162 protein-coding genes, 3 tRNA genes, 1 other RNA gene, 1 pseudogene and 1 other annotated feature are annotated in these 174,291 nt (G+C 56.2%); of the genes and pseudogenes, 64 read left to right on the top strand and 103 right to left on the bottom strand.

The window, feature by feature from the left end; genetic code table 11:
* Nucleotides 1-300: 300 nt before the first annotated feature.
* Genes yjfF through ytfQ form a run of 4 tightly spaced genes read right to left on the bottom strand, consistent with a single transcriptional unit; the run spans nt 301 to nt 4,812 of the window.
* Nucleotides 301-1,284: a galactofuranose ABC transporter, permease protein YjfF gene (gene yjfF, locus ACJY2L_RS05400; protein ID WP_439212000.1), complete on the bottom strand. Its 984-nt coding sequence runs from the start codon at nt 1,282-1,284 to the stop codon at nt 301-303.
* On the bottom strand, nt 1,277-2,296 hold the full coding sequence (gene ytfT / locus ACJY2L_RS05395; RefSeq protein WP_439211999.1) for a galactofuranose ABC transporter, ATP-binding protein YtfT: 1,020 nt from the start codon (nt 2,294-2,296) through the stop codon (nt 1,277-1,279). Before ytfT ends, yjfF begins: the two co-directional genes overlap by 8 nt.
* On the bottom strand, nt 2,289-3,803 hold the full coding sequence (gene ytfR / locus ACJY2L_RS05390; RefSeq protein ID WP_067430402.1) for a galactofuranose ABC transporter, ATP-binding protein YtfR: 1,515 nt from the start codon (nt 3,801-3,803) through the stop codon (nt 2,289-2,291). The genes ytfT and ytfR overlap by 8 nt, the downstream gene beginning before the upstream one ends.
* A gap of 52 nt (nt 3,804-3,855) precedes the next feature.
* The gene (gene ytfQ / locus ACJY2L_RS05385; RefSeq protein WP_187486701.1) at nt 3,856-4,812 is read right to left on the bottom strand and encodes a galactofuranose ABC transporter, galactofuranose-binding protein YtfQ; all 957 of its coding nucleotides are present in this window, start codon (nt 4,810-4,812) and stop codon (nt 3,856-3,858) included.
* 510 nt (nt 4,813-5,322) lie between these two features.
* Here ytfQ and ydgT point away from each other — a divergent pair.
* From ydgT to gstA, 11 genes are all read left to right on the top strand, one after another.
* Nucleotides 5,323-5,538, top strand: a complete 216-nt coding sequence (gene ydgT, locus ACJY2L_RS05380; protein ID WP_071852502.1) for a transcription modulator YdgT — start codon at nt 5,323-5,325, stop codon at nt 5,536-5,538.
* Nucleotides 5,539-5,620: 82 nt separating this feature from the next.
* Entirely contained in the window at nt 5,621-6,061 is a 441-nt protein-coding gene (locus ACJY2L_RS05375) for a DUF2569 domain-containing protein (protein ID WP_067430394.1), read from the top strand.
* A gap of 123 nt (nt 6,062-6,184) precedes the next feature.
* On the top strand, nt 6,185-6,766 hold the full coding sequence (gene rsxA / locus ACJY2L_RS05370) for an electron transport complex subunit RsxA (protein ID WP_439211997.1): 582 nt from the start codon (nt 6,185-6,187) through the stop codon (nt 6,764-6,766).
* Nucleotides 6,766-7,344, top strand: coding sequence for an electron transport complex subunit RsxB (gene rsxB / locus ACJY2L_RS05365; RefSeq protein ID WP_439211995.1), 579 nt, complete (start codon nt 6,766-6,768; stop codon nt 7,342-7,344). The genes rsxA and rsxB overlap by 1 nt, the downstream gene beginning before the upstream one ends.
* On the top strand, nt 7,337-10,123 hold the full coding sequence (rsxC, locus tag ACJY2L_RS05360) for an electron transport complex subunit RsxC (protein ID WP_439211993.1): 2,787 nt from the start codon (nt 7,337-7,339) through the stop codon (nt 10,121-10,123). The genes rsxB and rsxC overlap by 8 nt, the downstream gene beginning before the upstream one ends.
* Complete coding sequence (gene rsxD, locus ACJY2L_RS05355) at nt 10,124-11,182, top strand: electron transport complex subunit RsxD (RefSeq protein ID WP_439211992.1); 1,059 nt, start codon at nt 10,124-10,126, stop codon at nt 11,180-11,182.
* A 2-nt stretch (nt 11,183-11,184) separates the two neighbouring features.
* Entirely contained in the window at nt 11,185-11,817 is a 633-nt protein-coding gene (rsxG, locus tag ACJY2L_RS05350; protein ID WP_067430381.1) for an electron transport complex subunit RsxG, read from the top strand.
* The gene (locus ACJY2L_RS05345; RefSeq protein ID WP_067430379.1) at nt 11,810-12,508 is read left to right on the top strand and encodes an electron transport complex subunit E; all 699 of its coding nucleotides are present in this window, start codon (nt 11,810-11,812) and stop codon (nt 12,506-12,508) included. Before rsxG ends, ACJY2L_RS05345 begins: the two co-directional genes overlap by 8 nt.
* A complete protein-coding gene (gene nth / locus ACJY2L_RS05340; protein WP_439211990.1) occupies nt 12,505-13,140 on the top strand; it encodes an endonuclease III in 636 nt (211 codons plus the stop codon). Before ACJY2L_RS05345 ends, nth begins: the two co-directional genes overlap by 4 nt.
* A 389-nt stretch (nt 13,141-13,529) precedes the next feature.
* Nucleotides 13,530-15,020 carry a dipeptide/tripeptide permease DtpA gene (dtpA, locus tag ACJY2L_RS05335; RefSeq protein ID WP_439211989.1) on the top strand — a complete coding sequence of 497 codons (1,491 nt, stop codon included), beginning with the start codon at nt 13,530-13,532 and terminating at the stop codon, nt 15,018-15,020.
* Between the two features lie 169 nt (nt 15,021-15,189).
* Nucleotides 15,190-15,825, top strand: coding sequence for a glutathione transferase GstA (gene gstA / locus ACJY2L_RS05330; RefSeq protein ID WP_067430368.1), 636 nt, complete (start codon nt 15,190-15,192; stop codon nt 15,823-15,825).
* A gap of 1 nt (nt 15,826) precedes the next feature.
* On the opposite strand, the gene pdxY is transcribed toward gstA, so the two are convergent.
* The 6 genes from pdxY to ACJY2L_RS05300 all read right to left on the bottom strand — a co-directional run bounded on the left by pdxY (nt 15,827) and on the right by ACJY2L_RS05300 (nt 20,537).
* Nucleotides 15,827-16,687: a pyridoxal kinase PdxY gene (pdxY, locus tag ACJY2L_RS05325; protein WP_067430365.1), complete on the bottom strand. Its 861-nt coding sequence runs from the start codon at nt 16,685-16,687 to the stop codon at nt 15,827-15,829.
* Between the two features lie 52 nt (nt 16,688-16,739).
* Entirely contained in the window at nt 16,740-18,014 is a 1,275-nt protein-coding gene (tyrS, locus tag ACJY2L_RS05320; RefSeq protein ID WP_187486697.1) for a tyrosine--tRNA ligase, read from the bottom strand.
* Nucleotides 18,015-18,148: 134 nt separating this feature from the next.
* A complete protein-coding gene (pdxH, locus tag ACJY2L_RS05315) occupies nt 18,149-18,802 on the bottom strand; it encodes a pyridoxamine 5'-phosphate oxidase (protein ID WP_371317210.1) in 654 nt (217 codons plus the stop codon).
* A 66-nt stretch (nt 18,803-18,868) separates the two neighbouring features.
* Entirely contained in the window at nt 18,869-19,183 is a 315-nt protein-coding gene (locus tag ACJY2L_RS05310; RefSeq protein WP_067430359.1) for an MliC family protein, read from the bottom strand.
* A 2-nt stretch (nt 19,184-19,185) separates the two neighbouring features.
* Complete coding sequence (gene anmK / locus ACJY2L_RS05305) at nt 19,186-20,313, bottom strand: anhydro-N-acetylmuramic acid kinase (RefSeq protein ID WP_439211988.1); 1,128 nt, start codon at nt 20,311-20,313, stop codon at nt 19,186-19,188.
* A complete protein-coding gene (locus ACJY2L_RS05300; protein WP_187488538.1) occupies nt 20,310-20,537 on the bottom strand; it encodes a hypothetical protein in 228 nt (75 codons plus the stop codon). Before ACJY2L_RS05300 ends, anmK begins: the two co-directional genes overlap by 4 nt.
* Nucleotides 20,538-20,597: 60 nt before the next feature.
* Between ACJY2L_RS05300 and ACJY2L_RS05295 the strand changes: the two genes are divergently transcribed.
* Nucleotides 20,598-21,065, top strand: coding sequence for a glycine zipper 2TM domain-containing protein (locus tag ACJY2L_RS05295; RefSeq protein ID WP_439211987.1), 468 nt, complete (start codon nt 20,598-20,600; stop codon nt 21,063-21,065).
* 37 nt (nt 21,066-21,102) lie between these two features.
* Here ACJY2L_RS05295 and slyA read toward each other — a convergent pair whose 3' ends face one another.
* The 5 genes from slyA to ACJY2L_RS05270 form a co-directional block, all read right to left on the bottom strand.
* Nucleotides 21,103-21,546: a transcriptional regulator SlyA gene (gene slyA / locus ACJY2L_RS05290; protein ID WP_162265765.1), complete on the bottom strand. Its 444-nt coding sequence runs from the start codon at nt 21,544-21,546 to the stop codon at nt 21,103-21,105.
* A gap of 263 nt (nt 21,547-21,809) precedes the next feature.
* Nucleotides 21,810-22,280, bottom strand: coding sequence for a hypothetical protein (locus tag ACJY2L_RS05285; protein ID WP_439211986.1), 471 nt, complete (start codon nt 22,278-22,280; stop codon nt 21,810-21,812).
* Nucleotides 22,281-22,391: 111 nt separating this feature from the next.
* A complete protein-coding gene (gene sodC / locus ACJY2L_RS05280; RefSeq protein ID WP_439211985.1) occupies nt 22,392-22,910 on the bottom strand; it encodes a superoxide dismutase [Cu-Zn] SodC in 519 nt (172 codons plus the stop codon).
* 81 nt (nt 22,911-22,991) lie between these two features.
* Nucleotides 22,992-23,894, bottom strand: a complete 903-nt coding sequence (locus ACJY2L_RS05275; protein WP_439211984.1) for an aldo/keto reductase — start codon at nt 23,892-23,894, stop codon at nt 22,992-22,994.
* A 58-nt stretch (nt 23,895-23,952) separates the two neighbouring features.
* The gene (locus tag ACJY2L_RS05270) at nt 23,953-24,192 is read right to left on the bottom strand and encodes a DUF1289 domain-containing protein (RefSeq protein WP_067430344.1); all 240 of its coding nucleotides are present in this window, start codon (nt 24,190-24,192) and stop codon (nt 23,953-23,955) included.
* Nucleotides 24,193-24,335: 143 nt separating this feature from the next.
* On the opposite strand from ACJY2L_RS05270, the gene ACJY2L_RS05265 reads away from it, so the two are divergent.
* The 4 genes from ACJY2L_RS05265 (at nt 24,336) to rnt (ending at nt 27,360) form a co-directional block, all read left to right on the top strand.
* Nucleotides 24,336-24,935 (top strand): TetR/AcrR family transcriptional regulator, encoded by a 600-nt coding sequence (locus ACJY2L_RS05265; protein WP_187486695.1) that lies wholly within the window; start codon nt 24,336-24,338, stop codon nt 24,933-24,935.
* Nucleotides 24,936-24,980: 45 nt separating this feature from the next.
* A complete protein-coding gene (locus tag ACJY2L_RS05260) occupies nt 24,981-26,078 on the top strand; it encodes an alkene reductase (protein ID WP_439211981.1) in 1,098 nt (365 codons plus the stop codon).
* 88 nt (nt 26,079-26,166) lie between these two features.
* Nucleotides 26,167-26,574, top strand: coding sequence for a lactoylglutathione lyase (gene gloA / locus ACJY2L_RS05255; protein WP_067430335.1), 408 nt, complete (start codon nt 26,167-26,169; stop codon nt 26,572-26,574).
* Nucleotides 26,575-26,676: 102 nt separating this feature from the next.
* Nucleotides 26,677-27,360, top strand: coding sequence for a ribonuclease T (gene rnt / locus ACJY2L_RS05250; RefSeq protein ID WP_067430332.1), 684 nt, complete (start codon nt 26,677-26,679; stop codon nt 27,358-27,360).
* A gap of 34 nt (nt 27,361-27,394) precedes the next feature.
* On the opposite strand, the gene ACJY2L_RS05245 is transcribed toward rnt, so the two are convergent.
* Nucleotides 27,395-27,727, bottom strand: a complete 333-nt coding sequence (locus ACJY2L_RS05245) for a Grx4 family monothiol glutaredoxin (protein WP_067430329.1) — start codon at nt 27,725-27,727, stop codon at nt 27,395-27,397.
* A 366-nt stretch (nt 27,728-28,093) separates the two neighbouring features.
* Here ACJY2L_RS05245 and ACJY2L_RS05240 point away from each other — a divergent pair, with 366 nt between their 5' ends.
* Complete coding sequence (locus ACJY2L_RS05240) at nt 28,094-28,873, top strand: C40 family peptidase (RefSeq protein WP_067430326.1); 780 nt, start codon at nt 28,094-28,096, stop codon at nt 28,871-28,873.
* A 56-nt stretch (nt 28,874-28,929) separates the two neighbouring features.
* On the opposite strand, the gene cydH is transcribed toward ACJY2L_RS05240, so the two are convergent.
* Complete coding sequence (gene cydH / locus ACJY2L_RS05235; protein WP_157883858.1) at nt 28,930-29,019, bottom strand: cytochrome bd-I oxidase subunit CydH; 90 nt, start codon at nt 29,017-29,019, stop codon at nt 28,930-28,932.
* 273 nt (nt 29,020-29,292) lie between these two features.
* Here cydH and purR point away from each other — a divergent pair, with 273 nt between their 5' ends.
* Nucleotides 29,293-30,318, top strand: a complete 1,026-nt coding sequence (purR, locus tag ACJY2L_RS05230) for an HTH-type transcriptional repressor PurR (protein ID WP_067430323.1) — start codon at nt 29,293-29,295, stop codon at nt 30,316-30,318.
* Here purR and punR read toward each other — a convergent pair.
* Nucleotides 30,315-31,226: a DNA-binding transcriptional activator PunR gene (punR, locus tag ACJY2L_RS05225; RefSeq protein ID WP_264272761.1), complete on the bottom strand. Its 912-nt coding sequence runs from the start codon at nt 31,224-31,226 to the stop codon at nt 30,315-30,317. The genes purR and punR overlap by 4 nt on opposite strands.
* A gap of 104 nt (nt 31,227-31,330) precedes the next feature.
* On the opposite strand from punR, the gene punC reads away from it, so the two are divergent.
* Nucleotides 31,331-32,512, top strand: coding sequence for a purine nucleoside transporter PunC (gene punC / locus ACJY2L_RS05220; protein ID WP_439211980.1), 1,182 nt, complete (start codon nt 31,331-31,333; stop codon nt 32,510-32,512).
* Nucleotides 32,513-32,815: 303 nt separating this feature from the next.
* Entirely contained in the window at nt 32,816-33,964 is a 1,149-nt protein-coding gene (gene cfa / locus ACJY2L_RS05215) for a cyclopropane fatty acyl phospholipid synthase (RefSeq protein WP_439211979.1), read from the top strand.
* Between the two features lie 53 nt (nt 33,965-34,017).
* Here the strand turns inward: cfa and ACJY2L_RS05210 are convergent, their stop codons facing one another.
* Nucleotides 34,018-34,665, bottom strand: coding sequence for a riboflavin synthase (locus ACJY2L_RS05210; RefSeq protein WP_067435299.1), 648 nt, complete (start codon nt 34,663-34,665; stop codon nt 34,018-34,020).
* A 220-nt stretch (nt 34,666-34,885) separates the two neighbouring features.
* Here ACJY2L_RS05210 and ACJY2L_RS05205 point away from each other — a divergent pair, with 220 nt between their 5' ends.
* From ACJY2L_RS05205 to ACJY2L_RS05180, 6 genes are all read left to right on the top strand, one after another.
* Entirely contained in the window at nt 34,886-36,259 is a 1,374-nt protein-coding gene (locus tag ACJY2L_RS05205; RefSeq protein ID WP_439211977.1) for an MATE family efflux transporter, read from the top strand.
* 147 nt (nt 36,260-36,406) lie between these two features.
* Nucleotides 36,407-36,483: transfer RNA gene (locus ACJY2L_RS05200), tRNA-Val, on the top strand.
* A gap of 4 nt (nt 36,484-36,487) precedes the next feature.
* Nucleotides 36,488-36,564 (top strand) — tRNA-Val (locus ACJY2L_RS05195).
* Between the two features lie 10 nt (nt 36,565-36,574).
* A tRNA-Val gene (locus ACJY2L_RS05190) sits at nt 36,575-36,651 on the top strand.
* 343 nt (nt 36,652-36,994) lie between these two features.
* Nucleotides 36,995-38,407, top strand: a complete 1,413-nt coding sequence (pykF, locus tag ACJY2L_RS05185) for a pyruvate kinase PykF (protein ID WP_067430308.1) — start codon at nt 36,995-36,997, stop codon at nt 38,405-38,407.
* Nucleotides 38,408-38,710: 303 nt separating this feature from the next.
* The gene (locus ACJY2L_RS05180) at nt 38,711-38,947 is read left to right on the top strand and encodes a major outer membrane lipoprotein (protein WP_052898670.1); all 237 of its coding nucleotides are present in this window, start codon (nt 38,711-38,713) and stop codon (nt 38,945-38,947) included.
* A 104-nt stretch (nt 38,948-39,051) separates the two neighbouring features.
* Here the strand turns inward: ACJY2L_RS05180 and ACJY2L_RS05175 are convergent, their stop codons facing one another.
* From ACJY2L_RS05175 to sufA, 7 genes are all read right to left on the bottom strand, one after another.
* Nucleotides 39,052-40,059 carry a L,D-transpeptidase family protein gene (locus ACJY2L_RS05175; RefSeq protein WP_439211976.1) on the bottom strand — a complete coding sequence of 336 codons (1,008 nt, stop codon included), beginning with the start codon at nt 40,057-40,059 and terminating at the stop codon, nt 39,052-39,054.
* 66 nt (nt 40,060-40,125) lie between these two features.
* The gene (gene sufE, locus ACJY2L_RS05170; protein WP_067430302.1) at nt 40,126-40,542 is read right to left on the bottom strand and encodes a cysteine desulfuration protein SufE; all 417 of its coding nucleotides are present in this window, start codon (nt 40,540-40,542) and stop codon (nt 40,126-40,128) included.
* Between the two features lie 22 nt (nt 40,543-40,564).
* On the bottom strand, nt 40,565-41,785 hold the full coding sequence (gene sufS, locus ACJY2L_RS05165) for a cysteine desulfurase SufS (protein ID WP_067430299.1): 1,221 nt from the start codon (nt 41,783-41,785) through the stop codon (nt 40,565-40,567).
* Nucleotides 41,782-43,059, bottom strand: a complete 1,278-nt coding sequence (gene sufD, locus ACJY2L_RS05160; protein ID WP_067430296.1) for a Fe-S cluster assembly protein SufD — start codon at nt 43,057-43,059, stop codon at nt 41,782-41,784. Before sufD ends, sufS begins: the two co-directional genes overlap by 4 nt.
* A complete protein-coding gene (gene sufC, locus ACJY2L_RS05155) occupies nt 43,034-43,780 on the bottom strand; it encodes a Fe-S cluster assembly ATPase SufC (RefSeq protein WP_067430293.1) in 747 nt (248 codons plus the stop codon). The genes sufD and sufC overlap by 26 nt, the downstream gene beginning before the upstream one ends.
* A 47-nt stretch (nt 43,781-43,827) precedes the next feature.
* Nucleotides 43,828-45,324 (bottom strand): Fe-S cluster assembly protein SufB, encoded by a 1,497-nt coding sequence (sufB, locus tag ACJY2L_RS05150; RefSeq protein WP_439212645.1) that lies wholly within the window; start codon nt 45,322-45,324, stop codon nt 43,828-43,830.
* A 7-nt stretch (nt 45,325-45,331) separates the two neighbouring features.
* Nucleotides 45,332-45,706, bottom strand: coding sequence for a Fe-S cluster assembly scaffold SufA (sufA, locus tag ACJY2L_RS05145; RefSeq protein ID WP_067430287.1), 375 nt, complete (start codon nt 45,704-45,706; stop codon nt 45,332-45,334).
* Nucleotides 45,707-46,095: 389 nt separating this feature from the next.
* Here sufA and ACJY2L_RS05140 point away from each other — a divergent pair, with 389 nt between their 5' ends.
* Complete coding sequence (locus ACJY2L_RS05140; protein WP_067430284.1) at nt 46,096-46,500, top strand: hypothetical protein; 405 nt, start codon at nt 46,096-46,098, stop codon at nt 46,498-46,500.
* 19 nt (nt 46,501-46,519) lie between these two features.
* On the opposite strand, the gene ydiJ is transcribed toward ACJY2L_RS05140, so the two are convergent.
* A complete protein-coding gene (gene ydiJ, locus ACJY2L_RS05135; RefSeq protein ID WP_439211975.1) occupies nt 46,520-49,573 on the bottom strand; it encodes a D-2-hydroxyglutarate dehydrogenase YdiJ in 3,054 nt (1,017 codons plus the stop codon).
* A gap of 205 nt (nt 49,574-49,778) precedes the next feature.
* Here ydiJ and ydiK point away from each other — a divergent pair, with 205 nt between their 5' ends.
* The gene (ydiK, locus tag ACJY2L_RS05130) at nt 49,779-50,900 is read left to right on the top strand and encodes an AI-2E family transporter YdiK (RefSeq protein ID WP_067430278.1); all 1,122 of its coding nucleotides are present in this window, start codon (nt 49,779-49,781) and stop codon (nt 50,898-50,900) included.
* Nucleotides 50,901-51,138: 238 nt separating this feature from the next.
* Nucleotides 51,139-51,249, top strand: an RNA gene (rprA, locus tag ACJY2L_RS05125) — antisense sRNA RprA.
* Between the two features lie 56 nt (nt 51,250-51,305).
* On the opposite strand, the gene ppsA is transcribed toward rprA, so the two are convergent.
* Entirely contained in the window at nt 51,306-53,687 is a 2,382-nt protein-coding gene (ppsA, locus tag ACJY2L_RS05120) for a phosphoenolpyruvate synthase (protein WP_439211974.1), read from the bottom strand.
* Nucleotides 53,688-54,109: 422 nt separating this feature from the next.
* On the opposite strand from ppsA, the gene ppsR reads away from it, so the two are divergent.
* A complete protein-coding gene (gene ppsR, locus ACJY2L_RS05115) occupies nt 54,110-54,943 on the top strand; it encodes a posphoenolpyruvate synthetase regulatory kinase/phosphorylase PpsR (protein ID WP_439211972.1) in 834 nt (277 codons plus the stop codon).
* A gap of 141 nt (nt 54,944-55,084) precedes the next feature.
* Nucleotides 55,085-56,131 (top strand): 3-deoxy-7-phosphoheptulonate synthase, encoded by a 1,047-nt coding sequence (locus ACJY2L_RS05110; protein WP_439211971.1) that lies wholly within the window; start codon nt 55,085-55,087, stop codon nt 56,129-56,131.
* Between the two features lie 67 nt (nt 56,132-56,198).
* On the opposite strand, the gene ACJY2L_RS05105 is transcribed toward ACJY2L_RS05110, so the two are convergent.
* The 17 genes from ACJY2L_RS05105 to ACJY2L_RS05025 form a co-directional block, all read right to left on the bottom strand.
* Nucleotides 56,199-57,638: a protein adenylyltransferase SelO gene (locus tag ACJY2L_RS05105; RefSeq protein ID WP_439211969.1), complete on the bottom strand. Its 1,440-nt coding sequence runs from the start codon at nt 57,636-57,638 to the stop codon at nt 56,199-56,201.
* 73 nt (nt 57,639-57,711) lie between these two features.
* Nucleotides 57,712-58,365 (bottom strand): EAL domain-containing protein, encoded by a 654-nt coding sequence (locus ACJY2L_RS05100; RefSeq protein WP_439211968.1) that lies wholly within the window; start codon nt 58,363-58,365, stop codon nt 57,712-57,714.
* Between the two features lie 408 nt (nt 58,366-58,773).
* Nucleotides 58,774-59,232, bottom strand: a complete 459-nt coding sequence (locus ACJY2L_RS05095) for a C40 family peptidase (protein WP_067430261.1) — start codon at nt 59,230-59,232, stop codon at nt 58,774-58,776.
* Nucleotides 59,233-59,306: 74 nt separating this feature from the next.
* Nucleotides 59,307-60,053: a vitamin B12 ABC transporter ATP-binding protein BtuD gene (btuD, locus tag ACJY2L_RS05090; RefSeq protein WP_439211967.1), complete on the bottom strand. Its 747-nt coding sequence runs from the start codon at nt 60,051-60,053 to the stop codon at nt 59,307-59,309.
* 2 nt (nt 60,054-60,055) lie between these two features.
* The gene (locus tag ACJY2L_RS05085; RefSeq protein WP_067430255.1) at nt 60,056-60,601 is read right to left on the bottom strand and encodes a glutathione peroxidase; all 546 of its coding nucleotides are present in this window, start codon (nt 60,599-60,601) and stop codon (nt 60,056-60,058) included.
* A 37-nt stretch (nt 60,602-60,638) separates the two neighbouring features.
* Nucleotides 60,639-61,622: a vitamin B12 ABC transporter permease BtuC gene (btuC, locus tag ACJY2L_RS05080; protein WP_439211966.1), complete on the bottom strand. Its 984-nt coding sequence runs from the start codon at nt 61,620-61,622 to the stop codon at nt 60,639-60,641.
* A gap of 94 nt (nt 61,623-61,716) precedes the next feature.
* A complete protein-coding gene (locus tag ACJY2L_RS05075) occupies nt 61,717-62,067 on the bottom strand; it encodes a DUF2502 domain-containing protein (RefSeq protein WP_439211965.1) in 351 nt (116 codons plus the stop codon).
* A gap of 197 nt (nt 62,068-62,264) precedes the next feature.
* Nucleotides 62,265-62,564, bottom strand: coding sequence for an integration host factor subunit alpha (gene ihfA / locus ACJY2L_RS05070; RefSeq protein WP_017802142.1), 300 nt, complete (start codon nt 62,562-62,564; stop codon nt 62,265-62,267).
* Nucleotides 62,565-62,568: 4 nt separating this feature from the next.
* Nucleotides 62,569-64,956, bottom strand: coding sequence for a phenylalanine--tRNA ligase subunit beta (gene pheT / locus ACJY2L_RS05065; protein WP_439211964.1), 2,388 nt, complete (start codon nt 64,954-64,956; stop codon nt 62,569-62,571).
* 14 nt (nt 64,957-64,970) lie between these two features.
* The gene (pheS, locus tag ACJY2L_RS05060) at nt 64,971-65,954 is read right to left on the bottom strand and encodes a phenylalanine--tRNA ligase subunit alpha (RefSeq protein ID WP_067430244.1); all 984 of its coding nucleotides are present in this window, start codon (nt 65,952-65,954) and stop codon (nt 64,971-64,973) included.
* A 79-nt stretch (nt 65,955-66,033) separates the two neighbouring features.
* Nucleotides 66,034-66,159: a sequence feature (Phe leader region), on the bottom strand.
* Nucleotides 66,110-66,154: a pheST operon leader peptide PheM gene (pheM, locus tag ACJY2L_RS05055; protein ID WP_157883913.1), complete on the bottom strand. Its 45-nt coding sequence runs from the start codon at nt 66,152-66,154 to the stop codon at nt 66,110-66,112. It overlaps the preceding feature by 45 nt.
* Nucleotides 66,160-66,271: 112 nt before the next feature.
* Nucleotides 66,272-66,628, bottom strand: a complete 357-nt coding sequence (gene rplT / locus ACJY2L_RS05050; protein WP_067430241.1) for a 50S ribosomal protein L20 — start codon at nt 66,626-66,628, stop codon at nt 66,272-66,274.
* Between the two features lie 103 nt (nt 66,629-66,731).
* A complete protein-coding gene (gene rpmI / locus ACJY2L_RS05045) occupies nt 66,732-66,929 on the bottom strand; it encodes a 50S ribosomal protein L35 (RefSeq protein ID WP_004157374.1) in 198 nt (65 codons plus the stop codon).
* Nucleotides 66,930-67,021: 92 nt separating this feature from the next.
* Entirely contained in the window at nt 67,022-67,573 is a 552-nt protein-coding gene (gene infC, locus ACJY2L_RS05040) for a translation initiation factor IF-3 (RefSeq protein WP_067430238.1), read from the bottom strand.
* Nucleotides 67,574-67,576: 3 nt separating this feature from the next.
* Nucleotides 67,577-69,505: a threonine--tRNA ligase gene (gene thrS / locus ACJY2L_RS05035; protein WP_439211963.1), complete on the bottom strand. Its 1,929-nt coding sequence runs from the start codon at nt 69,503-69,505 to the stop codon at nt 67,577-67,579.
* 1,231 nt (nt 69,506-70,736) lie between these two features.
* The gene (locus ACJY2L_RS05030) at nt 70,737-70,916 is read right to left on the bottom strand and encodes a general stress protein (protein ID WP_439211962.1); all 180 of its coding nucleotides are present in this window, start codon (nt 70,914-70,916) and stop codon (nt 70,737-70,739) included.
* Nucleotides 70,917-71,364: 448 nt separating this feature from the next.
* The gene (locus ACJY2L_RS05025) at nt 71,365-72,126 is read right to left on the bottom strand and encodes a DUF481 domain-containing protein (protein WP_439211961.1); all 762 of its coding nucleotides are present in this window, start codon (nt 72,124-72,126) and stop codon (nt 71,365-71,367) included.
* A 368-nt stretch (nt 72,127-72,494) separates the two neighbouring features.
* Between ACJY2L_RS05025 and ghoS the strand changes: the two genes are divergently transcribed.
* Together ghoS and ACJY2L_RS05015 are read left to right on the top strand one after the other, a co-directional pair.
* Entirely contained in the window at nt 72,495-72,785 is a 291-nt protein-coding gene (gene ghoS / locus ACJY2L_RS05020; RefSeq protein ID WP_209499795.1) for a type V toxin-antitoxin system endoribonuclease antitoxin GhoS, read from the top strand.
* 92 nt (nt 72,786-72,877) lie between these two features.
* Nucleotides 72,878-73,771, top strand: coding sequence for a fructosamine kinase family protein (locus ACJY2L_RS05015; protein WP_439211960.1), 894 nt, complete (start codon nt 72,878-72,880; stop codon nt 73,769-73,771).
* Between the two features lie 5 nt (nt 73,772-73,776).
* On the opposite strand, the gene ACJY2L_RS05010 is transcribed toward ACJY2L_RS05015, so the two are convergent.
* Nucleotides 73,777-74,313, bottom strand: coding sequence for a YniB family protein (locus tag ACJY2L_RS05010; protein WP_067430214.1), 537 nt, complete (start codon nt 74,311-74,313; stop codon nt 73,777-73,779).
* Nucleotides 74,314-74,470: 157 nt separating this feature from the next.
* On the opposite strand from ACJY2L_RS05010, the gene hxpB reads away from it, so the two are divergent.
* The 7 genes from hxpB (at nt 74,471) to ACJY2L_RS04975 (ending at nt 82,232) form a co-directional block, all read left to right on the top strand.
* Nucleotides 74,471-75,139 carry a hexitol phosphatase HxpB gene (gene hxpB, locus ACJY2L_RS05005; protein ID WP_439211959.1) on the top strand — a complete coding sequence of 223 codons (669 nt, stop codon included), beginning with the start codon at nt 74,471-74,473 and terminating at the stop codon, nt 75,137-75,139.
* Nucleotides 75,140-75,310: 171 nt separating this feature from the next.
* Complete coding sequence (gene kduI / locus ACJY2L_RS05000) at nt 75,311-76,147, top strand: 5-dehydro-4-deoxy-D-glucuronate isomerase (RefSeq protein ID WP_067430208.1); 837 nt, start codon at nt 75,311-75,313, stop codon at nt 76,145-76,147.
* Between the two features lie 31 nt (nt 76,148-76,178).
* Nucleotides 76,179-76,940: a 2-dehydro-3-deoxy-D-gluconate 5-dehydrogenase KduD gene (gene kduD / locus ACJY2L_RS04995; protein ID WP_439211958.1), complete on the top strand. Its 762-nt coding sequence runs from the start codon at nt 76,179-76,181 to the stop codon at nt 76,938-76,940.
* Between the two features lie 114 nt (nt 76,941-77,054).
* Nucleotides 77,055-77,648, top strand: a complete 594-nt coding sequence (locus ACJY2L_RS04990; protein ID WP_439211957.1) for a metal-dependent hydrolase — start codon at nt 77,055-77,057, stop codon at nt 77,646-77,648.
* A 170-nt stretch (nt 77,649-77,818) separates the two neighbouring features.
* Complete coding sequence (locus tag ACJY2L_RS04985) at nt 77,819-79,210, top strand: L-cystine transporter (protein ID WP_264289270.1); 1,392 nt, start codon at nt 77,819-77,821, stop codon at nt 79,208-79,210.
* A gap of 208 nt (nt 79,211-79,418) precedes the next feature.
* Complete coding sequence (gene katE, locus ACJY2L_RS04980) at nt 79,419-81,683, top strand: catalase HPII (RefSeq protein WP_439211956.1); 2,265 nt, start codon at nt 79,419-79,421, stop codon at nt 81,681-81,683.
* A gap of 174 nt (nt 81,684-81,857) precedes the next feature.
* Complete coding sequence (locus ACJY2L_RS04975; RefSeq protein ID WP_439211955.1) at nt 81,858-82,232, top strand: DUF6515 family protein; 375 nt, start codon at nt 81,858-81,860, stop codon at nt 82,230-82,232.
* A gap of 48 nt (nt 82,233-82,280) precedes the next feature.
* Here ACJY2L_RS04975 and osmE read toward each other — a convergent pair whose 3' ends face one another.
* Entirely contained in the window at nt 82,281-82,616 is a 336-nt protein-coding gene (osmE, locus tag ACJY2L_RS04970) for an osmotically-inducible lipoprotein OsmE (RefSeq protein WP_067430188.1), read from the bottom strand.
* Between the two features lie 175 nt (nt 82,617-82,791).
* Between osmE and ACJY2L_RS04965 the strand changes: the two genes are divergently transcribed.
* The 5 genes from ACJY2L_RS04965 to ACJY2L_RS04945 all read left to right on the top strand — a co-directional run bounded on the left by ACJY2L_RS04965 (nt 82,792) and on the right by ACJY2L_RS04945 (nt 87,509).
* Entirely contained in the window at nt 82,792-83,373 is a 582-nt protein-coding gene (locus ACJY2L_RS04965) for a TetR/AcrR family transcriptional regulator (RefSeq protein ID WP_439211954.1), read from the top strand.
* Nucleotides 83,370-84,560: a multidrug effflux MFS transporter gene (locus ACJY2L_RS04960; RefSeq protein ID WP_439211953.1), complete on the top strand. Its 1,191-nt coding sequence runs from the start codon at nt 83,370-83,372 to the stop codon at nt 84,558-84,560. Before ACJY2L_RS04965 ends, ACJY2L_RS04960 begins: the two co-directional genes overlap by 4 nt.
* Nucleotides 84,561-84,661: 101 nt before the next feature.
* A complete protein-coding gene (gene nadE, locus ACJY2L_RS04955; RefSeq protein ID WP_187486668.1) occupies nt 84,662-85,489 on the top strand; it encodes an ammonia-dependent NAD(+) synthetase in 828 nt (275 codons plus the stop codon).
* 171 nt (nt 85,490-85,660) lie between these two features.
* Nucleotides 85,661-86,521, top strand: coding sequence for an excinuclease Cho (gene cho, locus ACJY2L_RS04950; RefSeq protein ID WP_067430176.1), 861 nt, complete (start codon nt 85,661-85,663; stop codon nt 86,519-86,521).
* Nucleotides 86,522-86,624: 103 nt separating this feature from the next.
* Nucleotides 86,625-87,509: an SDR family oxidoreductase gene (locus tag ACJY2L_RS04945; RefSeq protein ID WP_439211952.1), complete on the top strand. Its 885-nt coding sequence runs from the start codon at nt 86,625-86,627 to the stop codon at nt 87,507-87,509.
* A gap of 111 nt (nt 87,510-87,620) precedes the next feature.
* Here the strand turns inward: ACJY2L_RS04945 and spy are convergent, their stop codons facing one another.
* From spy to ACJY2L_RS04915, 6 genes are all read right to left on the bottom strand, one after another.
* Nucleotides 87,621-88,115 carry an ATP-independent periplasmic protein-refolding chaperone Spy gene (spy, locus tag ACJY2L_RS04940; RefSeq protein ID WP_067430169.1) on the bottom strand — a complete coding sequence of 165 codons (495 nt, stop codon included), beginning with the start codon at nt 88,113-88,115 and terminating at the stop codon, nt 87,621-87,623.
* A 269-nt stretch (nt 88,116-88,384) separates the two neighbouring features.
* Complete coding sequence (astE, locus tag ACJY2L_RS04935; RefSeq protein WP_439211951.1) at nt 88,385-89,374, bottom strand: succinylglutamate desuccinylase; 990 nt, start codon at nt 89,372-89,374, stop codon at nt 88,385-88,387.
* Between the two features lie 30 nt (nt 89,375-89,404).
* Complete coding sequence (gene astB, locus ACJY2L_RS04930; RefSeq protein ID WP_439211950.1) at nt 89,405-90,730, bottom strand: N-succinylarginine dihydrolase; 1,326 nt, start codon at nt 90,728-90,730, stop codon at nt 89,405-89,407.
* Nucleotides 90,727-92,196, bottom strand: a complete 1,470-nt coding sequence (gene astD / locus ACJY2L_RS04925) for a succinylglutamate-semialdehyde dehydrogenase (protein WP_439211949.1) — start codon at nt 92,194-92,196, stop codon at nt 90,727-90,729. The genes astB and astD overlap by 4 nt, the downstream gene beginning before the upstream one ends.
* Nucleotides 92,193-93,230 carry an arginine N-succinyltransferase gene (gene astA / locus ACJY2L_RS04920; protein WP_439211948.1) on the bottom strand — a complete coding sequence of 346 codons (1,038 nt, stop codon included), beginning with the start codon at nt 93,228-93,230 and terminating at the stop codon, nt 92,193-92,195. The genes astD and astA overlap by 4 nt, the downstream gene beginning before the upstream one ends.
* Entirely contained in the window at nt 93,227-94,447 is a 1,221-nt protein-coding gene (locus ACJY2L_RS04915; RefSeq protein WP_187488561.1) for a bifunctional succinylornithine transaminase/acetylornithine transaminase, read from the bottom strand. Before ACJY2L_RS04915 ends, astA begins: the two co-directional genes overlap by 4 nt.
* 496 nt (nt 94,448-94,943) lie before the next feature.
* On the opposite strand from ACJY2L_RS04915, the gene ACJY2L_RS04910 reads away from it, so the two are divergent.
* From ACJY2L_RS04910 to ACJY2L_RS04900, 3 genes are read left to right on the top strand one after another with little or no spacing between them, the layout of a single operon-like run.
* Nucleotides 94,944-96,380 carry a cytochrome ubiquinol oxidase subunit I gene (locus tag ACJY2L_RS04910; RefSeq protein ID WP_439211947.1) on the top strand — a complete coding sequence of 479 codons (1,437 nt, stop codon included), beginning with the start codon at nt 94,944-94,946 and terminating at the stop codon, nt 96,378-96,380.
* Nucleotides 96,380-97,390, top strand: coding sequence for a cytochrome d ubiquinol oxidase subunit II (cydB, locus tag ACJY2L_RS04905; protein ID WP_067430148.1), 1,011 nt, complete (start codon nt 96,380-96,382; stop codon nt 97,388-97,390). The genes ACJY2L_RS04910 and cydB overlap by 1 nt, the downstream gene beginning before the upstream one ends.
* Before the next feature lie 11 nt (nt 97,391-97,401).
* Nucleotides 97,402-97,560 (top strand): DUF2474 domain-containing protein, encoded by a 159-nt coding sequence (locus ACJY2L_RS04900; RefSeq protein WP_071852498.1) that lies wholly within the window; start codon nt 97,402-97,404, stop codon nt 97,558-97,560.
* Here the strand turns inward: ACJY2L_RS04900 and ACJY2L_RS04895 are convergent.
* The 8 genes from ACJY2L_RS04895 to ACJY2L_RS04860 form a co-directional block, all read right to left on the bottom strand.
* Complete coding sequence (locus ACJY2L_RS04895; RefSeq protein ID WP_439211945.1) at nt 97,546-98,970, bottom strand: YchO/YchP family invasin; 1,425 nt, start codon at nt 98,968-98,970, stop codon at nt 97,546-97,548. The two genes, ACJY2L_RS04900 and ACJY2L_RS04895, sit on opposite strands and share 15 nt — an antisense overlap.
* A gap of 172 nt (nt 98,971-99,142) precedes the next feature.
* Nucleotides 99,143-99,985: a uroporphyrinogen-III C-methyltransferase gene (cobA, locus tag ACJY2L_RS04890; protein WP_439211944.1), complete on the bottom strand. Its 843-nt coding sequence runs from the start codon at nt 99,983-99,985 to the stop codon at nt 99,143-99,145.
* Between the two features lie 14 nt (nt 99,986-99,999).
* On the bottom strand, nt 100,000-102,606 hold the full coding sequence (locus ACJY2L_RS04885; protein WP_439211943.1) for a nitrate reductase: 2,607 nt from the start codon (nt 102,604-102,606) through the stop codon (nt 100,000-100,002).
* Entirely contained in the window at nt 102,603-106,673 is a 4,071-nt protein-coding gene (nirB, locus tag ACJY2L_RS04880; RefSeq protein ID WP_439211942.1) for a nitrite reductase large subunit NirB, read from the bottom strand. The genes ACJY2L_RS04885 and nirB overlap by 4 nt, the downstream gene beginning before the upstream one ends.
* A complete protein-coding gene (locus ACJY2L_RS04875; protein ID WP_209499823.1) occupies nt 106,670-107,470 on the bottom strand; it encodes an ABC transporter ATP-binding protein in 801 nt (266 codons plus the stop codon). Before ACJY2L_RS04875 ends, nirB begins: the two co-directional genes overlap by 4 nt.
* Before the next feature lie 10 nt (nt 107,471-107,480).
* Nucleotides 107,481-108,347 carry a nitrate ABC transporter permease gene (gene ntrB, locus ACJY2L_RS04870; protein WP_067430134.1) on the bottom strand — a complete coding sequence of 289 codons (867 nt, stop codon included), beginning with the start codon at nt 108,345-108,347 and terminating at the stop codon, nt 107,481-107,483.
* Between the two features lie 10 nt (nt 108,348-108,357).
* On the bottom strand, nt 108,358-109,608 hold the full coding sequence (locus ACJY2L_RS04865; protein ID WP_439211941.1) for a CmpA/NrtA family ABC transporter substrate-binding protein: 1,251 nt from the start codon (nt 109,606-109,608) through the stop codon (nt 108,358-108,360).
* 243 nt (nt 109,609-109,851) lie between these two features.
* Complete coding sequence (locus ACJY2L_RS04860; protein ID WP_439211940.1) at nt 109,852-111,075, bottom strand: nitrate- and nitrite sensing domain-containing protein; 1,224 nt, start codon at nt 111,073-111,075, stop codon at nt 109,852-109,854.
* Nucleotides 111,076-111,626: 551 nt separating this feature from the next.
* Here ACJY2L_RS04860 and ACJY2L_RS04855 point away from each other — a divergent pair.
* The 8 genes from ACJY2L_RS04855 (at nt 111,627) to ACJY2L_RS04820 (ending at nt 120,614) form a co-directional block, all read left to right on the top strand.
* Nucleotides 111,627-112,124 (top strand): SH3 domain-containing protein, encoded by a 498-nt coding sequence (locus ACJY2L_RS04855; protein ID WP_439212644.1) that lies wholly within the window; start codon nt 111,627-111,629, stop codon nt 112,122-112,124.
* Nucleotides 112,125-112,188: 64 nt separating this feature from the next.
* Nucleotides 112,189-113,409 carry a type IVB secretion system protein IcmH/DotU gene (gene icmH / locus ACJY2L_RS04850; protein WP_439211939.1) on the top strand — a complete coding sequence of 407 codons (1,221 nt, stop codon included), beginning with the start codon at nt 112,189-112,191 and terminating at the stop codon, nt 113,407-113,409.
* Nucleotides 113,409-115,514 carry a type VI secretion system membrane subunit TssM gene (tssM, locus tag ACJY2L_RS04845; RefSeq protein ID WP_439211938.1) on the top strand — a complete coding sequence of 702 codons (2,106 nt, stop codon included), beginning with the start codon at nt 113,409-113,411 and terminating at the stop codon, nt 115,512-115,514. Before icmH ends, tssM begins: the two co-directional genes overlap by 1 nt.
* A gap of 3 nt (nt 115,515-115,517) precedes the next feature.
* The gene (gene tagF, locus ACJY2L_RS04840; RefSeq protein WP_067430105.1) at nt 115,518-116,216 is read left to right on the top strand and encodes a type VI secretion system-associated protein TagF; all 699 of its coding nucleotides are present in this window, start codon (nt 115,518-115,520) and stop codon (nt 116,214-116,216) included.
* 32 nt (nt 116,217-116,248) lie between these two features.
* Entirely contained in the window at nt 116,249-117,397 is a 1,149-nt protein-coding gene (gene tagH, locus ACJY2L_RS04835) for a type VI secretion system-associated FHA domain protein TagH (RefSeq protein ID WP_439211937.1), read from the top strand.
* Nucleotides 117,394-118,167: a PP2C family protein-serine/threonine phosphatase gene (locus ACJY2L_RS04830; RefSeq protein WP_439211936.1), complete on the top strand. Its 774-nt coding sequence runs from the start codon at nt 117,394-117,396 to the stop codon at nt 118,165-118,167. Before tagH ends, ACJY2L_RS04830 begins: the two co-directional genes overlap by 4 nt.
* A gap of 15 nt (nt 118,168-118,182) precedes the next feature.
* The gene (locus ACJY2L_RS04825) at nt 118,183-119,133 is read left to right on the top strand and encodes a hypothetical protein (RefSeq protein WP_439211935.1); all 951 of its coding nucleotides are present in this window, start codon (nt 118,183-118,185) and stop codon (nt 119,131-119,133) included.
* Nucleotides 119,134-119,168: 35 nt separating this feature from the next.
* Nucleotides 119,169-120,614, top strand: a complete 1,446-nt coding sequence (locus ACJY2L_RS04820; protein ID WP_439211934.1) for a serine/threonine protein kinase — start codon at nt 119,169-119,171, stop codon at nt 120,612-120,614.
* Between the two features lie 43 nt (nt 120,615-120,657).
* Here the strand turns inward: ACJY2L_RS04820 and ACJY2L_RS04815 are convergent, their stop codons facing one another.
* Together ACJY2L_RS04815 and chaB are read right to left on the bottom strand one after the other, a co-directional pair.
* On the bottom strand, nt 120,658-121,335 hold the full coding sequence (locus ACJY2L_RS04815) for a gamma-glutamylcyclotransferase (protein WP_439211933.1): 678 nt from the start codon (nt 121,333-121,335) through the stop codon (nt 120,658-120,660).
* Nucleotides 121,336-121,554: 219 nt separating this feature from the next.
* Nucleotides 121,555-121,785, bottom strand: coding sequence for a putative cation transport regulator ChaB (gene chaB, locus ACJY2L_RS04810; protein WP_187488841.1), 231 nt, complete (start codon nt 121,783-121,785; stop codon nt 121,555-121,557).
* 396 nt (nt 121,786-122,181) lie between these two features.
* Between chaB and chaA the strand changes: the two genes are divergently transcribed.
* Nucleotides 122,182-123,276, top strand: a complete 1,095-nt coding sequence (gene chaA, locus ACJY2L_RS04805; RefSeq protein WP_439211932.1) for a sodium-potassium/proton antiporter ChaA — start codon at nt 122,182-122,184, stop codon at nt 123,274-123,276.
* A 51-nt stretch (nt 123,277-123,327) separates the two neighbouring features.
* On the opposite strand, the gene kdsA is transcribed toward chaA, so the two are convergent.
* The 6 genes from kdsA to hemA are packed head-to-tail and all read right to left on the bottom strand — an operon-like array spanning nt 123,328 to nt 128,631.
* Nucleotides 123,328-124,182, bottom strand: coding sequence for a 3-deoxy-8-phosphooctulonate synthase (kdsA, locus tag ACJY2L_RS04800; RefSeq protein WP_067430086.1), 855 nt, complete (start codon nt 124,180-124,182; stop codon nt 123,328-123,330).
* A 28-nt stretch (nt 124,183-124,210) separates the two neighbouring features.
* Nucleotides 124,211-125,020 carry an invasion regulator SirB1 gene (sirB1, locus tag ACJY2L_RS04795; protein ID WP_067430083.1) on the bottom strand — a complete coding sequence of 270 codons (810 nt, stop codon included), beginning with the start codon at nt 125,018-125,020 and terminating at the stop codon, nt 124,211-124,213.
* Nucleotides 125,017-125,415, bottom strand: coding sequence for a SirB2 family protein (locus ACJY2L_RS04790; RefSeq protein WP_067430080.1), 399 nt, complete (start codon nt 125,413-125,415; stop codon nt 125,017-125,019). Before ACJY2L_RS04790 ends, sirB1 begins: the two co-directional genes overlap by 4 nt.
* Nucleotides 125,416-125,429: 14 nt before the next feature.
* Nucleotides 125,430-126,260, bottom strand: a complete 831-nt coding sequence (gene prmC / locus ACJY2L_RS04785; RefSeq protein WP_439211931.1) for a peptide chain release factor N(5)-glutamine methyltransferase — start codon at nt 126,258-126,260, stop codon at nt 125,430-125,432.
* On the bottom strand, nt 126,260-127,342 hold the full coding sequence (gene prfA / locus ACJY2L_RS04780) for a peptide chain release factor 1 (RefSeq protein ID WP_067430074.1): 1,083 nt from the start codon (nt 127,340-127,342) through the stop codon (nt 126,260-126,262). Before prfA ends, prmC begins: the two co-directional genes overlap by 1 nt.
* A 32-nt stretch (nt 127,343-127,374) precedes the next feature.
* Nucleotides 127,375-128,631, bottom strand: coding sequence for a glutamyl-tRNA reductase (hemA, locus tag ACJY2L_RS04775; RefSeq protein ID WP_439211930.1), 1,257 nt, complete (start codon nt 128,629-128,631; stop codon nt 127,375-127,377).
* A 199-nt stretch (nt 128,632-128,830) separates the two neighbouring features.
* Between hemA and lolB the strand changes: the two genes are divergently transcribed.
* The 4 genes from lolB (at nt 128,831) to ACJY2L_RS04755 (ending at nt 132,829) form a co-directional block, all read left to right on the top strand.
* On the top strand, nt 128,831-129,460 hold the full coding sequence (lolB, locus tag ACJY2L_RS04770; RefSeq protein ID WP_067430067.1) for a lipoprotein insertase outer membrane protein LolB: 630 nt from the start codon (nt 128,831-128,833) through the stop codon (nt 129,458-129,460).
* The gene (ispE, locus tag ACJY2L_RS04765; protein WP_439211929.1) at nt 129,457-130,320 is read left to right on the top strand and encodes a 4-(cytidine 5'-diphospho)-2-C-methyl-D-erythritol kinase; all 864 of its coding nucleotides are present in this window, start codon (nt 129,457-129,459) and stop codon (nt 130,318-130,320) included. Before lolB ends, ispE begins: the two co-directional genes overlap by 4 nt.
* A gap of 127 nt (nt 130,321-130,447) precedes the next feature.
* Nucleotides 130,448-131,395 carry a ribose-phosphate diphosphokinase gene (gene prs, locus ACJY2L_RS04760; protein ID WP_157883857.1) on the top strand — a complete coding sequence of 316 codons (948 nt, stop codon included), beginning with the start codon at nt 130,448-130,450 and terminating at the stop codon, nt 131,393-131,395.
* Between the two features lie 261 nt (nt 131,396-131,656).
* Nucleotides 131,657-132,829: a GGDEF domain-containing protein gene (locus ACJY2L_RS04755; protein WP_439211928.1), complete on the top strand. Its 1,173-nt coding sequence runs from the start codon at nt 131,657-131,659 to the stop codon at nt 132,827-132,829.
* Here the strand turns inward: ACJY2L_RS04755 and ychH are convergent.
* On the bottom strand, nt 132,820-133,104 hold the full coding sequence (gene ychH, locus ACJY2L_RS04750; RefSeq protein WP_067430057.1) for a stress-induced protein YchH: 285 nt from the start codon (nt 133,102-133,104) through the stop codon (nt 132,820-132,822). The two genes, ACJY2L_RS04755 and ychH, sit on opposite strands and share 10 nt — an antisense overlap.
* A gap of 253 nt (nt 133,105-133,357) precedes the next feature.
* Here ychH and pth point away from each other — a divergent pair, with 253 nt between their 5' ends.
* Complete coding sequence (gene pth / locus ACJY2L_RS04745; protein ID WP_067430050.1) at nt 133,358-133,948, top strand: aminoacyl-tRNA hydrolase; 591 nt, start codon at nt 133,358-133,360, stop codon at nt 133,946-133,948.
* 126 nt (nt 133,949-134,074) lie between these two features.
* Nucleotides 134,075-135,166: a redox-regulated ATPase YchF gene (gene ychF / locus ACJY2L_RS04740; RefSeq protein ID WP_067430048.1), complete on the top strand. Its 1,092-nt coding sequence runs from the start codon at nt 134,075-134,077 to the stop codon at nt 135,164-135,166.
* Between the two features lie 305 nt (nt 135,167-135,471).
* On the opposite strand, the gene ACJY2L_RS04735 is transcribed toward ychF, so the two are convergent.
* From ACJY2L_RS04735 to tssB, 32 genes and pseudogenes are all read right to left on the bottom strand, one after another.
* Entirely contained in the window at nt 135,472-136,812 is a 1,341-nt protein-coding gene (locus ACJY2L_RS04735) for a VasL domain-containing protein (protein ID WP_439211927.1), read from the bottom strand.
* A 354-nt stretch (nt 136,813-137,166) separates the two neighbouring features.
* Nucleotides 137,167-137,619: a type VI secretion system baseplate subunit TssE gene (gene tssE, locus ACJY2L_RS04730; RefSeq protein ID WP_439211926.1), complete on the bottom strand. Its 453-nt coding sequence runs from the start codon at nt 137,617-137,619 to the stop codon at nt 137,167-137,169.
* A gap of 66 nt (nt 137,620-137,685) precedes the next feature.
* Complete coding sequence (locus tag ACJY2L_RS04725; RefSeq protein ID WP_439351285.1) at nt 137,686-139,983, bottom strand: T6SS phospholipase effector Tle1-like catalytic domain-containing protein; 2,298 nt, start codon at nt 139,981-139,983, stop codon at nt 137,686-137,688.
* Complete coding sequence (locus ACJY2L_RS04720; RefSeq protein ID WP_439351286.1) at nt 139,971-140,453, bottom strand: DUF3304 domain-containing protein; 483 nt, start codon at nt 140,451-140,453, stop codon at nt 139,971-139,973. The genes ACJY2L_RS04725 and ACJY2L_RS04720 overlap by 13 nt, the downstream gene beginning before the upstream one ends.
* Nucleotides 140,454-140,539: 86 nt before the next feature.
* Complete coding sequence (locus tag ACJY2L_RS04715; RefSeq protein ID WP_439351286.1) at nt 140,540-141,022, bottom strand: DUF3304 domain-containing protein; 483 nt, start codon at nt 141,020-141,022, stop codon at nt 140,540-140,542.
* An 86-nt stretch (nt 141,023-141,108) separates the two neighbouring features.
* Nucleotides 141,109-141,708 carry a DUF3304 domain-containing protein gene (locus tag ACJY2L_RS04710; protein WP_439351284.1) on the bottom strand — a complete coding sequence of 200 codons (600 nt, stop codon included), beginning with the start codon at nt 141,706-141,708 and terminating at the stop codon, nt 141,109-141,111.
* A complete protein-coding gene (locus ACJY2L_RS04705; RefSeq protein ID WP_439351284.1) occupies nt 141,696-142,295 on the bottom strand; it encodes a DUF3304 domain-containing protein in 600 nt (199 codons plus the stop codon). The genes ACJY2L_RS04710 and ACJY2L_RS04705 overlap by 13 nt, the downstream gene beginning before the upstream one ends.
* Entirely contained in the window at nt 142,283-142,795 is a 513-nt protein-coding gene (locus ACJY2L_RS04700; RefSeq protein ID WP_439351283.1) for a DUF3304 domain-containing protein, read from the bottom strand. Before ACJY2L_RS04700 ends, ACJY2L_RS04705 begins: the two co-directional genes overlap by 13 nt.
* A 200-nt stretch (nt 142,796-142,995) precedes the next feature.
* Entirely contained in the window at nt 142,996-143,541 is a 546-nt protein-coding gene (tssJ, locus tag ACJY2L_RS04695; protein ID WP_439213082.1) for a type VI secretion system lipoprotein TssJ, read from the bottom strand.
* The gene (gene tssG, locus ACJY2L_RS04690; protein ID WP_439213081.1) at nt 143,519-144,604 is read right to left on the bottom strand and encodes a type VI secretion system baseplate subunit TssG; all 1,086 of its coding nucleotides are present in this window, start codon (nt 144,602-144,604) and stop codon (nt 143,519-143,521) included. The genes tssJ and tssG overlap by 23 nt, the downstream gene beginning before the upstream one ends.
* Nucleotides 144,568-146,322 carry a type VI secretion system baseplate subunit TssF gene (gene tssF, locus ACJY2L_RS04685; RefSeq protein ID WP_439213080.1) on the bottom strand — a complete coding sequence of 585 codons (1,755 nt, stop codon included), beginning with the start codon at nt 146,320-146,322 and terminating at the stop codon, nt 144,568-144,570. The genes tssG and tssF overlap by 37 nt, the downstream gene beginning before the upstream one ends.
* 37 nt (nt 146,323-146,359) lie before the next feature.
* On the bottom strand, nt 146,360-147,946 hold the full coding sequence (tssA, locus tag ACJY2L_RS04680) for a type VI secretion system protein TssA (RefSeq protein ID WP_439213079.1): 1,587 nt from the start codon (nt 147,944-147,946) through the stop codon (nt 146,360-146,362).
* Complete coding sequence (locus ACJY2L_RS04675; protein WP_439213078.1) at nt 147,943-151,359, bottom strand: ImcF-related family protein; 3,417 nt, start codon at nt 151,357-151,359, stop codon at nt 147,943-147,945. Before ACJY2L_RS04675 ends, tssA begins: the two co-directional genes overlap by 4 nt.
* Entirely contained in the window at nt 151,346-152,473 is a 1,128-nt protein-coding gene (locus ACJY2L_RS04670) for a hypothetical protein (RefSeq protein WP_439213077.1), read from the bottom strand. The genes ACJY2L_RS04675 and ACJY2L_RS04670 overlap by 14 nt, the downstream gene beginning before the upstream one ends.
* Nucleotides 152,470-152,712 (bottom strand): hypothetical protein, encoded by a 243-nt coding sequence (locus ACJY2L_RS04665; protein ID WP_439213076.1) that lies wholly within the window; start codon nt 152,710-152,712, stop codon nt 152,470-152,472. The genes ACJY2L_RS04670 and ACJY2L_RS04665 overlap by 4 nt, the downstream gene beginning before the upstream one ends.
* Nucleotides 152,713-152,728: 16 nt before the next feature.
* Nucleotides 152,729-155,182 (bottom strand): T6SS phospholipase effector Tle1-like catalytic domain-containing protein, encoded by a 2,454-nt coding sequence (locus tag ACJY2L_RS04660; protein WP_439213075.1) that lies wholly within the window; start codon nt 155,180-155,182, stop codon nt 152,729-152,731.
* Nucleotides 155,170-155,754, bottom strand: coding sequence for a DUF3304 domain-containing protein (locus ACJY2L_RS04655; RefSeq protein WP_439213074.1), 585 nt, complete (start codon nt 155,752-155,754; stop codon nt 155,170-155,172). The genes ACJY2L_RS04660 and ACJY2L_RS04655 overlap by 13 nt, the downstream gene beginning before the upstream one ends.
* Before the next feature lie 209 nt (nt 155,755-155,963).
* A complete protein-coding gene (locus ACJY2L_RS04650; protein WP_439213073.1) occupies nt 155,964-156,149 on the bottom strand; it encodes a hypothetical protein in 186 nt (61 codons plus the stop codon).
* Nucleotides 156,137-156,721 carry a DUF3304 domain-containing protein gene (locus ACJY2L_RS04645; RefSeq protein ID WP_439351282.1) on the bottom strand — a complete coding sequence of 195 codons (585 nt, stop codon included), beginning with the start codon at nt 156,719-156,721 and terminating at the stop codon, nt 156,137-156,139. Before ACJY2L_RS04645 ends, ACJY2L_RS04650 begins: the two co-directional genes overlap by 13 nt.
* Nucleotides 156,722-157,106: 385 nt before the next feature.
* Nucleotides 157,107-157,691 (bottom strand): DUF3304 domain-containing protein, encoded by a 585-nt coding sequence (locus ACJY2L_RS04640; protein WP_439351281.1) that lies wholly within the window; start codon nt 157,689-157,691, stop codon nt 157,107-157,109.
* Between the two features lie 510 nt (nt 157,692-158,201).
* Nucleotides 158,202-158,459 (bottom strand): PAAR domain-containing protein, encoded by a 258-nt coding sequence (locus ACJY2L_RS04635; RefSeq protein ID WP_067429977.1) that lies wholly within the window; start codon nt 158,457-158,459, stop codon nt 158,202-158,204.
* Nucleotides 158,460-158,478: 19 nt separating this feature from the next.
* Nucleotides 158,479-159,191 (bottom strand): annotated as a pseudogene (locus ACJY2L_RS04630) (T6SS phospholipase effector Tle1-like catalytic domain-containing protein).
* A gap of 16 nt (nt 159,192-159,207) precedes the next feature.
* On the bottom strand, nt 159,208-159,969 hold the full coding sequence (locus tag ACJY2L_RS04625) for a DUF4123 domain-containing protein (protein WP_439213069.1): 762 nt from the start codon (nt 159,967-159,969) through the stop codon (nt 159,208-159,210).
* A complete protein-coding gene (locus ACJY2L_RS04620) occupies nt 159,970-162,348 on the bottom strand; it encodes a type VI secretion system Vgr family protein (RefSeq protein ID WP_439213068.1) in 2,379 nt (792 codons plus the stop codon).
* Nucleotides 162,349-162,572: 224 nt separating this feature from the next.
* Nucleotides 162,573-165,299: a type VI secretion system ATPase TssH gene (tssH, locus tag ACJY2L_RS04615; RefSeq protein WP_439213111.1), complete on the bottom strand. Its 2,727-nt coding sequence runs from the start codon at nt 165,297-165,299 to the stop codon at nt 162,573-162,575.
* A gap of 47 nt (nt 165,300-165,346) precedes the next feature.
* Nucleotides 165,347-165,628, bottom strand: coding sequence for a hypothetical protein (locus tag ACJY2L_RS04610; RefSeq protein WP_439213067.1), 282 nt, complete (start codon nt 165,626-165,628; stop codon nt 165,347-165,349).
* 180 nt (nt 165,629-165,808) lie between these two features.
* Entirely contained in the window at nt 165,809-166,300 is a 492-nt protein-coding gene (locus tag ACJY2L_RS04605) for an Hcp family type VI secretion system effector (RefSeq protein WP_067429963.1), read from the bottom strand.
* A gap of 3 nt (nt 166,301-166,303) precedes the next feature.
* Complete coding sequence (locus tag ACJY2L_RS04600; RefSeq protein ID WP_439213066.1) at nt 166,304-168,013, bottom strand: OmpA family protein; 1,710 nt, start codon at nt 168,011-168,013, stop codon at nt 166,304-166,306.
* A complete protein-coding gene (tssL, locus tag ACJY2L_RS04595; protein WP_439213065.1) occupies nt 168,010-168,684 on the bottom strand; it encodes a type VI secretion system protein TssL, short form in 675 nt (224 codons plus the stop codon). The genes ACJY2L_RS04600 and tssL overlap by 4 nt, the downstream gene beginning before the upstream one ends.
* Nucleotides 168,681-170,018, bottom strand: a complete 1,338-nt coding sequence (gene tssK / locus ACJY2L_RS04590; protein WP_439213064.1) for a type VI secretion system baseplate subunit TssK — start codon at nt 170,016-170,018, stop codon at nt 168,681-168,683. Before tssK ends, tssL begins: the two co-directional genes overlap by 4 nt.
* Before the next feature lie 9 nt (nt 170,019-170,027).
* Complete coding sequence (gene tssC / locus ACJY2L_RS04585) at nt 170,028-171,569, bottom strand: type VI secretion system contractile sheath large subunit (protein WP_439213063.1); 1,542 nt, start codon at nt 171,567-171,569, stop codon at nt 170,028-170,030.
* 33 nt (nt 171,570-171,602) lie between these two features.
* A complete protein-coding gene (gene tssB, locus ACJY2L_RS04580) occupies nt 171,603-172,100 on the bottom strand; it encodes a type VI secretion system contractile sheath small subunit (protein WP_439213062.1) in 498 nt (165 codons plus the stop codon).
* A gap of 666 nt (nt 172,101-172,766) precedes the next feature.
* Here tssB and ACJY2L_RS04575 point away from each other — a divergent pair.
* Complete coding sequence (locus ACJY2L_RS04575; protein ID WP_439213061.1) at nt 172,767-173,306, top strand: DUF2058 domain-containing protein; 540 nt, start codon at nt 172,767-172,769, stop codon at nt 173,304-173,306.
* Nucleotides 173,307-173,349: 43 nt separating this feature from the next.
* On the opposite strand, the gene ACJY2L_RS04570 is transcribed toward ACJY2L_RS04575, so the two are convergent.
* Nucleotides 173,350-174,048, bottom strand: coding sequence for an RluA family pseudouridine synthase (locus tag ACJY2L_RS04570; RefSeq protein WP_439213060.1), 699 nt, complete (start codon nt 174,046-174,048; stop codon nt 173,350-173,352).
* Nucleotides 174,049-174,291: the final 243 nt, after the last annotated feature.

The following is a 174,291-nucleotide window of genomic DNA, read 5'->3' as shown; positions in this document are numbered from 1 at the left end:
AGCGTTGAGCGGGGAGCGAATCGCGAGCGGTCCGTGAAGAAATGTGAACCGACGAAGGGACCCGCGCAGCGGGCGGTTGTGTTTGCCGGATAGCGCGGGTGCAGGGCCGGGGCGACTGCCGGCCCTGCTCGGGCAGGCTTTAGCCTGAACGAAATGGCCCCTGACCTGGCCCTTAAAAAAGCAACCTGCATGCAAGGCAGAACGAAACGGCCCTTGACTTGGCCCTTAAAAAGGCAACCTGCATGCAAGGCAGAACGAAACGGCCCTGGCCCTTAGAAAGGCCGCCCGCCGCCGGGCCGACTACAACACCCTCCTGACTGGTGCATTCTGCTGCCGATCCCACATCACCGTCAGCAACCGCTGCAGCGCAATAAACACAAACAGCAGCACGCCGATAGCGATTTTAGTCCACCACGAGCTGAGCGTGCCGTCGAAGTTAATCCAGGTCTGAATCAGGCCCTGAATCAACACGCCGAACAGCGTGCCGAGCACGGTGCCAACACCGCCGGAGAGCAGCGTGCCGCCGATCACCACCGAGGCGATCGCATCCAGCTCGACGCCTAATCCGGCCAGCGCGTAGCCCGCCGAGGTATAGATCGAGAACACAATGCCCGCCAGCGTGGCCAGCGTGGTGGACAGCATATAAATACGCACCGTGGTGGCGCGGGTGGAGATGCCCATGAGCTGCGCGGAGACGTTACTGCCGCCGACGGCGTAAACCTGGTTGCCGAAGCGGGTGCGATGCGCCACCAGAATGCCCATCGCCACCACCGCCAGCATGATAAGCGCCAGCAGGCTGAGCCGTCCGCCGCCGGGTATTTTCCACGCCATGCTGGAGAGCGTGCTGTAGAGCGGATGGTCGATTGGAATCGAGCTTTCAGAGATCAGATAGCTGCAGCCGCGCAGAAAAAACATGCCCGCCAGAGTGATGATAAACGCCGGGATTTTCAGCGCATCGATCAGCCAGCCCATCATGGCGCCAAACAGCGCACCGCCCAGCAGGATGATCGTAAAGGCGAGCCACGGCGACAGATGAAAATCGCCGATAACCCGGGCAAGAAAGACGCCGGTGAAGGCGATCACCGCGCCCACCGACAGATCGATACCGCCTGAGAGGATCACAAAGGTCATACCCACGGCGATAATGCCTAAAAAGGCGTTGTCGGTGAGAATATTGCAGATCACCCGGGTGGAGGCGAAGCCCGGAAACTGGCTCAGACAAAACAGGTAGCCCGCCACGAACACCAGTAAGGTGATCATCAGCGGCAGATGACGTTTAACCATGACGATCTCCTCGTTTAAACAGCGCAATCACGCGCGGGGATTGCAGCAGCAGCACACACATCACCACCACCGCTTTAACCACCTGATTCAGCTCTGGCGGAAAACCCGACAGCAAAATCCCGGTGTTCATTGCCTGAATAATCAACGCGCCGATCAGCGAAAGCGCCAGGCTAAAGCGTCCGCCGAGCAGCGACGCACCGCCAATCACCACCGCCAGGATCGCATCCAGCTCCAGCCACAATCCGGCGTTATTGGCATCGGCTCCGCGTATATCCGCTGCAACGATCAAACCCGCCACCGCGGCGCACAGGCCGCTGATCACGTAGGTCGACATCACCACCAGCCAGCCGTTAACGCCAGCGTTGCGCGCGGCACGCAGGTTGATACCGACCGCTTCAATAAACAGCCCCAGCGCGGTTTTGCGCGTCAGCACCCAGACCACCAGCGCCAGCAGCAGCGTGATCCACACCGGCACCGGAATCAGCGCCAGCGATCCGTTGCCGATAAAGCCCAGCGCATCGCTGTCGAAGGTCACAATTTGTCCCTGGGTAATCAGCTGCGCAATGCCGCGTCCCGCCACCATCAAAATCAGCGTGGCGACAAACGGCTGAATTTTCAGCAGCGCCACCAGCACGCCGTTCCACAGCCCGCAGAGCACGCCCGCAGCCAGCGTGGTCAGCACAATCGCCAGCAGCGGATAGCCCGCGACGGTCATGGTGGCCGCGGTGGCACCGGCAATCGCCATCACCGCGCCCACCGACAGATCGATGCCGCCAGTCGCGATCACCAGCGTCATGCCGATAGCCAGAATCGCCACCGGCGCCGCGCGGTTAAGAATGTCGATCGGGCTGCCGAACAGCCGACCATCCTGCAGATGAATGGCGAAAAAGTTGTTTGCCACCAGGCTGTCAACCAGCAGCACCAGAATCAGCGCCGCAATCTGCGGCATGCCGGGCGGTAGCCTGCGCTTTTGCATCGGCGGTTTCCCTGTAGTTGTTGGCGAATCAAGCATGTGCACCCCCATCGGCAATAGCGTTGACGATCGCCGCGACCGAGAGCTTCTCTAACGGAATTTCAGCGACCTGCTCGCGATCGCGCAGAATAATTACCCGATCGGCATAGCCCACCAGCTCCTCCAGTTCAGAGGAGATCACCAGCAACGCCAGGCCATCTGCGCAGAGTGATTCAATCAGGCGAATGATCTCGGCGTGGGCGCCGACGTCAATGCCGCGCGTCGGTTCGTCAAGGATCAGAAACTGCGGTTTGGTGACCAGCCAGCGCGACAGCAGCACCTTTTGCTGGTTGCCGCCTGACAGCAGGCCAATCGGTTGTTCCGCATTGGGCGTGCGGATGCCGAGGCTTTTAATGAAACGATCGGCAATCTCCTGCTGCTCACGCTTGCCGATCGGCTTTAACCAGCCGCGCTGCGCCTGCAGGGCAAGGATGATATTTTCCCGCACCGAGGCGCTGCCAATGATGCCATCGGTTTTGCGATCTTCCGGACAGAAGCCCATGCCGAGCTTTGAGGCCTGTGCCGGAGTCCGAATGCGCTGGACCTTGCCGCGAATTTTCGCCGTGCCGCTGTCGGCCGGTTTGATGCCAAACAGCAGCTCAGCGGTTTCGGTACGCCCGGAGCCAAGCAGGCCCGCCAGGCCCACCGCTTCGCCAGGACGCACCTGTAAATTAAAGGGCGCGATGGTGCCCTTTTTGCCGTAGTCGGTAAATTCCACCACTGGCCGATCGCTACGCAGGGTGCTGCCGGCGCGCTGCAAGGCAGTTTCCAGCAGTTCGCGCCCCAGCATCAGCTTGATCAGCTCCAGCCGCGGCAGGCTCTGCGTCTCGCGGGTGGCGATAAACTGGCCGTTGCGCAGCACGGTAATGCGATCGCAGACGCGGTAAACCTGATCGAGAAAGTGGGTGACGAAGATCAGGCTCATGCCTTTGGCTTTCAGCTGATTCATCAGCGTAAACAGCATGTCCACTTCGCTGGCATCGAGGCTGGCAGTGGGTTCATCCAGGATCAACACCTGCGCAGAGAGATCCACCGCGCGGCAGATGGCGATGATCTGCTGCATTGCCACCGAGTAGTGGCCAAGCGGGCGCGTGACGTCCAGCTCAAAGCCATAATCGTGCAGCAGCTTCTGCGCATCACGCACCATACGCTTACGATCGATCATGCCCAGACGGCGCGGTTCGCGGCCAATAAACAGATTATCCGCCACCGACATATTGGGCAGCAGGTTAACTTCCTGATAAACAGTGCCGATGCCAAACGCCTGCGCCTGCGCGGTGCTCTGCGGGTTGATCGCCACGCCGTTCAGGCTGATTTCACCAGCATCGCGGCTGTAAACGCCGGTCAGCACTTTGATCAGGGTCGATTTGCCGGCACCGTTTTCGCCTAGCAGCGCCATGATTTCTCCGCGCTGCAGACTGAATGAGACATTATCGAGGGCGCGAACGCCGGGAAAGAATTTACTGATGCCCTGCATGGTTAGCAGTGATTCGTCTGCTCTGCTCATGACTCACCTTAACGCGAAAGTAATGGCCGCCCGGATGCGGGCGGCGCGAGGATCAGTAACCCATGCCTTTTTTGGTGTCTAACTGTGCCTGCGCATCGGCGGGCAGATAGAGTTTTGATTCGGTCTGAATGATTTTTGGCGGCATGGTGCCATCTTTGCGGAATTTCTCCAGCGCATCGAACGCCGGACCGGCCATGTTTGGCGTCAGTTCAACGTTGGCGTTGGCTTCACCGGCCAGCATCGCTTTGTAGATGTCCGGCACGCCATCAATCGAACCGGTGAGGATATCTTTGCCCGGTTTCAGGCCCGCTTCTTTGATCGCCTGAATGGCGCCGATCGCCATATCATCGTTGTGCGCGTAAACCATGCAGATATTTTTGCCGTTGTTCTCAGCCTTGATAAAGCTCTCCATCACCTCTTTGCCTTTGCTGCGGGTAAAGTCGCCAGACTGAGAGCGGATGACCTTGATATTTTTGGCGTTGGCAATCGCCTCGGCAAAGCCTTTCTTACGATCGATCGCCACGCTGGCACCTACCGTGCCCTGCAGCTCCACCACGTTACACTGTTTGTCGCCGACGGTTTTCACCAGCCAGTCACCAATCAGGCGCCCTTCCTTGACGTTATCAGCGGTGACCACCGCCATGTAGAGCGATTTATCTTTCACCACGATGGCGCGATCGAGCAGGAATACCGGAATCTTCGCATCTTTGGCTTCTTCCAGCACCGGCTCCCAGCCGGTTTGCACTACTGGCGCAATGAAAATGGCATCAACGCCCTGCGCAATAAAAGAGCGCACCGCCTTGATTTGGTTCTCCTGTTTCTGCTGACCATCGGCAATTTTCAGCGTAATACCGCGCTTTTTAGCCTCGCTTTTCGCTACGCTGGTTTCAGCGGCACGCCAGCCCGATTCGGAACCAACCTGAGAAAAGCCAACGGTAAGATCTGCTGCCAGCGCTGACGCGGAAAAAGCCGCACTGATGAGCGTGGTTAAGAGTAAACGCTTCCACATAATTATTTTCCTCTGCGGGGAGTGTGTTGTTCAGGTACAAAGCCCCTACAGCCTGGACTAATTGTGCTCGGGCAAAATGGACGTGCTTCACAAATCCTATCGCTTTAAAGAGCTTAGCGCGCTTCACCGCCCGTTTTTCATCAGGTGAATATGGATAAATCGGCTTTTTTTGCCGTTCTGGCACGTTAAATATTTGTAATAAACAGAAGTGCTTATCCGCTTTGATTTTGGAAACGATTACAGCTTTACGTAACTTCCTGCCATCACGCTGAATGATCAGGGAATTTCCATATTTGTGATAGCTCGCACAGTCCGTCAGACGGGGAAACACGGCGCACGAGTGCAGTCAGCGGCGCTTTCAGGCGAGAAGCTAACCGCCGTAATCAGGCAATTCGCTGCCGTTTGCTGAGTTATTATCTGAAAAACAGCCTTTTTGGCGCGGGAAAATTTGGCCTTGCCGAAGACGCGCTTTATACTCAGCCCCTTCTCCTCTCTGTATAAATGGCCCTCATGACCGCGCAAGATTACCTGTTGAAGTTTCGTAAAATTAATAACGCAGAAAGTCTGGAAAAACTTTACGACCACCTCAATTATTCCCTCACCGACGACCAGGACATCATCAACATGTATCGCGCTGCCGACCACCGGCGCGCCGAGCTGGTGTCGGGCGGGCGGCTGTTCGATTTAGGCTGCGTACCCAAATCTGTCTGGCGTTACGTGATATAATCGTGCCATCTCGTTTTATCGCTGTGCGCCTTCCGCTGCGCGGTTGCACCGGAACGCATCTGCTTGTTTCAGGAGCCGTTTTATGACCGTAACTGCTGCTCAGCCACGCATCGGCGGCTGGCTATTGCTGCCGCTCGCCTGGCTGATCATGACGCTGCTTACCAGTGCGCTGGTGATGGCGATGTATCTGAGTGTGATCAGCACGGCGGAAGTCCGTCACACCCTGTTCAGCAGCCATCAGTTCACGCTGCAATGGGCGCTGTCGCTGGCAACATCGGCCATCGTGTGGGTGTACAGCGCGTGGGTAACGTGGATTTTTTGTCAGCGATCGCGCCGGTTGCCGCGCCATTACATTATCTGGCTGCTGCTGACCGTGCTGCTGGCGCTGAAGACCTTTGCCTTTTCGCCGGTAGCGGATGGTGCGGCGGTACGGACATTGCTGATTTCTCTGCTGGCCGCCGCCGTGCTGGTGCCCTATTTCAAGCGCTCACAACGGGTAAAAAACACCTTCACCGCGCCGTAATGGCGCTGTTTTGCGTGGAAATTTAATCGTGAGTGCGATCGCCTCTTTTTCCCACTGAACTATGGTTGTGATCACATTTCTGTTGCCTGATAATAGGCCGCTTTCCGACTCCCGGGCGAAAAAATGACCGAATACTTACTGCTTTTTATCGGCACGGTGCTGGTGAATAACTTCGTGTTAGTGAAGTTTCTAGGCCTTTGTCCGTTTATGGGCGTTTCCAAAAAACTGGAGACGGCCATTGGCATGGGTCTCGCCACCACATTTGTTATCACACTGGCCTCGATCTGTTCGTGGCTGGTGAATCACCTGTTGTTGATTCCGCTCGATTTAATCTATCTGCGCACTCTGGCCTATATCCTGGTGATTGCCGTGGTAGTGCAGTTCACAGAAATGGTGGTGCGTAAAACCAGCCCGGCGCTCTATCGCCTGCTGGGCATTTTTCTGCCGCTGATCACCACCAACTGCGCCGTGCTGGCGGTGCCGCTACTGAGCGTGAATTACAACCACTCGTTTCTGCAGGCCGCGTTGTATGGTTTCAGCGCCTCACTGGGCTTCTCTCTGGTGATGGTGCTGTTTGCCGGTATGCGCGAGCGTCTGGTGCTGGCCAACGTGCCAGCTCCCTTTAAAGGTTCCTCTATCGCCCTGATTACCGCCGGGCTGATGGCGCTGGCCTTTATGGGCTTCGCAGGTTTGGTGAAATTCTGATGTCGGCAATCTGGATAGCAATCATTTCAATCAGTGCGCTGAGCCTGATTTTTGGCGGCCTGCTTGGCTACGCGTCACGTCGCTTCAAGGTCGAAGAAGATCCGATCGTTGAGCAGATTGACGCGGTGCTGCCGCAAAGCCAGTGCGGCCAGTGCGGTTATCCTGGCTGTCGCCCTTACGCCGACGCGGTGGGCAACAACGGCGAAGCGATCAATAAATGTGCACCCGGCGGCGAGCAAACCATGCTCAAGCTGGCCGAGCTGTTGAACGTCGAGCCACAGCCGATTGACGGCGATGCCAGCGCAAAAGCGCCGGTGCGTACCGTGGCCTGGATTGACGAAGAGAACTGCATTGGCTGCACCAAATGCATTCAGGCCTGCCCGGTTGACGCCATCGTCGGTGCCACGCGCGCCATGCACACCGTGCTTAGCGACGTCTGCACCGGCTGCGATCTCTGCGTAGCGCCGTGCCCGACCGACTGCATAGAGATGCGCCCGGTTGCCACCACCACCGCCAACTGGAAGTGGGACCTTAATTCGATTCCTGTGCGGGTCATTCCCGCGGATAGCCATGCTTAATCTGTTATCGCTGTTCCGTAAAGACAAAATCTGGGATTTCGACGGCGGCATTCATCCACCGGAGATGAAAACCCAGTCTAACGGCACGCCGCTGCGTCAGCTGCCGCTGGCCGATCGCTATATTATCCCGCTGAAACAGCATATTGGTCATGAAGGCGAGCTCTGCGTGCAGCCCGGTGACCACGTGCTGCGCGGCCAGCCGCTGACCTTTGGTCATGGCCGCATGCTGCCGGTACACGCGCCAACATCCGGCACCGTGACTGCCATCGCGCCACACATGACCGCGCACCCTTCTGGCTTAACTGAAACCTGCGTGTTTATCACGCCGGATGGTGACGATCGCTGGATTGCGCGCGAGACGATCGGTGATTATCGTCAGCTCTCCCGCGAAGAGGTGGTTACGCGTATTCATCAGGCGGGTGTCGCCGGTCTGGGTGGCGCGGGTTTTCCTACGGCAACCAAGCTGAAAGGCGGCCTGCGCGGCATCAATACGCTGATAATCAATGCGGCCGAATGCGAACCCTATATCACCGCCGATGACCGGCTGATGCAGGATTACGCGGCTGAAGTGCTGGAAGGCTGCCGGATTCTCGGCTGGGTGCTGCAGGCGGAACGCGTGCTGATTGGCATCGAAGACAACAAGCCGCAGGCAATTGCTGCGCTGCGCCAGGCGCTGGGTAAAGAGAGCGATCTGGCGATTCGCGTGGTGCCCACCAAATATCCGTCCGGCGGCGCCAAACAGCTGACCAAAATTCTCACCGGTAAAGAGGTGCCGCACGGCGGACGCTCCACCGATATCGGCGTGCTGATGCAAAACGTCGGCACCGCCTGGGCGGTTAAGCGCGCCATTATCGACGGCGAACCGATCACCGAGCGCGTGGTTACCCTGACCGGCGAAGCGATCGCCCGCCCGGCTAACGTCTGGGGCCGCCTCGGCACGCCAGTCAGCCATCTGCTGCGCGAAGTGGGATTCAAACCGGGCAAAAACCAGATGGTGATCATGGGCGGTCCGCTGATGGGCTTTACCCTGCCCGCGCTGGATGTGCCGATTGTCAAAATCAGCAACTGCATTCTGGCGCCTTCTGCCACTGAAATGGGCGAAGAGCTGGAAGAGCAATCCTGTATTCGCTGTAGCGCCTGCGCCGATGCCTGCCCGGCCAACCTGTTGCCGCAGCAGCTCTTCTGGTACAGCCAGGGCGGCGACCATGACAAAGCCCGCGCGCACCATATTGATGACTGCATTGAATGCGGTGCCTGCGCCTATGTCTGCCCGAGCAACATTCCGCTGGTGCAATATTATCGTCAGGAAAAAGCCGAGCTGCGTGCCATCGATCTGGAAGCACAGCGCACCGCCGAGGCGAAAGCGCGTTTCGAAGCGCGGCAAACTCGTCTTGAACGCGAGAAGCTGGCGCGTGAAGCGCGTCATGAACAGGCGAAGCGCAAGGTGAGCGCCAGTCAGCAGACGCAAATTGATGCCGCACGCGAACGCGTCTATGACAAAAACCGCGCGGCTGATGAAACCGATGCGCTGAATGCGGCGGCGCTGGCCGAACAGAATGCACGTCACGCTCAGGCGCTGGTTGAACAGGCTGAGCAGCAGATGGAAACCGAGCCGGTGACCCGTCAGGCGGTTGATCCGCGCAAAGCCGCCGTCGAAGCGGCCATTGCCCGTGCCAAAGCGAAACAGGCTTCTGCCGCAGTAGCCAGCGAATCGGCGAATAATCACGCTTCGCCTCCCGCCCGCGCAGCCAGAGTTGAAAAAGTTGGCGTCGATCCGCGTAAAGCGGCGGTCGAAGCAGCGATTGCTCGTGCTAAAGCCAAAAAAACGGCACAGGATGGCGACGCGGTGCCTGATGCGGCTTCTGCTGATGCCGAACAATCTGCCGATCCACGTAAGGCCGCGGTAGAAGCAGCGATCGCCCGTGCTAAAGCGAGGAAAGCGGCGCAGGCTGCTGCATCTGACGCAGCACCGCAGCAGGCAACGGACGTCGCAGAAAATCCGCAGGCCGATGCGCCAGCCGTCGATCCTCGCAAGGCTGCGGTAGAAGCGGCGATCGCCCGCGCCAAAGCGAAGAAAGCGGCGCAGGCTGCTGCATCTGAAGCAGCACCACAGCAGGCAACGGACGTCGCAGAAAATTCGCAGGCCGATGCGCCAGCCGTCGATCCACGTAAGGCCGCAGTAGAAGCAGCGATCGCCCGCGCCAAAGCGAAGAAAGCGGCGCAGGCTGCTGCATCTGACGCAGCAGCGCAGCAGGCAACGGACGTCGCAAAAAATCCGCAGGCCGATGCGCCAGCCGTCGATCCACGTAAGGCTGCGGTAGAAGCGGCGATCGCCCGCGCCAAAGCGAAGAAAGCGGCGCAGGCCGCTGCATCTGACGCAGCACCGCAGCAGGCAGCTGATGTAGTGAATGAAGCACAGGCCGATGCGCCTGAAGCCGCGCCAGCTGCCGATCCGCGCAGGGCCGCCATCGATGCAGCGATCGCCCGCGCCAAAGCGAAGAAAGCGGCACAGGCCGCTGCATCTGAAGCCGAACCACAGCAAGCAGCTGATGTAGTGAATGAAGCACAGGCCGATGCGCCTGAAGCCGCGCCAGCTGCCGATCCGCGCAGGGCCGCCATCGACGCGGCGATTGCCCGCGCTAAGGCGAAGAAAGCGGCACAGGCCGCCGCGGATAACAATGAAGAAGAAACGCTGGATCCGCGTAAGGCTGCCATTGCGGCAGCGATTGCCCGGGCAAAAGCAAAAAAAGCCCAGCAGCATAATCGAACTGAGGATTAAATGGCGTTCCGCATAGCAAGCTCTCCTTATACGCACAATCGCCGCAGCACCAGCTCAATCATGATGCTGGTACTGCTGGCCGCCATTCCGGGCATGGCCGCCCAGTATTATTTTTTCGGTCCAGGTAACCTGCTACAGGTGCTGCTGGCGGCCATTACCGCCTGGAGTACCGAAGCGGCGATCCTGAAACTGCGCAAGCAGCCCGTCGCGCTGAATCTGGCCGATAATTCAGCGCTGCTTACCGCCCTGCTGCTTGGCGTCAGCCTGCCGCCGCTGGCGCCGTGGTGGCTGATTGTTATTGGCACCGTGTTCGCCATCGTGATTGCCAAACAGCTGTATGGCGGGCTGGGGCAAAACCCGTTTAACCCGGCGATGATTGGCTACGTGGTGCTGCTGATCTCCTTCCCGGTGCAGATGACCAGCTGGCTGCCGCCGGAATCCTTGCAGGTGATTAAGCCCGGACTGCTGGACTCCCTGAGCATGATTTTCACCCATCACACGCTGGCGGGCGAAACCATGCAGCAGTTGCAGATGGGCGTTGATGGCGTCAGTCAGGCGACGCCGCTGGACAGTTTTAAAACTGGCCTGCGCGCCGGTCACAGCGCCGATCAGCTGCTGGCATTGCCGATTTTTCACGGCGTCATTGCCGGGCTGGGCTGGCAGTGGATCAATATCGGTTTTCTGCTGGGCGGTCTGTTCCTGCTGGCTAACAACACCATCCGCTGGCACATCCCACTGAGTATGCTGGCCTCGCTGGCGGTCTGCGCCACCCTTGGCTGGTTGATTGCGCCGGGCTCGCTGGTTTCGCCGCTGATCCACCTGTTTTCCGGTGCCACCATGCTGGGGGCCTTTTTCATCGCCACCGATCCGGTGACCGCGTCCACCACCAATAAAGGCCGTTTGCTGTATGGTGCGCTGATTGGGCTACTGGTGTGGTTGATCCGCAGTTACGGCGGCTACCCAGATGGCGTGGCGTTTGCGGTGTTGCTGGCCAATATCTGCGTGCCGCTGATTGATTACTATACCCAGCCGCGCGTTTACGGGCATCGCAAGGAGTGAGCATGCTGGATTCCATACGTAAAAACGGTGTGACGCTGGCGGTGTTTGCCGCAGTTACCACCGGCCTGACCGCGGTAGTGAATTACGTGACTAAACCGGTGATCGCACATCAAACCGCGGTGCAGCAGAAAATTTTGCTCGATCAGGTAGTGCCGCCAACGCTCTATAACAACAACATTCAGCAGGAATGTTACGTTGTCACCGACCCCGCGTTGGGCAACAATGCGCCTCATCAGCTCTATCTGGCACGTAAGGATGACAAGCCGGTTGCCGTGGCGCTTGAGACCACCGCACCGGATGGCTATTCTGGCAACATTCAAATGATCGTCGGCGCGGATTTCAGCGGCACGGTGCTGGGCGTACGCGTGGTTGAACACCATGAAACGCCGGGCCTCGGGGACAAAATCGATTTGCGTATCTCTGACTGGATCAACAGCTTTGCCGGTAAAGTGGTGCACGGCGCGGCCGATGGCCATTTTGCCGTGAAAAAAGATGGCGGTGATTTTGATCAGTTCACCGGCGCGACCATTACCCCGCGAGCGGTGGTGAATGCCACAAAACGTACTACGCTGTTTATCGCCTCACTGCCGCCGCGTCTAGCGTCGTTACCCGAATGTGGAGAGTCCAATGAGTGAAGCTAAAAATCTGCTGGTCGGCGGATTGTGGAAAAACAACTCGGCGCTGGTGCAGCTGCTGGGCCTTTGTCCGCTGCTGGCCGTCACCTCAACTGCCACCAACGCGCTGGGCCTTGGCCTGGCGACCACGCTGGTGCTGGTCTGCACCAACAGCGGTATCTCCCTGACTCGCCGCTGGGTGCCGTCTGAAATTCGTATTCCGATCTATGTGATGATCATTGCTTCGGTGGTGAGCTGCGTGCAGATGCTGATTAACGCTTACGCTTATGGCCTTTATCAGTCGCTGGGCATCTTTATTCCGTTGATCGTTACCAACTGCATCGTGGTGGGCCGCGCGGAAGCGGTGGCGTCAAAAACCAGTGTACCGCTGGCGGCGCTGGATGGGTTTGCTATCGGCATGGGTGCGACCTGCGCCATGACCGTGCTCGGTTCGCTGCGCGAAATTATCGGTAACGGCACGCTGTTCAACGGCGCCGATCTGCTGCTCGGCCCGTGGGCAAAAGCGTTGCGCATCGAAGTGGTCCATTTTGATTCCCCAATGCTGCTGGCGATGCTGCCGCCGGGCGCGTTTATCGGTCTCGGCATGATGCTGGCGGCAAAATACCTCATTGATCAGAAAATGAAAGCGCGTGCACTGCGGGCCGCGGAACAGCAGGCGTTATCGCTGGGTGAGCCAGGTAAAGCGGTGTGAACAAAGAAAAACGTATTGAAATTCTGACCCGGCTGCGGGACAACAATCCGCATCCCACCACCGAACTGGTGTTCAACTCGCCTTTTGAACTCCTGATTGCAGTACTACTGTCAGCGCAGGCCACCGACGTCAGCGTCAATAAGGCGACGGCAAAGCTCTACCCGGTGGCGAATACGCCGGAAGCGATGCTGGCACTGGGCGTGGACGGCGTGAAAAGCTATATCAAAACCATTGGCCTGTTTAACAGCAAAGCGGAAAACGTAATCAAGACCTGCCGCCTGCTGATTGAACGCCACAACAGCGTAGTGCCGGAAGATCGCGCCGCACTGGAGGCGTTGCCTGGCGTTGGGCGTAAAACCGCCAATGTCGTGCTGAATACCGCATTTGGCTGGCCAACCATCGCCGTGGATACGCACATTTTTCGCGTCTGCAACCGTACCCGTTTTGCCCCGGGTAAAAACGTCGATCTGGTGGAAGAAAAGCTGCTGAAAGTGGTGCCAGCCGCTTTTAAAGTCGATTGCCATCACTGGTTTATTTTGCACGGCCGCTATACCTGTGTGGCACGAAAACCGCGTTGTGGCGCCTGCCTTATCGAAGATCTGTGCGAATACGCTGACAAAACCGAGATTTAACTTCCTGCCGATGAGACAAAAAAACGCACCCGCTAAAGGTGCGTTTTTTTTGTGTCGCTGATTGATGAAAGACAGGGATAAAAGCCCGACGGCGCGCAGATTGGCGATTTTTCCAGCCCGTTCCCGCAGCGCAACCGATTGCCGCGCTAACGCAAGCTTAAAAAACCACCAATGATACGTGCTGCAGCATTTAACACCGTGCAATATCGACAACACAAAACGTTAACGCTGTGAATGAGACAAATAACAGGTTCGGGAAAAAACTTGCGCGATGCGGCGCAATAAGCGAAATTAACCGCCGTTTTTCCAATAATAATGCAGCGCATGACGGTTCATCATGACGCTGGCTTATTTCCTGCTTCCAGGCGGGATCAGCAAAAGAGGTAGATGTGTCCACTGCAAACAAACACGATCACGAGGCGGTAAGCCTCAATGCGTTCAAACAGCCAAAAGCGTTTTATCTGATCTTTACGATCGAGCTCTGGGAACGTTTTGGCTATTACGGCCTGCAGGCCATTATGGCCGTCTATCTGGTGAAACAGCTGGGCATGTCCGAAGGCGACTCCATTACGCTGTTCTCGTCGTTCAGCGCCATGGTTTACGGCATGGTCGCGATTGGCGGCTGGCTGGGCGATAAGGTGCTCGGCACCAAGCGCGTTATGGTAATGGGCATTATTGTACTGGCGCTGGGCTACTCGCTGATCGCCTGGTCTGGCCATGACACCAATATGGTCTACTTCGGTATGGCAACCATCGCGGTGGGTAGCGGCTTGTTCAAAGCTAACCCCTCTTCACTGTTGTCGACCTGCTATGAAAAAGATGACCCGCGCATTGATGGCGCCTTCACCATGTTTTACATGTCGATCAACATCGGTTCGCTGTTTTCGATGATGCTGACGCCCTGGCTGGCTGACCGTTACGGCTGGAGCGTAGCGTTCTCGCTGTCGGTCGTTGGCCTGGTGATTACCCTAATCAACTTTTTGCTGTGCCGCAAAGTGGTCAAAAATCACGGTTCAAAGCCCGACTTTAAGCCGCTTAACGTGAAGAAACTGCTGATTACGCTGGTCGGTATCGTGGCGCTGGTGGTGATTGCCACCTGGCTGCTGCACCATCAGGATATTGCCCGCCTGACGCTGGCGGTGATCGCTATCGGCATCGTGCTGGTGTTCGCCAAAGAAACGTTCGGTCTGCAGGGCGCGGCGCGTCGCAAGATGATTGTGGCCTTCCTGCTGATGCTGGAAGCGATCGTGTTCTTCGTGCTCTATATGCAGATGCCGACGTCGCTGAACTTTTTTGCGATTCGTAACGTTGAGCACAGCATTCTCGGCATCACCTTTGTACCGGAGCAGTTTCAGGCGCTCAACCCGTTCTGGATTATGGTTGCCAGCCCGCTGCTGGCGGCGGTCTACAACAAGCTGGGCGATCGCCTGCCGATGCCGCACAAGTTTGCTATCGGTATGCTGCTCTGCTCCGCCGCCTTCCTGGTGCTGCCGCTGGGTGCCAAAACGGCCAACGCAATGGGCATTGTCTCCTCTGGCTGGCTGGTGCTGAGTTACGGCCTGCAGAGTATCGGCGAGCTGATGATCTCCGGCCTTGGCCTGGCAATGGTGGCGCAGCTGGTGCCGCAGCGCCTGATGGGCTTTATTATGGGCTCATGGTTCCTGACCACCGCTGGCGCAGCGATGATTGCCGGTAAAGTGGCGAACCTGATGGCGGTACCGGAAAACGTTAACGAGCCGGTGCAGTCGCTGCAGGTTTACAGCGAAGTGTTCCAGCAGATCGGTATCGTAACCGGCGTAATGGCCGCGCTGATGCTGTTGACCGCGCCGCTGTTGAACCGTATGACCCGCGAGGATGCGCCGCAGACCGCGACCAAATAATCGCCCTTTGTTGCGCGCCATGAATGCCAGTCTGATGACTGGCATTTTTTTTGCCCGCTGCCCTGGCATTTATTGCGGTCAGAACAACCAACCGCAACTACACTTTTTGCCATAGTCGATGTCGGGATGCCGCTGGTGGTCGCCCGACCCATGCTGCAAGGAGTGTAAAATGAAGCTGTTCTACAAGCCCGGTGCCTGTTCTGTGGCGCCGCACATCGTGATGCGTGAATGCGATTTTGATTTTACCCTGGTACGGGTTGATACCGCGGCGGGCGTAACCGAACGCGGCGAACCCTGGCTGGAGATCAACCCACGCGGCCAGGTGCCGGCGCTGATGTTTGACGACGGCACGCTGCTTACCGAAGTGGCGGCAATTACGCAATATCTGGCCGATCTGAAGCCCGACCGTCAGCTGCTGGCGGAAGCGGGTAGCCTGACCCGTTACCAGACGCTGGAGTGGCTCAGCTATCTGAGCAGCGAAATCCACAAGCGTTTTGCCCCGCTGTTTCGCAAAGAGGCGGCTGACGCCTATAAATCGCTGTTGAAGCTACAGCTAAACCAGCGCTTTATTGATATCAGCAACCAGCTTGGCGATAAGCCCTGGCTGCAGGGCAGCCGCTTTACGCTGGCTGACTGCTATCTCTATCCCATCTGGCGCTGGGCCACCGCCCTGAAAATTGCCCGTGAGGAGACCGATGCCCTGCAGGCGTGGGCAGCACGCGTAGAGGCGCGCCCGACGGTGCAGGCGGTGTTACAGGCTGAGGGAATTGAACCATTGACGGGCGACGAACGCCGCCCGCAGTAAATCAGAGCTTTTCGGCGGCGAAATGTTGCTGCGGCTGGGCGATGGCATCCTGTGCCGCCACCAGCTGCAGTTCATATTCGCCCATCGCGTGGGTTTTCAGCATCACTTCATAGACCGCGGCGGTGATGTGCTCCAGCGCATCCTGTAGCGATTTGCCGTGCAGCAGGTTCACCAACAGCAGACCGCTGGTGAGATCGCCGACCCCCACCGGCTGACGTACGCCGAAGTCGATAAGCGGACGGCTGATGTGCCAGGCTTCATCGGCGGTAACCAGCAGCATTTCAAAACGATCGCTGCGACGTCCGGCACGTGCCAGATGTTTGACCAGCACAATGCGCGGGCCCAGAGCAATCAGTTCGCGCGATGCGGCGACCGCTTCGTCGATATCTTTCACCGTTTTGCCGCTGAGCATCTCCAGCTCCAGCAGGTTTGGCGCGATGATATCGCTGGCCGGCAGCGCCAGTTTGCAATGAAACTCCGCCACGCCAGGCGCCACGATGCAGCCTTTCTCAGGATGACCCATCACCGGATCGCAAAAATACCAGGCGTTGGGATTCGCCGCTTTTACGTCGCGCACGATGGCGAGGATCTGCTCGCCCTGCTCAGCCGATCCCAGATAGCCACTCAACACCGCATCACAGGTTTTCAGGCGATCGATATCCGCAATGCCTTTAACGATATCGCTGAGATGGGTCGCGGGCATTACGGTGCCGGTCCAGTGACCATATTGCGTATGGTTGGAAAACTGCACCGTATTCAGCGGCCACACGTTTGCGCCCATGCGGCGCATCGGAAATTCGGCGGCGCTGTTCCCGGCGTGGCCGAACACCACGTGCGACTGAATTGCGAGGATATTTTTCATTGCTCAACCTGCTCTTGCCATAAAAAGGGCCGGAAACCGGCCCTGAAGAAGTTTATTTCCAGCACGCCAGGCAATAATGTTTTTTGCCGCGGCGCAGCAGCGTAAAGCGACCAAACAGCTTGTCCGCCTCGGTGAAGCGATATTCGGCATCACCCTGCTTTTCGCCGTTGAGATTCACCGCATTGGAACCGATCATGGTGCGCGCCTGGCCGCGTGACGGTACCAGCTCCGCTTTGACCAGCGCCTGTTGCAGATCGTCTTCATCGGTTAGCATGATGGTGGGCATGCCATCCTGCGCCAGCTGTTCAAAGTCCGCTTCGGTCATCTCGCTCAGCGCGCCAGAGAAGAGGCTGGCGGTGATGCGCTGTGCCGCCTGCAGGCCCGCATCGCCATGCACCAGCCGCGTGACCTGTTCGGCCAGCACATACTGCGCGCGCGGCGCTTTACCGCTGTTTTTATCCTCTTCTTCCAGTGCAGTAATCTCTTCCAGTGAGAGAAAGGTGAAGAACTTCAGGAAGCGATAAACGTCGGCGTCAGCGGTATTGATCCAGAACTGATAGAACTTGTACGGGCTGGTTTTCTTCGCGTCGAGCCAGATGGCGCCGCCTTCGGTTTTACCAAACTTGGTGCCGTCTGATTTGGTGATCAACGGCACCGTCAGGCCAAACACCTGATTCTGGTGCAGACGACGGGTCAGATCGATCCCGGAGGTGATGTTGCCCCACTGATCGGAGCCGCCAATTTGCAGCACCACGTTATGCTGCTCATTCAGGCAGGCAAAATCGTAGCCCTGCAGCAGGTTGTAGGAGAACTCGGTAAAGGAGATACCCTGATCGTCGCGGTTCAGGCGCTGTTTCACCGCCTCTTTGTTGATCATCTGGTTAACCGAGAAATGTTTACCGATGTCGCGCAGAAAGGTCAGCACGTTCATGCTGCCGAACCAGTCATAGTTGTTGGCGGCGATGGCGCTGTTGCTGCCGCAGTCAAAGCTCAGGAAAGGCGCAACCTGCTGACGGATCTTCTCGACCCACTCATTAACCGTATCAGCGGTGTTGAGCTTGCGCTCTGCGGCCTTGAAGCTCGGATCGCCAATCAATCCGGTTGCGCCGCCTACCAGCGCCACCGGCTTGTGACCGGCGTCCTGGAAGCGTTTCAGGCAGAGCAAGGGAACCAGATGGCCCAAATGCAAGCTGTCGGCGGTCGGATCGAAGCCGCAATAGAGTGCAATTGGCCCTTGCGCCAGTCGCTCTGCTAACGCTGCCTCATCCGTTACCTGGGCGATCAGCCCACGCTCCTGCAATTGTGTAATCAGGTTACTGCTGGTCATTAAAGACTCCATTTGAAACGACTGCACCTGGACCGGTACACGGCTTTCCGCTTAGTCGCGGAGAAAAAATACGGCGTATAGCATAAAGCGCTGGCGACAACTCTTCCAGCGCTTAACCGCTAAAAAAGGGGGGATCAGGGTGCCAGGCGGTCGATTTTCCAGCCATCGCCCTCGCGCTGGTAGAAGAAACGGTCATGCAGACGATGCTCGCCGCCCTGCCAGAACTCCATGCTGTTGAATTTAACCCGGTAACCGCCCCAGAAGCTGGGCAGCGGAATCTCGCCCTGCTGGAACTTCTGCTTCAGCTCGAGAAACTTGCTCTCCAGCACGCCGCGCGCAGAAATACGGCTCGACTGCTTCGATACCCAGGCGCCGATCTGACTGTCGCGCGGACGGCTGTGGAAGTACTTCATCACCTCCAGCACCGACAGCTGCTCAACCTCGCCGGTAACCATGACCTGACGCTCAAGCATGTGCCACGGAAACAGCAGGCTGATGCGTGGATTGTGCTGCAGCTGCTGCGCCTTCCGACTACCCAGGTTGGTGTAAAAAATCATGCCCTGCGCATCAAAGTGCTTCAGCAGCACGATGCGCTGATAAGGCTGGCCCTGCGCATCCACTGTCGCCACGCTCATGGCGGTGGGATCGGGCAGCTGCGCATCGCAGGCCTGACGCAGCCAGTGTTCAAACAGCGCCAGCGGATCGGCTGGCAAATCGTTGCGACGCAATCCGCCGCGGGTGTATTCGCGGCGCAGATGGGCAATCTGCTGTAAGGCATTCGTTTCCATTATCATTTTCACCGAAAACCAGAAGGAATTTTCATTGTGCGCCGCGGCGCACATTCCTGCAATGCGCTAGCGCTGTGGCGGTGGCTGCAGCAGGCAATCATTAACCACGACCTTTTTATTACGCTCAATAAAGGCACCGTCACCTTTCGACCAGAAGACATAGTTATCGTCGCTGTAGCGTGTGCCCGATGCGGCAATGGTTTGCGTCAGGGTCAACGGCTTGCCATCCATAATAAAGCTGACCTGCTGCTTATCGTTATCCAGCGTCACGGTCAACGGCATGGTGCCGCAGGTATAGTGCAACGTCTGCACCGGTGCGGGCTTAGGTGGCATCAGGCTACAGCCGCTGAGCAGCAACGCCAAAGGAAGGATCTTCTTCATGCTTATCTCCGATAATGCGGTAAAGGATTGGCGGGAAAGATAGCGCCGAGCACGCTTTCGTGCCGGGCGCCGGTGACCGACGGCAGATTGCCCGGTTCGCCCGACAGCGTACGAAACGCCAGCCAGGCAAAGGCGAGGGCTTCCATGTCATCACCGCTGATGCCTGCGCTGTCGGTGCCGGCGACTTCAATGCCGGGCAGGTGGGCAGCCAGGCGCATCATCAGCTGCGGATTACGGCTGCCGCCGCCGCACACCAGCAGGCGATCGCAGCCACCGTTCAGCAGCACCTGCTGCGCGATGGTCAAGGCGGTAAGCTCAACCAGCGTCGCCTGCACATCGGCCGGTGACAGTGCCGGAAAGGCCGTCAGCTGTTTCTCAATCCAGCCGTAATTGAAATATTCCCGCCCGGTGCTTTTCGGCGCCGGTAAGGCAAACCACGGGTCACTGAGCATCTGCTGCAGCAGCGGCAAAACTGTTTGACCCGCAGCGGCAAACTCACCGTTTTTATCGAACGGCTGCTGCTGCTGACGCCAAATCCACGCATCCAGCAGCATATTGCCCGGCCCGGTATCGAAGCCGCGCACCGGTTTGCCGGGAATCAGCAGCGACAGATTAGCGATGCCGCCAATATTGAGCACCATGCGCCTTTCGTTAGCATCCATCAGCAGTGCCTGATGAAAAGCGGGCACCAGCGGCGCGCCCTGGCCGCCCAGCGCCATGTCGCGACGGCGGAAATCGCCCACCACGGTGATATTGGTGGCCGCCACGATCTGGTTATTATCGCCAATTTGCAGAGTGTTTGGCGCATCGCCCAGCGGCTCGTGCCAGACGGTTTGGCCGTGACAACCGATGGCGGTCACGTCGCCCGCTTCCAGCCCTTCACGCTGCAACAGCACATTCACCGCCTCGGCGAACAGCAGCCCCAGCCGGGTATCGAGCTGACCGAGCTGTGACAGCGTCAGTGTTTGTCCCTGACTGAGATCGAGGATCTGCTGGCGCAGCACGCGCGGCATCGGGTGGCAGTAGCTGGCCTGCTGCGCCACCAGCTGTTCATCAATAGCCGCCAGTACCACATCCACTCCGTCGAGGCTGGTGCCGGACATAACGCCGATATATCGTCCTGATTTCATCTGTGTGCCTTATTCCCGCAGGAAAGAGAAGTCTGACTGCCAGCCTGGCAAAACAGGCCGGGTAATTCTATGATTAATTGCTGTTTTTCGGAATCCATCACCCTTTTTATGACGAAACGTTTTTTTCTTTGCCGCGATTGAATTTTTGTTAAGGGATGCGGGTCTATGCTACGGCCTGTTTCTTTTTCATGCGTTGTCCAGGCCAGTTGCCAAACTTGTGCCATAGTAATAACGAATCCGTGGCTTAATTGCGGCGTAGCATTAAGTAAAATAAGGAGCTTCAGATGATTAAGCGTTTAGTTGCCGTGGCGCTTGCCGGCATGACTCTGGCAGGCTGTTCTAACACCGATACGCTTTCGGGCGATGTGTACAGCGCTAACGAGGCGAAACAGGTACAAAATGTCACCTACGGTACGCTGGTGTCAGTTCGTCCGGTTAAAATCCAGGGTGGCGATGAAAGCAATGTGATTGGTGCCATTGGCGGTGCGGTGCTGGGTGGTTTCCTGGGCAACACCGTGGGTGGTGGCGCAGGACGTAGCCTGGCGACTGCAGGTGGCGCGGTTCTGGGTGGCGTAGCCGGTCAGGGCGTGCAGGGCGCAATGAACAAAGCAGACGGTGTTGAGCTGGAAATTCGTAAGGATGACGGCAATACCGTGCTGGTGGTTCAGAAGCAGGCGGCCAGCCGCTACAGCGTAGGTCAGCGCGTGCTGTTAGCCTCAAACGGACGCGAAGTTACCGTTTCTCCACGTTGATAATAAAAAAACCGACGCCTGTGCGTCGGTTTTTTTGTTACTCACCTTTGTGCTGCAAATCCAGAATATTTTTTTCCAGTTTGGCAATCAACGTGATGAGCTGGGTGATCTCCTGCGTGGAGATTCCGGAGAGAATGTCGTCGCGCGTGGCGTCGATAACGCTTTCCACTTCGCTGATAATTGGCTCCGCCTCTTTCGTCAGTTTGATGCGCTTGGCGCGCCGATCGTTGGCGCAGGTGCAGCGAGTAATCAAGCCCTTCTCTTCCAGCTGATCCAGCGTACGTACCAGCGAAGGCTGCTCGATACCGATCGCTTTTGCCAGCTGAATTTGCGACTGTTCTGGCGGCAGCTGATGGATATTGTGTAGCGTCACCCAATGCGTTTGCGTCAGCTCCAGCGGCTTCAGACGCTGATCGATCAGTGCACGCCAGATGCGCACCAGGCGTGCCAAATCCGTTCCTAATGGCGTATCCAATTTCATCTCCTTATAATTAGCTTGCTAGCAATCAAGCCCGATTCGCGTCTATTCTGCGAGTTTGTCGGCCAAATTACAAATTGGCTGGTTGAGAATTCGCTGGCGCCGGTTGGCGCTATTCTCCTCTCAACCTGAATGACAGCCTGTATGTTGCTTCACAAACCGGTTAATTCCCCGCGATATTAAATTTTAAGCGATCTTTTTTACGGGATGCCGCGAGCTGAACCTGCCCGCCGCCAGATGAGGCGCAACACAGCGGTGAGCCTTTGTTACTTACAATAGAGATCGTGCTGGCGCTGAAAATCGTCCTGCAGCTGCTGTAGCGTTTTTTTTCCTTCAAAGCGGGTTTTGTCATCCTGCGAGGTGGGTTCCAGCACCAGTTCATCCTCTTCAGGTGAATAGATAAACTGGCGGTGCAGCGTTTTGCCGGTAAAGCCGCGCCCAATAATGGCACCACAGACCATTACCATGCTGTGGCGAAACACAGTGGCATCGGTAAAGTTGGTTTCCGTCCCGCTGCGCAGCACGGCATCGCAGCCCTGTGCCTGCAATGATTTGATCACACCTGAGGTGAGCCGCTCGCGTCCTTTGGCAATCGCCTCACATTTATTACGTGCGGGATTGGAGTCGATGGTGTATTGCAGCTGTTTGCCGGCATCAATCACCAGCTGGGTATCGCTCTTGCCTTCACATCCTGCCAGCAGCAGCACCGTTGCCAGCCAGCACATCGTTTTTTTCATCCCTTATTCCTTTCAAAAACATAGCGCGTTTATCATAGCGTCAGTGAGGATGTTTTTAACAGCGGCAAAGGGTTATGAAAGATTAAGGGCTGCACGCGGCAGCCCTCTGTTTTACTTAATGACGCCACAGGCGAAGCGTTCACCCCCGCCGCCCAGCGGCTTCGGATGATCGGCATGGTTATCGCCGCCAACGTGCACCATCAACGCTTTACCGGAAATATCCGCCAGTTTTTTGATGCGCGGTGCCAGCACTGGATAGGTCGCTTTGCCATCGTCGGTGACAAAGATAGCGGGCAGATCGCCCAGATGACCGTCATGATAGGGTCCCAGATGCTTGCCGCTGTTGGTGGGATCCAAATGGCCCCCTGCAGCGCCGGCTGCCACCACTTTACCGTCGGTCGTGGCCGGTTCACAGCTGCCTTTGGCATGAACATGGAAGCCATGAATGCCCGGCGTCAACCCGCTCAGGCTGGGCGTAAACTGCAAGCCCCAGTCGGTCTCTTCAATGGTGACGCTGCCGATGGCTTCACCGACACCTTTGGCGGTAACGCTGTGCAGTTCGACTTTCTCACTGGCGGCATGAGCGGTGCCCACGGCCAGCAGCATTGCGGCGATCACACTTTTTTTCATCGTTCATCCTTATTAATGGCGCATTCTGCCTAAGTCTGGACGCTAATTACCGTTCTCGCCGCTAATTCACACGACTTTACCTTAAGGCACGTCGTAGCCGAGCGCCGCTTTACGAATGCGGAACCACTGCTGTCGTGAAAGAGAAAGTTCAGTGGATCGCACGGCTGCCCGCACGCGATCGATTTTACCGCTGCCAATAATCGGCAGTGGTTGCGCAGGCAACCGCATGATCCAGGCATACACCACCTGCTCAAGATTGTCGGCGCCGATCTCCTGCTGTACCCGCGCCAGCTCATCGCGCAGCGGCTGGTATTCCGCCGCATTAAACAGCTGGCCGCCACCCAGGCAGGACCAGGCCATTGGACGCAGGCGCAGCTGCTGGCATTGATCCAGCGCGCCATCCAGCAAAGAGGCTTGCTGCAGCGGAGAGATTTCCAGCTGATTAGTGACCAGCGAAAACGGCAGCCGTGATTGCAGCAGAGAAAATTGCGCCGGGGTGAAATTAGAGACGCCAAAATGGTGCACTTTGCCACTTTCACGTAGCGCAATAAAGGCTTCTGCCACCTCATCCGCATCCATCAACGGATCGGGGCGATGAATCAGCAGCAAATCCAGATAGTCGGTGTGGAAGTGGCGCAATGACTGTTCGGCACTGCGGCAGATATGATCGCGATCGGTAATGTAATGGCCGATATGATGTTCCGGTTTCGCCCGCGTGGCGATGCCACATTTGGTGACGATCTGCAGACGCTGGCGCAGCGCTGGCGAGCGTTTCAGCGCATCGCCAAAGGCCGCTTCGCACTGATAATCGCCATAGATATCGGCGTGATCGACGGTGCTGATACCGAGATCAACATGTTGTTCAATAAAGCCGAGCAGCTGATGCGCATTCATCTGCCATTCCATCAGGCGCCAGTAGCCCATGATAAGCGATGAAAATTCTGGCCCCTGCGGGGCGATCGGGTGACGTTGCAGCACGGACATTCTCCTTGAGGGTAATTTCCGTCTGAGTATAACGGATTCCCCGGCAGGACAAAGCGGGCTAAAACAGCGAGGGTTGCTCTGGATCAGGAATTTCAGGCGGTTTGCCCTGACGGTGCAGGCGCAGGAAACGCTGGCGACACAAACGCCACACCTCGCGCTTTTGCGCGTCAGTGAATTTCATCCAGTTGAAGCGCTCATCACGGCTGCGCAAACAGCCACGGCAATAGCCGCGCTCGTCTGACTGGCAAATTCCCCGACACGGACTGGGCACCGGGAAAAACTCTAGTTGCTCGGCCACCGGATCTCCTGCTGAATGGGCATATTTCTATTGAAGCCCCGTTACCGCTACGGCGCAAGTTGCGCAGTTGAATTTATGCGTTAGTGAACAGTTTGTGCCGCAGCGGTTTGCATTAGACCGACCGGTCTATTAAGGTAATAAGCATGAAAACTACCACCCGACAGGATACCCGTACGCACCTGCTGGACACCGGCGAACAGCTCTGTCTGCAGCGCGGCTTTACCGGTATGGGATTGAACGAACTGCTGCAACAGGCGGGCGTGCCGAAAGGCTCTTTTTACCATCATTTTGTGTCGAAAGAGGCTTTTGGTGTGGCGCTGCTGCAACGCTATTTTGCACGTTCGCATCAGCAGTTCAGCGCCTTTCTGGCGCAGGGCGATGCGCCGCCGCAGCAGCGCATTCTGGCGTTTTATCAGCAGATTGAGCAGCGCTTTCGCGAGTCGGGTGACATTTATGGCTGCCTGAGCGTGAAAATTTCCGCTGAGGTGTGCGATCTCTCAGAAAGCATGCGCGATGCGCTGACCCAGGGTTCGCAGGCCGCTATGGCGACGCTGGCCGCCACGCTGGAGCAAGCGGTGGCGCAGCACGGATTAACACTGGAATCCTCGCCGCAGGCATGTGCTGAAACGCTCTACCTGCTGTGGCTGGGTGCCAGCTTACAGAGCAAAATTACCCGCGACGTGGCACCGATGAGCAATGCCTTACGGGTCTTTACCCACCTGCTCAGCCCGTCTACCTTTTAAAAAACCGATCGGTCGAGACGACCGGTCTACTCCAGGGAGCAATGAATGTCATTATCCACGCTGTTTACCCCACTTACCGTGGGTGCGATTACCGTACCTAACCGCATTTTTATGGCACCACTGACGCGTCTGCGCAGCATTGAGCCGGGCGACGTGCCTACGCCGCTGATGGGCGAATATTACCGTCAACGCGCCAGCGCCGGTCTGATCATTACCGAAGCCACACAAATCTCGTTTGAGGCAAAAGGTTACGCCGGTGCGCCAGGTCTGCATACGGCAGAGCAGATTTCGGCATGGAAGGCGATTAACGCGGGCATTCATGACGCCCAGGGCCACAGCGCGGTTCAACTGTGGCACACCGGCCGAATTTCGCATGCGTCGCTGCAACCCCACCAGCGCGCGCCGCTGGCTCCTTCTGCTATCTCCGCTAACACACGCACCTCATTGCGTGAAGAGCAGGGAAAAACCATTCGCGAAGAGACCTCAACGCCACGCGCCATGAGCCTGGCCGAGATTCAACAAGCGGTTGCAGATTTCCGTCAGGCGGCGGTCAATGCCCGTGAAGCGGACTTTGATCTGCTGGAGCTGCATTCTGCCCACGGCTATTTAATCCACCAGTTCCTGTCACCGGCGTCTAACCAGCGTGACGATGAATATGGCGGCAGCGTTGAAAACCGTACGCGTTTCGCGCTGGAAGTGGTCGATGCCGCGATTGAAGGCTGGGCAGCCGATCGCATCGGTATCCGTATTTCACCACTCGGTCCATTTAACGGCCTCGACAACGGTGAAGATCAGGAGCAGGCCGCGATTTACTATATTGAGCAGCTGGCCAAACGCCATCTTGCCTATCTGCATATTTCCGAGCCTGACTGGGCCGGTGGCAAACCTTACAGCGATGCCTTCCGTAAAGCGATACGCGCGGCCTATCCTGGCGTGATTATCGGCGCCGGTGCCTATACCGCTGAAAAAGCAGAGTCGCTGATTGCTCAGGGCCTGATTGACGCCGTGGCGTTTGGCCGCGATTACATCGCCAATCCTGATTTGGTTGAGCGTCTGCGTCAGAATGCGCCGCTCAATGAGCCGCAGCCGGAAACCTTTTACGGTGGCGATGCAAAAGGCTATACCGATTATCCTGCGCTATAGTGCAGGGCGGCCAGCTTTCTGGCCGCATTGTTCGGCACTATACTGGAATTAACGTCATCGGATGATGACCCGACACCAAGAGGACTTTATGCGTTTACTTCATACTATGCTTCGCGTTGGCGATATGCAGCGTTCACTCGATTTTTACACCCGCGTTCTCGGCATGCGTCTGCTGCGTGAAAGCAAAAACACCGAATATAAATACGATCTGGCTTTTGTGGGTTACACCGATGAGAGCGAAGGTGCGGTGCTGGAGCTGACCTATAACTGGGGCGTTGAGAGCTACAACCTCGGTGACGCTTACGGCCACATTGCGCTGGGCGTGGATGACATCGTGGCAACCTGCGATCGCATTCGTGAAGCGGGCGCGAAAGTGACGCGCGAGCCGGGTCCGGTCAAAGGCGGCAGCACGATTATCGCCTTTGTAGAAGATCCCGATGGCTACAAGATTGAACTGATTGAGAACAAACACGCTGGCGCCGGTCTGGGCAGCTGATTATTTTCGGGGCACGTCGCTGCCCCGCTTCTTCCTTCCTGCTGCAAGCCCCGCACTTTTTTGCCATAATACGCGCTGCATTTTCCCTTCAATGAGATCCTGATGTCTGAATCGAATCACCTAAATGCCCTGTCACAGCGCTTCCGGGGGTTTTATCCCGTGGTTATTGATGTCGAAACCGCCGGTTTTGATTCGAAAACTAACGCCCTGCTGGAAATCGCCGCAGTGACCTTAAAAATGGACGATGCCGGCTGGCTGCACGCTGACGAAACCCTGCATTTTCACGTTGAGCCTTTTGAAGGCTCGGTGCTGCAGCCCGAAGCACTGGCATTTAATGGCATCGATCCGGCAAACCCGCTACGTGGTGCGGTCAGCGAATATGACGCGCTGCATGCCATCTTTAAAATGATCCGTAAGGGTATGAAAGAGCACGAGTGCAATCGGGCGGTGATGGTGGCGCATAATGCGACCTTTGATCTGAACTTTGTGATGGCGGCGTCAGCACGCTGCAACATGAAGCGTAACCCCTTTCATCCTTTTGTGACCTTTGATACTGCGGCGCTGAGCGGGCTGGTGCTCGGACAAACCGTGCTGGCAAAAGCCTGTATTGCGGCGCAGATCGACTTTGACAGCACGCAGGCGCACTCTGCGCTGTACGATACGGAACAAACCGCCGCGCTGTTTTGTGAGTTGGTGAATCGCTGGAAACGTCTGGGAGGCTGGCCATTGCCGATGGCTGCCGCAGAATCGCAGGACGAGCAGGACGAGCAAGACGAGCAGGCGTAAACTGACAGGAAAAAGGGGCATCGCGCCCCTTTTTTTATTCTGCTTCTTTGTGCTTTTCAGCCGCCTCTTTAATCAGCGGCTGCAGCTCACCACGCTGGAACATCTCAATAATGATATCGCAGCCGCCGACCAGCTCGCCGTCAACCCACAGCTGTGGGAAGGTTGGCCAGTTGGCGTACTTTGGCAGCTCAGCGCGGATGTCAGGATTTTGTAAAATATCCACAAAGGCGAAGCGCTCACCACAGGCAGAAAGCGCCTGCACGGCCTGAGCAGAAAAACCACAGCTTGGCAGTTTTGGCGAACCCTTCATGTACAGCAGGATCGGGTTTTCTGCGATCTGGCGCTGAATTTTTTCAACAGTACTCATTTTTGCCTTCCTTAATTCATGACTTCGTGTCTATTTATTGTAGCGATTCTCGCCTGCCGCCGAAACGACTTTTCAGCCGCGATTGAACGAGCGCCGTAAGGCGACAACGATTATAGCCGGTAAATAACATTTTCTTATCATTGCACAGGGTTAATCAATTAATAATTCGTAATAATGTGCTGCGATAACCGACTGAAATTGTTTATTTTCAATGCGTTTTTGCCTGCTGGAATTAATAATGGAAAAAGACCTTACCTTTTGTGAAAAAGTTCGATTAGAATTGCTGCTCGGGTCTGACCGCCGGGTCAGATTAATGCTATTTATTCGCTCACGCTGTTCATTGGGCCCTATACCTGTAACCGACTCATGCGTCTATTAATTACGCTTTTTGTGCTGGCGTTTGCCCAGTTGATGATGAATGTGGCTGAAGCGTCGCCGCAGGCACCCGTCAACGCCACCCATCACAAGGCAGAAAAGAAACTGGCACGCGATGACGACCGACGCAAAAAGCGCGCGGTAAAAACCACAACGAAAAAGTCACGCCTCACCGCCGTACAGAAATTAAAGCTTAAAAAACGCACCAAGGTTCAAACTGCTTCGCTGCAAACCCCCAAATCCCGCACGACCCTTCGCTCACTGAAACGCTATGGCCGCCATCGCCAGTCAGATGCCGCTGAGACGGAAACCGCCGCGGCAAAACTGGCGCCATTGAAAATGAGCAAGGCACACCGCGCGCGCTATCAGAAAGCCCGTGAAACGGCGATGAATAAGCTGATGGGTCAGCTGGGTAAACCTTATCAGTGGGGCGGCGCCTCACCGCACACCGGCTTCGACTGTAGCGGCCTGGTATGGTATGCCTATAAAGATCTGGTTAAGTATAAGATTCCGCGCACCGCCAACGAGATGTTTCATTTGCGTGATGCCGCTCAGATCGACCGCGAATCGCTGCAAAAAGGCGATCTGGTGTTCTTCCGCATTAACAACCGCGGCGCTGCTGACCATGTTGGCGTGTATCTGGGCGATGGCAAATTCATTCAGTCGCCACGGACCGGAAAAGATATTCAGATTACAGCGCTGGGAGAAGATTACTGGCAGCGCCATTACGTTGGCGCACGTCGCGTGATGACGCCGAAAAATATTCGCTGATACCTGCTGTTGCGCAACAAAAAAAGGCCGCGTTGATGCGGCCTTTTTTGTCGGCGTCAGTGCAGAATGGCCGTCACGCTAAATGCGATGATGACCGCCAGCGCGCCGGCGGTGGTCAACAATGCCATTTTTAAATCAGTGCTCATGGTTATCCTCGTGATATCTTTTTATCGTAAGATTTATCTTTCTCGCTGGGTAAACATCTCGTTTTCTTGCAGCAGCCTTGCTAGAATTCGCCCTTCGCGTTGCGCAACATTACGCGACCTGTCTGCTGCTAGCGCTTTTAACGACGTCACCCCCCTATTTTTGGCGTTTACTTCGGCAATTAAGGCCGGTTGCGCCGCATTATATTCCGCAGACGCAAACGTTTAACATTATGCTTATCAACCCTTTGCGATAAGCGCAGGAGTAGCACTTCCATGGCAACAATCAAAGACGTGGCAAAACTGGCCGGTGTTTCAACCACCACCGTGTCGCACGTCATCAACAAAACACGCTTTGTCGCTGAAGAGACGCGCGAAGCGGTATGGGCAGCAATCAAAACGTTGCACTACTCACCGAGTGCCGTTGCCCGTAGCCTTAAGGTCAATCACACCAAGTCGATCGGCCTGCTGGCTACCTCAAGCGAAGCGCCCTATTTCGCCGAAATTATAGAGGCGGTAGAAAACCGCTGCTTTGATCGCGGATATACATTGATTCTGGGCAACGCCCACAATGACCTGCAAAAACAGCGCGCTTACCTGTCGATGATGGCGCAAAAGCGCGTCGATGGCCTGCTGGTGATGTGCTCTGAATATCCTGATGACCTGCTTAAAATGCTGGAAGAGAACCGCAATATTCCAATGGTGGTGATGGACTGGAGCGAGTCGCGTGGCGATTTCACCGACACCGTACTTGATAATGCCTTCCACGGTGGTTATCTGGCGGGCCGCTATCTGATCGATCGCGGCCATCGCGATATCGGTGCGATTCCCGGCCAGCTGGAACGTAACACTGGCGGCGGTCGCCATGCGGGATTCCTTAAGGCGTTAAATGAGGCCAACATCGCCGTGCGCGATGAGTGGATCGTCCAGGGTGACTTCGAACCAGAGTCTGGTTACAAGGCGATGCAGCAGATCCTGTCACAAAAACAGCGGCCAACTGCTGTGTTCTGCGGTGGCGATATCATGGCGATGGGCGCAATTTGTGCCGCGGATGAGATGGGTTTGCGCGTGCCGCAGGATATTTCAGTGATCGGCTATGATAACGTGCGCAATGCGCGGTACTTTACGCCTGCCCTGACCACCGTACATCAGCCAAAAGAGCAGCTGGGCGTTACCGCGCTGGATATGCTGCTGGAGCGCATTCTCAGCAAGCGCGAGCAGCAGCAAACCATTGAGGTGCAACCGACGCTGATTGAACGTCGTTCAGTCGCCGACGGCCCTTTCCTCGACTATCGTCGTTAATGGCTTTCCTGCAGCCACTCCTGATTCAGCGTGGCCGGATCGCCAAGGTAATCGAGCAACCAGCTTAGCGCAGGGGAACTCTGTTGTTCAGACCAACTGACACAGCAGGGGCTGCCCGGGAACTCGCTGGCCAGCTGCAGCGCCTGTAAGGTGCCGTCCCGCTCCAGCGGCGCAGCAATGTGCGCCGGTATCATGCCGACGCACAATCCCGCCAGTAGACACTCCACGCCGCTTTGCCAGTCAGGCACCACCAGTCGACGCTGATTATCCAGCGTCCAGGTGGTGCGACGCGTCAGGGCACGTGACGTATCTTCCATCACCAGCGACGGCCACTCACGCAGGGCATCATCGCTGACCACACCCGTGATGCTGGCCAGCGGATGTGATTTTTCCACCACGCAACGCCAGTTAACGGTTCCCATATCGCGGAAGGCAAAGCGCCCACCCACCGGGATCGCCTGCGTGGCACCGATGGCCACATCTACCCGCCCGTCAGCCAGCGCATCCCAGACGCCGTTGAACACCTCCATGCTGATTAACAGTTCCATATCCGGGAAATGCCGATAGAAATCCAACACCAGTTGCCGGGTGCGTGGCGGCTTAACAATACAATCAACGGCGATGCTCAACTGGCCGCGCCAGCCGTTGGCTACCTGCTGACACTGACGTCGGGTGGCAAGCATTTTTTTGATAACAGAACGGCCTTCGACGACAAAATGTTCCCCGGCCGCGGTTAAAACCACGTCGCGGTGACGCCGTTCGAACAGCGGTACAGCCAGCCAGCGCTCAAGCTGGCGCACGGTATAACTGATAGCGGAAGGCACGCGGTGCAGCTCTTCCGCCGCGGCGCTGAAGCTGCCAGTACGTGCCACAGCATCAATGACTTCTAACCCATGTTCAGACCACATTTTTTGCCTGCAAAAAATTTCAAAGCCAGAGGCAAATATTACCGTTTCACAACGCGCTGTGCATGCTTTTACACTGCGCCGACAATAATTTTGATGAGCGTCCCATGACCAGGAATATTTTTTTCTTACCCTACCTCGCGTTATTAAGCATGCTCGGCTTTCTGGCCACCGACATGTATCTGCCTGCTTTTTCGCTGATGCAGCAGGATTTTGCCACTGAAGCTGGGGTGATCAGCGCCAGCCTGTCGATTTTTCTGGCCGGTTTTGCCGTTGCCCAGCTGATTTGGGGCCCGCTTTCCGATCGCATCGGCCGCAAGCCGGTGCTGCTGGCTGGTTTGGCACTGTTTGCCGTTGGCTGTGGCGGCATGCTGTGGGTGCAGGATACCCACTGGATGCTGGTATTGCGCTTCCTGCAGGCGGTTGGCGTCTGTGCTGCTGCCGTTAGCTGGCAGGCGCTGGTGGTTGATACGTATCCAGCCCATCAGTCTAACAAGGTGTTCGCCACCATTATGCCGCTGGTGGCGCTGTCGCCCGCGCTGGCGCCTTTGCTGGGTGCGTGGCTGCTGTCGCATTTCTCATGGCGCGCGATTTTCCTCGCCCTGATGGTGATTGGCCTGCTGCTGCTGATTCCGACTTCACTGCTGAAAAGCAAAGATCGCAGCGTCAAGCCCAATACGGCGCAGCCTGGTTTTGCCACGCTGCTGCGTTCTGCTATCTACAGCGGTAACGTACTGATTTATGCCGCCTGCTCGGCCAGCTTTTTTGCCTGGCTAACCGGTTCGCCGTTTATTTTGCACGATATGGGCCTGACGCCTGGCGATATCGGCCTGAGCTATATTCCTCAAACCATCGCGTTTCTGGTAGGCGGTTACAGCTGTCGCGCCGCGTTAAATCGCACCACCGGCGATCGTCTGCTGCCCTGGCTGATTGTGCTTTATAGCGTCAGCATCACCGCCCTGTTTATGGTGGCGATGAGCGGTAATCCTTCGCTCACCATGCTGCTAATCCCCTTCTGTGGTATGGCGATGGCCAACGGCGCAATTTATCCGATTGTGGTAGCGAGTGCGTTATCCCCCTTTCCGCACGCCACCGGTAAAGCGGCAGCGCTGCAGAATATGCTTCAGTTAGGCCTCTGCTTTGTCGCCAGCATGGCGGTTTCGCAGTGGCTGACGCATCCGCTGTTGACCACCAGCATCGCCATGCTCAGCACCGTTTTTCTGGCGGCTGCGGGTTACTGGTGGCAGCGTTCAGCGGAACGTCCTGAGCAGGTGTTAGCTGAATCCTGATTGGCCACAAAGTTAGCACGCTAACAATAATGCATTGAATATTGCCCTGGGTGAGCATATACTCATTCGGGGCATTATTTTATCTAAAATCAGTAACATAACGGCTAGCAATATGCGCCGTTACGGCTGTAAATTTTTTTTCAGTGCTGCGTTCGCATCACGTTTTATTTTTTTCTTTATTTTCAAACCTCTGTTAAAAGCCGATGTCGAGGGGCATGGAAATTCCGTGCGTGCTCTCACAACACGAAAAGAAATTGACTATTCTTTTTCTCAAGTTTTGATCATACGGGTGATGGAGAAGCTATGAGTTCATCATGCATCGAAGACGTAAATCTGGAAGAGAATCACTGGTATCGTATTGCACATGAAATGCTGGCTGGCGTCGGTATCGAAGTGAATGGGCCGCATCCGTGGGACATTCAGGTGAAGCATCCCGATTTTTTTAAACGGGTGTTACAGGATGGATCGCTGGGTCTCGGCGAAAGTTATATGGATGGCTGGTGGGAATGCGCGCGGCTGGATATGTTTTTTCATCGCGTATTAAAGGGCAAACTGGATCAGAAGTTGCCACACCATTTTAAAAATACTCTGCGTATTGCTGCTGCTCGTCTGAAAAATCTACAATCGAAAAAACGCGCCTGGATTGTCGGTAAAGAACATTACGATTTAGGAAATGACCTTTTTTCACTGATACTCGATTCCCACATGCAATATTCCTGCGGTTACTGGCATAAAGCTGACACGCTGGAAGAGGCACAACGCGCAAAATTAACGCTTATTTGCGATAAGCTTGGTCTGGAACCTGGTATGACCCTGTTGGATATTGGCTGCGGCTGGGGCGGACTGGCGGAATTCGCCGCGCGTTATTATGGCGTGCAGGTAACAGGCGTAACCATCTCCGCTGAACAGCAAAAAATGGCTCAGCAGCGCTGCGCCGAACTACCGGTCACTATTCTGCTGCAGGATTATCGCGATCTGGATCAGCAATTTGATCGTATTGTATCGGTAGGTATGTTTGAACATGTTGGTCCGAAAAATTACGCGACCTATTTTGATGTGGTTGATCGTAATTTAAAACCTGACGGTATTTTTCTGTTGCATACCATCGGCGCCATAAAGACCGATATGAATGTCGATCCCTGGATAGATAAATATATCTTCCCTAATGGCTGCTTGCCCTCGGTGCGGCATATTGCCGATGCCAGCGAACCGCATTTCATCATGGAAGACTGGCATAATTTTGGTGCGGATTATGACACCACGCTGATGGCCTGGCATACACGCTTTATGCAGGCGTGGCCGCAGCTGGAAGCCGCTTATGGCGAACGTTTTAAGCGCATGTTTAGCTACTATTTGAACGCCTGCGCCGGCGCGTTTCGGGCGCGAGATATTCAGTTGTGGCAGGTGGTATTCAGCCGTGGGGTTGAGGGTGGTTTGCATGTAGCCCGCTGAAAAAGGGCATAAAAAAGGCCGCTCAGCGGCCCTTTTTATTTTGTAGATCGGCGTTATTTAAATTCGCCACTGGCAGCAGCCATAATCGCGCCTTCGCGCTGTGCCAGCACGCGTTCTACGGTATCGACAATCGCCTGGGTTTGCGGATCAATTTCGATATTCACTCGCTGTCCCAGTTTTTTGGTCCCCAGCGTAGTACGCGCCAGCGTTTCCGGTATTAAATGTACACAGAAGCGCGTCGGCGTGACATCGCCTACCGTCAGGCTGATGCCATCAATACCCACATAGCCTTTATGCAGAATATATTTCATCTGCGCGGCGTCCTGCGGGCGAAACCAAATTTCACGGTTATTTTCTGAATTGATGATTTTGCAAATTTCTGCGGTGGTGATGATGTGGCCGGACATCAGATGACCACCTATTTCATCGCTAAATTTTGCCGCGCGCTCGATATTCACCACGTCGCCCGGCTGTAATTCACCCAGATTGGTTAAACGCAGCGTCTCTTTTATTAAGTCGAAGCTGACGCGATCGCCCTCAATATGGGTTACGGTCAGACAGCAGCCGTTGTGTGCAACAGACGCGCCTAATGCCAGACCCGGTAATAACTCCGCTGGCAGCTGCACCACGTGGGTACGAAACTGCGTTTTCTCGTCAACGGCAAGCAGCCTGGCTGTGCCCTGAACAATTCCGGTAAACATACTTCTGCCTCCGTGGTTTTTTTTCATATTATCATATTCTGCTGCCAGAATAAGGCCTGCCATGGCAATAACGCCATGGTAATGCGTGTAATAACCCGTTATTCAGCATTGGCTAAATGCGCGCCAATCGTTAAACTATGCCACTCATTATTCTGATTATTTTGGTTTACTCAAAACCGTTCTTTTTGGCCGTCCCACCTCTAAAAATAAGGTTTACCCCGTGCAGAAGTACTGGACAGAAGCGCGTCAATTATTAGGCCTTGCCATTCCGGTTATCCTTGCCCAGGTCGCCCAAACGGCGATGGGTTTTGTCGACACCGTAATGGCAGGCGGCGTGAGCGCCACCGACATGGCTGCCGTGGCGATCGGCACCTCAATCTGGTTGCCGACCATCCTTTTTGGTCATGGCCTGCTGCTGTCCCTGACGCCGATCGTGGCACAGCTTAACGGCTCAGGCCGTCGCGAACGCATCGCACTTCAGGTCCGCCAGGCGTACTGGCTCGCCTTGCTGGTCTCGCTGCTTATCATGCTGCTGTTATGGAACGCCGGCTACGCGATCCATGCTATGCACAACATCGATCCGCGGCTGGCTGACATCGCGGTCGGCTATCTACACGCGCTGTTGTGGGGGGCGCCGGGATACCTGTTTTTCCAGGTAGCACGCAACCAGTGCGAAGGCCTGTCGAAAACCAAACCCGGTATGGTGATGGGTTTTATTGGATTGATGGTCAATATTCCGGTGAACTACATCTTTATTTACGGGCATTTCGGCATGCCTGCGCTGGGCGGTATCGGCTGCGGCGTCGCCACCGCGTCGGTTTATTGGGTGATGTTTATCATTATGAAATGGTGGATTGGCCGCGCGCATTTTCTGCATGACGTGCGTCTCAACACGTTCTATTCGCCGCCCGACTGGAAAATCATCTGGCGACTCACCTCTCTCGGCCTGCCGGTGGCGTTGGCGCTGTTCTTTGAGGTGACGCTGTTTGCGGTGGTCGCCCTGCTGGTATCACCAATGGGTATCGTACAGGTGGCCGGTCACCAAATCGCACTGAACTTCAGTTCGCTGATGTTTGTGCTGCCGTTGTCGATGGGCGTCGCCGCTACGATTCGCGTCGGCTATCGTCTTGGCCAGGGATCGCCTGAAGATGCCCGCGTAGCGGCCTGGACCGCGCAGGGCGTGGGCGTGATGATGGTGGCCTGTACCGCTCTGTTCACCGTGATTTTTCGCCATCAGATCGCCCTGCTCTATAATGACAATCCCGAAGTGGTGACGCTGGCGGCGCAGCTGATGCTGCTGGCGGCGGTGTATCAGTTCTCTGATTCGATTCAGGTGATCGGCAGCGGCATTTTGCGCGGTTACAAAGATACCCGCTCCATCTTTTATATTACTTTTGTGGCGTACTGGATCCTCGGCCTGCCCAGCGGATACATTCTTGCGCTGACCGATATCGTCGTCGCGCCCATGGGGCCGGCCGGATTCTGGTGCGGCTTTATTATCGGCCTGACGTCGGCGGCAATTATGATGATCTGGCGAATTATTCGTTTGCAGAGGCAGTCTGCAGAGAACATTCTCGCGCGTGCAGCCCACTGATTTTTGCCGTATTTCACGAAGACACGCCCAAAATTCGGGCGTGTCGAACAACAGATGTTCAGTCAGTAATAAAAATCACGCTTTTTCCTTGCCAGCCGTGATGCCTGCCGTTAATATTCGTCCCCGCTGTCTCCCAGACAGTGCAGTGCGTTCTTAGCTCAGTTGGTTAGAGCACCACCTTGACATGGTGGGGGTCGATGGTTCGAGTCCATTAGAACGCACCACAGTGCGTCCGTAGCTCAGTTGGTTAGAGCACCACCTTGACATGGTGGGGGTCGGTGGTTCGAGTCCACTCGGACGCACCAATTTCTGAAAGCGTTCTTAGCTCAGTTGGTTAGAGCACCACCTTGACATGGTGGGGGTCGATGGTTCGAGTCCATTAGAACGCACCACTTTGTTCTCTCCTCTTTTGTTGCGCAACTCCCTGAAATCCTCCGGTCATTCTGCTTCGCTCAACCTTTTTAATTGGTTTTCGTATACTTAGCGCTTATAATGAATTCCGTTGTCCACTTGAATGGTTTCAGCGTAACGTGCCAATAACTCTATTACGTCCCGTTTGCGCAACGCCGCCTGGCCAGTATGCGCCGCGTTGTTCTCAACTTCCCCTGCACGCGTTATCTCTGTCACCTATTCTTAGTCTGTACCGCATTCTGCTGCTGAAGCACCAATTCTTAACGATGGCGATGCCATCGAACCCACACCTTTATCATCCATCACAACTTACAGATGACTGTCATGAAAAAGACTAAAATCGTATGTACTATCGGCCCGAAAACTGAATCAGAAGAGATGCTCACTAACCTGCTTGAAGCAGGTATGAACGTGATGCGCCTTAACTTCTCCCATGGCGATTATGCCGAACACGGACAGCGCATCACCAACATGCGTGCCGTGCTGGAAAAAACGGGCCGTCAGGCGGCCATTCTGCTCGACACCAAAGGCCCTGAAATCCGTACCATGAAGCTGGAAGGCGGCAACGACGTTGCGCTGAAAGCGGGTCAAACGTTTACTTTCACCACTGACCAGTCAATCATTGGCAACAGCGAGCGCGTGGCTGTGACCTATTCTGGCTTCACCGCTGACCTGAAAATTGGTAACACGGTGCTGGTAGATGACGGCTTGATCGGTATGGAAGTGACCGAAGTCACCGAAAACAGCGTGATTTGTAAGGTGCTGAACAATGGCGATCTGGGCGAAAACAAAGGCGTTAACCTGCCTGGCGTGTCAATTCAGCTGCCTGCCCTGGCGGAAAAAGACAAGCGCGATCTGATTTTTGGTTGTGAACAAGGCGTTGATTTTGTTGCCGCATCCTTTATTCGTAAGCGCTCTGACGTGCTGGAAATCCGTGAGCACCTGAAGCAGCACGGTGGCGAGCACATTCAGATCATCTCCAAAATCGAAAATCAGGAAGGCCTGAACAACTTCGACGAAATCCTTGATGCTTCTGACGGCATCATGGTAGCGCGTGGCGATCTCGGCGTTGAAATTCCGGTTGAAGAGGTGATCTTTGCCCAGAAGATGATGATCAAAAAGTGCAACAAGGCACGTAAGGTCGTTATCACCGCAACGCAGATGCTTGATTCCATGATCAAGAACCCGCGTCCAACCCGCGCCGAAGCAGGCGACGTGGCGAACGCTATTCTCGATGGCACTGATGCGGTTATGCTTTCTGGCGAAAGCGCCAAGGGCAAATACCCGCTGGAATCGGTGACTATCATGGCCACCATCTGTGAGCGTACCGATCGCGTGATGAAACAGCGCATCGATTCGCAGTCAGACAACCGCAAAATGCGCATCACCGAAGCCGTCTGCCGCGGCGCGGTGGAAACCGCAGAGAAGCTTGAGGCGCCATTGATTGTTGTGGCTACCGAAGGCGGTAAATCAGCCAAGTCAGTGCGTAAATATTTCCCGCACGCCACCATTCTGGCGCTGACCACCAATGAAACCACTGCGCGTCAGCTGATCCTGAGCAAAGGGATTGAGACACGTTTGGTAACTGAAATCGCCTCAACGGATGATTTTTATCGCATTGGTAAAGAAGTGGCGCTGGAAAGCGGCTACGGTCAGAAAGGCGACGTTGTCGTGATGGTATCGGGTGCATTAGTACCGAGCGGTACTACAAATACAGCGTCCGTACATGTACTGTAATTAATTACATTACTGTTAATTAAAAGCGCCTGCGGGCGCTTTTTTAATTTCTCGCTTAATACAAAAACTGAGAAATTTCCAATCGATAAAATCTGTTTTATTACCACTTTTTCATGATTAACTCCGATGAGAATCTTGCTGTTTTCGCACTATTTTTTATAGATTTGCTGCAGAACGCTGTTTCTTTGACCGAACAGGCGAAATTAAGCATGTTCTCATCAAAAATTTATTCTCATTGCAAAAAAGTTTGTGTAATACTTGTAACGCTACATGGAGATTAACTTAATCTAGAGGGTATTAATAATGAATCGTACTAAACTGGTACTGGGCGCGGTAATCCTGGGTTCAACTCTGCTGGCTGGCTGTTCAAGCAATGCTAAAATTGATCAGCTGTCTACCGACGTTCAGACTCTGAACGCTAAAGTTGACCAGCTGAGCAACGACGTGAACGCAGTGCGTTCTGACGTTCAGGCTGCTAAAGACGACGCAGCTCGCGCTAACCAGCGTCTGGACAACCAGGCTCACTCTTACCGTAAGTAAGAGTTCTGGTTTGAAATGGCGCACATTGTGCGCCATTTTTTTATCTTTTTTTCAGCCTCCTGCCCTGCTCTTTTACTTCGCCTTCCCTGGCAAAGCACATCAATTTACTTCCCAGCTTCTGTATTTTCCGGTTGGGCCGGCGTTTGTGCGGCCAGAATCGCCGGTAACGGCGTGTGCTCATCGATCGCCTCACCGTCGTTAATCAGCACCGGCATACCTGAACGTCGCGCCAGAGCCTGCTTAAACAGCGCCGTATCGCTTTCGTTACTGTGTGCGAACTTCTTCAGCCCGGCAGAAAGCGCAATTTTCATGGTCTGCGGATCGTCCTTCTCGGTATGAGAGAGCGGCTGATGCACCTCAACGTAACGCTTACCATCCGGCTCTGTAGCGAATTTTACCGGCTCGTTGATGATTTGCACTCTTGTACCCTTAGGCACGCTGTTAAACAGCGCCTCGATGTCCTCAGGACGCAGGCGGATGCAGCCTGAACTGACACGCATGCCGATACCGAAATCTGCATTGGTGCCGTGAATCAGGTATTGCCCGGTGCCGCGCGCCAGACGCATAGCGAACATACCCATAGGATTGTCCGGACCCGCGGGCACCACGCCGGGCAGCGTTACGCCCTCTTTGGCATAACGCTTGCGGATATTAACGGTAGGCGTCCAGGTGGGGTTGGGGATTTTTTGGCTAACGCTGGTGACCATGATTGGCGTGGCGGCGCCCAACTGGCCAATGCCAATGGGATATACCACCACCGTATTGCTGCCTTTAGGGTAATAATAAAGACGTAGCTCCGCCAGGTTAACCACAATGCCTTCACGTTTGGTATCTGGTAACAGCATTTGCGTGGGAACAATCAGGCGGGTGCCCGCTTTTGGCAGCCAGGGATCGACCCCAGGATTGGCCTCCAGCATACCCAACAAACCAATCTTGTATTTCGCCGCCACGGCTTCCAGCGGATGATGATCATCGGGCACAACGGTAGTGACATTTTCGCCAATCAGGCGGCTGTTAGCAGGAGGAAGGGGATATTCAGTTGCCTGAGCGACAGGCATGGTGCAGAACAGCGTGCTAAGCAGCATGCCTGTAAGACAAAACAGAGATTTCATGGATACACTCTTCATTAGTGAAACACCTCATTACCTATCATAACGAGGTGCACAAGGAAGGTGTAGCTAGCTGAGCGCCTGCGCTTTGTTCAAAATAGCGCGGATCATCGCTTCCAGCCCCTGAGAACGCGTTGGCGTCAGGTGCTGAGTCAGCGCCAGTTCTTCAAACCACGGGCGCAGTTCGAAGGTGGTAATCTCCTGCGGCGTGAGCCGATCATACAGGATAAAAACGATAGCCATCAAGCCTTTAACGATTGCCGCATCGCTGTCACCCAGCAGGCTCAGCGTACCATCCTCATGGGGCTCCATGACGATCCATACCTGGCTCTGACAGCCGGAAATGGCGTTCTCCGGCTGACGCAAAGAATCAGACAGTTCTGGTAAGCGACCGCCTAACTCAATCATATAAAGGTATTTTTCTTCCCAGTTAGCGCACCGGTTAAAGTTGCGAACCAGCCTTTCTCTGTCCGGCAAATTTGCCATCCCTTCCTCCCTTGCCTGCCCGTTAGCCGAGCAGACGTTGAATACGTGTCAAACCAGCAGCCAGACGGTCGGCTTCCTCTTCGCTGTTGTAGAGCGCGAAAGAGGCACGACACATGGCCGGCACGCCGTAGTGCTGCATCAGTGGCATGGCGCAGTGGTGGCCGGTACGAATGGCAATGCCATACTGATCCAGGAAGCTGCCAACATCATACGCGTGATGCTTACCGAGGTTAAACGCGATCACACCAGCACGCTCGGTTGGACCGTAGATAATCAGGTCAGGCACCGACGCCAGTTTGTCGAGTGCATAACGCATCAGCGAGCGTTCATGCGCCTTGATGGCGGGCAGGCCCAGCGTCTCGATCCAGGCAAATGCGGCACCCAGACCGATAATGCCGCCGGTGTTAGGCGTGCCTGCTTCAAAACGCCATGGCGATTTGCCGTAAGTGGTGCCCACGGGTAGCACCACGGTATCGATCATCGCCCCACCGCCCATCCAGGGTGGCATCTGCTCTAACAGCGCCTGACGGCCATAGAGAATACCAATACCGTTAGGGCCATACAGCTTGTGACCAGAGAAGACGTAGAAGTCGCAGTCGATATCCTGCACGTCAACCTTGTCATGCATTACCGCCTGTGCGCCATCAATCAGCGTTACCAGTCCGGCCGCTTTGGCTTTCGCCACCAGCGCCTTGACCGGGTTAACCGTGCCCAGCACGTTAGAAACGTGGGTAACGGCCAGCAGACGTGAACGGCTGTCGATCAGGCCATCGAGGCGATCGATGTCCAGTTCGCCATTTTCCGTTAACGGCAGCACGCGAATTTCAGCGCCGGTGCGTTCCGCCACCATCTGCCACGGCACGATGTTGGCGTGATGTTCCATAGCGGTGATAATGACATTATCCCCCGCTTTCAGCTGGCTCAGGCCCCAGCAGTTGGCAACCAGATTGATGCCTTCCGTGGTGCCCTTAACAAAGATGATTTCATCGGCAGAACCGGCGTTCAGGAAGCGCGCAGCCTGGCTGCGCACATGTTCCATCGCGGTGGTCGCTTCAGCACTCAGCGTATGAATGCCGCGGTGAACCGCCGCATAGCCGTGCTGATAAAAATAACTTTCGGCGTCAATGACCGCCAAAGGGCGTTGCGCGCTGGCCGCACTGTCGAGATAAGCCAGCGGCTGACCATTGACTTCACGGGACAAAATCGGAAATTCTGCCCTGATGCGCGCCAGATCGTAACTCATGCCACTCCTCCAGGAAAACGGTCTGCGATACGCTGCATCACGCTGGCTTTCAACACGTCATCAGCAATCGCTTCGGTTAGCTCGGCGGCAAACGCATAGATAATCATCTGCTCGGCCGCTTCTTCAGCGATACCGCGCGAGCGCAGGTAAAACATCTGTTCGTCGTCGATACGGCCAATGGTCGCGCCGTGGCTACACTTGACGTCGTCAGCATAAATTTCCAGCTGCGGCTTGGTATCGACCTCAGACAAACGTCCCAGCAACAGGTTGTTGTTGGTCATCTGTCCGTCAGTTTTCAGCGCATGCTTCGCCACTTTGATTAGGCCGTTAAATACCGCTTTCGCTTTGTCGCGCACAATCACTTTGTGCTGCTGACGGCTCTGACAATAACCTTTGTTGTGCTCAAGCCAGGTGCGGGTATCGCAGACTTCATTACCCACCGGCAGCACCAGACTATTAATCTGCAGGTTGGTATTTTCGCCGTTCAGCTGCGCGCTGGTGTGATGACGCGACAGGCCCGCACCCAACAGGAAGCTCTGGCTGTTGATCTGTGCGTCACGGCCGGCAACCACATCGTTATGCGCGAAGTGGAAACTGGCAGCATCTTCAAATGCCAGCTTGGTGTGCGTCAGACGGGCGTTATCGCCTACCGCCATGGTCAGTCGTGAACCGGTAAAGTGCGCTTTGCCATTCAGGGTAACGTAATGCTCGATAACCTGCGCTTCAGCGCCCTCTTCCAGCTGCAGATGATGGCGATAATGCACGGTGTTCAACTTGCTGTCGTCGCCGCTGCTGATATGCAGCAGGTAAAGCGGACGAGCAGGCGTTGTTCCACGCGGAACACGAATCGACGTCACCTGTTCAGCCAGACTTTCAGTGAGGTGCAGAAACACTTCAGGCTGCACCGGCGCTGGCAAGGCACGACGCTGCGCCGCCTGAGAAAGCTGAATATCGAACAGATCGTATTCGCTGTCGCTCAACGACGGCTGAAACGCACCGTCCAGATAGACCAGACGCACCGCTTCCAGCGGCAGCGAAATTGCCTGCAGCTGAGCCGCATCAAGTTCAGCGACCTCAGGCAGCACGAACTGCTGGCCAAGCAGGTTATCCAGCGGCGTATATTTCCAGTGCTCGCTTTTGCGCGTAGGCAAGCCTTCACGCATCAGCTGCTGCCAGTGCTCCTGAGCCTGTAATGAGCGCGCGTCGCCACGCGATTCAAACAGATGGTGCCACTGTTGCAGCGCGGTTTCACTCTTCGTCGGTAAGCCAGCCATAGCCTTGCTCCTCCAACTGTTTAACCAGCGAGAAATCGCCTGATTTCACAATCTTGCCCTGATAGAGCACGTGCACGAAATCTGGCTTAATGTAATCCAGGATGCGCTGATAGTGCGTCACAATGATGAATGAACGCTTGCCGTCGCGCAGCGTGTTCACGCCGTTAGCCACGATTTTCAGGGCATCAATGTCGAGGCCGGAGTCAGTCTCGTCAAGGATACAGAGCTGCGGCTCAAGGGCAGCCATCTGCAGAATATCGTTACGCTTTTTCTCACCGCCGGAGAAGCCAACGTTTACTGAGCGCGTCAGCAAATCCTGAGGCATTTTCAGCAGGTCGATCTTCTCTTCGATGAAGTCCTGGAAGTCAAAGCGATCCAGTTCACCCTGCTGACGATATTTACGCACGGCGTTAACCGAGGTTTGCAGGAAAAACTGGTTGCTGACGCCGGGAATTTCAACCGGGTACTGAAACGCCATAAAGATGCCTTCGCCAGCGCGATCTTCCGGAGAAAGTTCCAGCAGATCTTTGCCGTTGAACGCCACCGATCCGCTGGTGACTTCATAATCTTCACGGCCAGCCAGCGTGGCAGACAAGGTACTTTTACCCGAGCCGTTTGGCCCCATGATGGCGTGCACTTCGCCTGGCTTCACTTCCAGGTTCAAACCACGCAGGATTTCCTTGTCTTCAACGCTAACCTGTAAATCTTTAATACTTAACATAAATTATCCTTCACATTGCTTTCCGGCAACGGGTAATGCGCTATCAATTAGCCCACACTATGTTCAAGGCTGATAGCCAACAATTTTTGTGCTTCCACGGCAAACTCAAGCGGCAGCTCGGAGAAAACATCTTTACAGAAGCCGTTTACAATCATGGAGATAGCGTCATCTTCGCTGATGCCACGCTGCAGACAATAGAACAGCTGATCTTCACCGATACGTGAGGTGGTCGCTTCATGCTCCAGCTGCGCGCTATTGTTGCGCGTTTCCACATACGGGAAGGTATGCGCACCACACTCCGCGCCAATCAGCATCGAATCACACTGGGTGAAATTACGCGCATTGGTCGCAGTCGGCATGATCTTCACCAGACCGCGATAGGTATTCTGACTTTTACCGGCAGAGATCCCTTTAGAGATAATGGTCGATTTGGTGTTTTTACCAATGTGAATCATTTTGGTGCCGGTATCCGCCTGCTGACGGCCACTGGTCAACGCCACCGAGTAGAATTCACCAATCGAATAATCCCCTTTCAACACCACGCTTGGGTATTTCCAGGTGATTGCTGAACCGGTTTCAGACTGCGTCCAGGACATCTTGCTGTGATCGCCTTCGCACAGGGCGCGCTTGGTCACGAAGTTCAGAATGCCGCCTTCAGCTTCGCCGCCAGCAAACCAGTTCTGCACGGTGGAATATTTCACTTCGGCATTTTTGTGAATGATCACTTCCACAACCGCCGCGTGCAGCTGATAGCTGTCTCGCACCGGCGCCGAGCAGCCTTCGATGTAGCTGACGTAGCTGTCTTCGTCAGCGATCAGGATGGTGCGCTCAAACTGGCCGGTTTTGGCCGCGTTGATGCGGAAATAGGTGGAAAGCTCCATCGGACAACGCACGCCTTTCGGGATGTAAACAAAGGTGCCGTCAGAGGCCACCGCTGAGTTCAGCGCCGCAAAGAAGTTGTCGTTGTGTGGAACCACGGTACCGAGATATTTCTGCACCAGCTCCGGGTGATCGTGAATCGCTTCGCCGAATGAGCAGAAAATAATGCCCTGTTCCGCCAGCTTGCCGCGGTAGGTGGTTGACACCGATACCGAGTCAAAAATGGCATCTACCGCAACTTCACGGCCTTCGCGAACCGGCACGCCCAGCTGATTAAAGGCGTCTTCCACTTCCTGCGTCAGATAGTTACTGTTGGGATGACTGCCATCGGCCTGGGTCGCGCCCGGCTCCGATGCACAGCTGTCGTCGCAGTTACCGCATGACGGCGCAGAATAGTAGCTGTAATCCTGATAGTTCAGGCCGGCGTAGTTCGCCTTCAGCCAGTGCGGCTCTTCCATTTGCGTCCAGGCATGATAAGCCTTGAGCCGGAACTCCAGCATCCACTCGGGTTCGTTACGCTTGGCAGAAATTGCCCGCACCACGTCCTCGTTGATGCCGTTGGCCATTTCATCGGTTTCAAGCTGGGTAAAGAAGCCCTCTTTATACTTCAGACGGCCGCCATCCCATACCTGTACATCATCTGGGGTTTCGCTGTTTTGTGACATATCGCTATTACTCGACGCCAAAGCTCTCACCACATCCGCAGGCGTGTTGGGCTTTAGGGTTATTGAATTTAAAGATCTGGTTCAGGCCTTCGCGGACAAAATCCACTTCGGTGCCGTCGATGAAAGGCATCGCCTGAAGCGGCACAAAGAGCGAGGCGCCGTTGTGCGTGAACTCCAGGTCATCCTCTTCGGCGGCGCTCACCAAATCCATGGTATAGCCGAACCCGGCACAACCGGATTGCTTAATGCCAAGACGTAAACCGCTGACTGCCGGATCGGTAGCGACAAGGTTGAGAATTTGCGTTGCCGCTGAGTCCGTCAGCGTGAGTCCTTTCCAGACAAAATCATCCGGAGAGAAAGATGCAGGATTTGCTGTTGCCATATGCTGTACCTCATGATGCGTAGCCTGGTTTGGCTGATACCCCTATGGTAGTGATAACAATTATCACTTCAACCTCTTGTTTTGCAGGGATAAAGGCGAAACGGCTTTTTTTACGGCTAATATTTAAGAATAGACGCTTAAATCAGCGGTGTGATCCACCAAAAAAGCGCTATGCGGGTTTTATAATTCCATTATATATCAATAAGTCACCGAAGGCATCTTGATGCTTATTGAGAATAATAATCAGTTTACGCCCTTACCGGTGCGTCTGGATTGTTAATATCAATTTTTCTGACAGGTAGCATTTATCGATAAAACTTTGCTCGCGCGATCGCTAAAAATCGCGTAGGTTATTATGATAATGATTCTCATTAGCAGGAGAGTGCGTCATGAATCGGTCCGTGTCCGCCTGGTTGCAGCATAAAATTGACGACTACAAGTTTTCTGTCCGCGATATCACCGTCGATTTTTACATGGCGCAGGCCCGACTTGATCGCTCCGGCGCCGGTATCGAACAGCTGCGACGCTTCAATGATACCTGTCTCGATATGGCAGAAATTTGTCAACTGAACGGCGACGACCAGAGCTACCTGCATGCGCTGGGCAAACTGCATCATCGACTGGTGCAGGAAATGAGTAATCCCGAGCGTGAACAGTTGTTCCGCGTTCAGGCCTATCAGCTGGCACGGTTATCACTGACCCGTCTGTGCCATCACCTGGCACAGACCGGCCACTGGGACAAAGCCACTACGTTACAGAGCGATTTTGTTAAACACGCCGGTTCGATTTTCTAGCACATACGCGTAACAAAAATTATACCATTTCCAGCAGCGCCTGTAACGGATGTCTCACGCCATTACCCTCAATTCTTTTCACCTGGCTGCGGCAGGAATAGCCGGTAGCCAGGCAACGCTGACGCGGCAACCGCTGCATCTGCGGATGCCACGACAGCGCATAAATACCCAGCGAATTTTCAAGGTTTTTGGTCTCGTGCCCATAGGTTCCCGCCATGCCGCAACAGCCGACGCTAACGTTTTCCAGCGTGGCGCCAAAGCGAGCAAAAATGCCCTGCCACTGATTTGGTGACGCCGGCAAGGCAGTGACTTCGGTACAATGCGCAAACAGATACCAGGATTCACCGGTCTGCGGCTGAACTGCCCGCGGCGCAAGTACCTCACTCAGCCACTCCTGCACCATCAAGACCGAGAACTCGCCGCGCTTGTCGCCCAGCGTCTGCTGATACTCATCGCGATAACAGAGCACCGTCGCCGGATCGACGCCCACCATCGGCGCACCCAGCCGTGCCACACGGCGCAGGAAATCGGCGGTTTTTTCGGCGGTGCGGGCAAAGCGTTGTAAAAATCCTTTCACGTGCTGCGCCTTGCCGTTTGGTGAAAATGGCAGCAGCACCGGCTGGTAACCCAGCTTTTCGACCAGGCGAACAAAGTCATTGACCAGTTGCGCTTCATAATAACTGGTGAAAGGATCCTGCACGATCAACACACGATTGGCTCTTTTCTCTGCGCTTTCAGCTTCCAGTTGCTCCAGCGTCATTGCGCAGGCGGGATGGCCGGAGAGCTGCTGCTTCAGTGAAGGCGACGAAAGCAACGGCAGATCCACCATGCCAATATGCTGGCGGCTCAGTTCACGCAACCACGGCTGCCGCAGAAAGAAATTGAACGCTTTCGGCGCTTTGGCCATCAGCGGCGCGTACGTCTCCACTCCCGCAACCAGATGATCGCTTACCGGGCGCAGGTAGCGCGTATGGTAGAGCTGCAGGAAGCGCGACCGGAAGCCAGGCACGTCGATCTTAATCGGGCACTGGGTAGAGCAGGCTTTGCAGGCCAGACAGCCCGACATCGCCTCCTTTACCTCGTGCGAAAAGTCGTATTCCCCTTTGCTGGCGTACCAGCTATTGCGCGTGCGGCTGATCAAGGCGCGCAGGCTCACCGAACGCGTCGGCAGATGCTGCTCCAGCTCCAGCGGATCGACACCCTTTTCCACCAGCAATCGCAACCATTCACGGGTCAAGGTCGCCCGGCCTTTTGGCGAGTGAATGCGGTTCGCGGTGATTTTCATTGAGGGACACATCGGACTGCGTACGTCGAAATTAAAGCACAGCCCGTTACCGTTGCACTCCATGGCGCCGCGCCAGTCACTGCGTACCGCCACCGGAATCTGGCGGTCAAAGGTGCCGCGCTTGACGCCATCAACCGGCATCATCGGATCGTCAACGCCGACTGGCGTACAGATTTTACCTGGATTCAGCCGGTTCAGCGGATCAAAGGCAGCTTTGATGCGGCGCAGTTCGTTGTACAGCGTGTCGCCAAAAAAGGCAGGACTGTATTGCGCGCGATATCCCTTACCGTGCTCGCCCCACAGTAATCCGCCATAGCGTGCGGTCAGCGCCACTACTTCATCGGAGATCTGCTTCATCAGCATCTCCTGTTGCGGATCGCACATGTCTAACGCGGGTCGCACATGCAGCACGCCGGCATCAACGTGACCAAACATGCCATAACTCAGGCCATGGCTGTCCAGCAGCGCACGAAAGTCGCTGATATAGTCGGCGAGATGCTGCGGCGGCACGGCGGTATCTTCCACAAACGGAATGGGTTTGGCGCGCCCTTTGGCATTGCCCAACAGACCAACCGCTTTCTTGCGCATCGCATAGATACGCTCAATCCCCGCTAAGTCCTCGCAGAGCTGATAACCGATGACGCCCGCTTCCTGTTGCGCCATCAGCGCATCAAGCCGGGCACAGAGCGCGTTAACCTGGCTGTCGATCAGCGCCACGTCGTTACCGGCAAACTCAACGATATTCAGGCCGAGCATCTCTTGATCCGGCACATCTGCAATCAGCTCGCGCACCGAATGCCAGACGATATCTTCCCGCGCCAGATTGAGCACTTTTGAATCCACGGTCTCTACCGACAACGCCTGCGCTTCAACCAGCAACGGCGCGTTACGCAATGCGGCATCAAAAGAGTTGTATTTGATATTCACCAGCTGACGCGCTTTTGGGATCGGCGTGATATCCAGCCGTGCTTCGCTGATAAAGGCCAGCGTGCCTTCTGCGCCACACAGGATGCGGGTCAGATCGAAGGTTTGCAGATCGTCGCTGAGCACGTGGCGCAGGTCGTAGCCGGTCAGAAAGCGATTTAATGCCGGAAACTTCTCCACAATCAGCGCGCGCTGCTCGCGGCAGCGTTCCAGCACCGTGGCATAGATGCGCCCTTCCGGCGTCTGCTCCTGCGCCAGTTGTTCGGCCAGCGCCACCGGCATGGCTCGCGTATCAAGGATTTCCCCACCCAACAGCACGGCACGCAGGGCCAGCACATGATCGGACGTTTTGCCATACACCAGCGATCCCTGGCCAGAGGCATCGGTATTGATCATGCCGCCCAGCGTGGCACGGTTGCTGGTGGAAAGCTCCGGTGAGAAAAAGAAGCCATACGGCTTCAGCCAGGCATTGAGCTGATCTTTGATCACGCCTGCCTCAACGCGCACCCAGCCCTGTTCAGGATTGATTTCCAGAATGCGATTCATGTAGCGCGACATGTCGACCACGATGCCCTGATTCAGCGACTGACCGTTGGTGCCGGTGCCGCCGCCGCGCGGCGTAAACACCAGACTTTCAAAGCGCGCTTCGCCCGCCACGCGTGCAATCAGCGCCACATCGGCGGTGGATCGGGGGAAAATCACCGCATCGGGCAGCTGCTGATAAATGCTGTTGTCCGTGGAGACGGTAAGACGATCGGCATAGCTGGTGGCGGTATCACCGGTAAAGCCTTGCTGCTCAAGGGTGTTGAGAAAAGTCAGTACCAGCTGTACCAACCCTGGCGCCTGGGAAATCTGTGGGATCATGATGGGATAACCAGTGAGCGAATCGATTGCGTTGTTAGTCGGAGATAGGTGGTTTTATCATATTTTTAACCCCATCGCTCTGATTTCAGCGGCGATAAAATCCCTGTGACTGCCTCTGTTGCAATCCCCGCAAATGCTTCATGATATTCCCGTCGTGCATCATCTGGATGCGCCACCTGAGAGAGATTAAGGACCGGGTTAGACAATGAAAAACCTGCATCGCAGCATGGATTTACCGCAAATACTGTTTTCACTGATGTTTATTCTTATTCTTATCGTCGCCTGCTTTTGGGTGGTGCAACCCTTTATCCTCGGCTTTGCCTGGGCAAGCATGGTGGTGATTGCTACCTGGCCGCTGATGCTCAAGCTCCAGTCCTGGTTGTGGGGACGACGTTCGCTGGCGGTGGTGGCCATGACGCTGATTCTGTTGCTGGTGTTCATTATTCCGGTGGTGCTGCTGGTCAACAGCCTGATCGATAACAGCGCACCGGTGATCGCCTGGATCACCTCCGGTCATCTGCAACTGCCTGCGCTGACCTGGCTCAACGACGTGCCGGTCATTGGCAAGAAGCTTTTTGCCGGTTATCACACCCAGGTTGATGCCGGGGGTACGGCCATTATGCGCAAGGTGCAGCCTTACATTGGCCGCACCACCGGCTTCTTTTTTGCCCAGGCGGGTCACTTTGGCCGCTTTATGCTGCATCTCGGTTTGATGCTGCTGTTCAGCGTGCTGCTCTACTGGCGTGGTGAACAGGTAGGCAACGGCATTCGACATTTTGCCTATCGTCTCGCCTCACGCCGCGGTGATGCGGCGGTACTGCTGGCGGGTCAGGCGATCCGCGCCGTGGCGCTGGGTGTGGTGGTCACCGCGCTGGTGCAGGGCGTGCTCGGCGGCATTGGCCTGGCGATATCGGGCATTCCCTACGCCACGCTGCTCACCGTGCTGATGATTTTCTTTTGCCTGGTTCAGCTTGGGCCGCTGCTGGTGCTGGTGCCCGCGATCATCTGGCTCTACTGGAGCGGCGACACCACCTGGGGCACCGTACTGCTGGTCTGGAGCTGCGTAGTGGGTACGCTGGATAACTTTCTGCGGCCGATGCTTATCCGCATGGGCGCCGATCTGCCGATGATCCTGATTCTCTCTGGGGTCATCGGCGGCCTGGTGGCTTTTGGTATGATTGGCCTGTTTATTGGCCCGGTAGTGCTGGCGGTCTCTTATCGTCTGGTGTCGGCCTGGATGCACGAAGCGCCTGCGCCGGATGGCTCGCCGCAGGAAGTGATAGACGAGCTGGCAGAGGATCAGGAAGAGCTACGCAAGACCTTCTAAGTGTAAATCAGCGGTTTCATTACCGGGCCGCTGAAAAATATTTTCCCGCGTTCTGATTAACACTGTTAAACCTTAAATCGCTTTTTTTGTTAAAAAACGCTTAAATCTCAGGCAAAACATTACCTGAGCTTCTCATTTTTTGTGGCAAATAACGGCGAATTGGCCGAAAAGATTATCTGTCATAAACTAATAAGAGGATTCTTAAAGACGCCCGCTACGATGCTGAATAACATGAGTCACATGTTTGAGATCAAACCCCTGATTTTAAAACAACCTTTTTCCCCTGAGTAAAGTAAAAGAATTGCTGTGTGTAGTCTTTGCCCATCCCATGTGATGGGCTTTTTTTTGCCTGAATATAAATGAAAGGCCGAATAATCCGGCCCTTAAATTAGTAAAGTTAAATGATTATGCTTTGTGCAAATCTGCCAGCATCAACCAGGTTTGCACCACGGTATCGGGATTGAGTGACAAGCTGTCGATGCCCTCTTCCATTAACCAGGCAGCAAAGTCTTCATGGTCCGACGGTCCCTGACCACAAATTCCCACGTATTTGCCCTGCTTTTTCGCGGCACGAATCGCCATCGACAGCAACGCCTTCACTGCCTCATTGCGCTCATCAAACAGTGCAGAGACCACGCCCGAATCACGATCCAGCCCCAGCGCCAGCTGCGTCATATCGTTAGAGCCGATGGAGAAGCCGTCGAAGTGTTCAAGGAACTGTTCGGCCAACAGCGCATTGGAAGGGATTTCGCACATCATGATGATTTTGAGGCCATCTTCACCGCGTTTCAGCCCCTGACGCGCCAGCTCCTCTACCACCGCCTGGGCCTGATCGACGGTACGCACGAACGGGATCATAATCTCAACGTTGGTTAAGCCCATTTCATTGCGCACCCGCTTCACCGCCGCGCACTCCAGCGCGAAGCAGTCACGGAAGCTGTCCGCCACGTAGCGGCCGGCACCGCGGAAGCCGAGCATTGGGTTCTCTTCATCTGGCTCATAACGCTCGCCGCCCACCAGATTGGCGTATTCGTTGGATTTAAAATCAGAAAGACGCACAATCACCCGCTTCGGCGCAAAGGCTGCGCCCAGCGTGGCAATGCCTTCAGTCAGGCGCGCCACGTAGAACTCCACCGGATCGTCAAAGCCTTTCATCAGTTCGCGGATCTGCTGCTGCACTTCCGGCGTTTGCTGATCAAACTCCAGCAGCGCTTTGGGGTGCACGCCAATCATGCGGTTGATGATAAATTCAAGCCGCGCCAGGCCAACGCCCTCATTGGGCAGGCAGGCAAAATCAAAGGCGCGATCGGGATTACCCACGTTCATCATGATTTTCAGCGGCAGCGCCGGCATCTCATCGACCTGCGAGCTTTTGACTTCAAATTCGAGCAGCGCATCGTAGACATAACCGGTATCGCCTTCTGAGCACGAGACGGTTACCTGATGGCCATCGCGCAGCAGATCGGTGGCGTTGCCACAGCCGACCACCGCCGGAATACCCAGCTCACGCGCAATGATCGCCGCGTGGCAGGTGCGGCCGCCGCGATTGGTCACGATAGCGGCGGCTTTCTTCATGATCGGCTCCCAGTCGGGATCGGTCATGTCGGTCACCAGCACGTCGCCTTTCTGGATACGATCCATTTCGCTGATATCATGGATAACTTTAACCTCGCCTGCACCGATACGATGGCCGATAGCACGTCCTTCCACCACCACGTTGCCTTTGCCCTGCAGCGAGTATCGCTCCATCACCTGTCCGTTGGAGCGCACGGTTTCCGGACGCGCCTGGACGATAAACAGCTTGCCGGTGTGGCCATCTTTTGCCCACTCAATATCCATCGGGCGCTGATAATGCTGCTCAATGGCCATTGCCTGGCGGGCCAGCGACTGCACCTCATCATCGGTCAGCGCAAAGCGATCGCGTTCGGCCTGTGGCACATCTTCAATTCTTACCTGCTCGCCATGCTCCAGCGAGTCGGCATAAACCATGCGGATCTTTTTCGAACCCATGTTGCGCCGGACGATAGCCGGACGATTGGCCGCCAGCGTCGGCTTATGTACGTAAAACTCATCCGGATTCACCGCGCCCTGCACCACCATTTCACCCAGACCCAACGCAGCGGTGATAAATACCACCTGATCGAAGCCCGACTCCGTATCGATGGTAAACATCACGCCCGATGATGCCAGGTCGGAACGCACCATGCGCTGCACGCCTGCAGAAAGCGCAATGCCGCGATGATCATAGCCCTGATGCACACGATAGGAGATCGCCCGATCGTTAAACAGCGAGGCAAAAACGTGTTTAACGGCGATCATCACCGCGTCGATGCCCTGCACGTTAAGGAAAGTTTCCTGCTGACCGGCAAACGAGGCGTCGGGCATATCTTCTGCGGTCGCCGACGAGCGTACGGCAAAAGAGGCTTCGGCATCATCGGCAGAAAGCTGTTGATACGCCTGTTCAATCGCCGTTTCCAGCTCGCCATGGAACGGCGTTTCCACAATCCACTGCCTGATTTGCTGGCCCGCTTTCGCCAGCGCCGACACATCATCAACGTCTGTTTCATCCAGCAGCGCATAAATGCGCTCATTGAGGCCACTTTGATCGAGAAATAGATTAAAGGCTTCGGACGTAGTGGCAAACCCGTTGGGCACCGATACGCCTAAAGATGAGAGGTTAGTGATCATTTCACCCAGAGACGCATTCTTGCCGCCCACCCGATCAACGTCGTGCATGCCAAGCTGGTTATACCAGAGCACCAACGATCGTTCGCCTTGATTAGACATTGACGTTATCCTTTTCAATAAAGTGACTGAGAAATGAAAAAATGCAGACTAAGCGCGTCTTGAGAGTGGCACACTTTCATTGCAGGAAGAAAATGTTGAATCGTTAAAGCTGTCGCAGAATTAGCAGTTTCAGATTACTCCTTAGTGTAAATAAGGCGCTTTTCAGGCCATGATCGCAAGAGAATAAAAAATAAAAAAGTAAATTTATCATTTATTAACAATAGCTTATAAATCATCATGCATCATGTTAAATAAGACAAACTTATCGCTGGGCTTAATTACTCAGTTGCAGCGCTAAGCAGATAAAAGAAACAGCATTTCATTTTTAAATATTGCGTATCAGCTGCGAAAAATAAAATATTCATCTCAGCCGTTGTGGAATATTTATTTTAATCAAGGCCGTTCTTCTCTCAGGAAATCACATGAATATGATCGCAGAAAGAAGCGTTTTTTATATTTCTGATGGCACGGCGATCACCGCCGAGGTGTTAGGGCACGCCGTCATGTCACAGTTTCCGGTTGATACCATCAGCGTCACGCTGCCCTTCGTGGAAAACGTACAGCGTGCGTTGGCGGTCAAAGCGCAAATTAATGCGATTTGCCAACAAAGTGGCCTGCGGCCGCTGGTGTTTTTGTCGATTGTGACGCCCGAGGTCAAAGCGATCATCATGCAGAGCGAAGGCTTCTGTCAGGATATCGTGCAGACGCTGGTGGCGCCGCTGCAGCAGGAACTGGGCATTGCGCCCGCGCCGGTGGTGCATCGCACGCACGGTTTAACCGCCAGCAACCTCGGCAAATACGATGCTCGCATCGCGGCGATCGATTATACCCTGGCGCACGACGATGGCATCTCGCTGCGCGGGCTGGAAGATGCGCAGGTGATCCTGCTCGGCGTCTCGCGCTGTGGCAAAACGCCCACCAGCCTCTATCTGGCGATGCAGTTTGGCGTCAAAGCAGCCAACTACCCTTTCATTGCCGATGATATGGATAACCTTAAGCTGCCTGCTGCGCTGCGCCCCTTTCAGCACAAGCTGTTCGGCCTGACCATCGATCCGGAACGTCTGGCGGCGATACGGCAGGAGCGCGCTGAAAACACGCGTTACGCCTCGCTGCGCCAGTGTCGTATGGAAGTGGGCGAAGTCGAAGCGCTGTTTCGCACCCAGCAGATCCGCTACCTCAACAGCACCAACTATTCGGTGGAGGAGATCGCCACCAAGATTCTGGACATTATGGGCCTGAACCGCCGCATGTTTTAACCCGCTGTCGCCCGAGCAGGCGGCCAACATTTTTTCTGACGCACCGGGGTAACACTTGAATTCACAGCGCTTTGGGTTAAGGTGATGGCCATCACTTCCCGGCGCTTCTGCCGATGCGAAGAAAAAATTTTGAGAGTGAACATGAATAAAACGGATGAGTTGCGCACCACGCGCATCGATAGCCTGATCACGCCTGCGGAACTTGCCGCCCGTTATCCGGTGTCAGCTGAAATCGCGGACAATGTTACCGCCTCGCGCCAGCGTATTGCCCGCATCCTGAACGGTGAGGATCCGCGCCTGCTGGTAGTGATCGGCCCCTGCTCCCTGCACGATCCGGGCGCTGCGCTGGAGTATGCCAAAAAACTGGCGGTGCTGCGCAAGCGCCATGCCGGAGAACTTGAGATTGTGATGCGCGCCTATTTTGAAAAACCGCGCACGGTGGTTGGCTGGAAAGGTTTGATCTCCGATCCACACCTTGATGGAAGCTGCCGGGTCAATGAAGGCCTGGCGATTGCACGCAAACTGCTGCTGGATATCAACCGCTTAAATTTGCCTACTGCCACCGAGTTTTTGGATATGGTGATCGGCCAGTTTATTGCCGACCTGATCAGCTGGGGCGCTATCGGCGCGCGTACCACGGAAAGCCAGATTCACCGCGAGATGGCCTCGGCGCTCTCCTGTCCAGTGGGCTTCAAAAACGGCACCGATGGCAACACGCGCATTGCGGTGGATGCCATTCGCGCCGCCCGCGTCAGCCATATGTTTCTTTCGCCGGACAAAGATGGCCAGATGACCGTGTATCAAACCAGCGGTAATCCTTCCGGTCATATCATTATGCGCGGCGGCAAACAGCCCAATTACCATGCTGAAGATATCGCCGACGCCGCAGCCAGCCTGGCGGAATTCGATCTGCCGCAGCAACTGGTGGTGGATTTCAGCCACGGCAACTGCCTGAAGCAGCATCAGCGGCAGCGCGACGTGGCTGAATCCATCTGTGCGCAGATCCGCGGTGGATCGCGAGCGATTGGCGGCGTGATGATTGAGAGTTTCCTGCAGGAAGGCGCGCAAAAAGTGGTCAGCGGTCAGCCGCTACAATATGGCCAGTCGATTACCGACCCATGCCTGGGCTGGGAGCAGAGCGAAGAAGTACTACAGATGTTGGCAGAAGCAGTCGCCACCCGGTTGTGAAAACAATGGGGCGAAAGTTTCGCCCCATTTCCTCTCCTGGCTTGCACAGCTCACTTCTCGTTCTCTTCTAACTTGAACAGCTCACTTCCAGTTTCTTGCCCCAGTCGGGCGCGCGCTGCTGCAAATCGCGGAAGGCGTCATCGTCATCAAAAGGCCGCATCAGTGCCTGATGCAAGCGCGCCAGCACGCTGACATCGCCCGCGCTGGCAGCATCAATCGCCTGCTGTGCCAGATAATTGCGCAGAATGACCGCTGGATTGGCTGCTTTCATGACGCGCTGCCGCTCAACATCTTCCACCCCTTCCCGCAGCAGACGCTGCCGCCAGCCGGCATACCAGCGATCAAAGGCCTCGCGATCGATAAACTCATCGCGCAAGGGCGAAGTGGCTTCATGCTGCTGAGTGTAACTGAGCTGGCGGAAGGTCCAGCTGTAATCGCTGTGTTCATTGGTCATCAGCGTCAGCAGGCCGGTCAGGATGTCGTTGTCCTCTTTCTCTTCGGTTAGCAGCCCGAGTTTGGCGCGCATCTGTTGGCCCCAGCTACGCATCAGCGCACTCTCATAGCGACTGAGCGCCTGCTTCAGCTGTTCCGTCGTCATCAGGCCGGACAGCGCGTGCGCCAGGCGGTTGAGGTTCCACAGTCCCACCATCGGCTGATTTTCAAAGGCGTAGCGGCCCTGATAATCGCTGTGGTTGCAGATGAAGCCAGGCTGATAATCATCCAGAAAGCCGTAAGGGCCATAATCGAGCGTCAGGCCCAGCACTGACATGTTGTCGGTGTTCATCACGCCGTGGGCGAATCCCACACTTTGCCAGCTGGCGATCAACGTCGCCGTGCGTTCGACTACATCGCTGAACCACAACAGGTATTTATCTGCTTCATCCTGCAGATGCGGCCAGTGATGGGCAATCGCGTAGTCGGCGAGCTGCCTGACTTGCTCAGGGCGCTGATGATAAAACGCATGCTCAAAATGGCCAAAGCGCAGATGACTATCGGCAATGCGCATCAGCATAGCGCCGGGCTCTGGCGTTTCCCGATAGACCGCTTCATCGCTTACAGAAATGGTCAGCGCCCGCGTGGTAGGAATACCCAGATGATGAATGGCTTCGGAGGCAAGAAATTCACGAATGGTGGATCGCAGCACCGCACGGCCATCACCCATGCGTGAATAAGGCGTCAGCCCTGCACCTTTTAAATGCCAGTCAACCTTGCGGCCATTCGACAGTTGCTGCTCGCCCAGCAGCAGCCCCCGACCATCCCCAAGCTGACCGGCCCAGACGCCAAACTGATGACCGCTGTAGACCTGAGCTAAAGGCTGCATGCCCGGCAGTAACTCGCTGCCGTTCCAGATACCCTGCCGCTGGGAGGTAAACAGACTGGCGTCCAGCTCCAGCTCGGCGGCCAGCGGCGCGTTGTGATAAAGCAACCGCGTATTGGCCAGCGGCGTTGGCATCACCTTGCTGTACCACCCTTCCAGCTCCTGATACCAGCTATTTGAAAACTGCATTGCTCCTCCTGCTCTCCACGACGATACGTCAACCCTAAGTGTAAACGTATTTAATGGATAAGGCAGTCAGCCATCAGTGCTGGCAGGAGGAGAGAACGGCTGGCGCAGCCACCAACGCATCCAGATTAGCCGCATCAACCGCTGGAAAAATAGCGCCTTCCAGGCCCCAGGGATTGACCGCCAGCACTTTATTTAATAACAGCTCATCATCAATTCCCGGCAGCACAATGTACTGGCAGTGCGCTTCAATATTACTGAAAATGGCATGAATAAAGGCGGGAAACGAAGCGCGCTTAGCGGCGGCCTGTAAAAATTTTTTATCAATTTTTACGCGAGTAAAAAGATTATCGTATAACGGTTTAGCAGGAATTTTTCCGGCGCCGAAATGACTTAATGATAATGCCGCAATGCTACGCAGCGTCATAAGTTCAGCATTATTTTCACCCAGCGCTAAACCGGGATAGGCTTCATCAATTTGTAATTCAAGCCAGGGCAATTGACGAATGCGGTGCTGAAGCAGATCGTTATTCAGAATCGACTCAACAGAAACACTGTCGACACAGATTGTCGCCCTGACATTATGTTTACTAAAGAAATCGCTGTTATTTTCCAGTAATGAAAGCTGGTCCTGCATGATCGCGGCACGCTGCGTAGCGTCAAGTTGCGGCAGCAGCATGCTTTGCGGCAGGGTGACATCTGCGGTTTCATGAACAAAAGTGACGTTCATTTCAACGGCCGCTAATCGGCCATGCGGTGTGTAGCAGGGATAAAAAATATTACGTGACCGAAAATCGGCCGACAGATGAATTTGCATTTTTTTTAGCCATTATTAACTGGCGATGTTGCATCCTATAACAAGGAAATATGACAATCAACAGGACCAACTTTACGCAGAGAAGCAAGAATTAACTGCGCTTATCGATTAACAAAAATACGCTTTTAATTACGTTTTCTTTATAAATACTTAACTCAAATTAATCGTTTTTACGATAAGCGTTGCGGGCCACATTGTTTTGTCTGACTATTATTTCATTGATACGCCGTCTATTTCCACGAGTTTGTATAGTGGCAGGAAATAATCAGCGGATAAATACGCTTTATCTGAAACCAGGTATTCAGCAGACATCAATTCTGCCTAAATACGTCGCGCCTGCCAGAAAACTTTCCGCCAATAGACATTATCCAGCGATGAGCGAATGACGCCACGGCTGGTTGAAGCATGGATAAACTGATTATCCGTATCGTAGATGCCGACGTGCAGGCCATTCTCACCGCCGCCGGTTTTGAAGAACACCAGATCGCCCGGCAATAACTCTTCTTTGTCGATGCGCGTGCCGATATCGGTTTGCGCTTTGGTGGTACGCGGGAGCTGTAACGCAAAGCGATCGCGAAAGGTCAGATAGACAAAGCCGGAACAGTCAATGCCGTTGCGGTTCATGCCGCCGTAGCGATACGGCGTGCCATGCCACTGACTGAGCTGATCGTTGAGTTGAGCAATAACGGTGATGGAATCGGACAGACGACCGTTTGGCGGTGGAGCATGATGGCTACAGCCTGCCAAAAGAAGAACCAGCACTACAATCGCCCAACGCATAGCCGCACATCCCTTTATTAAGCCCGCTGACTATTTAGCGGTAACGGCAAGAGAATAGCAACTGACGAACGGCATTAACGTGGGGAAAGTAAAAAAAGCGTGTCGTCCAGCAGCACGCGGCGAAACGTAACCTGATAAATCGGCTGTAAAATCGTGGGTTGCAGCACCTGCTGCGGATCGCCGGTTAGCTGTACCTCGCCGCGATGCATCAGCCAGACACACTCAGCCTGTTGCAAGCTGTGATTGAGATCGTGGCTGCTCATGATCACCGTGATGCCAGCGTCACGGTGCTGGCGGATCAGTTGGTTCACTGCCGCCTGCTGCGCAATATCCAGTCCGGTCATCGGCTCATCGAGCAACAACAGGCGGGCATCGTGATTGAGCTGCGGATGACACTGCAACAGCACCGCCGCCAGTCGGACCCGCTGCCATTCGCCGCCAGAAAGCTGCTGTAGCTGACGCTCCAGCTTATCCGTTAGCTGTAACGCGGCCAGCAGCCCGGCCACCGCGTTATCGTGGTCGCCCTGCCCATTGACCAGATGCAACTGCAAATAGTGCCAGACCGCCATCAGGCCAGCGGGCGGCTGCTGTTGTGGCAGCCACGCGCGGTGCCTCGCCAACGCGTTGCCGCTCCATGCGGGCAGCGGTTGCCCGAGAAACACAACCTCACCGCTGCCGGACAGCATACCAGCCAGCCGCGACAGCAGGCTGCTTTTACCGGCACCGTTAGGGCCCACCAGGTGGATAAGGCTACCGGCGGCTACCTGTGTGGTAAAAGGCAGCAGCCGGTTCGCGACGGCTACCTCCTGCAATTGCAGCATCGTTATTTAGCCAGCGCCACTTTGATGCTTTCCATCACAATCGGATCTTCCGGCGTCATGTCGGGTGAAAACCGCTGCACCACATTGCCTTCGCGATCGATCAGGAATTTTTCAAAGTTCCACAGAATATCGCCAGGTGCCTTTGGCGCCCGGCCTTTACTGGCCATACGCTCATAAAAGCCGCTGGCTTCAGGGGCAACCGCTTCCGGGCGCGCAGCGATCAGCTGCTGATAGAGTGGATGACGACCGGGGCCGTTGACCTCAATTTTCTCAAACATCGGGAAGGTGACGCCGTAGGTCGTGCTACAGAAGGTTTTAATCTCTTCGCTGGTGCCTGGCTCCTGCTCAAGAAACTGATTACATGGGAAGCCAAGCACGCTAAACCCACTGCTCGCCCAGGCTTTATGAATATTTTCCAGCTGCTCATACTGTGGCGTCAGCCCGCATTTTGAGGCGACGTTAACCACCAACAGTACTTTGCCCTGCCACTCTTGCAGCGTGGTTTCTCTGCCGTCCAGCGTCACCAGTTTTGTCTCTAAAAGGCTCATCGTCTTCTCTCATTCAGGTTAAGAATACCAGCCGTGGCTAGCGTTGTGATTTCAGTAATAGCATGATGAAAAGCGGCGCGCCAAGCGTGGCGGTGACCACGCCAATCGGCAACTCCGCTGAAGTCAGGGCCATTCTGGCCAGTACATCAGCCAGCAGTAAAATAATCGCGCCAGATAGCGCAGCAGCCGGTAACAGCACATGGTGATCGGTCAGGCCGCGCAGACGCAGCAGGTGCGGCACCACCAGCCCGATGAAACCAATTGCCCCGGCCAGCGCGACGCTAACGCCAACCAGCCAGCCGACCGCCACCACTAACAGATTACGCCATAATAGCAGCGGTAGCCCAAGCTGCCTTGCTGACAGCTCGCCCAGTGCCAGCAGGTTAAGCACCGCTCCGCGTGAGCACAGCCATAACAGTACCGGCAGCAACGCCAGCATCAGCCAGCCGTAGCGCCAGTCAACGCCGCTAAAACCGCCCATCATCCAGTACATTAGCTGACGCAGATCGAGCGTGCTGCTCAGGTAAACGGCCCAGGTCATTATCGCGCTACAGATCATGCCCAGCGCCACGCCGGAAAGCAGCAACCGGCTATTGGAGAGGTGGCGATGGGCGAACCGCAGCAAAATCAGCGTTATCAGCAGCGCACCGGCCATGGCGGCCAGTGCCAGCAGCCAGATATCACCGCTGCCAAAAAAAATCGCCAGCATTAATCCTACGCCAGCACCGCTTGATACCCCAAGCAGGCCAGGCTCGGCGAGCGGATTTTCAAACAGCGCCTGCATCGCCACGCCAGCCACGGCCAGCGCAGCACCGACCAGCAGCACTGCCAGCGAACGCGGCAAACGCAGCTGCCAGACAAATATTTTCGCCTGCGGGCTCAGCCAGCTGTTGGGCGGTAGCCAGCGCTCACCGACGCACAGGCTGAGAATGAATGTCGCCAGCAGTAGCAGGCTGAGCGCCACAATCCAGTATAAATGACGCCGTCTGGCTGACTGCGACAGGATGTTCAGCAGTGACATAACATCGCTAAATCTCAGGAAAACAAGGTGTTGATTGTAGTGCTATCGGCAGGAAAAGATAGAGCCAGCATAGCTGGCTCTGGGTGGACAGGTATTAACGTTGTGGTGGCTTACGTGGCTGGTCGCGGTTGTGGTCATGCTTATCGTCTCGCTGGTGCTCATCGCGATTATCGCGCGGTGCCGGGCGCTCACGCGATGGCCGATCTCGCTGCCAGCCATGTCCATTCCAGTAGCCGCGTGAGCCATGCATCCCGACATGGCGGCCCTGATGCTCTCGCCACCATTCTGAGGATCGCCAATCGTAGCCATCCCAAAAGTGGCCGCGGGAATCACGATCGCCCACCTGCACGCTGACGCCGGGCGTAGTGATATTGACCGAGACCGCCGCCTGACTCAGCAGCGGTATGCCTGACAACAGATATAATACAATCGCCGTTTTTTTCATCAGCTTAGCCTCTGAGTTATATTCGGCGTTGTTATAACAAGCAGCGCTCCCCCACACCAGCGGCCTCGGCTGATTTTCGCCATGCTTTCCAGTAGCTTACGGAATGCTTACAGTATGCAGAAACTATGAAGGGTGACGATGTGCTAACCAGCAGGCATAAAAAAGGCCGCTTACGCGGCCTTTTGAAAGTGCTGAAATCAGTCTTCTTTCGGTGAAGCATTCTCAACGCGGCTCTTGAGCTTCTGCCCCGGGCGAAATGTCACCACACGGCGTGCCGTAATGGGGATATCCTCACCGGTTTTCGGGTTACGACCCGGCCGTTGATTTTTGTCGCGAAGGTCAAAGTTGCCGAATCCAGACAACTTGACCTGCTCACCGTTCTCCAACGCGCGGCGTACCTCTTCGAAGAAGAGTTCAACCAGCTCTTTGGCATCCCGTTTGCTCAGGCCTAGCTTTTCAAACAGGTATTCTGACATTTCAGCTTTTGTAAGCGCCATGGGTTCAATCCCTCAAGGTTGCCTGGAATCGCTCTTTTAATGCCGCAACGCATTTGGCGACGGTTGCAGCGATCTCCTCGTCTTCCAGTGTCCGGCTGGTATCCTGCAAAATCAGGCTGATCGCGAGGCTCTTCTCACCCTCATTCACACCCTTACCGCGGTACACGTCAAACAAGTTTACGCCAACTATCTGATTTACGCCAACTTTCTTACATTCGGCGATAATATCTGCTGCGGGCACACTTTCTGCCACGACAACAGCGATATCACGTCGGTTAGCCGGGAAGCGGGAAATCTCACGCGCCTCAGGCAGGACGCGGTCTGCGAGCTTATTCCAAAGCAGTTCAAAGACTAAGGTGCGGCCGTTAAGGTCCAGCTTACGCTCCAGCTCAGGATGGACCACACCGATAAAGCCAATGCGTTCATCATGCAAATAAAGGGCGGCGCTCTGACCCGGATGCAGTGCCGGATTGGCTTCTGCACGGAAACTGATGGCATCCATTTTGCCCGTCAATTCCAGCACCGACTCCAAATCACCTTTCAAATCATAGAAGTCCACAGCCTGACGCGCCAGGTCCCAATGCTCTTCATTACGTGTGCCGGTTAACACACCGGCCAGCATCACTTCCTGACGGATGCCTAAATCAGCCTGAGTATCCGGCACAAAGCGCAGACCGCTCTCAAACAGACGCACGCGGCTCTGCTGACGGTTCTGGTTGTAGACCACCGCACTTAACAACCCGCTCCACAGCGACAGCCGCATTGCGGACATATCGACTGAAATCGGGCTTGGCAGCAGCAGGTGCTCTTCACCTGGATGGATCAGCGCCTGGATTTTCGGATCGACAAAGCTGTAGGTGATCGCTTCCTGATAGCCTTTATCCACCAGCATGGTTTTCACACGCTTGAGCGACAGGTTGGCTTCACGATGTTTAGTCATGATCAAACCCGCCTGAACCGGCACATCAGGAATGTTGTTGTAGCCGTAAACGCGGGCGATCTCTTCAACCAGATCTTCTTCAATAGCCATATCGAAACGCCAGCCCGGCGCCACAGCCTGCCACTGACCTTCGCCCACGCTAACCTGGCAACCAAGACGCGTCAGAATATCCGTTACGTCGCTGTCACTGATCACATGACCAATCAGGCGATCCAGCTTTTCACGGCGCAGCGTGATGGTTGCCGGCTGCGGCAGATGCTGCTCGCTGGTCTGATCGATGACCGGCCCCGCTTCGCCGCCGCAAATATCGAGCAGCAGCTGTGTGGCACGCTCCAGCGCCTTGTATTGCAGCGCAGGATCGACGCCGCGCTCATAGCGATGTGACGCATCGGTATGCAAACCGTGACGGCGCGCGCGGCCAGTGATCGACAGCGGCGCGAAGAAGGCGCATTCAAACAGCACATTGCGCGTTTCGCTATTCACACCGGAATGTTCACCACCAAAAATGCCGCCCATGGCCAGCGCTTTCTGATGATCGGCGATAACCAGGGTGTCGGCGCTGAGGCGTGCTTCATTGCCATCCAGCAGGGTCAGCGTTTCACCCTCTTTCGCCATTCTCACTACGATGCCGCCTTCCAGACGATCGAGATCGAAGGCATGCATCGGCTGACCCAACTCCAGCAGCACAAAGTTGGTGATATCTACTACCGGATCGATAGAGCGAATGCCGCAGCGACGCAGTTTTTCTTTCATCCACAGCGGCGTGGCAGCCGTGACATCAATGCCTTTGACCACGCGCGCTAAATAACGTGGGCAGGCCTCAACGGCATCAACCCGTACCGGGAAAGTATCGCCCAGGGAGGCGGCAACCGGCTGAATCGCAGGCTCCTGCAGCGGCAGCTTATTCATGACCGCCACGTCGCGGGCGACGCCGAGGATGCTCAGACAGTCAGCGCGGTTTGGTGTCACGCTGATTTCGATGGTGTTATCGTCCAGCTGCAGGAACTGACGAATATCCTGACCGACAGGCGCATCGGCTGGCAGCTCAATGATGCCGTTGTGATCGTCGGAAATTCCCAGCTCGGAGAACGAGCAGAGCATGCCTTCTGACGGCTCACCACGCAGCTTTGCTGCTTTGATTTTGAAATCGCCCGGCAGCACGGCGCCAACGGTCGCCACGGCAACCTTGAGTCCTTGACGACAATTAGGCGCGCCGCAGACGATATCCAGCAGACGATCGCCGCCGGTGTTGATCTTCGTTACGCGCAGCTTGTCGGCGTTCGGATGCTGACCGCACTCCACCACTTCGCCAACCACCACGCCATGGAAAGCCCCAGCCACGGCGTCAACGCCGTCCACTTCCAGGCCCGCCATGGTAATTTGATCAGACAGCGCAGCGCTATCCATGGCTGGGTTAACCCATTCGCGTAACCACAGTTCACTGAATTTCATTGGATAACCTGCCCTTATTTAAACTGTTTGAGAAAACGTAAATCATTTTCAAAGAAAGCACGTAAATCGGTCACGCCGTAACGCAGCATGGTTAAACGTTCCATACCCATGCCGAAAGCAAAGCCGGAATACACTTCCGGATCGATACCCACGTTGCGTAATACGTTCGGGTGCACCATGCCGCAGCCCAACACTTCCAGCCATTTGCCATTTTTGCCCATGACGTCAACCTCAGCAGAGGGCTCGGTGAAGGGAAAATAGGAAGGACGGAAGCGAATCTGCAGGTCTTCTTCGAAAAAGTTATTCAGAAAATCGTGCAGCGTGCCTTTCAGGTTGGTAAAGCTGATGTTTTTATCAACAATTAACCCTTCCATCTGGTGAAACATTGGCGTGTGAGTTTGATCGTAATCGTTACGATAAACGCGGCCCGGCGCGATAATGCGAATCGGCGGCTGCTGGTTTTTCATGGTGCGGATCTGCACGCCAGAAGTCTGGGTACGCAGCAAACGCGTGGCATCAAACCAGAAGGTGTCATGATCGGCACGCGCAGGATGGTGGCCGGGAATATTCAGCGCATCAAAGTTGTGATAGTCATCTTCGATTTCCGGACCGGTAACCACTGCAAAGCCGAGCTCGCCAAAAAAAGTCTCAATGCGATCGATGGTGCGGGTGACCGGATGCAGACCGCCATTCTCAACGCGACGCCCCGGCAAAGAGACATCGATGGTTTCTGCCGCAAGGCGCGCGTTCATGGCGGCGGAATCGATGCTCTCTTTACGCGCATTCAGTACATCCTGCACTTTTTGCTTGGCATCATTGATTACCGCACCGGCAGCAGGACGCTCCTCTGCCGGTAATTCGCGCAGGGTGCTCATCTGTAAAGTCAGATGCCCTTTTTTACCCAGATACTCAACGCGTACGTTATCTAACGCGGCGGCATCCTGTGCATCTTCAATGGCGGCCGTTGCTCGGGCAACCAACTCGTTGAGATGGGACATGATTTCCTCTTCTTCCAGCCTGAACGGCCGGTCTGTTTTTATTGGGACCTGAAGCCCGGATGTTGATCGCTACGCCATAAACAAAAAAGCCTCCACTAGGGAGGCTTTCGGCGCGATTTTTCGTTTCTTCTCTTTTGCGCAGAAGCCCCCGATAATCAGGTGCTAAAGTAAAAAAAGAAACGAAAAACGGCAGCATGCATGCTTGTCTTACCTTATTGAAATTATTCGGCCCTATTGAAATGCGCATGGGCTAAAAAGTCAATATTTTGCTGAAGTTACAAAATAAAAGAGGGAGCAAGCTCCCTCTTTCAACTGACTTACGCCAGAGCTGATTTCGCTTTTTCGACCAGTGCCGTAAAGGTCACTTTATCGAATACAGCGATGTCTGCCAGGATTTTACGGTCAATTTCAATGGACGCTTTTTTCAGGCCATTGATGAAACGGCTGTAAGAAAGGCCATTCTGACGCGCCGCAGCGTTGATACGTGCGATCCACAGCTGACGGAACTGACGCTTACGTTGACGACGGTCGCGGTAAGCATACTGACCAGCTTTGATAACAGCCTGGAAGGCAACGCGGTAAACACGTGAACGTGCACCATAGTAGCCTTTAGCTTGTTTTAAGATTTTTTTGTGACGAGCGCGGGCAATTACACCACGTTTTACACGAGCCATGTTAGCTCTCCTGTTCTATATTCTGATGGATACCCTTTCTCACTCGCTCTGTGACCATGGTCTGCAGAAGCTGAGTGCGATCGGGTTAAATTAAAAAATAAACTTATGCGTACGGCAGGCAGGCAATAACCAGACCCAGATCGCCTTTAGACACCATGCCTTTCGGACGCAGGTGACGTTTACGCTTAGTAGACTTTTTAGTCAGAATATGACGCAGGTTAGCGTGTTTACGCTTGAAGCCGCCAGAAGCGGTCTTCTTAAAGCGCTTGGCCGCGCCACGTACAGTTTTAATCTTTGGCATTTTTATATCCACTTCGCATTGTTAATAAAATGAATCAGACAGGCGAATAATACCGCCCAGCGCGAACGCTGCGCGGCATATTACTTGACGGCCTACTGTTTCTTCTTAGGTGCGAGCACCATGATCATCTGGCGGCCTTCGATTTTCGAAGGGAAAGATTCGACAATGGCCAAATCCAGATCTTCACACAGGTCTTTACGGACGCGATTAAGCACTTCCATACCGATCTGTTGGTGCGCCATTTCACGACCGCGAAAACGCAGCGTGATTTTGGCTTTATCGCCCTCTTCCAGAAAGCGAATCAGGTTGCGTAGTTTGACCTGATAGTCGCCATCATCGGTACCAGGACGGAATTTGATTTCCTTAACCTGGATAACTTTCTGCTTTTTCTTCTGTTCCTTAGAAGATTTGCTTTTTTCGTAGAGGAACTTGCCGTAGTCCATAATGCGGCAAACCGGCGGCTCAGCATTAGGGCTGATTTCTACTAAATCAACGCCTGCTTCTTCGGCTTTTTCCAATGCTTCGCGTAGACTGACAATACCAATCGGCTCGCCATCAACGCCAGTTAAACGCACTTCTGTGGCACGGATTTCACCATTGATACGATTAGGACGCGTAGGTTGTACTCTTTTTCCGCCTTTAATACTTTATTCCTCCAGTTGTCGAAGATTGCGGCTGCGAATTTCTTGTTGCAGCTTCTCGATCAACACATTGACATCCATGCTTCCGAGGTCTTTGCCACGGCGGGTACGAACGGCAACTTTGCCCGCTTCTACCTCTTTATCACCGCAGACCAGCATATAAGGGACACGGCGTAATGTGTGCTCGCGGATTTTAAAGCCAATCTTCTCGTTTCTCAAGTCTGCTTTTACACGAATGCCCGCATTCTGTAATTTTTGGGTCAATTCGTTGACATATTCCGCCTGCCCGTCGGTGATATTCATGATCACCGCCTGCACCGGCGCCAGCCATGTTGGGAAGAAGCCGGCATACTCTTCGGTAAGAATACCGATAAAGCGTTCCATCGAACCCAGAATTGCACGGTGAATCATTACCGGCACCTGACGTTCATTGCTCTCGCCCACATAGGAAGCGTTTAAACGGCTCGGCAAAGAGAAGTCGAGCTGTACGGTACCGCACTGCCAGGCTCGGTCGAGACAGTCATGCAGCGTAAATTCAATTTTCGGGCCGTAGAATGCACCTTCGCCCGGCTGATAGTCAAACGGGATATCGTTTTCCTTCAGCGCGGCAGCGAGGTCCGCTTCTGCACGGTCCCACAGTTCATCACTGCCGATGCGCTTCTCAGGACGGGTTGACAGTTTCACCACGATTTTTTCAAATCCGAAGGTGCTGTACATGTCATATACCATCCTGATGCAGCTGTTCACTTCGTCGCGCACCTGGTCTTCTGTACAGAAGACGTGGGCATCGTCCTGAGTGAATCCGCGTACGCGCATCAGGCCATGCAGCGCGCCTGACGGCTCGTTGCGATGACAACTGCCAAACTCTGCCATACGTAACGGCAGGTCGCGGTAAGATTTTAGACCCTGATTAAAAATTTGCACGTGCCCAGGGCAGTTCATTGGTTTAATACAATATTCGCGGTTCTCCGATGAGGTGGTGAACATCGCTTCTTTGTAGTTTTCCCAGTGCCCTGTTTTTTCCCACAGCACGCGGTCCATCATAAACGGGCCTTTCACTTCCTGATACTGGTATTCTTTCAGTTTGCTGCGAACAAACACTTCCAGCTCACGGAAAATCGTCCAGCCATCATTATGCCAGAAGACCATCCCCGGCGCTTCTTCCTGCATATGGTAAAGATCGAGCTGTTTACCAATTTTGCGGTGATCGCGCTTCGAGGCCTCTTCCAGCCGCTGCAAATAGGCAGCCAGCTGCTTTTTGTCAGCCCAGGCAGTGCCATAAATGCGTTGCAGCATTTTATTGCTGCTGTCGCCGCGCCAGTAGGCGCCAGACGTTTTCTGCAGTTTGAAATGATGGCAAAAACGCATATTCGGTACGTGCGGACCGCGGCACATATCAACATATTCTTCATGATGATACAGGCCAGGGCGATCGTCACGGCTGATGTTTTCATCAAGAATAGTGGTTTTGTAGCTTTCGCCGCGTAAGGCAAACTCATCACGCGCTTCCTGCCAGCTCACCTTCTTCTTGATCACATCGTAATTTTTTTCTGCCAGCTCGTGCATACGCTTTTCGAGCAGTTCGATATCTTCCTGCGTCAGCGTATGATCGAGATCGACATCATAATAGAAGCCGTTATCAATGACCGGGCCGATCGCCATTTTAGTATCTGGCCACAGCTGTTTGATGGCGTGCCCTAACAGGTGAGCACAGGAATGGCGAATAATCTCCATACCGGCTTCATCTTTTGCAGTGATGATAGCAACATTGGCATCTTCGGCGATCGGATCGACCGCATCGACCAGTTCGCCATTTACGCGACCAGCAATACAGGCTTTCGCCAGGCCGGGGCCGATATCCTGCGCAATATCCATCACGCTAACAACACGATCGTACGTACGCTGGCTTCCATCAGGAAGAGTAATTACTGGCATTTTATATCCTTACTGCAGTGGTAACCCACACGAAAGATTACATGCAATCATTAATTAGTGGCTTTATTTCAGTAAGTTACTGACCAAAACTGACCTACAATCGTCAATTTGGTAGACAGTTCGACCTGCACATATGGCAGCGACGACCCTGGATAACCTACGAAGACGGCATATCTTACACGCTATGACGCTGATTTTAAATCGGTATCTTGTCCTGTTTCTCTGGGGATTTCGGCTAATCAGCGGGGCAGCCTGCGCGTGCCTGAAGCAAAAATGGTGCCGCATGTGGGTTTTCGCAGCATGGCCGCGCGCTGCTTATACCTCGAAGATAACGGGTTTCTCTCCTTCCCAGTTTAATCCCGCTCGCTATCACGGCCGCTAAGAGGGGCCGACAGCTACTTTCACCTTATAAAACAGCTTTCATCTGGTCTGGTGAATAGCGCCTTGATAAAGTCAGCAGACCGGCTTTCCCTATTACCGGCTCGTTAAATAAAGACGCAGATATTGCGCATATGCGTGTCGACGTTGCACCTCACTTTAAAAGATAATCATGCGCATATCGATCCGGTCACAATTTTTTCATTTTTTGGTTAAGGACCAAAACCCGCCTACTTTGATATACATTTGCGCCCCGATCCTTTGCCGGTAGGTTATATATTTGCAGTGTTAATGGGTATTCTCATGCTGGAGATTCTGTCTTGCCTGAAAGCGTATCGGTGCGATAAGACGCGAAAAAAATCCACAGGGAGAATAACGAATAAAAATGATGATTAGCTGCTTTAACTGAGGGTGATAAACAGGCGTGTTGAATAAGCCGCGGAGCTTTTTTACCCCTTTGAACCTACAACCTTATTCTGCCCGTGCAGCATAACTATGCTCTTTCAGGCTTAGAAAAATATTCAACACAGGGAAAAAACAAGGAATGCGTCATTTCAAAGCTATATCGAAACTTGTGGTCATTGTGCGATATTTTTGTCTCTGCTTAACCGGCAGATAGTTATTTGGGAGAGTGACGCCGCCGTCAGTGGCAATTTACATTTACTGCACACTGCGTCGTGGCGAGGCGATGCATGAAGTGGAGAAGTATATTGGCCTATCCGTTAAAATAGACAGGTATATGAGAGAATAAATCTCTACATTATTATCCCTGTTATCATAAAAATTCGATACAATTTAGCCCCGGCATAATTACGCCGGGGCTGGTGGAATTAAAGAGTTCATTTAACTCTAATCAATCAGACTTGCGCCCGCCACCATGGCTATTTTCGCCACCTTTCTTTCCTGCTTCTGATGCTTTTTCACGGTCGTTAGCGAAGTTACCACCGCTGTTTTGACCGCCTTTTTTTCCTGCTTCAGATGCTTTTTCGCGATCTTCTGCGAAGTTACCGGAACCACCACGATGTTCGGCCATAATTCCCTCCTGAACATATTGTCATTTGTTTAATGGCAACCAGCATAATGCTATTACGCCGGACGTTTTTTCGTGTTGCATGAATTATTCTAGGTGACAGCTCAGAGAGTGCAAATCCATTTATATAAAAAATCACATTGGCATTAAATAACGAAACGGCCATGTAAAAACAACCAAAACGGCACTAAATAAATTTTATTTAAAATATAATTATTTAACGTAACCCGTGCGCTTCGCTTATTTTTGCGTAATTTTACACTGTGTTACACACGGCATAAAATACTGCGCGACTCAGGGATTCACTGGGCATAGTGGACGGGTAGAACAGAGGTTATAGCAAGCGGAAGATAGCACGAGCATTCATGCGACTGAACGCATTGCAGGCTGCATGGCTAACAGGAAAACACGGGGAAACGAAACAGGCCGCCAGAGAGGCGGCCTGTTTAATTTACATTGCGTAAGAAAGCATAACAGAGGTTTTGGTATCAGTACGATCCGGCGCAGACGCAGGCGGATTGTTGTTCCAGGTCACGTTATAGGCCAGCTTCAGAGCAAAGTGTTCGTTAATAGCTACCTGCAAGCCGGTTTCGGAGTTAACCGTCGTGTCTTCACCAAAGCTGCTCAGCACGGAAACGCCCTGCACGAACTTGGTGGTATCGGTGAGCTGCCACTGGTAGCTCAGCGCGCCATAACCCAGCGCTTTAGTTTCATGACCGCCGTCATGGAAATCGTCATAGCGAACGCCAGGACCAAATTCCATACGCAGTGAATGCACTGGGCCGTTAAGCACCTGACGACCATAACCGGCGGTCAGTACGTCACGTGAGTCATAACCATTTAAGCGATCGCTTAACCAGCTCGCCTGACCAAACAAGTAATCGTAGTTGGTCATGTTATAGCGGCTACGGCCACCGATGTTGTAGGTCTCTGAAGAGCGCTCATCATTCGCTGAGGTGTTCGCCGCGTTGCCCCACAGGCTATAAGCAGTTCTGCTCTGAAACCAGGTCATGTTGGTTTGCGCGGTCAACGAGGAACTGGTGGTATTCCCAGTCTGGGCCAGATAGCCCGCGGCTGCGCTGCCATCAAAAGGCTTTTTCGCCGTAGAAGGATCGTCCATGGAGGTAAATACGTTGTTATCAGCCATGGCCTGGTGACAAAATGCTCCCAACGGAAGCAAAAGAGCTGCTGACAGCTTGGTTAACGCTTTCATTTAATTGTGACCCGTACGACAGTTTAAAAAAGAGTGAGTCTGAAGAATTTCTCCAGCCAATCAATGCAATTTTAAGTAAGTATTGTAAAAAAATATGAAATGCGGGCCGTGCGCTGCATTATCCGCACATCCCCGCCGGTATGGGAATCATCCCATTAACGACGCGCAGTATAGAGTGTAATTTTTATCGCCGCACTGATTTTGCAACAAAAAGTGTCCTCCGCTGCGTTTGCAGATTTCACCTGTTGAAGACTGCTTGCTTCCCCGTCTTTTTTCCGCTTTTATAACAGCATAGTTGGCTAACAATTCGCCACCTCGACGACCCTGAACTACGCTAAAAAACGCTTTCGATAACAATGAGGTGAATTATGAGCCCAACAGGATTACAGCATTTTGTCGTCACGCTGCATTATCAGGAAGAGAGCCTGGGCGACATTCAGCAGCTTACCTCAGCGATGATACGTAGCGGTTTCACGACCTCGCTGCATGATGAACATGGCAAGTCGCATGAACTCGGCCTCAACAGCTTCGGCATGATTACCACCAAAACCGCCGAGGAACTGCAGCAGGAGATCATCGCCGCATCTGCCAGTTTGCCTGCTGATAAACTGCGGGTTGAAGTTCAAACGCTCGACGATTTTCTGCAACACGCTCCTTAATATACGCGCCACGCTTCCGGCAACATCGGCGCAGGTTAGATGACGATTGACGTGTAACACTCGTTCCCCACCCGTGAAAGAGGAGTAACCGTATGTGGTCAGCCATTGGTCGTTTGTTAAGTGAACAGTTGGGCAGCGCCGATATTGTGGAAAAAACACCGCTTTCCGGCGGCGATGTTCATCCCGCCTGGCATATTCGTTATGGTGAGCACAATGTGTTTATGAAGTGCAACCAGCGCGACATGCTTGATCTCTTCACCTGGGAAGCCGCTCAGCTCGAATTGCTGGCGCGCAGCCAGACGGTACGTGTACCGGCGGTCTATGGCGTGGGCAGCGATCGCGACGTCAGCTTTCTGTTACTGGAGTACATTCCGCTTACCCCGCTCGACAGCACCAGCGCTCTTGAGCTTGGGCAGCAGCTTGCTCGCCTGCATCAGTGGAGCGAACAGGCGCACTTCGGCTTCGATTTTGACAACAACATTACCACCACGCCACAGCCAAACAGCTGGCTACGTCGCTGGTCAGTGTTCTTTGCCGAACAGCGCATCGGCTGGCAGCTTCAGTTGGCCGCCGAAAAAGGCATTCAGTATGGCAATATCGATCTGATCATCAGCTGCGTGCAGCGCGCGCTGGCCACGCATCAGCCTCAACCTTCTCTGCTGCATGGCGATCTCTGGCCAACCAATTGTGGCGGCAGCGCGGAAGGCCCATGGATTTACGATCCCGCCTGTTACTGGGGCGACCGGGAATGCGATTTGGCGATGCTCTCGTGGTATACCGCTTTGCCACCGCAAATTTATGAGGGTTATCAGTCTATCTGGCCGTTGCCCGCCGGTTTCTCACAGCGGCAGCCGATTTATCAGCTTTATTATTTGCTCAACCGGGCCAACGTGTTTGGCGGCGAATGGCTGCTGGAATCACAAAGGGCAATAGGCGAACTGCTGGATGCGGACGAGTGGATGGAAAGTCAGGCCAGTCCGGCCTGACAACATCAGATGAAGCCAAGCAGAGAGAGGATAAAATAACCGGCTATGGCGATGATAATCGGCAGAATATAGAGCGGGAAAATCTGCAGGAATATCGTGTGATGCGGCACGTTAATACGCGCTTCGAGCTGCTGGCGGGAGCGCCCCTCTTCGCCTTTGGCTTTTTCCATTATCAGCTGATCTTCAATGCCTTCTTTAATGTAACGCGACTGCCGCCAAATGCGGGCACCGGAAGCGGTTAGCGCCAGACCAACAAAAATCAGAATATAGATAAACCAGAAACCGAGATTCGCGCCACCGTGAAAATCTGGCACCGGCGAGTTCTGCCAGAAAAAGTGCAGAAAGCCGGTATTAAAGCGGATCATATCGATCATCACATGCACGAAATCGAGCATTACCGCATCGATGCCAGGCTGCTTCTCGCTGTGCCTGAACATGAAGCTCAACAGCGAAATGATGGTTGAGATCAGCGCCGGCAGGAAAATAATCCAGCCAACCACGCGCTTCAGAATTCCGATGCGGCCAGCCTGTTGATAAGTCATGGTTTCTCCTTAACACCTCAATGTGGCCCTAAGTCTACCCGCTGCGAAGAAAATCTGCCTGAAAAAATCGGCGCACCGTTAAAATTCCCGCAGCTCCTCGCCAGCGTGCGCCATCAGCCATGCTAAGGTTGTGACACATCAACCAGTGGAGCCGCTAATGTCCTATTCCCAACCTGTTTTAGCCGCCATCTTTGACATGGATGGATTACTGATCGATTCCGAGCCGCTGTGGGATCAGGCCGAAAGCGATGTGTTTTCAGCATTGGGTGTCGACCTGTCGCGGCGCGCTGAGCTGCCCGATACGCTCGGCCTGCGCATCGATCAGGTGGTTCGCATGTGGTATGACGCCCAGCCGTGGAACGGCCCCGATCAGGCTGAAGTGACACAGCGTATTATCACGCGGGCGCTGTCGCTGGTGGAAGCACAGCGACCGCTGCTGCCAGGCGTTGAACACGCGCTGCAACTCTGTCAGGCAGAAGGTCTGGCCATCGGCCTGGCTTCCGCTTCGCCATTGTTTATGCTGGAGCGCGTGCTGGAGATGTTCAACCTCAGGCACTATTTTTCAGCACTGGCCTCGGCCGAGGCGTTGCCTTACAGCAAGCCCCATCCTCAGGTCTATCTTGATGCGGCCGCTAAACTGGGCGTCGACCCGCTGAACTGCGTGACGCTCGAAGACTCTTTCAACGGCATGATCGCCACGCGCGCCGCCCGCATGCGCTCAATCGTGGTGCCAGCCGCCGAAAACCGTGACGATGCTCGCTGGCATGTTGCTCATGTGCAGCTCAGGTCGCTGGCTGAACTCACTGCACTTCACCTGCGCGGCTAAGTACGATAAACAGGCTGCCTGCGCGCAGCCTGATAAACTTTGATCTCGCCTCCAAAACAAATAAAACAGCGTTTCATTTTTATTGAATTAGCATCTCAGGATGCCTATTATTCCTCGGGTACACCGCGATTGCTTCACGGTTCTTTCGCCTTTCATCGCACGAGGTCTGATATGCAAGTCCGTCAAAGTATCCACAGCGACCATGCAAAGCAGCTCGACACTGCCGCACTGCGCCGCGAATTTCTGATTGAGACGCTGTTCACCGCCGATACCTACACCATGACCTACAGCCATACCGATCGCATCATCATCGGCGGCATTATGCCGGTTACGCAAAGCGTGACCATCGGCAGCGAAGTGGGTAAACAGCTTGGCGTCAGCTATTTTCTGGAGCGCCGCGAACTGGGCGTCATTAACGTCGGCGGTCCTGGCGTGATCGATGTTGACGGTACGCAGTGGGAGATCGGCAACCAGGAAGCGCTTTACGTCGGCATGGGCAGACAATCAGTGATTTTCAGCAGCAATGATGCCGCCCGTCCGGCCAAGTTTTATTACAACAGCGCCCCGGCGCACCGCACCTGGCCCGACAAGAAAATCACGCTTGCCGAGGCCTCTTCTACCACCCTCGGCGATGCTGCCACCAGCAACCGCCGCACCATCAATAAATTCATCGTTCCCGATGTGTTGCCCACCTGTCAGCTGACCATGGGATTAACGCGCCTGGAAGAAGGCAGCCTGTGGAACACCATGCCGTGCCACACCCATGAGCGGCGCATGGAAGTCTATTTCTATTTCGACATGGATGAAGAGACCGCAGTTTTTCACATGATGGGCCAGCCGCAGGAGACGCGTCATCTGCTGGTGCATAACGAACAGGCGGTCATTTCGCCAAGCTGGTCGATTCACGCCGGGGTCGGCACCAAAAGGTACACCTTTATTTGGGGTATGGTCGGCGAAAACCAGGTATTTGATGACATGGATCCGGTTCAGATCGGTGATTTGCGCTAGGCGCAGCATCCACATTTAAGAGAGCGTAAGCATGATACTGAATGCATTTAATCTGGAAGGGAAAGTCGCGCTGATCACCGGCTGTAATACCGGCTTAGGCCAGGGCATGGCAATCGGTCTGGCCCAGGCAGGCTGCGACATTATTGGCGTTAACCGCTCCGGGCCGGACGATACGCAGGCACTGGTTGAAGCAACCGGCCGCGCCTTTCATGGCATTGACGCCGATCTGATTGACACCCGCGTGGTGCCGGATGTGGTGCAACAGGCGGTCTCAGCGTTTGGCCGCATCGATATTCTGATTAACAACGCGGGAATCATTCGCCGCGAGGATGCGCTGGATTTCACCGAAGCTGACTGGGACGATGTGATGAACATCAACAGCAAAACGCTGTTTTTCCTCTCACAGGCGGTGGCAAAGCAGTTTATCGCTCAGGGCGGCGGCGGCAAAATCATCAATATCGCCTCTATGCTCTCTTTCCAGGGTGGCATTCGCGTACCGTCGTATACCGCGTCGAAAAGTGCCGTGATGGGCCTGACGCGGCTGATGGCAAATGAGTGGGCGAAGCACAATATCAACGTCAACGCCATTGCGCCAGGTTATATGGCGACCAACAATACCGCGCAAATCCGTGATGACGAGGGCCGCAGTCAGGAAATTCTCGGCCGCATTCCTGCCGGCCGCTGGGGTTTGCCGGACGACATGATGGGGCCGGTGGTGTTTCTTGCCTCGTCCGCGTCTGACTACGTGCAGGGTTATACGCTGGCAGTAGATGGTGGCTGGCTGGCGCGCTGATAATTTCGCCGGTCGACACGATTTTCATCTTTGGTTACAGCGTCACATATTCAACTTTACTGGATAAATCCCTATACTGGATGCATTGACAGCCATGTACCCAGGGATTTATCCATGACGGCCGAAGGCCATATCATTTTTGCCGTTGCCAGTGCCATTTTTGCCAAGCGCGCCGAACTTACGCCAGTGCTGGCCCAGGGTGACTGGTGGCACGTTATTGCGGCCACGCTGCTGACCTGTCTGCTGCCCGATATCGATCATCCGCGATCGCTGCTCGGTCAGCGGCTGCGCTGGTTATCGCATCCCATTGCTCGCATCTTTGGCCACCGTGGATTTACCCATAGCCTGCTCGCCGTGCTGGGCGGGCTGTGGCTGTTTCAGGTCAACATTCCTCAGGGCTGGATTATTCCTGCCGATGTGCTGCAAGGCATGGTGCTGGGCTATCTCAGCCATATTCTCGCGGACATGCTGACGCCAGCGGGCGTTCCGCTGCTTTGGCCGTGCCGCTGGCGTTTTCGCCTGCCGGTGCTGCGCAGTAGTCAGAATGGCAATCAGCTGGAGCGCGTTTTCTGCTATGTGCTGGTTGGACTGGCGCTGTGGTTTCCGCCGGGCTCGTTGCCGTTCGGCGCTGAAGGCTGGACCGCACAGATTATCAATCAGGCGCAGAGCGGCTTTAACCAACTGATAAAGCAGGTCCCTGGACATTAATCAGCCAGAAAAAACCATTACGTTATAAACAATAACCTTTGGATATAAGGGATGAATTCGCCCTGCTGCTACCATGGCGGCATTATCACTGGGAGGCGGAATAAAACCGCCTGTCCTGACGGGAATAGGGTCATTTCTGTCAGGAATATTGTTATTAATGGAGAGTCTGGATGAACATAGCGCTCATTCTTAATATTGTGGTTTTCGTCGCCCTGCTGCTGCTGCTGGCGAAAATCGGTCGTAACAGCTGGAGCCTCTCCAAACGGGTGTTGACCGGTTTGGTGATCGGCGTGGTATTTGGTCTTGGTTTGCACGCCGTTTACGGCGAGAACGATCCGGTCATCACCGAATCAATCAGCTGGTTTAACATTGTTGGCAACGGTTACGTGCAGCTGCTGCAGATGATTGTAATGCCGCTGGTGTTTGTCTCAATTCTTAGCGCGGTGGCGCGTCTGCACAACGCCTCGTCGCTGGGCAAAATCAGCGTGCTGACTATCGGCGTGCTGCTGGTGACCACCGCCATTTCAGCGCTGGTAGGCGTACTGGTGACTGGCCTGTTCGATCTCAACGCAACCGGCCTGGTGCAGGGTGCCAAAGAGACCGCGCGGCTGGCCGCCATCCAGACCAACTACGCGGGCAAAGTGGCCGATCTCACCGTGCCGCAGCTGCTGCTGTCGTTTATCCCTAAAAACCCGTTTGCTGATTTAACCGGTGCCAACCCAACCTCTATCATCAGCGTGGTGATCTTTGCTGCCTTCCTCGGCGTGGCGGCGCTGCATCTGCTGAAAGATGATAAAGAGAAAGGCGAGCGCGTACTGCAGGCAATCGACACGCTGCAATCCTGGGTGATGAAGCTGGTGCGTCTGATCATGAAGCTAACGCCGTACGGCGTACTGGCGCTGATGACCAAAGTGGTTGGGACGTCTAACCTGCAGGACATCATGAAGCTGGGCAGTTTTGTGATCGCCTCCTATCTTGGCCTGGCGATTATGTTTGGCGTGCATGCCCTGCTGCTGTCGGCCAACGGAATCAATCCGCTGCGCTTCTTCCGCAAGGTCTGGCCGGTGATCACCTTTGCGTTTACCAGCCGTTCCAGCGCCGCGACTATTCCACTGAGCGTGGAAGCACAAACCCGCCGTCTTGGCGTGCCCGAGTCGATCGCCAGCTTCTCCGCCTCGTTCGGTGCCACTATCGGTCAGAACGGCTGTGCGGGTCTCTACCCGACCATGCTGGCGGTAATGGTGGCGCCAACCGTGGGCATCAATCCGTTTGATCCGCTGTGGATTGCCACGCTGGTCGGTATTGTCACGCTGAGCTCAGCCGGTGTTGCTGGCGTGGGCGGCGGTGCCACTTTTGCCGCGCTGATCGTCCTGCCCGCCATGGGCCTGCCGGTGACGCTGGTGGCGCTACTGATCTCGATTGAGCCACTGATCGACATGGGCCGTACGGCACTGAACGTAAATGGTTCAATGACCGCGGGTTCCCTGACCAGCCGCTGGTTGGGTATGACCGACCGCCGCGTGCTGGAAAGCGATGAGCGTCCGGAATTAGCGCAGCGTTAAAGCGCGTTAAGCAGTCAGCATAAAGCCGGTGAAAGCCGGCTTTTTTTTATCTGTAAATCATTGAATTACCCTGCACTGGCGCTATTTCAGCATCGACCTTGCGCCATCGGCCGAGCATTATCGCAATTCCCTGATGTTTGTCAGCGTATTAAGGAGGCTGTTCTATAGTTAATGAAGCCTAACGCGACATCCACAGGAGCAATGCGTCATGTCGAAAGAAACCCATAAAAAAGAACTCACTCATACCGCGCCGTTTACCGGTACCGATTCCGTTCAGCCCGCACGCGATTCGCTGGCGCCGGCCGATGGGTCGCATCAGCCTTCCGCGCAGCCCACGCCTCCGGGCAAAGAACCCACCGCGCCTGGCAGCCTGAAAGCACCGGATACACACAACGCAAAACTCGATCAGCTTGAGCCTAATCGTAAAAATGGCACCGATGCGCCATTAACCACCAATCAGGGCACGCGCATTGCCAATGACCAAAACTCGCTGCGTGCCGGTACGCGTGGACCCACGCTGCTGGAAGATTTTATCCTGCGGGAAAAGATCACCCATTTTGACCACGAGCGCATTCCTGAGCGTATCGTGCATGCCCGCGGCTCCGCGGCACACGGTTACTTTCAGCCGTACTCTTCACTGAAAGAGATCACCAAAGCGGACTTCCTCAGCGATCCTGAAAAAATCACACCGGTTTTCGTGCGCTTCTCAACCGTCCAGGGCGGCAACGGCTCAGCGGATACCGTGCGCGATATTCGTGGCTTCGCCACCAAGTTCTATACCGATGAGGGTGTATTCGACCTGGTAGGCAACAACACCCCGGTGTTCTTTATTCAGGATGCGCACAAGTTTCCCGATTTTGTGCACGCGGTAAAACCGGAACCGCACAACGAAATTCCTCAGGGTCAGAGCGCACACGACACCTTCTGGGATTACGTCTCGCTGCAGCCGGAAACCCTGCACAACGTGATGTGGGCGATGTCCGATCGCGGCCTGCCGCGCAGCTATCGCACCATGGAAGGCTTTGGTATTCACACCTTCCGTCTGATTAACGCCGACGGCAAAGCAACGTTTGTACGTTTCCACTGGAAGCCAGTGGCGGGCAAAGCCTCACTGCTTTGGGACGAGTCGCAGAAGCTTACCGGTCGCGATCCCGACTTCCACCGTCGCGATTTGTGGGAATCGATTGAAGCGGGCGACTTCCCGGAATATGAACTGGGCCTGCAGCTGATCCCGGAAGAGGATGAATTCAAGTTTGATTTCGATCTGCTGGATGCCACCAAACTGATTCCGGAAGAGCTGGTCCCGGTGCAGCTGGTGGGCAAAATGGTGCTGAACCGTAACCCGGATAACTTTTTCGCCGAAACGGAACAGGTAGCATTCCACCCTGGTCATATCGTTCCCGGTATGGATTTCAGTAACGATCCGTTGCTGCAGGGCCGTCTGTTCTCCTACACCGATACGCAAATCAGCCGCCTCGGTGGGCCTAACTTCCACGAAATCCCGATTAACCGTCCCGTTTGCCCGTACCACAACTTCCAGCGTCAGGGCATGCATCGGATGGATATCGATACCAATCCGGCAAACTACGAGCCGAACTCCATTAACGATAACTGGCCGCGCGAAACGCCACCGGCACCGTCAGGCGGTGGTTTCGAAAGTTATCAGGAGCGCGTTGAAGGGCATAAAGTTCGCGAGCGCAGCCCATCCTTTGGCGAATATTATTCGCAGCCGCGCCTGTTCTGGCTCAGCCAGCTGCCGTTTGAACAGCAGCACATTATTGGCGCCTTCTCGTTTGAACTGAGCAAAGTGGGCCGCGCTTATATCCGCGAGCGGGTCGTCGATCATCTGCTGCGTATCGATGTGCAGCTGGCCAGTGGCGTAGCGGAGAACCTCGGCCTGGCGCTTACCGATGAGCAGCTGAACACCACGCCGCCACAGCCGGTTAATGGCCTGAGCAAAGCGGAAAGCCTGAGCCTGTATGCTCAACCGGGCGGCAGCATCAAAGGCCGTCAGGTTGCGCTACCGATCAGCGACGGCGTGAAAGCAGCCGACGTGCTGGCCATTTTGCAGGCACTGAAAGCGGAAGGCGTGCATGCCAAACTGCTGGCATCCCATATGGGTCAGGTACGTGCCGATGACGGCTCTGCCCTGCCGATTGACGCCACTTTTGCTGGTCTGCCATCGCTGACCTTTGATGCGGTTATCGTGCCGGATGGCAACATTGATGCCCTGCTGCTCAGCGGCGATGCACGTTACTTCCTGCTGGAAGCCTATAAACACCTCAAGGTGATTGGCCTGAGCGGTGACGCACGTCGTTTTAAAGCGCAGTTCAGCGTCGGCGACGATGAAGCGGAAGAAGGCCTGGTGGAAGATGCGAAAGCGGAAGGCGCGCTGATGAGCGATTTCCTTACCGCTATGGCCGCCCATCGGGTCTGGTCACGCAGCCAGAAAGCCCTGTCCGTTCCTGCTTAACCTGCTCTCTTCGGGGCGCACTGCGCCCCTTTTTCTCCTTATTCCACCGTCAATCGTGAGCGCTGCGTAAAGAAGACGTTAAGCGTGGTAAGCAGCGGCAAAAAGCCCGGTTTTCTGCTTGTCTTTAGCCTGGCGAGCGCCGATGCTGCGTTGAGTTAACGCAGGAGAAACCGCATGAAAAAACGCATCGTTTCCTTACTTATGCTCACTTTACTGGCGCCGGTTATCGCTTCTGCCCATCCAGGCGATGGCTGGCGCGGCGGCGGCTGGCACGACGCACCACACGGGCACGGCGGCGGGCATGGCGCCATGCGCTTTTTACCGGAGGCGGCGACGGCGGTATTGATTGGCGGCCTGACCTACTACATGCTCAACGGCAATTATTACCAGCGTCAGAACGACAGCTACGTGGTGGTGGAGCCGCCACAAGAGGAACCGCACCGCGCGCTGGATTACAACGGCAAGCGTTATTACGTTAGCGAAGGACATTTCTATCAGCGTGATATTGCGGGAGAGTACCTTGAGGTGCCCCGGCCGCCGGGACTGTAAGCATAAAAAAGGCCCGCATCAGCGGGCCTTTTTCTCATCAACCGGCAATTACATGTTTGCCTGCGGATCGGTATCGTACTCTTTGCAGCTCTGGAAGCCGTAGTTCATGACGCGACCGGTATCGCTGTAGCTGACGAAGTAAGTCTGGGTTTTGCCATCGCGCTCGCCCAGCACATAAGTCTGGCAAGTACCGCGGGCATGCACCATGGTGATTTCAGTTGAAGCAGGGCCAGCCAGCTGACGAACCTGCTCGCGGGTCATGCCTTTTTTAACATCCTTTACCACCGGCTTGGTGACATAGCTTTCTGCACGATCGTATGCAGAACAGCCAGACAACACAGCCAGCGCCACTGCAGCACCGATAAGTCCTGTTAATTTCATCATGTTGTTGTTCCTCGTTTTATCCATGTTGCGATAAGCCTGGAAGAGAAAAGGAGATTTATCAAGGTGGTGGCGAAAATTCTCCTGTGATTGTTCCGATCCCACAGTTTTCCCCGGCGAGCGAATCCGTTACACTGCGCCACGAACGAGAACGATCGTTCTCAAAATGGGAAAAATCATGACCACCGCGCATTCCGATCGTGATGCCCGTCATCACCAGCGGCAGGATGAGATCATCGCCGCAGCCCGGCGCTGTGTCAGGCGCGCCGGGTTCCACGGCGCCAGCATGTCGCAGCTCGCCAGCGAATCACAGCTCAGCGTCGGTCAAATCTACCGTTATTTTGCCAACAAAGAGGAGATCGTCGCGGAAATGGTGCGACGCATCGTTGCCACGCGCGTGGCAGCGATTGAAGGCAATACCGCGGCAGAACGCTTGCCACAGCTGCTGGCCTGGCGCCAGGCGCTTAACGATGATGACGATCTGCTGATGCTGGAAGTCGCCGCTGAAGCGTCACGCAATCTGCGTATTGCTGACATTCTTGCCGATGCCGATCGCCTGATGTTCGATAACGCCCGGCGTGAAGTTGCTGCGGCATATCCGCATCTTGAGGCAGCGCGTCTTAGCGCCTGCGTGGAAATCATCGCCGTGCTGATCGACGGCACCGCCTTTCGGCGCCTGACGCCGCAGAAAGCCGCTGCTGCGCAGCTTTTACCCCTTTACCAACAGCTTTTTCATCAACTTTTTGAGACCGATAAATGACACCTGCTCACCCCAATCGCCTGGGTTATGCCATCACGCTTGGCCTGCTGGCCGCCCTGGGTCCGCTCTGTATCGACCTTTATCTGCACGCGCTACCGGCGCTGGCGCGAGACTTACAGACCTCAACCGCGACTGCACAGCTTAGCCTGACCGCCGGCCTGCTCGGCCTCGGCGCAGGTCAGCTGCTGTTTGGCCCGATGAGCGATAAATTTGGCCGCGTTGGCCCGTTGCTGTTGTCGCTGGTGCTGCTGTTTATCGCCTCGGTGGGCTGCGCCATGGCGCAAACCATCGATCAGCTGCTGCTGGCACGGCTGTTTGAGGGTCTCTCCGGCGCAGGCGGTGCCGTACTGTCGCGCGCGATTGCTCGTGACATGTATTCAGGCCATGAGCTGACGAAATTTTTTGCCCTGCTGATGCTGGTCAACGGCCTCGCGCCCATTGGTGCCCCGGTGCTGGGCGGCGCGCTGCTGACCGTGCTCGACTGGCGCGGCATTTTCATGACGCTGGCGGCGATTGCCGTGCTGTTGCTGCTGCTCAGCCGCTTCAAGCTGAAAGAGACGCTGCCGCCTGAACGTCGCAGTCAGGGTTCGCTGTTTTCCGCCTGGGCCGCGCTTGGCCAGGTGATTATGCACCGTCCGTTTATGGGCTTCTGCCTGACGCAGGGTTTTATGATGTCCGGCATGTTCGCCTACATCGGCGCCTCACCTTTTGTTCTGCAGGAGATTTATGGCCTGTCGCCGCAGGCATTCAGCTTCTGCTTTGCTGCCAACGGCATTGGGCTGGTGATCGCCTCGCAAACCAGCGCCCGCCTCTGTCCGCTTTGGGGTGAATATCGCGTGCTGAAGGGCGGCCTGACGCTGGCGTTTATCGCCTCCAGCTCGCTGCTGCTGCTCGGCATCAGCGGCGCACCCTTGCCGCTGGTACTGGTGGCGCTGTTCTTTACCATCGCCAGTAACGGCGTTATCGCCACCACCGCATCCTCGCTGGCGATGCAGAGTCAGGGGCACCGCGCCGGCAGCGCGTCGGCGGTGATTGGCGTCACTATGTTTACGCTGGGCGCCATTACCGTACCGATAACCGGCATCGGCGGCACCTCGGTGCTGACCATGACCGACACCATTTTTGGCTGCTTCATGCTGGCGATCCTGATGTTTCTGCTGCTGGCGAAAAAACCCGCACACGCCTGATCGCTACGTCCTGCTGCCGCATTCGACCTTGTCGTTTTGCGGCATGCACGTTAGCTTTATAACATCAGCTTTCTAACAGGCACTGACATGAGGAGAGAGTAATGGCACTGCAACAGGAAATAATCAGCGCGTTGCACACGAAACCGGTTATCGATGCCCAGCAGGAAATTCGCACCAGCGTCGATTTTCTGAAGTCCTATCTCAAGGCGCATCCTTTTCTGAAAACCCTGGTGCTGGGCATCAGCGGCGGCCAGGACTCGACGCTGGCAGGTAAGCTGAGCCAGATGGCGATTAGCGAACTGCGCGAAGAGACCGGCAAGCAGGACTACCAGTTTATCGCCGTGCGCCTGCCCTATGGCGTCCAGAAAGATGAACAGGATTGTCAGGATGCCATCAACTTTATCGAAGCCGATCGCGTGATGGTGGTGAACATCAAAGAGGCGGTGCTGGCCAGCGAAAAAGCACTGAAAGAGGCGGGCCTGACCCTGAGCGACTTCGTGCGCGGCAACGAAAAAGCGCGTGAACGCATGAAGGCGCAGTACAGCATTGCCGGTATGACCGCGGGCGTGGTGGTCGGCACCGATCATGCCGCCGAAGCGCTGACCGGTTTCTTTACCAAATATGGCGATGGCGGCACCGACATCAATCCACTGTTCCGCCTGACTAAAGGCCAGGGCAAAGCCTTGCTGAAAGCGCTGGGCTGCCCGGAGCATCTTTATCTCAAACATCCCACCGCGGATCTTGAAGATGACCGCCCTGGTCTGGAAGATGAAGTGGCGCTGGGCGTCACCTACCAGCAGATCGACGATTATCTCACCGGTAAAACCATCGATCCGCAGGCCGCCAAAACCATCGAAAACTGGTATCTGAAAACCGAACATAAACGTCGTCCGCCGATTACCGTGTTCGACGATTTCTGGAAAAAATAACGTTCCCTCCGCGGGCGAAGGCTTTCGCCCGTTTTTACGCTTTTTTGTCCATCTGCTCTGAACCCGCCGCGAAATGAAGCGATCGCCTTTTCCCATCGCCCATAATCTGTGTCTGTTCAACATTCATTCTGGCTGATACACTGGACAGGCAACCAGTAAACGGAGTGAATCTTGGTCAGACGTGCATCCACCCATCGCCTCGAATTTAATGCGGCAACCATCTATGAATATCCCGAACACCTGCGCCAGTGGCTTGATGGCCTGCCAAAGGTGCCCGGTGTGTATACCTTTCACGGCGAGAGCGACACCCTGCCGCTCTACATTGGGAAAAGTATCAATCTGCGCTCGCGGGTGATGTCCCACTTTCGCACGCAGGATGAGGCAAAAATGTTGCGTCTGGCGCGACGGGTCAGCTGGATCACCACCGCCGGTGAACTGGGCGCACTGCTGCTGGAAGCGCAGATGATCAAGACTCAGCAGCCGCTGTTTAACAAACGGTTACGTAAAAATCGCCAGCTCTGTTCGCTACAGCTGAACGACGACAAGCCGCAGGTGGTTTATGCCAAAGAGGTCGATTTTACCCACTCGCCTAACCTTTATGGTCTCTACGCTAACCGCCGCGCTGCGCTGGAAACGCTGAAAAAAATCGCTGATGAACAGCAGCTCTGTTATGGCCTGCTGGGGCTGGAAAGCCTGACCAAAAACCGCGGTTGCTTCCGCTCGGCGCTGGGCCGTTGTGCCGGTGCCTGCTGCGGCAAAGAGACGCTGGAAGCGCATCATCAGCGTTTACTGACCGCGCTGGACAAGGTACGCGTGGTTTGCTGGCCGTGGCAAGGCCCGGTTGGACTGATTGAAGAAGGCCCGGATATCACACAGATTCATGTGATCGATAACTGGTTTTATCTTGGTTCGGTAAGCAACCTTGACGAGGCAAAAACCCTGAAGCGTGCACCGCCCGGCTTCGATCAGGATGGCTATAAAATCCTCTGTCGCCCGGTGATTGGCGGCAAATACCAAATTGTTCCGTTATAACCTTTTCTGCCGCCTCGCTTCGCGAAAGGCAGAATAAGCGTCTACCCTTATGCCTGTTGTGTCGCAGTTTATTGCGCACTTTATCACTGGATGAGGAGGAATAATGTCGCAACATAACCCAAATGAGATTTCACGCCCGGTTCCCCCTTTTGAACGCCAGCCCCAGGAAGTACCAGGGCTCGCCAGCAAAATGGTGCCTGTCCCGGATCACGGCGAGAAAAGCTACAAAGGCAGTGGTCGCCTTGCAGGCCGCAAAGCGCTGATCACCGGTGGTGACTCCGGTATTGGCCGCGCCGCAGCGATTGCCTATGCACGTGAAGGTGCAGACGTTGCCATTAACTATCTGCCCGCTGAAGAGTCAGACGCCAAAGAAGTGATCGCGCTGATTGAAGCGGAAGGCCGTAAAGCGATTGCGATTCCTGGCGATATTACCAGTGAAGACTTCTGCCAGCAGCTGGTCAGCGAAGCGGTCGAGAAGCTGGGCGGTCTGGATATTCTGGTGAACAACGCCGGACGCCAGCAGTTTTGCGAATCCATCGCCGATTTGACCACCGACTCTTTCGACAAGACGTTCAAAACCAACGTCTACGCGATGTTCTGGATCACCAAAGCCGCACTGCCGCACCTGAAATCCGGTTCAGCCATTGTGAACACCTCTTCTGTGCAGGCGGGCAAACCAAGCCCAATGCTGCTGGATTACGCGCAGACCAAAGCCTCTATCATCGCCTTTACCAAAGGTCTGGCGAAGCAGGTCGCAGAAAAAGGCATTCGCGTCAATGCGGTTGCACCGGGTCCTTACTGGACGCCACTGCAATCAAGCGGCGGCCAGCCACAGGAAAAAGTGATGAAGTTTGGTGAAGAAGCGCCGTTTGGTCGTCCTGGCCAGCCAGCGGAAATCGCCGCGCTTTATGTGCTGCTAGCCTCAGACGAAGCGAGCTTCGCTTCCGGCCAGGTCTGGTGCTCAGACGGTGGTACCGGCACGTTCTGATAGCGTTTTTTGATTGCCAACGTAAAACCGCCGACGCTGCCCACACTGCAAATCTGCTATGTGGACAACGCCGGCGGTCTCTTTTCCAGCCTTAACTATTCGTCAATCGGCTTATTCAGCTGCTGGCGGTGGTGTCATTTTGCCTTCATGCTGCGGTTTTTCCGTGAGGCGTTTCTCAAAGTTCGCGTTGTACTGCTTTTTCTGATCGGCAGTCAGCACATTATATAGCTTGTTCTGCGTTTCCATCATCGCTACCGCGTTCTCTTTCGCGTTCGCTGTCATTTTCTCGGCCTGGGCAGCGGCTTTGGCGCTGTCAAAACTGTCTGAAGCGATAATGTCGTGATTAGCACGGCGCTCTTCCAGCGACGGACGTTTCATCTCTTTATGACCCTGCTGCATGATGGTGCGCATCTGCTGTTTCTGCGCGTCGGTCAAATTTAACCCTTTAAACATGTCGTGCATACCACCGCGGTGCATAGGGGGTTTGTGCATCGCTTTCTCACTCCCTGCTGGCGGTGGAGTCAGGTTGTCCGCTGCGGCGTGAACGATATTTGCTGCGCCAAAAGCCATGGTCGTTGCGATAATTAATGAGGTCAGTTTACGCATAATATTGTCCTTTTCTTTTTCAGTTTAATGACGACAGCCTGTGTCGTGATGTCGGAAATGAGTTTACGACGCTGAACGTCAACTACTCAGAGCATGAGTAAAGCCCTGAAAGCATAAAAGAGAAAAATGCAGCGATCATGAAGAGAATGCGAAGAATAGTGTGAGGAATTGCAAAAGAGTATGAATTTACTCGGCTTTCGGCAGAAAACGTGGAGGAGTGTAACGATGTTGGGCGGAAAACGAAAGCGCCCGATCGGACGCTTTACAGTTTATTGCGTTTCGCTGCGCGACGGCGTTTCCACCAGCATCAACCCGGCGCGCTGGCCCGCGGCGACGTTGGGATTCGGAAACAGCACGAACTCCTCAGCATGCTGGACAACGTAACGCCGGTCGCCCTCTTCTGCCAGCAGCGCGCCCTGGGAAAAGCGGGCAAAATTCAGCGTGTCCGCGTCGATGTGCAGTTGAAACTGCGCGCCCTGCCGGGTGATCTGCTGGGCGACCTGGTAATGACGCGGTTGCTGCGCCACAGCGGGCAGCGCCTCGCCATACAGCAACGCCGCCAGCGCCTGTTCAGCCGCGGCGAACTGACTCAGATCGTTACTGCCAAACGGCTGCGCTTTACCCAGCTCCAGCGTGCAGCTGCTGGCAGCAAAATGTTCACAGCTGAAATGGGTAAAGGTACCACCGGGCGCGTTGTGCCACACCAGCGCCTCCAGCCCGGCGGCGCCTAACCACTGTAAAAAGTCGGCTGGCCACGGACGAGCGCTGTGTGGCAACACGCCAAAACGCGGATGATAAGACCCGCGAATGGCAGTGTGCAGATCGAGATGCCAGCGCACCTCATCGCAACAGCCAGAGTGATAAAATTGCTCAATCGCCTGCTCCAGCCGCCAGGCGCGACGCGCTTCCGCGCAATCGTCGTGCTGTTGCCAGCGGCCGCCAAACAGCCGGTTAACATCAATCCGGGTATAACGCTGATTGCTGCGCAGCGCGGCCGGATTGCCGAGGATCACCAGCACACGCGGCAAAACCGGTTTATCGCCCTGCAGCAGCGGCGTAATTAACCGGTTGAGGATCTCTACCGGCGCGGTCTCATTGCCGTGAATGCCCGCAGAAATCACCAGCGCCATGGTGGCAGGCTGTTCCGGCGTGATCTCCAGAATGCCTTCGTCAATCCACTGCCAGTGCAGCGCGGGTAAACGTGCCTGGGTTATTGCGGGCGGTTCGCCGTGCAGCGTATGGGCTAAAAAATCGTGCATCAGTGCTCCCTGAAGCAGCGCGGCGCGCTGTTAACGTTGAAACGGATAAACATTACCCAAATCCAGCATGCGGGTCAGCGCCTCCAGCGCCTCACGTCCCTCACGCAGCAGCAGCGGATCGGCCAGATCCTGCTGCGTCAGCCGATCGCGGTAGTAGCGGTCGACCCACGCGTTAAGCCGGGTAAACAGCCCGTCATTCATGATCACCTGGGGATTCACCGCCGCCTGTTCCACCGCTGTTAACGCCACACGCAGCCGCAGGCACGCCGGGCCGCCGCCGTTGCACATGCTTTCACGCAGATCGAACACCTTCAGTTCGCGGATCGGCCCACCGCTTTCCACCAGCTCGCACAGGTAGCGCCAGACGCCAGCGTGCTGACGCGACTCTTCCGGCACCACCAGCAGCATGCTGCCATCGGGCTGGCTTAGCAGTTGGCTGTTAAACAGGTAAGTATTGACCGCGTCGCTGACCGAAACCTGCGCTTCCGGCACCACAATTGCCGTAAAGCCAGGCACCCGCTCAGCCAGATCGGCGAGCAGCGCAGCCTGATGCAAAAACGCCTGTTGATGACAGAACAGTACCTGCTGATTGCTCACCGCGATCACGTCGTTATGAAACACGCCCTGATCGATCACCGCCGGATTCTGCTGGGCAAACAGCGTGCGCGCAGGATCGAGCTGATGCAGACGCGCCACCGCTTCGCTTGCTTCCCGCGTCTGCCTCGCCGGATAGCGACCCGGCACCAGACCGCCCTGGTTTTCTTCACGACCATAAATAAACAGCTGCACGCCAGGCTCGCCGTAGCCGCCGAAGCGATTGTGGTTTGCCGCGCCTTCATCACCAAACATGGCTACCTGTGGCAGCGCGTCATGCACCCTAAAGTGCGCGCTGTCGCGAAAGATAGCACGCAGCAGCGCGGTGGTGGTCGGCGCTTCCATCGCGCGATGAAACTTGTTGTTCAGGTTGGCGACGGTGAGATGTACACGGCCATCGGCACTGTCCGCCGACGGTGAAACCGTGGCGGCATTGGCTACCCACATCGCCGAGGCGGAGCTGCAGGCTGACAGCAACTGCGGCGCGGTTTTCGCCGCCTTCGCCAGCACCTGCTCGTCACTGCCACAGAAACCCAGCTGACGCAGCGCCGCCAGGTTCGGCCGCTCATGTGGCGGAATCACCGCCTGGATAAAGCCCATGTCCGCCAGCGCTTTCATCTTAATCAACCCCTGCTTCGCCGCCAGTCGCGGATTGGCAGGCTGCAGCTGGTTGCGGGTTGAGGCTTCGTTACCGAACGACAGCCCGGCGTAATGGTGGGTCAGCCCCACCAGCCCATCGAAATTGACTTCCCTGCCGCTCATGATCGCTCTCCCGACGCGGTGAAATCGAGGCCCGGCGACAGCGTGGACGGCAGCGCAATCTCGCGACTTTCCAGCGAGGCCATCGGCCAGGCACAATAATCAGCGGCATACCAGGCGCTGGCCCGATGATTCCCCGAGGCGCCAATGCCGCCAAACGGCGCGGTGCTGGCGGCGCCGGTTAGCGGTTTATTCCAGTTGACGATACCCGCGCGCGCTTCCAGCAGCAGGCGATCGAAACACGCCCTATCGGGCGAAATCAATCCACAGGCGAGACCGTAGCGGGTGTTATTGGCCATGGCGATCGCCTCATCGAAGCTGTCATAGCGCATCACCGCCAGCAGCGGCCCGAACACTTCTTCATCGGCAATGCCGTCAACGTCGGTGAGATCGATAATGCCCGGCGTCAGCAGCGCGCTGTGGCGATCGGGCCAGCGCATCGGCAGCAGCACGGTGCCACCCGCGGCTACTCGCGCCTGCCATTCGGCAAAAATGTGCTCTGCTGCCTGGGGCGAGATCACGCTGCCCATGAACGGCTGCGGCTCGTCGTCCCAACGTCCCGGTTGCAGTCGTGACGCAACCTCGGTCAGACGCTGCAAAAAGGCATCGCCCGCCGCGCCGCGCTTGACCAGCAGACGACGCGCACAGGTACAGCGCTGACCAGCAGTAATAAAGGCGGACTGAATCGCCAGATGTACCGCGCCGTCAATATCGTGCGGTTCGTCGACAATCAGCGCATTATTGCCGCCCATCTCCAGCGCCAGCATTTTTTCCGGCTGACCGGCAAACTGCCGGTGCAGCTGATAGCCGGTATTGGCGCTACCGGTAAACAGCAGGCCGTCGATTTGGCTATTTTGCGCCAGCGCCTGGCCGGTTTGTCTTCCGCCCTGCACCAGATTAAGGACGCCCGCGGGCAGCCCGGCCTGCTGCCAGAGCTGCACGGTTTTTTCAGCGGTCATCGGCGTCAGCTCGCTGGGTTTAAACACCAGCGTATTGCCTGCCAGCAATGCCGGAACGATATGGCCGTTCGGCAGATGACCGGGAAAGTTATAGGGACCAAAGACCGCCATCACGCCGTGCGGTCGGTGACGCAGGCTGTTTTCGCCCTGCTGTTGCTCACCGGTACGCACCTGCCACGCCTGAACGGAAATCGCGATCTTATTGATCATCGCCTGCACTTCAGTAGCGGCTTCCCAGCGCGGTTTACCGGTTTCCTCGGCGATAATCGCCGTCAGCTCCGCTTTGTTTTCGCTGAGTTGGTGGGCAAAGGCCTCAACCTGTTGTTGACGCTCACTGAACGTGCGGCGCGCCCAGGCGGGAAAGGCGTCGCGCGCGGCCTGACAGGCAGCAGCAACCTGCTGCTCATCGGCACTGTTTGCCTGCCACAGCGTTGCGCCGGTTACCGGATCCTGTTTCTCCAGCGCCACGCCGTCTCCCGGCAGCCACTGGCCATTAATCAAATGCGTCATGCCGTTTTCTCCTCGGCGGAAAGGGTGACCACGCGCAGCCTATCGCCCGCGTGGCATTGCAGCGTATCGGCCTGCGCGGCGGTCAGGCGAACGGCATCGGCCTTGTTGTCCGCGGGCAACAGCGTGGCGCGAAACTGCTGGTAATTGCCGGTGGCCACCAGGCACAGCGGCAGGTCAGCCGCAGCGGCCTGTTCATCAATGATCACCGGCAGCAGCTGGCTCTCACGGATGGCGCGAATACTTTCGATGTCGCACTCCAGCGTCGGACCGCCGTCAAAAATGTCGATGTAGTTGCGATAGCAGAAGCCTTCCGACTCCAGCACCGCGCGCGCGGGTGCGGTCAGCGGGTGCACCGCGCCAATCACCGCCCGCGCATCAGCAGAGAGATAATCGATATAGAGTGGATGCTTGGGCATCAGCTCGGCAATAAAGGCCTTCTGCCCGGTGCCGCTAAGGAAATCCGCCTTGCTGAACGGCATGGAGAAGAAGCGATTGCCCACGTCATCCCAGAAGGGTGAACGGCCCTGCTCATCACTGACGCCGCGCATCTCTGCTACCACGTGCCGGGTAAACCGGTCACGAAAGTTGGCCATAAACAGAAAGCGCGATTTCGACAGCAGATGACCGTTTTTGCCGTCGCGGCAGTCGGGGTCGAGAAACAGCGTACAGAGTTCGCTGCTGCCGGTGTGATCGTTGCTCAACGACAGCGTTGGCAAATTGTTGTAGACGTTCAGCTCCTTCGAGGCGTGTACCTGCGTGCCAACCCGAAAGTTATACCAGGGATCCTGCAGGCCAACAGCGACCTCAATGGCGCAGATGCCCACCGCCCGATCGGTATCGCTGTCCGCCAGCACAAACACGTAACCCTGCTCGGCACGCGGCAGCGCATCCTGCCAGGTTTGGATCGAACGCTCGATACGCGCCGACAGCGTCGCGCTGTCTTCCGGCAGCGAGGTCAGCCCGCCGCCGGTTTTGCCTGCCAGCGCCAACAGCTGCGGCAGGTCGTCATGGGTTATGGGTCGAATCACCATCATCGCGCGTCATCCTCAACCAGCGTCTCGCAGGCGCGTGCAAAGCGTTCCAGCCCCTGGCGCACCTCCTCTTCGCTGATATTCAGCGCCGGCGCAAAGCGCACCACGTTGGCACCGGCAATCAGCACCATCACGCCCGCATCGGCGGCGGCAAGGTTAAACATCTTCGCTTTGCCAGCCCATTTTTCATTGAGCACGGCGCCCAGTAGCAGGCCCAGCCCGCGGATTTCACTGAACAGATTATAGCGCTGGTTGATCGCTTCCAGCCCATCGACAAACCAGCGATGGCGCATTTCCACGCCCTGCAGCATCTCCGGCGTATTGATCAGCTCCATCACTTTACCGGACACCGCGGCGGCCAGCGGGTTGCCACCGTAGGTAGTACCGTGGGTGCCGACGCCCATGATCGCCGCCAGTGATTCCCGCGTCAGCATCGCTCCGATCGGGAAACCGCCGCCCAGCGCTTTGGCAGTGGTCAGCACGTCAGGCGTTACGCCGTAGTGCATGTAAGCGTAGAGCGAACCGGTGCGGCCAACGCCGCTCTGCACCTCATCAAAAATCAGCAGCGCCTGATGTTGATCACACAGATCACGCAGGCCCTGCAAAAACGCGGCGCTGGCTGGCAGCACGCCACCTTCACCCTGAATGGGTTCAACGATCACCGCACAGGTATTTTCATTGATTAGCGCGGCGGCTGAGGCGAGATCGTTAAAGGTGCCGTGAGAGATATCTGGCGGCAGCGGAGCAAAATCTTTGGAATAGGCGGGCTGACCACCGGCGGAAACGGTAAACAGCGTGCGGCCGTGAAAGGCGTTGGTAAAGGCAACAATGCCTGATTTCGCGCCGCCGCTGCGATCGTGACCATATTTACGTGCCAGCTTCAGCGCGGCTTCGTTGGCCTCTGCGCCGGAGTTACAGAAAAACACGCGGTCAGCAAAGGTGGCATCCACCAGCTGTTGTGCCAGGCGCAGCACCGGCTCATTGGTGTAGCCGTTACCGGTATGCCAGAGCTGTGAAGCCTGTTGCACCAGCGCCTGCTGCAGCTGCGGATGCGCATGACCCAACGCGTTAACCGCAATGCCCCCGGCAAAGTCGATGTACTCCTTCTCCTGCTGATCCCACAAGCGTGAACCCGCCGCGCGCACCGGAACAAAACTCGCGGGCGCATAAGTAGGCATCATAAGGCGATCAAAATCGTGACGGGATACGGCTTGCAACATAGTGACCTCAACGCTGACCAAAAGAGTGAATGGAAAGTTTTAAATTTGTTAATGATGTTAACGAGCACAGCGCCATTCTGAATTGCACAGGGCGTGCCAGCCAGCGTTAAAATGCATATTTTATAGCGACAAACCAAAAATCAATGAGTTACATCACGGCTATATGCACAATTTATGCATAAAAAGTGAATAAAGGTCCGAAGGCGGCTATGTTGCCGCAGATTAAAGAGAGAAATTATGCACTGGCGGAATAATCTGTTGCTTTTGTGATCGCTGATGGGATTTCTTTCCATAACAGGGCGGCTGATGCACCCTTTTCGACCAGCATGCACAATCATGAGGCAACCGCACATACCACTGTTATAGTTTATTCTCTTATTATTGAATCTGTTATCGATGCTTTTTTTCTGGCACTTTAGGCAACTCCACTACACTTGATCGAGCAGCCGTTAGCACAGCGTAACGGCAGATAACAACAGGTTTTCATGAGGTAGCTATGTTTGGATTAGACGCGTTTGAACTGGCTCGCATCCAATTCGCGTTTACGGTGTCGTTTCACATTATCTTTCCGGCAATTACCATCGGCCTCGCCAGTTTTTTGATGGTGGTCGAGGCGTGCTGGTTGCGCACCCGTAACGACGTCTGGCGCGATCTCTATCATTTCTGGTTAAGGATTTTTGCCGTTAACTTCGGCATGGGCGTGGTCTCCGGGCTGGTGATGGCCTACCAGTTTGGTACCAACTGGAGCGGCTTCTCCGCTTTTGCCGGCAGTATTACCGGTCCACTATTAACCTATGAAGTGCTGACCGCCTTCTTCCTTGAAGCGGGCTTTCTGGGCGTAATGATGTTTGGTTGGAACCGCGTGGGACCGGGGCTGCACTTTTTCTCCACCTGCATGGTAGCGCTCGGCACGCTGATGTCGACCTTCTGGATCCTCGCCTCCAACAGCTTTATGCACACGCCGCAGGGCTATGAAATCGTCAACAATCAGCTGATCCCGGTTGACTGGTTCAAGGTGGTGTTCAATCCCTCTTTCCCTTATCGCCTGATGCACATGGCAACCGCCTCGTTTCTGGCTGCTGCTTTTTTTGTGGGCTCTTCCGCGGCGTGGCATCTGCTGCACGGCAACAAGACCCCGGCGGTGAAGCGCATGTTCTCAATGGCGATGTGGATGGCGCTGATCGTCGCGCCGATTCAGGCGGGTATTGGCGATGCGCACGGCCTGAACACGCTGGAGCATCAGCCCGCGAAGATCGCTGCTATCGAAGGCCACTGGCATAACACGCCGGGCGAACCCTCTCCGCTAATCCTGTTTGGCCTGCCCGATATGCAGGCCGAAGAGACCAAATATGCGGTGGAGTTGCCCTACCTCGGCAGCATCATTTTGACCCACAGTCTCGACAAGCAAATTCCCGCGCTGAGCAGCTTTCCAAAGGATGAGCGGCCGTTTTCACCAGTGGTGTTCTGGTCGTTCCGCATTATGGTGGCGCTGGGCCTGCTGATGATCACCGCGGGCGTCTGGAGCCTGGTGCTGCGCCTGCGCCGTAAACTTTACGATCAGCGGCTGTTCCACCGCTTTGTGCTGCTGATGGGCCCCTCCGGCCTGCTGGCCATTCTCGCCGGCTGGTTCACCACCGAAGTGGGTCGTCAGCCATGGGTGGTTTACGGTTTGCTGCGCACCCGCGACGCGGTTTCCAGTCACGGCACGCTGCATATGTCGCTGAGCCTGCTCGCCTTCCTGATTGTTTACTGCTCGGTATTTGGCGTCGGCACGGTCTACCTGCTCAAGCTGGTTGGCCGGGGTCCGCAGCCTTACGTCGACCATCCGCCATCGGGCGGCCCTGGCCAGGCGCGTACGCCAGCACGTCCTCTGTCGGCGGCCGATGAGGCGCTCGATCACCCTTCCAAAGATCAGCTTAAAAGGAGCGAATGATGGGCATCGATCTTCCGCTTATCTGGTTCATCATTATTGTGTTCAGCATCATGATGTACGTGGTGATGGACGGTTTTGACCTTGGCATCGGCCTGCTCTATCCGATGGTGCGCGACGATCACGATCGTGACGTAATGATGAACACCGTGGCGCCGGTTTGGGACGGTAACGAAACCTGGCTGGTGATGGGCGGTGCCGGGCTGTTTGGCGCCTTCCCGCTGGCCTATTCGGTGATCCTTGATGCGCTGGCGATTCCGCTAACCATGATGCTAATCGGCCTGATTTTCCGCGGCGTCGCCTTTGAATTTCGCTTCAAGGCCACGGTGTCGCACCGGCCATTCTGGGATCTCTCGTTTATCGGCGGCTCGCTGCTGGCGACGTTTTCTCAGGGCATTGTGCTGGGGGCGTTTCTCGACGGTATTCCGGTGGAAGGCCGCGTCTGGGCCGGTTCGGTGTTTGACTGGATTTCGCCGTTCAGCCTGTTTTGCGGCGTGGGCCTGACCATCGCCTATGCGCTGCTCGGCTGCAGCTGGCTGATCATCAAAACCGAAGGCGACCTGCTGCAAACCATGCGCAAACTGGCGCGTCCGCTGCTGATCGCCCTGCTGGTGGTGATGGGCATCGTCAGTATCTGGACGCCGCTGAGCCATCAGGCGATTTCAGACCGCTGGTTTACCCAGCCGAACCTGTGGTTCTTCCTGCCGGTGCCGGTGCTGGTGGTGCTGGTTTCGCTGGCGCTGTGGCGCAGCGCGTGGAATGAAACGCTACATTACACGCCATTTATCCTGACGCTGGCGCTGGTATTTCTCGGCTTCAGCGGCCTTGGCATCAGCATCTGGCCAAACCTGATTCCGCCGGACATCAGCTTCCGCGCCGCCTCATCGCCGCCGCAAAGTCAGGGCTTTATGCTGGTCGGTGCGCTGCTGATCATTCCGCTGATTCTGGTTTACACCTTCTGGAGCTACTACGTGTTCCGCGGCAAAATTAATCCTGACCACGGCTATCACTGAGGAGAGCGACGATGCGCATCCAACCGTTAAAAGCGGGCGTAAAAAAACAGCCGCTGGCGAAGCGGCTGTTCTGGCTGGTGGCGATCTGGGTGGGCAGCGTGCTCGCCCTGTTTGTGGTCGCCTCGCTGTTCCGGCTGATGATGACCGCGGCGGGATTAAAGGTGCATTGATGCAGGTGCCAGCAGATCGAAATTGTCGGTCTGCTGGAGCGTCATCGGCGGGGCCAGCGTTAAGGTAATCCAGTTCGAGGTGACGCGCTGCTGCTGCGCATCTTCCACCGTCACCGACAGGCGATACTCATTGCTGGCACCGGGCGTACTGTCCCATTGCGGCATAATAATACTCCAGCCTTGCACATCACTGTTATTGGCCGGCGGCGTCAGGCTCAGCGCCTGTGTGTCGCCCTGCCAACTCACCTGCTTCACCGCATTACTGGCGCGCACCTGCAGCTTCAGCGGCAGGGTTTCGCCCGGATTCAGCTGCCACGGCGGCGTAGCAAGAAACACCGACAGGTTTTTACGCTGGCGAAACGCCAGCACCGGCGTATCACTGCGCTCCACGTTATCATAGCGGCTGCCGCGCAACGATCGCACTTTGGCGACGTTGCTGGCCGAGAGCTGCTGTTCCAGCGCCACGCCGAAACGATAGTTAAGCTTCAGGCCGAGTTGATCCTGCGACTGTCCGCCGCTGCCCTCTTTGTGGCTGGCGGAAAGGGTAACCAGCGGCACCGGCGTATAGTTCAGACCAAACTTCAGCGCCGAGGGATTATCATAGCGGCTGCCGTTATTAAACAGATCAACGCCGTTGCCGAGATAGCGCTCCCAACTCAGCGACATGCCGATATGACGATAAAAAGGCAGATAGCCCTGCGTGGTGATGTCATAGCCGCGCGCCATGCGCTGCTGTTGCTGGCTGCTCTGGTTGCGCCAGCCGCCCAGCGGCTGATAGTAGTTCGCCGAGAAACGCAGAAAATCGCCCCACGCCTCGGTGCCCAGCGAGGCGCGCTGTTGACCGTCATCGATTGAACGGTCAAGAAACGCGTTGTAACCCAGCAGCCAGTTGCCTACCGTCCAGCGCTGTCCGGCGCCGATATTGGCCAGCAGATGCTCATCCTGCTGGGTCACGCCCACCTGGCTAAAGGTCAGATAATTGTATTTTTCCGCCCAGCGGGTAAACAGCTGCGCTTTGCTGCCGCTGAAGTTGCCAAGGCGGTCAATCTGCAGGCTCATTTCAGCGTTGCCGTAAGGCGAAAGCATCGACCTGCCCTCGTTTTCCACCCGGCTGGCCACTTCATCACGAAAATGATTAAACGCCCAGATGCCCGCCTGATCGCCCAGCGAGCTGTCACTGCTGGCATTCTGGCTGGCTTCGCCAATGCTTTTCGCAATGGTGGCTAAACGGGTAGAGAAGTCACTGTCGCTGGCGGCGCTGCCGAGATCGGGCAGCCGATCGGCGCTTTCGCTGAAGCGAGCGGGATTATCAAAAGGATAAGGGGCAACCCGCGTCTCGCTTTGCAGCGCGTGCACGTCAGGCGGGGCCAGGGTAAACAGCAGCGCGGTCAGCGACGCGCGCGATAACATTTTGGGTGTAGCGCAATTTTCCATAGGGTGCGTTAACGTTTTTCTGTCCACACAGCGGGACGACATACAAAAAAGTCAAACATACCTCAGTACAGGGGCCTGACCACCAGGACAGGTCTTGAATTGCAGGAAATATCTGAAAGGCGAAGCGACAGCGTGCCGCTTCGGCAGCTTACGACATAATAAGCGCGCTATCAATGTTGTGCGGCGCGGCAGCAGGCGCGGCACGGGCCGTTGCGGGTGCTACGTAAAGGTTTACCACCTCACCGACAATCAGCAAGGCGGGCGACTGCACCTGCTCTCTGCTTACCGTGTCGGCAAGTTCCTCAAGGGTGGTTACCAGCGTGCGTTGCTCAGGCCGTGTACCGCGTTCAACGATCGCCACCGGCGTCTGCGCGCTGCGGCCCGCCTGGCTGAGCTGATGTGCCAGTTCGCCGCACCAGCTCAACCCCATGTAAAACACCAGCGTCTGCCGCGCATCGCTCAGGCTGTGATAATCCATCTGCGGCTTGCCCTGCTTACCGTGGCCGGTGATCAGACGTACCGACTGTGCCATGTCACGATGCGTCAGCGGAATGCCGGTGGCCGCCGCGCAGCCCACCGCGGCGGTAATGCCCGGCACAACCTGCCAGTCGATACCCGCCTGCTGCAACGCCTGCATCTCCTCCCCGCCGCGACCAAAAACAAAGGGATCGCCCCCTTTCAGCCGAACCACGTCGTGACCGCCGCGCGCCAGATCCACCATCAGCTGATTGATATCCTGCTGCTTCATGCCGTGGCAGCCTGGTGATTTACCCACGTCAATCGCCAGCGCCTGCGCCGGTAGCAGCGCCAGCACCGCTTCGCTCACCAGCCGATCGTAAACCACCACCTTCGCCTGCTCAATCAGGCGCAGCGCCTTCACCGTCAGCAGATCGGGATCGCCCGGTCCGGCACCCACCAGCGACACGCGGCCCGGCAGGTCGCTGCCCTGCATATGAAAAAGCGTATTAATGCCAGCAATCTGTTGCGTCATGAGATTTACCTCGTTCAGGCGTGCGCAGGAAAGCGCGCAATCAGCTGTTTAAGTTCAGGAATGCAGGAGCCGCAGTTAGTGCCGCATTTGAGGCGCGCCCCCAGTGCGGCCAGGCTGTTGTCGCCAGCGGCGACCGCACACAGAATGGTCTGTTCGCCGGTACCGAAGCAGCTACAAACGGTGCGCCCGGCGTTCTCACGCTCGGCAGCGCGACCACCGAGCAGCGCATGGCGATCGGCGGCGCGGGTCGGTGGCGAGGCAAAAGCCGCATCAATGAATGCCAAATCAAGCTCTGGCACCCGCGGACCCAGCCACAGCGCCAGCATTAGCTCGCCATCACGCCAGGCCAGTAGGCGTAATTCGTTTGTGCCTTCCATGCGTTGACAGGCCATATCGTTGAGATCGAGTGCGCTAAGCAGTGCGGATAGTGGACCGCTGCCAGCCAGCTGATAGCGCGTCGCATGCGTATGGGGAATACGGCTCCACCATACGCCGTCGGCAAAGGTGACGTTGTCACGAGAAAACAGCGTGCCCTGCCAGTGACTTTGCCAGCGCGCAATCTGCACCGCGGTTTGTTTGCTCTCCGGCTGACCGGAAAGCGGACAGACCTGCGCCGCTACCAGCGCGCCCACGCTGCTCTGTGCCGCAAACTGGCGATTCCAGTGCATCGGCGCAAACAGCGTGCCCACCGGCTGATCGTCGGTCAGCACCGCGCGGGCGATCATCCAACCATGCGACGACTGCACGCGCACCAAATCCCGCGCCTGTAGCTGATAATCCGCCGCGTCCTGCGGATGCATTGCCACATACGGCTCACTGACGTGCTGCATCAGGCGTGGAACCTGGCCGGTGCGCGTCATGGTATGCCACTGATCGCGAATGCGGCCGGTGTTAAGCAGCAGCGGATACGCGGTCGTGCAGGCGGCGAGCGGCAGCCGCGGCGTCACCGCAATCAGTCGGGCGCGGCCGTCGGGGTAAAAAAAGCGCCGATCGCTGAACAGGCGCGCGGTGCCCTGCGGTGCGCTGGCGTTAACCGGCCATTGCACCGGCAGCAGGCGATCCCATTCCGCCACCGAGAGCGAGGCCAGCCCGCTGATATCAAACGCGCGGCTGCCGTGGTTTTCAAAACCGGAGAGTGCCGCATGCTCACAAAAAATTTCCGCTGGGTGGTGCCAGGCAAATGCCTGATGGAAACCGAGCCGTTGCGCCACCTGCGCCAGGATCCACCAGTCCGGGCGCGCCTCGCCCACCGGCGGCACAAAGGCGCGCTGACGAGAAATGCGGCGTTCGGAATTGGTCACGGTGCCATTTTTCTCGCCCCATGCCGCCGCGGGCAGGCAGATATGCGCCAGCTCACTGGTATCCGTCTGCGCAGCGACATCAGAGACGATCACCAGCGGGCAACGGGCAAGCGCCTGCCGCACGCGGCTGGCCTCCGGCAGCGATACCGCCGGATTGGTGCCCATGATCCAGATCGCTTTCACCTCGCCGCGGGCTACCGCATCAAACAGCGCCACCGCCGAGAGGCCCGGCTGTTGGGCGACCCGTTCACTGCCCCAGAAGCGTTGCAGGCGCGCCACGTTCTCTGCGCTGAAATCCATGTGCGCCGCCAGCTGAGTCGCCAGCCCGCCGACTTCACGCCCGCCCATGGCGTTTGGCTGGCCGGTGAGCGAGAACGGCCCGCTGCCGTTACGGCCGATTTTGCCACTCAGCAGATGGCAGTTAATGATGGCGTTGCACTTGTCGCTGCCGCTGGTGGACTGGTTAATCCCCATGCAGTAGAGCGTGAGCACGTTGCGTTGGCTGGCAAAGGCGCGATAAAACGCCGTTACCTGCTCTTCGCTGAGCTGGCAGTACGCGGCCACCTTTGCTGGCGACCAGTTGCTGGCCGCATCAAGCGCTGCCTCTACATCGGCCAGATGCGGCAGCATGCTGCTGTCGATGGCATGCTGCGCCAGCCAGTGCAGCAGACCGTTAAACAGCGCGGCGTCGCTGCCGGCACGCAGCGCCAGATGCACATCGGCGATATCACAGCTGGCGGTGCGGCGCGGATCGATCACCATCACCTGCATCGCTGGCCGCTGCAGCTTCGCCTGCACCAGCCGCTGCCAGAGCACCGGGTGCGCCCAGGCGGTATTGGAACCGCAAAGGATCACCAGATCGGCATGATCGAGATCCGCATAACTGCATGGCACGGCGTCGGCGCCAAAAGCGCGCTTGTAGCCCACCACTGCCGAGGCCATACAGAGCCGCGAATTGGTATCGATGTTGCCCGCACCGATAAATCCCTTCATCAGCTTGTTAGCGACATAATAATCTTCAGTCAGCAGCTGACCGGAAGCGTAAAACGCCACCGCCTGCGGGCCGTGCTGGTCAATGACCTGCTGCAGTCCGCTGGCTACCGCGTCGAGCGCCGTGTCCCAACTGACGCGACTGCCGTTGACATGGGGATAGCGCAACCTGCCCGTCTCGCCCAGCGTGTCGGCCAGCGCGGCGCCTTTCACGCAGAGCCGACCCGCATTAGCCGGATGTTCGCCGTCGCCGCTGACCTGTACTGCGCCCGCGTGCGACGTTACCGTCACGCCGCAGCCGACGCCGCAATAGGGGCAGGTGCTGTTCATGATGCCGCCGCCAGCGCAACGTCCAGCGGTGCATTCGCCACCCACACCATGCCTCCCTGCTCTTTCACCGGCCAGCAGCGCAGCCGACGGTCCGCCTGCTCCAGCGACTGACCGTCGCGCAGGCGAAAGCGCTGTTTGTAGAGCGGCGAGATCAGCACCGGTTCACCCGCCACGTCGCCCAGCAGCCCGCGCGACAGTACGCTCGCCTGGGTGCCTGGCTCAATATCATCCAGCGCATAGAGCGCGCCGTCGAAACGAAACAGCGCGATGCGATGGTTGCCCAGCCGTGCGCCGATACCCGCCTGCGCCGGAATGGTTTCCGGCGGGCAAATGGCGCTCCACGGCTCCTCCGGCAGCTGCATCACCGGAATAAGCGTCTCGGTTGACGGGCGTATCTGATCGCGTTCGTGTTGCCAGCGAATGGTTTCGTCGGCCGCCGTGCTGTTAACGGTAGCGGTAAAGCGTGCCAGATTTTCCGGCTGTTGCAGCGTGGTTTGCCATTCGCACTGGTAGCTGTCGACCACCGCCTGCATCTCCGCTTCCAGCTCGTCGCCCAGTCCCAGCGAATCGTTAATCACCACGTCGCGCAGATAGTCCAGGCCGCCTTCCAGATTATCCCTCCAGACGCTGGTGCGTTGCAGACGATCGGCGGTGCGGATGTAGAACATCAGCAGGCGATCGACATAACGGATCAGCGTGGCGTCATCAAGATCGCTGGCGAACAGGTCGGCATGACGCGGCTTCATGCCGCCGTTGCCGCAGACGTAAAGATTCCAGCCCTTTTCGGTGGCGATGACGCCAATGTCTTTGCTTTGCGCCTCGGCGCATTCTCGGGTGCAGCCGGAGACCGCCATTTTAATTTTATGCGGCGAACGCAGCCCTTTGTAGCGGTTCTCCAGCGCAATGGCGAAGCCAGTGGAATCCTTAACGCCGTAACGGCACCAGGTTGAACCGACGCACGATTTCACCGTGCGCAGCGACTTGCCGTAGGCGTGGCCGGTTTCAAAGCCTGCGGCCGCCAGCTGCTGCCAGATTTCCGGCAGCTGGGCCAACTGGGCGCCAAACAGGTCGATACGCTGGCCGCCGGTGATTTTGGTGTAGAGGTTATAGCGCTGCGCCACTTCGCCGATGGCCATTAATCCCTGAGGGGTAATCTCACCGGCCGGTATGCGCGGCACCACGGAATAGGTGCCATCTTTCTGAATATTGGCAAAGTAGCGATCGTTGGTGTCCTGCAGCGGCAGATGCTGCGGCTGTAGCAGATAATCGTTCCAGCAGGACGCGAGCAGCGAGCCCACCAGCGGTTTACAGATTTCGCAGCCGTGGCCGCGCCCGTGCTGTTTAATCAGCTGGTCAAAACTGTGAACATTGCCGACGCGGATCAGGTGATACAGCTCCTGACGCGACCAGGCAAAATGTTCGCAGATATCTTTTTTCACCTCCACGCCCAGCGTCTCCAGCTGGTGTTCCATCACCTGTTTCACCAGCGCCGCACAGCCGCCGCAGCCGGTGGCCGCTTTGGTGTGGCTTTTGATGGCGGCAACGGTGCCGTGGCCGTCGCTGACCGCCTGACAGATATCGCCTTTGCTGACGTTGTAACAGGAACAGATCTGCGCGCTGTCCGGCAGCGCCGCCACGCCGAGCGCTTTCACCGGCGCACCGGCGACCGCTGGCAGAATCAGCGTTTCCGGCTGGGCAGGCAGTGCCATCTCATTGAGCATCATCTGCAGCAGCGTGCTGTATTCGCTGCTGTCACCCACCAGCACCCCGCCCAGTAGCCGTTTACCGCTGCTGTCGACGACGATTTTCTTGTAGATCTCCTGCGGGCCGTTGGTCCAGTGATAGCTCTGGCTTTCCGGCGTGCGACCATGCGCATCGCCAAACGAGGCGACTTCCACGCCCAGCAGCTTGAGTTTGGTGCTCATGTCAGCGCCGCCAAAGGTGGTGGCTTCCCCGGCCAGCGCGGCTGCGGCCACCCGCGCCATCTGGTAACCTGGCGCCACCAGGCCAAACAGCTGACCGTTCCACAACGCGCATTCGCCGATGGCGAAAATCTGCTCATCGGAAGTGACGCAGCGATCGTCAACGCAGATGCCGCCACGCGGACCAAGCGTCAAACCCGCTTCACGCGCCAGGTTATCGCGCGGGCGAATCCCGGCGGAGAACAGCAGCAGATCGGTGTCCAGCGTTTCGCCATCGGCAAACTGCAGCCGCAGCGAGCCGTCGGGTTGACGGCTGATGTCACGTGTCTCTTTGCGGGTAAACACGTCAACGCCCAGCGCGTTGATTTTGCGCGCCAGCATCTGCGCGCCGCCGTCATCCAGCTGCACCGCCATCAGGCGCGGCGCAAATTCCACCACGCTGGTGGCAAGGCCGAGCTGCTTCAGCGCGTTGGCCGCTTCCAGCCCCAGTAGACCGCCGCCGATCACCGTGCCGCGACGCGCCTGTTTCGCGCGGGCGGCAATCGCGTCGAGATCGTCCAGCGTGCGATAGACATGGCAGCCGGGCAGATCGTGGCCGGGCACCGGCGGCACGAAGGCGTAAGAGCCGGTGGCGAGCACCAGCTTGTCAAAGGCGAGTTCCCGGCCGGTGGCGTCGCGCAGGCAGCGGCGCTGACGATCGATCGCCACCACTTCGCAGCCGCTACGCAACTCGATGGCGTTGTCGCTAAAAAAGTCGCCGCTGACCAGGCAAAGATCGGCGTGCGTGCGGCCAGCAAAATAGTCTGAAAGATGCACGCGGTCATAGGCGGTGTGCCGCTCCTCGCCGTAAACCACGATGTGATAGTGCTGATGCAGGCCTTTCGCGACCAGCTGCTCAAGAAAATGGTGGCCTACCATGCCGTGGCCAATCACTGCTAAAACCGGTTTCATCATCGTATTCCCCGCAGCCCGTGGCTGCTGTTCAGACGTCTCAAGATCAAATAGCGCGTCGGCGGTGACCGGCGCCTGTTGCTGTAGTTTTTCCTGCAGCGCGTTGGCCTGGCGGCTGTCGCCATACAGCACGACGCCGCACAGCCGCCCGTCGCGCAGAAAGAGTCGGCGATAGTGCTGGCTCAGGGGATCAAAGCTGGTGTAACCGGGCAGGGATTCGCTGATGTCGCCCGCGCTGAACAGGCTGATGCCGCTGACCTTCAACCGCGTACCCTCGTCAACGGCGCGGTAATCGTCGATCGGCTGTCCGGCCAGCCGGTGCGCCAATACCGCTGCCTGCGCCAGGCACGGTGCCAGCAGGCCAACGGTCTCGCCGTTGATTTCGGCGCATTCCCCCAGCGCGCTGATGGCCGGATCGGCAGTACACAGCTGGCCGTCAACCAGAATGCCTTTGCCGCATGCCAGGCCTGCCGCGGCTGCCAGCCGCTTTTCCGGCACTACGCCAGTGGCAATAACCACCTGCTTCGCCGCCAGTGTGCTGCCATCATCTAGCGTGACACTGTCACTATTAATCTGCATCAGTTGCTGATTAACCCGAATATGTAGCCCGCGCGCTTCCAGCGTATGTCGCAGCAGTTCGCCTGCGCGGCGGTCAAGTTGTCGGTCAAGCAGATGCCCCTGACGGTGCACCAGCGTGACCTCTCGTCCCTGTTGACGCAGCGCCGCGGCGGCTTCAATGCCTAATAAACCTCCGCCCAGCACCACCACCGGCCCGGATGCCGCCAGCATCCATTTTACGTCGGCGTAGGCGCGGAACCCTTTGACGTGCATCAAGTTTGCGCCGGGGATGGCGGGAATAAACGGTAACGAACCGGTGGCAAATACCAGCAAATCCCAGGCGATCTCATGACGATCGGTGCGCAACCTGCGCGCCGGGCGGTCAACCGCCTGCACGCTTTCGCCGCTGTATAACGTAATGCCCTGCTGCTGATACCAGCTCAGCGGATGCAGCAGCGTTGCGGCAAAATCTTTCTCGCCCGCCAGCACCGGCGACAGCTGGATGCGGTTGTAGTTGCCGCCCGGCTCACGGCCAATAATGGTGATGCGGTAACGCGTTGGCGCCAGCTGCAGCAGGGTTTCCACCATGCGCAGCGCCGCCATGCCGTTACCGATCACCACCAGATGCGGTTTCATGCCTGCTCCTGTGCCGTCACAATCTGCTTTTCATAAAGAAAGTGCAGGATCTGCTGGCGCAGATGGTGATAGTGCGGGTTATCCGCCAGCGCCACTCGCGAGCGTGGACGCGGCAGATCGATCGCCAGGATCTCGCCCACCGTCGCCGCCGGGCCATTGGTCATCATTAGCACCCGATCGGAGAGCAGCACGGCTTCATCGACGTCGTGCGTGATCAGCACAATGGTGGTATTGAGCTTCTGTTGAATGCGCATCACGGCGTCCTGTAGATGGGCGCGCGTCAGCGCATCAAGTGCGCCAAAAGGCTCATCAAGCAGCAGCACCCTCGGCTTCATCGCCAGCGCTCTGGCGATGCCCACCCGCTGTTTCATGCCGCCTGAGATCTCACCGGGCCGTTTATCCAGGGCGTGCGCCATCTGCACCAACTCGAGGTTATGGACAATCCACGCCTGCTTTTCAGCCTTGCTCATGGTGCCTTTGAACACCTGATCCACCGCCAGCGCGACGTTCTCGCGACAGGTCAGCCACGGCAGCAGCGAGTGGTTCTGAAACACCACCGCGCGCTCCGGGCCTGGCCCGCTGATTTCCCGCTGGTCGCAGATCAGGCCGCCGCTGGAGGGCAGCGTCAGTCCGGCGATCAGATTGAGCAGCGTTGATTTGCCGCAGCCGGAATGGCCGATCAGACTGAGGGTTTCCCCTTCGCGGATAGCAAAGCTCACCCGATCGAGCGCCAGAAAATCGCCGCTGGCGGTGGTAAAACGCTGGCTGACCTGCTCTACCTGAATAATGTTACGCATTGGCTACTCCTTAACGGTTTTCCCAGCTGAATCGACGTGCCAGCAGCATCAGCGCCTGTTCAAGCAGCAGGCCAACCACGCCGATGATCACAATGGCGACCAGGATGTTTTCCACATTGAGGTTGTTCCACTCGTTCCAGATCCAGAAGCCGATACCCAGGCCGCCGGTGAGCATTTCTGCCGCGACGATCACCAGCCAGGCGATGCCCACCGAGAGGCGCACGCCAGTCAGCACCGCAGGCAGCACCGCCGGAAACAGGATTTTGCGCATCACCGTCCACTCCGACAGGTTCAACACCCGCGCCACGTTGAGGTAATCCTGGGGAATACGCTGCACGCCCTCGGCGGTGTTAATCACCATCGGCCAGACAGAACAGATAAAAATGGTCCAGCTTGAGGCCGGTTCCGCGCGCTGAAACAGCAGCAGCCCAATCGGCAGCCAGGCGAGCGGGCTGACCGGGCGCAGCAATGCGATGATCGGGTTACACATGCTGGCCAGAAAGCGGTAACGCCCGAGCAGAAAGCCCGCCGGAATGCCGACCAGCGCCGCCAGCCCAAACCCGACCGCCACGCGCTGTAACGACGCCAGCACGTTCCAGCCGATGCCGCGATCGTTGGGACCGCCGTTATAGAAAGGGTCAGCAAACAGCGTCACCGCCGCCTGCCAGGTGGTCCAGGGACCAGGAAAGCCGCTGCTCCAGATGGCGGCCATTTGCCATACCATCAGCAGCAGCACGATGCCACACAGGCCGGGCAGCAGCCGCTGAATCAGCGGCCGTAACCAGGGCGCGCGACGCCTGACGGCCGCGGGCGGTAAAGGAAGCACCTCGGCGGAGGGCGAATCAGGGCGACGGAGCGCAACTATTTGGCTTTTCATGGGGCAATCCTCAACGTTTAATCGCGAAATGGGCGGCATAGGCGGCAGGATCGCTGCCATCCCAGACGCTGCCGTCAAACAGCGTGCTGCTGCGCAGTGACGTGGCGGGCACGCTGATATTGCCGACCGCGCTGGCCGCCTGCTGATAGATATCAATGCGGTTGACCTGACGGGCGACCGCCAGATAATCGGGATCCTGCTTCAGGAGGCCCCAGCGTTTCTGCTGGGTTAAAAACCACATGCCGTCGGAGAGCCACGGATAGCTCACCGCGCCGTCATTAAAGAAGCGCATCGGGTGCGCATCCTGCCAGCGTTTGCCGAGACCATCCTCGTAGCGGCCGAGCATGCGCCCTTCAAGGGTCTCAACGCGGGTATTGATCCAGGCGCGTTGGGCGATTACACGGGCGGTTTCCTGACGGTTCGCCTCAGAGGCGTCGATCCAGCGCGCGGCATCGAGCACCGCGGCGGTGAGCGCACGGGCGGTATGGGGATGCTCCGCCACCCAGTTAGCCCGCGTTGCCAGCACTTTTTCGGGATGATCGGGCCAGATCGCCTGCGATGTGGTGGCGGTGAAGCCAAGGTTGTCGCTGATAGCGCGCTGATTCCACGGCTCGCCCACGCAGTAACCGTTCAGGTTGCCTATTTTCATGTTCATCACCATCTGCGGCGGCGGTACCACGACCGTGCGCACGTCGGTAAAGGGATTGATACCGGCGCTGGCGAGCCAGTAATAGAGCCACATCGCGTGGGTGCTGGTGGGAAAGGTATGAGCAAAGGTGTAACTGCCCTTCTCTTTGGCGGCGATGGCGCGTTGCAGAGTGGCACCATCGGTGATCTTCATCTCCTGTAACTGGCGCGATAGCGTGATCGCCTGGCCGTTGTTGTTCAGGGTCATCAAGACCGCCATGTCATGCTGTGGACCGGCAACGCCCAGTTGCAGGCCATAAATCATGCCGTAGAGGGCATGTGCCGCATCCAGCTCGCCGGAGGTAAGTTTGTCGCGCACCGCCGCCCAACTCGCCTCTTTGCTCGGCTGCAGCTGCAGGCCATATTTCTTATCGAAGCCTTTTACCGCGGCCATAATCACCGGTGCGCAGTCGGTGAGCGGAATAAACCCGACGCGCAGCGCGCTTTTTTCCGGTGCGTCAGAACCGGCGGCCCATACCGCGTTGCGCAAACCGGGCAGCATATAGCTGACGCCCGTCACCGCGCCTGCCAGAAGAAACTGCCGTCTTGACCAGCTACCCGTTGCTTTCGTCATCATCGCTTCCCGAAAAAAAGAGACAAAAAAAGGCGTCCTTCGCGCTGCCGGAGCATGCGAATGGACGCCTTTATCCAAAGCACTCGTATCACCGCCGTTGGCGAAACAAGTGCGTGTCGTATTGTCGTTATCTTCTTGCAAAGGCTGTGCCAGCTGTAAAAAGCCCTGCTGGCGCGGCGCTTAACGCGCGTCGGGAGGCTGAATGCACCAGCGTGACGCAGATCGCGCACGCTGGCTGTGCAGCTAGCGCGGCGCGGCTGCGCTCAGTGCTGCCGAGACCGACAGCAGTGCCTGGGCAATGTCGATCACCCGTTTATTCTGATTCATCGCAGTTTTACGCAGCGTCTGCCACGCCTGCTGTTCATCATATTGATGCTGCTGCATCAGCCAGGCCTTGGCCTGTTCAATCACCTTGCGCTCCTGCACCGTTTCGCGCATTGCTGCCAGCTCATCGCTCTGGCGCTGTAAGCGCTGCGCCTGCTCCCGCACCAGCGCCAGCAGCGAACGCCCGCCGGGCTGCGGCAACGCATCGCTCTCTGCGGATGGCTGGCTGCCAGTGAGCCAGAAACCGTGCCAGCTCTCAGAGGACGGCGTGGGCACCGGCGGTACCGGCGCGCCCTGCGGCGTCTGCACCTCAGCCATCGCCAGCTCGCAGCAGGCCATCAGCGCGGTCACCAGTCGATCTTCAATCTGCTTCATGGCGTCAATGCGTCGCGTTAGCGCCTGATACCAGCGCAGCGCACCGTTTTCACTGTGACCACGCGTGCAGGCGATGCGTCGCAGCCGCTCAATATCGCCGTCTGCATCGGCCATCTGCTGCCAGTGGTGCAGACTTTGCGCATCGGCAAACTGACTGAACAGCCCAAAGCTGCGCTCCTGCGCCTCAATCAGCGCCACAATGGTGTCGCTCTGTTGGGCATTAAACACGCCGGCGGCAAAGCCCGCTGAACCGGTGGCCCGTTCCTGTCCCGCCAGCTCTTTACCCTGCATGAAGCTGAACAGCGCGGTCAGCGCACGCGAAATTCGCGGCTCGTCGGCGCTGTCGGCCACTTCAAATACCAGCGCCAGCAGCTGATGAATCACCTGGCTAAACGCCGCCATCGCGTCACTGTGGCTGATGCGCTGCTCACGAACCTGCTGACGCAGCGCCGTCAGAGAATCAAGTCCATAAAGCGCACAGGCGATACGGCTGAACAGGCGGCTGTGGCTGGCGTGTGGCGTGGCCGCGGGCATCACCGCATCCAGTTGCAGCAGCGCCGCGCTAACCTGCTGTTCGGCCAGCGCCAGCGCATCGGCAAATAGCGTGCCCTGCGAACAGAGCCAGATATTGGACGCGCCACGCTCGCGCTGCAGCAGATGCACCAGCTGACTAACCTGGCTGATAAAGCGTCCGGTTTGCCGAAGCTGCGCCAGGTTGGCCATTTCACTCTGTTGTGAGGCAATAAGATAATCTGCTGCCTGTAACATCGCCTGCTCCTGTAATGATCGGTTACTGACTGGAGGGCAAGCAAAAGTCATGCCTGTCTGGCAGAAACAGCAGCGTTCAAAGGGTTATTCAGCGGGTAAAGAGCCGTAAAACAGGCGCAGCGGTGGCGGTTTTGTCCGAAATAATTGCCGTTATCGCTGACTGGCCTCTGGTTAAAAATGGCGCATAATGCTTTAGTGCATCTTGATAATTAGGCAGTGGCGTTACCAGTAAGTAGCGAGTAGCGGCACAAATGCCACCTGGCGTTAAGTCCATCCATTAATTTTGTTAAACCACGGCTGCTGGCCGCGTGCCTGCTCGCCTGGCCCCCTTTTACATCGGGTCGAATTATCATGTTCATGGAACGCATGCAATAGTTTCAAATCCCAAAAGTGTCATGTAGACTGAATGCCGCACTATCTTTATGTAAAACTGAGTAATTTTGCGTCCCGTTTTCGCTGTTTGTCATCGCTGGATTTTCACCCTTATTCGGCGCTTTTTGGCGACTTTTTGACGTAAATTGTCCAGATACCCTGATGAAATCACGAGGATCATAGTGAAAATAAGTCTCGCGTTGACATTGTTAGCCGTGCTCACCTTAGCCAGCTGTAAAGCGCCACCGCCGCCGTTAACGGATGATACGCTGGTTACCAGCGAAGTTGAGGGTGTGAAACTGGTACACCGTTATGCCGTTGCGGCTCCGCAATCCTTTACGCCGGTGAACGAGACTTATCGCGCCTTGTACAATGCTTCGGTGATGACCACTCCGGCCTACAGCGGCAAAGTGGTGCGTTACCTGGAAAATGGCAAAACCTTTGAGGTGCTCGGCAGGGTGGAAAACAGCTGGCTGGCGATCAGCGATGAAGCGGAAGGCCAGATGATTGGCTACGTGCCGCTAAAAGCCGGCGTGACCGAAGCAAAATATGATGCCACCGTGCGCAGCGACCGTCCGCGTCCACGCGCCAGCGGTGCTAAACAGAAGGTCTGCGTTGATGTCGGCGGTGCCAGCAAAGCCTGCCGTAACGATAACGCCACCTGGATTCTCGACTAACCGGCCTTCGTGCCCGTGAATCCTTTGTCCAAAAAACAGCTGCCGCCGGGAAAACCATTTATTCATGACGCTGGAACCTACTGCGTTAAGCACCAGAGCCGCGAGCGCAGATAATTTTATCCTCAATGCCGCCGCGCCTCTGATGAACGCCATTGTACAGATTCGTCTGGCGGCCACGCACGACGATCCGGCGGGGCTGCGTCAGCAATTGATCAGCGAGCTGCGCCAGTTTGAGAACCGTTGCAAACAGGCCGGCGTTCCCTTTGAAACCATCGTGGGGGCGCGCTACTGCCTGTGCAGCGCGCTGGATGAGGCGGCGGCGCAAACCCCGTGGGGCACGCGCGGCGTCTGGTCCGGCAGCGGCATGCTGGTGACCTTTCACAACGAAAGCTGGGGCGGCGAGAAATTCTTTCAGCTGCTGTCGCGCATTTCGCAGTCGCCGGAACAGCATATCTGGCTGCTTGAGCTCATCCATTACTGTCTCCTGCTCGGCTACGAAGGCCGCTATCGCGGTGCCGAACGTGGCCGTGCGCAGTGTGACGCTATTCGCCAGCGGCTGGCGCAGCTGATTCAGGTAACGCGCGAAAAAGCGCAGAGCGCGCTGCACAGCAAGGTTGAAGTGCAGCGGCTGGCAGCCAACAGCTGGCGTCCACCGGTGCCGCTGTGGGCCTGCGCCACCGTTGCCGCACTGATCGCCTGTTTAATTTACAGCGGCCTGAACTGGCGGCTGGGTCGCGCCGCCGAACCCTTGCTGCGCAGCATTTATCAAACGCCACTGCCGCAGGCTTCAGCCATGCGGCGATCCGCCTCTTCGCAGGCGCTGCTGAATCTTCGCCAGCGCCTGAATGATGTGGTGGCCGCGGGCCAGCTTGAAGTCAGCGACGGCGCGTTTGGCAGCAAGGTTATCCTGCCTGCTGACAAGATCTTTGATGCTGGCGGCACATCGCTGAATGCGGTAGGTCGGGCGCTGGTCATGCGCGTCAGTGCCGCCATGGAAGAGGTCAAAGGCACCATTCTGGTGTCGGTCTATACCGACGACAGTGCGCCGCAAAACAGCCGCTTCCCCTCTAATTTTGAATTTTCGCACGCCCGTGCCCGCACCATTGCTCAGCTGCTCAGCCAGCAGCTCGATCACGGGCAGCAAATCAAGGCCGAAGGCCGCGGCGACAGCAACGCTATGTTGCCCAATGACAGCCGCGAAAATCGGGCGCGTAACCGCCGCGTGGAGATCACGCTGTTTGCCACGCCCGAGCCTGCCAGCGCCCCTGCGCAAGGAACTCAATAATGCGTCGCGTTTTTTCATCCCTGCTCTCTCATCGTCTGTTCTGGAGCGGCATCGGCATTACCGCGCTGGCGATAGTGGTCTGGATGCTCGGTCCGCTCTGGACCTTTAACGACAACCGTCCACTGGAACCCGCGATCAATCGCCAAATGCTGATTGGCCTGCTCTGCTTTATGTGGGTGCTGTTTCAGCTGATCCCCTCGCTCTATCGCGCCTGGTTTAACAGCAAGCTGCTCAACAATATCCAGCAGCAGACCCCGGAGGCGCAGTCAGAGCTGATGGCCACCGAGGAGCTGTTAACCCAGCGTTTTAATGAGGCAGCCTCGCTGCTCAAGCAGACCCAGTTTGGCCGCCAGAAAGGCAGCTGGCTGGATCGCTTTAACGCCCAGTATCTTTATCAACTGCCGTGGTACATGGTGATTGGCGCGCCGGGTGCCGGAAAAACCACCGCGCTAATTAACTCCGGACTCGATTTTCCGCTGACCGACAGCATGGGCAAAACCGCGATTCGCGGCGTGGGCGGCACCCGTCACTGCGACTGGTGGTTTACCGATCGCGCCGTGCTGCTGGATACCGCCGGCCGCTATGCGCTGCAGGAAAGCATGCGTGCCCGCGATGCCGCCGAATGGCAAAGCTTTATCAACCTGCTGAAGCGCTATCGCGCGCGCCAGCCAATCAACGGCGTGATTCTGACCATCAGCGTGGCCGACCTGCTCAGCGAATCGGCCGAGGCGCGTTTTTCTCAGGCGACGATGCTGCGCAACCGCATGATGGAGCTGCACCAGCAGACCGGCATTCATTTCCCGGTCTATGTCATGGTGACCAAAACTGACCTGCTGAAAGGCTTTATGTGTTACTACGGCGCGCTGGATAAGCGCCAGCGTGAACAGATCTGCGGTTTTACTTTTGACTGGGATCCGTCACGCGCCGGTGCCAGCGACTGGCATCGCACCTTTACCACGCAGTTTCACCTGCTTGAACAGCAGCTGATGCATCAGCTACCGGAAAAGATGACCACCCATAACGATCTCAGCCAGCGCGCCGACTGCTTCCTTTATCCGCAGGAATTTGCCTCGCTGCGGCCGCTGCTTTCTGAATATCTGGACGTGGTGTTCTCCCCCGCGCCCGACGCGGTGGCCTGGTCAGTGCGCGGTATCTTCTTTACCAGCGGCACCCAGGAAGGCCTGCCGTTTGACCGCATCATGGGCGAGCTGAGCCGCAAGCTGCAACTGCCGCAGGACCGCCAGAACTCCATCGCCTCGTGGGATTCGGTGAACCGCGCCGCGCCCATTCCGGGTAACAAAGGCCAGAGCTTTTTTATTCGCGATCTGCTCAGCGACCTGATTTTTGCCGAGTCCGGCCTCGCCGGAAGCAATCGCAGCTGGGAGCACCGCAATCGGCTGCTGCACTGGATCGGCTACGGCGTGCTGGCGGCGGCGCTGACCACCATGACCGGCCTGTGGCTGACCAGCTATTACCAGAATGCGCGCTTCCTTGATGAGGTCGCACAACGCGTGCCGGTACTGACCACCCAGGGCCGTCAGGCGATGCAGCAGCCCGCCGATAACATTTTTGATCTGCTACCCTTTCTGAATAATCTGGTACGTCTGCCGCAGTCGGACCATTTTTCTATTGATGCGCCGCCGCTGACCGTGCGCGCCGGGCTTTATCGCGGCAATCAGATCGGCGATGCCGCCTGGGGCGTGTACCAGAACGCGCTGAAGTCGCTGTTGCTGCCGCGCGTCGCGCAGCAGATCACCGATATCCTGCGTAACGATCGCGGTGATGACAGCGACTACAGCCGCAACGCGCTGCGTGCTTATCAGATGCTCTATCAGCCGCGCAACTACGATGGCGAATTTTTACGCGGCTGGCTGATGCTCAATTTGCAGCGCACCTTGCCCGCTCACGTCAGCGCGCGCGAGCTACAGCAGCTTGACTGGCACCTCAGCCAGCTGCTGGACCGCCAGATACAGTCATCGCCCTATGCGCGTGATAACACGCTGATGCTGCGCAAGCTGGCGGATAATTTACAAGGCGCGGGCGACGCTCGTCTGCTCTCTTCATCGGTCGCGACTGATGCATCTGCACTGAGAAAACAGGAATAGGTAATGGCCGAGCGACGCGCACCAGGATGGTATGGCAAGCTTCCCGCCACTGGCGATTTTCTCCAGCGTCGGATTGCTGAGAATATGGTTTCCGGCTGGTCAAACTGGTTTCAGCAGGGTTTGCTGGCCTGGCACGAACAGCAGTTGAGCACCACCGAGCACTTTCTGGCGGCCCCGGTCTGGAACTTTGTCTTGCCGGTGCGTCCCGGTGCGCAGCGCGTCCAGATGGGCTGTTTGTTGCCCTCGCGCGATCGCGTTGGCCGCGCCTGGCCGCTGCTGGCGATACAGTCGTTTCCGCTCAGCGACTGGCACCCGGCGCAGCTGAGCATTGCCGGTGAATGGTATCAGGAACTGGGCGATACGCTGCTGCGCGCGGTGCGCGAAAAGCTGGCACCCGACATGCTCGATCTGCTGCTGAACAAGATGACGCCGCTGCCGGTACCTCAGCATGCGCGCTCGGCTATTATGGATGTGATCGGCTATCAGGATCTGCCCTGTACCCTGAGCTGGCGTGAAGTGGCGGAGCGTTTTGAGCCGCAGCAGCACCTGAGCTACTGGTGGAGCAACCGCAGTGACGGCTTTGCGCACGCCACCCATAAACACAGCGGTGCCTTGACCGCTCAGCTTTTTTCATTGCTTTTTCACCCGGCTGCGGGCGCGCAGCCGGGTCGTAATGGACTCTATCCACCGATGTTTGAATAGCGTCTGTTTAGCCTCTTATTGCGGGAAACATCATGCGATTTACCATAGTGCAGAGTAGAACGGAGCTTCCGGTTCAGGCGTTTGATTTCCTGCCGCCCGGTGGCACCATTGGCCGCAGTCAGGACAACGATCTGGTGCTGCCCGATGATGAGCGCGCCATCTCCCGTTTGCAGGCGCTGGTGCACATCTCTAATGACGGAGAATGCCGACTCACCAACCGTGGCAGCGTAACCTCGGTGGTGGTCAACGGCTTGCCGCTGGAGCGCGGACGGCAGGTGCTGCTGCAGCATGGCGATGCGCTGACCATTGGTGATTATCAGTTAGCGGTGACCGACCCAACGCGCGCCGATGAGGCGGAGCAGCACAGCGATGATCCGCTGGCGCTGTTTGCGGAAGATGACGCGCTGCCGGACGATCCGCTGGGCATTTTGCAGGAGATGGCGCCGATCGTTACCGATCTCCAGCTCAGTGATAGCCTGGCGCGCCACAGCCGCAACACCGCCGCACGCCTGGATATCGATCCGCTGCCACCGCGTGGCGCCCGTCTGCCTGGTGAATCCACCGACAGTGCCGACGTGCTGATGCAGGCCTTTTTAGAGGGCATGGGGCTGGAAAAAGGCCACCATGCCGCCATCACAGAAGAGCAGATGCGCACCACTGGCCGCATGCTCAGCCTGTTCTCACAGGGCACGGTGGCGCTGCTTTCGTCACGTTCGATCCTCAAGCGCGGCGTAAAGGCTGAGATGACCATGATCCTCAACGAGGCCAATAACCCGTTTAAAATTCTGCCTTCCGGCAAAACGGTGCTGATGCAAATGTATCAGAGCAAAATGCCGGGCTTCATGCAGCCGGAACAGGCGGTACGCGACGCGCTGGTCGATCTGCAGGCGCATCAGCTGGGCATGATCGCCGGTATTCGTGCCATTATTGCCGCTATGCTGCAATCGTTTAATCCGCAGCGGCTGGAAGATCAGGCAAAAGCGGAAGGCCTCTATTCAAAAGTTCCGCTGTCGGTAACGCGTAAAGCGGCCATGTGGGATAACTTTACGCGTCATTATCAGCGCACCGCCGGGGAAATCGAAGACGACTTTCATACCCTGTTTGGCGAAGCCTTTTTGCACGCGTATGACGTGGAAGTTAACCAGTACAAAGATTCACAAACGCAGGCGGATGAGTCATGAAAATCAGTTATGCCGTCACCTCGGAACAGGGTGCCCGTCACGACAATCAGGATCGCACCGGCACGATGCTCGGCGACCGCAGCGCCTGCTTTTTAGTGTGCGATGGCGTTGCCGGTTTGCCGGGTGGCGACCGCGCTGCCCAGCTGGTGCGCGATACGCTGCTGGCGTCGCTGGATGGCGAGCAGCCGCTCAGCCCGCAGCATACACACGCCGCCATTGTCGCCTGCCAGCAATCGGTGCTGGACGCTCAGCAGCTTAACCCCGATTTTTCCCGTATGAGCACCACGCTGGCGGCGCTGTTTATCGATCGTGAACAGCAGCTGGCGTGGTGGGCGCATGCCGGTGACAGCCGGGTCTATCACTTTCGCCGCGGTTTTGTTCGCGACGTTACCCGCGATCACAGCCTGGCGCAGCAGCTGGAAGACGCGGGCTATGAAAATACCGGTATTAACAGCAATTTACTTTATAATGCGCTCGGTGCCGACGCCGCGCGCGACGCGAGCTACAGCGAACTGGTGTCGCTGGAGGATGGCGACGCTTTTCTGGTCTGTACCGATGGCTTTTGGCTGAACCTGACCAGCGCCGAAATGGAGCAGGCCCTGCGCATGGTCACCGCCTGCGATCAGTGGCTAACGCTAATGCAACAGGCGGTAAATCGCAGCAGCATCAGCGATAACCTCAGCGCCGTAGCCGTGTGGATTGGGTCACCCCAGGAAACGACGCTGCTGCATTCACCGACCGATTCGGCGCGCTTTTTGCCGCCGCGCTAATACCCAAGGAAAGCTATGAAACTGTGGTTGCCCGGCGTGCTCTCTCTGTTTTTTGCCGCTGCTGTTCATGCCGAAGACTATCGCGTGGTCTATTCGCCCAGCCTGGCGCTGGAAGTTTTCATTGATAATGTCGCCAGCAAGGCACCTGCCGACTGGTGTCAGGAGACGCTGCATCTGCGTATTGTCTCCGGCAAAAGCCGGGAATCGCAGCAGCTGAACAACTTTCTGCCGCGCGTCGGCACGCTGCTGGCTAATCAGTGCGGCAAGCTGGATGAACTGCCCTGGCAGATGATGGATAAAGAAGGCGCGGTGCTGGCCAGCGGTACGGCGGCCCGGCTGCAAAACTGGCGGCCGATTGTCACCGCTGACGCTACCGCCAACGCCGTGGCGCAGAATGCCGCGCCGCTGGATTTGTCGCGCCCCGCTGACAGCGCGCCGCTGCAACATTTCGACCTGCCGGGCGGCTGCCATTTCCGCACCTGGTGGGATGAAAACGGCCAGTCGCTGTTTATTCCTGACGACAAGGCGTTGCGCTGCTCTACCGAAGGCTGGCTGGAAGGCGGCACGCAGCTGACGCTCTCCAGCGACGGCAAACAAACGCCGGTGCCGGTGACCTTCTTTGAAGGCTATCCGATTACCCAACTGCGCATTGGCAACGAAAAGCTGCAGGTGGTGGCAATCAACAATCAACGCATGGTAGTGACCAAAGCGGATGCGCCCGATAGCTGGCTGGTGCTGCCGTTTAATCCCACCCTGCACGTCTGGAATTTTACCGGCACGCTGCTGGTAAAAATGAACAAGAGTGCGGCGCAGGATCTGCCCGCACTGAAGGTGCGAACCGATGCGGTGCGTAAGGCCTGGAGCCCGTTGTGGCTGCCTGACCAAAAAATTAATCTGTTATTAATTGACGCGCTGCATGCCGATCTCGCCGATCCGGCTATCGGCGCCTGGCGTAGCCTTAACTAATGCAGCCTATCACGCGTGCTCAGAGAGTCTCTTTTATGACGGCAAATGAGAATCAAAAAACGATGGCGAACGCCCTTTCGGCGGGTCACCGTTTTAATGAATTTGAGATTAAAGAAGTGATTGGCGGCGGCGGCTTCGGCATCGTCTACCGCGCCTGGGATCATTTATTAGAGCGCACCATCGCCATCAAAGAGTACATGCCACTGTCGCTGGCGATACGCAATGATGATATGTCGCTGGGTCTGCGCAGCGAGCGCTATCAAAAGCTGTTTGCCGCCGGGCTGACCAGCTTTATTCAGGAAGCGCGCCTGCTGGCCCGTTTTAATCATCCCGGCTTGCTGCACGTGCTGCGTTTCTGGGAAGAGAACGGCACCGCCTATATGGGCACGCTGTTTTACAGCGGCATGAGCCTGAAAGAGTGGCAGCTTACCAGCCCCGAGCAGATCAACGAGGCGTGGATTCGTCAGCTGCTGCCGCCGCTGTTTGGCGCTATCAGCACCATTCATCAGGCGGGCTATCTGCACCGCGATATCTCGCTGGATAACATTCAGATTCAGGAAAACCAGCTGCCGGTGCTGCTGGATTTCGGCTCTGCGCGCAAAGAGATTGGCAACCTCTCTGACGAAACCGAGATCATGCTCAAGCCAGGCTTTGCGCCGATTGAACAATACAGCGAAGAGAGCGACAGCGAACAGGGTCCATGGACCGATATTTATGCGCTGGGCGCGGTGCTGCATACGCTGATCATGGGCAGCCCTCCGCCGGTCAGCGTGGTGCGCTGTATCGAAGACAGCTACAAGCCGCTGGCCGATCTGCAGCCGACAGGCTATTCGCTCTCCTTACTGCACGCCATCGACCGGGCACTGGCGATGAAGCCCGATCAGCGTCCACAAAGTATTGATGAGTTCGCCGCGCTGATCGATCTGCCGGTTAGCGATGTGCAGGAACTGGTCAACACCTGGCCAACGCCGATGGCTGCCGCCGCGGAGCCCATGCCTGAGACGATGCCGACAGAGATGCCGCAGCCGGAAGTTATGGCGGTGAATCACGGCGCCGCCGCCGCAGAACCGCTGAATCGCGGCACCGCCAGACGACCATCAAAGCTGCTGCTGGTGTTGAGTGCCATCGCGGCACTGGTGGTGATCGCCGTGGCAATTGGCGTCAATCGACACGGCCCGGCACCCGCCGCCGATACACAACAGGCCAGTGACAACACGACATCGGTCGCGCCGCCAGCGGCTAAACCCTCGACCGCCGCCAGCCCCCCTGCGCTGGCCACGGTTTATCTTAAGCTGCGCCATGATGAATCGATCGTAATCAACGGTCAGCCGATGGACGTTAAACCCAGCAACAGCGGCTACGCTTCGCTGAATTTGGCGGCTGGTGAATACACCATCGAAGTGCATGCGCAGGATCGCATTCACTCACAGACGCTGAAGATTGATAAAGCGGGGACCTGGCTGATTAATCCAGGCTCGTAACACCCTCTGCGGCCGCCGTTCGGCGGCCGTTGCGAAGAAAACGTTAGCCCTGCATATGATGATGGGCAGTTTGCAGCTCACGCACCTGGCTCACCAGATCGGTCAGACAGTCATCGTACATGCCCCGCCGCGTTAACTCCTGCTCCAGCGAAAACAGGTACTGGGCGTTGGTGCCCAGTGGGCCGCTGGCACGGGCGATCATCGGCGCGATGGTGCGCGGGCACGAATCCGCTTCGTACAGCGGATGCCGCGGATCCATTACAAACACCAGTGCAGTCACCGTGCGCCCGTCGTTAAGCGCTAAGTCGCACCACGTCGGCAAATAGCAGCCGGTGACCATTTCACGTTTCCACAGCAGCGCCAGCTCATCATGCAGCGTCTCTTCTGGCAGCCGAAAAGCCAGCCCGGTGGTGGCGCCACCCTGTTTTAACGCCAACATGCGCCCCGGCTGCGCGGCCGTGCCACGCCCTGAGGTCAGCCGCAGGCAGAAAGCACGGTGCCAGCCCTGCAGCAGCCCTTCCGCCGCCTCTTCGCTCTCAAACACCGGATTCCACATCAGTGAGCCGTAACCAAAAATCCACACCGGGCTATTATCAGGTCGACAGGCTAAGGTTGCCGCCAGCGAGGCGGCGCGTTGCTCACAGGTCAATAACAGCGACTCTTCTATATCGCCATAGGCCGTTTTACAGTCTGCCTGAAGTAGAAATTCCCGGGTTAACATCTGAACCTCCTTATGCCACTGCCTGCCATCTTAACTGACTCGCTCTCCCGTCAATTGAATAATAAGGCGGCTTATTGTTCGCCTTCTTTAAACGACATTAATCGATTTGGCGTCACGCTTTCAAGCCACACCGCGCCGGGCAGCTGTTAAAAAAGCATCGGCGGCCTAAGGGAAATCTTGAGGGGAAAAGCAAAATCCCGGCGGGCGCCGGGATCGTTATCACTTTTTAGGATGCCACTTGTCATCGTCACCTTTTGCATACTTCTCTTTGACGGCGGACCAGGCCACTTTGTGCGCCACCTCTTCCTGCGACTCATCGCCGCGGCGATCCTGCTTATCTTTATACTGATCCCAGGCGCTGTTAAACGCCTGCTGATAGATATCCTGTGCGTGTGCAGGCAGAACGTGTCTGACGTTGTCAGGTAAATCGTCACGTGACTGATAAGGCATAATTCCTCCTTTCTCTGAACAGAAGGTAAGCCTGGTCGCTGCGGATAAAAAAATCAAGTCACCTGATTAGACCATCTCATGCAAAAAGGCATAACCAAACCCTATAAATATCAACTAATCGCCAAATAAACAGCGAAATAATTCCATTTAAAATTCGATATAAATGCTTAAGCGCATGTTTTATATGGTTTAAATTATAATTTATTCGATTTTGCACATCTTAAACAAAAAATCAATAACACGCGTAAAACCACGTAAATTTACCCAAAAATGACTTAAGAACAGCTACACTTTACCCGCTTGTAAAACCAGGTTAACGCGTTAATGATTTAATCAGGTTGTTTTTAGCAGGATCGCTGCATTTTGCTTATGGCTAATGGCTTATGAGAGGGACACATGCCCGGACACGAAGGTAAAACTCGTCACACAGAATATACGCTCTTCCTCCCGATAGCCGCACTGGCGGCGCTCGGGTTTTTTGGTCACTCACAGAATTTTCCCTTAGTCATCGCGCTCAATGCGCTGGCGCTGGTCGGTATCCTCAGCAGCGCCTTTAGTGTGGTTCGTCACGCCGACGTGCTGGCTCACCGCCTCGGCGAACCCTACGGCTCATTGATCCTGAGCCTGTCGGTGGTGATTCTTGAAGTCAGTTTGATCTCCGCCCTGATGGCGACCGGCAGCGCCGCGCCCGCGCTGATGCGCGACACGCTTTACTCCATCATCATGATTGTGACATCCGGGCTGGTAGGCTTCGCCCTGCTGCTTGGCGGGCGCAAATTTGCCACGCAGTACCTCAACCTGGCTGGCGTGAAGCAATATATGATTGCTATCTTTCCGCTGGCGATTCTGGTGCTGGTGTTTCCCAACGCGCTGCCGGGCGGCAATTTCACTACCGGTCAGGCGTTACTGATTGCGGCCATCTCCGCGGCGATGTACGGCGTTTTTCTGCTGATACAGACCAAAACTCACCAAAGCCTGTTTATCTACGAGCATGAAGATGAGAGTGACGATGGCGATCCGCATCACGGCAAGCCATCGGCGCACACCAGCCTGCGCCATGCGCTGTGGCTGATCGTGCATCTGGTGGCGGTGATCGCCGTGACCAAGATGAATGCCAATCCGCTGGAATACCTGCTGACCGAGCTGAATGCACCGGAGCAGTTTACCGGCTTCCTCGTCGCCCTGCTGATTCTGTCACCTGAAGGGCTGGGTGCCATCAAAGCGGTGCTGGCTAATCAGGTGCAGCGCGCGATGAACCTGTTTTTTGGTTCGGTGTTGGCCACCATCTCACTGACCGTGCCCGCGGTAACCATTATCGCCACCCTGACCCATCAGGAGCTGGTGTTTGGGCTGGAGCCTCCGCACATGGTGATGATGATCGCCGTGCTGATTCTCTGCCACATTTCGTTCTCTACCGGGCGCACCAATGTGCTGAATGGCGCGGCGCATCTGGCGCTGTTTGTCGGCTATCTGATGACCATTATGCTGTAAGATGACGCGCATAAAAAAGGCCGCTTACGCGGCCTTTTTTATTACAGAAGCTTACTTGCTGGTGTCCAGCTCAGGGAAGCCTTTGACCAGATCGTCAATTGCTTTCATCTGCGCGAGGAACGGCTCCAGCTTGTCCAGCGGCAGCGCCGACGGGCCGTCGCACATTGCGCTGTTCGGCTCAGGATGCGCTTCGATAAACAGACCGGCGATACCCACCGCCATACCGGCACGCGCCAGCTCGGCAACCTGTGCGCGACGTCCGCCAGAGGCGGCACCGAACGGATCGCGGGTTTGCAGCGCATGCGTCACGTCAAAAATAACCGGGCTGTTCTTGCTGACTTTCTTCATGACGTTAAAGCCGAGCATATCGACAACCAGGTTGTCATAGCCAAAGTTAGCGCCGCGATCGCACAGAATCACGTTTTCGTTGCCGCCTTCGGCAAACTTCTCAACGATATTGCCCATCTGACCCGGGCTAACGAACTGTGGTTTCTTGATGTTGATCACCGCGCCAGTTTTCGCCATCGCTTCCACCAGATCGGTCTGCCGGGCAAGGAACGCTGGCAGCTGAATCACATCGACCACTTCAGAAACCGGCTGCGCCTGTGAGGCTTCATGCACATCGGTAATGATTTTGACGCCAAACGCCTGCTTCAGCGCCTGGAAAATCTTCATGCCCTCTTCCAGACCCGGACCGCGGTAGGAGTGGATGGATGAGCGGTTAGCTTTATCGAACGACGCCTTGAATACGTAAGGAATGCCGAGTTTCTCGGTGACCTTCACGTAATGCTCACAGATACGCATAGCCAGATCCTGAGATTCCAGCACGTTCATCCCGCCAAACAGCACGAACGGCAGGTCGTTTGCTACTTTGATATCGCCAATATTGACTACTTTCTGTGTCATGCCTTTGCCTTTTTGCTTACGGAACGCGTTAGTGCAGCGTTACCTGTTTCTGTTCAATGGAATGAATCTGTACTTTGATCATCTCGCTGATGGGATCTTCCGGGCAGTGCTCAACAAAATAGTTGAGATCGCTCAGGGCGATGTGTTCACAGTCGAGCTGCACGTAAATCAGGCCGCGATCGCGGATTTCATACGGGTCATCCGGATCGAGCTGCAGCAGCACCTGGCTGACGTTGAGCGCCATCTCCATGTGCTTCTCTTCCATCAATGCCGCCTTCAGCGTGTCGAGCATCTTGCGGATCACCAGCGCCGACTCCGCTTCTTCCAGATCTTCGTCATACAGTTCGGTGGTCGGACTGATGTTGCCTTTCAACCACACTTCCAGCGTATGCGTATCCAGCGTATCGCCGTTGAACGGATTGATCAGCCACATCTCTTCATCGAGCCAGTCGGCGCGCAGAATCAGCTGCGTCGGGAAGATCACCGGCATTACCGGCAGTGACAGCTTGTGCGCAATGTGCAGCAGGATCATGCCCAGCGACACCGCGGTACCCTGACGGGTGTCGAGCACTTTATCGACCCAGAGCGCATCGGAGAGATTATAGATGCCGCTGGCACCGCCAAACTTCCAGTGCTGATAAAACAGTTCCAGCAGCTTTTCCAGCTGCAGATCCTGTTCACTTTCGCCACTGACGAATTCGCGCGCCTCTGCAACCAGTGCGTCCAGCTGGGCGTTAACTTTTTCCAGAGGGAAGTCATGACGAATCGCAAGCGTGGTCTTGATCACCGCTTCACAGAGCGATGGCTGCGTAAAATCGAGTTGTGCTACGGAGGTCATACAATCCCCAACAATGGCAATTTGCGGGTCGCCAGCGCGATAATCAGACAGAACGCAACCAGTGCAACGCTAAACGCGATCCAGCGCACCCGGTCTGACTTTGGCCGACGGCCCAGGGCGACGAAGCCCAATACAATGTAGATGATAACGCCAAACAGCTTCTCAGTCAGCCAGCTACCTTGCGGAGAAAAGGGATAATAGTGAGTGATGCTAACCAGCACGGCTCCGCTCACCAACAGCAGCGTATCATTAATGTGCGGTAAAATGCGCACCCAACGCTTTGCCTGCATCGGCGAACCGCTGCGCTGCCAGTAAAAACGCAGAATAAATAGTGTGATGGTGATGAACACGGTTAGCAGATGCAGCTGTGTCAGCAACGGATAGAAAGTAGCCATAATGCGTCCTGTAATTATGCTAATTGTCCTGAAGTTACCCGATCATTGCCCGCGTAATCCTGACGCGTGCTGATATGATCGAATCCCGCCTGCGCCAGTAGCGCGCGTACCGCCTCCGCCTGTTGCCAGCCATGTTCCAGCAGCAGCCAGCCCTGAGGTAACAGGTGCGCGGCGGCGTGGGCAACAATATGCTGCAGATCGGCAAGGCCCTGCTCTGCGGCAACCAGCGCGCTTAGCGGCTCGAAGCGCACGTCGCCCTGCTGTAGATGATGATCTAAAGCGTCGATGTACGGGGGATTGCTGACAATAACATTAAATCGCTGATTTTCAAGGGAAGAGAACCAGTAACTGTGGAAAAATGTGACCTGAGTAAGCGCCAGCCTGGCGGCATTGCGCTGCGCCAGCGCTACGGCATCAGCGATGCGATCGACACCGGTGACCTGCACATCGGCGCGCTCACTGGCGACGGCCAGCGCAATGGCACCGGTGCCGGTGCCGAGATCGAGCAGGCTGGCTGGCGCGGAGGGCAAACGCGTCAGCGCCTCTTCCACCAGCAGTTCGGTATCCGGACGCGGAATCAGCGTGGTCGGTGACACCTCCAGCGGCAGCGACCAGAATTCACGTTCACCCACCAGATGCGCCACCGGTTCACCCTGCGCCCGACGCGCCAGTAGCGCATCAAGCTGGGCACACGCGGCCAGGCTAAGTTCAGTGTCATCAAAAGCGATAAGCCAGCTGCGCGATTTGCCGGTAACAAAGCTCAGCAACACTTCCGCATCGCGTTTAGGGCTGTCGCCGCCGCACAGCGTGGCGATCGCCTGCCTGAGCCAGTCACGAATGATCATCAGTCGTGATCGGCCAGCGCTGCCAGCTGATCCGCCTGATATTCCTGCACGATCGGTTCAATCAGCGCGTCCAGCTTGCCTTCCATCACCTCATCAAGGCGATAGAGCGTCAGGTTGATACGGTGATCGGTCACGCGGCCCTGCGGGAAGTTATAGGTGCGATTGCGATCGGAGCGATCGCCGCTGCCTAATAAATTACGGCGCTCAGAGGCTTCTTCCGCCTGGCGTTTGGCGATTTCTGCGGCACGAATACGTGCGCCCAATACCGCCAGTGCCTTGGCCTTGTTCTTATGCTGCGAGCGCTCATCCTGACATTCCACCACGATGCCGGTTGGCAGGTGGGTAATACGGATAGCAGAATCGGTGGTGTTAACGTGCTGGCCACCCGCGCCTGAGGAACGGAAAGTGTCGATTTTCAGATCGCCGGCGTTAATCTCCGGCAGCTCCGCTTCCGGCACTTCTGCCATCACCGCTACCGTACAGGCTGAGGTATGAATGCGGCCCTGTGATTCGGTTTCCGGCACGCGCTGCACGCGATGACCACCCGATTCAAATTTCAGACGGCCGTAAGCGCCATCGCCAGCGACGCGGGCAATCACCTCTTTATAACCGCCATGCTCGCCTTCGTTGGCGCTGATGATCTCCACGCGCCAGCGGCGGCTCTCTGCATAACGGCTGTACATGCGAAACAGGTCACCGGCAAAAATAGCGGCTTCATCGCCGCCGGTCCCGGCACGCACTTCAATAAAGCAGTGGCGCTCGTCGTCAGGGTCGCGCGGCAGCAGCAGCATCTGTAACTGCTGTTCCAGCGCTTCGCTTTTGCTGCGCGCCTCTTTCAGCTCTTCCTGCGCCATATCGCGCATCTCAGGATCGTCGAGCATCTGCTCGGCGGTGTCTAAATCTTCCTGAACCTGCTGCCACTGGCGGAAACAGTGCGTAACGTCGCCCAGCTGGGCATATTCGCGCGACAGTGCGCGAAAGCGATCCTGATCGGCGATGACGCCCGCATCGCCCAGCATCGCTTCCACTTCTTCGTGGCGCTCCTGCAAGGCTTCCAGTTTTGCAACAATAGAAGTCTTCATTCGATGGATGTCATCCTGTAAAGGGGGGTTAACTACTCCAGCCCGAGGCTGTCACGAAGGATCTGCAGGCGTTCGCCGTCGCCGTCGCGCGCGGCCTGCTGAAGGGATTTAGTCGGGGCGTGGATTAAACGATTGGTCAGTTTATGTGCGAGGTCGCGCATCACCTGTTGTGGATCGGCGCCTTGCTGCAGCGCAGCCAGCGCCCGCTCTTCCAGTTCGCTGCGCACCTGCTCAGCCTGGCTGCGGTATTCACGGATAGTAGAGACAGCGCTTTGCGCTCGCAGCCAGGACATAAACTCACTGCTTTCCTGCACTACGATGGTCTCTGCCTGCACGGCGGCCGCTTTGCGCTGCGCCATGTTTTTTTCAATGATGTTTTGCAGATCGTCAACGCTGTAAAGGTAGGCGTTCGGCAGCTTGCCTACTTCCGGCTCCACATCGCGCGGCACGGCGATATCCACCAGCAGCATGGGCTGATTACGGCGCGCTTTCAGCGCCCGTTCAACCATGCCTTTGCCGATAATCGGCAGCGGGCTGGCGGTGGAGGAGATAATAATGTCCGCTTCCGCCAGGCGCGCATCGATGTCTGCCAGCGCAATCACTTCGGCGTTAACTTCGTCCGCCAGCAGCTGCGCCCGTTCACGGGTACGGTTGGCGATCATCAGTTTTTTGACGTTGTGCTCGCGCAGATGGCGCGCCACCAGCTCGATGGTTTCTCCGGCACCCACCAGCAGCACGTTGACCGTGGAGAGCGATTCAAAGATTTGACGCGCCAGCGTACAGGCGGCAAACGCCACCGAGACCGCGCTGGCACCAATGTCAGTTTCGGTGCGCACGCGTTTGGCTACCGAGAAACTTTTCTGGAACATGCGCTCCAGCTCGCTGGAAAGCGAGTGGCCACGCTGGGAATCTGAGAACGCTTTTTTGACCTGGCCGAGAATTTGCGGTTCACCTAACACCAGCGAATCGAGGCCGCTGGCCACGCGCATCAGATGGCTCACCGCGTCGTTGCCGTGGTGCCAGTAGAGGCTGTTACGCACTTCTTCTTCGCCAAGCTGATGATAGTCGCACAGCCAGCGCACCAGCTGTTCTTGCAGGTTCTCCTGCTGCTCCACGCTGAGATAAAGCTCAGTGCGGTTACAGGTAGACAGCACAACACCACCTTGCACCATAGGCTGCGCCAGAAGGCTGTTAAGCGCCTCATCCAGCGTGTCAGGTGTGAAGGTTACACGTTCTCGCAGAGCAACAGGTGCGGTTTTGTGGTTGATTCCCAGAGCAAGCAGCGTCATAGCAGAAAGTCAGAATGTCCCAATGTTACCAGGGTTTTGTGATGCGCATTCTACAAGATGCAGGCGCGCAATTAAAGCCATACAAAGCCTATGACTGTAATAAGATATAGCTGATTAACCAGAAATCGCATTGACGATATCCGCGGTGCTGGTTAGCGTTAACGGTTACGAATTCAAAACGAGTCGAGGAGATGACCCCATGAAGCATTTGCCACAAGGCCGCCTGTTGCGGTTACTGCCGCTGGCCAGTTTGTTACTGGCCGCCTGTTCCGTACACCAACCCGCACAAGGCCCGGGCAAAAGCGTGACCTCGCCGCAGTGGCAACAGCATCAGCAGGCCGTGGCTAAAGTCAGCCACTATCAAACCCGCGGTGCCTTTGCTTATCTTTCTGATAAACAAAAAGTTTACGCCCGCTTCAACTGGCAGCAAACTGCCCCCGATCGCTATCGCCTGCTGCTGACCAATCCGCTGGGCAGCACTGAATTGCAGCTGGATGCACAGGGTTCAACCGTGCAGCTGGTCGATAACAAAGGCAAACGTTACGTCAGCAACGACGCGCAGAAAATGATCTCACAGCTCACCGGTATGGACATTCCACTGGAGAATTTGCGTCAGTGGATGATGGGTCTGCCAGGCGAAGCGACCGACTATACGCTGAACGATAATTATCAGCTACGCCAGGCCAACTATAGCCAGAATGGTCAAAAATGGACGGTTACTATCCAGGATTACGACAGCAAAGTGTCGCCGCCGCTGCCTGCTAACCTCGAACTGCGTGAAGGCGATCAGCGCATCAAACTGCGTATGGATGGCTGGACCCTGCAATGATCCTCTCCTGGCCCGCTCCGGCGAAGCTTAACCTGTTCCTTTACATTACCGGCCGTCGCTCCGACGGCTACCACAACCTGCAAACGCTGTTTCAGTTTCTTGATTATGGCGACAGGCTGACCATTACCCCCGACAGCAGCGGCGAGATTCGCCTGCTGACGCCGGTTGCCGGCGTACCCGATGAGCAGAACCTGATTGTGCGGGCGGCGCGCCTGCTGATGCATGAAGCGGCGCAGGAGAACCGCCTGCCGCTGCATGCCGGCGCCACGATCGCCATTGATAAGGTCTTGCCGATGGGCGGCGGCCTTGGCGGTGGCTCATCAAATGCGGCGACGGTGCTGGTGGCGCTGAATCATCTGTGGCGACTTGGCTTATCATCGGAGCGGCTGGCGCAGATGGGCCTGCAGCTTGGCGCAGATGTGCCGGTGTTCGTGAAAGGCCATGCCGCTTTTGCCGAAGGGGTTGGCGAGGCGTTACAGCCTGCGTCGCCCGCGGAAAAATGGTATCTTGTTGCCCACCCCGGTGTCAGCATCGCCACGCCTGCGGTGTTCAACGATGAGGCACTGACGCGCGATACGCCGGTGCGTGAAATGTCAGCGCTGATGCAGCTACCGTTTCATAATGATTGTGAAGCCGTAGTAAGAAAACGTTTTCGCGAGGTTGATGAGCTTGTTTCCTGGCTGCTAGAATACGCGCCGTCGCGCCTGACTGGCACAGGTGCTTGCGTGTTTGCTGAATTTGACACCGAGTCTGCTGCCCGTGAGGTGCTTGCAATGGCACCGAAAGAGGTAAAAGGGTTCGTCGCACGGGGCGTTAACGTCTCACCGCTGCACCAGATACTAAACGGGTCATTCGCGTAACGTGACACTGTCACCCTGATCCAGACAGTGCGCGTTACGCTTAACTATCGCATGGCCATTGCAGCAGCAGAGCGCCGGGTGCTGCTGCGCTGGTCATTCTCTCGACGCAAAGCCTGAGGTTTTTCTCGTGCCTGATATGAAGCTTTTTGCTGGTAACGCAACGCCGGAACTAGCACAACGTATTGCCAACCGCCTTTACACCAGCCTGGGCGACGCCGCCGTCGGTCGTTTCAGTGATGGTGAAGTGAGCGTACAGATTAATGAGAATGTACGCGGTGGTGATATTTTCATCATCCAGTCCACCTGTGCCCCGACCAATGACAACCTGATGGAGCTGGTTGTGATGGTCGACGCGCTGCGTCGTGCTTCTGCGGGTCGTATCACCGCGGTGATTCCTTACTTTGGCTATGCGCGTCAGGATCGCCGTGTGCGTTCCGCCCGTGTGCCAATCACCGCAAAAGTGGTCGCCGATTTCCTCTCCAGCGTAGGCGTTGACCGTGTGCTGACCGTGGATCTTCACGCTGAACAGATTCAGGGCTTCTTTGATGTTCCGGTCGATAACGTCTTTGGCAGCCCTATTCTGCTGGAAGATATGCTGACCAAAGGCCTGGTCAATCCGATTGTGGTTTCTCCGGATATTGGTGGCGTTGTCCGCGCCCGCGCCATCGCCAAGCTGCTCAACGATACCGACATGGCGATCATCGATAAGCGTCGTCCACGTGCCAACGTATCTCAGGTGATGCATATCATCGGTGACGTTGCCGGTCGCGACTGTATTCTGGTTGATGACATGATCGACACCGGCGGCACGCTGTGTAAAGCAGCGGAAGCGCTGAAAGAGCGCGGCGCCAAGCGCGTGTTCGCCTACGCCACTCACCCGATTTTCTCCGGCAACGCCGTGGAAAACCTGCGTCATTCGGTGATTGACGAAGTGATTGTCTGCGACACCATTCCGCTTCCGGAAGAGATTAAAGCGCTGCCTAACGTACGCACGCTGACCCTCTCCGGTATGCTGGCAGAAGCCATTCGTCGTATCAGCAACGAAGAATCGATCTCCGCCATGTTCGAGCATTAATGCGCACTGCAGGCGAATGAACCGGGCTCAGGCCCGGTTTTTTTTTGGCATTTAACGACGAACTGTCGAGGCGGGCAACGGCGTATTGATATTTGCCCTGCCCGATAAAACGCTGCAAATTTTTACTAATTATTCCGTTCCACAGCGCGTAATCGCCGACTATTTATACCAACGTCTGAGTTGCTGCACGCGCCGGTTTTGCGCTTCAACCCACCTTCATTTAGTGCTATTTTTCTGCGATCGTTCTTCAGGAAAGCTTTTATGTCTCTCGACGTCTACACGCTTTTTATTTGCGAACTCTTTGTGCTGGGCTTTATGAGCATCATTATGCTGTTTGCCTGGGCGGGTTCGCAGTACGATCGCGTGTTGGGCTTTACTACCGTGGCGCTGATCGCCACCCTGCTGGCGATGATGCTCAGCAGCCTGCGCAGTACCGGCCATCATTTTTTGCCGATTGCGGTAGGCAACGTCATTCTCTATTTTGGTTACGGCATGCTGGTCAACGCCTTTCGCACCTTTCGCGGCCTGCCGCTGGGCATCAACTGGCTGACGGGTGCGCTACTCTGGGCAATACTCTGCCTGTTTCCCCAGTTCTACTTCTCGCTACCCAAGCGCGTTATCGTTACCTGCCTGCTGTGCATCATCTTTACCGCCGTGTTAATCCGTCTGCTTTACGGCGCACGCACGCTGTTGCCAGCCACCTACTGGCCGGCGCAGCTGCTGCTGGTCATTCACCTTGGCTTCCACGTTGCCCGGCTGTTTCTTGATGCCGGTCGGCCCAATATGCTGCATGGCGCTATCGGCGGCACCCAGTTCACCGTCTGGATCATGCTGGAATCGATGCTGTTTGTCATGGGGCTGACCTTTACCATTCTGGCGATGGTCAATGAACGCTCGCGTCTGATCTATCAACAGGCTTCCCTGCTCGATCCGCTCACCGGTATTGCTAATCGCCGTGCGCTGTTTGCCGAAGGCAACAAGCTGGCCGACTGGTGTCGACGACATCGTCAGCAGCTAACGGTGGTACTGTTCGATCTCGACCATTTTAAAAGCATCAATGATCGTTTTGGCCATCATCAGGGCGATCGCGTGCTGCTCGATTTTTGTCGCGTGGTCAGTCAGGCACTCCCACCGCAGGCGCAGTTTGCCCGGCTGGGCGGCGAGGAGTTTGCCGCCGTACTCAGCCTGAATGAACAGGAGGGGAAAAACTGGTGTGAGCAGGTGCGTCGGGCAGTGCATGCTTCAGCGCCCGAACAGGTAATCTATACCACCAGCATCGGCATGACCGCGGTGGCGCCAACCCGCATTCAGGATATCGAAAGTTTGTTGGTGGCGGCAGACGAAGCGCTTTATCACGCAAAAACCAGCGGGCGTAACCGGGTAGAGGTTTTCACACCGCTGGCAGAAAAGAGCGAACTGGCTAATCAGTTATGAGGATGACGACTGGCAGAACGACGACGGCAGCGGTCATCACAGTTACGTAACCAGTAATAGTGGTCACTAACCTTTTCACGCCCGCCTACGCTGGCGCCTACCAGCCACAACAACGCGCCGATAAAAATGCCGAAAATCGCCGCCTGCGCCATAAACGCCGGCAAATTAATTTCTGGCAGCTGGTTAAGCACGGAATAGAGTACCCCGCCGACCATGGTTAGTAGACCCAATCCCATCAGTACGTTTCCTAACCTGTGCGCACTTTTACGTTTCATGCTGCACCTCCTGTTAATACGCCTGCTCAGCACATATTGCTAAACTGTCATAAGTTTAGTTAATGGATTAAACACTGGCTGTGTGAAAGATCACAGTTCGTCAATCGCTCTGACAAAATTTTACCTTTAAGCTGCTGATAGTGCTTCAAAAATGAATTATCACGCTATGCAACTACTACGCTGCGCACTTTTTTGAGTTATGGCGCAGCACCAGGTAAACTAGCGCCCTTTCTACGGTGACAGGAACCGGTCCGTGAGCACAATTAAACTGATAGTTGGCCTGGCCAACCCCGGCGCGGAATATGCCGCGACGCGCCACAACGCAGGCGCCTGGTTTGTCGACCTGCTGGCCCAGCGACATAATCAGTCGCTGAAAGAAGAAGGGAAATTTTTTGGCTATACCGCCCGCCTTGCGCTGGCCGGTGAAGATGTGCGCCTGTTGGTGCCGACCACCTTTATGAACCTCAGCGGTAAAGCGGTGGCCGCGATGGCAACGTTTTATCGCATCACACCGGAAGAGATTCTGGTGGCGCACGATGAGCTGGATTTACCGCCCGGCGTTGCCAAATTCAAACAGGGCGGCGGCCACGGCGGCCATAACGGCCTGAAGGACATTATTAGCCGTCTCGGCAACAATAATAATTTTCATCGTCTGCGGGTAGGCATCGGCCATCCGGGCGATCGCAACAAGGTCACCGGCTTTGTGCTCGGCAAACCGCCAGCCAGCGAGCAGAAGCTGATTGATGATGCGGTGGATGAAGCGGTACGCTGCACCGAACTGTGGCTGAAGGAAGATCGTTTAAAAGCGATGAACCGCCTGCACGCCTTTAAAGCGGGCGCCTGAGCACCATAAACCGGTGATTCGCCCCCTTCCGGACGCTATTACGTGTATAATGCCGGGAAATTTCTATTATTCCGATTAAGGTATTGATAAATACCTTAATTATCAAGATATTAAGGTGATATAAATATGGGATTCAAATGCGGTATCGTGGGCCTGCCGAACGTCGGTAAATCCACCCTGTTCAATGCGCTGACCAAAGCCGGCATCGAAGCAGCCAACTTCCCGTTCTGTACCATTGAACCCAACACCGGCGTGGTGCCGATGCCCGATCCGCGTCTGGATCAGCTGGCTGAGATCGTCAAGCCGCAGCGCATTATCCCCACCACCATGGAATTTGTTGATATCGCTGGCCTGGTAAAAGGCGCCTCCAAAGGTGAAGGCCTGGGCAACCAGTTTCTGACTAACATTCGAGAGACCGAGGCGATTGGTCACGTGGTGCGTTGCTTCGAGAATGACAACATCATTCACGTTAACAACAAGGTCGATCCGGCCGACGATATTGACGTTATCAACACCGAGCTGGCGCTGTCCGATCTCGATACCTGTGAACGCGCTCTGCATCGCGTGCAGAAGAAAGCCAAAGGCGGCGACAAAGACGCGAAAGCAGAACAGGCGGCGCTGGAGAAATGCCTGCCGCACCTGTCCAACGCTGGCATGCTGCGCTCGCTGGATCTTACTGAAGAAGATAAAGCGGCTATCCGTTATCTGAGCTTCCTGACCCTGAAGCCAACCATGTACATCGCCAACGTCAATGAAGATGGCTTTGAAAATAACCCTTACCTCGACCAGGTGCGTGCAATCGCGGAAAAAGAGGGTTCAGTGGTGGTTGCGGTGTGTGCCGCAGTGGAATCGGATATCGCCGAGCTGGAAGATGAAGACCGCGCTGAATTTATGGCGGAACTGGGTCTGGAAGAGCCGGGCCTGAACCGCGTGATCCGTGCCGGTTATGAGCTGCTGCGTCTGCAAACTTACTTCACCGCGGGCGTGAAAGAAGTGCGCGCCTGGACCATTCCGGTGGGCGCCACCGCGCCGCAGGCCGCCGGTAAAATTCATACCGATTTTGAAAAAGGCTTTATTCGCGCACAGACCATCGCCTTTGAAGATTTCGTGGCTTATAAAGGTGAACAGGGCGCGAAAGAAGCGGGCAAGATGCGTTCAGAAGGCAAAGATTACATCGTTAAAGATGGCGACGTAATGAACTTCCTGTTCAACGTCTAAACTCTGCTTATTCATGAGCGCGGATTCACGCTCATGAAGAGTCATAAGTCCGATAAAATCCACGCCATGGCGTGGATTTTCTTTTTACAGGTTCTCGCTTTATTTAGAGCGGCACGGCTAACCACCAACAATGTAGTTAAGCCTGATGCCGGTACAACGGCGGTACCCACGTTAAACAAGCACTCGCGGCTGTGGATTTACCCTCGCCAGCCAATCCAGCAGACCCACATTGAGTAAACCGCCCTCTTATCTCTCCGCTTCTCCCTGCTTACAGTTGACCTAACCTGCCCTGACTGTCACTCCTGTTATTCAGCCTCCGTCAGCAAAGCATAACCGGCGATCAGCTGCTTCAGGTGCATCTCCAGCTGCGCTCTGGCCGCAGCAGGTAAAGGCTGCTCCGTCGGATAGTGCGATAAAACACGCAGTTGCTCTTCCGCCGGTATCGAATGGTTAAATGACTGGATGGCGGAAAATACCACCGACTTCAGTTCGCTGACCGTGATGTATTTGCCCTTACGCTCATCCAGCTGACTCAGGCGATCGCTCAGCGTCTGTAGCGTCGTCATTCCCTGATGCCATCCTTCCAAACTTTCAATGGGCAACGCCATGGCATTACGCTGCTGTTGCCACTCCACGGCCAGTACATCGGCCTGCTGCGGCCACAAAATCTGCGCCTGTTCGAGTAATTGACGACTGTGATTAATCGTCCAGTGCGGAGGTAACTGATGCAGACGCATAAGCTGTTGCCGCGTCTGGGCAATAAAGGGCTGCGGTGGAGTAGATTGTTGACGTATTCCGTCCCGTTGCGCGGCATTAAGCGTTACCGGCAAAGGCGCCAGCGATGCGGCAAGCTGGTCGCGCAGCGGATCGCTGCGACTTGACAGCTGCCAGCTCCACACCGACAGTGTGCCGACCACCAGCATAACGCCCATCCCGGCGACAAAGCTTTTCCAGCGTTTCACCGGCTCCGGTATGACCGACGTGACCTCCGCATTTGGCGGGTGTTCCGGCTGCGTCACATACACCCATTTAATCGTCGTGGCGGCTTGAGCGTCATCAGGTAAGGCCCTGTTCTCCGTGGCGGCCAATACCTCACTGGATTGAATGGCTATACCCGGACCAGAGGTGTTATCAGCGTTTTCCAACCGCTTAGCGCGCCTGTTCATCAGAGCACGCAATGACTCAAACTGGCTAATCTGCCTGAGATCAGAATGCTTGCTGATACGCACAAGCCGCTGTTCAACAAGATAAAGCTGGCTAAGATCGCTATGGCTAAGCGGCAACAGGCGCATGAACGAATGCAAACGCTGACTCAGCCCGTGGAGAATATCCACCCGGGCATGTACTGGCTGCGGCCATAGCGTTTTCCATTGAGAACTTATCAGTGCCTCCAGCAGGGAGACGCCTTCATTCAGACCAGACAGTCCCGCCAGCCGCGTCCGAACCAGCGTGTACCAGGCTGCCGTCTGTAATTCCACACCGTTTTGCTCAAATAGCGCAAGACAGTGTTTTTCAGCTTCACGCCAGTTCACATCCGGACGCGCCGGATGTATCAGTTTGAGCATTTCATCGCGCAGGGCTCCATAATCCGGCAGCATGCGCGGATCGCCGCCGGTTTTTATTTGACGGGCAGTAAAGTCATTCATAACTGAATATCCATTTAACAGGATGACGGGAAAGCGGTGAATTATTTATTCCGCGGCACGCTCTGTTGGTTCAGCGCCTGCCTGTGCCGCAAGACGACAGCTTAACTGCTCTGTGTGCTGAATTAATTAGCAGCAGACAAAGGAGTTAAGTAATCTGGCCGCATGACATCTCAGCATGAAATATATTCCGGCTGACTTAAGAGGCGGTTAATACATCATTAATTGCAGGGAGTCAGCGTTTCTATTACCGGCTGGAAAATTACGTAATGGTAAATAAGCCATTAAGGTTTCAGGCAGATTATTATCAGACGTTGAACTGTGTTTTTTGCACGGTGTGGACAAAGTCAGGACACCCTATAACGCATTTTGATGAATAACCTGCTGCTGTTTCAGGTAGCGGATCAGGACTTTGCCTTCCGGCATAAATTCAGTGCCGTAGCGCACCAGGCCGATGCCTTTCAGCTCGGCATCGATAGCGTAACGCAGCTCGCCGGGAATAACCTGCCGCAGCATGTCGACCCTGATGCTGTTAAGGCGTGGCTCGTATTGGAGCAGCACATCAGAAAGCGTGGTAATCAACTGGTGTGCGGTGCCAGGCATCCCTTGCAGAATTTTCGTCATATCTGGCAGTCCATAATTGTGCAGATGCGCCAGCGTACCGGCACGGCAATTGAGGATACGCTGCATATTGTCGAGCACCGAGAGGATCACCTGGTTCTCCTCGCTAACGTGATGCAGATCCAGCCCGCCACTAAAATTGCCATACAGGATTTCATACAGCGAGGGAGAACGATGTGCATAAGGCATTCTTTATCCTTAATCGGTTATAAACGGGGGGGTGTTAAGCAGATTATTCAATACCCGCATACTGTTTTAAGCATTCCACTCACTCTTTATTTTCATGAGAGCAAGCTGTATATGCTGATGATGCTCAGCGCTGATGCGCGCGCTTTCGCGAGCAGCGTTCAGAACGGGCTGCTTACTGAATGGCAGCATATTGCCGGGCGACAGTATTTCAGTCTTCCCGCTGGCAAGTTCGCGCACCTTGTGGGCTTCCGTTATACCGCCCTGTACCACACGCGATTCAACGATATATTCAGCAGATCCTGAAACCTGTCGGGCTCCCATAACCTGCCCGTTGAGATAAATCAGCCGTGTTTGCTTGCTGGCTTTATCACCGCAATAGATCATGCGATAGCGAAAGTAGCCGCTCCAGGGTTCACGTCCGCCCAGCGTGCTTTGCATAAACCAGGCGCGTGAATCGTGTATATGCTCGTCAAACAGTGCCAATACCTGCGCTTCCGGCTCTTTGCGGGTGTTGGTGCCCAGCCTGTCGCTGAACAGGCGCCCAAAGTAATAGTCACCCTCTTTGCGCATCTGCTCATACTCATTGTTTTCATCATCCCCATTGAGCAGATAGACCGGGTGTTTCAACACGCCATCCAGCGCCACCTGAATAACTCTCTCTGCCGGGCTGCCATTGATATCGCGAAACCAGTTGCGATAGTCGTGCTCAAACTCGCGAGCGCCCTCACGCAGCTGATACTGCCCGGTGGTGGGCTCATAATCGGGCGGCCCCGGCGTAATGCTGTCCTGCCAGTTTGGGCGATCGCGACGCACGTTCTTAAGCGCATGACGAAACTTTTTGAGCGCCATATCGTAGTTGTTCTTGTCTTCCTCCAGCGCGACTGCATCCTTTTGTGGGGCATTAAGGTAGAACGGTTGTGTCAACAGGCTGTTATGCGCGTAGCGGCCGATACGCCAGGCGGTCATCCAGGCCATTTGCCGAATAATTGCATTTTCCAGGGTGCAGGTAAGTTGCAAAGGTTGATAGCCGTACTGTTCAGCAGTGGCGATATCTGCCTGCGATGCCGCCCCATCGAGCAGGGTTAATGTGCGCCAGGCGTTAAAGCGGTTGATTATTACAGGCGCCACAGCAAACTCAGTGATTGAATCTTGTGACATTTCTCGTAACGGCTGGATTGTCTGAATCAGCGGTGTCACCCTGTCAGGCCGCACTGCCAAAGGTGCACCGGCGTCAAACGCGGCGGCGTAAAGATCATGTAATACAATCTGCGACAGCATTTCACCTACGCTACCGCGGGATTTTCCCTGTTCACCCGGCGGATAACCGCCGCCGACGTCAGAGTGCACACCAGGATAAACAACCTCTGATGTACCTGCGGGGTAATGGCCTTCCGGGCGTCGCACCGAGTCCAGCGGAAAGCTCAACCGCTGTTCATGAGCGGCAATAAAGTGATGACAGCACTTAATCAGGCCAGGGAAACGGCTGGCTAGCGGCAGCTGCTGAGTGCCGCTGGCCCAGCTCATATGCCCGTCAAAACCCGGTACCAGACGTGCAATGCCCACCGAGGGCACGGTATCCAGCAGGCCGAGAAATTCAATGCTGAGCGGCAGACCGAGCAGCGAAAGATCCACATTGTTGCTGACTGGATCGACACACAGCTCCGACAGCCAGCTGGCAAAAGCACGAGCTTCCGCCGCGCCGCGCGAAAAGCCATAGATAAACAGCTTAAGGGCGATGGGCTGCGGCCGTGCCTGTAACACTCTGGCTCGCAGTGGTTGCAGCAAGGTATCAATCGCACGGCGTCGATTCGCCTCACCGCTCAGCGGCCAGTGCGCGCGCATGGCAACGATCTGCTCTCGCGCCACGCTGTCACTTAGCCCCATACGCGTTGGCGTAATAGCAATCATCAGCGCATCGACCAACCGCAGCATCGCCCAGTTAATCCGGTCCTCTCCGCCCAGGGCATACTTCAGGCCATCGCTGCTATAAGCAAACTCATTAATTTTCGGAAATGGTGTGCCCACCCCAGGCATGTAGTAACGAAAGTATCCGCTATCAGCGCGTTCATAGGTGGCATGAAACAGCCTGGCAATATTAGTGGGATGCGGCGGCCTGGCAATATTGGTATCGTTTTCGTCATTGTTGCCGGTGCCGTCAAAAAAAAGGCTGATATGCAGGCTATGGCAACAGGGCGGCATGAGCCGTTTTCCTGCCTGCTTCATTAATTTATTGCTGAACTGCCTTTCTTCAAGCGTCTGCTTACGATAGTTTGCCGTAATCTGCTCCGGGGTCAGGAAAAGCCGCCCATTTTCAGGAAATTCAGGGGGAGCCCGGCAGGGTAGCGCGCGATTTATTTCGGACATTGCGCGGGCTCCTTCATATCCAGGGGCTCTTTAATCGGATAGTTTGGCGTGCCGTAGCCGTCACAGATTGTTGTGACCTTAATCTCATTGCAGGGCAGGAAATGCACCTTAATACCGCAGCGCTCTTCGCCATATTCAGGAATATCCACTACCGCACTGTGCTTCCGGAAACTGGCTTTTACTTCCTTTTTCCATTTCAAATATTCCTCCCAATGCTTATAACCCGGAAATTGAGATGCGGTTTTGGGATCGACCTCCCACTCCACGCGCGCTTTGAATCCCGGCGACCATTTATCCGGCAGCAGGATGCAGCAGGTATTCCCTCTTACGCCTCCCCCATAACCGTTAACCGTGAAACGATTTATTCCCTGGCTGGTATGGTTATAGCCGCGAACGTCTCCCGCGGTATAGCCATTACCTCCGGCTTGGGAACAACCTGAAATGAATAAAACTAAAAAAACAGATAACATTCCGTGCGTAAAAAACTTTTTCTGGATTGTTTGTAATCGTCTGTTTTCACAAAATTCAGCAGGTTTCCGGGAGGGCAACAGGAGATTTATTTCGGACATTGCGCGGGCTCCTTCATATCCAGGGGCTCTTTAATCGGATAGTTTGGCGTGCCGTAGCCGTCACAGATTGTTGTGACCTTAATCTCATTGCAGGGCAGGAAATGCACCTTAATACCGCAGCGCTCTTCGCCATATTCAGGAATATCCACTACCGCACTGTGCTTCCGGAAACTGGCTTTTACTTCCTTTTTCCATTTCAAATATTCCTCCCAATGCTTATAACCCGGAAATTGAGATGCGGTTTTGGGATCGACCTCCCACTCCACGCGCGCTTTGAATCCCGGCGACCATTTATCCGGCAGCAGGATGCAGCAGGTATTCCCTCTTACGCCTCCCCCATAACCGTTAACCGTGAAACGATTTATTCCCTGGCTGGTATGGTTATAGCCGCGAACGTCTCCCGCGGTATAGCCATTACCTCCGGCTTGGGAACAACCTGAAATGAATAAAACTAAAAAAACAGATAACATTCCGTGCGTAAAAAACTTTTTCTGGATTGTTTGTAATCGTCTGTTTTCACAAAATTCAGCAGGTTTCCGGGAGGGCAACAGGAGATTTATTTCGGACATTGCGCGGGCTCCTTCATATCCAGGGGCTCTTTAATCGGATAGTTTGGCGTGCCGTAGCCGTCACAGATTGTTGTGACCTTAATCTCATTGCAGGGCAGGAAATGCACCTTAATACCGCAGCGCTCTTCGCCATATTCAGGAATATCCACTACCGCACTGTGCTTCCGGAAACTGGCTTTTACTTCCTTTTTCCATTTCAAATATTCCTCCCAATGCTTATAACCCGGAAATTGAGATGCGGTTTTGGGATCGACCTCCCACTCCACGCGCGCTTTGAATCCCGGCGACCATTTATCCGGCAGCAGGATGCAGCAATATCCGCCCCCCTCACCGTAAGCCCCCATATTAGGCCCACCAAAACCATTAACATTCATCGAATTAATGACGTATGGCATATGGTTAATTCCACGGATATCTCCCGCGGTATAGCCATTACCTGCGGTCTGGGAACAACCTGAAATGAATAAAACTAAAAGAACAGATAACATTCCGTGCGTAAAAAACTTTTTCTGGATTGTTTGTAATCGTCTGTTTTCACAAAATTCAGCAGGTTTCCGGGAGGGCAACAGGAGATTTATTTCGGACATTGCGCGGGCTCCTTCATATCCAGGGGCTCTTTAATCGGATAGTTTGGCGTGCCGTAGCCGTCACAGATTGTTGTGACCTTAATCTCATTGCAGGGCAGGAAATGCACCTTAATACCGCAGCGCTCTTCGCCATATTCAGGAATATCCACTACCGCACTGTGCTTCCGGAAACTGGCTTTTACTTCCTTTTTCCATTTCAAATATTCCTCCCAATGCTTATAACCCGGAAATTGAGATGCGGTTTTGGGATCGACCTCCCACTCCACGCGCGCTTTGAATCCCGGCGACCATTTATCCGGCAGCAGGATGCAGCAATATCCGCCCCCCTCACCGTAAGCCCCCATATTAGGCCCACCAAAACCATTAACATTCATCGAATTAATGACGTATGGCATATGGTTAATTCCACGGATATCTCCCGCGGTATAGCCATTACCTGCGGTCTGGGAACAACCTGAAATGAATAAAACTAAAAGAACAGATAACATTCCGTGCGTAAAAAACTTTTTCTGGATTGTTTGTAATCGTCTGTTTTCACAAAATTCAGCAGGTTTCCGGGAGGGCAACAGGAGATTTATTTCGGACATTGCGCGGGCTCCTTCATATCCAGGGGCTCTTTAATCGGATAGTTTGGCGTGCCGTAGCCGTCACAGATTGTTGTGACCTTAATCTCATTGCAGGGCAGGAAATGCACCTTAATACCGCAGCGCTCTTCGCCATATTCAGGAATATCCACTACCGCACTGTGCTTCCGGAAACTGGCTTTTACTTCCTTTTTCCATTTCAAATATTCCTCCCAATGCTTATAACCCGGAAATTGAGATGCGGTTTTGGGATCGACCTCCCACTCCACGCGCGCTTTGAATCCCGGCGACCATTTATCCGGCAGCAGGATGCAGCAATATCCGCCCCCCTCACCGTAAGCCCCCATATTAGGCCCACCAAAACCATTAACATTCATCGAATTAATGACGTATGGCGTATGGTTAATTCCACGGATATCTCCCGCGGTATAGCCATTACCTCCAACCTGCGAACAACCTGAAACCAATACAACCAAAGGTATTAATAATATCCATTTACGCATATGAGCATTCCTGATGAGTAGACTCTTTATATTCGTCATATTTAACGTTGCATCTGGGCGGGCGGCGTTCATCCGAATGGCTTACCGGTGTAAGCTCGCAGAGATTCACCCTCATGCCGCAGCGAAAAATATTTTGGCTATAAGCACGCGGCTTATTATTGATATTACTGACAGGGGCAAAAATCCGCGTGCGTCGGGCATCACTTATCCTTGAGTGGGAGCAGGATCACGCTGTTGTCATCTGCTTGCAGCACACGGGCCCGATCAGGGTCGAGCGCTTCGCGATCCAGCACCTGCTGCCAGCTATTGTTGGTCAGGTCCGGATGACGGAACAGCGCCACCACGGCGACAAACTGTGCGTGTGGCTCCATCGGCATAGTGAGGTTTATCGCACCGCCCGGCGTCAGCACGGCATCACGGCTGGCCAGCAGATCCTTACCCAGCAGCCGATCGCCATCGGTAGCCAGCTGTTGATAAACCAGCGTGTCGAAGGTTTTACGATCCTTCAGCTGATAAACGCGGATGACCACGGACTGCGAGCGGGTGTGATTTTCACGCGTGTCGGTATTCAGTGCTTCGCGCGCAGTGAAATCAAGCTGCAGCAGGGTAATCTTTTTATAAAAAATGGACGATACCGCCGAACGGGTGGTGTCAGTGACGCTCTGCGTCAGCCCGCAGCCGCTGAGGCTGATCGCCAGCAAAGGCAGCAGCCAGCGGGTGGGTTTAGTCAAACTGGTAATGAACACGCTGATTTCCTTGTCCCTGTAGGCTGGGTTGCAGGCCGCAATAGCTGCCAAGCTCGGTGGTAAACGTTCGCGGAATATCATCGGGAAGCGTTTTGCCCTCCACACCAAGCACGCCGCTCATTCCCAGCCAGAACGGCGCGTCGCCGAGAGGCACCACCGGCAGCAGCGCCGTGCTGACCGTCAGCCGAATTTTCGCTTTAAAGCGCCAGCCGAGATAGACGCGCAGCATTACCAGGAAGTCTTGATACAGCTGGCCATCCGGCTTCCAGCCCTGCGCTTCGCGCTCACACCCGGTTATTAATTCAATCAGTAGCTGACTGCTGGTATCCATGACTTCATCGCCCAGCGGCGTATTGCCATCCAATAGAAAATCCCGCTCGCCGTAAAAAGCGAGTGGCTGGCTGATGTTAATCGGGCGCAGGCAATACGGGCTGACTCGCGCCTGCGTCTCCGGTGCCAGCAGGCGCACGATGGCCTGTACGCCCTCCTGCGTTTTTGCCGGCTGGCGTAATACACCGAGCAGCGCCAGAAAACGCGAAACTGGCGTGGCGATATAGCTGGCGGTACCGGGAATCCCCAGGCCAACTAATCCGAGCAGCGACTGGGAAATGCTGTCCGTTCCGCCACTCTCAAAGGTGGCCGGATAAGAGTACTTACGCCAGATGCGGTAGAACTGCGTCAGGATGCGATGGCTGAAGATATCGAGGAAATCCTGCAACGCCTCATGTCCCTCTCGTCGCTGGCTGATGTCGTCGAGATAGGCGGTCGGCAGCGGAGAATCCACCCCGTAAACGCCCATAAAAGTGGTACGTACTTTGGGCGCTGCACCGGCATCATCCTCACTGTATTCCACGCTTTTCAGTTCACTGGCCGGAAAGCCCATGCCCGGCCACGGGCTGAAGCGCACCGCATCATCCTGCGGATGGCTGGAGCTGCCGAGCAATGGCCGGCCCGGGTGCTGTTTTTCCAGCAGCTGACAGAAGCGGTAGAAGTTCATCCGCGTCAAATCGGCTTCCATCCGCGGGCTTAGCCGGGGATACGGCGGTTGTGTTTCTCTTGCCATTCCAGGCGCTCTCCGGTGGGTTGCAGAATAATAATCAGGCGGTTAAACAGATAGATATCGGTATAAAGGGCGAAAAAGTGGCTGAGCATCTCACCAAACAGGCAGATATCTCCGTGCCCGGCAAATCCCTGACTGTCGAGCGTCACCTCAATCTGTACGCCGCGCAGCAGGAAGCCCTGCTCAAAACGCTCGCTTTCACTGTGGCTGACGGCGACTATCGCCTCCAGACGGCGGCGGTTCATCTCGCTGCCGGTCCACTCATACAGCGCCAGCGTGCCGCGCAGTACTTCGGCGTTGTCCATCATCGACAGGAAGTTACTGCCGAGATGACTCAGCACGCGCCAGTGAAAGCGGTCACGATCGGGCGGATAACAGGGCAGCGTTGGCGCACAAAGATTGCGCACCCCGACGCGGGTCGAACTGGTGATTATCGCGGTATCCAATACCGTGCTTTGCAGGGCGCGGCGCGGCAACTGGCCATTGGTGCCAGTGAGGGTCAGCGACAGGCTTTCATCATCGGGTACGCTGTGATTATCAAAGGCTTCACCGCCCACAATAAGCCAGGTGTTATGCAGCCCCGAAGCGCCACGGCGCACGCGGGAATGGTAGTAATATTCCGGCGCGTCGTGGCGCATCATCCCGCCCTTATGGCGGAAGCTGGAAAAAGGCACCCAGGTCTGTTTGCCCGACGAGATTACCGAATCAACAGAATAAATTTCGGTATGCCCATCCTGTACACGCATCGGGCGCAGCAGGTATTCAGTCTGCAGGGCATTCAGCGTCAGCGGATCAGACTCCAGCGGAAAGAGGTTGATCACTGGCACGCAGTGCAGCCGCAGATGTCTTTCACTAAAGGTAAAGTCGTGCTCCCAGCGCTGCGCCAGCACAACGTCAATTTCAAACCACGGCAGTGAGGCGGGCAGCGCGATATTCTCCAGCCCACGCAGGCCGGTAAACATAAACTTTTCGCGGAAAGTGAAATATTCCAGCAGTAGCTGATAACCGCTGAAGCTGCTGTTACCCCTGGGCCACAGCCGATCCTCCTCACCAAATCCCAGCGCGGTAAAGCGCGCGTCCAGCGGGCGACGCTGCGCATCGCCGGGCAGGCGCAGCCAGATGCCTGCGGTCTGTAAGGTAAAAGCTTCATGCATGGCGCAGGCCAGCGGGGCGTCGGCATCAAAGTAAAACGGAATCAGGCTGAGGTCCGCCCGACTCCAGTCAGCCAGGCTGCTACAGGCAAAACGCAGACGCACCACCGATCGACCGTCTGGATCGGTAAAGAGCGCGGCCTGCTCCAGCGCCAGCGGCTGCAGGCTGATCTCCCGGGTGGTGGTGTAGCGGCAACGTGTCGCCTTATCGCCTGTTGGTCGGGAGAGGACTTCAGTGCCTTTCGCCAGCGCTATTTTCTCCTTCATTTCACGCCAGTCAGGGCTGAACGCCACCACCGACATCGACGGAATAGTGCGCAGATAGTGTGGCCACAGCAGTGTGACCAGCCCTTCCGTCAGTTCCGGCAGGTCGTCATCGAGCTTTTCGCGCAGGCGCCCCATCATAAAAGCAAAACCTTCGAACAGGCGCTCAACGTAAGGATCGCGGGCGCCCGATTTATCCAGATTAAGCAGTGCCGCGCGATCCGGATGCGCGCGGGCAAACTCTTCACCAGCTTCAAGCAGGTAGCGCATTTCTGCATCGTAATAACGCAGGGTTAAGTCATCCATAATAAAACCTGAGTAAGGAGAGTATTGGAGGGGGTAATTAACCGCAGAGAATGGCCGCGCGCGCCGGGTCGAGGCTGATTAAGCCACTCAGCAGCGCGTCCATCTCCGGTTGAATGTGGGTTTTGTCCGTTTCGCTGCGTGCGGCTTTGATGCGCAAAAGCTTAAGCCGTCGCGCCCGCACCTCAAACAGCAGCTCCGGCGACCAGTGCTGCAGCGTCAGGGTATGTGCGCCCTTTTCCAGCTCGCCGAGCAGATGGAACGCCAGATCATGCCGGGCGTACTGCTCCGCCACGCGCGCCATCAGCAGGCGCATCAGCCAGCAATCGCGCGCCGACATCATGTCCCGACGCGACTGCAACCAGCCGAACGCGGCTTCGATGCCGTCGCTGTCAACCCGTGCCAGCAGCTCGGGCTCCAGCAGCAGTACCTCTTCATCACTGCGCGCGGTCGACGTCACCGCCTGCGAGCCCCAGCCAACCGGATCATCCTTCACCTGCTGAGCTATCCAGTTCTGCGTAACCTCATCGGCAAAGGGCGTGCCGTCGTTGAACGCCAGCGATTCGAGCCCGGGCAGCCGCGACAACAGCCCTTTGACGCCACGGCAAAGAATATCGGCCCGCACCGTGTCACCGTCCAGTTTCCCCAGCGCCTGCCAGCTGTACCATTGCACATCCAGCCACAGATGATTAACGCCCTGGGCATAGAGGCTGTCAGCCTGCTCCAGCAATTCCATCCAGCTCTGCTGCAGGTGCAGGCGCTTGAGGTGAGCACGGTGATCCGGCTTCGGCGGCGCGAGGCGAGTCCGTCCGCTGGCATCAAGTGGCGGCAGTTCGGTCAGCGTGTCCCAACGTATGCTTTTCATCAGATGATGACCCGCCAGCCAGCCTCCGGGGCGATCGCGCAGATAGCCCGCCAGCATTTTCGCCTGGTCGAGCAGATCGCGGCCGGAGGTTACGGCATTCAGCGTGGCAGAAGGCGCCGCAGCAGACAGCGGATCATCGCGGCTGGTCTGCGGCACCAGGCTGCCCGCCCCACCGCTCTGAGCCAGTCGATTTTCCAGCGCCAGGCATAACCCGCCAAACTGCGGGCGGTGCGCTTCGGCAAGCGACTGCATTACCTGATCCACCAGCAGCAAGGCACCGGTGATACGCTGCATGGCGGCCATATCCACCTCCGGATAGCGCGACAGGCTGTCGAGTACGCGTCCGCTGCCAAGCCATTCCAGCGCAGATTTACGGCTGCGTTCACGTTGCGGATGCAGCTGCACGCCAAAGCGCTGCAGCATCGCGGCCAGCAGCTCCAGCCCTTCAGCCAGACCGGTCTCGCCGTCCTGATGCAGGCGTGCCCAGATGTAAAAAGTCACCACGCGCAGGTCTTTGCTGACTGCGGTCAGCAGCTTTTCGGCAAGCTGGCAGATCAGCGCGGTATCAATGCCTGAGAGCTTGTTCATCTCCTCACGCATGCGCTGGAAGTCATCGTCATAGCCAGGTTCATCGCCCTCGGGCCGAACATCGCTAAGCGGTAGCAGCCAGGCGTTCCAGACATCCGTCCGCGCCTGTGCCAGGCGCATTAGCGTGCCCGCTTCGGCATCACAGGCGATGACTAAGTTTTGCAGCGTGGTCATTCAACACCTCCTTCCGTGGCGGTAATACGATCGTTTTCCGTCAGTGCCAGCGCCTGTGCTGTCATCGCAGCATCAACGCTAAAAACTTCTGTCGGCAGCGTGAAATTACGCAGTTGCAGCAGCTGTAACGGGCCGCTGCCCAGTTGCGAGCGCAGCGCCCACTGCAACACGTTGCCGTCCGGGGCGGTGAAACTCATCATCCACTGGCTACGGTTATGCTGCTGACGCTTACTCTGCTCCAGCCAGCGGATCAGTCCCCAGCTACCGCTGTAGTCACCAAACAGCCTGGTTCCGGCGCTGGCGGTGCTCCAGGTCAGCATCGTGCCCGGCTTAAAGGTTTCGCCTGGCCAGCGGAAGGTCTGCCATTCTGCCATCTGGTTGAAATAGGTCTGCTGCTGGCCATCGATGGTCAACTGCGTCTGCACCACACCTGGCGTCGGTCGCGCCTGCAACTCAAAGCTGATGCCCTGGCTGCCATCGGTAAACAGTACATCTGACAGCTGGCTCAGCTGGTTGAGCGCCCTGATAAACGCCGGATTAAAAGTCAGCCCCTGGCCGTGAGTGCGATCCGGCACCCACTGGCTGCCCTCTTTGTGCAATACGCCGCTCAGTTCAGCGTTCAGGAAGCGCTCGACGCGCCCGCTATCCTTACGCAGAAATTCGGCCAACATCGGCAGCGAGGCATCGTTATTGCTGGCAGCAAACGGGTAGCGTCCGTCAAACGCGTCACGCCACGCGGCTACCACAGCGCGCGCCCACTTGTCATTGAGGCTGGCGGCAGAAGGTTGTAGCACCGTTTCCCAGGCCTGAGTCAGCGGTTGAACAAACATGGTCTGACCAAAACCGCTCCACTCTTCACCCAGGCTGGCGGCAATCAGGCTGCCATATTGCCGGGTGTCAGTCAGATCAACGCTTTTCCCCTGGAACACCGTCTGCGCCAGGGTCTGCATCATCTCCTGCGGGTCGGAACTGCCTGCCACCTGCTGCAGACGCAGGCGCACACGGGTGATGCGGATTAAATACGTTTGCAGACTCAGGCTGTCGTCGCCGGACAGGGCATTAACGACGTTGTTTCTGCCCATCAGCGTCAGCAGCGGCCCAAAAGTTTCGTCGAGTGGCCCCTTTGGTCCGGCCGCACTCTGGTCAATAACCGGCTTTTGACTGCTACCCACCAACGCCTTCGCCGACTGAATCAACGAGTCTGACAGCGCGTCCCCCCGCTGTCCGGTCTTACCCTGCCACGCCAGCGTGTTCATTAGCGCAATCAACGGCGACTGACGTACATCGCTCATCAGCGTTAGCTGGTCGGTCACATCGGCAATGTTATCGGTAGGGTTCAGACGCAAACTGCCGAGGAAATTTAGCCAGCTGCCGGCAAAGTCGGTGAAGTAGCGCTGCGTTAGCCGTTCCCTGAGCGCTTCCGGTGACAGGTCAGCGGAAACGCTGTGGCGACTGTCGCTCAGCACCCAGTCGATTTCATCGCGACGTGCGTTGGCTGCGGTCTCAATCGCCTGCTGCACGCCCTCTTCCCATGCCTGACGGGTGAACATGCCCGGCACCATCTCATCGGTGGTGAACAGACGGCGCGCGTCGGTGCCGCCGGTCATATCCTCCAGCGAGACGTCGGCTACGTTGCGGCGCACCGATCTGAGCATGTTCTGATACAGCGTGCTCTCGGCGTTGCGGCGGCCAATCTGCTGCAACAGCACCTGGCGGCTCTGACTTACCAGCGTGGCATCCGGCGTGATTTTCCACTGCGGCTGATGTGGCAGTTCGTCGATGTAAAACGCCCAGAGGTCCGGCGCCAGCCGCTGCCACAGGCCGGGCGAGAGACCTTCTCGGGTCGGCTGCACGCGCTGCATCACCTGCGCGTAAAAGGCGCCGTCACCCTTGTCCGGGTGCGCCATCATCAGCCACGCCTTGAGCTGATCGTAACCGGGCCTGGCGCGCTCTGCCCGCAGAGGACTGTTTGGCGGCAGCTCAATCAGTTCGCTCAGCCGCTGTTGCAGTGCGGCACTGGACGGATCGCGAATCAGGCGGGTATTCGCCACGCCGTACCAGGGCATCATCGCCTCAAGCAGCGGCGTATTGTGATCGAGGCCGAAGCGCTGATACCACGGCGTGCCGTACTGATGGCGATGCTTAAGCAGCCCGGCGTCATTGCGCAACGTATGCAGATCGGTGAGCTGGCGATCGGAGACCGCCGAATTCTGTATCAGCGCGCGGGCTTTTTCTGCCACGCTGACAATCTGCTGGTGATTAAGCACAAAAGAGAGCAGCAATCCCATGCCCCACAGGCCGATAACAGCGATCAGTCCGCAGGCCAGCGTCTGCCGCCACACCCTACCCACGCGTCGGCCGGTTATTCTGCGGCAGGCATTCACGATGCCATCCCAGCTGTCGGAGAGCATCAGCGCGTGGTCGTGGCTGACGGATTCCTGACTGCCGGAGGGCAGGCTGAACATCAGCCCGCGCAACGGAATGCGTTGATGGCTGATCAGCCAGCGGCTCAAACGCTGCTGCCACAGCTGGCCTTCGCCCTGCTGCAGCGCGCTGCCCAGCCGTAGCAAAAAGTCGTGCTCGCGCTGCTGCGTAATTTGCGCAATGCCCTGTTCGCGCAACTGTGGTGCCAGTCTATCGAGCTGCTGACCGACCTCTTCCGGCCGCGCACGTGGGGAAAACATCACGCCGACCGTCTGCTCCTCGCGCCCCTGTTGCGGCCAGTCACTGCCGCACAACTGCCACAGCCAGACCGGCGGCTGCCAGCGCAGAGCCTGCGCGATCTTCTCCAGGCTGCGCAGGCCGTTATCCTGCATCTGTAGGGTCAGCGGCGGGCTGTTTGCCAGCACCCAGACAATACCGTCAAGCGGCCTGCTGCGTCGTAACTTACTCAGCGCGGCAAGTTTATCGGCGTCCAGTTCCGCGCCCAGGCTGCCACCATCAATCAGCACGGTACGCTGTCCCTCCAGCCATTGCTGCTTTTGTAATCCGGGAAGCAGGGCCTCACGCGCCGCGTCATCACCAACGATCAACAGCAGCCGCACCTTGTAACGCCAGAACAGCTGATAGCGGGTACGAAGGTGTTTTTTTAGCGCGGTGATAGAGATCGGCGCGGCGTGGCTTTGGCGTGCGCCTCGCTTTTGCACTGGGGAGTGCTGCTTTACCCGGTTGAGGATCCACAGCTGCACCGTCAGAAATGCCAGCAAGATCAGGCATGTCAGTACCGTCCAGAGAATGCTGCAGACGATCAGCACTCCGCGGATGACCGGCCATTCCGCTGACGCGTTTTCAACAAAAAACCAGTATGCCAACCCGGCCAGCAGCATAATCAGGGTGATTGCAGCCACGACCAGCACACCGGTGAATGCCGCAGAGAGGCTTTTGGTTTGTTGACTGGCTTTATCCTTTTCCATAAGGCTTAACAATTCCAAGTGCGAGTGTGTGATGAGGATCGGCGGCCATCCAGCCGCAGGGTTGTTGATGCTCAAGGGCATGAAGTGCCGCCAGCGAGATCACGATCGGCATCTGCATGTTCCCCACATCACCCCAGTAAGCGTCCTGTAGATGATGCGTGACATTCCAGCCGGTCTCAGCCAGCTGGGGCTGCCCGGGATGCGAAAACAGCACGCAGGCATCCGGGATATCGTCAAGATCGCTCTGTTTTAGCGCGCGTTGGCAAACCTCATTAAGTGCCTCTCTATCCGCGGCAGAAAAAACTTCGCCGCGCGGCAGCACGACAGGACCCTCAACGGCTATCCGCCACAGCACCGCCGACTCGCCCGCGGGCAACGGGTGGTCAGAAGACGCAACGCAGACGTGGCATCCGGCCAGCAAAAACTGCTGGCTATTGTCCTCACCTAACTGCGCCGCCATGCGCGATAACGTCGCTTCGCCATGCCAGATTTCAGGTTGTGCAGGTAATTCGATCTCAGGAAAGCTGGTGTTCATCTGCGAACCAAATGCCTGCCAGGCGGCTTCACTGCCCAGCCAGAAAACGGCGGTAAACGCACCGGGAGGTTCATGCTGTTGTTTTTGCCATAACAGCACCAGCAAACGCGCCAACTGCTGCTCGCGTGCCGCGATGTCGTGGGAGAAGATGCAGCCGCTACGCAAAACCTTACCGCCAGATTCCTGATGCCCTTCTGGCGGACGGCGCTCACGGCTTAATACCTGATGCCAGTCAGCGGTTTCACTGCCGACAGGGCCAATCAGCACAACGTCACGCAGGGCCAGCGTACGTTGATGCGTTTCCCACCACAGCTGATGCTCTTGCTCCACCGCCTGCTGCCAGACAATGACGTTATGCAATGAGGCGCGGTAGTAAACCAGCTGGCACAGCCACAGGCCGCCGGTGATTGCCAAAGAGAAGAGCATTAGCGTGAAAATCATGCTGCCACTCTCATTTTTGCGTAACAGAACCCCGCTTCCCGCCGTCAGCAGCATGATCAATGCTCCTGCGGCAAGCCAGATTTTACCGGCGGGCGGGCTTGCGGTCTTCCAGACCGGAAACTCGGGGAAGGCTCTCATCGCACAGTACCACTGGCGGCACATGCATTAGCCACAAGGCAGATGCCGCGGTAGCGGTGCAGCGCCGCGGGCTGAGTAACAGGCGACCGCCGCTTGCTGACCTCGCAGCGGGTGGCCATACCCTGCTCGCTGTAGTTAATCCGACGCTTTTGTGCGGCAATCCCCTTCCAGCAGTTTTGAATCGCCCACACTTTGCCGCCGCACTTCCGTAGCATCTCGCCTTCGCGAATACTCTTCATCCATTTTCATCCTTGATTATGTGGTGATGGTCGACTGCGTTTTTTTCAGCCAGCCGGGCGGAATGGCCGCTTTCGCCAGCGCCAGCCGTTGCGCCGCGATCGCCACCTTTTGCTGTGCCACCACCTCGCCCGGCTTGCAGGTGAATGCCTTCAGCAGCGCCGCGCCCGGCAGCATCGGGATGGGTTTGCCGGAGAGCAGATCAACGGCCTGTGTCTCCAGCGAGATCGCGCCGAACATGCCCGCCGCGCCCAGCAGCCTGTCCCGGGAGTTATTCTGCCTGATGATAAACGCCACGCCGCCGGCCAGCGTGGCCGCGCCCACCACCGCCCCGGCGATCATCAGCGGCGACAGCAGTTTATTACTTTCCCTGCCGGAATAGACCATCCGATAACGGAAATAGCCGCCCCAGGGTTCGCGCGTACCCAGCGCGTTGTGCATGAACCAGGCGCGGGAATCGTGGACCTGGTCGTCAAACAACGCGCGCACCAGCCCGGCCGGCAGCCCGGCGTTGCTCTCCTCGCCCGCCGCCGGGAACAGCACGTCCAGATGCGTTTCAGCGGCGGTTTTCATCTTCAGCCACTCGCCGTACTCGTTGTCGGTATTAAGCAGGTAAAGGGTGCTTTGTAGCCCCCCGATGGCCGGATAAAACCATTCGCCCTGCGTTTCCCGGGCGACGCCATGATAATCCTGACGAAACTCTTCTGCCGCCTCGCGCAGCTGGGTTTGCCCGAGGGCGGCGTCGAAATCTTTAGGGCCCTGCGGCAGCAGCCTGAACTCGCCTCTTTTCATTCCGGCCGCTATTTTTTTGCGTGCGTCGTTCACACTTTTTTGCTGCGCATCTCGCTGGTTTTCATCGGCTTGCCGTAAGGCGGCGTCGGTGTGCTTATCCCGGCCGCTGGCGGCGGCATCGACATAAAAGCGCCGGGTTTTATAACTGCCATTCGCATAACGGCCAATGCGCCACGCGGTAATCCAGGCCATCTGTTCGTCGATGGCCTTTTCCAGGCTGACGCGGACGTCAACCGGGGTAAAGGTGGCGGCCTGCTCATCGCTGATGGCATCTGCTGATGGGGGGAGATTCAGCGTCAGGGTGCGCCAGGCGTTGAAACGGATGGCCAAAGCAGAATCAATATAAAATTGATTAATAAGGTTTTCAGGAAAAATTCGCCATCTATCTTTTTGAAGGGCTTCGGGAAGAGCTTCAGGAGTCACCTTGAGCGGTGCACCAGCGTCAAAGGCCGCTGCGTACATATCATGCAGGGCAATCTGCGACAACAGCAGGCCATCACCGTGCCCGCCGGCCTTGCCCTGGTCGCCCGGCGGGTAGCCGCCGCCGAGGTCCGAGTGCATGCCCGGATAGATCACCTCCTTGCTGTTGGCCGGAAAGGTGCCATCGGTGCGGCGTAGCGAGTCAAGGGGAAAGCACAGGCGCTGCTCGTGAGAGGAAACCAGATGGACGCAGCGCTTAATCAGCCCGCCGTACGCCTTTTCTTCCGGCAGCTCCTGGGTATCATCCGCCCAGCCCATGTGCCCCTCGGCAACCGGGGCGATATGCGCCACGCCTACCGACGCCACGGTATCCAGCAGGCCAAGAAACTCAACGCTGAGCGGGATTTTCACGTCGCCCGCTGTCAGGCACTGCTCAGGCTTCTCATTTTTGTCCGCAGGCGCGGGCAACAACTCGCTCAGCCAGTTCACAAAGGCGCGCGCGGCGGCGGCACCGCGTGAAAAACCGTAGACGTAGAGCCTGATGCCCAGCAGCCGGACCCTGCCCGGTTCGGCCGGGTTAAGGGCGATACGCAGCGCTTTCGCCAGCTCCGCCTCCAGCAGCAGGCGCCGAAACTCCTTACGGCGGTTGCGGCCGCCGGTCAGGCCAAAGGCCGCCACTGAGGTGCCCATTGCCTGTACGGATTCCCAGCAGACGGCATCATCAAGCCTGTCCATTCCGCTGGTACGGCGCAAGGCATCGATAATGCGCAGCAGCCCCCAGTTGATCCGCTCTTCGCCGTGGCTGGCGGTCGCCAGGCCGACAGCGCTGAAGTCGAGATCGGACACCTCCGGGAATGGGGTGCCCACGCCGGGAATATAGTACTTGTAGTACTTGTTTCCGGCACTGCCCGGCAAGTCGGTCAGCTGCTGGTTTTTGCTGCCCAGCCCGCCCGCATGGCCCTGGCCGATGGCGGCCTGAAACAGGCGGGCGATGTTAGTGGGATGCTTCGGACTGGCAATGTTCAGGTCGTGATTAAGGTTATTGCCGGTGCCGTCAAAAAACAGGCTGATATGCAGAGTCTTGCAGCAGGGCGGCACCACCCGCCTTTTGGCAGCAAGGCACAATTCGTTGTGGAACCGCTGATCCTCACTGTCCTGCTTGCGGCAGTTTGCACTCACCAGCGCAGCCTGAGTAGGTAACCGGCCTAAGCGGGGAAATTCTGGCGGATACCAGACCAGATCGGTGATTATTTCGGGCATACCTTCGGCTCCTCCATCTCCAAAGGCTCTTTAATCGGGTGACGCGGGTTACCATAGTCGGCGCAGCTGGTGGTAACTTTCACCTGGTCACAGGGCAGAAAGTGTACGGTGATGCCGCAGGTTTTCTGCCCGGTGTAATCGGGAACAGGGACCGTCAGCGAATGCTGGCGGCTCAGCTTTTTCACTTTTTCCCACCAGGCGAGATATTCAGTATTGTATTTCCTGGCTACTGAATCGGCGGTTTTCGCATCCAGGTTATTCATACTGGGGCGCTTTGGTTTCGGTATTTCCGGGACATCGCTGGCAAAAGCGACCGAGGTTTCCCAGTCCACCCTGACCGTCATTCCCGGCTCCCATGTTGATGGCGCACCGAAACAACAGCCGCCACCGCCGCCCTGGAAGGGGCCGATAATATCGATGCCTGACTGGCCGTTAACACTGAACTGAATGGCCCATTTGGTATGGTTGATGGCCTCCAGGGTGCCACCGCCGCCGTGATATTCCGCATGCTGCTGACCACATCCGGCCAGCAGTAATATTGCGCCCAGTACGCCGGGTAGTTTTAATTTCATTGTTTTTCCTTTTTTTGGGGTTACGTTTTATTTCCTGAAATCATTTAACGGTGCCCGTTAATAACGGACACGGCTGAATGATCTTTCTATTTATGAACAGGTGGGAAGAATCATTATTCAGAATTTATTCGGCGTATATTCAGTGAATATTTAACCCGATTTAAATCAGTTCGGCGTGATTAACCGTATGATTAAAAGCAGGCTGATATTCAGGATTTTTCTGCGGAGGGTGCAACGCGCCTTTTGGCAGCACGGCACAGTTCGTCGTGGAACCGCTGATCCTCACTGTCCTGCTTGCGGCAGTTTGCCCCCACCAGCGCAGCCTGTGAAGGCAGCCTGCCCTGCTCCGGAAACTGCGGTGGATACCAGGACAGATCGGTGATTATTTCGGGCATACCTTCGGCGCCTCCATCTCCAAAGGCTCTTTAATCGGGTAGTCCGGATAACCATAACGAGAGCAGCTGGTGGTAACCTTCACCTGGTCACAGGGCAGAAAATGTACAACCATGCCGCAGGTTTTCTGCCCGGTGTAATCGGGAACAGGGACCGTCAGCGAATGCTGGCGGCTCAGCTTTTTCACTTTTTCCCACCAGGCGAGATATTCAGTATTGTATTTCCTGGCTACTGAATCGGCGGTTTTCGCATCCAGGTTATTCATACTGGGGCGCTTTGGTTTCGGTATTTCCGGGACATCGCTGGCAAAAGCGACCGAGGTTTCCCAGTCCACCCTGACCGTCATTCCCGGCTCCCATGTTGATGGCGCACCGAAACAACAGCCGCCACCGCCGCCCTGGAAGGGGCCGATAATATCGATGCCTGACTGGCCGTTAACACTGAACTGAATGGCCCATTTGGTATGGTTGATGGCCTCCAGGGTGCCACCGCCGCCGTGATATTCCGCATGCTGCTGACCACATCCGGCCAGCAGTAATATTGCGCCCAGTACGCCGGGTAGTTTTAATTTCATTGTTTTTCCTTTTTTTTGGTTTACGTTTTATTTTCTGAAATCATTTAACGGTGTCCGTTAATAACGGACACGGCTGAATAATCTTTCTGTTTATGAACAGGTGGGAAGAATCATTATTCAGAATTTATTCGGTGTACATTCAGTGAATATTTAACCCGATTTAAATCAGTTCGGCGTGATTAACCGTATGATTAAAAGCAGGCTGATATTCAGGATTTTTCTGCGGAGGGTGCAACCACCCGCCTTTTGGCAGCAAGGCACAATTCGTTGTGGAACCGCTGATCCTCACTGTCCTGCTTGCGGCAGTTTGCACTCACCAGCGCAGCCTGAGTAGGTAACCGGCCTAAGCGGGGAAATTCTGGCGGATACCAGACCAGATCGGTGATTATTTCGGGCATACCTTCGGCTCCTCCATCTCCAAAGGCTCTTTAATCGGGTGACGCGGGTTACCATAGTCGGCGCAGCTGGTGGTAACTTTCACCTGGTCACAGGGCAGAAAGTGTACGGTGATGCCGCAGGTTTTCTGCCCGGTGTAGTCGGGAACAGGGACGATCTTTGAGTGCTGCTTATTCAAGGATTTAACTTTTTGCCGCCATACCTGATACTTTTCTGCATATTCGATCGCTTTCAGATCTGCTGTTTTGACGTCAAGATGAGCTAAATCAGGGCGTTTTGGCTGAGGTATTTCAGGGATATCACTGGCAAAAGCGACCGAGGTTTCCCAGTCCACCCTGACCGTCATTCCCGGGTACCATGTTGATGGCGCGCCGAAACAACAGCCGCCGCCGCCGCCCTGAAAGGGGCCGATATTATCAATGCCTGACTGGCCGTTAACACTGAACTGAATGGCCCTTTTGGTATGGTTGATGGCCTCAAGAGTGCCACCGCCGCCGTGATATTCCGCATGCTGCTGACCACATCCGGCCAGCAGTAATATTGCGCCCAGTACGCCGGGTAGTTTTAATTTCATTGTTTTTCCTTTTTTTGGGGTTACGTTTTATTTCCTGAAATCATTTAACGGTGCCCGTTAATAACGGACACGGCTGAATAATCTTTTATTTATCAGTTTATGAGTGAGGCAGTTAATCAGAGTTCACCTGGTGTATATCCAGTAATTATTTAATAAGAAATATAGCGGCTAAAATTTAATATCAATAAGGTAGAAAAACAGGCTGGCATGCAGGAATCTACGGTATGGCGGTATCATCCGTTACCTTCCCTGTTCTGGTAACCCTTGCCGATTCTTGAATAACTCGATTGTTATTTCGGGCATACTTTCGGCACCTTCATTCTTAAAGGCGTTTTAATCGGATAGTCCGGATAATTATAACCAGCGGCAGGAACTTGTGAGATTTACTGCAATTTGACGACAGTAGCTGCCGACAGGCTGTGGCTCATCAGCATTATTCATGCCGTAGCTGCAATCCAGCACGCCGCCGGTGCCCGTTTTTTTTATAGCTGGGATAGTCGGGTACAGACTTCACTGGGCAATATCACAGTCAGGAAAGGAGCTGACCAGCGTGCAGCCGCAGGCGCAGCGATTACCCTGTAATGCCACCGGCTGGCCGTCCACACTGGCCAGTGAACTGCCTTCGGCGATGATAGTCATGCCGTGTTGATTGCAGCTTACCGGGTCCCCTTTGGCGGCAATGCCCTTGCCAAAGCAGAGATAGTGCCCGGTCAGGACTTTGCCGCCGTACTCCCGGAGAATGTCTCCTTCGCGAATAATTTTGCTCATTGTTTTTCCTTACCCCGAGTTAAACCGTTGCCGACTGGGCTTTCTCCAGCCAGCTGGCTGGGATGGTAGCTTTCGCCAACACCAGTTGCTGCTGTGCCGCTGCGACTTTTTGCCGGGCCACGAGCGTGCCTGGTTCGCGGGTAAAAGCCCGCAAATGCTCAGTTTCCGGCAATAGCGGCAGCAGCTCGCCGGTCAGGCGGTTCAGCGCCACGGCTGCAACCTTCATGATACCGACGGTGCCAGCGAGGCCTGTGAGTTTTTCGCTGACGCCTTGCTGACGGAAGCTGTATACCACGCCGCCAACCAGTGTTGCGGCCCCACCACATTGCCCGCTATGGTCAGCAGTGACAGTGACTTATTACAGTTTTGGGCAAAGTAGAGCATGTGATAGCGGAAGTAACTTGCCCATAACTCACACGACCCGATGCGACCGTGCATAAACCAGGCGCGTGAATCGTGGACCTGATCGTCAAACAGCGCTCTGACCAGCCCGGCAGGCTGCCCGGCATTCCTGCTTTCTCCTGCTTCAGGGAAGAGGACGACCTCCAGTGCATTTCCCGCGTCTTTAATCTCGCGGTACTCTTTGCCTTCATCATCGCTGTTAATCAGGAAAATGGCGTGCTGTGGAATGGTATCCAATATCACCTGGCTGATGCTCTGCTGCGTGCGGTATTTAGCGTAATAATCTTCGCTAAATTCCTGAGCGGCTTCGCGGAGCTGAGTCTGGGCCATATCGGGGTCAAAATCTTTAATTCCCGGTATCAGTATCAGCTACACCGAGCAACTTGTTCATCACCCATTCTTCGCGCGCATCGTCGAGAATAATGCCATTATTTGTCGCTTCTACCATGCCCTGGTAGCAGTCGTAAAACAGCGCCTGACGTGAGGTATAAGCACCGGCAGGTGGTGCGTGGTGGGCTAACATGATGATGACATCGCTGACGCAGCAGAGATATTCAAGCTGGCGATCGCTCAGTTCGATTTTGCGGCTTATTTCACCACGTAACGCAGGCATGCCCACCCCTTCCATACCGCGGGGTAAGCCATCCTTGTCCTGCCAGGCCCAGAACAGTGCCGGGCGCAGCAAACATTGTTGCTGCTCTTCACTGAGCACGTGCGTAAAAAGCAGCGGAAAAATGCGCGTATCGTAAAATCGAAAAATCCCGCCTCTTCCTTCCTGCAAAATATCCGTACATTGTGCCAGCCAGGCAGACAGAGCAGAAAAACGCCAGGAAGAGCAAATCCCTAGCAATGGAACCTGCTGACTTAGCGCCTGCAGCCATTGCATTTGCTGTGCATCATCAAGATTGACGCGCGTAATCAGCGGCGCCGCATCAACGATAAATTCCTCGGGCAACCCCTGATAGAGCGATTGCCATTCCAGCGCCAGCACGGTCAGCGCCGGGATCACGCTGCGGTCCAGACCGGCCTGATCGATAATCACATCCAGGTAATCAATGCCTGCTGTGCGACAGGCCCCTGCCACTTCTTCAATCCATTGACTGGTCATTTACGCCTCCCTTGGGACAAAGCCCTGCGCCAGTTTTTGCGCTTTCTTCAGGCACTCTTCACACACCGATGCTGGTAATTCCGGCAGCGGAAACGTCTCGCTGGCGGGTCCTTGCAGATTGTGCTGCCCCTTCAGGCTGATCAATCCCGGTCCATGTATTTCCACTTCACCCTGCGGCGTCAGGCGAATGTATGCTCCACCACAGCCCAGCGTAATACCGTTTTTTGCGGTTAACTGCAGGTGCCCCTGGGTAGACTGAACCGTCAGGTCCTTCAGCGACGTCAGCGAAAGCACGTCGCCGTGCGATTCCATCTCCAGCGGGCCTTTGGCGGATACCAGACGCATCCCCTCATTCTGGGCCAGCAACGATATGGCCTGGCTGGCATTTGCCGACAGGCGCTGAGCGCTGGTGAGGTTTACCTCGCCACCGCTCTGCATGTATAGCCCGTTGCCGCTGTGCAGCAGCAGCGTTTCCGGTGTCACTGCGCCTATGCCTTGTGGTGCGCTCATTAACAACACCGGATCGCTAAGCTGGTCTGCGCTGCCCAGCAGCTTTTTTAGCCGGTGGCTATCAGGGCTGTGATTGTGGTGAGTCTGAGTGACAGAGCCCCATCCTGTAAGCTGATTGAGCGCACCTTTTAGCAGGCTGATAGCCGGTGCCATTTCCCACTGCTGGCCCTGCGCCTTCTGCTGTCCATCCGCCGTGATCAACAATCCTTTTCCCGCGCGAAGGGTGCCCCAGCTGTCGCTGCGCAGCTCAAAGCCTTCCCCGCGTTTTTGCTTCTCACTGTCTACCAGATGACCGAGATTGAGCTGGCTTTTGCCGCCGTATTCGGTACTGAGCTTGATATGCTCCTGACCCGCCGTGTCATCAAGGCGCAGCTTGTTGTTTTTCGGCGTACGCAGGACGTTGCGCTTGTAGTTACGGATAGTGACATGGTCGCCGTGCACGGAGTCATGCAACACGCCAGCAATGTAGGGGCGATCCGGATTACCGTGCTCAAAGGCGATAGCCACTTCGGTGCCCGCCAGCAGTGGCAGATGCAGGCCATAGGTGTCGCCCGCATAGGGCCGCGCCTGTCGCACCCACAGGCTTTCAAATCCGGTTTCCCAGCCTGCGCGATCAAACAGCATGTTGACACGATAGCGCCCGTTGCGATCGATATGACCATAGGTGTCGTTAACGGTGGTGCTGGTTACGCGCGCCGGGAGCGTGCCAGCCATCATCGGATGTGGCGGCGGCTCGGGGCGGAAGCCATAGCGGTTACTCAGCGGAATACCGTCAAAGGTGGTTTCAAAGCTGCGGTCCCGCCGTGCGGTGCTTACGATAGCGGTGACCAGAATGCCACTGCGAAACACCTCACTGACATCGGCTCCGCCGCTAACCGTCAGCTCACAGCCGGGCACCAGCGCAGGGCAACTGGTCACCGCCGCCACCTGCGTCTGGCCGTTCAGGTAGCGTTCGTGGCGCAGGCGAGCGTAAAAGGCACCGCTTTCCGGAGCCGGGGTATGGCTGTAGTCATCACCCGGTATCAGGTAGTTGTCGGCCCAACGGTAGGATTCACCGTACGTGGTGTCATCGCCGCCGGTAACGTCCACCTGCACATTCATATTTTCCGTCGCGTTACGGTAGTTGTAGTCGCGGCCGCTGACGCTTTTCTCCACCACTGTAGAGTGGCTGGCGAGATTCCACACTGAGTCAGCGGCGCCATCGTGCATGCCGGAAGGCGGTACGGCAGGCAGCGTCAGGCCTTTCACATGCCCCTGCCCACCATCACAGAACTCGATAACATCTATGTGCAGACGGGCGTCGGTGGTAAAGCGGAACCAGATGCCAATTTCGCCCAGCAGACGAGTAATAAACGTCAGGTCGTCCTCGCCGTACTGCATGACCTGCTCGCGGCGCGGATAGGCGTTGTTCAGCGTGAAGACGAAGTCCTGACCGCGCATCTGGTGACGCTCGCGCAGGATTTTCTCGACGATCTCCGGCGCCGACATATCCTGATAAATAGCGTGTTGGCGACTGCGTGACAGCAGTGCCAGCCTGGGTTGCAGGGTGACGGCATAGTGGCTCTGGTCGACGCTGCTGCCGAGGCACTCAAAGCCGGTCACCACGCCCTGTATCACGCGCACCGGCTGCTGCACTTTGATGCCCCAGCCCTGAGCGACCGGCGCCTGCAGCGTCAGCGAGGCAGGTTTCATCAACATTGCCTCACGGGTAATGGCGTGGTCGAAGCTGGTGAACTCAACTCGCCAGCGGAATGGCTCACTGAGGCGCTCCTCACCACGAAAAGCCAGCACGTCCGGCTGGGACATGCAGTCGCGCACCCTTAACAGATGATGACTGTGGCTAAAAAAAGAGGCCGGATTTACGCTCATGGAATCTCCTTATTCTTTTACCGCGGTTCAGCGGCGTTCTATTTCGCATGGCGCAGGCGCGGATGTGGCAAAGCGTTCACGCTTGTCACCGGTTTGACACAGGGAGCGCGTTGCGGATGCCGCCGCATATGCCCTGCGTCAACGACAGCACACAGCCCGATGTTGATGACAACAACGTCATCACCTTTTCAGTTAACCGGCAAATACGCCGTTCCCGCATCCCTTTAGCATGCGGGTTCATCTGTCTGCGTGTTAGTCAGCCTCTTATCTGGCGCCCTGTCGTTATCTTGCTGAGCGGGAAACGGGAGAAACTGCGGTGCGTCGAATGTCAGCACAATGCCTTCATCCTCATCCCAACCGAGCGTTAAATGCCGGGGCTTCTGCCCCACAGCCATCTGCTGCAGCAACTGCTGACTCAGTACCGGGAGGATCTGCTGGCTCAGCAGGCTGTCGATATTACGCGCCCCGGTATCCGGCAGCAGGCAGGCTGCGGTCAAGGCCGCTGACAGCCCATCGCCGATGAGGGTTTGCAGGCCGTAGTACCGCGCCAGACGCTGGCTTACCTGATTCAGCTTCATGTCGACGATGGTGCGCATGGCCCCAGCCACCAGCGGGCGATAAATCACGGTCTGGAAGCGCGCCAGCAGCGCGGGCTGAAAGTGGTCACGCAGTATCGGACGCAATAACGCCTGTAACTCGCCTTCGGTGGCATGCGGGTTTTCTGCCAGCAAGTGCATAATGGCGTCGCTGCCGAGGTTAGAGGTCATCATTATTACGGTGTTGCGAAAATCAATTTCACGCCCTTCACCGTCGCGCATAAAGCCGCGATCAAACACCTGATAAAACAGATTCAGCACGTCGCGGTGCGCTTTTTCTACTTCATCAAGCAGCACTACGCTGTACGGACGCTGGCGCACCGCTTCGGTGAGAATGCCGCCCTGACCGTATCCCACGTAGCCCGGTGGCGAGCCTTTCAGCTGAGAGACGGTGTGCGGTTCCTGATATTCGGAGAGATTGATGGTGATCAGCGATTTCTCGCCGCCGTACAGCACGTCGGCCAGCGCCAGCGCGCTTTCGGTTTTGCCGGTGCCGCTTGGGCCGACCAGCAGAAACACACCCTGCGGACCGTTTTCGGCAGTCAGCCCGGTTTTGGCGGCGCGCAGGCGTTGCGCAATAGCGTTAAGCGCGAGGTTTTGACCGACCACGCGCCTGCCGATTTCAGTTTCCAGGCTCAGCAGTTCGGCCTGCTCGTCTTTCATGAGCGAGGAGAGCGGCACGCCGGTCCAGTCGGCAATCACGTTGGCCAGGATACGCACGTCAACGTCGATCTGTACCAATACGTTCTGCTGCTGTAGCGCAGTCAGCTGCTGCTGTAGCGCGGTAATCTCGGCATAGGATCCGCCCTTCTGACGGCTGACCATCAGTTGCTGTGCCAGCATCTGCTGGTCGGCAAAACAGGATTCCTGCTGTTGACGTTCGCTCTCCAGCACCGCCCGATTCTCTTCGATAGCACGCAGCCGCTCGTCATCTGTATTGCTGCCCGTGGCGATATCGTCGCGCAGCGCGCGATCTTCCAGCGCCAGCGCGGCGAGACGCGCGTTGAGCAAGGTAATTGCCTCCGGCACGGTATCGAGGCTCATGCGCACACGGGCAGCGGCGGTGTCGAGTAGATCGACCGCTTTGTCCGGCAACTGTCGGCCCGTCAGGTAGCGGCGCGACAGGATGACCGCCGCTTTTACCGCGTCGTCGGTAATGTGTACGCCGTGGTGCTGCGCGTAGCGCGACTTCAGGCCACGCAGCATCAGGCAGGCGGTCTCATCGTCCGGTTCGTCAACTTTTACCCTCTGGAAGCGACGCTCCAGCGCGGCATCCTTCTCGAAGTACTGCTTGTACTCGCTCCAGGTTGTCGCGGCAATGGTACGCAGCTCGCCGCGCGCCAGGGCGGGCTTTAGCAGGTTGGCAGCATCCGCCCCGCCCGCCTGATTGCCCGTGCCGATAAGGGTATGCGCCTCGTCGATAAACAGCAGCACCGGCACTGGGGAGTGCTGAACCGCCGCAATCACGTTTTTAAGACGCTGCTCGAACTCGCCTTTGACGCCCGCACCGGCCTGCAATAGCCCAAGATCAAGGGTGCGGATGCGGACGGTTTTCAGACTGTCAGGCACGTTGCCTTCGGCAATACGCAGTGCCAGCCCTTCCACCAGCGCGGTTTTACCGACGCCTGGCTCGCCGACCAGAATCGGATTGTTTTTACGTCGTCGCGAAAGGATGTCGACCATCTGGCGGATTTCACTGTCGCGGCCAAACACCGGATCGATGTTTCCCGCCTGTGCATCGGCGGTGATGTCGCGGGTAAATTTATCCAGCGCAGCCTGTAGCGCCTTACTCATTACACTGCCGCTCACAGGGCTGACCTGCGCATTTGCCTCGACCGGTGCCGGGGAAGTCAGGTTAAGAAATGCCTGCTGCTGCACATCCGGACGCTCGTCGGACTGAGCGTCCAGCAGCGGGCGCAGCCGTTCACGCTGCGGACGCGTCAGGCTCAACAGCGGCCATAATCCGTCACAGCCGACCAACAGCGGCTGGTCGGTCAGCGCCGCCAGCAGGTGGTGACTGCGTATGTAAGGCTGATCATCCTCCAGCGAGGCGACAAGCCAGGCCTGCTTAATCAGCGCCAGCAGGGAATCCGCCAGCTGCGGGCGGGTATGCACCGATCGCGGCACGCACTCCAGCCAACCCAGCAGCGCCTGCCAGACTCCATCGATATCCCACTCATAGCGCCGCGCCAGCACGGTGATATCGCCCTCACCCTGCTCCAGCAGCTTGAGCAGCCAGTGCTCAATGCGGATTTCAGCATGGGCGCGGGTCTGACATAGCGAGGCAGCCCCTTCCAGCGCACGGGCACAGAACGGGTGCAGGCGACGTAACAGGGTCGATGCATAATGCTCCATATCTACTCTCTCCATTTCGACCCGCACCTCTGGGCCATTTGCCAGTGTCAATAGTGACCACCAATCTCCAGAACCTTTACCGTCATGCCCTCAACGGAGAATAAAACCCGATGTTGCTGGGTAAGCCTGACGGAATAGAGATTGCCGTTACCGCGTAGCTGTTCATAATTCATATCCCCTGTCAGTCTTGCCGCATCTGCCGGTGTTCTGCCGGCAAGCACATACTGGCGCCAGTCATGATATTTACGCATGCCGGCAGGCGGCACGCTGAGAGACTTTCCTTTTTCCCAGTTTTGTCTGGCCGCGGCGTCATCAAAACTAAATGGCATAACTTTTCCTTATCTATGTCCTCAGAGAGAAAATTACGTGCGCCTTCGCTCAGGCACGCTACCGCCCATCGCTGTCACCAAAGCGCATCAGGTCAGTTTCCAACCAAGGGTGTTAAGCCGTCTTCGACGATCGCCGGACGGCATAAAAAATGCGGACAGAGAGATCTGTCCGCATCAGGCTTAGGCTGTGGCGCGTTCGTTCCAGGAATCGGAATGAATGATGTTGCCGTCTTTGTAGGTCCAGGTGATTTTTTCGTAGCGCAGCTCAAGCTGTTCGAGATGGTTGTGCTTCTCGTAGGCGGGATCCTTAACGTCGTGCATCACAGCATTGACTTTCACCACCTTCACGTTTTCCAGTTTGGTGTTGAAGTATTCGACTTCCTGCCCTGCGTCGTTGATTTTGTACCATTTGAATTCTGCTGATTTCAGGGTCTGACCGGTGGTCACTGCTTTGTACAGATAGGGGCTGGCGCCATCGATCTCCTTGGTGAACATGAAAGGTGTATGAATACGCGTACCGGTCAGCTTGCCGGTATTGTTATCGGTGGGGATGTAGACATTGTGGTCCTGAGCCACCACCTCGATGCTGCCTTCACGATCTTTCACATCCACGGACCCTTTGATGTCCGCACCACCGTCGTCTTTCAGCCACAGATATACTGGAATTGCCATGTGTTACTTCTCCATTAGATTGTTATCGACGCCATCTTCCTGCGATGGCGTTAGGGTATTGCCAGGCATCCGACAGGCGTCCGCTTGCGGAACCAGACTGATTTCGACCCGGCGATTGAGCGCGCGCCCTTCTGCCGTGTCGTTGGGTGCCACGGGACGGCCTGCGCCATAGCCCTGCACCGCAAAACAGCTTTCGGGAACGTCACCGGTATCACGCATCCAGTCACGCACTGCCGCCGCGCGCGTCATCGACAGCGTCTGGTTCAGTGCAGAATTACCGGTGTTATCGGTGTGACCGCTGACCACAATCAGCCAGCCTGGTTTTGCCTTGATGCCCACCAGCGAGTTAACCAGGGTTTTAGTCGATCCCGGGTTTAGCACCGCTTTGCCGCTATCAAACAGCGACAGGCTGTCGAGACGGATGATGCTCTCTACGCGATTTTCCACCGGGGACGGGAGCGGTGTTGGCGGCGGCGGCACATAGGAGCGAATAACCGCCAGCAGCGGCAAACGTAAATGCCCGCCCTGATACAGGCCGAGGCCGAGCCGCAGAGGCGCGCCGTGACGGGCATACTTATCCAGTTCGGCGGCATTCTCATGCAGCACGCCGATCGCCGCTGCTTTCTGTGGGTAATCGGTCATAGCGATGCGTTCATAGTGAGCGATATCAAAGGCCACACGCTGGAGCAGTTGGTGGTTGTTCCAGGCACTGCAGCAAAGTGCAACAACGCCTGCCATCACCACCGTCCATAGCGCGCCGCGGCATGCCCGCTGGCACGGCGTCAGGCCCCGGCCTTTGGGCAGCAGCGGTAAAACGCTTTCCGGTAGCAGCGATGGCCGCGCCTGATTGCTTTCACTGGCCGGCAGCCAGCCCGCTACCTGCACCAGTGCGGTGTGCTGTTGTAGCCAGCGCGTCCACAACGACGTTGTTAACGCATCATCATGTGAAGCGTTCAATCCCTGGACGATACAAACGGGCGTGGCGCACGGCATATCCGCATCCGGATCCGTCAGCACCGCAACAACCTCCTGCCGCACCCAATCGGCAAGGCTGGTCATCAGTACCTGCTGCTGTAGAGCCATGCTGCCGCTCGCGGTTAGCCAGCGTTCAGGCGAGGAAGGCGGCGTATTGTCTGACCACAGGCTGGTGGGTTTTCCGGCCAGCTGTGCCTGCCAGAGAGCCTGGTTGACCAGTGCGCTACCCACCCAGACATACAGAGCCAGCGGCAGTGAATAGCCGGTTTCGCGTCGCAGCTGGCAAACCTGCCAGCGCAGAGCCAGCAGGCGGTTGGAAAGCAGCTCGCGATCCTGCTGTTGCTGAGGAGAGATGCAAATCATCACCGAGAGTTGGCTACCCCACGCCGGACGGCATGACAACAGCTGGCGTACCATCACGTCCAGCGCCTGCTCCGCTGCTACTCTCACCCAACAGCCGTGCGGCACAGTCAGTACCCCAGCGCTTTCTGGCCACTCCTGCACGTTGTCACCGCAAACCAGCACCACCGGCTGACGATAATCAGCGTCCGGTAAATCATCCGCACCGAACAACGTCTCTGATCGAGCGGGGCGGCGGGTTACTCGCGTGGCAACCAGCAGCAGCGCCAGCCCGGCCACCAGCATCACGATGGCAACCCAGTGAGGGAGCGGCAGGAGCAGCGCAGCCACCAGCAGGACTATCCATATCGCCAGCGTGCGCTGGAGCGCAGTGCTCATTTGACCAACTCTGGCAGTAGCGAAGCGATCAGACGGCTCAGCCAGTGATTCAGGCCGTACCAGACGGTGGCTAAGAGCAGCACCGAGAAGCCGATGCGCAAGGGCCAGCTGGATAACCAGCCGCGGGTGCCAAACCCCGCTTTGTTGTCGACCAGTACTGCCTGCGCCTTTTGCCCGCTGAAAGTCGGCACCCGTTCACTCAAAGACTGCACCAGTTGCTGGCGTTCCGGATCGTTAAGGTCGCTATAGCCACCGAGGAAACCCAGCATCATCACCCGCTGAAAGCAGATCATCACAGCCGCTTCCGGTGCTGGCTCGCGCAGCACGGCACGCATGCGGTTGCATAACGCATCTCCGGCATCCACCGTGCCGTGGAAGTGCCCCTGCAGCGGCAGATGACGCCACTTGACGTACGCATCGTCCTGCTCGCCGCGCCCTTTGACAGCTTCGTCAATCAGCGCGCACTGAGCATAAAGAACATGCTCACACTGCTGCGTGTCGTAACCAGCCTCTTTCATCGCCTGCTGAACGTTTTCCACCTCGGTCACACAGCGTTGCCATAACAGCTGGCCTTCCCCTTCCCGGAAAGTTGGGCCGTGGCGCAGGCTGATAACCTGCAGCCAGCTGTTTTGCAGCAGCGCGTCAATATCGCATTCGGCTTTCTGGCTCATGTCCTAAGCACCGCAAACAGTTCAAGTTCAGGCTCACCCAGCATGCCCGGCACGTAAAACATGCAGCTGCCGTTTTCCAGCATCTCGCGTGCCGCCGGGTGCGACAGGTCGAGAGCAAAATATTGATTCTCCAGACGCAGCGGGATGGCCGCGGGAATATGACGTAACGGCTGCAGGGGGATCCCCTGTCGGGAGCTATTCACCAACCCGGTGACATAGTCCGGGCTGCCGACTTTGCACTGGCGCGGGAACTGTTCCTGCAGCTGCGCCGCCGGTAGCGGAGAGCGAACTGAAAGATAGAAATCGGCCTCTTCGCGCAGGCGCGGCTCCTGCAAACGGGCCAGCCATTGATGCAGACGCCGATCATGTTCAAGGGCTATCGACAACACGCGTGACGGCAGACTGGCTTCCAGCAGATCGCTTAACAGATCGAACAGTGGCGGAAAAACGTGGTTAAGCTCCGCATGCTGATAGACGGGAATAATGCTGACCTGATACTCCAGTGAAAAAGTCAGCAGGCTGCCCGCCAGGCGGGCAAGCTCCGGATATAAACGTTCCGGTGCACTCTGCGGGAAACGCAGAAACTGGCCCACAACTGGCTCGGCACTGTTCAACGCGTTGAGCAGCCAGAACAGCGAGACATCCGCCACGGCAAAATCAGCCATGCGTTCGTTGCTCTCACGGCGCATCGCCATCAGGCGCTTAAGACGGGCGCGTAGCTGCGTCATCAGCTGTTCCAGCTGAGCTAACAGCCACGGACTGCTCTGCACGCTCAGCAGCGGCGGCAGAAAAGTCTCGTCCTGTGTCCAGTTGCCCTGACTGTCCTGACGCAGACGTGCCACCGGGCAGACCAGGTAATCGCCGTTGTTCTGATGGGCGAAGCGCAGCGAAAGCTCAGGTTTAATCACCGCAATCTGACGCGTATCGTCGCCAAACTGGTTACGGATATCTCGCCAGCGTTGGCGATAGCGTGCCGGTCGCTCAGCAACCTCTTCAGGCTGCAGGCAGTTACCGCCGTTGGCTCGAAGCAGCGGCAGAGCCAACATCACCACCGCATCCTGTCCTTCAGGCATGACCACCGGCGGCAGATCGTCACCGTTATTGGTGTCGATGAGCGTACCGTCCTGAAAACGCACGTGCAGGTGCCTTGCCTGTAACCGCCCCAGCTTCAGAGCCTCTGCCTCAAATTCAGCACGAATTACACCCCAGGGATGAGTCAGACTCATTTGTGCGATACATTCCGCTGACCAGGCCACATAGGCGGCCTGCTGCTGGAAATGCTGTGGCGAAATCATCACGCCCCGGCCCCATAGCGGCTGTTCCGTTTTCATCAAGCCACCGCCCTACACTTTCGCTTTCGGCATCTGGGAAACCAGAGACAGATTGACGTCCATGCCTTCTACCTGGAAATGCGGGATAGCGAACAGCCTGACGCGAAAGAAACCTGGGTTGTCTTCGATATCCTCGACAATCACTTTGGCATCGCGCAGCGGATGAGCGGCCTGCAGCTCGTCGCCCGGATCGGTCATTTCCGTCACCAGCCCGCGCACCCAGGTGTTCAGCTCCAGCTCCAACAGTCGGCGATCTTTAGTGGTGCCGATATTTTCGCGCTGGATCAGTTTTAGATAGTGCGCGATGCGCGACAACAGAAAGATATATGGCAGACGTGCGTTAATGCGGCTGTTGGCAGTGGCATCAGCGGTGTCATACAGCGCCGGTTTCTGCGTGGAGTTAGCCGAGAAGAAGCAGGCGTAGTCACGGTTCTTATAATAAGAGAGTGGTATAAAGCCCAGGTTGGCGAACTCAAACTCACGGGTTTCCGGGATCATCACTTCTGACGGGATTTTCACCTGGTTGCCGGTGCCGAGATCGTACAGGTGGATCGGCAGATCCTGCACGGCGCCACCCGCCTGCGGGCCGCGGATTTGCACACACCAGCCGTTGTTGATAAAGCTTCTTACCATGTTGGTGGCAAAGGCGAACGAGGCGTTGGTCCACAAATATTTGCCGTGGTCCGGGCCTTTCACCTCTTCAACGTAGTTGAAGCTGCGCACCGGCACAGTATCGGGGCCATACGGCAGACGCCCGAGCACGCGCGGCATCACTAGCCCGATATAGCGCGCGTCGTCGGTTTCACGAAACGATTTCCATTTGATGTATTCGGCGCGGTCAAAGTAGTTGCCAATATCTTTAATCGCCGCCACTTCCTCCATGTTCTCTTTGAGGAAGAACTGCGGACCGGCGGAGCCGATAAAGGGCATATGCGCGGAAGCTGCGACTTTAGAAATATTGCGCAGCAGCGCCACATCCTGCGCCGAAGCGTCAAACTCCCAGGAGGAGATCAGCGCGGCAATCGGCTCGCCACCTGGCGTGTCGTACTCGGCGATGTAGGTGTGGGCGTAAAGCCCGCTCTGGATGATTTCCGGCGAGTCTTCAAAGTCCTGGCGCAGATCCTCTTTCGAAAGATCCAGCACTTCGATTTTTACATTCTGGCGGAAGTCAGTTTTATCCACCAACGACTTCAGGCCGCGCCACAGTGATTCCACCTTTTGGAACGCATCGTGGTGCATCACCGCGTCAAGCTGGCGGCTAATCTGTTCGTCCAGCCGCGCGATATGATGATCCAGCAAGGTTTTGTCTAATTTATCAACGTTGGACCCTGACTGATTCAGGCACTCCACCAGCACCTTCATCGCGGCGGTCACTCGCTCGTCGATGCTGGCATCAGCCATCGCCTGATTATCCTGCCAGATGTTCAGATCGCTGAGGTGAGACACCGGATTAAGGTTGATTTTTTCAAACAGTGAGGCGTAAACCCCTTCTGCAACGGGACGATCCAGCAGGGTAGCAGCAGCGGCAGAAGCAGTTTCATTTTGAACAGACATGCGTATTCTCTCTGTATCATTCGGTGAAGGGGATCAGGCTTTCTCGGGCGCCAGAGCAGCCAGTTCGCCACGCAGTTCGTCACTCAACGCTGGGTTTTTCAGGATGATTTCCAGCTCTTTGCGAAAGGTGACGTTATCCAGCAGGTTGGCTTTGAGGTCGCGCAGCAGATTACGCATTGCCAGCATGGCTTTAAGTTGCGGCAGCTGGCGGGCAACCTGCTCGGGCGTGAAGTCTTTCATGTCGCGGAAGATCAGCCTGACGCTCTCTTCGCTGCCGTCGCCAGCGAGGGTGTTTTCTACCGAGATGTTTAAAGCCGGGGAGAACTCCGCCAGCACGCTGTCGAAGTTGTTCTTATTAACGTTAACTTTTTGCCGCTCGGACAGCACACGCTGTTCCTGGCCATTGCTGAAATCCCCGGTCACCAACAGCTTCAGGGGTAATTCCATTTTCTTCTGCGCATTGCCCGTGTGAAGATCCAATTTGATGTTAATACGCGCTTTTGGAATTTCATTTTGATAAGAATTGCTCATATATTTCCTTGTCGACCCAGGCGCGGAAAGCATCCATTACGCACACTTTCCCTGTGTGTACTGCGGCGACTATAGAGCAGCATGATTAATATGATCAATATCTAAAATCCAATAATTACAATGATTTATATAGGAAATTTCCTACAATCCCTGGTAAATTGCTGAATAAAATAGCTAAAAAATTGCCACCCCTACCTAAAAATTAACCCGCATGCAGAATTCACACGCTTGTCTTAGCCCTCCTTTAATGTGATTTGCTTCCCAAAACTTAACTATTCATAATGGTTACCATCATCAGAAAACCGCATTACAGACTTGAGCTGCATGACCAATAAATGAGCAAAGCATTATTACCTCTGCACTGACACCATCACTGAAATGACATGTCGAATTTACCGATCGCCTGGGAGCCTGTAAGCAACGATTGGCTGAGATGGCGTGCCCTTTTGTTAACAAAAGCAGGCAGCAACAAGTAGATGCGGCTTAAAGCTTCTATCTGACCCGCATCGGTGCAAGTCACCGCTTCTGATGCGCGCAGCCTGAGTCGCCCGATAAATGCCGCAACGGGTCATAACGCACGGGCGGCCGCTTAAATTTGCAACCTGGTAAAGCCGCAACCATTGCAGGTATAATCATCGTCATTATTCAGCGGATTCAGAGACCAAAATGACCAAGCTCACCTTGCAAGAGCAGCTGCTAAAAGCGGGATTAGTAACCAGTAAAAAAATGGATAAAGTGCAGCGCACGGCGAAGAAATCGCGCGTACAAGCGCGCGAGGCGCGGGCGGCAGTAGAAGAGAATAAAAAGGCGCAGTCGGAGCGGGATAAACAGCTCAGCGAACAGCATAAACAAGCGGCGTTATCGAAAGAGCATAAAGCGCAGGTCAAGCAGCTGATTGAGATGAATAAAATCAGCGTTGCCAAAGGCAATATCGATTTCAACTTTACCGATAACAACCTGATTAAAAAAATTGCGGTCGATAAAGCGACGCAGGCACAGCTGATCAACGGTCGTCTTGCCATTGCACGTTTGCTGGCTGAGAACGGCGGCGAAAGCCAGTACGCCATTATCCCGGCCAGCGTCGCCGATAAAATTGCCCAACGAGATGCCAACAGCATCGTGCTCAACAGCGCCCTGAGTCAGGAAGCGCAGGATGAAGACGATCCCTATGCTGATTTCAAAGTGCCTGATGATTTAATGTGGTAAGCAACCCACGTTCCTGACTGCCCCGCGCACCTTTACCTACTGTTTAAAACGGGCTGGGGTGACGAATGTTCATCCGCGCTCCGCTCACCGGATGGACAAAATCGAGTTCACTGGCGTGCAGCATCAGCCGGGGCGTCTGTTCGGTGCCGCGCAGCAGGCGACCGCCATACAGATCGCAGCCTAAAATCGGATGGCCCAGCTGCTGACAGTGAATGCGCAGCTGATGCGTGCGACCGGTTTCCGGCAGCAGCGTCACCCGCGTCACCGCCAGCAGCGCCCCGCATTCGGTTTCGCGGCTAAAGCGCTCAACCACGCGATAGCGCGAGCGCGCAGGTTTACCGTTAATCGGGCAAATCGACATCCGCGGGAACAGCGCCGGATCGCTGGCAATCGCCGCATCAATGATCCCTTCATCATCGACCACATGTCCGCAGAGCAGCGCGCTGTAGCCCTTGCTAACCGCCCGCTGGCTGAACTGCTGACACAGTGCGGCATTGATGCTTTTATTACGCGCAATCACCATGATCCCTGACGTTCCGAAATCGAGCCGATGCACCAGCGTGCAGCCGGGAAACTGCGCCACCAGTCGGTGATGCACCGAATCCAGATTGAGCGGATTTTTTCCCGACAGGCTCAACAGCCCGCTGGGCTTGTTGATCAGCAGCAGATGCGCATCCTGATAGAGAATGTCTATGCTGTCATGGCACGGCGGAGCAATAAAAGTATCGATGATGGCTGACATCAGAATGCCTGAAAGAAGAATGGACGCGGATGATAGCTAATTCTTAGAGCACTGGCGAATCCAGGCTAAAAGAGAGAAGAAGAAATCCTGCGAAAAAAGAGTGATTTAGTGTTCGAGTAAACGCAATGACAATATTAATTCAGCAATAGAATATTAGTGATATATAATTAATCATTTATAGAAATGACGTTAAATTAATTTATGCAGGATTATAATTCGACACAATAAAACATCCACCTGCGT

Source organism: Duffyella sp. Ts4, assembly GCF_051851875.1.
GTDB classification, from domain to species: domain Bacteria; phylum Pseudomonadota; class Gammaproteobacteria; order Enterobacterales; family Enterobacteriaceae; genus Duffyella; species Duffyella gerundensis.
The sequence above is the reverse complement of the archived record's forward strand: the minus strand, read 5'-3'. Positions and strand labels throughout refer to the sequence as shown.

Excerpts from the sequence above, each read along its gene's own strand:
- ACJY2L_RS04620 (WP_439213068.1), bottom strand. The coding sequence starts at position 162,348 with ATGAGCGTAAATCCGGCCTCTTTTTTTAGCCACAGTCATCATCTGTTA.
- ACJY2L_RS04755 (WP_439211928.1), top strand. The coding sequence starts at position 131,657 with ATGTCTCTCGACGTCTACACGCTTTTTATTTGCGAACTCTTTGTGCTG.
- cydH (WP_157883858.1), bottom strand. The coding sequence starts at position 29,019 with ATGAGCACTGATTTAAAAATGGCATTGTTGACCACCGCCGGCGCGCTG.
- prfA (WP_067430074.1), bottom strand. The coding sequence starts at position 127,342 with ATGAAGACTTCTATTGTTGCAAAACTGGAAGCCTTGCAGGAGCGCCAC.
- tssL (WP_439213065.1), bottom strand. The coding sequence starts at position 168,684 with ATGAGCCAGAAAGCCGAATGCGATATTGACGCGCTGCTGCAAAACAGC.
- kdsA (WP_067430086.1), bottom strand. The coding sequence starts at position 124,182 with ATGACACAGAAAGTAGTCAATATTGGCGATATCAAAGTAGCAAACGAC.
- astE (WP_439211951.1), bottom strand. The coding sequence starts at position 89,374 with ATGCACGATTTTTTAGCCCATACGCTGCACGGCGAACCGCCCGCAATA.
- ACJY2L_RS04990 (WP_439211957.1), top strand. The coding sequence starts at position 77,055 with ATGACGGCCGAAGGCCATATCATTTTTGCCGTTGCCAGTGCCATTTTT.
- hxpB (WP_439211959.1), top strand. The coding sequence starts at position 74,471 with ATGTCCTATTCCCAACCTGTTTTAGCCGCCATCTTTGACATGGATGGA.
- ACJY2L_RS04825 (WP_439211935.1), top strand. The coding sequence starts at position 118,183 with ATGAAACTGTGGTTGCCCGGCGTGCTCTCTCTGTTTTTTGCCGCTGCT.
- ACJY2L_RS04670 (WP_439213077.1), bottom strand. The coding sequence starts at position 152,473 with ATGAGAGCCTTCCCCGAGTTTCCGGTCTGGAAGACCGCAAGCCCGCCC.
- ACJY2L_RS05300 (WP_187488538.1), bottom strand. The coding sequence starts at position 20,537 with ATGGCACAAGTTTGGCAACTGGCCTGGACAACGCATGAAAAAGAAACA.
- ppsA (WP_439211974.1), bottom strand. The coding sequence starts at position 53,687 with ATGTCTAATCAAGGCGAACGATCGTTGGTGCTCTGGTATAACCAGCTT.
- ACJY2L_RS04640 (WP_439351281.1), bottom strand. The coding sequence starts at position 157,691 with ATGAAATTAAAACTACCCGGCGTACTGGGCGCAATATTACTGCTGGCC.
- rplT (WP_067430241.1), bottom strand. The coding sequence starts at position 66,628 with ATGGCTCGTGTAAAACGTGGTGTAATTGCCCGCGCTCGTCACAAAAAA.
- punC (WP_439211980.1), top strand. The coding sequence starts at position 31,331 with ATGACCAGGAATATTTTTTTCTTACCCTACCTCGCGTTATTAAGCATG.
- ytfQ (WP_187486701.1), bottom strand. The coding sequence starts at position 4,812 with ATGTGGAAGCGTTTACTCTTAACCACGCTCATCAGTGCGGCTTTTTCC.
- ACJY2L_RS04735 (WP_439211927.1), bottom strand. The coding sequence starts at position 136,812 with ATGAATGACTTTACTGCCCGTCAAATAAAAACCGGCGGCGATCCGCGC.
- ACJY2L_RS05260 (WP_439211981.1), top strand. The coding sequence starts at position 24,981 with ATGTCATTATCCACGCTGTTTACCCCACTTACCGTGGGTGCGATTACC.
- rsxC (WP_439211993.1), top strand. The coding sequence starts at position 7,337 with ATGCTTAATCTGTTATCGCTGTTCCGTAAAGACAAAATCTGGGATTTC.
- ACJY2L_RS04960 (WP_439211953.1), top strand. The coding sequence starts at position 83,370 with ATGACACCTGCTCACCCCAATCGCCTGGGTTATGCCATCACGCTTGGC.
- slyA (WP_162265765.1), bottom strand. The coding sequence starts at position 21,546 with ATGAAATTGGATACGCCATTAGGAACGGATTTGGCACGCCTGGTGCGC.
- sirB1 (WP_067430083.1), bottom strand. The coding sequence starts at position 125,020 with ATGACCTCCGTAGCACAACTCGATTTTACGCAGCCATCGCTCTGTGAA.
- ydiK (WP_067430278.1), top strand. The coding sequence starts at position 49,779 with ATGAAAAACCTGCATCGCAGCATGGATTTACCGCAAATACTGTTTTCA.
- tssC (WP_439213063.1), bottom strand. The coding sequence starts at position 171,569 with ATGTCTGTTCAAAATGAAACTGCTTCTGCCGCTGCTGCTACCCTGCTG.
- ACJY2L_RS04605 (WP_067429963.1), bottom strand. The coding sequence starts at position 166,300 with ATGGCAATTCCAGTATATCTGTGGCTGAAAGACGACGGTGGTGCGGAC.
- pheS (WP_067430244.1), bottom strand. The coding sequence starts at position 65,954 with ATGTCCCATCTCAACGAGTTGGTTGCCCGAGCAACGGCCGCCATTGAA.
- tssE (WP_439211926.1), bottom strand. The coding sequence starts at position 137,619 with ATGCCTTATGCACATCGTTCTCCCTCGCTGTATGAAATCCTGTATGGC.
- nirB (WP_439211942.1), bottom strand. The coding sequence starts at position 106,673 with ATGAAACCGCATCTGGTGGTGATCGGTAACGGCATGGCGGCGCTGCGC.
- ACJY2L_RS04645 (WP_439351282.1), bottom strand. The coding sequence starts at position 156,721 with ATGAAATTAAAACTACCCGGCGTACTGGGCGCAATATTACTGCTGGCC.
- sufC (WP_067430293.1), bottom strand. The coding sequence starts at position 43,780 with ATGTTAAGTATTAAAGATTTACAGGTTAGCGTTGAAGACAAGGAAATC.
- ACJY2L_RS04650 (WP_439213073.1), bottom strand. The coding sequence starts at position 156,149 with ATGCCCGAAATAATCACCGATCTGTCCTGGTATCCACCGCAGTTTCCG.
- ACJY2L_RS04655 (WP_439213074.1), bottom strand. The coding sequence starts at position 155,754 with ATGAAATTAAAACTACCCGGCGTACTGGGCGCAATATTACTGCTGGCC.
- chaB (WP_187488841.1), bottom strand. The coding sequence starts at position 121,785 with ATGCCTTATCAGTCACGTGACGATTTACCTGACAACGTCAGACACGTT.
- thrS (WP_439211963.1), bottom strand. The coding sequence starts at position 69,505 with ATGCCAGTAATTACTCTTCCTGATGGAAGCCAGCGTACGTACGATCGT.
- ACJY2L_RS04600 (WP_439213066.1), bottom strand. The coding sequence starts at position 168,013 with ATGAGCACTGCGCTCCAGCGCACGCTGGCGATATGGATAGTCCTGCTG.
- ACJY2L_RS04720 (WP_439351286.1), bottom strand. The coding sequence starts at position 140,453 with ATGTTATCTGTTTTTTTAGTTTTATTCATTTCAGGTTGTTCCCAAGCC.
- hemA (WP_439211930.1), bottom strand. The coding sequence starts at position 128,631 with ATGACGCTGCTTGCTCTGGGAATCAACCACAAAACCGCACCTGTTGCT.
- ACJY2L_RS05275 (WP_439211984.1), bottom strand. The coding sequence starts at position 23,894 with ATGTCCGTGCTGCAACGTCACCCGATCGCCCCGCAGGGGCCAGAATTT.
- ydiJ (WP_439211975.1), bottom strand. The coding sequence starts at position 49,573 with ATGATCCCACAGATTTCCCAGGCGCCAGGGTTGGTACAGCTGGTACTG.
- lolB (WP_067430067.1), top strand. The coding sequence starts at position 128,831 with ATGAAGCATTTGCCACAAGGCCGCCTGTTGCGGTTACTGCCGCTGGCC.
- ACJY2L_RS04830 (WP_439211936.1), top strand. The coding sequence starts at position 117,394 with ATGAAAATCAGTTATGCCGTCACCTCGGAACAGGGTGCCCGTCACGAC.
- rnt (WP_067430332.1), top strand. The coding sequence starts at position 26,677 with ATGTCTGAATCGAATCACCTAAATGCCCTGTCACAGCGCTTCCGGGGG.
- ACJY2L_RS04865 (WP_439211941.1), bottom strand. The coding sequence starts at position 109,608 with ATGACGAAAGCAACGGGTAGCTGGTCAAGACGGCAGTTTCTTCTGGCA.
- ACJY2L_RS05310 (WP_067430359.1), bottom strand. The coding sequence starts at position 19,183 with ATGAAGAAGATCCTTCCTTTGGCGTTGCTGCTCAGCGGCTGTAGCCTG.
- ACJY2L_RS04915 (WP_187488561.1), bottom strand. The coding sequence starts at position 94,447 with ATGTTGCAAGCCGTATCCCGTCACGATTTTGATCGCCTTATGATGCCT.
- sufB (WP_439212645.1), bottom strand. The coding sequence starts at position 45,324 with ATGTCACAAAACAGCGAAACCCCAGATGATGTACAGGTATGGGATGGC.
- tagH (WP_439211937.1), top strand. The coding sequence starts at position 116,249 with ATGCGATTTACCATAGTGCAGAGTAGAACGGAGCTTCCGGTTCAGGCG.
- ACJY2L_RS04725 (WP_439351285.1), bottom strand. The coding sequence starts at position 139,983 with ATGTCCGAAATAAATCGCGCGCTACCCTGCCGGGCTCCCCCTGAATTT.
- ACJY2L_RS04985 (WP_264289270.1), top strand. The coding sequence starts at position 77,819 with ATGAACATAGCGCTCATTCTTAATATTGTGGTTTTCGTCGCCCTGCTG.
- ychF (WP_067430048.1), top strand. The coding sequence starts at position 134,075 with ATGGGATTCAAATGCGGTATCGTGGGCCTGCCGAACGTCGGTAAATCC.
- astD (WP_439211949.1), bottom strand. The coding sequence starts at position 92,196 with ATGACGCATTTGATTAATGGCCAGTGGCTGCCGGGAGACGGCGTGGCG.
- ACJY2L_RS05295 (WP_439211987.1), top strand. The coding sequence starts at position 20,598 with ATGATTAAGCGTTTAGTTGCCGTGGCGCTTGCCGGCATGACTCTGGCA.
- ACJY2L_RS04975 (WP_439211955.1), top strand. The coding sequence starts at position 81,858 with ATGAAAAAACGCATCGTTTCCTTACTTATGCTCACTTTACTGGCGCCG.
- ACJY2L_RS04675 (WP_439213078.1), bottom strand. The coding sequence starts at position 151,359 with ATGGAAAAGGATAAAGCCAGTCAACAAACCAAAAGCCTCTCTGCGGCA.
- ACJY2L_RS04885 (WP_439211943.1), bottom strand. The coding sequence starts at position 102,606 with ATGAACAGCACCTGCCCCTATTGCGGCGTCGGCTGCGGCGTGACGGTA.
- rsxG (WP_067430381.1), top strand. The coding sequence starts at position 11,185 with ATGCTGGATTCCATACGTAAAAACGGTGTGACGCTGGCGGTGTTTGCC.
- btuC (WP_439211966.1), bottom strand. The coding sequence starts at position 61,622 with ATGTCACTGCTGAACATCCTGTCGCAGTCAGCCAGACGGCGTCATTTA.
- ihfA (WP_017802142.1), bottom strand. The coding sequence starts at position 62,564 with ATGGCGCTTACAAAAGCTGAAATGTCAGAATACCTGTTTGAAAAGCTA.
- astA (WP_439211948.1), bottom strand. The coding sequence starts at position 93,230 with ATGATGGTGATTCGACCCATAACCCATGACGACCTGCCGCAGCTGTTG.
- ACJY2L_RS05015 (WP_439211960.1), top strand. The coding sequence starts at position 72,878 with ATGTGGTCAGCCATTGGTCGTTTGTTAAGTGAACAGTTGGGCAGCGCC.
- cobA (WP_439211944.1), bottom strand. The coding sequence starts at position 99,985 with ATGACGCAACAGATTGCTGGCATTAATACGCTTTTTCATATGCAGGGC.
- rsxD (WP_439211992.1), top strand. The coding sequence starts at position 10,124 with ATGGCGTTCCGCATAGCAAGCTCTCCTTATACGCACAATCGCCGCAGC.
- rsxA (WP_439211997.1), top strand. The coding sequence starts at position 6,185 with ATGACCGAATACTTACTGCTTTTTATCGGCACGGTGCTGGTGAATAAC.
- ACJY2L_RS04815 (WP_439211933.1), bottom strand. The coding sequence starts at position 121,335 with ATGTTAACCCGGGAATTTCTACTTCAGGCAGACTGTAAAACGGCCTAT.
- ACJY2L_RS05105 (WP_439211969.1), bottom strand. The coding sequence starts at position 57,638 with ATGCAGTTTTCAAATAGCTGGTATCAGGAGCTGGAAGGGTGGTACAGC.
- ytfR (WP_067430402.1), bottom strand. The coding sequence starts at position 3,803 with ATGAGCAGAGCAGACGAATCACTGCTAACCATGCAGGGCATCAGTAAA.
- tssA (WP_439213079.1), bottom strand. The coding sequence starts at position 147,946 with ATGACCACGCTGCAAAACTTAGTCATCGCCTGTGATGCCGAAGCGGGC.
- tssB (WP_439213062.1), bottom strand. The coding sequence starts at position 172,100 with ATGAGCAATTCTTATCAAAATGAAATTCCAAAAGCGCGTATTAACATC.
- sufS (WP_067430299.1), bottom strand. The coding sequence starts at position 41,785 with ATGAGTTACGATCTGGCGCGCATCAGGGCAGAATTTCCGATTTTGTCC.
- ACJY2L_RS04665 (WP_439213076.1), bottom strand. The coding sequence starts at position 152,712 with ATGAAGAGTATTCGCGAAGGCGAGATGCTACGGAAGTGCGGCGGCAAA.
- ACJY2L_RS05075 (WP_439211965.1), bottom strand. The coding sequence starts at position 62,067 with ATGAAAAAAACGGCGATTGTATTATATCTGTTGTCAGGCATACCGCTG.
- gstA (WP_067430368.1), top strand. The coding sequence starts at position 15,190 with ATGAAGCTGTTCTACAAGCCCGGTGCCTGTTCTGTGGCGCCGCACATC.
- ychH (WP_067430057.1), bottom strand. The coding sequence starts at position 133,104 with ATGAAACGTAAAAGTGCGCACAGGTTAGGAAACGTACTGATGGGATTG.
- ACJY2L_RS04570 (WP_439213060.1), bottom strand. The coding sequence starts at position 174,048 with ATGTCAGCCATCATCGATACTTTTATTGCTCCGCCGTGCCATGACAGC.
- ACJY2L_RS05345 (WP_067430379.1), top strand. The coding sequence starts at position 11,810 with ATGAGTGAAGCTAAAAATCTGCTGGTCGGCGGATTGTGGAAAAACAAC.
- ACJY2L_RS04820 (WP_439211934.1), top strand. The coding sequence starts at position 119,169 with ATGACGGCAAATGAGAATCAAAAAACGATGGCGAACGCCCTTTCGGCG.
- pheT (WP_439211964.1), bottom strand. The coding sequence starts at position 64,956 with ATGAAATTCAGTGAACTGTGGTTACGCGAATGGGTTAACCCAGCCATG.
- ACJY2L_RS04910 (WP_439211947.1), top strand. The coding sequence starts at position 94,944 with ATGTTTGGATTAGACGCGTTTGAACTGGCTCGCATCCAATTCGCGTTT.
- ACJY2L_RS04625 (WP_439213069.1), bottom strand. The coding sequence starts at position 159,969 with ATGACCAGTCAATGGATTGAAGAAGTGGCAGGGGCCTGTCGCACAGCA.
- ACJY2L_RS05100 (WP_439211968.1), bottom strand. The coding sequence starts at position 58,365 with ATGAACGTCACTTTTGTTCATGAAACCGCAGATGTCACCCTGCCGCAA.
- ACJY2L_RS05285 (WP_439211986.1), bottom strand. The coding sequence starts at position 22,280 with ATGAAAAAAACGATGTGCTGGCTGGCAACGGTGCTGCTGCTGGCAGGA.
- astB (WP_439211950.1), bottom strand. The coding sequence starts at position 90,730 with ATGAGCGGCAGGGAAGTCAATTTCGATGGGCTGGTGGGGCTGACCCAC.
- ppsR (WP_439211972.1), top strand. The coding sequence starts at position 54,110 with ATGAATATGATCGCAGAAAGAAGCGTTTTTTATATTTCTGATGGCACG.
- ACJY2L_RS05240 (WP_067430326.1), top strand. The coding sequence starts at position 28,094 with ATGCGTCTATTAATTACGCTTTTTGTGCTGGCGTTTGCCCAGTTGATG.
- tagF (WP_067430105.1), top strand. The coding sequence starts at position 115,518 with ATGGCCGAGCGACGCGCACCAGGATGGTATGGCAAGCTTCCCGCCACT.
- ACJY2L_RS04715 (WP_439351286.1), bottom strand. The coding sequence starts at position 141,022 with ATGTTATCTGTTTTTTTAGTTTTATTCATTTCAGGTTGTTCCCAAGCC.
- ghoS (WP_209499795.1), top strand. The coding sequence starts at position 72,495 with ATGAGCCCAACAGGATTACAGCATTTTGTCGTCACGCTGCATTATCAG.
- ytfT (WP_439211999.1), bottom strand. The coding sequence starts at position 2,296 with ATGCTTGATTCGCCAACAACTACAGGGAAACCGCCGATGCAAAAGCGC.
- ACJY2L_RS04900 (WP_071852498.1), top strand. The coding sequence starts at position 97,402 with ATGCGCATCCAACCGTTAAAAGCGGGCGTAAAAAAACAGCCGCTGGCG.
- tssG (WP_439213081.1), bottom strand. The coding sequence starts at position 144,604 with ATGGCAAGAGAAACACAACCGCCGTATCCCCGGCTAAGCCCGCGGATG.
- tssM (WP_439211938.1), top strand. The coding sequence starts at position 113,409 with ATGCGTCGCGTTTTTTCATCCCTGCTCTCTCATCGTCTGTTCTGGAGC.
- kduI (WP_067430208.1), top strand. The coding sequence starts at position 75,311 with ATGCAAGTCCGTCAAAGTATCCACAGCGACCATGCAAAGCAGCTCGAC.
- spy (WP_067430169.1), bottom strand. The coding sequence starts at position 88,115 with ATGCGTAAACTGACCTCATTAATTATCGCAACGACCATGGCTTTTGGC.
- sufA (WP_067430287.1), bottom strand. The coding sequence starts at position 45,706 with ATGGCAACAGCAAATCCTGCATCTTTCTCTCCGGATGATTTTGTCTGG.
- cydB (WP_067430148.1), top strand. The coding sequence starts at position 96,380 with ATGGGCATCGATCTTCCGCTTATCTGGTTCATCATTATTGTGTTCAGC.
- anmK (WP_439211988.1), bottom strand. The coding sequence starts at position 20,313 with ATGAAATCAGGACGATATATCGGCGTTATGTCCGGCACCAGCCTCGAC.
- tssF (WP_439213080.1), bottom strand. The coding sequence starts at position 146,322 with ATGGATGACTTAACCCTGCGTTATTACGATGCAGAAATGCGCTACCTG.
- sodC (WP_439211985.1), bottom strand. The coding sequence starts at position 22,910 with ATGAAAAAAAGTGTGATCGCCGCAATGCTGCTGGCCGTGGGCACCGCT.
- pdxH (WP_371317210.1), bottom strand. The coding sequence starts at position 18,802 with ATGGAAACGAATGCCTTACAGCAGATTGCCCATCTGCGCCGCGAATAC.
- ACJY2L_RS05030 (WP_439211962.1), bottom strand. The coding sequence starts at position 70,916 with ATGGCCGAACATCGTGGTGGTTCCGGTAACTTCGCAGAAGATCGCGAA.
- ACJY2L_RS05025 (WP_439211961.1), bottom strand. The coding sequence starts at position 72,126 with ATGAAAGCGTTAACCAAGCTGTCAGCAGCTCTTTTGCTTCCGTTGGGA.
- prmC (WP_439211931.1), bottom strand. The coding sequence starts at position 126,260 with ATGATCATTCGTGACTGGCTCAGGCAGGCGATCGCCACGCTGTGCGGC.
- ACJY2L_RS04860 (WP_439211940.1), bottom strand. The coding sequence starts at position 111,075 with ATGTTACAGGCAGCAGATTATCTTATTGCCTCACAACAGAGTGAAATG.
- ACJY2L_RS04635 (WP_067429977.1), bottom strand. The coding sequence starts at position 158,459 with ATGAGCAAAATTATTCGCGAAGGAGACATTCTCCGGGAGTACGGCGGC.
- tssH (WP_439213111.1), bottom strand. The coding sequence starts at position 165,299 with ATGGAGCATTATGCATCGACCCTGTTACGTCGCCTGCACCCGTTCTGT.
- chaA (WP_439211932.1), top strand. The coding sequence starts at position 122,182 with ATGCCCGGACACGAAGGTAAAACTCGTCACACAGAATATACGCTCTTC.
- yjfF (WP_439212000.1), bottom strand. The coding sequence starts at position 1,284 with ATGGTTAAACGTCATCTGCCGCTGATGATCACCTTACTGGTGTTCGTG.
- ACJY2L_RS04575 (WP_439213061.1), top strand. The coding sequence starts at position 172,767 with ATGACCAAGCTCACCTTGCAAGAGCAGCTGCTAAAAGCGGGATTAGTA.
- kduD (WP_439211958.1), top strand. The coding sequence starts at position 76,179 with ATGATACTGAATGCATTTAATCTGGAAGGGAAAGTCGCGCTGATCACC.
- rpmI (WP_004157374.1), bottom strand. The coding sequence starts at position 66,929 with ATGCCAAAGATTAAAACTGTACGTGGCGCGGCCAAGCGCTTTAAGAAG.
- ACJY2L_RS05210 (WP_067435299.1), bottom strand. The coding sequence starts at position 34,665 with ATGTTTACCGGAATTGTTCAGGGCACAGCCAGGCTGCTTGCCGTTGAC.
- purR (WP_067430323.1), top strand. The coding sequence starts at position 29,293 with ATGGCAACAATCAAAGACGTGGCAAAACTGGCCGGTGTTTCAACCACC.
- ntrB (WP_067430134.1), bottom strand. The coding sequence starts at position 108,347 with ATGAAAAGCCAAATAGTTGCGCTCCGTCGCCCTGATTCGCCCTCCGCC.
- tyrS (WP_187486697.1), bottom strand. The coding sequence starts at position 18,014 with ATGACCAGCAGTAACCTGATTACACAATTGCAGGAGCGTGGGCTGATC.
- gloA (WP_067430335.1), top strand. The coding sequence starts at position 26,167 with ATGCGTTTACTTCATACTATGCTTCGCGTTGGCGATATGCAGCGTTCA.
- ACJY2L_RS05110 (WP_439211971.1), top strand. The coding sequence starts at position 55,085 with ATGAATAAAACGGATGAGTTGCGCACCACGCGCATCGATAGCCTGATC.
- ACJY2L_RS04875 (WP_209499823.1), bottom strand. The coding sequence starts at position 107,470 with ATGCGTAACATTATTCAGGTAGAGCAGGTCAGCCAGCGTTTTACCACC.
- ACJY2L_RS04610 (WP_439213067.1), bottom strand. The coding sequence starts at position 165,628 with ATGCCATTTAGTTTTGATGACGCCGCGGCCAGACAAAACTGGGAAAAA.
- katE (WP_439211956.1), top strand. The coding sequence starts at position 79,419 with ATGTCGAAAGAAACCCATAAAAAAGAACTCACTCATACCGCGCCGTTT.
- ACJY2L_RS05095 (WP_067430261.1), bottom strand. The coding sequence starts at position 59,232 with ATGCGTTGGGCGATTGTAGTGCTGGTTCTTCTTTTGGCAGGCTGTAGC.
- ydgT (WP_071852502.1), top strand. The coding sequence starts at position 5,323 with ATGACCGCGCAAGATTACCTGTTGAAGTTTCGTAAAATTAATAACGCA.
- nadE (WP_187486668.1), top strand. The coding sequence starts at position 84,662 with ATGGCACTGCAACAGGAAATAATCAGCGCGTTGCACACGAAACCGGTT.
- icmH (WP_439211939.1), top strand. The coding sequence starts at position 112,189 with ATGACGCTGGAACCTACTGCGTTAAGCACCAGAGCCGCGAGCGCAGAT.
- btuD (WP_439211967.1), bottom strand. The coding sequence starts at position 60,053 with ATGCTGCAATTGCAGGAGGTAGCCGTCGCGAACCGGCTGCTGCCTTTT.
- ACJY2L_RS05375 (WP_067430394.1), top strand. The coding sequence starts at position 5,621 with ATGACCGTAACTGCTGCTCAGCCACGCATCGGCGGCTGGCTATTGCTG.
- ACJY2L_RS04660 (WP_439213075.1), bottom strand. The coding sequence starts at position 155,182 with ATGCCCGAAATAATCACCGATCTGGTCTGGTATCCGCCAGAATTTCCC.
- ACJY2L_RS04895 (WP_439211945.1), bottom strand. The coding sequence starts at position 98,970 with ATGTTATCGCGCGCGTCGCTGACCGCGCTGCTGTTTACCCTGGCCCCG.
- ACJY2L_RS05180 (WP_052898670.1), top strand. The coding sequence starts at position 38,711 with ATGAATCGTACTAAACTGGTACTGGGCGCGGTAATCCTGGGTTCAACT.
- pykF (WP_067430308.1), top strand. The coding sequence starts at position 36,995 with ATGAAAAAGACTAAAATCGTATGTACTATCGGCCCGAAAACTGAATCA.
- ACJY2L_RS04790 (WP_067430080.1), bottom strand. The coding sequence starts at position 125,415 with ATGGCTACTTTCTATCCGTTGCTGACACAGCTGCATCTGCTAACCGTG.
- ACJY2L_RS04945 (WP_439211952.1), top strand. The coding sequence starts at position 86,625 with ATGTCGCAACATAACCCAAATGAGATTTCACGCCCGGTTCCCCCTTTT.
- ACJY2L_RS04705 (WP_439351284.1), bottom strand. The coding sequence starts at position 142,295 with ATGTCCGAAATAAATCTCCTGTTGCCCTCCCGGAAACCTGCTGAATTT.
- sufD (WP_067430296.1), bottom strand. The coding sequence starts at position 43,059 with ATGGCTGGCTTACCGACGAAGAGTGAAACCGCGCTGCAACAGTGGCAC.
- pdxY (WP_067430365.1), bottom strand. The coding sequence starts at position 16,687 with ATGAAAAATATCCTCGCAATTCAGTCGCACGTGGTGTTCGGCCACGCC.
- rsxB (WP_439211995.1), top strand. The coding sequence starts at position 6,766 with ATGTCGGCAATCTGGATAGCAATCATTTCAATCAGTGCGCTGAGCCTG.
- osmE (WP_067430188.1), bottom strand. The coding sequence starts at position 82,616 with ATGATGAAATTAACAGGACTTATCGGTGCTGCAGTGGCGCTGGCTGTG.
- ACJY2L_RS04700 (WP_439351283.1), bottom strand. The coding sequence starts at position 142,795 with ATGCGTAAATGGATATTATTAATACCTTTGGTTGTATTGGTTTCAGGT.
- ACJY2L_RS05085 (WP_067430255.1), bottom strand. The coding sequence starts at position 60,601 with ATGAGCCTTTTAGAGACAAAACTGGTGACGCTGGACGGCAGAGAAACC.
- ispE (WP_439211929.1), top strand. The coding sequence starts at position 129,457 with ATGATCCTCTCCTGGCCCGCTCCGGCGAAGCTTAACCTGTTCCTTTAC.
- ACJY2L_RS05245 (WP_067430329.1), bottom strand. The coding sequence starts at position 27,727 with ATGAGTACTGTTGAAAAAATTCAGCGCCAGATCGCAGAAAACCCGATC.
- ACJY2L_RS05175 (WP_439211976.1), bottom strand. The coding sequence starts at position 40,059 with ATGAAATCTCTGTTTTGTCTTACAGGCATGCTGCTTAGCACGCTGTTC.
- ACJY2L_RS05265 (WP_187486695.1), top strand. The coding sequence starts at position 24,336 with ATGAAAACTACCACCCGACAGGATACCCGTACGCACCTGCTGGACACC.
- cfa (WP_439211979.1), top strand. The coding sequence starts at position 32,816 with ATGAGTTCATCATGCATCGAAGACGTAAATCTGGAAGAGAATCACTGG.
- ACJY2L_RS04965 (WP_439211954.1), top strand. The coding sequence starts at position 82,792 with ATGACCACCGCGCATTCCGATCGTGATGCCCGTCATCACCAGCGGCAG.
- ACJY2L_RS05010 (WP_067430214.1), bottom strand. The coding sequence starts at position 74,313 with ATGACTTATCAACAGGCTGGCCGCATCGGAATTCTGAAGCGCGTGGTT.
- ACJY2L_RS05140 (WP_067430284.1), top strand. The coding sequence starts at position 46,096 with ATGAATCGGTCCGTGTCCGCCTGGTTGCAGCATAAAATTGACGACTAC.
- sufE (WP_067430302.1), bottom strand. The coding sequence starts at position 40,542 with ATGGCAAATTTGCCGGACAGAGAAAGGCTGGTTCGCAACTTTAACCGG.
- punR (WP_264272761.1), bottom strand. The coding sequence starts at position 31,226 with ATGTGGTCTGAACATGGGTTAGAAGTCATTGATGCTGTGGCACGTACT.
- ACJY2L_RS04710 (WP_439351284.1), bottom strand. The coding sequence starts at position 141,708 with ATGTCCGAAATAAATCTCCTGTTGCCCTCCCGGAAACCTGCTGAATTT.